Below are 224,781 nucleotides of genomic sequence, written 5' to 3' on the forward strand. Positions count from 1 at the left end.
GCCCCCTGGCCCGCCGCCTGGCCGCGCAATGGCACGTGGACCTGCTGGGCGTGACCGGCACCGGCCCGCACGGCCGCATCGTCCGCCGCGACGTGGAAGCCGCCCGCGACCGCGCGCCGGCGGCCGCGGCGGCACCCCTGGCCGGCCGTCCCGCCGCCCGCCGCGTGCCGCATACCGGCATGCGCCGCGCCATCGCCCGCCGCCTGACCGAAAGCAAGCAGAACGTGCCGCACTTCTACCTGACGGTGGATTGCAGGATGGACGCGCTGCTCGCGCTGCGCGCGAAGGCCAACCAGGGCGGCGCGGTGAAGCTCTCGGTCAACGACTTCATCGTGCGCGCCGCCGCGCTGGCCCTGCGCGAAGTGCCCGAGGTCAACGCGAGCTGGCACGAGGACGCCGTCGAATACCATGCCGGCGCCGACATTTCCGTGGCGGTCGCGACCGACGGCGGACTGGTCACGCCCATCGTGCGAGACGCCGATGTGAAGCCGCTGTCGGCCATCGCCGGCGAGATCGCCGAGCTGGCCGGACGCGCCAAGATCAACCGCCTCAAGCCCGAGGAATTCACCGGCGGCTCGCTGACGGTCAGCAACCTGGGCATGTACGGCATCGGCCAGTTCGCGGCCATCATCAACCCGCCGCAGGCCGCCATCCTGGCGGTGGGCGCGGCCGAGCGCCGCCCCGTCGTGGACGAGGACGGCGCGCTGGCCGTAGCTTCCGTCATGACCGTGACCCTGTCGGCCGATCACCGCGTGGTGGACGGGGCCGTTGGCGCGCGCTGGCTGGCGGCATTCCGCAAGCTGATCGAAAACCCCGTGCGCATCCTGCTGTGAGCCCCGCCATGACCAAGACTGCGTTTGACCTCATCGTGGTGGGCGGCGGCCCCGGCGGCTACGTGGCCGCCATCCGCGGCGCCCAACTGGGCCTGTCGGTGGCGCTGGTGGAGCGTTCGGAGCTGGGCGGCATCTGCCTGAACTGGGGCTGCATCCCGACCAAGGCACTGCTGCACAGCGCGACAGTGCTGCGCGCCTGCCGCGAAGCCGCGCACTATGGCGTGGCGGGCGCGGGCGAGGCCCGGCCCGACCTGGCCGCCATGGTGGCGCGCTCGCGCAAGGTGGCCGGCCGCCTGGGCCAGGGCGTGGCGCACCTGATGAAGAAGAACGGCGTGACGGTGTACGCCGCCAGCGCCAGGCTGGCGGGCGCGGGCAAACTGGCGCTGGACAACGGCGCCACGCTGTCCGCGCCGCACATCGTCCTGGCCACCGGCGCGCGCGCCCGCGAACTGCCGGCGCTGCCCGTGGGCGAACGCATCTGGGCCTACCGCCAGGCCCTGGTGCCCGCCGAAATCCCGAAATCGCTGCTGGTGGTGGGCGCGGGGGCCATCGGCGCGGAATTCGCCAGCTTCTACCGCGCAGTGGGCTCGGAAGTCACGCTGATCGACATGACCGCCGAGATCCTTCCGCAAGAGGACGCCGACATCTCGCAACTGGCCCGCAAGGCCTTCGAGAAGCAGGGCATCCGCGTGCTGACGCAATGCGCGGTGAAGGCCTCGTCGCCGACCGCCACGGGCGTGAAGGTCGTGCTGGACCAGCAAGGAAAACAAAGCGAACTGGAAGTCGAGCGCGTCATCGTCGCCGCCGGCATCGTGGGCAACGTGGAGAACCTCGGCCTGGAGCGGACCCGCGTCAAGGTGGAAAAGACCCACATCATCACCGACGGCCTGTGCCGGACGGACGAGCCCGGCGTCTACGCCATCGGCGACGTCGCCGGCGCGCCCTGGCTGGCGCACAAGGCCAGCCACGAAGCCGTGCTGTGCGTGGAGGCGATCGCCGGCAAGCCCGCGCATCCCATCGACCCGCTGCGCATCCCCGCCTGCACCTATTCCTATCCGCAGGTGGCCAGCATCGGCATGACCGAGGCGCGCGCCCGCGAGCGCGCCGGGCGGACGGGCGGCGAAATCCGCGTCGGCAGATTCACCTTCGCCGGCAACGGCAAGGCGATTGCGATGGGCGAAGACCAGGGCCTGGTCAAGACCGTGTTCGACGCCAAGTCCGGCGAACTGCTGGGCGCGCACATCATCCATCCGGAAGCGTCCGAGCTGATCACAGGATATGGCGTGGCCGCCTCGCTGGAAGCGACCGAGGAAGACCTGATGCACACCGTGTTCGCCCATCCGACCTTGTCGGAGACCCTGCACGAATCGGTGCTGTCGGCGTTCGGGCGGGCGCTGCACGCTTAGGGCGCGATATCCGGGTGTCCTGCCAAGGTGTTTGACACCCGTGCGTGGCCAAGGTGTCTGACACCCCAGGGAGTCCGGCTTCAAGCGGAGCCGGCGTCTCAGGGGTGTCAGACACCCAGGTATCGTTGCGCCCCCCATGGGTGTCAGACACCCAGGTATCGTTGCGCCCCCCCATGGGTGTCAGACCCCCAGATATCGTTGACCCGGCTATCGTTGCGCCTCAGATCCTTCCGGCGTAGAAGTCCAGAAAACACGCAATGCGCCGCGATAGCTGCGTATTGCGGTGGTACACGGCGTGCATGGGTTGCAGGTAGTCGCTGTACACCCCCTCCATCACCTTCACCAGCCGCCCCGCCGCGATGTCTTCGCGCACCACGAAGTCCGACAGGCAGGCAATGCCCACCCCGCGCAGCGCCAGTTGTCGCTGCGTTTCCCCGCTGGAGGTCGCCAGCGTCGGCGTGGCCACGTAGCTCGATCCGCCCGCATGCCGCAATGGCCACACATTCAGGCTTTCGGGATGCGTGAACCCCAGCACCTCATGCCCCGCCAGGTCCTCCACCGTCTCCGGCGCCCCGCGCCGCGCGATGTAGTCCGGGCTGGCCATCATCCAGCGCGGCGACGGGCGCAAGGGCCGCGCGTGCAAGGTGGAATCCGTCAGCGGCCCCATGCGCAATGCGACGTCGGTGCGGTGTTCCATCAGATCCACGATGCGGTCGTTGCTGGTCAGTTCCAGCGTGATCTCGGGATACTGCGCCCGGAAATCCCCCACGTGCGGCACCACGCAATGCAGCATCACCGGCACCGACGCGTCCACGCGCAATCGCCCCGCCGGCCGCTGGTGCACCAGGCGCATGCATTCTTCCGCCTCTTCCAGCGACGCCACGATCTGCCGCGCCTTGGGCAGAAAGTGCTTGCCCTCTTCGGTCAGATCCATGCGCCGGGTGGTCCGGTTCAGCAGCGTAACCCCGAGGTCCTCTTCCAGCCGCGACAGCCCCCTGCTGACGCCCGAGGCGGTATGCCCCAGCACTTCCGCGGCCGCGCTCAGCGACCCGGCGTCCACGACCCCGAGGAATAGCCGCAAGGCGTCAGAGTTCAAGGACATAAGGATCGGCTCCTGTTGCTTTGTGGGTGTCTGACACCCGGGAGGCATGGGCGGCCACTTGCGCAGCATCTCGTACGGGTGTCAGACACCTGACCAAAGCACTCCGCCGCCGCGCACTGCGACAAAAAATACCAATCGCCACTTTAACCCCGCTGCTGGATGGATGGCGCGCACCATCCATCACCGTCCCCCAAAAGCATGGTGAAGCCCTGATTCTGCAAAGGGCGGGCCTCGCAAACCCGGCTACCAACCATGGGTACGGGCGTCCCGCCGTCCGCCCCGACGGGTGGCTTACGAAGCCTCCTTCGCAAAAAAAACGGCGCCCCAAAAAGGCGCCGTTTCTTCACACGCGAATCAGTAAATCAACGCTTCTGCTTCAACTGCGCCAAATCCCGCACCGCTCCGCGATCCGCCGACGTGGCCAGGGCCGCATAAGCCTGCAAGGCCTGCGACACCACGCGCTCGCGGCCCACGGGCTCCCAGCCGTCGGCGCGCGCGTCCATCGCGGCGCGGCGGCGCGCCAGTTCCTCGTCGGAAACGGCCAGGTGCATCTTGCGGTTCGGGATGTCGATCTCGATCACGTCGCCCTCTTCCACCAGGCCGATCGTGCCGCCTTCGGCCGCTTCCGGCGAAGCGTGGCCGATCACCAGGCCCGAAGAGCCGCCCGAGAAGCGGCCGTCGGTGAACAGGGCGCAGGTCTTGCCCAGGCCCTTGGACTTCAGGTAGGACGTGGGATACAGCATTTCCTGCATGCCCGGGCCGCCCTTGGGGCCTTCGTAGCGGATCACCACCACGTCGCCGGCCACGATCTTGTCGCCCAGGATGCCTTCCACGGCGTCGTCCTGGCTTTCGAAGACGCGCGCGCGGCCGGTGAAGACCCATTGCGATTCGTCCACGCCGGCCGTCTTCACGATGCAGCCCTTTTCAGCCAGGTTGCCGTACAGCACGGCCAGGCCGCCGTCCTTGGAGTAGGCGTTTTCCTTGCTGCGGATGCAGCCCGTCTTGCGGTCGGTGTCCAGGGTCAGGAAGGTCGCGTCCTGGCTGAAGGCCACCGTGGTCGGGATGCCGCCGGGGGCCGCGCGGTAGAACTTCTGCGCGTCCTCGCCCGCGCCGCCGGCCACGTCCCATTTCTGGATGGCGTTGCCCAGCGTGCCGCTGTGCACGTTGCCGCAGGACAGGTCGAGCAGGTCCGCGCGCGCCAGTTCGCCCAGGATGCCCAGGATGCCGCCGGCGCGGTGCACGTCTTCGATGTGGTACTTGTCGGTGGCGGGCGCCGCCTTGCACAGGCACGGCACCTTGCGCGAAATGCGGTCGATGTCGGCCATGGTGAAGTCCACGCCGGCTTCCTGCGCCGCGGCCAGCAGGTGCAGCACGGTGTTGGTGGAGCCGCCCATGGCCACGTCCAGCGCCATGGCGTTCTGGAACGCGCTCTTGGTGGCGATGTTGCGGGGCAGGACCGATTCGTCCTCTTCCTGGTAATAGCGGCGGCACAGGTCGACGACCAGGCGGCCGGCCTGCTCGAACAGGCCGCGGCGCCAGGCGTGCGTGGCCACGATGGTGCCGTTGCCCGGCAGCGCCAGGCCGATGGCTTCGGTCAGACAGTTCATCGAATTGGCGGTGAACATGCCGGAACAGGAGCCGCAGGTCGGGCAGGCGCTGCGTTCGACCTCGGCGACGTCGGCGTCCGACACGTTGGGGTCGGCGGCCTTGATCATGGCGTCGATCAGGTCGATCTTGGCGATGACCTGGCCGTCGGTGGGCGACTTGACCTTGCCCGCTTCCATCGGGCCGCCGGACACGAACACGACCGGGATGTTCAGGCGCATCGCGGCCATCAGCATCCCCGGGGTGATCTTGTCGCAGTTCGAGATGCAGACCATGGCGTCGGCGCAATGCGCGTTGACCATGTATTCCACCGAATCGGCGATCAGTTCGCGCGACGGCAGCGAATACAGCATGCCGCCATGGCCCATGGCGATGCCGTCGTCCACGGCGATGGTGTTGAATTCCTTGGCGACGCCGCCGGCGGCTTCGATTTCGCGGGCGACCAGCGCGCCCAGGTCGCGCAGGTGCACGTGTCCCGGCACGAACTGCGTGAACGAGTTCACCACCGCGATAATCGGTTTGCCAAAATCGCCGTCCTTCATGCCGGTGGCGCGCCACAAGGCGCGGGCGCCGGCCATGTTGCGGCCGTGGGTCGAGGTGCGGGAACGGTAGTGCGGCATGATTTGTCTCGGGCTGGTTCTGTTAGCGTGGGCGGCAAAACGGTAAATAATACGCTGGTTCCAGGCCCCGCCGCTTGCCGGCCGCGCCCGGGAGGCCTCCGCGGCCGTCAGGCGGACGCCATGCCGCGGGCCGCGAACGCGCTGGGCGGCTCGCCCACCGCCTTGCGGAACATGGCCGCGAACGCGCTCGGGCTTTCATAGCCCAGGTCCAGCGCCACTTCCAGCACGCGCTCGCCGCGGGCCAGGCGCTCCATGGCCGCCAGCAGGCGCGCCTGCTGGCGCCAGCGGCCGAACGTCATGCCGGTATGGCGCAGGAACAGGCGATGCACCGTTTTCGGGTCCACGCCCAGCTCGCGCGCCCAATCGGCCGCGCCGTCCTGGCGTTCCGGGTGGCGCACGATGGCGCGGCAGATGCGCGCCAGGCGCGGCTCGGCGGGCTGCGGCAAATGCAGGGGCAGCACGGGTTCCTGGCGCAGTTCGTCCAGCAACAGCATCATCAGGCGCCCGTCGCGCGTATCCGGCGCCCAGTCCAGCGGCACCTCGGCGGCCGCGGCCATCAGTTCGCGCAGCAGCGGGGAAATGGACAGCACGCAGCATTCCGCGGGCAAGTGCGCGGCCGCGCCCGGCTCGACGAACACGGTGCGCATGCGCGGTTCGCCGCTCATGCGGATGCCGTGCGGCATCCAGGCCGGCACCCAGACCCCGCGCGTGGGCGGCACCACCCAGATCCCCGCGGGCGTATCCACCACCATGACGCCCGATATGGCGTAGACCAACTGGGCGCGGCGGTGGCGGTGGCGGCGGATGCGGTGGCCGTCTTCGTAATCGACGGCCAGCCCGGCGACGGGCCGCCGCGAGGACTCGTACGGGAACAGATCCAGGTCTGCGGGTTTATGAGGCCCGCGAGTGGGCGCGGCGGAAGCGGGGATGCCCATTTTGCGACGATTCGGTCCGAGATGGCGTTGAACGGTCGCTCCAGTGTACCGATCCGGCCCGGCAACCCGGGCCGGGCAGGCGCCGCCCGCGGCCGCTCACCCACGCAACGCCAGCAGCGCCTCCTGCAGATGCCGCAGGCCCCGGCTCAGCGGCTTATCCCTGCGCAGCACGATGGCCAGGCTGCGCGACAGGCGCGGCGCCAGCGGCCGGACCGCGAGCGCCGGGCGAGCGCCCGCGCCCGATACCGACAGCCTGGGCAGCACGGCGCAGCCCAGGCCGGCCCCGACGATTTCCTTCATGGCTTCGGTGCTGCCCAGTTCCATGACGGGCTTGGCGGCCACGCCCGCCGCCTCGAACCAATCGTCCACCAGCCGCCGCGTGCGCGCGCCGGGTTCGAACAGCACCAGCGGCAGCCGCGCCAGCGCCTGCGGGGTGGCGGCGGCCGGGATGGCGGCCGGATCGCGCGCCGGAAAGATCGCCACGAACTCGTCTTCCAGCACCGGGGTCACCTGGAACATGCGCCCCGGCGCCGGCAGCGTGACCAGCCCGATGTCCAGCGCGTTGTTCTCCAGCCCGCGCAGCATGTCGGCCGTGTTGCCGGTGCTGGCCACGATGTCCAGGGCCGGGAAGCGGCGCTTCAGGTCGGCCAGCAGCGACGGCAGCAGGTAGGTGCAGGCGGTGGCCCCGGTGCCCAGCCTGATGCGGCCGGACACCTGGGATGCGTGCGCGGTCATGGCAAGCTCGGCCTGCGCCAGCGCGGCATCGATGACGCGGACGTGCGCCAGCAGTTCCGCGCCGGCCGCGGTGGGGCCGGCGCGGCGGCCCACGCGCTCCACCAGCTTGAGGCCGAAGCGCCGCTCCAGTTGGCGGATCTGCAGGCTGACGGCGGGCTGCGTCACCCCGCCCCGTTCGGCGGCGGCGGAAAAACTGCCCAGTTCGATCACCTGCGCGAAGGTGCGCAACTGATCCAGGTTGAGACCGCGCATCGCATCTACCCAAAGTTTTTCTTATGAAAATCATAATAGACCAAAGCTTTATTAATACATAAGCTTGCGCGACACTGGGGGCTCTTCGTTTCCCCCGTTTCTTCCATGCCTTCCACCGCCCCCACCGTCCTCATCCGCGACAGCGCCCCGGCCGATCTTCCCGCCATCAAGGCCATCTACGCCCACCACGTGCAGCACGGCACGGCTTCCTTCGAACTGGAACCGCCGTCCATCGAGGAAATGCGCCAGCGCCGCGCCGGGGTGCTGGAAAAGGAAATGCCCCACCTGGTGGCCGAGATCGCCGGCGAAATCGTGGGATACGCCTACGTCACGCCTTACCGCCCGCGCCCGGCCTACCGCCACACGGTCGAGGATTCGGTGTACGTGAAGGCGGGCCGCGCCGGGCTGGGCATCGGCGGCAGGCTGCTGGCCGAGCTGATCGCGCGCTGCACCGCGGCGGGCTGGCGGCAGATGCTGGCCGTGGTGGGCGACAGCCGCAACGCCGCCTCGCTGGCGCTGCACGCCAGCCAGGGTTTCCACCCCGCCGGCACGCTGCGGTCGGTGGGGCACAAACACGGCGAATGGCGCGACACCGTACTGATGCAGCGCTCGCTGGGCGAGGGCGACGCCACGCCGCCGCAGCGGCCGTGATCGCGCCCCGCGCCATCGTCTGCCTGGGCCTGACGCAACTGATCGGCTGGGGCGTCACGTTCTACCTGATCGGCGCCCTGGGCCCGGCCATGGCGGCCGACCTGGGCTGGAACGCCGCCGCCGTCTACGGCGGTTTCTCGGCCGCCATCGTGGTGATGGCCATGGTGTCGCCGCTGGCCGGCATGGCGGTGGACCGCTGGGGCGGGCACCGCGTCATGCCCGCCGGCGCGGTGATCGCCGCGCTGGGTTGCGCGGTCCTGGCGGCCGCGCGCGGCCTTCCCCTGTATTACCTGGCGTGGATCCTGCTGGGCATCGGCATGCGGCTCTGCCTGTACGACGCGGCGTTCGCGTCCCTGGCGCGCGCCGCCGGCCCCACGGCGCGCCGGCCCATGTCGCAGATCACGCTGCTCGGCGGCCTGGCGTCCACGGTGATGTGGCCGGTGGGCCATGCGCTGGCCGGCTGGCTGGGCTGGCGCGGCGCGGTGCTGGCCTACGGCGGCCTGGCGCTGGCCACGCTGCCGCTGTACCTGGCGCTGCCGCGCGAGCGCTACGCCGCCCCCGCCGGCGGCAAGGACAGGGCCTCAACGGGCCTGGCCCGCGGCCCCGCCGAGCGCCGCCTGGCGGGCGTGCTGTACGCGGCGATCGCCATGCTGACCAACTTCCTGGCGGCCGGCAATGCGGCGCACCTGATCTCGCTGCTGTCCGGCCTGGGCCTGGCCGCGGCCGCCGCCGTCGGCGTCGCGGCGCTGTGGGGCGTGGGCCAGTTCGCCGCCCGGCTGGCCGACGTGGCGCTGGGTTCGCGCCTGCATCCGCTGACCCTGACGCTGGCGGTCGGGACGGCGCTGCCCCTGTGCTTCCTGCTGGCGCTGCTGTCCGGCGGCAACCTGTACGCCACCGCGGCCTACGCGCTGCTGTATGGCGCGTGCAACGGCCTCTTGACCATCACCCGCGGCACCTTGCCGCTGGCGCTCTTCGACTTCCGCAGCTACGGCACGCTCGTCGGCGCCCTGCTGATCCCCAGCTTCCTGCTGACGGCCGCCGCGCCGGTGGCCTATGCCTACCTGGTGGAAAGCCATGGCGCGCGCGGCGCGATGGCGGTGTCGGTGGGCCTGGCGGCGGCCATCTGCGCGGCCGCGCTGACGCTACGGTGGAAATTCATCGGACGGGTGCGCGCGGCCTCCGCCTGACCGTCCGCCGCGCCGCGGTTCAACCTTCCGCGGCGGAAGCGACCACCCATTTTTCCCAGCCGATCTTGCGCAGTTTGCAGGCCGGGCATTCGCCGCAGCCGTACCCCCAGTCGTGCCGCGCGCCGCGTTCGCCCAGGTAGCAGGTGTGGCTTTCTTCGACGATGGTCTCGACCAGGGCGTCGCCGCCCAACTGGTGCGCCAGCGCCCAGGTTTCCGACTTGTCGATCCACATCAGCGGCGTCTCGATCGTGACCCGGGACCCCAGGCCCAGGCCCAGCGCCACCTGCTGCGCCTTGATGGTGTCGTCGCGGCAGTCGGGGTAGCCGGAGAAATCCGTTTCGCACATGCCGCCCACCAGCACGTCCAACTGGCGGCGGTAGCCCAGCGCGGCGGCCAGGGTCAGGAACAGCAGGTTGCGGCCGGGCACGAAGGTGTTGGGCAGGCCGTTGGCCTGCATCTCGATGGCGCGGTCGCTGGTCATGGCCGTGTGGCCCACCTGGCCCAGCACCTTCAGGTCCAGCAGGTGGTCTTCGCCCAGGCGCGGCGCCCAGTCCGGGAAATTGCCGCGGATGTCGCGCAAGACGTTCAGGCGCGCGGACAATTCGATACGATGGCGCTGCCCGTAATCGAACGCCACGGTTTCCACATGGGCATAGCGGTCCAGCGCCCAGGCCAGGCAGGTGGTGGAATCCTGGCCGCCCGAAAACAGCACGAGCGCGCGACGTTGATGGTTTTGCATAAAGGGGCTTAAGGAGAAATGAAGAGGCCGGGACTTGTTTTGGCGTAAACAGGCCCTTAGCGAACTTTAACGCAGCCCCGGCGCTTTCCCGTAAGGAAGGCTGCGTAAAATCGACGAGGTTTCATTTCCGGTTTACCAGCAACTCCCCTTCTTCAACCCTTTGCCTCCAGCAGCCCGACGGATCCCCGCCCGATGAATGCCATGCGCCAGCAGTCCGATTCAGCAGAACCCTTGCGTCACGACATCCGGCTGTTAGGCCGGTTACTGGGAACCGTCATCGAAGAATGCGAAGGCAAGCGCGTCTTCGACACCATCGAGACCCTGCGCCGCACCGCCGTGAAGTTCCGCCGCGAAGGCAACGACGCCGACGGCAAACTGCTGGAGCAGCGCGTCAAGCGCCTGCAGGACAGCGACCCCAACTCGGTCGCCCGCGCCTTCAGCTACTTCCTGCACCTGGCCAACATCGCCGACGACCGCGACCAGAACCGCCGCCAGCGCGCCCGCGCGATCGCCGACGACGCCCCGGCGCGCGGCAGCCTGCGCGAAGCGGTGCAGACGCTGGGCCGCCACGGCGTGGGCGTGGCGCGCATCCGCCGCCTGCTGGCCGACGCCTGCGTGATGCCGGTGCTGACCGCGCATCCCACCGAAGTGCAGCGCAAGAGCACGCTGGACGTGCACCGCGAAATCGCCGCAGGGCTGACGCAGCGCGAAGGCCCGCTCACGCCGGAAGAACTGGCGGATCTGGACGCGTCGCTGCTGGGCCGCGTGGCCACGCTGTGGCAGACCCGCATGCTGCGCTATACGCGGCTCACGGTGGCCGACGAAATCGAGAACGCGCTGTCGTATTACCGCAGCACCTTCCTCCAGGTCATCCCACGCCTGTACGGCGACCTGTCCAGGCTGCTGAACCGCGAGTCCGCCAAGCCCTTCGCCGCCCCGCCCCCGCCGCTGGAACCCTTCCTGCGCATGGGTAGCTGGATCGGCGGCGACCGCGACGGCAATCCGAACGTGGACGCCGGCACCCTGGAACGCGCGCTGCTGCGCCAGGCCACCGTGCTGTTCGAACACTATCTGCAGGAAGTGCACGCGCTGGGCGCGGAGCTGTCCATCACCACCTTGCTGATCGCGGTGGACGCCGAGCTGCTGGCGCTGGCCGAGGCCAGCGGCGACGACTCGCCGCACCGGCGCGACGAGCCCTACCGCCGCGCGCTGGTCGGCGTGTACGCCCGCCTGGCCGCCACGGCGCAGCGCCTCACCGGCCAGGACCTGGCGCGGCGCAGCACTGTCGCCGCGCCCCCTTACGACACGCCGCAGGAACTGTCGGCCGACCTCGCCACCATCGCCGCGTCGCTCGCCGCCCACCATGGCTCGCCGATAGGCAAGCTGCGGCTGGCCGGCCTGCAGCAGGCGGTGGAAGTGTTCGGCTTCCACCTGGCCACGGTCGACCTGCGCCAGAGCTCCGACGTGCACGAGCGCGCCCTGGCCGAACTGTTCTCGCGCGCCGGCGTGCAGCACGCGGGCAAGCCGCTGGACTACCTGGCGCTGGACGAAGACGAACGCGTGGCGCTGCTGCGCGCCGAACTGTCGCAGGCCCGCCCGCTGGCCTCGCCCTGGATCGCCTACAGCGAAGACACCACGCGCGAACTGGCCGTGCTGCGGGCCGCCGCCGCCGGCCGGGCCCGCTACGGCAAGCAGGCGGTGCGCCAGACCATCGTGTCGCACACCGAGACGCTGAGCGACCTGCTGGAAGTCATGGTGCTGCAAAAAGAAGCGGGCCTCATCGCCCCGGCCGGCCAGGACATTCCCCCCGAGGACGGCCTGATGGTGGTGCCGCTCTTCGAAACCATCCCCGACCTCCAGCGCGGCGCCGACATCATGGCCGCCTGGCTCGACCTGCCCGAAATCCGCCAGCGCGTGAAGCAGGCGCAGAACGGCGCGCAGGAAGTCATGCTGGGCTATTCCGACAGCAACAAGGACGGCGGCTTCCTGACGTCCAACTGGTCGCTCTACCAGGCCGAACGCGCGCTGGTCGACGTGTTCTCGGCCCGCCACGTGCGGCTGCGCCTGTTCCACGGCCGCGGCGGCTCGGTGGGGCGCGGCGGCGGCTCCAGCTTCGACGCCATCCTGGCGCAGCCTCCGGGCACGGTCGCCGGCCAGATCCGGCTGACCGAACAGGGCGAAGTCATCCAGAGCAAGTACAAGGACGCCGAAGTCGGCCGCTGGCACCTGGAACTGCTGGTCGCCGCCACGCTGGAATCCAGCCTGGCGGCGCGCGCCGAGGCCACCAGCGCCGAAGACGCGCACATGGCCCACCACGGCCCGGCCATGTCCTTCATGTCGGATACCGCGCAGCGCACCTACCGCGGCCTGGTCTACGACACGCCGGGCTTCGCCGACTACTTCTTCGCCGCCACGCCCATCAGCGAAATCGCGGGGCTGAATATCGGTTCCCGCCCCGCGTCGCGCAAGAAGGGCCAGCGCATCGAAGACCTGCGCGCCATTCCCTGGGGCTTTTCCTGGGCGCAATGCCGGCTGATGCTGACCGGCTGGTACGGCATGGGATCGGCCATCGAGGCCTATCTGGAAACCGGCGCGCCCGACGCGCCGCGCTCGCGCCGCGGCCGCCTGGCGCAACTGCGCGAAATGGCGCGCGACTGGCCCGCCTTCCGCACCCTGCTCTCCAACATGGAAATGGTGCTGGCCAAGTCCGACCTGGCGATCGCGGCGCGCTATGCGCAACTGGTGCAGCAACGCGGCCTGCGCGAACGCATCTTCGGCGCCATCAGCGCCGAGCACGGCCGCACGCTCGCCATGCTCAAGCTGCTGACCCAGCGCGAGTTGCTGGCCGACAACCCCACGCTGCAAGCCTCGCTGCGCGAACGCTTCGCCTACATCGACCCGCTGAACTACCTGCAGATCGAACTGATCCGCCGCCACCGCGCCGCGCAAAAGAACCCGCGGGCCGAGATCGACAAGCGCGTGCAACGCGCCATCCACCTGACGATCAACGGCATCGCGGCCGGGCTGCGCAACTCGGGCTGAGGCGGCCGGCTCGGGGGTCTCAGGTTCAAAGGTAAGTGTCTGACACCTGCCCCTAGGTAAGTGTCTGACACCCGTACGAGACGCACTTCATGCTGCTCCGATGCCTCCCGGGTGTCTGACACCCCCAAGAGCAATAGCGGCTTCCCACCTGGGTGTCAGACACCCGGGTAGATCCCATTGGGCCGTCGCGCCGTCTCGTATGGGTGTCTGACACTTACTTCTGCGGACACCTGCCCTCTAGGTAAGTGTCTGACACCCGTACGAGACGCACTTCATGCTGTTCCGACGCCTCCCGGGTGTCTGACACCCCCAAGAGCAATAGCGGCTTCCTACCTGGGTGTCAGACACCCGGGCAGATCCCATTGGGCCGCCGCGCCATCTCGTACGGGTGTCTGACACCTGCCCCTGCGGACACCTGCCTCGCGTCCACCAGACGAACACCCAAAATCTTCGATTTGTCCGCCCCCCGCGACTTTTAGTACTATCTCTTTCAGAAATTCTATATACGCACAAATGTTCGTATATAGAACAAAACGATTTTTCTGGCCTGGCGCACAGGAAGGCACACCGGAAGAGACAGAAAGCATCCTGGTTCCGCACGTGCCCGCCCGCAAGCCCGGCATGTCAGCACCGAGCGAACCATCATGGATACTCCCCTCAAGAATCTCGCCATCGTCGGCGCAGGCGCCATGGGCAGCGGCATCGCCGCGCTGTTCGCCTCGAAGGGATTGAACGTCGTCCTGATCGACCCGATGGAAGGCGCCCTGGAACGCGCGCTCCAGACGATAGACCGCCAGTTGAACGTCTACGCCCCCGGCCGGGTCCAGGAAGCGATGCAGCGCATTCAGGTCGCGCCTGGGCTGGAAGCGGCCTGCAACAGCGACCTGGTGATCGAGGCCGTGCCGGAAAACCTGGAACTCAAGCGCGGCATTTTCGCCAAGCTCGACTCCCTCTGCCCCGCGTCCACCCTCTTCGCCACCAATACCTCCGGCCTGTCCATCAACGCCATCGCCAGCGCGGTCGTGCGCCGCGACCGCTTCGTGGGCACCCACTTCTTCACCCCCGCCGACGTCATCCCGCTGGTGGAGGTCGTGCGCAACGACGACACCTCCGAGGACACCGTGGCCCGCGTGATGGCCACGCTGCGGTTCGCCGGCAAGCGGCCGGTGCTGGTGCGCCAGGATATCCCCGGCTTCATCGCCAACCGCATCCAGCACGCCCTGGCCCGCGAAGCCATTTCGCTGCTTGAAAAAGGCGTCGCCAGCGCCGAGGACATCGACGAAGTGGTCAAGTGGAGCCTCGGCATCCGCCTGGCCCTGTCGGGCCCGCTGGAACAGCGCGACATGAACGGCATCGACGTGCACTACGCGATCGCCAGCTATCTCTACAAAGATCTCGAAAACCGCACCGAGCCCTCGGACCTCCTGAAGAGCAAGGTCGAAAGCGGACAGATCGGCGCCAAGAGCGGCCAGGGCTTCTATACCTGGAGCCCCGAGCGCCGCGAGCGCGTGCTGCGCGAAAAGAGCTCCGCGCTCGGCGAACTGGCGGCCTGGCTCAACGGCAAGGCCGGCGATTCCTGACGGCCGCGCCGGCAAGTATTCACTACATAAGGCGCGGGGCTTTCCGCCACCGCCGCCATCGGGCCACGAGCCCAACCACACAAAGAAAACCTATCGTCCCACCCGCCCCCGCCGACACCCGGCGCCGGGCGGCGCAAGACACGAGAAAACCTGGCCTTACCGGAGTTTGTTGGAGGCACCATGAATAAACTGGCTTCATTCTTCACGGAGCTGATGCGCAAGTATCTGCCCGATCCCTTCGTCTTCGCGATCGCGCTGACCTTGCTTACCGTGCTTCTGGCCATGGGCGTCGAGGGCAAAGGCATCGGCGACATCACCCGCGCCTGGGGCAACGGCTTCTGGAGCCTGCTGGCCTTCACCACCCAGATGGCCGTGATCCTGGCGATGGGCTACGTGCTGGCCACCGCCCCGCTCACCGACCGCATGCTCAACCGCATCGTCAGCCACGTGCACAAGCCGCACACCGCCATCATCGTGGCGACGCTGGTCGGCGGCATCGGCAGTTACCTGAACTGGGGCTTCGGCCTGGTCATCGGCGGCATCGTCGCCAAGAAGCTGGCGCTGAAGGTCAAGGGCGTGCACTACCCGCTGATCATCGCCGCCGCGTACAGCGGCTTCACGATGTACGGCCTGGGCCTGTCGGCCAGCATCCCCGTGCTGGTGGCCACGCCCAACCACCCCACCGCCAAGCAGATGGGCACCATCCCGCTGTCGGAAACCATCTTCTCGGTACCCATGCTGATCACCAGCCTGGTCATCATCGTCACGCTGCCGTTGCTCAACGCCTGGCTGCACCCGAAGAAGGGCGAGAAGGTCGTCGAAGTGGACCCGGCCATCGACCGCGACACGGCCCCGGCCGGCGGCGCCGAAGACCTGCTGGAAAAGAACACCATCGCCTCGAAGCTGAACAACAGCCGCATCCTGAGCCTGCTGATCGGCGCGCTGGGCGTGGCCTACGTGGTCTTCCACTTCATCGACGGCGGCTCGCTGGACCTGAACCTGATCAACTTCATCATCCTGTTCCTGGGCATCATCCTGCTGGGCACGCCGGCCGCCTACGTGGCCAAGCTGACCGAGGGCATCAAGACGATCTCCGGGATCATTCTGCAATACCCCTTCTACGCCGGCATCATGGCCATCATGGCCGCGTCGGGACTGGTCGCCACCATTTCCAAGGTCTTCGTGGACGTCGCCACGCCCGAGACCCTGCCGTTCTGGGGCCTGATCAGCTCGTTCGTCATCAACTTCTTCGCACCGTCGGCGGGCGGCCACTGGGTCATCCAGGGCCCGTTCATGATCGACGCCGCCAAGGAAATCGGCAGCGCGCTGAACCAGACCACCATGGCCGTCATGCTGGGCAACGCCTGGAACGACCTGGTGCAGCCTTTCTGGATCCTGCCGGCGCTGGCGCTGTCCAAGCTGAAGCTGCGCGACGTGATGGGCTATACCGTCATCATGATGCTGTGGGTCGGCGTGATCCACATCACCGCCGTGCTGGCTTGGGGCTATATGACGCATTGAATGGGGATCCCCCCCTACGCGCTTACGCGCGCCCCCCCAGGGGGGCGACACCTGCAGACCGGCGGAGCCGGATCTGGCGGTGTCCCCGCTGGGGAAGATGTGGAAGTATCGGAACGGCGGCGTGCTAGCCGAGGCTGAGGCTGAGGCTGGAATTTGGAAACTGGAACGGGAAACTGATATGAGCAAACCTACTGCATATCTCGTGACCGGCGGCAGCGCCGGGATTGGGGCGGCGATCGTCCGCATGCTGCTGGAGGCGGGGCACAAGGTCGTCAACATCGACTACAGGCTGCCCGAGAATCCGCCGGCCGGGCTGGTGTCGTATCAGGCCGACCTGACCGACGAGGCGCGCACCAAGGAAGTCGCCGCCGAAGTGACCGCGGCCTACAACATCGTGGGCCTCGTGAACAATGCCGGGGCCACGCGCCCGGGCACGGCGGACACGGCCACGCTGGCGGACCTGGACTACGTCGTGAACCTGCACCTGCGCACCGCGCTGATCCTGGTGCAGGCGGCGCTGCCGGCCATGCGCGAAGCCGGCTTCGGCCGCATCGTGAATATGTCCTCGCGCGCGGCGCTGGGCAAGCCCGACCGCGTGGTCTATTCGGCCACCAAGGCCGGCCTCGTGGGCCTGACGCGCACGCTGGCCATGGAGCTGGGCGGCGACGGCATCACCGTCAACGCCATCGGCCCCGGCCCCATCGCCACCGACCTGTTCACCAAGAGCAATCCCGCCGGCGCGCCGCAGACCGAGCGCATCATCAACAGCATCGTGGTCAAGCGCCTGGGCACGCCCGAAGACGTGGCGCGCGCCGCGATGTTCTTCCTGTCCCCGGACAACGGCTTCGTCACCGGCCAGATGCTGTACGTCTGCGGCGGCACGACGCTGGGCGTCGCGCCCATCTGAGGCCCGCCATGCGCACACCGTCCTCCGCCATCCTCTGCCTGCCCCGCCTAGCGGCGCAGCAGGGCGTGGTTGATCTGGTCGGCGGCGCTGCGCAAGGGCGGCAGGAACGCGGCCAGCATCTCTTCGCGCGAAAAACGGTTGGCATGGCCGCTGACGTTCATCGCCGCGATCACGCGGCCGCTGCGGTCCATGATCGGCACCGCCACGGACTGCAGCCCCGGCTCCAGCTCCTGCGCGACGCAGGCGTAGCCGTCCGCGCGCACGCCCGCCAGCACGCGCTTGAGTTCGGCGATTTCAGTGACGGTATGCGGCGTGTAGGCCTGGATCTGGCTCATCGCCAGCACCCGGTCCAGTTCTTCTTCCGGCAGTCCGGCCAGCAGCACGCGGCCCATCGACGTCACCCAGGCCGGCAGGCGGCTGCCCACGGCCAGGTTGATCGTCATGACCTTGTGGGTGGACAGGCGCAGGATGTAGACGATGTCCGCGCCCTCCAGCACCGACACGGAGCAGGATTCCCGCGTTTGCTCGGCCACCTCTTCCATGTACGGCAGCGCCAGGTTCCACAGCGGCGTGCCGGACAGGTAGGCATAGCCCAGTTCCAAGATGCGCGGCGTCAGGGCGAATTTGCGGTCGTCGACGGTCACGTAGCCCAGGTGTTCCAGCGTCAGCAGGATGCGGCGGGCACCGGCCCGCGTAAGCCCGGTCACCGCGGCGACCTCGGACAGCGTCATCTGCGAACGATCGGGGCCGAAGGCCCGGATCACGGACAGGCCGCGAGCGAAGGACTGCACGTAGCTGTCGCTGGGTTGCTGGGTTTCTTGCTCAGCCATCCGTATGCACCAAGAGAAAAAAGCTCGCCGCCGGCGAGCCATCCGTTGCCGTCGCGGCAACGCCAGACGATGGGAATCGGCCTGCGCCGCGCAGCCTTGACGCTGTCCGATCCCCATGAAACGATGTTCTTCAGCAGAACGGAAGTTCTAGTGAAGAACAAATTATGACACGCCACCTATGAGCAAACATCATGATCTCTAAGCTTGTTGCAAGCGCCGCGGCCGCGCTGGCGGATGTACCCGACGGCGCCACCGTCATGATCGGCGGCTTCGGCACGGCCGGCCAGCCCATGGAACTGATCGACGCCCTGCTGGAGCAGGGCGCGAAGGACCTGGTCATCATCAACAACAACGCCGGCAACGGCACCACCGGCCTGGCCGCCCTGCTGGGCGCCAACCGCGTGCGCAAGATCATCTGCTCGTTCCCGCGCCAGGTGGACTCGCAGATCTTCGACGGCCTGTACCGCAGCGGCAAGATCGAGCTGGAACTGGTGCCCCAGGGCAACCTGGCCGAGCGCATCCGCGCCGCCGGCGCCGGCATCGGCGCGTTCTTCTCGCCCACCGGCTACGGCACGCCGCTGGCCGACGGCAAGGAAACCCGCGAAATCAACGGCCGCCAGTACGTGCTGGAACATCCGCTGCACGCCGACTACGCGCTCATCAAGGCCGAGCGCGGCGACCGCTGGGGCAACCTGGTCTACCGCAAGACGGCCCGCAACTTCGGTCCCATCATGGCCAGCGCCGCGCGCGTGGCCGTGGCGCAGGTGCGCGAAGTGGTCGAACTGGGCGAGCTGGACCCCGAAACCGTCGTCACCCCCGGCATCTTCGTCAAGCGCGTCGTGCAGATCGATGCCCAACCGGCCGCCAAGGAGCAGCAATGAGCACCAAACTGACCCGCGACCAGATCGCCGCCCGCGTCGCGCAGGACATCCCCGAAGGCGCCTACGTGAACCTCGGCATCGGGCTGCCCACGCTCGTCGCCAACCACCTGCCGGCCGACCGCGAAGTCATCCTGCATACCGAAAACGGCATGCTGGGCATGGGCCCCGCGCCCGCCAAGGGCCAGGAAGACTACGACCTGATCAACGCCGGCAAGCAGCCCGTGACCGAACTGCCCGGATGCTCGTTCTTCCATCACGCGGACTCGTTCGCGATGATGCGCGGCGGCCACCTGGACATCTGCGTGCTGGGCGCCTTCCAGGTGTCGCAGCACGGCGACCTGGCCAACTGGCACACCGGCGCGCCCGACGCCATCCCCGCGGTGGGCGGCGCGATGGACCTGGCCATCGGCGCGAAAGACGTGTTCGTAATGATGGAACTGCAAACCCGCGAAGGCCAGAGCAAGCTGGTCGAGGCCTGCACCTACCCGCTGACCGGCGTGCGCTGCGTGTCGCGCGTGTACACGGACGTGGCGGTGTTCGACATCCGCGCCGACGGCGTGACCGTCATCGACATGTTCGGCGACACCACCGCCGACGAGCTTCTGAAGCTGACCGGCCTGCCCCTGAAATTCTCGAACTGACCCCCGCGCCCCGCCGCCAGGCGGGGCGGCCTTACTGGAGACACCTCATGCTGTTCATGGTTCAAATGCAAGTCAATCTGCCCGTCGACATGCCCGCCGAGCGCGCCGACAAGCTGAAGGCCGACGAAAAGGCCCTGGCGCAGCAGCTTCAGCGCGACGGCAAGTGGAAAAACCTGTGGCGCGTGGCCGGCCGCTACGCCAACGTCAGCATCTTCGACGTCGACAGCAACGACGAGCTGCACACGCTGCTGTCGTCGCTGCCGCTGTTCCCGTATATGGATATCAACGTCACGGCGCTGGCGCGCCACCCCTCCGCCATCTGACAGGAGCCGTCCATGCCGTACATCATCGAAACCTTCGACAAGCCCGACCACCAGGAAGTGCGCCAGCGGCACCGCGCCGCCCACCTGGAGTTCCTGGACGCCAACAAGGGCCTGCTGCTGGCCTGCGGCGCCAAGCTGCAGGATGACGGCAAGGACGCCGGCGGCGGCCTGTACATCGTCGACCTGGACACGCGCGAAGCCGCGCAGCAGTTCATCGACGCCGATCCGTTTTCCCAGGCCGACCTGTTCGACCGCGTGACCATCACGCGCTGGCGCAAAGCCTACGTCGACGGCACCTGCTATCTGTAAACGCGTTCGCGGCCGCCTCCGGGCGGCCGTTGCCTTATCCCCGAGGAATTCCCCCATGTCTTACGCCGATCTCAGCCAGGCACGGCTGTACTACGTCATCGACGGCCCCGCCGACGCGCCGGTGCTGGTGCTCTCCAATTCGCTGGGCACCTGCGCCGACATGTGGGCCCGCCAGATCCCCGAACTGAGCAAACACTTCCGCGTGCTGCGCTACGACACCCGCGGCCACGGCAAATCGTCGATCCCCGAGGGCGAGTACAGTTTCGAGCAACTGGGCAACGACGTCGCGGAACTGCTCGCGCACCTGGGCATCGCGCGCGCGCACTTCTGCGGCCTGTCGATGGGCGGCCCCACCGGCCTGTGGCTGGCGCTGGCGCGCCCCGAGCTGATCGGCAAGCTGATCCTGTGCAACACCGCCGCGCGCATCGGCTCCGCCGAAGGCTGGAGCGCCCGCATCGCCGCGGTGGCCGAGCAGACGCTGGAAAACATGGCGCCCGCGCTGGTCGAGCGCTGGCTCACCGACGGCTACCGCGCCGCGGAGCCGGGCCTGACCCGGGTGCTGATCGACATGCTGCGCCGCACCCCGGACGCCGGCTATTCCAGCAACTGCGCCGCGCTGCGCGACGCCGATTTCCGCGAACAAGTGGCCTCGATCTCGGCGCCCACCCTGGTCATCAGCAGCACGCACGACCTGGCCGCCACGCCCGCGCAAGGCCGCGAACTGGCCGGCGCCATTCCCGGCGCGCGCTATCTTGAATTGAACACCTCCCACATCTCGAACTGGGAGCAACCGGAAGCCTTCACCCGCGCGGTCGTCGACTTCCTGACGGAGTAGCCCGCATGCAGCGCTGGAAACACCGGCCCGAAGGCTCCAACTGGGGCGACTTCGGGCCCGACGACCAACTCGGCCGCCTGAATCTCATCACCGAAGAACAGGTCCTGAAAGGCGCGCGCGAAATCCGCGCCGGCAAGACTTTCTGCCTGTCGCTGCCGCTGGACCTGCCCGGCGGCAACGTGCTCAACCCGCGCCGCCATCCGCCGCAACTGAGCCCCACCCGTCTCGCGGACACGCCCTATCTGAACTTCCCGCTGCGCAACGTCAACCCGGACGCGGTGGACGTGCTGAGCGACGACCAGGTGCTGCTGTCCATGCAGTACTCCACGCAATGGGACGCGCTGGCGCACGTGGGCGCGCTGTTCGACGCCGACGGCGACGGCAAGGCCGAACTTCGCTACTACAACGGCTTCCAGGCCGGCGTGGACGTCGTGGGTCCGGCCGACGGCGACCACACCGGCTGCGGCTGCAACAGCGGCGGCCCGTCCGCGGCGCTCAAGCTGGGCGTGGAGAACCTGGCCCAGAAAGGCATGCAGGGACGCGGCGTGCTGGTGGACCTGTTCCGCCACTACGGCCCCGGCCGCACGCTGGTCGGCCACGCGGAACTGATGCGCGCCCTGGAGGCGGACGGCATCCGCGTCGAAGCGGGCGACATGCTGGTGCTGCGCACCGGCTATGCGGAGGCGGTCGTCGCCATGGACGGCAAGCCCGACGCCGAAGTGCTGCACAGCTACGGCGCGGCGCTGGACGGCACCGACGCCGCGCTGCTGCAATGGATCACCGACAGCGGCATCGCCGCCATCTGCGCCGACAACTACGCGGTGGAAGCCTACCCGGCGCGCGAAAAAAGCGGCCCGCGCGCCATGCTGCCCCTGCACCACCATTGCCTGTTCAAGCTGGGCCTGCCCCTGGCGGAGCTGTGGTACCTGAAGGACCTGGCCGACTGGCTCCATGCCAACGGCCGCCACCATTTCATGCTGACGGCGCCCCCGCTGCGCCTGCCCCATGCCATCGGTTCGCCGGTGACGCCGATCGCGACGGTGTAGATGGGTGTCTGACACTCACGGGATTGCACGTCGTTGGTAGGTGGGTGTCTGACACCCCTGAAATGCCCGTGCAATACGACGTGCAATCCCGTGGGTGTCAGACACCGGCCAAGAAGTGTCGGTTTAGATGGGTGTCTGACACCCCTGAAACGCCCGTGCAATACGACGTGCAATCCCATTGGGTGTCAGACACCGGCCAAGCGTCGACCAGTCTAGCCCTTCAGGCAGGTACTCATGAAGGTCTTGCGCTTGTCGCCGGTCAGTTGCTGCTCGCCGGCCTTCGCGTTGCAGTCCTTCATTTTCTGCTGCTGCGGCGTCAACTGCTTGGCGGGCGCGGCGGTCTCGCCCTTCAGGCAACTACTCATGTAGGCCTTGCGCTCGTCGCCCTTCTTGCCTTCCGCGGACTTGTTGCAGTCCGCCATGCGCTGCTGCTGCGGCGTGGGCGTCTTGGCGGGGGCTGGCGCGGCGGGGGTCTGGGCAAGAGCCGCCCCGGCGAAGCAGGCGGACAACAGGATGGCGGAAGCCAACTGGCTGGTACGGGAAAGCATGGTTCCTCCCTTGGGCGCCCGCGCGCCTGGCGTCTGGTCTGGCGCAAAGACGGGCCGCACGATCCGCCGGCCCAATCGCCGGCCCGGTCATCATCGAACAAACCGGACGCCTCCGCAAGAGCCCGGACAGTCAAGAATCGCCAAGGCCTTACGGCGCGCTGAAGGGACGCCGCGCGGCCCCTCGCGCCGCGCGTAGAATCCGCAATTCCGCGATATTCCGGCGCACCCGCGGCATTCACCGCCGAATTTGCGGCCATGGTTCGCAAGCTGTTACCCATTCATCCATTCGACCCGTTGTGCCCGGGCCCGGAAAGGTGTGAGATAAGCGTGCCGGCCTACCCAGGAGACCGCCATGAAACCCGTTCTTGCCGCTTTCGCCTTGCTCGCCGGGCTGTCCTGCGCCGCCAGCGCGCAGGGGCTGGTCTATGGCGTCACGCTGGGCAACGTCCAGGCCGTGCGCGACGTTAACCAGAACCTCTCGGCCATCACCGGGCTGCTGGCCAACCAGTCCGCGCGCCCCATCAACGGCGTCCTGCTGACTTTCGTGCTGTACGACGAGCAGGGCCGGGAAGTGGGCCGAGTGCGCGACGACGTGTCCGGCCCCCTGGCGCCGGGGCAGATCAAGCAGATCAGGGCGGTCACGCCCCTGCAATTCACCCGGGTCACGGCGCTGGACGTCAACGCCTGGTAGCGGCGCCCAGCGGGGCCATGCCCGCCTTGGCGCGGGCCGGCCACAACGCCGCCAGCGCCAGCAGCGCCGCGATCAGCGCGTAGGGCGCGCCGGGGTCGATGTCGTACACCAGCGTGCCGACCAGCGGCCCGAGGATGATCCCCAGGCCGTGGGCGGCGGCGACCGTGCCCGCCGTGGCGCCCTGTTCGTTCGCGTTCACGGCATTGGCGGCCAGGGCCGTCACCGAGGGGAACACCCACCCCATGCCCGCGGCCGCGACGAAATAGCCGATCCACAGGAACGGCTGCGTCGCGGCGAACAGGATCGAGCCGAAACCGACGGCGGAAACCGCGCAGCCGATGCGGATCAGCCGCTCCGGCGGCCAACCCAGCCTGCGGACCAGCAATTGGGCCAGGATCAGCGCCACGCCGACCACCGTCAGGGCAATGCCGGCGGCGCTCGCGGCGGCGGGCGCATCCAGATGCAGGCGGTCCAGCGCGAAGAAGCCCACCACGACCTGCGCCACGATGACGCTGAACATGGCCGTGAAGGCCACCGCCAGGGGACGGCGCAGGCGCGCATCGCCGATTTTCAGCGCGGCCGCATCCGGCGCGGCGTGATGCTCGGCGCGCGGCAGCCAGCGCCACAGGACCGCCAGCGAGGCCAAGGGCAGCACCGCCGTGATGAAGAGCGGCAATTCCAGGCTGTGCACAGCGAGCATTCCCGCCACGCCCGGCCCGGCGACCATGCCGAGGCCGCTGGCGGCCCCCAGCATCGCCAGGGCGCCCGCGCGTTTTTCCGGCGGCACGTGGTCGGCGATCAGCGCCGCCCCGGTGGCCGGCACGGCCGCATAGAAGCCGCCGGCCATGCCGCGCAAGACCACCACGCCCGCGAAGGCCAGCCAGACCGGCAGCGGATTGCGCAGGGCGACGATCACGAACGCGCACAGGCCGGCATAGGTCAGCACGAAACCGCCCAGCCCCTGCAGGATGATGCGCCGGCGGCCCAGCCTGTCGCTGGCCGCGCCCCAGCGGCGAGCGAACAGCACCCAGGCGATGCCGCCCACCGTCACCGCCAGGCCCGCCTGCCAGGGCGCCAGCCCGAGCACCCGCGCGATGGGTCCGATCAATGCGACGAAAGACATCATCGCGAGCGTGCACGCGAAGGTCTCGAACATCAGCGGCTTGAGGCTGAAAGCACCTGCCGGCGGTACATCGGTGTCGGGGTTGGAATTCATGGAAGGACCTGGTTGGACAGCGTGGATTCAACGCGGCGACGGGGGATGGCGCCCGTTTCACAGCGCGTTATTTCAAATGATAACCATTCTCATATATACCGTATTGCCGGTCCCGGCCGCCGCAAAAACCCTCATTCCCTCAGGGTCTAGCCCGGGGTCCGCCGGGCCAAGTGTGGGAAAATTCCGCGTGTCGACTCGATGAAAAGGGGCTTCCAAACGAAGCCCCTTGTTGCGTGTGTCGGCGCGCCAGCAAGCCTGGCTCCGCTACGAGGAAGAAAAGATCATGTTTCCAAAAAGACTCACCGAAGGCTACCAATCATTCCTGCAAGGCCGCTTCCATGCGGAAAGCAGCCGATACCAGAAGCTGGCCGAAACTGGGCAAAGCCCGGAAATCCTGATCATCGGATGCTGTGACTCCCGCGTATCGCCCGAAGTCATTTTCGATGCGGGCCCCGGCGAAATGTTCGTGATCCGCAACGTCGCGAACCTGGTGCCGCCCTGTGACCCCGATTCCGAATCCTCTTACCACGGCACCAGCGCCGCCATCGAGTTCGCCGTCAACGGCCTGAACGTCAAGCACATCGTCGTGCTGGGCCACGCCTCCTGCGGCGGCATCCGCTCCTTCTTCGACGACGCCAAGCCCCTCTCCAAGGGCGATTTCATCGGCAAGTGGATGTCGCAGATCGAGCCCGTGGCCGAACGCCTGGGCCCCGTCACCGGGGACCGCCAGACCAACCTGAAGCGCCTTGAACTGGCGACGGTGGAACACAGCCTGAACAACCTGATGACGTTCCCGTCCATCCGCCGCCGCGTGCAAAAGGGCGAACTGGAACTGCACGGCACGTACTTCGGCGTGGCGACCGGCGTCCTGTTCCTGCGCGACCCGAAAACCGGCGAATTCAACCCCTGCCTGGAAACCGGCATCGTCGCCTAGGACTTCACACCCGGTAGGCCTGCGCCAGCCGCTCGTAGTTGTTCTTCAGGATGATGCCCGCGTAATAGACGTGCTCGCGCATCAGGTCTTCGGCGCGCGCGCCGTCGCGGGCGATGATCGCGCTGACGATCCGGTGGTGGTCGTCATGCGAGCGCAGGATGATCCCGTGGTCCTCCCACAGGATGATCCGGTCCGACGCATACGGAATGGCCTGCGCCTGGGTGGCGAAGCGCTTCACCCATGGATTGCCCGCCGCCTCCAGGATGCCGTTGTGCAGCGTGATGTTCACCTTCTGGTACGGAAGGTGGTCTTCGGGCAGCAGTTCCCCCTTCGCCAGGATGCGGTCGCCGTCGTCCAGGCAATTCTTCAGCACCGCCACCGCGTCATGCGATAGCCCGCGCAAGGCTGCCTGCCGGCAGGCCAGCCCTTCCAGCGCGGCGCGCACCTCATAGGCGGCCACGATCTCTGCGATGTCATAGGCGCGGACGGTGTATCCCCGCTTGGGCAGGTGCTCCAGCAAACCTTCGTTGCCCAGCGTCGCCAGCGCGGCGCGGACTGGCGTGCGCGACACCCCCAGCTTCTCGGCCAGCGGGATTTCCTCAAGGCGCGCGCCGGGGCTGAACTTGCCGTGCAGCACCCAGTCCCGCAGCGTATCGGTAACGTGTTGAGATAGCGTATCCATACCCGCATTGTATACATGAAGGATACTTGCGCCATCCTGTCAAGAGGTTGCACTCTCGCTTTCCCTAGGATGATTGCTGTAGATCAAACGATGTTCAGGGTAAGCCCCTATACCTGCCTATCCGCCATGTATACATAATCGCAAAAAATAACGACAGCGGCCATGCCATCCCCGGGCTTGCGGCACGCCACCAAGGAGACAGCATGTCCAATGTATCCACGCCCGCCGCATCCGGCGCCGCCCCCCGTCTCGCGCTCGTGACCGGTGGCGGCGGCGGCATCGGCGCCACCGTCTGCCGGGAACTGGCGCTTGCGGGTTTCCGCGTCGTGGTCTCGGACGTGGACGCGCGGCGCGCCGGGCGCGTGGCCGACGAACTCGGCCCGCCGCACGCCGCGCATGCCTTCGACGTCAGCGACGAAGCCGCGGTCGAACGCGCGTTCGACGAGATCGAAACCCGGCACGGCCCGATCGCCGTGCTGGTCAGCGCCGCCGGCCTGCTGCTGTTCCAGGACGACGGCGAACGCCCGCTGATCAAGAACACGACGCTGGATATCTGGGAACGCAGCTTCGCCGTCAACGCGCGCGGCGTCTTCCTGTGCGGGCGCGCCTACCTGCGCCGGCGCGAAGCCGCGCCGCTCGCGCACGGACGCGTCATCACTTTCACGTCGGTGGCCGCGCAGTTGGGCGGCTACCGTTCCAGCGCCTCGTACATTGCCGCCAAATCCGCCGTGCTGGGCCTGACCAAGGCCATGGCGCGCGAATCCGCGCATCTGGGCGTCACCGTCAACGGCGTCGCGCCCGGCCTGATCGACACGGACATGCTGCGCAGCACGGTCACCAGCAGCGGCGCGCTCGCCGCGGCGGCCCAGGCGATTCCGCTCGGCCGCATCGGCACCGTGGACGACGTGGCCGCGGCCGTGCGCTTCCTGGCCTCCGAAGAGGCCGGATACATCACCGGCAGCGTCATCGACGTGAACGGCGGCTACCGCATGCAGTAGGAAATTCCGGCGGCCCGCCGCCACCGCAGCAAAGCGCCGAGCAAACACAGGCGCGCATCCAGAAACGGGAGACAAAGCATGAATCAACGTAGTCGCTACGCGACGGCTGCCGCGCTGTGCGCGTGGGCCCTATCGACAGGCGCGCAGGCGCAGCAGGAGCCAGGCGTCACGGACAAGACCATCAGGATCGGCATGTTCGCGCCCCTGTCGGGCAGCGGCATGGCCTATGGCTTCGACGTGATGAACGCCGCCAAGATGTGGTACGCCAAGGTCAACAAGGAAGGCGGCGTGAACGGCCGGCAGATCGAACTCGTCATCGAAGACGACCGCTGCAACGCCAACGACCTGGTCGCCGCGGTGAAGAAGCTGAACGAACAGGACAAGGTGTTCCTGCTGAACGGCGGATCGTGCTCGGCCGCGGTGGTGGCCGCGCGCGAATACGTCGAACGCGAGAAAGTGCCGCTCGTGATGCTCAACGCCTCGGGCGACGGCGCCCTCTATCCGCCCTCCAAGTACATCTACGGCGCCTTCTCGATTTCACAGCACGCGGTGGGCGGATCGATGGTGCAGTTCGCCTCGGAACACCTGAAAGCGAAGAAGATCGGCTACATCAACCACGACGACGCGTACGGCGGCTGGAACCTCGAAGCCGCGCAGTCCCAGGCCAGGCAACTGGGCGACCCGGTCCTGCAAGTGCAGTCGGTGAACCCGAACATCACCGACGTCACCGCGCCGATGCTGAAGATCCGCGCGGCCAACCCCGACGTGCTGCTGCTGACCACCTACGCCCGCCCCGCCGCGCTCATCATCAAGAAGGCGCAGGAGCTGGGGTGGAACAAGCCCATCGTGCTGGCGGTGAACGGCACCGCCGACCTGAAGCAGTTGGTGGAGAACGTGGGCAACAAGGACGCCTTCAAGAACGTCTACATCCAGGACGTGCTGTCCGACCTGCCCGGCGGCCCCAAGCTGACCTGGGTGTACGACATGTACAAGCAGTCCTACCCCGACCTGGCCGCCAAGCCGGGCTATCCGCAGTCGTACATGCCCTACGGCCTGCCGCCCGCGATGGCGGTGGTGAACGCGCTCAAGGCCGCCGGTCCGCAGCCCACGCGCGAAAAGGTCCTGCAGGCGCTGGAGACGATGAAGTTCGACTCCGAGGTCATGGCCGGCCCCATCGAGTTCGGCCCGGACGACCGCGCCGCGCAGGAATCCGCCATCTACATCAAGTTCGACGGCGCCAATATGTCGCTCGTGCCCGGCGCGTTCAAGAGCACCTGGCAGTACCAGAAGTAGACCCGCGGCCCCGAAACAGGCCGGCCCGCGCAACGGCGCAGCGTTGCGCGGGTGGCCGGAGACCATCATGAGCTTTGCCGATATCTGGTTGTTCCTGCAGCAGGGGGTGCTGTCGGGACTGGTGACGGGCAGCGTGTACGCGCTGCTGGCGGTCGCCGTCGTGATCATTTTCAAGACCACCGACGTGCCCAATTTCGCCCAGGGCGAGGTTTTCATGGTCGGCGGCTACATCGCGCTGTTCCTCACGCTGGTGATGGGCTGGCCCTACCTGGCCGTCATCCCGGTCACACTGGCCGCGGTCGCCCTCGTATCGGGCCTGTTCCAGCGCGTCGTGATGGAGCGCGTCATCGCCTCCAAGGGCGTGGGCGTGCAGATGGTGATCGCCACGCTGGGCCTGGCCTATGCCTTGAAAGGCATGGTGCGGCAGACGGGCCTGGGCGACACCCCGCGCTCGCTGCCGCCGCTGGCGCCCACCGACGCCGTCATCATCGGCGACGCCGTGCTGACCCAACTGGACCTGGTGATCCTCGCCGTGGCGGTGGGCGTCATGCTGCTGCTGTTCTTCATGTTCACCTATACCCGCGTCGGCCGCGCGATGCGCGCCGTCGGCATGAATCCGAAGGCGGCCCGGCTGGTGGGCGTGAACCTGGCCCGCATCCGCATGATGGTGTGGGCGCTGTCGGGCCTGATTTCGGCGGTGGCCGCGCTGCTCATCACGCCCAAGATCCTCATCACCCCGGACATCGGCCATATCGCCATCCTGGCCTATGCCGCCGCGATCGTGGGCGGCATCACCAGCCTTCCGGGCGCGGTGGTGGGCGGCTTCGTGATCGGCGTGGCCGAGAACCTGGTGGGGCTGTTCATCTCGACCAACGCCATCGTGGTCGCGCCGTTCGTCGCCATCATGGTGGTGCTGCTGCTGCGTCCCCAGGGCCTGTTGGGCGGAAAACTGCAGGTGAAGAAAGTATGAGCAACAAGATCGACCGCATTCTCCTGGCGCTGACGGCCGCCGTGCTGGCGGCCCTGCCCTTCGTGGCCAGCGGCTACGTCATCTACGTCGTCAACCTGCTGATGGTGTTCGTCGTGCTGGCGCTGGGCCTGCACGTGGTCATCGGCGAGACCGGCCAGTTCGCGCTGTCGCACGCCGCCTTCTATGGCGTGGGCATCTATACCGCGGGCCTCGTCAACAACCTGTGGCACCCGCCGTTCTTCATCTCCATCGTCGCGGGCGGCCTCCTGGCGGCGGCGCTCGGCTACCTGATCGGCGCGCTGGCGCTGCGCATGCGCGACATCTATCTGGCGCTGTCGACCTTCGCGTTCGGCGAAGCCATGCAATGGGTGTTCCTGAACTGGCAATCGGTCACCAACGGTTCGAACGGCTTCCGGATCTCGCCCGCCACGCTGTTCGGCTACGAGCTGTCCTCCGACCTGAAGGCCTACCCCTTCGTCGTGCTGATCGCCGCGCTGCTGCTGGCGGCCACCATCGCCCTGTCGCGCTCGCAGCTCGGCTCGGCGTTCCGGGCGGTGCGTGAAAGCGACGTGGCGGCGCAGGCCATGGGCGTGAACGTCAATGCCGTCAAGCGCGCCGCCTTCACGGTGTCGGCCGCCTATGCCGGCATCGCGGGCGGCATGTACACGACGTTCGCGTCGTTCATCCACCCCGAAAGCCTGGGATTCCAGACCACCATCCTGATCCTCACGATGGTGGTCGTGGGCGGCATCGGCTCCGTGCGCGGCGCCATCGCCGGCGCGATCGTCTTCGGCCTGATCTCCGAACTCCTGCGCCAGGCCCTGTCGTTCCAGGAAATCATCTACGGCTTCATTCTGATGGGCTTCATGATGTTCGCGCCGAAGGGCCTGTTCGCCGGCCGCGGGACGCGCCGCCGCGCCCCCTTTCCCGCCGCGCCGCGCAACGCCGCGGGCGCCGCCAAACCGACGCAAAGGAGCGCGGCATGAGCGCGCATCCCTATCTGGACGTACAGGGGCTGACCGTGAAGTTCGGCGGGCTGACCGCGATCAACGGCCTGTCCATGCAGGTCGAGCGCGGCCGCATCCATGCGCTGATCGGCCCCAACGGGGCCGGCAAGTCCACGACGTTCAACTGCATTTCGCGCTACTACCGCCCGAGCAGCGGCAGCATCCGGTTCGACGGCGCCGACATCACGGCGAAAAAGCCGCACGAAATGGCGACGCTGGGCGTGGCGCGCACCTTCCAGAACCTGGAGCTCTTCGGCGCGCTCAGCGTGCGCGAGAACGCATTGCTCGGCACCTACGCGCATGGCGCCGACACCGCGGGCAAGCTGCTGCGCCCGGCCGCGGCCGAAACCCGCGAACGCGTCGAGCACCTGCTCGAACGCGTGGGCCTGTCCGACTACCTGGACACGCCGGCATGCAGCCTGGACTTCGGGCGGCAGAAGATGCTGGAGCTGGCGCGCGCGCTGGCCATCTCGCCCAAGCTGTTGCTGCTGGACGAACCCGCGGCCGGCTTGCGCAACCGCGAGATCGAGACACTGGACCGCCTGCTGACGGAATTGTGCGAACGCGACGGCATCACGGTGCTGCTGGTGGAGCACGTCATGCAGTTGGTGATGTCGATCTCGGATCGCATCACCGTCATGTCCTTCGGCGAGAAGATCGCCGAGGGCACGCCCGCGGAGGTGCGCAGCAATCCCCGCGTGATCGAGGCCTATCTGGGCAAGGGAGCCGCCGGTGGCTGAAATTCTGCTTGAAGTCGACGCGGTATCGGCCGCCTACGGCAACATACGCGCCTTGCAGGACGTGTCGCTGAAGGTGCCGCAAGGCGCCGTCGTCGCGCTGCTGGGCGCCAACGGCGCGGGCAAGTCCACCACGCTCAACGTCGTCTCCCGGCTGGTCTCCGCCACCGCCGGCAGCGTGCGCTTCGCCGGCGAACCGATACACCGCCTGCCGGCGGACGCGGTCGTGGGCCGCGGCATCGTGCAAGTGCCGGAAGGCCGCGAAATCTTCCGCGAAATGAGCGTGCGCGAAAACCTGGAGATGGGCGCGTACCTGCGCCGCGACCGCGCGGCGGTCAAGCAGGATCTGGACATGGTCTGCGGCATCTTCCCCCGGCTGCGCGAACGCTATGAACAAAGGGCCGCCACGCTGTCCGGCGGCGAACAGCAGATGCTGGCCACGGGCCGCGCCATGATGGCCCGCCCGCGGATGATCCTGCTGGACGAGCCGTCCATGGGATTGTCGCCGCTGGTGGTCGAACAGATCTTCGACATCGTGCTGCGGCTCAACCGCGAACAAGGCATCACCATCCTGCTGGTGGAGCAGAACGTGAAGCTGGCGCTGTCGGTGTCCAGCTACGCCTACATCCTGGAAAACGGCGAGATCGCGCTGGAGGGGGAATCCTCCACGCTCGCCAGCGACGAAGGCGTGCAGCGCGCCTATCTCGGCGCCTAGTTCACAGCAACCTCGCAAGGAAAACCCATGATCCAGATGCAAGACAAGCGGGTCCTCGTCACGGGCGCCGGACGCGGCCTGGGCGCCACCATCGCGCAGGGCTTTGCCCGGCAGGGCGCCCTGGTCATCGTCGCCGACGTGGACGCCGGCCTGGCCGCCGGCTCCGCCCAGGCCATCCGCGCCGAAGGCGGCCAGGCCAGCGACGCCGTGCTGGACGTGACCGACGCGGACGCCGTCCGCGCCTTTGCCGCGCAATGCGCGGCGCGCCACGGCAACCTGGACGTCCTGGTCAACAACGCCGGCATCTCGGCGCGCGCGCCGTTCGACGATCCGCGCACGCCCGAGATCTGGGACCGCGTCATGCAAGTGAACCTGCAGGGCACCTTCAACGTCACCCACGCCTTTGTCGAACAGCTAAAGGCGACGCGCGGCGCCATCGTCAACCTGTGTTCCATCGTGGCCTATGGATGCGGCATCTCCACCGCGGGCTACGTAGTGTCCAAGGGCGGCGTGCGCTCGTTCACGGAAGTGCTGGCGCGCGACCTGGCGCCGCACGGCGTGCGCGTGAACGCCGTGGCGCCGGGCCTGATGGAAACCGAGATGACGGCCGGCCAGCGCGCGCAGGCCCACGGCACCGACTGGTACATGCAGCGCGCGCCCATGGCGCGCGCGGGCCGGGCCGACGAGATCGTCGGCCCCGTGCTTTTCCTGGCCTCGGACATGGCCAGCTACGTGAATGGCGCGGTGCTGCCGGTGGACGGCGGCTACCTGGCCGTATAAGGAGAGACCATGAATCTGGGTACGGCACTGGTCACCGGCGGCGCGAGCGGCATGGGCCTGGCCATCGTCGAGCGCCTGGCGCGCGACGGCTTTCGCATCGTGATGGCGGACCGCAACGCGGAACTGGCGGAGCGGGAATCCCGCAAGCTCCGGGAGCAGGGGCTGGCGGTCGAGCACCGCGTGGTCGACCTGACGGACGAGGCCGCCACGCGCGCGCTGGCCCGCGAATGCGCCCCGCTGAGCGCGCTGATCAACAACGCTGGCGTCTTCGACGAGCGCAAATTCTTCGACGTGGCCAGCGACGACTACCGCCGCGCCTTCGAGGTCAACCTGCTGGCCGTGGCGACGCTGACGCAGGAAGCCGCGCTCGGCATGGCCCCGGGCGCCAAGATCGTCAACATCGCGTCGCGCGCCTATCTGGGCGCGAGGAACCATCCGCACTACGTGGCCTCGAAGGCGGCGCTGGTGGGCTATACCCGCGCGTCGGCCATGGAACTGGCCCCGCGCGGCATCCTGGTCAACGCCATCGCCCCCGGGCTCATCGACACGCCGCTCCTGCGCAACCTGTCGCCCGACCGCCTGGCCGCGCAACTGGCCCTGCAGCCCACCGGCCGCGCGGGCCAGCCGCAAGACGTCGCCAATGCCGTGTCCTTCCTGGCCGCGCCGCACATGGACTTCATCACCGGCCAGGTCATCTTCGTGGACGGCGGCAAATCGCTGGGCGGATCGGGAGCGTAAGCCGCATGGACAGCAGCATCGAATGGGACAGGGAAGTGGACGCGCTGGTCGTCGGCGCGGGCGCGGGGGGCATGGCCGCGGCGCTGACCGCGCATGAGGAAGGGCTGGACGTCCTGCTGGTCGAGAAGACCGGCCGCATCGGCGGATCGACCGCCATCTCGGGCGGGGCGCTGTGGATCCCGCTGAACGCGCAGACGGAGGCGGCTGGCCATCCCGACAGCTTCGACAAGGTCTGGACCTACCTCGAACAGACCGTGGGCGCGGCGGCGTCCGACGACATGAAGCGCGCCTACCTGGATGCCGGCCCGCGCATGCTGGACTACCTGGGCTCGCGCGGCCTGCTGCAAGTGGCCGCGCGCACCGCGTCGCCCGACTACTACCCCGACCGCCCCGGCGCCGCGATGGGCGGCCGCTCGCTGGACCCGGTGGAATTCGACGGTCGCAAGCTGGGCCGCCGTTTCCGCGAACTGCGCGACCCCTTGAAGGAATTCACCGTGCTGGGCGGCATGATGGTCAACATCACCGACGTGCGCCACCTGCTGCGCGCCACCCGCTCTTTCGCGGCCTGGCGCCACAGCATGAAGCTGGTGCTGCGCTACGCGGCCGACCGCGCGCGCGGCTATCACCGCGGCACCCGGCTGCTGCTGGGCAACGCCCTGGCCGCCCAGCTCTTCCATGGCCTGCTGGCGCGCGGCGTCGAGTACTGGCTCGACACGCCCGTGCGGGCCCTGATCCGCGACGCCTCCGGCCGCGTCCTGGGCGCGGCGGTGTCGCAGGGCGGCAAGACGCTGAACGTCCGCGCCCGCCGCGGCGTGGTGGTGGCCACGGGCGGCTTTCCATGGGATCCGGAGCGCCGCGCCGCCGCCTATCCGCAGCCCACCGGCGACTGGTCCATGTCGCCCCGGGACAACACGGGCGACGGTATCCGGCTGTCGGAGCAGGCGGGCGCCGCCCTGGGCGCGGGCTACGCCAGCCCGGCGTTCTGGGCGCCCGTTTCCATCCTGGAATCCGGGGACGGCCAGCCCCTGCGCTACCCGCACCTGGTGTGGGACCGCGCCAAGCCCGGCCTCATCGCCGTAAACGGCGCCGGCGAGCGCTTCGTCAACGAATCGACGTCCTACCATGAGTTCGTGCAGGCCATGTACCGCAGCCACGAAACGGCGCCCAGCATCCCGGCGTTCCTCATCTGCGACCAGCGCTTCATCGACACCTGGGGCCTGGGCCTCGCGCTGCCCGGCGGCCGGCCGCGCCAGCACCTGATCGACCAGGGCTACCTGATCCAGGCGCCCACGCTGGCGGCGCTGGCCGGCAGGCTCGGCGTGCCGGCCGACGCGCTAGTGGCCACGGCGCGCCGCTACAACGCGCACGCGGCGCGGGGCGAAGACCCCGATTTCGGCAAGGGCGGCACCGCCTACAACCGCTATCTGGGCGATCCGGACCACCAGCCCAATCCCTGCCTGGCGCCGATCGCGGACGATGGCCCCTGCTACGCCGTCAAGGTGTATGCGGGCGACATCGGCACCGCCTGCGGCGTCTCCGCCAACGCGAACGCCCAGGCCGTGGACGCGGACGGCGCCCCCATCCCCGGCCTGTACGTGGCCGGCAACGACATGCAGTCCGTCATGGGCGGCGCCTATCCCGCCCCTGGCATCACGCTGGGCCCTGCCCTGACTTTCGGCTGGGTCGCTGGACAACACCTGGCCAATGCCCAACACTGAGGCTTTCCACCGATAAGGATCCCCATGAAAATCTTCTTCTCGCCCGCTTCGCCGTTCGTCCGCAAGTGCATGGTCATCGCGCACGAACTGGACCTGGCCGACCGCATCGAAAAACTGCCCAGCGCCGCCGGCCCGGTCGCCCGCGACCAGACCATCATCCCCAGCAACCCGCTGGGCCAGGTGCCCACCTTCATCACCGACGACGGACAGGTCCTGTTCGACAGCCGGGTGGTGTGCGAATACCTGAACGAGCTGGGCGGCGGCGCGCTGTTCCCCGCCGGCAAGGCGCGCTGGCCGGTCCTGACCGAACAGGCCATGGCCGACGGCATGCTGGACGCGGCGCTGCTGGCCCGCTACGAAACCGCGCTGCGTCCCGAGGAATTGCGCTGGAACGACTGGGTCCAGGGCCAGTTGGGCAAGGTCCGCGACGGCCTGGCCCTGATCGAGAAGAACGCGGCTGCGCTGGCCGGCCGCCTGGACATCGGCACCATCACCATCGGCTGCGCCCTGGGCTACCTGGATTTCCGCTTCCCGGACCTGGACTGGCGCGCGGCGCACCCGGCCACGGCCGCCTGGTACGAGACCTTCAGCCAGCGGCCCTCCATGCAGGCCACCAAGCCCTGAGCGAGCCGGCCGGCGCGCGGGGACATGGGTAACACGTGTGCGAGGACATCGGTAACAGGTGCCGCCCCTTTTTCCTGACGGGGTATTCCTGTTACATTGAAGTCGTCACCCCGCTGGACCGGCCTGCCCGCAGGCCAACCACGACAGGGAGCCCCGCATGAACGTCGCCGCGATCTCCGCCATCCCCCGCGTCGCCGCGCCCTACCCGGCGCGCATCCCGATGCTGGACGAAACCCGCCCCGCCTGGACCACCGAACAAGCCGCGAAAAGCGCCGCCGGGCGCGGCGTGCCCGCCGCCTGGGAAGCCCAGCGCCTGGCCCGCGCCGGCCATGTCCCGCCGGCGCCGTCCGCCGGGGTCGCCGCCCCCGCCGCGCGCGACCGCGACGAAGCCGCGCGCATCGCCGCGCCGCGGCCGGACCTGGACGCGCTGCGCGACCAATACGCCGACACGCGCATGCGCCGGGCCGTCGCCGACTACGCGGCGCGGCCGGACGCGCCGGCGCAAGCGACGCACAGCGCGAACGACTGGGGCACGATAGAAGGACTGGCGCCGCTGCAGCCCTATCGCGTCGCCATGGGCAATCCGCAAGTGCAGGAATGGCAGGCCGCGGCCATCAAGGCGGCGGGCCTCGGCATTCCCAAGGTCGCCAACATCGGCGCCACGGAAAACACTACCGACAACGCGCGCTACCGGCCGGGCTTCGCGCCCTGACCCGGTCCGCTGCCAAAACGAAAAAAGCCCCTGGATGAACTGACCCCCAGAAGTTGGACGGTCAGCTAAAGCCCGAAGGCCTGAGCTCGGTATTGCACCGGGCTCAGGCCTTTTAGCTTGAGCTTGATGCGGTCGTGATTGTAGTAATGGATGTACCGCCGGATGTCGGCCTGCAACTGCTCGACGCTCTCGAAGCGGTTCAGGTGGAAGAACTCAGCCTTGAGCGTGCCGAAGAAGCTTTCCATGGCGGCATTGTCCAGGCAGTTGCCCTTGCGTGACATGCTCTGCGTAATCGAACGTACTTGCAGCATCCGCCGGTAATGGGGTTGCTGGTATTGCCAACCCTGGTCGGAGTGCACAACAGGACGGTCCCCTGGCCTGAGTCGAGCCAACGCTTTCTTCAGCATGTTGCCCACAAGCTGGAACAGCGGCCGGCGGCTGGTCTCGTAGGCCACGATCTCGCCGTTGTACAGGTCCATGACCGGCGACAGGTACAGCTTCTCACCGTGTACATTGAACTCGGTCACGTCGGTGACCCACTTCTGGTTGGGCCTGTTGGCCTCGAACTGGCGTGCCAACAGGTTCGGCACCACGCGGCCTACCTCGCCTCGGTACGAACGATATTTCTTCGGGCGCACCAAGGACCTCAGCCCGAGCGTCTGCATCAGTTTTTGCACCGTCTTGTGGTTCACACACTGCCCCGTCTGGCGCAACACGGCTGTGATGCGCCGGTAGCCGTAGCGACCCTTGTGGCGTACGTAGACAGCACGGATCCTGTCTTTGATCTCGGCATGCTTGTCGGCAGCTTCAGCCACCTTGACCTGGTAGTAATACGTGCTGCGCGCCAGGCTGGCCGCCTTGAGTAAGGCTGCCAACGGATGTTGCTGCCTCAACCCAGTCACGACTTGCGCTTTTTCTGCGCAGCCGCACGCTTCTTTTCCTGGATCAAGGCATCGAGTTTTTTTAAGTACGCGACCTCGGCGCGCAACTCGATCAACTCCTGGTTCTGCCGGGCAATGATCTGCTTGTCGTCCAGATCGGTGAGGGGTACGTCGGGCTTGGTGGGCTTGGTGCTCATGGTCTTGGGACGACCCTTGCGAAGGGGCCGCAGTGCGTCGATACCTCCAGCATGATACTGGCGCGCCCATTTACCAATGTGAGCTGCGCAGCGAATGTCGAATGCTGTCGCCGTCTGGGCCTGGGACCAGTGCTCGCGCCACATCCGCTTGAGCACCTTCAGTTTGAACGCCGCGTCATAGCTTGTACCCTTGCCGCGCAGCGCTGCAATGCCGTGGGCTCGGTAACCGTTCACCCACCGCCTGACCGTTGCGTAATCAAGTCCATGACGGGCAGCAATCGACTTGCTGCCCCCTGAACCAGACAGATACTGCCTGACTACCTTGAGCTTGAAGCTCTCCTCGTACTTCGCCATGCAAAAACCCCCGAAGGTCGGATTTAGTCCAACTTTCGGGGGTCAGTTCAGGAAGGGGCTTTTTGCATCATGCCTGCCGATGCTCAGTGGAAGAATTCGGCAATCATCGTCGCGCCCAGGAACGTGCCCGCGTTGGCGGCCAGGGACACCACCACGATCTTCCAGCCCAGCTTGCGGAAGGCGGGCAGGTCCTTCAGGATCGACAGGCCCGCCATGGCCAGGATCACGGTCGTGAAAGGCAGGAAATTGACCTTGCCCACCATCGCGATGATCTGGTCCGAATACGGCAGCACGCCGGGGCAGCCGGCCGTCATGGCGATCAGCGACAGCACGAACACGGCCGGCAGCTTGGGCACCACGCGCAGCACCAGGTCGGTGATGACGACCAGCAGGACGATGATGGCCATGCCCGGCAAGGCGTCCGCGAACGGCACACCATAGCCCAGGCGGTTGCCCACCAGCGCGAACAGGCCGCACACGGCATAGGCGGTCAGGCGGTCGCCGAAGCCCATCTTGGCGCCGTGGGCCGGCACGTCCCCGGACACGCTCTCCTCGGCCGCCGCCTGCGCCTTGCCGCGCGAAAAGCGGCCCAGCACAGGTTCCAGCTTGCCGTACAGGAAGATGGTGGTCGGCAGCGAGATGAACAGGGTGAAATACACGCCCACCACCGTGGTCAGCAGGTTGGCGGCGGCGGCCAGCGCGGCCACCTGGTGCGCGACCTCGGGCGTCTGCTGCGACGCGATCGCGCCCACGCCCGCGGCCATCATGCTGCCCGAGCCCACGCCGGCGCCCATGGCGAGCGAACGCGGATCGAAAATGTTCAGGCTGGTGATGAAGCCGGCCATCAACGCGACGAACAGCGCGCCGATCACGGTGCCGGTGATGTACTCGGCCATCACGCCGCGGCCTTCCGGCGAATTCATGCCGTAGCGCTCGCCGATGATGGCCAGGCTGGGCTCGCGGCCCACCGAGAAGGTGGCGCCGATGGCTTCGCGCTTGATGCCCAGCAGCAGCGCCAGCGGCAGGCCGATGGCCATGGTGCCGAAGAAATGCCCGAACTCCTGGAACACCAGGGCCCAGCCGGCTTCGCGCACTTGCGGCAGGGCGCCGCCCACCATCAGGCCCAGCTTGGCCAGGAATGGCAGCAGCGCGTATTGCAGGTAGCCGCTGATGCGGGTCTGCATGGCGGTGTCGATGCCGGCGCCGGCGGGCAGGCGCTGGCCGAAGGCCGCCACGACCGCGCCGATGAAGATGGCCCACAGCATCGGCTGCAGAATGATCTTGCCCGGGCCCACCGTGAAGGCGACGCTGCCGATCGCTTCGGAAACGATCACCACCAGCAAGATGGCGGCGAGCATGCGGATGCGGCCCGAGAGCGGCATGGAGGGCGCGGCCAGGCTGGCGCTGGCGTGAGACATCGGATTCCCCTGATGAACGTGAATAGTCGTTGTGGCGGCTTGCCGCGGACCCGAGGACCGGCGGCGCGCGGCAGGGCCGATTTTCGCCGGGGGGCCGGCGGGCAACCATGACAACGCGGGGGCATTAGCGTTGCGTAAAATGCAACGCATAAGCTTTTCCTGGGAAAATTTTGCACGATCTTACTTGAATCAAGGGTAAACCCTAGGTTCGATCTGTGGATCTCCCGCCGCACTCCCGTCACGGAGCCCCCGCCATGGACGAAAAACTGGACGCCCGACGCACCCATTACTTCATGCAGGTCATGAGCCGCGGCTCCGTGCGCGGCGCCGCCGAAGCGCTAGACATGGATCCCTCGGCGGTCAGCCGGGCCATCGCCGCCCTGGAGCGCGATTGCGGCATGGCCCTCTTCGAACGGCGGGGACGCGGCGTGGTCCCCACCGACGCGGGCCACATCCTGGCCCGCTACGTCAAGCGCCAGCAGAACATCCAGGAGAGCTTTTTTTCGGAGATCGACAGCCTGCGCAAGGCCGAGCGCGGCCACATCGACCTGGTGCTGGGCGAAGGTTTCGTCGAGATGATGTTCGACCTGGTGCTGCCCGGCTACTGGCGCAGCCACCCCGAGGTCACGCTGGACATCGACGTCGCCCGCACCTCCGAGATCGTGCAGCGCATCGTCGACGACCGCGCCTATATAGGATTGGTGTTCCAGCCGCCCAACGACGCCCGCCTGCGCACCCACTACGCGCGGCCCGAGCCCATCCGGGCCATCGTCCGCCAGGACCACCCCCTGACCCGCCTGCGCCGCCCCCTGCTGCTGACCGACCTGGCCGACTATCCCGGCGCCTCGATGCAGGAAGGGTTCGGCGTGCGCCAGCATATCCAGGCCGCCGAAATCAGCGAACAGGTGCGGCTGCGCAACGTGCTGACCACCTCGTCCTTCAAGGCGCTCTGGCAGTTCGCCGCCGCGGGCATCGGCTACGCGCTGACGCCGCCCATCGCGGTCACGGCCGACATGCGCGCGCAGCGCCTGGCCAGCCTGCCGCTGGCCAACCCCATCCTCAACCAGGGCAGCCTGCAGGTGCTGAGCCGCGCCGGCCGCCATATCTCGCCGGCCGCGCGCGAACTGCTGGACCATATCGTGCGCGGCATCGGCGCCCCCGCCGCGCCGCCCGCTGATACGGTCGAGTAAGGCGGATCTGCATCTGTTTCCCCGGCCCGCCGCGGCCTACAGTGCCGGCATCCGCCATCACGCCAGGAGAAAAAACATGCTCGGTTTCTTGCGCACGGTCAAATCCGTGCTGTGGGGATTCTTCGGTGTACGCCGCGGCAAAGGCTACGATGCGGACATCGCCAACAACAAACCGGCCCCGCTAATCCTGACCGGCCTGCTGATGGCGCTTTGCCTGGTCGTCATCCTGGTATTGGTCGCCCGCTGGGCGGTGAACGCCGCGTTGTAGATTCGATGCAGCAGATATGTGGTTGAAGCAAGCATGCAAAACGCACGCCGCGCGGGAGCTTATCCGTTGGACGACAGCCTCCGCAAAAATGGCCGGCCCGCCGCCGGGCCGCCCCAAGGCGGGCCAGCCCCCTCGGGGGGCAGCAAGCGCACGAAGTGCGCGCAGCGTGGGGGCCTAATTACTTTATTACCAGAATGACTTAGACGGTCGCGGCGGCTGCCTGTTACGGTTATGAATCCCCTTCCTGGCGCATTGCGCCCAGCGACCGCAGGGGCTCAGACCGAGAAGACTTCAAGGGCAGTGACATGTACGTGTATGACCCCGTCGACCAGCAGCTCGTCGAGCAGCGTGTGGCGCAATTCGCCGACCAGACCCGCCGCTTCCTCGACGGCCAGCTCACCGAAGACGAATTCCGCGTTCTGCGGCTGCAGAACGGCCTTTACATCCAGCGCCACGCGCCCATGCTGCGCGTGGCCATCCCGTACGGCATCCTGGCGTCGCGCCAGTTGCGCACGCTGGCGCACATCGCGCGCAAATGGGACCGCGGCTACGGGCATTTCAGCACCCGCCAGAACATCCAGTTCAACTGGCCCAAGCTCGAAAACGTGCCGGACATCCTGGCCGAACTGGCCACGGTGCAGATGCACGCCATCCAGACCAGCGGCAACTGCATCCGCAACACCACCACCGACCACTTCGCCGGCGTCGCGCCGGACGAACTCGTGGACCCGCTGGTCTGGTGCGAGATCATCCGCCAGTGGTCCACGCTGCATCCCGAATTCGCCTTCCTGCCGCGCAAGTTCAAGATCGCCGTCAGCGGCGCCGTGCAGGACCGCGCGGCCGTCGGCGTGCACGACATCGGCCTGCAGGCCGTCGAGCGCGACGGCAAGCTGGGCTTCCGCGTCTGGGTGGGCGGCGGCCTGGGCCGCACGCCCATCGTCGGCAAGCTGATCAACCCCTTCGTCGAATGGCAGGACCTGCTGACCTATCTGCAGGCCGCGCTGCGGGTCTACAACCTGCACGGCCGCCGCGACAACAAGTACAAGGCGCGCATCAAGATCCTGGTGAAGGACCTGACGCCGGAAGTCTACGCGCAGCAGGTCGATGAACAATGGCAGCTCATCAAGGGCGGCCCCGACACCATCACCCAGGAATTCGTCGACACCATCAAGTCCCGCTTCATCTGGCCGCAGTACGACGCCGCGGCCGCGCAGGACGCCGACAACACCGCCGCGCTGGCGGCCGCCGACCGCCGCTTCGCCCGCTGGCTGCGCACCAACGTGCATCCGCACAAGGTGCCCGGCTACGCCGCCGTCACCGTGTCGCTCAAGGCCACCGGCGTGCCCCCGGGCGACGTCACCGCCGACCAGATGGACGCCGTGGCGGACCTGGCCGACGACTACGGCTTCGGCGAACTGCGCGTCTCGCACGAACAGAACCTGATCCTGGCCGACGTCCGCCGCGCGCGCCTGCACGAACTCTGGACCGCGCTGGAAGCGCTGAACCTGGCCACGCCCAACGTCGGACTGCTGACCAACATCATCGCCTGTCCGGGCGGGGACTTCTGCGCGCTGGCCAATGCCGTCTCCATCCCCGTGGCCGAAGCCATCCAGCGCCAATTCGACAACCTCGACTACCTGTTCGAGATCGGCGAACTGGACCTGAACATTTCCGGCTGCATCAATTCCTGCGGCCATCACCACGTGGGCCACATCGGCATCCTGGGCGTCGACAAGGCCGGCGAGGAGTGGTACCAGGTCACCATCGGCGGCCGCCAGAACGGCGCGGCCAAGCCGCTGCCCGACATCGAATCGACGCGCGGCGGCGGCGCCGCGATCGGCCGCATCATCGGCCCCTCGTTCGCGCGCGACCAGGTCGCCGGCGTGGTCGACCGCCTGATCCGCACCTACCTGGGCCTGCGCGACAGCGAGGAAGAACGCTTCATCGACGTGGTGGACCGCGTCGGCATCGACCCCTTCAAGCAGGACGTCTATTCGGACCCCGCCTTCGCCAAACCCACGCAGAACGCGGAGCCCGCCCATGCCTGACATCTACGCCCACGACGCCCCCGGGCCGCACCTGATCCGCGAGGGCCGGCTGGAAGCCGACGCGTCCCGTCTCTTCACGCCCGAACCCGAAGTGCCCGCCGAAGGCCAGGTGCCCGACGACGCGCCGGGCTGGATCGTGCCGCTGTCCATCTGGAAGACGTCGCGCGCCGCCCTGCGCCGCCACCGCCACCCGGTCGCGATCCTGCTGGAATCCGACGCCGACCTGCGCGACCTGGCCGAGCCCGACGGCACGCTGGATCCCGCCGGCATCGCCTTCATCGCCGTGGACTTCCCGGTCTATACCGACGGCCGCGGGTACTCGCTGGCGCAGTTGCTGCGCACGCGCTACCAGTGGCAGGGCGAACTGCGCGCGGTGGGCGACGTGATGATCGACACCATCCACTACCAGGCCCGCGTCGGCTTCGACAGTTTCCTGGTCAAGCCCGGCCACGACCCGCACAAGGCCCTGGAAGCCTTCAAGACCTTCACGGTGCATTACCAGAAGACCTACCGCGCGCCGGCGCCCGCGGCGGCCGCCTAGCGGCTGAACCCGCTCCCGCTAGAAGGCGGGAACGGGCGCCAGTTGCGCGCGGATCAGGTCGGCGATGCTGCGCTGGCGCGGTGCCTGCATGCGGCCGATCAGGCTGGACACGCTGACCGCCAGGCGCGGATAGCCGCTGGCGTCGCACAGCGCCACCCCCACGCCCAGCACGCCCGGCACCGCGGCGTTGCCCACCACGGACCATCCGCGGCCCCGCGTGTTTTCCACCAGGCGGCGCATCTGCGCGACCGTCATGCCCCCGTAGGCGCGCAGCGCCTGCTCGTTCTGCGCCATCACTTCCTCGGCCTCGTCCGGCGGCAGCGCCGCCAGCAGCGCCAGCCCGGCCGCCCCCACTCCCAGCGGCTGCCGATGCCCTACCGTCACCGCCAGCACCTGCACGGGGTAATTCCCCACCTCCCGGTGCAGGCAAAGCGAATCATTGCCCGCCCGGCAGATGAGAAAAGCGGAATCGCCGCTCACGTCGCTGATCTGCCGCAGCACCGGCCGCAGGCCGCGCACCGCCTGGGCGTGCGGATCGCCGGCCATCATCACGCCCAGCTCGGCCACGCGCCAGCGCGGCGCCTCTGATTCGCGCAGCGCATATCCCTCCTGCACCAGCACGTCCAGATAGCGATAAACGGTGGAACGCTGCATGCCCGCCGCGCGCGCGATGTCGACGACGTGCATCCCCGCCGCCCCGGCCTGGCGCAGCACCCCCAGCACGCGCAAGCCGCGGCGCAACACGCGCGGCCCGGCCTCTTCCGATTCTGGCTTGTTCAATTTCTGGACACGTTGCGTTGATGAGGGCTCTATCAAAGCCCAATATGAAGCGGGGCAGACAAAGAGCTGTCCAAATATTAGACAAAACAGGACGGAGACAACAATGCATACATTCAGCAAGCGGTTGGCCGCGGCGGCGGCCCTGGCCACGGTCCTTACGGCCCCTGCACTGGCGGCCAAGCCCTATCCCGAGCGTCCCGTGACGCTGGTCGTCGGCTATGCCGCCGGCGGCGCCACCGACATCGTCGCGCGCCTGATGGCGAAGTCGCTCACGGAGGAACTGGGCCAGACGTTCGTCGTCGAGAACAAAACGGGCGCCAACAGCAACATCGGCGCGGAAATCGTGTCGCGCGCGGCGCCGGACGGCTACACGCTGTACGTCGGCTCCATCGCCAACACGATCAACCGCACGCTCTACAGCCAGTTGAACTACGACTTCGTGAAGGGGTTCGAGCCCGTCGGCCTGCTGGCCACCATTCCGAACATCCTGGTGGTCAATCCCAAGCTGCCGGTCAAGACGGTGCAGGAATACATCGCCTACGCGAAGAAGAATCCCGGCAAGCTGACCTGCGCCTCGTCCGGCAGCGGCTCCTCCATCCACTTGTCGTGCGAACTGTTCAAGATGCAGACCGGCACGGACATCCTGCACGTGCCCTACCGCGGCAGCGGCCCGGCCGTGGCCGACCTGCTGGGCGGCCAGGTGGACTCCATGTTCGACAACCTGCCCTCGTCCCTGCCGCACGTGCAGGCCGACAAGCTGCGCGCCATCGGCGTGACCTCGCCCCAGCGCCTGGATTCCGTCCCAGGCACGCCCACCCTGGCGGAATCCGGCCTGCCCGGCTTCGACGTGGAATCCTGGTTCGGCCTAGTGGCGCCCGCGGGCACGCCCAAGCCGGTCATCGACCGCCTCAACCAGGCCATGAACAAGGCGCTGGCCAATCCCGCCCTGCAGGCCTCGTACAAGCAGGCCGGCTTCTACGCGCCGCAACCGCCCAACTCGCCCGAATCGTTCGGCAGGAAGATCGCCAGCGAGATCGACAAATGGGGCGCGGTCGTCAAGAACGCCAACCTCAAAGCCAACTAAGGCCCGTCCACACAGCAAGGAGCACAGGTGTACCCGATCGATTTCTTCTTCCGCGCCGCCGAGCAGTATCCGGACCGGATCGCGCTGGACGGCCCCGAGGGCCAGGTGACGTACGCGCGGCTGGCCGCCGAGGTCCACGCGCTCGCGGCCGCGCTGCAGGACCTGGACCCGGCGCCGCAGACGCGCGTGGCGATCTGCGCCGGCAACTCCGCGCGGCACATCCTGGCGCTGCTGGCCGTGCTGGCCAGCGGCAAGGTGTGGGTGCCCCTCAACTACCGCAGCACCGAGCGCGAGATCGGGCGCATCCTGGACGCCACCGAGCCGTCCATCGTGATCGTGGACGGCACGGGCGCGCCGCTGGTGCCCGAAGCCCAGGCGCCGCAAGGCCGGCGCCATATCCACCTGGACGACGCGGCGGCGCCGCTGGCGCTGGACGCCCTGCTGGCCCGCCATGCCGGGCGCGCGCCGCAGCGCCATGCGCTGCCGCGCCACGCCACCCAGGCCATCAAGTTCACCGGCGGCACCACCGGCCTGCCCAAAGGGGTGATGCAGCCCTATCACGCCTGGAACGCCGGCATCATCAACCAGATCGCCAACTGGGAACTCACGCACGAAGACCGCTACGTCGTCGCCGCGCCCATCACGCACGGCACGGGCACCTACCTGCTGCCCGTGCTGGCCCTGGGCGGCGCCCACCTGCTGCTGGACACCGTCAATCCGGCCAGCATCACGGCGGCTTTCCGCGAACGCGGCGGCACGCTTAGCTTCATGCCGCCCACGCTGATCTACATGATCATGGCGCAGCCGGGCGTCTCGCGCGCCGACTTCCCGCGCCTGCGCAACCTGATCTATGGCGGCGCGCCCATGCCGGTGGAGAAAATAGACAAGGCGCGCGCCTTTTTCGGCCCGGTGCTGGGCACCACTTACGGGCAGACCGAGGCGCCGCAGATCGTCACCGCGCTGCGGCCCGCCGACCTGGAGGCGCCCGAGAACCGCGCCTCGGTCGGACGCGCCACCTGGCTGTCGGACCTGGCCATCATGGGCCCGGATGGCGCGCTGCTGCCGCGCGGCGAAATCGGCGAAGTCGTGGTGCAGGGCGACCTGGTGATGTCCGGCTACTGGCGCCTGCCCGAGAAAACCGCCGAAACGGTGGTGGACGGCTGGCTGCACACCGGCGACACGGGCCTGATCGACGCGCGCGGCTTCCTGTTCCTGAAGGACCGGCTGCGCGACGTCATCATCACCGGCGGCTTCAATATCTATCCGGTGGACGTGGAGAACGCCCTGTCCGCGCATCCCGCCGTGTACGAATGCTCGGTCTTCGGGCTGCCCGACGAGAAATGGGGCGAGGCCGTCCACGCCGCCGTCCAGTTCCATCCCGGCGCGCAGGCCAGCGAGGACGAGCTCAAGGCGCACGTGCGCGGCCTGCTCGGCCCCGTGGCCACGCCCAAGCAATTCCACATCCACGACAGCCTGCCGCGCTCCAGCGTGGGCAAGGTGCTGAAAAACGCCGTGCGCGACGCGGCCCAGAAGGAGACGCCATGAAAACCCCCGAAACCCGCCTCTGCGCCCATCACCTCACCGGCATGTCCTACCGGGACGTCGATCTGGTCGAGGACCTGATCGGCAAGAAGACCTTCACCGAAGTCATGATCATGCAGATCCTGGGCCGCGAAGCGCGCCCCGTCGACCTGCGCATCGTCGACGCGGTGCTCGTCACCCTGATGGAACACGGCATGACGCCCAGCGCCATCGCCACGCGCCTGATCTACATGAGCGCGCCGGAAAACCTGCAAGGCGCGGTCGCCTCCGGCCTGATGGCGGTCGGCAGCCAGTTCGTCGGCACCATGGAAAACTGCTCCCGCCTGCTGGACCGCATCCGCCAGGCGGCGGATGGAGAAGCCGAGGCGCTGGCGATCGCCCGCGAATTCCGCGAATCGCGCCGCGCCCTGCCCGGCTTCGGCCATCACCTGCACAAGCCCGACGACCCGCGCTCGATCAAGCTGCTGGCGCTGGCGGAGGCCGAGCCCGACCTGAAGGGGGAGTCGCTCAAGGCGCTGCGCCTGCTGGCGTCCGCGATCGACGCGACCTACGGCAGGCACATCACCATCAACGCCACCGGCGCCGTGGCCGCGCTGCTGAGCGAGATCGGCGTGCCCACCGACCTGATGCGCGGCTTCGCCGTCATCTCGCGCGCCGCGGGACTCGTGTCCCACGTGGCGGAGGAACAGCAAAGCCCGTCCGGCCGCTACATCTGGGAAACCATAGACCACGCCATTCCCTACGTCGGCGCGGGCAAGACGCACCAGGACGAAGGCCAGCCATGACGGCCGGCCAAGATGCCCGTCTGGCCGGCAAGGTCGCGCTGGTGGCCGGGGCCGGATCCTCGGCCGCCGGCTGGAGCATCGGCAAGGCCAGTTGCGTGACGATGGCGCGCCAGGGCGCCGCGATCGTCGCGCTGGATGCCAGCCTGGAGGCCGCCGAAGACGCGGCGCACGAGGTTGCGCAGGTGGGCGGCAGCGCCCTGCCCGTGCAGGCGGACGTGGCCGATCCCGAGGCCATGCGGGCCGCGGTGGACGCCGCCCTGCGCCGCTACGGACGCATCGACATCCTGCAGGCCAACGCCGGCATCGGCAAGGTCGGCGGACCGGAAGATATCGCGCTGGAAGACTGGGACCGCATCCAGCAGGTGAACGTGACCAGTCTGCTCATCGCCACGCGCCTGCTCGCGCCCCTCATGCGCGGACAGGGCGGCGGGGCCATCGTCGCCGTGTCGTCGGTGGCGGGCATCCGCTACACGGGGTATCCGCATCTGGCGTACAGCGTGAGCAAGGCGGCCGTGATCCATTTCGCGCGGATGGCCGCGCAGCAATATGCCGCCGACCGCATCCGCGTGAACACGGTGATTCCCGGCCTGATCGATACGCCGCGCGTGGCGAAGAACGTCGCGCGCATGTTCGACGCCGACGCCCGCGCCGCCAGCGCGGCCCGCGACAGGCAGGTGCCGATGGGCCGCATGGGCACGCCCTGGGAAGTGGCGAACGCCGTGGCGTTCCTGGCCTCGGACGAAGCGTCCTACATCACCGGCACCGAACTGGTCGTGGATGGCGGCCTGACAGGCAAGTACGCCTAGGGCTTACCAGGAAGTCGAGTAGGCGCCGGGGAACTGCTTCGCGACGAAAGCCTTCACCTCGTCCGACTGGTACGCCTTGATGAAGCGCGCGATGCGCGGATCGTTCTTGTTGTCCTCGCGCGCGGCGATCACCACGGCGGCGAACGGCGCGTCCTTGCTTTCCAGGGCCAGCGCGTCCTTGGCGGGCGACAGGCCGGCCGGGATCGCGTAGGCCGAGTTCACCGCCGCGGCATCCACGTCGGCCAGCGAATGCGGCAGTTGCGCGGCCTCGATCTCGATGAACTTCAGGTTCTTCGGATTCTGCACCACGTCGAACAGCGACGCCGTCACGGTCACGCCATCTTTCAGCGTGATCAGCTTGGCCGCCTGCAGCACGAGCAGCGCGCGCGCGCCGTTGGTCGGGTCGTTCGGAATGGCCACCTTGCCGCCTTGCGGCAGATCGTCCAGCGACTTCAGGCGCTTGGAGTAGATGCCCATCTGCTGCACCACGGCGGTCGCCACCGGCGCCAGCTTGTAGCCGCGCGCCTTGTTCTGCGATTCCAGGAAGGGCCTGTGCTGGTAGATGTTCAGGTCCAGTTCCTTGGCGTCCAGCGCCGCGTTCGGCTGGATGAAGTCGCTGAATTCCACCAGCTTCACCTTCAGCCCGTCCTTGGCCGCCACGCGCTGCGCGACTTCGCCGATCTGCGCGTGCGGGCCGACGGTGACGCCCACCTTCAGTTCGGCGTCCTGCGCCATGGCCGGAGTGGCGGCAAAAGCGGCCAGGGCGGTGGAAACGGCCAGGAAATGGCGTAGGCGCATGCTTGTCTCGCTGAGTCTATAAACAGGACCTCGCATTCTAGTGAGCGCCCTTCAAAACCGGAAGCGATGAATGTTCATATTGATATGTGCGTTCCGATATAAAGCGCCGCGCCATGACAAGCCCGCGGCATCCGGACACAATACGGGATTGCCTTCATTCATCGTTGATCCCTTCCATGTCCGCCACCACCGAACTCCACCCGCATGCGCGCGCGCTGCTTGCCGATCACTACGCCGCGGTGGATCCCGACCTGCCCGCCCTGCTGGACCTGCTGTTCGCCCGCAGCGCCGGAGAAGACTGGCACAAGGCCGGCACCTTCAAACATCACCTGCTGGGCGTCTACCGCACGCTGGCGCTCTGGAACCAGCCGCGCGAAGTCCGCCTGCTGGGGCTGTTCCACAGCGTCTACGGCAACGAATACGTGGACCTCACGCTGTTCGACCGCGAACGCGAGCGCGGCACGCTGCGCGAGGCCCTGGGCGCCGAAGCCGAGGAATGGGTAAGCCTGTTCTGCGCCATGCCGCGCACCAAATTCGTCCAGGCCGTGCTGCAAGGCCAGGGCGCGGGCCCGGACGGCCTGAAGCTGGAAGGCGCCAACGGCCAGGTCCATGCGCTCACGCCGCGCCAGGTCGCCGCTTTCATCGTCGTCTCGGCCGCCGACATCGGCGAACAATGGCATAGCTGGCAGGACGAGATCTTCGCCGGCTATCCGCAGCAGCAGCGCCGCGACCTGAAGACGAACTGGGCCGCGTCGCTGTGGCCCGGCCCGCTCAAACCGCCGTCGAACATCCTGTCGATGCTGTCGCACCTGCTGGCGCCGCTGTCGCGCATGCCGGGCGACACCGGCATTCCCGTCCCGCCCGCGTTCGACGGCTGCCGCGCCACGCTCAGCCCGCGCGACGAAGCCGCCGCCAGCGCCCTGTACTGGCAGGTCGTCACCCGCATGCATCCGATGACCGAAATGGACAGCGCACGCCACCTGCTGGAAGCGGCGGTGGCGCACAATCCCTGGGTGGGCGAACCGCGCCTGCTGCTCGCGCAACTGGCCCTGACCGCGGGCGATTTCGACGCCGCCCAGGCGCATGCCGCCGCCGGACTCGCGGCCCTGCAAGCCTGGGGCACGGCGTGGGACAAGCGCATCGAATGGGCCGGCTGGATGGCCTGGGCCCGCATCGAACTCCAGAACGCCCGCGCCCGGCAATGGCCGGAGAACCTGGCGGCGCTGAACGGGCTGGGGTTGGTCCAATAGCGGGGAAACGCTTTTTTCCTTGGGACGGTCCGACAGCAAAAAAGCCCCTGGAAGGGGCTTTTTCACGCCTGGCGAGGGCTACTTCATGCCTTCCCAGTGCGGGCCGGGCACTTCGATATCGAAGAGTTCCAGCACGCGCGCCACGGTGTGGTCCACCATCTCTTCGATGGAGGCCGGCCGATGGTAGAACGCCGGCAGCGGCGGGAACACGATGCCGCCCATTTCCGTCACGGCCGTCATGTTGCGCAGGTGCGCCAGGTTGAAGGGCGTCTCGCGCACCATCAGCACCAGGCGCCGGCGCTCTTTGAGGGTCACGTCGGCGGCGCGGGTGATCAGGTTGTCCGAAAGGCCGTGGGCCACGGCCGCCAGCGTGCGCATGGAGCATGGCACGATCACCATGCCGGCGGTCTGGAACGCCCCGCTGGCCAGGGTGGCGCCGACGTCGCGCACGCTGTGCACGTGGTCCGCCAGGGCGTAGACGTCATGGCGGCCGACGTCCAGCTCGTGCTTGATGTTCAGCACGCCGGACGCCGACACCACCAGATGCGTCTCCACATCGTCCACGCCGCGCAATGCCTGCAGCATGCGCACCGCGTAGAGCGCCCCGGTGGCGCCGGTGATGCCGATGACCAGCCGCCGCATGGGGCGTTCAGGCCATCGCGCCGGATTGCTCCAGCAGGGTCTTCAGTTCGCCGGACTCGTTCATCTCGTTCATGATGTCCGAACCGCCGATGAACTCGCCGCCCACGTACAGTTGCGGGATGGTGGGCCAACTGGAGAATTCCTTGATGCCCTGGCGGACTTCGTCGTCCTCCAGCACATTGACGGTGACCAGCTTCTTCACGCCACAGCCCTTCAGGATCTGGATGGCCTTGCCGGAAAAGCCGCATTGCGGGAACTGGGCGGTGCCCTTCATGAACAGCACGACGGGGTGCTGGGTCACGGTTTCGCGGATGAATTCTTGAACGTCGCTCATGGTGGTCTCTCGGACAGGCGTAGGGAATACGCCAATTATAGGTACAGCGGGAAAAAGCGCCCGGATACCCCGGGCCGCGCTCCGGGAATCGGCCTGCGGGCGCGTCATCGTGGTGTCACCGTGGTGTCTGACACCCGCGGGAGACCGCCTTCAGCCTGCGCCGGCGTCTCGGGGGTGTCAGACACCTGGGACAGGGACAGGCACCGGCGCTCGCGTCTCGCTGGCATCAGCGTGGTGTCTGACACCCGCGGGAGACCGCCTTCAGCCTGCGCCGCCGTCTCGGGGGTGTCAGACACCTGGGACAGGCACCGGCGCTCGCGTCTCGCTGGCATCATCGTGGTGTCTGACACCCGCGGGAGACCACCTTCAGCCTGCGCCGGCGTCTCGGGGGTGTCAGACACCCGGGACGGGCACGGACGCTCGCGTCTCGCTGGCATCATTATGGTGTCTGACACCCGCGGGAGACGGCCTTCAGCCTGCGCCGGCGTCTCGGGGGTGTCAGACACCCGGGACGGACGCGGACCCCTCGCTGGCGCCCAGCGCTCCCCCGGAAAGCCGGCCGCCGGAGATCCGCTCGATGCCAGCGAGGTCCCGCCGGCTGTGCACGGCGTCGAACCCGGCTTGCGCCAGCAGGTCGCGCACCGCCTGCGCCTGGTCCCAGCCGTGTTCCATCCACAGGGCGCCGCCCCGCTTCAAATGGCGGCCCGCGCCCAGCACGATGCGGGCCAGGTCTTCCAGGCCGCCCGCGCCGTCGGTCAGCGCGCCGCGCGGCTCGAAGCGCACGTCGCCCTGGTCCAGGTGCGGATCGTCGCTGGCCACATAGGGCGGGTTGGACACGATCAGATCGAAGCCCTCGCCCGCGGGCACGGCCTCGTACCAACTGCCCTCGACCAGGCGGACGGACGCCGCCAGATCCCAGGCGTTGGCGGCCGCCACGGCCAGCGCGGCCGCGCTGACGTCGGACGCCATCACCCGCGCGTCGCGGCGCGCCAGGGCGATCGAAATCGCGATCGCCCCGCTGCCCGTGCCCAGGTCCAGCACGGCGGGCGCGGCCAGGTCGGCCAGGCATTCCAGCGCGGTCTCCACCAGCACCTCGGTATCCGGCCGCGGGATCAGCACGTCGGGGGTCACGCGGAAGCGGTGGCCCATGAACTCGCGGTGGCCCACCAGATAGGCCATGGGCTCGCCGGACAGGCGCCGCTGGGCCAGCGACTCGTACGCCGCGGCCACCTCGGGCGCGAGCGGATCGGTGTCATGCGCCAGCAGCCAGGCGCGCGGCTTGCCCAGCACGTGTTCGAGCAGCATGCGCACCTCCAGCCTGGGCAGGCGGGCATCGAGCAGCAGCGTCTTCAACTGAGGCGGCATCATGGCGAAAGCCCCGTCAAATGTCGTCGCCCAGCGCCGCCAATTGCTCGGCCTGGTGCTCGGCGATCAGCGCACCGGTCAGTTCTTCCAGGTCGCCTTCCATGATCTGCTGCAGCTTGTACAGCGTCAGGTTGATGCGGTGGTCGGTCACGCGGCCCTGCGGGAAGTTGTAGGTGCGGATGCGTTCGGAACGGTCGCCCGAACCGATCAGGCTCTTGCGTTCGGCCGCTTCCTTGCTCTGCCGTTCGCGGATTTCCTTGTCTTTCAGTCGCGCGGCCAGCACCTGCATGGCCTTGTCCTTGTTGCGGTGCTGGGAACGGTCGTCCTGGCATTCCACCACCAGCCCCGTCGGCAAGTGGGTGATGCGCACCGCCGAATCCGTCTTGTTGATGTGCTGGCCGCCCGCGCCGCTGGCGCGGAACGTATCGATGCGCAGGTCGTTCGGATTGATGACGATATCCGACATCTCGTCCGCTTCCGCCATGATGGCCACGGTGCAGGCCGAGGTATGGATGCGGCCCTGCGCCTCGGTGGCGGGCACGCGCTGCACGCGGTGCGCGCCGGACTCGAACTTCAGGCGGCCATAGGCGCCGTCGCCGTCGATCCGCGCGATCACTTCCTTGTAGCCGCCCAGTTCCGACGGGCTTTCCGACATCAGCTCCACCCGCCAGCCGCGCTGTTCCGCGTAGCGCGTGTACATGCGCAGCAGGTCGCCCGAGAACAGCGCGCTTTCATCGCCGCCCGTGCCCGCGCGGATTTCCAGGAACACGCTGCGCCCGTCGTTGGGATCGCGCGGCAACAGCAGCAGTTGCAGCGCGGCTTCCAGCTCTTCCAGCTTGATCCGCCCGGACTTGATCTCGTCTTCGGCCATGGCCTTCAGGTCCGGATCCGACAGCATCTCCTGGGCGGCCGCCAGGTCCTCCTCGGTGCGGGCGAAGGCGGTGAACGCCTCGACCACCGGCTCCAATTCGGCGCGCTCGCGCGAGAGCTTGCGGAAACGCTCCATATCGGACGCGGTGTCCGGTTCGGCGAGCAGGGCGTCGACCTCGATGAGGCGGTGGCACAGATGCTCCAGCCGGCTGCGCATGGAAGATTTCATGGGGATGACCAAAAAGAAAAGCGGAATGGCGGATAGCGGGCGCCCAAAAGACGAACGCCCGCCAGGGAGGGCGGGGCGTGGGACAGCGTCGCTAACGGCGGGAGTCGCGGCCGGGGAACAGGCGCGGCATCCAGGCGAGCAACTGCTTGCGGTCGTCGCCTTCGCTGCGGTTCAGGGCCGCCAGCGGGCCGTGCAGGTATTTCTGCGTCAGGCCATGGGCCAGTTGTTCGAGCACGGCCTCGGGCGATTCGCCCCGCGCCAGCAGCTTGCGGGCGCGTTCCAGTTCGGCGGCGCGGACGTCTTCGGCGGCCTGGTGGAGGTCGCGGATGACGGGCACCACTTCGCGGGACTGCATCCAGTGCATGAAGCCCTGGACGCGGGTTTCGATGATGGCTTCGGCCTGCACGACGGCGGCGCGGCGCGCGTCCGTGCCGGTCTGCACCAGGCGGCCCAGATCGTCCACCGAGTACAGGTAGACGTCGTCCAGGCGGCCGACTTCGGGTTCGATGTCGCGCGGCACGGCCAGGTCGATCATGACCATCGGGCGGTGGCGGCGCAGCCGCGTGGCCCGCTCCACCATCCCCAGGCCGAGGATAGGCAGGGAACTTGCCGTACAGGACACGACCACGTCGAATTCGGACAGGCGCTCCGTCAGGTCGGACAGCTTCATCGTGCTGGCCGAGAACCGGTTGGCCAGGATCTCGGCGCGTTCGGCCGTGCGGTTGGCCACCACCATGCTGCGCGGACGCTGCGCGGCAAAGTGCGTGGCGCACAATTCGATCATTTCGCCCGCGCCGATGAACAGCGTGCGGGCCTGGTCCAGATTGCCGAACACGCGTTCGGCCAGGCGGACGGCGGCGGCGGCCATGGACACCGACTGCGCGCCGATGGCGGTCTGCGACCGCACTTCCTTGGCCACCGAGAAGGTGCGCTGGAACATCTGGTGCAGCAAGGTGCCCAGGGCCCCGGCTTCGCCGGCGGCGCGCACGGCGTCCTTCATCTGGCCCACGATCTGGGTTTCGCCCAGCACCATGGAATCCAGGCCGCTGGCCACGCGGAAAGCGTGGCGCACGGCGTCGTCCTGGTGATGGCGGTACAGGTGCGGGCGCAGCGCGCCGGCGTCCAGGCGGTTGTGTTCAGCCAGCCAGGCGGGCAGTTGGTCCGCGACGTGGCCGTCGGCCGCGCAATAGATCTCGGTGCGGTTACAGGTGGACAGGATCGCCGCTTCGCGCACGGACCCGCCGAACGCCGAGCGCAGGCCTTCCAGCGCGGGCTTCACCAGATCGACGGGCATGGACACGCGTTCGCGGACCGAAACCGGCGCGGACGTGTGATTCAGACCGAAGGCAAGGACAGCTACCGACATGTGGGAGGGACGGCCAGGCCATCCGCGCGTAAGCGTTAAGAACTGCCACCAGGAACAAGGCGCCACAAGATGATGTGGCGACAGACCGCTAATGATTATACTCCTGCGGGTTATCCCCAGGCTATCCCGATGCCCGACCGCGACCGTGGGCCGCACCTTTCGTACCCTCCAGCCAACAGTGTCCGGCATGGGCTTCGCAGGCGAAGGCGAAAAATCCGGAGTTTTCCTCCCCGGCTGGCACAAGCCTGAAAAATTGTGTATAGTTGCGGACTTCGTTGGCCTGGTAGCTCAGTCGGTAGAGCAGAGGATTGAAAATCCTTGTGTCGGTGGTTCGATTCCGCCCCAGGCCACCAAAAGAATTTTTGGCTACTGCTGATCCAGTAATAGCCCCGCAGAAAAGCCCGGCCCGTACCAAAACGGCTGGGCTTTTTGCATTTCGCCTTCCCCGCTTCAAGGCTTCCTGCCTGCGCCCTATCGCAGAAGAGCCGCCCGCCCCCGTCTCTTCCGAATATTGTGTATAGTTGCGGGCTTCGTTGGCCTGGTAGCTCAGTCGGTAGAGCAGAGGATTGAAAATCCTTGTGTCGGTGGTTCGATTCCGCCCCAGGCCACCAAGCATTCGATGCCCAGCCCTGAAAGCTGGGCATTTTCATTTGTGCATCGGGGCTGGTAACCAAAGGCCCGCCTACACCTTGTTCAGTTGGACTTCGACTTCGGCGCATGCGTCCATCAGCGCGTCGAATGGCATGGCATCGCCCACCATCAGTTCATCGGCCAGCATGGCCGCATAGTCCTTGGCGAGCGCCTCTCGGGCTTCGCCTTGCCCAGGTCGAAGAAGTATTCAGCCACGCGCGGCTTCCCTGCCGATAGCCTGCGCCATCCAGCCCGGCAGCGTCGCCCGCGCCGAGGCCAGCGCCTGCCATTCGGCATGGGGCAGCGTGCGGCGCAGCGACACCAGCGATTCGCCGGCGTGCGTCGGCCCCATCCAGGCCAGCGCGCGCACGGCTGCGCCGGCTGGCCGCGCACCCAAAGCCAGCATCCAGCGCGGCGCATGCTTCACCAGCACTTCCGAACGCCCGAGTTTCAGCTTCCGCGTCCGGCCGGAAGTCAGGTAGACCTCGCGGATCGGCACTTGCTGCGTCAGGCCCAGCGCGTTGGCCGCGCTGGCGCCATGCGGCACGACGGTTTCCCCACGTTGCTCGGCCAGCGCCTGGACGACCTTCTCGGGCGAGGGTGCCCGCGCGCCGAACCGGCTGGCGACCGGCGCCGCGTAGGTGCCACGCGCCACACGCAGCAGCTTGCCGGCCTTGGCCAGGCGCGAAAACGCCTGATCCACTGCCGCCCGGCTCCCCTGGTGCAGGAATTCCTTAGGCGACAGCACGCCTCCCTCGGGGAGAGATCGGGCTTGTTGAAGGATGGTTTCGGGCAATGTGTTCACGGCGTTCTCAATGTAAGAAGTAATATACCAGTTTCTGACATTCCAGGAACCCCACAGTCCCGCCGATCTGCGGGCCAGGCCACAGCACGACCCTATTTTTTAGGGTTCATCGAGCATTACCGGGGAAGGCGTCACCTTCCATGCGACGCACTTCAGACGGCGCAGGCCCGCTTGCCTCTCACACTTGAATTCGCACTAGTTTTGTAATATTTAGCAATATTCATTCATAATGTAGCCCCCCGGGAAAAGAACGCTGGCCATTTCTCCGTTTACTACAAACAGACCCGCTAAATCAGACGGCAGCACGAGTGATCAGCTAATGAATATGAATGCGATTTTTGGTTCAGCCATGTTCCTATTGGCAGCCCCGCTCGCAATGGCCGAAGCGTATCCCTATTCCGAGTTTGTTCAGAACGCCGGCCTGCACAAGGGATATGCACTGGCCTGCGGGTTGGAGCAGGTGCAGATTGCGGCTTACGAAAATTCGGTAAAGACGTATACAGCCAACAATTGGCCCGAAGACTACGCACGCGACTTTCAGTCCAAATATGACAACGCCGCCGCCAAGGCAAAAAACGACCGCAAGAGATCGTTGGATGAGGTCTTTTGCCGCGGCATACAGCTCACACTGTCATTTGGGGCGGACCACCCGGCCTCGTCTCTTACGCATGAATTTCTGGCCAGGCACGACCGATCCGTGGAGTTCGATGCCAAGTCGAAGAAGACAGCTCAAGAAGCGGCTGCGCTACGACGGCAACAACGAGTTGAAGCTGCAAAAGATGTACGAAAACTCGTGTCAACGAACGGTGCGCGCGTTTGTCGGCAAGACACAGGCAAACGTAGAGATGTAGTGGGCACTTCATTCGGCCAGCCGCTGTATGGGCGGTCCGTAGAAGAGACTTTTCAAATCACCGGCTTTACCGAAGGGGTCAATGGCGACCGGATCAAAGTCATGGTCAGCTCAATACGGATCGCATCGACCGGGCGATACATTGAGACCTTGCCTCCCGACTACACGAAGGGCATTCATGTCTGGCAGGATTTCTTTTCCTGGGCGCCTTGCTGAGTCGTAGGCTCACTCCCTCAACCTCGCCAGCGTCGCCGCCACCATCCGGTCGCAATCGTCTCCGTCGAACTCGAACAGGCTCTTTTCCGTTACGTCGATGTCACGCGACAACGACTCGCGCAACAGCGCATTGGCGCGGAAATGCCTGCTGCGCACCGTCGCCTCGGGGATGCCCAGGCAATGCGCGGTTTCCTCCACGGACAATTCCTCGACCGAGCGCAGCACGAATACGGTCCGGAACGAGGCCGGCAAGGCGTCCAGCTTTGCCTCCAGCAGGGCGCGTAGCTGCGAGCGCGCCGCGGCGTGGTAGGGCGGATCGAAGTCGTTGATGGTCATCGCGTCTGCCTCGTCCTCTATGTCGCCGGCCATCGGGCACAGCGCCTCGCGGCGCCCGTGCTTGCGGAGCCGGCCGAAGCATTCGTTCAGCACCAGCCTCGACAGCCAGGTGAAGAGCGAAGAGTCGCCGCGGAACCGGGCGATGGAGCGATACGCCGCCAGGTATGCCTCCTGCAAGGCGTCTTCGGCGTCGGCGTCGTTGCGCAGGGTGGCGCGCGCCAGGCGGTAGAGCCGCCGGTTGTGGCGGCGCATCATCGACTCGAACGCGGCCTCCTCGCCCGCCGCAATGCGGCGCGCCAGCGCCACGTCATTCTCTTCGGCCAGCATTGCCGCTGTCGTCATGAGCCCAACCTCCGCCTCGTCACTGCGCAACCAGGGTTCCCTGCATGGCCGGATGGAACAGGCAGGTGTACGCGATGCTGCCCGCCTCGCCGACAGTGTAGGTCCACGACGCGCCGGCCGCGATGGCGCTGGAATCGAATGTCCGAGAAAGCGCGGTGGCCGTGTGCGGCACCAGGTCCTGGTTGATCCACGTCACTCGATCTCCGCGCCTGGCGGTCAGCGTGGCCGGGACGAACCGCATGCCCTCGATGGCCACGATATGCTCGGCCGCCTTCGCGTCAGGCGTATCGTCCGCGGCGCACGCCGAGGCGCCGGCCAGGGCCAGGCCCGCGCAAAGGGCGGCGCCGGCGCGCCGCCACGCCGCGGACAAGGCCGACCTAGCCACCGGCAAGCCTCTTCTGCAACTGCCTGGCATGCTCCAGATGCGCGATGAAGGCTGGCCGGACCTTGATCAGCAATGCCTTCAGCTCGGCATTGTGCGCGCTCGGGATCAGGGTCTTGTCCAGCGCCTCGACCACCGCTTCGTGATAGGCCACTTCGTGGTCGACGTAGGCCTTGTCGAACGCCGCCCCGCTCAGGCCCTTGAGCGTGGCAAGGTTCTTGTCGCCTCCCTGTTGCAGGCTGTCGCTGGTCGCATTCGCCTCGGGCGCGACCTTGAGCTTCTGGACCAGTTCGCCGGCGGCGCGGTTCACGGCCGTATGGTCGGCCACCATCAGCGCGGCGAATTCCTTGACTTCTTTCGTGCCGGATTTTTCCTGCGCCAGCTTGCCGGCATCGACGTCCACCTGGTTGGCCACCACGACGATGGCCGCGATCTGCGGGTCCGTCGGTCCGTTGCCGTGCGCGAACGCGCCGGCGCCGGCGCCGGCCAGGACCAGGGCGCAGAGCCATGCTGTCCGAATCGCTTTCATCTCATCTCCCGAAGCAATGCGTGCAGGCGGGGCGGCGCGCCGGGATGGCGCGAAACGCCGCTTGCATATGGGATTGGATGTCGCGACCCGGCCGCCCGTTCCGGCGGGCCGGGTGACTCATGCCGGCATGGCCTCTTTTACAAGCGCCACCCAGTAATGCGCCCCCAATGGCAGGATGTCGTCGTTGAAGTCGTAGTACGGGTTGTGCACAGGCGGGTTGTCGCCGGCGCGGGCCGCCCCCACGAATACATAGGCGCCCGGCCGCTGTTCCAGCATGTAGGCGAAGTCTTCCGACCCCATGCGCGGCGTGCAGGCCGTGTCCACCCGCTCCGGCCCCACTACCCGCGCAGCCGCCCGGGCGGCCAGCCGGACCTCGGCCTCGGTATTGACGCAAGCCGGATAGCCGCGGAAATACTGCACGTCGACCGAGGCGCCCGAGGTCGTGGCCACCCCTGCGCACACTTCGCGCAGCCGGCGCTCCGCCAGGTCGCGCGTGGCGGCGGTCAGCGTGCGGCAGCTTCCGCGCAGCAGAACACTGTTGGGCACGACGTTCCAGGTATCGCCCGCGTGGATCTGCGTGAGGCTCAGCACCAGCGCATCGGTCGCCTTCACGTTCCGGCTGACGATGGTCTGCATCGCGCTCACGACCTGCGCCGCCGCCACGATAGGGTCGACCCCATGCTCGGGCTGCGCCGCGTGGCAGCCCTTGCCGGTCACGGAGATCTCGTAGGTGTCGCAATTGGCCATGACGGTGCCCACGCGCGTGGACACCACGCCGAACGGCAGATTGGGCGAATTGTGCAGGGCATACACGGCGTCGCACGGAAACTTGTCGAACAGGCCGTCGCGCACCATGGCCAGGCCCCCGCCCGCATGTTCTTCGGCGGGCTGGAAAATGAAGCGCAACGTGCCGCGCCACCCCGGGTCCCGAGCCAGGTGATGGGCCGCCCCCAGCAGCATGGCGGTATGGCCGTCATGGCCGCAACCATGCATCTTGCCGGCGATGGTCGAGCGGTGCGTCACCTCGCCCAGCTCCTGCACGTCCAGCGCGTCCATGTCGGCGCGCAGGCCGATCGTCGGCCCCGCTCCGCGCGTCAGCGTTCCCACCACGCCCGTGCCGCCCAGGCCGCGATGCACCGCCGCCCCCGCGCGCTCCAGCTCGCGGGCCACCAGATCGGCCGTGCGGAATTCGCAGAACGCCGTTTCCGGGTGCGCGTGCAGATCGCGGCGCCAGTCGCGCATCTGGCGCAGCAATTCAGGACTGAGGGGGGACTCGACGATAGCCATGGGGCGGTGTCTCCATAGGACGGGCCTGGGGGAAATACGGCTTACGACTATAGACACGCGCGAGTACAAACTCGATAGCAACGATCACCCTTTATTGATGCGGTTTTTGCAACGTTCGATTGCGCGCATCGGAAGCGAGGCCGGGAAACGGACAAGCATGGACAACGTTCTGGAATTCAAGCGGACGCAATGTCTGCTGCAGGTCATCGAGACCGGGTCATTGCGCGCCGCCGCCGACGTGCTGCAAACCGACCCGTCCGCGATAAGCCGCGCCGTCGCCAGGCTGGAAGCGGAGACGGGCCTGACCTTGCTGGAGCGCCGCGGCCGCGGCGTCGTGCCCACGGATGCCGGGCGGCTGATGGCGCTGTTCGCGCGCCGCCAGCAAGACCTGAACGAATCCTTCCAGGCCGAGGTCAACAACCTCAAGAGCGCCACGCGCGGCCACGTCGAGCTGGCGCTGGGCGAGGGTTTCGTCGACATGCTGCTGGAACCCATGCTGCTTTCCTTTGTGCGCGCACACCCCGACATTACCTACGACATCCACGTGGCCGGCACCAATGAGACCGTGCGTTGCATCGTGGAAGAGCGCGCGCAGATCGCGGTGGCCTTCCAGCCGCCGAACGATGTGCGACTGCGTTCGCACTATTCGCGGGCGGCGCCGATGCGCGTGCACGTGCACAAAGACCATCCGCTGGCGCGCGCGAACCGGGCCTTGCGGCTGTCGGACCTGGCGCCCCACGGCTGGGCGGCCATGGACGAATCGTTCGGCGTACGCCAGCACATCCAGGCGGCGGAGCTTGACGAGAACGTCAAGCTCAAGCCCGCGCTGCTGACCAATTCCTTCAAGATCCTGTGGGAGTTCGCCGGCCAAGGGCTGGGCTATGTCGTGAATCCGCTATCGATGCCGCTGAAGGGCCCGCAGTTCCGTCAATTGGTGTCGCTGCCGCTGGCCAACCCCATCCTGAACAACAGCCGCACCCACGTCATTACCTTGGCGGGCCGCCATCTGCCGCCCGCCACCGCCAGCATGCTGCGCCACATTCTGAAGACGTTTCCCGCCCTGGAGGCCGGCCGCGCCTAAGCCGGCCGCACCTGAGCCGGTCGCGCATCGATGCAGATTTCGCAATGATCCAGCGCCCTCCCCGTCATTGATGCCGGCAAGCGCCGCTGCCTAGACTGCATGGCACAGTCCGGCCTGACGGCCGGCTGCCTTCGAACAGACAAGACAAGGGAGAAGCAGCATGCGTTGGAACCTACCGGCCCGGGCGGCCGCCATTTTCCTGGCGGCGTGCGCCGTCGTCCCGCTGGCGCACGCCACGGACTATCCGGCCAGGAAGCCGCTGAGCCTGATCGTGCCGTACCCCGCCGGCGGTGCCAGCGACGCCTCCGCGCGGCAGTTCGGCGTGCACATCGCCAATGCGCTGAAGCAGCAAGTCATCGTGGAAAACGTGGGCGGCGGAGCCGGCATGCTGGGCGCGCGCCGCGTCCTGACGAGCCCGCCCGACGGCTATACCTTCCTGCATGGGTCGGCCAATGAGGTCATTCTCAGCCCGTTCCTGAACGCGGCGGCCCATTACAAACCCGAGGATTTCCGCCTGGCCCAGCCCATCAGCGAAGCGACCATCGTGCTGTTGGCGCGCGCCGACCTGCCCGTGTCGAACGTCGATGAATTCATCGCCTACGCCAAGCGTCCCGGCGCCAGCCCCCTGACGTTCGGCAGCGTCGGCGTGGGCTCGCTGTATCACATCATGACCGAGTACCTGGGGCGGCGCGTGGGCGCGGAATTCCTGCACGTGCCCTATCGCGGCGGGGCGCCGGCGCTGCAGGACCTGATCGGACGGCAGGTCGATTTCGCCGTCCTGCCGTATCAGCAGGCGATGGAAGGGATGGCGGCACAGCAGCAGTTGAAGATCCTGACCAGCTTCTCGGACAAGCTGCCCGCGCCGCTATCCAGGCTGCCGCTGATTTCGCAAAGCAAGACGATTCCCGACTTCGTCTACACGATCGCCGGCGGCTACTACGTGCGCCAGGACACCCCGGCCGCGGAAGTCTCCACCTTGCGGCTTGCGGTGGGCCACGCGCTGGAGCAGCCCGACCTGCGCCAACGGATGGAGGCCGAAGGGCGCCTGCTGCTGCAGCCGATGAGCCAGCAGGACGCCGACGCCTATGCGGCCAACCAGGTCTCCAAGTACCGGCAGATGATCCGGGAGCTGGGCCTCAAGCCGATGTAGACACCGGCACCGTCATCCCATACTTGGCCCGGTTCATCACGACCAGCGTGGAAAAGCGCTTGACGTTGGGGTTGCCCCAGAAATGGCGCTGGGCGAACACCTCGTACTCGTCCATGTCCCGCATGGTGAGGGTCAGCACGAAATCGACGTCGCCGGTGACCGACAGGCACTGCATGATCTCCGGCGCGCCCAGCATCGCGCGCTTGAAATGGTCCAGCTTGTCGGCGCGCTCGCTTTCCAGGGTCACCAGCACGACCATCATGATTCCCCGCCCCACGGCGGCCGGGTCCACCACGGATACGTCGCCCAGCACCACCCCGGACTCGCGCAGCCGCTTCATGCGGCGCAGGCAGGACACCGGCGACAGGTTCACGCGCTGCGCCACTTCCTGGCTGGTGCGCTGGTTGTCTTCCTGCAGGCTTTGCAGGATCTGAAGGTCGAAATCGTCTAGTTCCATAAGGGTCTCGGAACGTGTTGGATGCGGGCCGCGCCGGCCCGGCCACCGATTCTAAGCCGGGCGGCGGCGGAATCCGACCCCATTTCGACGGGAAACTTCATTCCGCCGCCCCGGGATGCAGGAATAATTCAGCCGGCCTGCTTACACTAGGGCCTGCCCCAGAGCCCTCTGCCCGCGCCGCGGACAGGCCGCCTCCCCGTATCATGCCGTCACTCCAGCTTTTCCTGCTATTCCTCGTCGCCGACGCGGCGCTCAAACTCACGCCCGGCCCCGACATGGCGCTTACCCTTTCGCGGGGCATGACCCAGGGTTTCCGGCCGGCCTTCCACAGCGTGCTCGGCAACGTCGCGGCCGGATTCATCCAGGTGCCGGCGGTGGTGCTGGGGCTGGCCTCGGTGCTGCGGGCCTTTCCCTCGCTGTTCATGGGGATCAAGGCCGCCGGCGGCCTGTACCTGGGCTATCTGGGCGTCAAGGCGATCGTCCGCTGCGCCCGCTCGGCCGAAGTGTCGCTGGCCGCGCGCCCGGGCGACGCTCGCGACGCGTTCTGGCAGGGATTCACGACTAACCTGCTGAACCCCAAGGTGCTGCTCTTCATGATCGCCTTCCTGCCGCAGTTCACCGCGCCGGACAACGGGCCGGTCTGGATCCAGATGCTGGTGCTGGGCATCACGATGAAGATACTGAGCCTGCCCTACGGCAGTTGCTTCGCCTACGGCGCGTCGCGCATCCGCGGGTGGGTCGGCCGCAATCCGTGGTTCCTGCGGATGCAGCAAGGCCTGCTGGGCGCCGTCATGGTCGGCCTGGCGCTGTACGTGCTGTACTCCACCGCCGAAACCCTGGCGGCCTGACGCCTCTGCCCGGACCGGCCGCCCCACGCTTTCCCACCCTGAATCATGACTGCCGCAACCCTGAACCCCGGACGCAACGCTTCGTCCTCCACCCTGCTCCCCACGCTGTCGCTGATCGGCGCGATGGCCTCGCTGTGCATCGGCACTTCGTTCGCCAAGTCGCTCTTCCCGTTCGTGGGCGCCCAGGGCACGACCGCCTACCGCATCGCCATCGGCGCGCTGATCCTGCTGGCGATCTGGCGTCCGTGGCGCTTCCCCCTGACGCGCCGGGACGCGGGCAAGATCGCGCTGTACGGGGTGACGCTGGCCTGCATGAACCTGCTGTTCTACATGGCCCTGCGCACGCTGCCGCTGGGGGTGGCCATCGCGATCGAGTTCACCGGGCCGCTGACGCTGGCCGTCGCGCTGTCGCGCCGCGCCATCGACTTCGTCTGGATCGCCTGCGCCGCGGCCGGGCTGGTGCTGCTGATTCCCACGGGCCAGTCGGTGCACGACCTGGATCCCGCCGGCATCGCCTACGCGCTGGGCGCGGCGGTGTGCTGGGCGCTCTACATCATCTTCGGCAAGATTGCCGGCAATGTGCATGGCGGGCAGGCGACCTCGCTGGGCCTGACGGCGGCCACCCTGGTGGCGCTGCCCATCGGCGCGGCGCATGCCGGCGCGGCCTTGCTGGATCCCAAGCTGATCCTGGCCGGCATCGCGGTCGGCATCCTGTCCAGCGCCCTGCCCTATTCGCTGGAGATGGTGGCCCTGAAGCGCTTGCCGCAAAAAACCTTCGGCGTGCTCCTCAGCATGGAACCCGCCATGGGCGCGCTGGCGGGCGTGCTCGTGCTGAACGAGCACCTGGACAAGACGCAATGGCTGGCCATCTGCGGCATCATCGTGGCATCCGCCGGCTGCGCCGCCACGGCCCGGCGCGACCGCAAGCCGCCCGCGCCAGCGCTGGACTGAGGTGTCTGACACCCCTGAGACGCCAGTACAAACTGAAGCGCGTCTCCCACGGGTGTCAGACACCGGCTTCAGCCGAAGCCCACTTCCCGCTGCGGCGGCGCCAGCGGATCGAAGTCTTCCCAGTGGTTGTTGCGCCAGCGGCCGTTGGCGTGCTCCACGTCGGCCCCGCCGGTGTCGCGCAGGATGCGGCACGCCAGCATTTCGCGTTGCGGGCGCGTGCGCACCGCCACCATGACGCCGGCCTGGCGGATCTCGGCATGCGAATCGGGATTGAAGTGGCCATGCAGGGTAGTGCCGTGGCCTGTCACCCAAAGCGCGCCGAACAGCGAGCCCAGGTAGGCGCCCACGCCCGCCGCCGCCAGGACCAGCGGCGTGGAATCGCTGAGTTCCGACATCACGAACCCGCCGAACACCGCGAACCCCGCCCCCATGCCGCCCGCGCCCAGGAAGGCGCCCATGTCGGCGCGGCCCGAGTCCGGGTCGGAACGGCGATCGCCGCCCCAGGGATAGCGGCCATGCTCGCCGGCCGGATTCACGTAGAAGATGTTGATGTCCCAGTCCGGAAAACCGCCGGAGGACAGGCGCCGGGCCGCGGCCTGGGCCGCTTCGAAGCCCTCGAATCGGGCTGCTACGATCAAAGACATGACATGCTCCTTCCTGGTCTGGCAGGCAGGATCGACATGGCTTTATCGTACGCCCGCGCCGCCGGGCGGAACGTGTCCGTTACACCTTGCGGCGGCTGTTACGCAGGCGGTCAATCCGCCGAAATGCGCTTGCTGCGGATGACGGCGCCCCAGCGCTCATACTCTTCGCGCGCGTAGCCCGCGAACGCCCGCGGCGAACTGCCGGTGGGCTCCATGCCCTGCAGGGTCAGTTGCTTCACCACTTCCGGCGAGCGCAGCGCCTGGACGATGGCCCGGCTCAGCGTCTCGACCACGTCGGCCGGAGTGCCGGCCGGCGCGACCACGCCCTGCCATGCCGCGGCCTCGAACGCCGGGCCGCCCGCCTCGGCGAAGGTCGGCACGTCCGGCAACTGCGACGAGCGCCTTGCGGCCGGCACGGCGATGGCGCGCAGCCTGCCCGCCTGGATCAGCGGGCGCGCGGCGGCCAGGTCGGCCATCATCATCGGCACCACGCCCGAAGCCACGTCCTGCAGGGCCGGCGGCGTGCCCTTGTACGGGATGGCCGTGGCCCGGCCCTGGATGGTTTCCAGGAACAGTTCCATGGCCAGATGATGGGGGCTGCCCACGCCCAGGGACGCATAACTGCCCGGCTGGTCGCGCTTCAGGTAGCCCTTCACGTCCGCCAGGGTATGCAGGGAGGAATCGGGCGCCACGACCAGCACGATGGGCAACGAGACCAGCGTGGAAACCGGGGTCAGGTCCTTCTGCGGATCGTAGGGCAGCTTGCCGTACAGCCACGGGTTCAGCGCCAGCGTGCTCATCCCCGCCGTCAGCACCGTATAGCCGTCCGGCGCGGCGCGGACGGTTTCCTGGGCCGCGACGATGGTGGCGGCGCCCGGGCGGTTCTCGACCACCACCGCCTGCCCCAGCGTGTCGCCCACGTGCCTGGCGACGATGCGGGTGGCGAGGTCGCTGCCGCCGCCCGCGCTGAAAGGAACCAGCCAGCGGATCGGCCGGTCCGGATACCCGGCGGCCGCGGCCGGGGCGGGAACAACCGAAGCGCCGGCCAGCGCCGCCGCCAGCAGGACGCCCTGCACGATGCCTTTGAACATGTCGCGGTCTCCTTGCGTTCCTATTTAATTAACATATTAACTATTTCTGGCCGGGCCGGGAACACAGGGAAAGCACGGAGAAAACCAGGAATGCGGCATCGGCGCCGCGCTCAGGCGCGGGCGGCCGCCAGCCAGCGCAAGCCGGCGGAGGTGCCGCCCGCCGGGCGGTATTCGCAGCCAATCCAGCCGGCGTACTGCAATTCGCGCAGCACCCCGAACACCCAGCCGTAATCCAGTTCGCCGCGGTCCGGCTCCTGGCGCAGCGGCACGCCGGCGATCTGCAGGTGGCCGACCCGCCCGGTGGGCAGGTACTGGCGCAGCCTGGTGGTGACGTCGCCCTCGACGATCTGGCAGTGGTACAGGTCCATCTGCACCTTCAGGTTGGGCGCATTGACCGCCTGCACGACGGCATGCGCCTCGTCCTGGCGGTTCAGGAAGTAGCCGGGGATGTCGCGCGTGTTGATGGGTTCGATCAGCAGGGTGACGCCGGCCGAGCGCGCCTCGCGCGCGGCCCAGTCCAGGTTTGCGCGATAGCAGTCCAGCATGGCCTGCCGCGACGCGCCGTCCGGCACCAGGCCCGCCATCACGTGGACGTTCGGGCAGGCCAGCGCCGTGGCGTAGGACAGCGCCTGTTCGATCCCGGCCTGGAATTCCGCCTGGCGGCCGGGCAAGGCCGCCAGCCCGCGCTCGCCGCGGCCCGCGACGCCCGGCGGCGCGTTGAAGAGCACCTGCGCCACGCCCGCCGCGTCCATGCGTTCGCGCACGAAGGCGGCCGGCGCTTCGTAGGGGAACATGCATTCCACGCCCGCGAACCCGTCCGCCGCGGCGGCCGCGTAGCGGTCCAGGAACGCGTGTTCCGGGTACATCATCGAAAGATTGGCGGCGAACTTCAACATGGCGGGCTCCGGACCGGGCGGCATGCCAGGAAAATAGCACAACCGCCGGGGCCGCCGCCCGGGTTCAGGCGTTGAAGTCGGGCGCCGGATGCAGGGTCAGGCGCGGGCCGGCCTTCAGGATCTGGCTGGGGATATCGTGGCCCACCAGCCCGGGCAGCGTCGCCGCCACGCCGAGGATGCCCGGCAGGTCCACGCCGGTGTCGTAGCCCATCAGTTCGAGCATGTGCACCAGGTCTTCGGTGCAGACGTTGCCGCTGGCGCCCGGCGCGTAGGGGCAGCCGCCCAGGCCGCCCAGCGACGCGTCGAAACGGTCGATGCCCGCCGCGATCGCCGCCAGCGTGTTGGCCAGCGCCATGCCGCGCGTATTGTGGAAATGCATGGTGGTCGTCAGGCCGGGAAACAGCCTGCGGACTTCGCGGCCGATCTTCTCCACCTGCGTCGGATAGGCCATGCCCGTCGTGTCGCACAGGGTCACGCCGTCCACGCCCAGCGCGGCGAAGCGCCCCACCAGTTCGAACACCTCGAACGCGTTGATGTCGCCCTCCATGGGGCAGCCGAACACCGTGGACAGCGACACGTTCACTGCGACCCGGCTGCCGCGCACCGCGCTGACCACGTCGCTCAACTGCTCGAACGACTGCTCCCGCGTCATGCGCAGGTTGGCGCGGTTGTGGGTCTCGCTGACGGACATCACCAGGTTGACCTCGTCCACCTTGCATTCCAGCGCCCGCTGCGCGCCGCGCACGTTGGGCACCAGCACCGTGTAGACGACGTCCGGGTTGCGCTCGATCTCGTGCATCACGATCTCGGCGTCGCGCAGCGCGGGAATCGCCTTGGGCGAGGTGAACGACGTGGCCTCGATCTTGGCGAAGCCGCTGCGCGACAACTGGTTAATGAAGGCGATCTTGTCCTGGGTCTCGATGAACTGCTTTTCGTTCTGGAAGCCGTCGCGCGGCGCGACCTCCTGGATGTACAGCCGCTTGCGGCTCGCGTTCGGTTCGCTCATGGTCGGTTCCCTTCAGATGATGCCGCGCGCGCGCCAATCGCCGCGCTGCGCTTCGCCGATGCCCAGGCCGGCAAGCACCTCGTCGGTGTCCTGGCCCAGGGCGGGCGCGGCGCTGCGCACCTCGCCCGGCGTCTCGGACAGCTTGGGCACGATGCCCGGCAGCTTGACCGGCGTGCCGTCGGGCAGCGCGCCGTCCAGGATCATGCCGCGCGCCTGGTAGTGCGGGTCGGCCGCGATATCGGCCACGTCGTAGATCTTGCCGGCCGGAATCTGCCCCTCGTTCAGGCGATCCAGCACCAGGTCCAGCGGATGCTGGCCCGTCCATGCCGAGATGGCGTCGTCCAGCATGACCACGTGCTTCACCCGGCCGGCGTTGTTCGCCAGCTCCGGCGCCTCGGCCAGGTCGGGCCGGCCGATCACGCCCATCAGGCGCTTGAAGATGCTGTCGCCGTTGCCGGCGATCAGCACGTATTTGTTGTCCTGGCAGCGGTAGGCATTGCTGGGCGCGATGCCCGGCAGGCTGCTGCCGGCCGGCTGGCGGATCTCGCCGAACACGGCGTACTCCGGCAGCAGGCTCTCCATCATGTTGAAGACGGATTCGTACAGCGCCACGTCGATCATCTGGCCGGCGCCGTTCTGGTCGCGCGCGCGCAGCGCCAGCAGGATGCCGATGACGCCATGCAGCGCCGACAGCGAATCGCCGATGGAAATCCCCACCCGCACCGGCGTGCGGCCGGGCTCCCCGCTCAGGTGGCGCAGGCCGCCCATGGCCTCGCCGATGGCGCCGAAGCCGGGCAGGTCGCGGTACGGGCCGGTCTGGCCGTAGCCCGACACGCGCAGCATCACCAGCCGCGGATTGATGGCCCGCAGTTCTTCCCAGCCCAGGCCCCAGGCTTCCATGGTCCCGGGCTTGAAGTTCTCGACCACCACGTCGATGTCCTTGACCAGGGCGCGGATCAGGTCCTGCGCCTCCGGCTTGCGCAGGTCCAGGCTGACCGACTTCTTGTTGCGCGACTGCACCTGCCACCAGACGGAGGTGCCGTCGTGGATCAGGCGCCAGTTGCGCAGCGGGTCGCCCTTGCCGGGCGGTTCGATCTTGATCACCTCGGCGCCGAATTCGCCCAGCATCTTGGCGGCGAACGGCCCGGCGATCAACTGGCCCAGTTCCAGCACGCGGATCCCGCTCAATGGTTTGGATGACATGATTGCCTCGTCAGCTCTTGTGTTTTCCCAGATAGGCCTCGCGCACGCGCTCGCTGGCCAACAACTCCTGGCCCGTGCCCTCCATCACGATGGAGCCCACTTCCAGGACATACGCGCGGTCCGAGATCGCCAGCGCCTGGTTGGCCATCTGCTCGACCAGCAGGATCGTCATGCCGCGTTCTTTCAGCGACTTGATGATCTTGAAGATCTCGGCCACGATCAGCGGCGCCAGGCCCAGGGACGGTTCGTCCAGCATCAGGATGCGCGGCTTGCTCATCAGGGCGCGGCAGATGGCCAGCATCTGCTGCTCGCCACCCGACAGCGTGCCCGCGTACTGGTCCCGGCGCTCTTTCAGGCGCGGGAACATCGCGAAGCAGCTCTCGATCTCTCCCGCCAGTTCCGCCGGCGTTTCCTTGCGCAGGAACGCGCCCAGCATCAGGTTGTCGTGGACCGACTGGTCCGGGAACACCTGGCGCCCCTCGGGGACGTGCGCGATGCCCAGTCCCACGCGCTTGTGCGCGCTGATGCCGCCCAGGTCCTGCCCGGCGAACGCGATGTCGCCGGTGGATTTCTCGATGCCCGACAAAGCGCGCATCATCGTGCTCTTGCCCGCGCCGTTGCCGCCGATGATGGTCACGATCTCGTTCGTGTCCACGTGCAGCGAAACCTGCTTCAGGGCATTGACGGCGCCGTAGCTGACCGCCAGGTTCTTGATGTCCAGTAATCGGCTCATTGCCGTCTCCTATGCGGGCGCGCCCAGGTAGGCCTCGATGACTTTCGGGTTCTCCTGGATGTGGTTCGGCAAGCCGGAGGCGATCTTCACCCCGTAGTCCAGCACGACGATGTGGTCGGAAATCGCCATGACCAGGTCCATGTGGTGCTCGATCAGCAGGATGGTCAGGCCCATGTCCTTGAGCTTCACGATCAGTTCGGTGAGCTGGTCCGTCTCGGCCGGGTTCAGGCCGGCGGCGGGCTCGTCCAGCAGCAGCAGGTCGGGCATGGCCGCCACCGCGCGGGCGATTTCCAGCCGGCGCTGCAGGCCGTAGGGCAGGCTGTTGGCGGCGTCGTCGGCATAGCGGTCCAGTTCGAAGAACTTCAGGATGCCGAAAGCCTGCCGGCGGATGCGCCGTTCTTCTTCGAGGCTGCCGGGCAGGCCCAGCAGGTTCGAGAAGAAGCTGGACTTCTGCACCCGGTAAAAGCCCACCATCACGTTTTCCAGCGCGCTCAGTCCGTCGAACAGCTTGAGGTTCTGGAACGTGCGGCCGATGCCGGAGGCGGCGATCTCGTTGGGCGACTGGCCCACCAGTTGCCGGCCCTTGAACCGGATGCTGCCGGAGTCCGGCACCACCAATCCCGACAGCAGATTCAACGTGGTGGTCTTGCCGGCGCCGTTGGGGCCGATCAGCGACACGACGGCGCCCTGCTCCAGCGCGAACGACACTTTGTTGGTGGGAACGACCCCGCCGAAGGCCTTGTACAGGTCTTTCACCTCCAGGAATCCGGCCGCGGCGCCGCCGCGCACGGCGGGAGGCGCCGGCTTCCAGTCGTCGGGGCGGGCCTCGGCGGCCAGGGCCGCGCGCTGGCCGCGCCTGGGCAGCACCTTCGCCAGCAACCCCGCCAGCCCTTCCGGCATGGCGTACAGCGCGAACAGCAGGATCAGGCCATAGGCGAAATGCTGCACTTCCGGCCAGCGCGCCAGCATGGCGTCGATCACCGTCAGCACCACCGCGCCCAGGAACGAACCGCCAGGCGTGCGGCCGCCGAACAGCACCAGCACCAGGAAGAACACCGACAGGTTGAAGTTGACGAAGTCGGAGTTGATGTACTGGTTCTGCTGCGCCACGAGGCCGCCGGCGATGCCGCAGGTGATGGCGCTGATGGCGAACGCCAGGATCTTGAAGCGGTAGACGCTGATGCCCACGCTCTCGGCCGCGATTTCCGAAGTGCGCACGGCGGCGAAGCCGCGGCCGAAACGGCCATTGAGCAGCAGGGACGTCATGGCATGCAGCGCCAGCCCGATCGCCACGACCACCACGACCCACTGGCGGCCGTCCAGCGTGGCGCCGTTGAAGGTCAGCCCGGTGATGCCGTAGAAGCCTTCCTGTCCCTTGAACACTTCGGTCCATTCGGACACGATCTTTTCGATCAGCAGGCCGAAGGCGATCGTCACCATGGCCAGGCTGGGGCCCTTTACCTTCAGCGCGGGAATCGCGATCGCGACGCCGAAGACGGCCGACACGACCGCCGCGCAGGCCAGCGCCAGCCACGGGTTTACCTGGTAGTTCACCGTCAGCAGCGCCACCGTGTAGGCGCCCACGCCGAACAGGCCCGCGTGGCCCAGCGACTTCTGGCCGGTCTGTCCGACCAGGATATTGAAGCCGGTCGCGGCGATGTAATAGACCCCGATGTTGAACAGGATCAGCAGATAGAAATCGTTCAGGCCAGAATAGGCGAAGCCCACCACGAGCGCGGCGATGACCAGGGGAATGAGGATTTTGGGGAGCTTCATACTTTCTCCGCGTGCACGCGGCCGAGAATGCCGGCCGGGCGGAAATACAGCACGACGATGATCAGCGCGAACACCGCGATCTCGCGGAGGTTCGAATACCAGAGGCCGATCAGCGATTCCAGCAGCCCGATCAGGAAGCCGCCGAAGATGCAGCCGCGCGGGTTCTCCAGGCCGCCCAGGATGGCGGCCGAGAACGCCTTGAGCGACAGCAGGGTGCCGACGAACACGGAAGCGGTCGCGATCGGCGCCACCATCACGCCGGCGATCGCGGCCAGCGCCGAACTGATCGCGAACACCGCCACCGCCACGGCGTTGGCGTTGATGCCCATCAGGCTGGCGGTGGTCTTGCTGAACGCCACCGCGCGCACGGCCTTGCCCATCTTGGTCTTGTGCAGCGCCCAGTCGAACACGATCATCAGCACCAGTGTGGTCCCGAACACCAGGATCTCCTGGGGCCGCACGCCCGTGCCGAAGACCGTGATGATGCCCTCGCCCAGCGGCGAGGCCAGCGCGATGGGCGCGGGGCCCCAGATCAGCAGCGCCAGGTTCTGGATGATGATGCCGAAGCCGATCGTGCTCATGACCCACGACAGCCCCGCCTCGCCGACGAAGTGGCGGATGGCGGTGATGTAGAGCACGTAGCCCAGCAGGCTCAATATCAGCATCGCGGCCAGCAGGGCGAACAGGAACGTGCCCCACGTGACGTCCTCGGGATTGGGAAACCCGATCAGCTTGCCCTGGGTGACCAGCAGGATGGCGCTGATGCCGATCAGGCCGGCTAGCGCCAGAAATGCGCCCTGCCCGAAGTTGAACGTCTTGGTCGTGGTGTAAGTGATGCTGAACCCGAACGCGACCAGGGCGTAGACGCTGCCCATGGCCAGTCCGCTCAGGATGGCTTGTAGTATTTGCATGCTGGATGCCCCCCTTTTGACGACTCCCCGAAGGCGTCGCGACGCCTTCGGGGAGAGATCCTTCTCGATGCGCGGCGTCTGCCGGCTGACTTACAGCTTCAGATCGTCCGGCGTGATGGCGCGCGTGAATTCATCGTCCACCGACACCACCTTGCCGTCGATCCAGCGCACCAGGCGGAAGTCCTTCACCGACAGCGCTTCGTGGTTGTCCGCCGAGAACGGCTTCTCGTAGTTCTTGATCACGCCCTTGGCCTGCGCCAGGTTCTGCAGCGCGCCCTGCACCGCCTCGCCGTCGGTCGACTTGGCCTGTTCCATGGCGGCGGCGATCAGCTTGACCGAGTCATAGGCCTGCGCGGCCATAACATAGGTCGGCAGGCGGCCGTCGCGCTTCATCAGCGTGTCGTACAGCGCCTTGGATTCCGGCGTGGAATCCTCGGTGATGGACGCGGTGAAGATCATCTTCTTGGCGAGTTCCGGCCCGGCGATGCGCAGGAACGGCGAACTCAGGTTGGCCCAGGAAGCCAGCGTGGTCGGGAAGTAGTTGATCTTTTCCAGGCTGCGCATGACGTGCGCGTTGGAATCCGCCAGCGCGTAGACGATCAGCGTGTCGGCGCCCGAACTCTTGATCTTGTTCAACTGCGAGGACATGTCCGTGTCCTTCGGGCCGAACTTCTCGTTGGCCACGGGCGTGATCTTGTGCAGGCCCAGGATCTCGACCGCGTCCTTGGCGCCCTGCTGCCCATAGCCGGTGGTATCGGCGATGACGGCAATCTTGCCGGTCTTGCTGGCACGGGCGGCGTAGGCGGCCAGCAGCGCGATCTGGTCGCGGTCGCGCATCGACACGCGGAACACGTAGTTCGGCGGCGACTTGGCGTAGCGACCGGTGATGTCGGTGGCGGTGGCCACGGGCGAGATCGTCGGGATCTTCTTCTGCTGCACGATGTGCAGCCAGGCCAGCATGTTGCCGGAGTTCACCCCGCCCAGCATGGCATTGACCTTGACGTTGTCCACCAGCTCGTTGGTGTTCTGGATGGCCTTGGGCGGCGCGCCCACGTCGTCGCGTTCGACGATGACGACCTTCTTGCCCAGCACGCCGCCGGCGGCGTTCAGTTCCTCGGCCGCCTGGCGCGCGCCGGCCAGCGCCGAAATGCCGAAGTCCGCCGAGCCGGTGGCCGACATGTCGCTGTTGAAGCCGATCTTGATGTCGTCGGCCAGCGCGGCGCCGCTGGCGCCCGCAAGCGCCGCCGCCAACAGCAGGGCCTTCATCGTCTTGGGAAAGTGCTTGATACTCACGTTGTCTCCTTCTGGATCACTGGAGTGACCGCTGACTGGTTTTTCAGGATTGCTTGATCAGGTCGGCGGCCTTGTTGCCGATCATCATGGTGGCCGCGCAGATATTGGCCGAAGGCATGGCCGGCATTACCGACGAATCGATGACGCGCAGGTTCTGGATGCCGTGCACGCGCAGTTGGGGGTCGACCACCGCGTACTTGTCCCCGGCCTGCCCCATGCGGGCCGTGCCGTTGACGTGATAGGACGACACGCCATAGCGGCGCGCGAAATCCAGCAGTTCGGAATCGGACTCGCACAGCGGGCCCGGCAGGACCTCGCTGTCGAAGTACGGCGACAGGGCCTGCGAACGCAACAGTTGGCGCGCCAGGCGGATGCCGCGCACCAGGGTCCGCTGGTCGCCCTCGCTTTCCAGGTAATTGGCCAGGATGACGGGATCCTGCAGCGGATCGGCCGAGCCAATGCGCACCTGGCCGCGGCTTTCCGGCCGGTGCTGCCACACGCCCGCGGTCATGCCGGGAAAATCGTCCAGCATGCCCACGTAGCCTTCCTTGTAGCTGGCGGGCGTGAACACGCCTTGCAGGTCGGGCGCCGTCAGTTCGGGGGTGGACTTCCAGAAATAGTGCAGCAGCGACGGACTCAGCGCCATGATGCTGGGCCGCTTCATCAGCCAGCGGCTGATCTGGCCGGCCAGGCTCAGGCCCTTGACCAGTTGGTTCATGGTCTGGCTGTTCTTCACCCGGGCGACGACGCGCACGGAATAATGGTCGCTCAGGTTTTCGCCCACGCCCGGCAGATCGCGCACCACTTCGATGTTGTGCTGGCGCAGGAGGTCGGCGGGCCCCAGGCCGGACAACTGCAGCAGCTTGGGCGTATTGATGGCGCCGCAGGACACGATCACTTCGCGGCGCGCGCGCACGGCGCGGACCTGCGAGGGATGCGCGGGGTGGCAGTACGCCACGCCCACCGCCTTGGCGCCCTCGAACAGAATGCGCGTGGCCTGAGCATAGGTGCGCACTTCCAGGTTCTTGCGGGCCATGGCCGGCTTCAGGAAGCACTTGGCCGTGCTCATGCGCCAGCCGCGGTCGATGGTGCGCTGGAAGTAGCCTACGCCGGCCTGCTCGGCGCCGTTGTAGTCGGGATTGCGGGGGATGCCCTGCTCCACCGCGCCGGCGATGAACGCCTCGCACAGCGGATGGATCCAGTCGATGTCCGTGACGGGCAGTTCGCCCCGGCGGCCGCGGTAGCGGTCGTCGCCGCCCGCGCGGCGCTCCATGGACTTGAAGTACGGCAGCACCTCTTCATAGGACCAGCCGGTGTTGCCCAGCGCCGCCCAGTGGTCGAAGTCCGCCGCCTGGCCGCGGTTGTAGACCAGGCCGTTGATGGAGGTGGAGCCGCCCAGCGTGCGGCCCTGCGGGATGGGCACGCGCCGGCCGTTGGTCTGCGCGGTGCCTTCGCTCGAGAACTGCCAGGCGTACTTCTTGTTGAACACCGCCTTGATGAAGCCCGCCGGGATGTGCAGGAAGGGGCTGTTGTCCGGCGGCCCGGCCTCCAGCACGCAGACCGTGGCGCCGTCGGCGCTCAGGCGGTTGGCCAGGATGGCGCCGGCCGCGCCGGAACCCACGATCACGTAATCGAACGGGTCCGCGTCGCGGACGGAAGGCTGCTGTGCTTGGCTCATGTCGGGGTCCGCAGGCGTCAGGGGATCGCGTTGAACGACTTGCCGGCGAGGCAGACGTACTTGATTTCCAGGAACTCTTCGATGCCGTACTTGGATCCTTCGCGGCCCACGCCCGACTCCTTGATGCCGCCGAACGGCCCGACCTCGTTGGACACGGCGCCGGTATTCACGCCGACGATGCCGTATTCCAGCCCTTCCATCATGCGCCACACCCGCTCCAGGTTGGCGGTGTAGAAATAGGCGGCCAGGCCCGAGGCGCTGTCGTTGGCGCGCGCCAGCACGGCGGCTTCGGACTCGAACGTGCTGATGCCCACGACCGGACCGAAGATCTCTTCGTGCGCCAATTCCATGGCGTCCGTGATGCCGGCAAGCAGCGTAGGCTCGTACAACAGCGTGCCCGGCGCGCGCAGCTTGCCGCCCGCCAGCAGCGCCGCGCCGTTCGCCGTGGCGTCGGCCACCAGGCGCGTCACCTTGTCCACGGCGCGCTGATCGATCAGCGGCCCTTGCGTGACGCCCTCTTCCAGACCGCCGCCCACCTTCATGCGGCGGATCTCCGCCAGCAGCTTCTCATTGAACGCGTCGGCCACCCTGGCGTGGACGTAGACGCGGTTGGCGCAGACGCAGGTCTGCCCGGCGTTGCGGAACTTGGACAGCACCAGCCCCTGCACCGCTTCGTCCAGGTCGGCGTCCTCGAACACGATGAAGGGCGCGTTGCCGCCCAGTTCCAGCGACAGCTTCTTGATGTTGGATGCGCTTTGCTCCATCAGCAGGCGGCCGGTCTGCGTGGAGCCGGTGAACGTCAGCTTGCGCACCGTGGGGTTCTGGGTCAGTTCCGTGCCGATGGGCGCCGGGTCGCCGATGACGACATTGAGCACGCCGGGCGGAATGCCGGCCTGCTCGCCCAGCCAGGCCAGCGCCAGCGCGGTGAACGGGGTCAGTTCGGACGGCTTGAGCACCACCGTGCAGCCGGCCGCCAGCGCCGGGCTGACCTTGCGCGTGACCAGGGCCGACGGGAAGTTCCAGGCGATTATGGCCGCGCACACGCCCACGGGCTGGCGGATGGCCAGCATGCGCTGGTCGCCGCGGGTGTGCGGAAGCACGTCGCCATAGACGCGCTTGGCCTCTTCCGCGAACCATTCCACGAACGACAGCGCGTAGTTCAGTTCTCCGCGCGCCTCGGCCAGCGGCTTGCCCTGCTCCAGGGTCAGCAGCAGCGCCAGGTCGTCGGCATGGGCCTCGATCAGCGCATGCCATTTGCGCAGGATGGCGCCGCGCTCTTTGCCGGTCCTGGCCCGCCAGGCCGGCAGGGCGGCATCGGCAGCCGCGACGGCACGCGCCGTCTCGGCCCGGCCCAGGTTGGGCACCGTGCCCAGCACGCTCGCGTCGAAGGGATTGCGCACCGTGATGGTGGCCCCGCCGTCGGCATCGCACCAGGTGCCGCCAATGTATGCCTGCTGCCGCAGCAACTGGCTATTCTGCAGATTCATTTGTCTCGCGCTCCATCCATCGTGTTTCGCGCCGTCCGCGCCGGGGCGGAGCGAATTTTTTGGGGAGGATAGCCCTGGCGGCAGCCTCCGCAACAGCAGTCATTAGCGATGCCGCCATCGCCGTTCGCGATGACGGGCCGCGCTTGGCTACAATGGGCCGTCTCGTCCGCTTTTTCCGTCCGTCCCGCCATGCGCCTCGATCCCACCTCCCTCAAGCTTTTCATCAGCGTGGTCGAGCAAGGCACCATCGCGGCGGCGGCCGAACACGAGCACATCGCCGCGGCCGCCATCAGCAAGCGCATCAGCGAACTGGAAGAAAACCTCAAGATCCGGCTGCTGATCCGCACCAACAAGGGCATCCGCCCGACACCGGCCGGCATCGCGCTGTCCACCATGGCGCGGCGCGCCCTGCACGAACTGGACGAAATTTCCGTGCACATGCGGGACTATTCGCGCGGCCTGCGCGGCTTCATCCGGGTGCACGCCAACATCTCCGCCATCACCCAGTTCCTGCCCCAGGACATCAAGCTCTTCCTGAACGACTACCCCAACGTCCAGGTGGACCTGGAAGAGAAGATCTCCTCGACCATCATCAAGTCGGTGGCCGAGAACGCCGCGGACGTGGGCATTTTCTCGGGCACCGCGCCCGACCACGACGTGGAGATCTATCCCTACCGCGAGGACACGCTGGCGCTCGTCGTGCCCGCCGGCCATCCCTTGCAGGACAGGCCCGGCTTCCGCTTCGCCGACGCGCTCGAACACGACTTCGTGGGGCTGCACCGCGGCAGCGCCATCAACCGCATCCTGTCCAACGCCGCCAGCGACGAAAAGCGCAACATCCAGCTCAAGGTGCAGGTCACCGGTTTCGACGCGCTGTGCTTCATGGTGAATTCCGGCCTGGGGATCGGCGTGCTGCCCGTGGACATCGCCCGCCGCTACTCGGTCATGTTCGACATCCGCATCATCCCGCTGTCGGAACCCTGGGCCAGGCGCCAGATCCAGATCTGCGTGCGGGCGTTCGACGCGCTGCCCACCGCGGCCAAGCTCTTCGTCAACCACCTGAGCAAGCGCCAGCCCTGACCGCGGGGCCGGCGCCCGCCGGTTTGCCTATTGCTTGAGTTCGTCCGGCTTGATGCCGCGGCTGACCTCGTCGTCCACCGTGACCACCTTGCCGTCGATCCAGCGCACCAGGCGGAAGTCCCGGTACGACAATGCCTCGTGGTTTTCCTTGGAGAAGGCCGGCGCGTAGGACTTGATCACGCCGTCGACCTTGCCCAGTCCGTCCAGCGCCTGCTGCACTTTTTCGCCTTCCGTGGACTGGGCCTGCGTCATGGCGGCCGCCAGGATCTTGACCGAATCGTAGGCGTGCGCCGCGAACACGTAGGTGGGCAGCTTGCCTTCCTTCTTCATGATCGCGTCATAGAGCGCCCGCGACTGCGGCGTGGAGTCTTCCGTGATGGACGCCGTGAAGATCATCTTCTTGGCCAGTTCCGGCCCCGCGATGCGCAGGAACGGAGGGCTGAGGTTGGCCCAAGAGCCCAGCGTGACGGGGAAGTAATTGATCTTCTCCTGGCTGCGCATCAGGTGGCCGTTGGCATCTGCCAGCGCATAGACGATGACGGTGTCCGCCCCGGCGGCCTTGATCTTGTTCAACTGCGACGACATGTCCGTGTCCTTCGGACCGAACTTCTCGTTGGCCACCGGCGTGATGCCGTACAGGCCGAGCACGTGCGCGGCGTCCTTGGCACCCTGCTGCCCGTAGCCGGTGGTGTCGGCGATGATGGCGACCTTCTTGTTCTTCGTGGCGCGGGCCGCGTAGGCGGCCAGCAGCGTGATCTGGTCCAGGTCGCGCATGGACACGCGGAAGATGTAGTTGGCCGGTTCCTTGCTGTAGCGGTTGGTGATCTCGGTGGCGGTGGCGGACGGTGAAATCGTCGGCACCTTCTTCTGCTGCACGATGTGCAGCCAGGCCAGCATGTTGCCGGAGTTCACCCCGCCCAGCATGGCGACGACCTTCTCGTTGTCCACCAGCTCGTTGGCGTTCTGGATGGATTTGGGCGGCGAGCCCACGTCATCGCGCGGCACGATGACCAGTTTTCGCCCCAGGACGCCACCGGCTGCATTGATCTCCTCGGCGGCCTGCCTGGCCCCCGACAGCGCCGACACGCCGAAGTCGGCCGAGCCGCTGGCGGACATGTCGCTGTTGTAGCCGATCTTGATGTCGGCCTGCGCCCACGCGCCCTGGGCCATGGCCGCGAACGCGGCCGCGCAGGCAATGCGGGAAAGCTGCTTCTGCATTTTCATTCCGTTGTCTCCAGACTTTAAGTAATGGTGCTTCGTCTTGCCGCCGCCATCGGTCTGTGCGCCGTTCGCGGTCCACCTAGCCCTGATGCGTGGACGCTGCCTGGACTTCGTCCAGGCTGCTAGAGAATCAGTTCGATGGGATTCTCCAGTAGCTGTTTCACTGCTTTCAGGAACTGCGCGCCCGCCGCGCCGTCCACCACCCGGTGGTCGGCCGACAGGGTCAGGCTCATGACGTGGCCGATGCGGATCTCGTCTCCGTCGACCACCGGCTGCCGGGTCACCGCGCCCGCGGCCAGGATGGCGCTTTGCGGCGGGTTGACGATGGCGGCGAATTCACGCACGCCATACATGCCCAGGTTCGACAGCGTCAGGCTTCCGCCTTCGTATTGTTCGGGGCGCAGCCGGCCGCGCCGCGCCTGCTCGGCCAGTTGCGCGATCTCCGCGGAGATCTCGCGCAGGGACTTCCTGTCGGCGTTGCGCACGATGGGCGTGATCAGGCCGGATTCCAGCGCCACGGCGATGCTCAGGTCCACCTGGCCGAGCTGCGCGATGCCCTCTTCCGTCCATTGCGCATTGATGGCCGGGGTCTGCCTGACCGCGCGCGCCACCGCCATCGCCAGCAGGTCGTTCAGCGAATGGCGCACAGGCTCGGGCGCGGCCTCGCCGCGCGCGTTCAGCGCGGCGCGGGCGGCCATCGCCGCGTCCATGCGGCAGTCCACCGTGAGGTAGAAATGCGGAACCTGCTGCTTGGACTGGACGAGACGGCGCGCGATGGTGGCGCGCATGGGCGTGTGCGGCCGCAGCGCGGCCCCGGCGGGAAGCGGCGCGATGGCGGCGGGTTCCGCCGCCGGCATGGGCGCCGGCGATCCGGCCGCGTTTTCGATATCCACCCTTACGATGCGGCCATTGGGCCCGCTGCCCGCAAGCGCGTGCAGGTCCACCCCCAGCGTGCGCGCCAGGCGCCGCGCGGACGGGCTGGCGAAAAGGCGCTGCGCGGCCAGGCCGGGCTCCGCCCGCGCGCGATCGCTGGCGGCGTGCGCCGCCGGAGCGGCCGCGGGCACGGCTGCCGGCGCGGGCGGCGGGCTGATGGCTTCGGCGGCCGCGCCGCCCTCGGACAGCAGGGTCGCGATGACGTCGCCCACCGGCACCTCGGTGTCGCCGGCCGGCACGTGGATGCGGTGCAGGACCCCGCTGTCCAGGGCTTCGAGTTCAATGACGGCCTTGTCGGTTTCGATTTCGGCCAGGATGTCGCCGGCCTTGACCGCATCGCCCGACTGCTTCAACCACTGCAGGATCTTGCCTTGCGTCGTGCCCGCGCCGATGGCGGGCATCACGACCTCGATATCCATGTCTGACTCGCTTTACGTGTTGTCCAAATTGCCCGTCTTCTCGATGTACAGGGCGGCATCCGAAATGTCCGCCACGACCGCGGCGCGCGCGCCCTCGGCGTCGCGGCGCTCCAGGGCGCCCAGCAGCGCCGCGTGGTGGCTGAACGACTCCCAGCTCTCCGACTTGCGGTCCTTGCTGCCCATGCTCAGCGAAAACAGCGGCGCGATCTGCAGCCAGATGTTCTCGATCATGCCCACCAGCAGCGGCATGCCGGCCGCCTCGTACAGCGTGAAATGCAGGTTGCGGTTGGCCTCGATGGTCTTCAGGGTGTCGATCTTCGGCCGGTGCCCCAGCCTGTCGAACTCGTCGGCGTATTGCCGTATGCGCGCGACCGTCGCGTCCGTCATGATCTTGGCGGCCTCGGCCGCCGCGAAGCCTTCCATGCAGCAGCGGATGCGCACGATCTCCCGGAATTTCGGCAAGCTGGGCTTGGGCACGCGCAGGCCGCGGCTGGGCAGCATTTCCAGCGCGCCTTCGGCGACCAGCTTGTTGACCGCTTCGCGCACCGGCATCGGACTGGTGTTGAGCACGGCCGCCAGGCCGCGCAGGGTCACCTTTTCCCCCGGAGGCACCGCGCCGCTCATCAAGAGCTGGCGGGTCTTCTGGTAGATCTGGTCCGCGACCGTAATGCGTTCCTGCTTGTCGAGCAGGCCTTCCAGGATGCTGTTGTCCATATCGTCTCAATTCATATAGACGCCACCGTTCACATCCAGAGTGGCGCCGCAGATGTAGCTCGCGCCATCGGAACAGAGAAAGGCGATGGGCAAGGCGATTTCGCGCGGCTGCGCCATGCGCCGCAGCGGAATTCTATTCGCATCGAAAGCCTGCCCCTGCGTCATCCCCGTATCGGTCGCGCCGGGCGCGACGCTGTTCACGGTGACGCCGGAATCGGCCGCCCTGCGGGCCAGCCATTTGACCAAGGCATGCGTGCCGCCCTTGGCCGCGACGTAGTGCGGGCTGGCCGCCAGGCCGCCCATGCGCGCCGCCACGGAAGACACCAGGACCATGCGGCCGGCGCCCTGCGCGCTCATCTTCGCCAGCGCGGCGCGCGTCAGGTGCATGAGGCCAAGCAGGTTGATGTCGATGACCTGGTGGAATACATCGTCCCAGCCCGCCTCGTTCCAGTCGTCCCAGGGGCAGTAGCCCGCATTGGCCACCAGCGCGTCCAGGCGGTCGATGCCGGCCACGGCGGCTTCGGCCGCGGCCCGGTCGGCGACGTCGAACGCGATGGCGCGGGCCGGCACGCCGCCGGCGCCCAGTTGCTCGGCCAGGTCCCGCGGCGCCTGCCGGTCCGCCAGCACCAGCGAGGCGCCCTGTTCGCCGCAGACCGCCGCGGTCGCGCGGCCGATGCCGCCGGCCGCGCCGGTGATCAGGATGGTCTTGCCTTCAAGCGCGCGCGGCACGGGCGTCTCCCTTGGGCGTGGCCGACAGCGCGCTGTCGGCCAGCATGTCCTGGATCAGCGCGCGGACGTCGTCTTCGCCCGCCAGGGCGGCGCGCTCCAGCGCCTGCGACACCACGGGCGGCGCCCACCGGCCCGTGACGCGCTTGACCGGCTGGTCCAGGTAGTCGAAGTAGCGGCGCTGGATCTCGTCGGCGATCAACGCCCCCAGGCTCGCGCCCCGCGTGGTCTGCTCCACGATCGCCACGCGGCCCGTCTTCATGACGGAGCGGCCGATGGTGTCGTAGTCGATGTCGCGCTGCGACAGCGTGCGCAGGTCGATCACGTCGGCGCGCACACCCGCCTCGTCCACCAGGCGGCAGCATTCGTCCACCATGGTCAAGGTCGTCAGCAGCGTGATCTGGTCGCCCTCGCGCACGCGCTTGGCGCGGCCGATGGGGATGTAGTAGTCCAGGTCCGTGGGAACCGGCGTCTTGCGCTTGTGCAGTTGCTGCGGCTCGATGACCAGCACCGGGTCCTTGCAGCGCAAGGCCGAGTTCATCAGGCCCACGTAGTCGAAGGCGTTGGACGGCGCCACGATGCGCCATCCGGGAAACAGCGCGAACACGCCCGCCGGATCCATCGAGTGCTGCGAACCATAGCCTTCGGGTCCCGGGATGCGGGTGCGCAGCACCAGCGGCACGCAGGCCGTGCCGTTGAACAGGTGCCGGATCTTGCCCGCCTGGTTCAGCAACTGGTCGCCCGCGACCAGGAAGAAATCGCTGTACATCAGTTCGACCACGGGCTTCAGGCCCGACAGCGCCGCGCCGGTCGCCAGGCCGCAGAAGCCGTTCTCGGTGATGGGCGTATTGATCAGCCTGCCGGCGAACCGGTCGGTCAGGCCGCGGGTCGCGCCCACCGTGCCCCCGCCCATGTTGGCGACGTCCTCGCCGAAGACGTAGATGTCCTCGTCCTCGGCCATGCGCGCGCCCATGGTCCGCGCAATGGCCTCGATGTAGGACAGGGGTTCCATGTCCTCGGCGGCGTAGTCTTCCGCCTCGGCGTAGCGCACTCCGTCGAATTCGGCCATGTCGCTCGCGAGGTGCTCGTCCACGGTGGCGGCAGCGGGCCAGAGTTCGGCGCGGATGCGGGCCGACGATCCGGCGCCTTCGACGCAGGACGCGGCGGCGGCATCCACCGCATCGGTCACGGCGGCGTCGATGGCGGCCAGTTCGGTGGCATCGAGAATGCCGCGCGCCGGCAGCTCCCGCTGCAGGAACAGCCAGGGATCGCGCGCCTTCCAGGCGTTTTCCTCGTCGCGCGTGCGGTAGCCGAATGCGCTGCCCGGGATCGACGAACTCTGGTGGTAGTAGCGGTAGACCTCGGCCAGAATGAAGGCCGGCCGCCCCTCGCGGGCGATGTGGTCGCGCGCCCAGCGCGTGGCCAGCCAGACCGCGAACGGGTTCATGCCGTCCACCTTGACCGCCGCGATGCCGTGGCCCTGCGGCCGTGTCAGCAGTTCGGTTTCGAAGGTGGATTGCTCCACGCTCATGGACACGGCGTATTTGTTGTTCTCGAGGAAGAAGATCATGGGCAGGCCGTACAGGGCCGCCAGGTTCATGGCTTCATGCGTGGCGCCCTGGTGCACGGCGCCGTCGCCGAAGAACGTGACCATGGCCTTGCCCGAGCCGCGCCGCTTCTCCGCGAACGCGTGCCCGCAGGCGATGGGAATGCCGCCGGCCACGATGGCGTTGGTGCCCATGATGCCCAGGTCCGCGCGGCGCAAATGCATGGAGCCGCCGCGCCCGCCGGTCCAGCCGTCCTTCAGCCCCAGGATCTCGTGCATCAGGCCCTGGATCTCCTGCCGCATGCGCAGCGTCAGCCCGGCCGCGGACGGATCCAGGCCGTCGTCGTACAGCGCGTTGACCGCCTTGGCGATGCATTGGTGATGCGCGCGGTGCGTGCCGTTCATCAGGGTATCGACGGGCAGCGCCGCGATGCAGCCCGCTGCCGCGCCTTCCTGCCCGATGCTGGAATGCGCCGGCCCGTGCACCAGGTTCAGCTTGTCCAGTTGCAGGATTTTTTCCTCGAAGCGGCGCGCCACCAGGAACAGCGTCGTCAGCCGCAGCGCCTCGGCGCGCGTCAGCAGCGCCCAATCGCTCTCCTGCACGGCCAGCGTGTGCACCGGCGTTTTCTGTTCGAGTTCCTCGAATTGCATGCTGTCCCCTCGTCAGTGGCGCTCAGATGTGCGCGGTCACGCCGCCGTCCACGACCAGGCTCGCGCCGGTCACGAAGTCGGAAGCGGGGCTGGCCAGGAACAAGGCCGGGCCGACCAGGTCTTCGGGTTCGCCCCAGCGCCCCATGGGCGTGGTGGCCACGACGCGCTCCGCGTGCCCGGGGATGTCCACCCGCGCCTGGCGCGACAGCGCGGTATCGATCCAGCCGGGCTGGATCACGTTCACGGCGATGCCGTCGGCCGCCCAGGCGCAGGCCAGCGACCGCGTCAGTTGCAGGACCCCGCCCTTGCTGGCCGAGTACGCCGCGGTCACGGCGTTGGAGGCCAGCGCCAGGATGGAGCCGATGTTGATGATCTTGCCCTTGCCGCGCGCCCGCATGGAGGCGTGCACGGCCTGGCACATGTTGAAGCTGCCCTTCAGGTTGATATCGACGATGCGGTCCCAGACGTCTTCGGGGTAGAGCTCCGGCCGCATGCGGGTGTTGACCCCGGCGCAGTTCACCAGCACGTCGACCCCGCCGAAATCGGCCAACGCCTCGGCCACCACCGTCTCGCAGGCGGCGCGGTCTTCCACTTGCAGCGCGTAGCTTCCGGTCTTTGCGCCGGATCCGCGCAGCTCGGACGCCAGCGCATCCAGCCTTTCCCCCGCCAGGTCGGCCAGCACCACCGTCGCGCCCGCCCGGGCAAAAGCCCGGCTGAGCGCGGCGCCGATGCCGCCTGCCGCGCCGGTAATCAAAACGACCTTGTCTCGGATATCGAAGTGTTCTTGTTGGACCATGCCGCTTCCGTCGAATGCTATTTTTGATATGTGATCACAAATTGGATTCTATGAACGGGTTCGAAACGCGTCAACCGCGGGGATATCGGGGTCTACCCGTAGAACGGAAAAATGGCGGGACGGTTCCCCCGTCCCGCCATGGCGGAAGCTATCGGGCCGCCGGCGGCGGCCCGCGCGTCTTCAGTACGTCATCCGCACGCCCAGCAGCACGCTGCGTCCCGGCAGCGGCGCGACGGAGGAGATGAACGAAGCGTGGTTGTAGGCCAGCTTGTTCAGCAGGTTGGTGCCGCGCAGGTAGACTTCATAGCCCGTGGCGCCATACTGGCCGCGATAGGCCACCACCGCGTTCACCATGTTGTAGCCGGGCGTGCTGTCCTCGTAGGCGGCGATGTCCTTTTGCGAGAAGACGCGCGCGTACTCGACGCCGCCCGACCACTGCCCCCACTTCACATTGCCCCGCAGGCCGGCGCGGGCCGCCGGGATGCGCGGCAGGTTGCCGTCGCCCCCGGTCAGCTTGCCGCGCACGTAGTCGCCGAACACGGCGGCCGAGAACACCGGCGTGAACTGGTGGCGCAACTCGCCTTCCACGCCCGTGAATTCCGCGTCGCGCTGGGCGTATTCGATCAGGCGGAAGTCCTCGTAGCGGTCCAGCGTGTTGGCATAGATGTAGTTCTTCACCCGGTTGTGGAACACGCTGGCCGAGAACGTCGTGTCGCCGGAATGCTTGCGCAGCGTCAGGTCGATGTTGTGCGAGGTCTCGCGGCCCAGGTCGGGGTTGCCCAGTTCGTAGGTGTTGGTGGCGATGTGCACGCCGTCGGCGTAGAGTTCCTGCGCGGTCGGCAGGCGCTGGGAGCGCGACAGCGACAACGCCACCGAGTACTGCGGCGCGAAGTCCCAGATGGCCGCGGCGGAGAACGAGGTGCCAGACAGGCTGCTGCGCGGCGCGCCGCCCGACGGCGAGATGCGCTGCCAGTCCTGCCGCGCGCCCAGTTCGAAGCGCCAGTCGTTCAACTGGTATTCCTCCAGCACGAACAGGCCGTTGGAGCGCGTCTTGCTGCGCGGCAGGAAGGCTTCCTCGCCGTCGGCGCTGAAATCGCTGTAGGCGTTCTGCAATCCGATCACGCCGCGCCAGCCCGCGATGGGCTTGTGCTGCAATTCCAGGCGCAGGTCATAGCCCTTGTTCTTGAAGCGGGTGCCGACTTCGCCGCCTTCGATCTCGTCGTGCTGGTAGTCGGTCAGGCCGCCGCGCAGGCGGATCTTCTCGAAGCCGGCGAACGGATCCTGGTATTCGGCGCGCAGGTCCAGGCGGTTGCTGCGCAGTTTCACGTAGGGCACGCCGCCATGTTCATGATCGTGGTCGTGGTCCTCGTCTACGTCGCCGTCGTCATGATCGTGGCCGCCGCAGTGCAGGTGCGTGCCATGCGGGTGGCAGCCTTCGTATTCGTGATTGTGCCCGGGCAGGCCGTATTCGCTTTCCAGGTGGGTGAAGGCCAGGCCGACGTAGCCGCGCGGCGTGATCCACGACATGCCGACGGAACCTTGGGAGGATTCGCTGTACGAGCCTTCCAGCTTGCCGCCCGGCCAGTCCGGCACGTCGTAGTCGCTGGTGCGGCGCTTCATGCCTTCCACGCGCACGGCGAATTGCCCTTGGCCCGCCGTGATGCCCACCGCGCCCGAGCGCTCCTTGGTGCCCGTGGCGCCGCGCAGTTCGGCTTCGGCCTCGATGCCCTTCTCCGGCACCGCGGTGGGAACCTTCTTGTCCACCACGTTGACCACGCCGCCGATCGCGCCGCCGCCGTACAGCAGTGTGGCCGGGCCGCGCAGCACTTCGATGCGCTCGGCCAGCAACGGCTCCACCGTCACGGCATGGTCGGGAGAAATGCCGGACGCGTCCATGACCTCGGAACCGTCGGACAGCACCTTCACGCGCGGCGCGGTCTGCCCGCGGATGACCGGACGGCTGGCGCCGGCGCCGAAGGTATCGCTATTGACGCCGGGCAGGTTCTTCAGCGTTTCGCCCAGCGTCCCGGTGCGCTGTTCGATCAGCGCATCGCCTTCCAGTACCGACGCCGGCAGCGTGGTGCTGTTCAGGTCCAGGCCCAGCGGATTGGCCGACACCGTGATGGGCGCCAGCGTCCGGGCGCTGGCGGATTCCGTTTCCGTCTGGGCCTGGACCGCCGGCGCGGCCAGTATCAATGCGCAGGCCAGGGGTTTGAGGCCGCCCTTGCGGCGCGGCCGCCGGCCGCCTCCCGCGCCGATTTCCCGCTCCCGCCCCTGCTTCTTGCCGTTCATTTTTGCCCTCTTCAAATGTTATATCATTACAAACAAGAAGCAAATGATATAACATTTCAGTTGTGGTGCGGGGAAGGGGGCGTAAAAGGCAAGGGTGTCTGACACCCGGGAGGCATCGGGACAGAACGGAGCGCGTCTCGTACGGGTGTCAGACACCTTTCCGCGTTCCGTCTCGCACGAGTGTCGGACACCTTTCGCGAGGTGAAGTGTCTGACACCCTTACGGAATGCCGGTCCGGGTTGAGACGGTCTTGCCGGGTGTCTGACACGGGGTTGTGGGTGTCTGACACCCGGGAAGCATCGGAACAAAACGGAGCGCGTCTCGTACGGGTGTCAGACACCAACAAAACAGAGCGCATCTCGTACGGGTGTCAGACACCTTTCCGCGTTCCGTCTCGTACGAGTGTCGGACACCTTTCCGCGAGGTGAAGTGAGCGTCCGGCACCCAGGCGGCCTCCCTCATCCCGCCTTGAATTCCTTGTTCCAGAATTCGAGGATGTCGGCCTTCTTCTCCGTCAGGCCCTTCAAGTCGTAGGCGTGCAGCAGCTTGACCTCGGCGTCCGAAAAGCCCACCCGCTTCAGCGGTTCGGGCAGCGACGCGTTGGTCACGGTGGGCGCGTAGCCCATTTTTTCGGCGAAAGCGATCTGGCCCTGCGGGTCGAGCATGGCGTTGAGGTATTCCCAGGCCGCGTCCTTGTTGCGGCTGTTCTTGGCCACGGCGGCCTCGAACGCCACCGGCACCGAACCTTCCTTCGGGATGACGAAACCCAGCGGCAGGCCGCTGTCGCGCCATTGCAGCGCGCGCGCCTTCCACATGCACGCGATCGCGATCTCGCCCGACTTGAAGGCGGCGGCCACCGCTTCGTTGGACGGATAGATGCGCGGCGCATTGGGCTTGAGCTTGGCCAGGAAGCGCTTGCCGCCGTCGAAGCTCTTGGTGTCTCCGCCCGCGCCCAGGCCGACGAACACGGCGTTGTACAGGTACAGGATGTCGGAAAAACCCACCTGCCCCTTCCACTTCGGATCCAGCAGGACCTCCAGCGAGTCCGGCGGCGTGGGGAATTTCTCGGTGTTGTAGACCAGCGTCATCGCGCTGAAGATGTGCGGGATGGAATACGGCGTCTTCAGGGCGCCGATCGCATGCGCCAGGTTGGGCAGCTTCTTGGCGTCCACGGGCTCCAGGGTGCCCGACCGCTCGGCGTCGTACATGTCGACCTCGCCCAGCAGCGCCACGTCCATGCTGCCGCGGCGCGAGTTCTTTTCCGCGCGCAGCTTGGTCACGCGGCCCACGGCGTTGCCCGTGTCGTACACCACGTTCACGCCCTGCTTGCCGACGATGGGATTGATGATCTGCTGCAGCAGGTTCTGGTAATCGCCGCCCCAGGTCCCTACGACGATTTCTTTCCCGGCGGCATGCGCCATGCCCGGCATCCAGCCCAGGGCGGGGGCCAGGGCCAGGCCGGATGCCGTCTTGATGAAGCCACGGCGAGTCAGGTTTTTCTCTTGCATAACGACCTCGTATCGAAGGGGAACAGACGACTTACTACGAAGCGGGCGCGCCGCCGGCATTGCCGGTGGCCGCGCCCCTGGCGAAAATTTCAGGCGAGCATCTCCACCGGCGCATCGGGCGCGCACGCGCGGATCTCGTCGGCGTCGATGTCGCGGGCGATGACGATGATGGCGTCGCGCGCATCGGGCTGCTGCGTCAGGCGCTGGGGCGCGCTGAACGTGGTGCCGACCGACTGGATCAGGATGGGTTCGGCGCATTCGCTGACGCGCACCACCGCCTTGACGCGCAGCAGGCGCTCGCCGCAGAAGCCGGCCAGGTTGTCCAGCCACTCCGAGAAATCCGTCCAACTGATACCCGCGCGGGCCCGCGCCGCCATGACGCGGATCCTCGGGTGCGCCGCGGTTCGCCCGCCCGCCGCCAGCATGTGCGCGGCCAGGCCCGCGAGGTCGGCCGCCCCTTGCGCGGGCGCGAACGCCGCCAGCACGGCGCGCCGGCGGTCCGGCTCGGCGATGACCGCGGCCAGGGGATTCAAGGCGGCGGCGCGCGCGGCACGCGCTTCCAACCCGGACGGCGGCAGCAGATCGGTCTTGGTCAGCACGATGCGGTGCGCGGCGCCGAACTGTGCCATCGCCTCGTCCATCTCCGCCAGCGCGTCGGGATCGCGCGCGCAGTCGTCGGTGCAGACCACCGTGAGGCGCAGGCCGCGGCTCGTCAGTTCCGGATCGGCCAGCGACGCGATGACGGGCCCCGGGCGCGACAGGCCGCTGCACTCCAGGACGACGCGCTTGAGCGGTCCGGCGCCTTCCGGCCTGGGCGCGTCCAGCAGCGCGCTCAGCGTATGGATCAGATCGCTGCGCAGGGAGCAGCACACGCAGCCGTTGGCCATCAGAGTCATCGGCACGTTGCCGCTGTCGTTGGCCACGATGGCGCCGTCCACGCCGACCTCTCCGGCTTCGTTCACGATCACGCCGGTATCCGCCGCGGCGGGGTCGCGCAGGTAATCCACCAGCAGCGTGGTCTTGCCGCTACCCAGGAATCCGCAAAGCAGGAAGAGGTCGACCGCCATGTCAGGCCCCCGCCTGCGCGTCGTCGCAGGGAGAGCCCGCGGGCGAGCCGCCGAAAGGCGGGCGCTCGCCGTCCGGATCGTCCGCCCAACTACCCTGGACCATGGCGCGCACGTCGGCCAGCAGTTCGGCCGTGTCGTACACCACGCCGGACTTGATGGTGGTTTCCAGGCAGCGCTGCCATTCGACTTGCGCCGTCGCGTCGTTCAGGCGCATGGCACCGGTGCCGAACAGCAGCTTGAAGTCGGTCAGCGGATTCTGGTTGTGGATCAGCAGGTCGGCGCGTTTCTGCACGTCGATGGAGCCGGTGTCGTCATCGATGCCCAGCAGCGCCGCGCTCTGCGACGTGGCCGCGCGCAGCACCTCGATGGGATGGAAGCCCGCCTCCTGCAGCAGTTCCAGTTCGCGGACGAAGCCGAAGCCGTAGATCTGGAAGATGAAGCCGGAATCGCTGCCGGCGCAAACGCGGCCGCCCAGGTTCTTGTATTCGTTGATGAATTGCATCCACAGCCGGTAGTTCTGCTTCCACTCAATCTCGTTGGTGGTGCTCCAGCGATACCAGTAGGCGCCATGCCCGCCGCGCTGCGGCTGGAAGTACTTCCAGACCGCTTTCCAGGTGTATTCGTCGTGCCAGTCGGCGCGGCGCGCGCGCATCAGGTCGCGGTTGGCGTCGTAGATGTTGAAGGTGGGCACGAAGGTGTGGCCCAGTTCCAGGAAGCTGTCCATGACCTCGCGCCACTTGGCCGATCCCGGCTGCGCGGCCTGCATGAACGTCTGCCCCGCGACCGCGAAGCGGTAGTATTCGTCGCTGTAGTTGTAGTCGGTGGGGAACGACTGCACCACGCGGTCCTCGAACAGGGCCTCGGGCAAGCCGTAGTAGTGCTCGGAACTGGTCAGGCCCCAGCGCGCCGATTTCAGCGCGTTCACCCGCGTGACGGCCATTTGCGCATGGTGGCAGCCCGATCGCAGGCCCAGTTGCGCCGCCTCGTCCAGCGCGGCCTCCATGATGGCGGGCGGCGCGCCGAAGAACTTGATGCCGTCCGCCCCGCGCGCGGCCAGTTTGCGCACCCATTCACGGCCCTGCTCCGGCGTGTGGATGGTCTTGACGCGGTCGTTGACCGCCGGAAACACCGAATGCACCACCATGCGCGGCGCGGCGATCCTGTTGGCGGCGGACAGCTCGCGCTGCTCGAGCGTCCAGCCCAGCCCGCCCATGGCGCCCATCTCGCGCACGGTGGTCACGCCGTGCGCCAGCCACAGCCGGTAGATGTAGTCGGCGGGCGGCACGATGCCGCTCATGGCGTGGTAGGGCGTGCCGATGTGCGCGTGCGCGTCCACGAAGCCCGGCGTCACGAATTTGCCGTGGCAGTCGATTTCATGGTCGCCCGGCCCCGGACGCCGCTTCGGGTCGATCGCCTTGTGCGGCGTGCCCACGTTCACCAGCCCCGTGATCCGGTCGTTCTCGATCACGATGTCCACCGGCCCCCACGGCGGCGCGCCGGTGCCGTCGATGATCGTGGCGCCGCGCAGGATCAGGCGGGGGAACGGCCCCAGTCCGCGGTCCCGGGGCGCGGGCGCCGACGGCGGATGCCAGCCCTTGGCCGCGTTGACGTCGCGGGATTCTTCGCCGACTTCGGATTGCTGCTGCGTGGGATCGCTCATGGCGCCTATGCCCCCAGTCCGTTGTGTTCGATGACGCCGCCCTTCATGATCAGCGCGATGCGCTCGCCCTGGCCCAGCAGGCAGGACAGGTCCCGGTAGGGGTTGCCGTCCACCAGCAGCACGTCCGCCAGCGCGCCGGCCTGGATGCGGCCCAACTGCCCCACCTGGTTCAGGACCTCGGCGGCGGTGGTGGTGGCGCACTGGATCACTTCCTGCGGCGTCAATACTTCGGCGCGGATGCGGAACTCGTCGCTTTGCAGCCGCTGCGAAGGCCCCAGCAGGTCGGAGCCGTAGCCGATCTTCACACCCGCCTTCTTGTAGATCTCCAGCGAATGCAGGCCGGCGGTGCGCACCGTGGCGATCTTGGCCACCGAGTCCGGCGGCAGCCCGTAATCGGCGCCCTCGTTCGCCAGCGCTTCGTACGTCACCAGCGTCGGCACCACGAATGCGCCCTTCTCGGCCATGTAGCGCGCCACTCGCTCGTCGACCAGATTGCCGTGCTCGATCGTGCGCACGCCGTTGCGGATGGCGCGTTCGATGGCGTCCGCCGTGTACGAGTGCGCCATCACATAGGTCTGCCGGCTGGCGGCCTCGTCGACGATCACGCGGATTTCCTCTTCCGAGTAGCCGTAGGACGCGATCGGGTCCGTCGGCGAGGCGACTCCGCCGGACGCCATCATCTTGATCTGGTCCGCGCCCATCTGCAGTTCCTGGCGCACCGCCTTGCGGACGTCGTCGATGCCGTCGGCCACGCGGCCGATGTCGCCGGCGCGGAAGCAGCAGCCGCAGAAGCTCATGGGCCGCAGGTGGTCGGAGCGCGGGCGCGGATCGCCGTGCCCGCCGGTCTGGCTGATCGCGCGGCCCGAGATGAACAGGCGCGGGCCCTTGACCGTGCCCTCGTTCACGGCGCACTTCAGGCCCCAGCCTGCGCCGCCCGCGTCGCGGACGGTGGTGAAGCCGCGGCGCAGCATCGCCGCCATGATGGGCACGGCGCGCATCATGACCAGCGCGTCCGGCAGCACGCCCTGCGTGCTGAGGTTCAGTTGGGTGGCCAGCACGTGCACGTGCAGGTCGATCAGGCCGGGCATGAGCGTGCGGCCCGCGGCGTCTATGGCGTGCGCGGACGCCGAGGCGATCGGCTTGTCGGAGACTTCCTTGATGACGCCGTCCTCGACCAACACGTGCCGGCCTTCCAGCAGGTCCGCCTGCAAGGGATCGAGCAGGTTCGCGTTCTTGAACAATACAGAAGCCATGAGGGATTCCTTTTTGTGGAGTCGGGTTCAGGACGCCATGGTCTTGATATAGCGGCGATGGATCAGCCAGTTGGAAATCAGGGCGATGACGAGCGTGCCGCAGACCAGGATGACGGCCAGCGCGGCGCCGAAGGGCCAGTTGGAGGCGCGGGTGATCTGGTCGTACAGCGCGGGGGCCATCATGGTCAGGCCGGAGCCTCCCAGCAGCACCGGCGTGGCGTAGGCGTTCATGCACAGGATGAACACCAGCATCGTCCCCGCCGCCACGCCGGGCGCGGCGATGGGCAGCACGATGCGGCGCAGCGTGGTGAAGAAGCTGGCGCCGACGTTGCGCGCGGCCTCTTCCACGGACAGGTCCATGCCTTCGAGCACGCTTTGCAGCGTCAGGATCAGGTAGGGCATCACTACCGCGGTCGTGCCGATGACCACCGCCGTGGGCGTGTACATCAGGGTCAGCGGCCGGTCGATCAGGCCCAGCCCCTGCAGGATGGCGTTCACCACCCCGGCGTTGCCCAGCGCCACCATCCAGCCGGCGGCGCGCACCACGTTGCCCACCATCAGCGGGAACACCAGCAGGATCACGAACAGGCTCTTGTAGCGGCTCTGCGTGCGCGCCAGGAAATACGCCACGGGAAAGCCCAGCACCAGCGCCAGCACCGTGCACAGCCCGGCGATCCCCAGGGTCGTGAGGAAGATGTCGCGGTAGTAGGGATCGCCGAAGAACTTGGCGTAGTTCTCGAACGTGAAGGCGGTCTGCATCAGTTCCGCCGGGTCGAAGCGGTTGAAGCTGTAGCGCGCCAGTTGCAGGATGGGAACCAGGATGATCGCCAGCACCACCAGCGATGCCGGAAACGCCAGCCCCGGCCCCAGCCAGCCCCTGCGGGGCCCGTCTTGCGTCGCGGTCGACATGGGGGGCTCCTATTGTGTGAACGACACGCAGTCGTCGGGCTCGAAGCACGCGTAGACGCGCGCGCCGGGGGCCGGCTGCGCCTGGCGCGCGCCGCCGTTGGCGACCTGGCTGACCATGCGGTCGCCGCCTTCCAGTTGCACCCGCACCTCCAGGATCGATCCCAGGTAGAGCGAGGACTCGACCACGCCCGCCAGCGCGTTCCCGCCCGAAGGCTGCTCCCGCAGGCTCACCCGCTCGGGCCGCACGCCCAGGTGCGTGGCCCCGGAGCCGCCCTGCGCCGCGATGCGCTGGCCGGCCTCGGTCTGGAAGACGTTGTCCGCGCCGCGGCCCTTGAAGACGTTCATCTTGCCCAGGAAGTCGGCCACGAACAGGTTGGCCGGCCGCTCGTACAGCGTGTCGGGCGTGCCGACCTGCTGCACGATGCCATCGTGCATGATGGCCATGCGGTCGGCGATCGCCAGCGCCTCTTCCTGGTCGTGCGTGACGAAGACCGTGGTGAGGCCCAGGCGCCGCTGCAAGGCGTGGATTTCTTCGCGCACTTCCACCCGCAGCTTGGCGTCCAGGTTGGACAGCGGTTCATCAAGCAGGAAAACCTTGGGTTCGATGGCCAGCGCGCGCGCGATCGCGACGCGCTGCTGCTGCCCGCCGGACAATTGGCGCGGGTAGCGGTCGCGCAGTTCGCTCATGCGCACCATGTCCAGCACGCGCCGGATCTTGCCGTCTCGGTCGGCCTTGGGGATCTTGTGCATTTCCAGGCCGAAAGCCACGTTCTCCGCCACCGTCATGTGCGGGAACAGCGCGTAGCGCTGGAACACCATGCCCGTATCGCGCTTGTGCACGGGCAGGCGGGTCACGTCGGTTTCGCCGATGCGGATGCGCCCCGCCGTGGGCGCGATGAAGCCAGCGATCATGCGCAGGGTGGTCGTCTTGCCGCAGCCGCTGGGGCCCAGGAACGCGACCAGCTCCCCTTCCGCGATCTCCAGCGAGAAATCGGACACCGCCACCGCCGCGCCGAACTGCTTGCGGATGTTTTCGATCGAGACCTTCGCCATCTTCTACACCACCTGACTGAGTTTCACGTAGCGGTCGGTCACAAGCATGATGATGCCCAACAGCAGAATTTGCACCGAGGCCACCGAGGCGATGGTCGGATCTAGATTGAATTCCAGGTACTGCATGATCGCGATGGGCAGCGTGGTGCGCCCGGGCCCGACCAGCGACAGCGACAATTCGAGGTTCTCGAAGGACACGACGAAGCTGAACAGCGCGGCGGCCACGATGGACGGACGCAGCATGGGCAGCGTCACCCGCATGAACGCCACCGGCGCGCTCGCGCCCAGGTTGCGCGCCGCTTCCTCGATGGATCCGTCCAGGCCCGCCATGCCGGCGGTGACCAGCCTGACCGTCCAGGGAATGGTCAGGCACACGTGGGCGATCACCAGCCCGCCGAAGGTGCCGACGATGTCCTGGTCGAAGACCTCTTCGGCGCGCAGATAGAACAGGTAGATGCCCACGCCCGCCACGATGCCGGGGATCAGCAGCGGCGACAGCAGCAGGGTATTGATGCCCTTGCTGCCGCCGAAGCGGTAGCGGGCGATGCCCACGGCGGCCAGCACGCCCATGGCCACGCCGATGAAAGCGGCCACCAGCGACACTTGCAGGCTGAACAGGAAGCCGTTGGCGAAGGCGGGGTTCTCCCAGGCCTTCACGTACCAGGACAGCGTGTAGCCGGACGGAGGGAAGTAGAGGATGGCGTCCTTGAAGAAGCTCAGCCAGACCACCAGCACGATGGGGCAGAGCATGAACGCGTACATGAGGACGACGAAGACGCGGTGCAGCCACGTCGCCCATGGGATCACCCGCAGGGGCTGGTCCCGGACGGCCGCGACGGCCGAGTTCAAAGGAGGCGCGTTATGCAAATCCCTGGTTCCTTGTCAGCTATGCCGGCTAGGTTTGAAACTCCTCCGGTAAGGACTCTTCGGCCTCTACGGTTAACCAGAGCATACGGACGGGTTGCTGCGCGGCTCAACTAGGGATAACCCACCACTAGGAAAATCCCGGACACGTCTTGGAATGCACACATCAGAAGGTGCAACCCGCCGCAATGCCAAGGCGGCGGCAGGTGCAACCCGGCCTTGCCGGCCGCGCTACGCCTCCAGTCCGCACAGCGCCTGCAACACGGCAACCCGGCTCTGGCCCAGCACCATGCCGTGCCAGTCGTCCTGGCCGCAGTAGAACGCGTCCAGCGTGGCTTGCAGGATCTGGCGCCGCAATGCCTCGCCGGCCTCGGGATAGGCGCGCAGCCAATTGCGGCCGCGCAGCGCGTGGACCACGTCTTCCCACGGCAAGGTGCCGAACTCCAGCGCCATGAGAGTGGGTTCGGAATCGGGGCAGGCCTGGTAGATCAGGCCGGCCAGATGCCCGGTGATGTCCACCGACGCGGAACTTCCCTGGTACGGCACGGCGATGTCGCTGCCCCACCAGCGGCGCGCCCGCGCGACCTCGGCCTCGTCGCGGCGGCCGGCGTAGATCTTTTCGCCGTGGCCGCGCGGGCCCAGGCCGGTGTGCACGTCGATCCAGCCGATGCGCGCATGGCGGCTGGCGTGCGTGCGCAGAATGGCGCGCAGGTTCGCGAGCGACGCCGCCGGGCCGCCGCCGCCATAGAACAGGCCGTCGGCGTGCGTGTACTGCCCCTGCGAGACGGCCCGGGTCACCGCGGGCAAGCCGTGCTGCTCGATATGGCGGGCGAGGTCCCGCCGGTTCTGCTCCGTCGGCGGCCATTCCTTGGGCAGCAGCAGGCCGTGGACCAGCCCATAGCCGGGATTGGACGGCAGCGGGCCGCCGTCGAACGGCTGCGCGTTGCGGTTCAGGTCCACGTTGCCTTCGTCCGTGCGCGCGATCCACGAGAATCCGTAGGGGTTCACAGCGTGCACCAGCAGCAGGGCCACGCCCGCGCGGCGCGCCCGCTCCAGCATCGGCGCGTCGTCCAGCAGCGCCAACTGGCAGCCCGAACCGCAGAAACCCTCGACGCCGTGCGTCGCCGAAGTCATGATCAGCAGCCGCTCGGCGTTGGCATCCCCGATCAGGGCCACGTCGGTCGCCAGCGGCTCGCCTTCGCTGCCCAGGGGCTCGATGGCGTAGGACTGGACGTGCGCGGCCAGGGGAGCCGCCGCCGCCAGGAAGCGGTCGCGGGCCTGGGCGTAGCTGGAGGAAAAATAGCGGTTCGCGGATTGCATCTCATGCCTCTCGGGTATCGATTTCGTGGCCGGTGCGGTCCCGGATCCAGAACAGCACCACGGTGGAAAGCGTCACGGTCACCATCAAGTACCAGGCCGGCGCCATCGGATTGCCGGTGACGTGCAGCAGCCAGGTCACGAAGAATTGCGCAAAGCCGCCGAAAACGGAAATGCCCAGCCCGTACACGACCGACATGCCTGTGGTGCGCACCGCCTTCGGGAACAGCTCCGGCAGCATGGTGATCACGGGCGCGGTCTGCAAGGCCAGCAGCACCGCCAGCAAGGCGATCACCGTCATCAGCCGCCCGGTGCTGGGCGCGGACACCAGCCACTGGAAACACGGCAGCAATGCGCACACGGTGGCCGCGCGCGACCAGAAGATCACCTTCTTGCGCCCCACCCGGTCGGCCAGCATGCCGACGAACGGCGCGATCAGGAAACCGATAGCGCCCAGCACGACGCTGGCGGACAGGGTGGACGTTGCGGGCAGGCCCAGTTCCTTGTTGGCGTAGGCCGGCATGTAGAAGCCGATGATCTGCGCGCACACCATGCCGCCGATCACCAGCAGGATGCCCTTGACCACGAGGGCCTTGTGTTCGGCGAACACGCGGCGCAGGGGCTGATGGCCGGCGGACGCCGCCGGCTGCGCCGCGCTGGCGCGCGACGGCTGTTCGAGCGTTTCCTCCAGATTGCGCCGGATGTAGGCGCCCACCGGCACCGTCAGGATGCCGATCACGAATGGCACGCGCCAGCCCCAGGCCTGCATCTGCTCCCTGGTCAGCGCGGCCGTCAGCAGGGCCACCGTGAGCGCGCCCAGCATCACGCCCAGCGACTGGCTGCCGAACTGCCAACTGGAATAAAAGCCGCGCTTCTCCGGCGGCGCGTGCTCCACCAGCAGCGTGGTCGACGCGCCCACTTCCCCGCCCGCCGCGAAGCCCTGGACCAGGCGCGCCAGCACCATCAGCACCGGCCCCGCCGCGCCCATCTGCGCGTGGGTCGGCGCGGCCGCGATCAGCGCACAGCCCAGCCCCATCAGCCACAGGGTCAGCGTCATGGCCGCGCGCCGCCCGTGGCGGTCGGCATAGGATCCGATCAGCATGCCGCCCACCGGGCGCATCAGGAAGCCGACGCCGAAGGTGGCGGTGGTCAGCAGCAACTGCCCGTAGCCCGAGGCGGCCGGAAAGAACAGCGGCCCGATGACCAGCATCAGGAACGTGAAGACGGTGAAGTCGAAGAACTCCAGCGCGTTGCCGATCGTGGTGCCGGCGATGACGCGCCGGCGCATCGCCGGCGTGTGGAGATCCTGCCGGCCCGGCGCGGCGGCGATAGCGATAGACATTTTTTCCCCTTGATGTCCGTTCCGGTGGCGGCCGGCCCGTGAACCCGGACGCTGCGCCTGCCCCGTGAGCATGAATATACGGACGGCAAACGATAAGGAAAAGACAGTATTTTTGTTCCAGCGAATACTTTTTCTTATATGCTGGCGCTGGTCGATTCCCGGATCCGGACTCCGCCCCATGAACCTGCGCCAACTACGCGCCTTCGTACTGATCGCCGAGCACGGCAGCATCCGCGCCGCGGCGCGCGCGCTGTTCGTCACCCAACCCGCGGCCACGCGCAGCCTGCGCGAACTGGAGCAGAGCGTGGGCGCCGAACTGGTGCGGCGCAGCGCCCGGGGAGTGGAGCTGACCGTCTATGGCGAAGCCCTGTACAAGCGCGCCGTCCTGATCCTGCAGGAAGCGCGCAGGGCGCAGGAAGAAATCGGACAGATGCGCGACGGCGAAGGCGGCACGCTGAACCTGGCGTTCAGCTCGGCCGCGCTGACGGTGCTGCCCGCCGCGCTGGCCGCCTTCCGCGCGCGCATGCCGCGCGTGGCCGTCGCCTTCAACGAGGTGGCGCCGCCCTACAGCCATGAACAACTGGAATCGGGCCGCTACGATTTCCTGGTGCAGACGGAATACGACGGCGACATCGACGACGGTTTCGCCCGCGCCACGCTGTTCACCCTGCCGCTGGCGGTCGGCGCGCGCGCCGGCCATCCGCTGCGCCACGCCCGCAGCCTGGCCGAACTGCACGATGCCCTATGGCTGCTGCCCGGCAACCTCCAGGCGCCCGCCAACCTGCTGCGGCTGGCCTTCGCGGCCCACAAGCTGCCGGCGCCCCGCGACGTGATCCCGTGCCAGTCGATCGCGGTGGCGCTCGCCATCATCGCCGAAAGCGATGCCCTGGGCATCTTCGTGCGCAACCTGTTCGACCACAGCCTGCTGCCGCGCGGCCTGCGCATGCTGTCATTGGCGCACGAACTGCCGGCTGCTCGCGTTTCCATCCTGACCCGCGCCGACTCGCCGCCCACTCCGGCGGCGCAATGCTTCATCGATTGCCTGCTGGACGCGCGCGCGGGCACGGCGGACGCGGGCGCGCCAGGGCCGCGCCCGAAACGCGCCTAGCGCGCGCGCCCGGCGATCTCGCCCACCACCCGGACCCGCGCCCTTACGGCGTTTCCAGGCAGATAGGCCAGCGGAATGTCTTCCTGCTCGATCACGGTGATCGTTTCCGCGTCCGCGCCCGCCGCCACGGCGCGCTCCACCGCGATGCCGCGCGCGCGTTCCAGCAGTTCCTCGCGGCCCAGGTTGGTGAAGATCTGGTCGACCTCGCCCGAGACCTGCGCGATGGCCGCGCCCACGGCGTTCGCCACGGCATGGTTCTCGACCCGCACCACGTCGGAGAAGCCCGCGACCCGGTCGGGAATCAGGACCGAACCGCCGCCCACGGCGATCAGCGGCACCTCCCGCGCATCGCTCTTCATACGGTCGCAGGCCTCCGCGATGGCGTCATGGATGCGGGCAAGCGCGCCGCGCACCATGGCCGGATCCAGATGCGCCACCCGGGCGCGGTCGCCGATGTCGGCCAGTCCCGCCGCGACGGCGATATCGGTGCAGGTGAGCTGCTGGCCGCCGAATACCAGGGCCTCTTCGAGCAGGCGGTGGCCGACGCTGACCGGGCCGACCTGCAAGGTCTGCGGATCCACCAGCGTCCCGCCGCCCACCCCGATGGAAAGCAGGTCGGGCATGCGGAACGCGGTGCGCACGCCGCCCACTTCCACCATATTGTTGGCCTGGCGCGGAAAGCCGTTCTGCACGTAGCCCACGTCCGCCGTGGTGCCGCCGACGTCGCAGACCACCGCATCGTTGATCGAAGCCAGGAACACCGCCCCGCGCATCGAATTCGTGGGGCCGGACGCGAAGGAATGCACCGGGAAGTCGCGCGCATTCTCGGCCAGGGTGACCGTGCCGTCGTTCTGGGTCAGGAACAGCGGCGCGCGGATGCCGCTGTCGGCCAGCGCCTGCACGAACGCGTCGGTCGTCTTGTGGGCCAGGTCGATCAGCGTGGCGTTCAGCAACGCCACGTTCTCCCGGCCCAGCAGGCCGATGCGGCCCAGTTGGTGCGAATAGGTGATGCGGCAGTCGGGATGCTCCTGCAGCAGGATCTCGCCCGCGCGCAGTTCGGCCGCGCCGATCAGGGGCGAGAAGACGCCGCTGATCGCCACCGTGGAAACGCCCGACGCGCGGATGGCGCGCGCCGCGTCGCGCACCGCGGTTTCATCCAGCGGCATCAGCTCGCGGCCGTCGAATTCATGGCCGCCCTGCACCAGGTACGTGCCACCGTTGACCTTTCGCGCCAGGTCCTCGGGCCAATCGCAGAACGGCAGCAGCGACGCCGCCGCCGGCAGGCACACGCGCAGCGCGGCGGCCGGTTCCAGGTCGCGGCGCTGCACGACGGCGTTGGTGAAATGCGTGGTGCCGATCATCACGGCGTCCGGCGTGGCCGCCGGCGGGCAGGCCTGGATCAGCGCGGCGAGCGCGCGCCGCACCCCCGTGGTCACGTCAGAGGTGGTGGGCGACTTGACCGCGCCCAGCACGCGGTTGTCCTGCACAAAAACGGCGTCCGTGTTGGTGCCGCCTACGTCGATGCCTATGTGTTTCATGTCAGGGGCTCTATGCGAAGACCGAGCGATAGTCGAAATCGAAGCCAAAGGCGCGCGGGCCGACGAGTTCCAGTCCGCGCGGCGTGGTGAAGACGGACGGCGCGGGCAGCGCCAGCACGCTCACGCGCTGGCCGAACCGCAGCACGTCGGTCCCGATGCCGTCGCCGCTGACCGAATCCAGCACGCAGATCAGGTCGGGCGTCATCACTTCGGGCACGCCGTCGCGCTCGCCCACCGAGAATTCATTCTGGAAATGCAGCGTGTACCGCGAACCGCGGTCCTCGCCCAGGCCTTCGAGCACGGCGCGGCCGCGCAGGAATCCCGCCGTGGTGCGGCGCTCGACGTCGACGACCTTGCCGGTGAACATGCGCTTGCCCGCCGTTTCCTGCAGCACGGCGCCGATCACGTCGTCGTGCTGGCGGCGCGCGCGCAGCACCACTTCGCCCAGGCGGATCGCCTTGCTGACGGTATAGAGAATGCCGTGGTCCTTGACTTCGCTGCCTCGCCGCGGCGTCTTGCAGGTGGCGGCCGTGGACCCCATTTCGACCACGACCTTGCGGCTCAGGCGCTCGACCCAGGTGGCCGAGGCGGCGCGCGTCACGATGACCTCGTTGTCGCGGATGTCGGCGACGGCCAGCGGGTACATGGGCAGGTCGTTGGCGGCGAAGCTCGTCATCTGGGCCTCCGGATAGGCCCGGCCCATGCTGTCCGCATCCACCACGGGCAGGCCCGTCAACGCCGCCACCATGAAGGGCTGCAGGCCGTTGCCGCCGCCGATCTCCAGGGCCATCACGGCGCGGAAGCGCGCACCGCAGTATTCCTCCATCATGCGCACCGGCTTGACCGCGAAATGCGGGTCGGCCAGGCGTTCCTGCCCGACCAGCGGCGCGCCCATGCCCGAAACCACCGCGACGCGGTCGTCGTCGTCCAGGTACATGGGATCCAGCAGAGAGACGCTGTAGCCCTTCTTGTAGAGCTGGCGCATGTTCAACAGTTTCTGGTACGGATCGCCGCCGCCGCCGGTGCCCAGGATCCAGGCGCCCACGGCCAGGGCTTCCATCTCTTCGGCGGATACGACGCGCGTTCCGGTGTTCGTGCTTGCGGCTACAGATAGCATGGTTCGATGAAGTCAGAAGTGAGCCGGGATGGGAGACAAACCTTACTTCGCCGCGATCTGGCGGGGCAAATTGAATATGCGCATGTCTCGCATAGACCCAAATCATGCGCCTGCATGTGTTGAACCTATGTGCCGCATTCTTCGTATTTATTTGCCGTGGCCTGGTGCATCTGCAAATATCAGGCCACGTCCTCCGGCACCGACCGGCAAGCGATATACAAGGGGAAACACCAATGCGGCAACGCCTGAGCAACTTCCTTCTGGCAACGGCCATCGCCTGCGCCCCAGCGGCCTCGCATGCGTTCGAGACCTCGAACGGCAAGCGCATCCTCGTGATCGGCGGACAGCAGGCGGTGTCCGTCATGGATCCGGCGCAGAAGTACGACTTGTCCATACGCACCATCCAGCAGGCGACCTATGACGCGCTGCTGAAATACGAGGGCGATCCGCCCGAACTCAAGCCCTGGCTCGCCACGTCGTGGTCGGCGAATCCGGACGCCACCGAATGGACCTTCAAGCTGGATCCGCGCGCCCGCTTCCAGAACGGCGATCCGGTGGACGCCGCCGCCGTGAAGGCCTCGTTCGAGCGCACGCTCAAGCTGAACAAGGGCCCCGCCTGGATGTACGCCGACTTCCTGAAGGCCGAGAACATCCTGGTCGACGATCCGCAGACCATCCGTTTCAAGCTGACGCGCCCCTACGCCGCGTTCCTCGGGCTGATGCCGTGGTGGTACATCGTCAACGTGAAGGAAGCGATGGCGCACGAGCAGAACGGCGACTACGGCCAGCAATGGCTGACCGAGCACACCGCCGGGTCGGGCCCGTTCCGCGTCAAGCGCGTGGAACCCAATTCCCTGTACGAACTGGAAACCTGGAACGACTACTGGAAGGGCTGGCCCCAGCCCGAAAAGGCGCGGCTGGGCGGCATCATCTACCGCGTCATCACCGAGAACTCCAGCCGCCGCGCGGCGCTGGCCCGCGGCGAGATCGACATCGCCGGCAGCCTGTCGCCCGAAGACATCGACCAGCTCGCGGCCGTCAAGGGCGTGAAGATCGGCCGCAAGCCCGGCATGGGCGGATTCGGCCTGAAGTTCAATACCCAGGGCAAGTACATGTCGGACCTGAACCTGCGCCGCGCGCTGGCCTATGCGTTCGACTATGAATCGCTGCTGAAGATCTACAACGGCAAGGCGCGCCTGATGGACAGCCCGTTCTCGCCGTCGGTGCAAGGCCACATCGCGGTGCCGGACATGCCGCGCCGCGACATGGACCGCGCGCGCGGCTACCTGGCCAAGTCGAAGTGGCCGCAGGGCGGCATCGAACTGGAATACGTGTACGTGCAGGGGCTGGAAGAAGAACGCCAGATGGGCCTGCTGCTGATCGACAACCTGAAGCCGCTGAACATCACGGTCCGCATGGTGCCGCTGACCTGGCCGAACATGGTGGCGCGCGGCGCCAAGGTGGAGACCTCGCCCGACATTTTCGCGTCGTTCACCTCGGTGATGTCGATCGACCCCGACTCCGTGGCCTACATGTACCACAAGGGATCCTGGGGGCAGTACTACGCCACGCACTTTCTCGACGACCCCGAGCTCTTCTCGCTGATCGAACGCGCGCGCACTCTGTCCGCCTGGTCCGATCGCCAGCCGCTGTATGAAGACATCCAGCGCCGCATCGTGGCCGACCAGCCCGAGATATTCGGCATGATCCGCGACCGCACCACGGCCTCGCGCGACTATGTCCAGGGCCTGCTGGACTCGCCCATCCGCATGGCCAGCGAGTTCGACCTGTACCCGCTGTACATCGGCCGCTAGCCCCCATGCTGCGCTTCATCCTGAAACGCTCGGCCTTCATGCTGGCGATGCTGGCCGGCCTGCTGGCCATCACGTTCACGATCTCGCACGTCGCGCCGGGCGACCCCGCCCGCCTGGCGGCCGGCCCCAACGCCACCGAGGCGATGGTGGAGACCATCCGCGCCGAGTACGGCATGGACCGGCCCGTCCTGGCGCAGTTCTTCACGTACCTGGGCGGCGTGGTCCACGGGGACCTGGGGCGCTCCATCACCACCACGCGCCCGGTGTTCCAGGACCTGCTGCGCTACTTCCCGGCCACGCTGGAACTGGTGTGCTTCTCCATCCTGCTGTCCATCGTGGGCGGCGTGGCCCTGGGCACGGTGGCCGCCGCCACGCAGAACCGCTGGCCGGACCACCTCATCCGCCTGCTGTCCACCTCCGGCGTGGCCTTCCCGATGTTTTCGCTGGGACTGCTGTTGAAGTATCTGTTCGCGCAGCACCTGGAATGGCTTCCGCTGGGAGGAAGGCTGGACATGCTGGCCATTCCGCCGGACACGATCACGGGCTTCTACACGATAGACAGCCTGCTGCACGGCGACTACGAGACCTTCGCCTCGGCCCTGGGCTACATGATCCTGCCCGCCTTGGCGCTGGCGTTCCCGGCGCTGGCGTCCATCATCCGCGTGAACCGCGCCGAGATGCTGGAAGTGCTGCGCCAGGACTACATCGTGGCCGCTCGCGCGCATGGCGTCGCGCCGTGGCGCGTGATCGCCAAGTACGCCTTGCGCAACGCCATGCTGCCCACCCTGGCCATGATCGGCCTGCGCTTCGGTTGGATGCTGGGCGGCACGGTGCTGATCGAGTCGGTGTTCGACTGGCCGGGCATCGGGCTGTATGCGGTGCAGGCCACGATGAATTCCGACTTCCAGCCCATCATGGGCGTCACGCTGGTCCTGGGCGCAAGCTTCATGCTGATCAACTTCGTCATCGACATCGTCTACGGCGCGCTGGATCCTCGCGTCCGCCACCAGGGCTGAGCCTCATGTCCACCACCGCCCTTTCGTCTTCCCCGCCGCCCGCCCGCCACGGGCTCGCGCGGCAACTGCGGCTGTATGCCGCCACTTTCGCGCGGAACAAGTCCGCGATGCTGGGCCTGGCCATCGTCGCCGCCTTCCTGCTGGTGGCGCTGTTCGCGCCCTGGCTGGCGCCCTATCCGGAGGATGCCGCCGGCTCCGTCAAGCTGGCGCAGAAACTGCTGCCGCCCAGCTCCGCCCATTGGTTCGGCACCGACGAGATGGGCAACGACATCCTGTCGCGCGTGATCCTGGGCGCGCGCACCTCCTTGCAGATCGGCCTGACCATCACCTGCATCGCCGCGCTGATCGGCGTGCCCCTGGGCGTCATCGCGGGCTATTTCGGCGGCCGGGTGCAGGAACTGATCATGCGCGTGACCGACATCTTCCTGTCGGTGCCGGGGCTGGTGCTGGCGATCGCCATCGTGGGCGCGCTGGGGCCGGGCATCCTGAACGCCATGATCGCGCTGTCGCTGGTGTGGTGGCCGGGCTATGTGCGCCTGGTGCAGGCCAAGACGCTGTCGCTCAAGGGCGAGGTCTACATCGACGCCGCCCGCATGATGGGCGCGGGGCCGCTGCGCATCGTGTTCGTGCACATTCTGCCCAACTGCGTGTCGCCCATCGTGATCAAGGCGTCCATGGACATGGGCATGGCCATCCTCAGCGCGGCCAGCCTGGGCTTCCTGGGCCTGGGCGCCCAGCCGCCCTCGCCCGAATGGGGCGCCATGATTTCCGTGGGCCGCAACTACCTGCCGCAGTGGTGGTGGTATTCGGCCTTTCCCGGGCTGGCCATCTATCTGACGGTGCTGGGATTCAACCTGATCGGCGACGGGCTGCGCGACGTGCTCGATCCCAAGCAAAGGAGCTGATGCAATGACGGCTCCCCTGCTCGAATTCGACGATTTCCGCCTGCACTTCGATACGTTCGACGGCTGCTACCAGGCGCTGGACGGCGTCACGCTCAGCATCGCCGCGGGCGAAAGCCTGGGCATCGTGGGCGAGACCGGCTGCGGCAAATCGGTCACCGCCAAAAGTGTGCTGGGCCTGGTTCCCAGTCCGCCCGCGCGCGTGGCGGGCGGCGACCTGCGCTATCGCGGCCGCAGCCTGCTGGGCCTGGACGAGGCCGCCATGCGCCGGATCCGCGGCGTGGAGATCGCGATGATCTTCCAGGATCCGATGACCTACCTGAACCCGCTGTTCACGATCGGGGACCAGATGTCGGCGGTGATCGCCGCGCACGACGCGGGCAAGCCGCGCGCGCAGCGCCGCTCCGCCAGCCAGCGCCGGCGCCTCGCCGCCGACATGCTGGCGCGCGTGCACCTGCCCAATCCCGATATCCAGCTAACCCGCTATCCGCACCAGTTGTCCGGCGGACAGCGCCAGCGTGTGCTGATCGCCATGGCGCTGTCGGGTTCGCCATCCCTGCTGATCGCCGACGAACCCACCACCGCGCTGGACGTCACCATCCAGGCCCAGATCCTGGACCTGCTGGACGAGCTGCGACGCGACCTGGGGCTGGCCATCCTGTTGATCTCGCACGATCTCGGCGTCATCTCGCGGGTGTGCGACCGCGTCGCCGTGATGTACGCCGGCACCGTGGTGGAAACCGCTCCCGTCGAAAGCCTGTTCGACGACCCCCGGCATCCGTATACGCGCGGGCTGCTGGCATCCGTGCCGCATCCCCGCAAGCCGGCGCAGATGCTGGCCGGCATTCCCGGCACCGTGCCCAACCTGTTGCACCCGCCCGCCGGCTGCCGCTTCCAGGCGCGCTGTCCCTCGGCCGTGCCCGCCTGTAGCCAGCAGCGGCCGGCCACGGTGTCCCTTGCCCCCCGCCATGACGCCGCCTGCCTGCTGCTGGCCCAGCGCCATGTCCACGAGCCCGACCCCCATGCTGCTTGAACTGCGCTCCGTTTCCCGAGAATTCCGCATGAACGACGGCCGCATCCTGCATGCGGTCAGCGACGTGAGCCTGGGCATCGAACCCGGCCAGGCGCTGGGGCTGGTGGGCGAGTCCGGCTGCGGCAAGTCCACCCTGGGCCGCCTGTGCGCGCGGGCGCTGGACCCCACGCGCGGCAGCGTCCATTTCGACGGCCGCGACGTCACCCGGCTCAGCCCCCGGGACCTGCGCGCGCTGCGCCGTTCGGTGCAGTTCATCTTCCAGGATCCGCATTCCGCGCTCAACCCGCGCATGACCATTCTGCGCAGCGTGTCCGAACCGCTGATCCTGCATACCGACCTGCGCGGCGCCCGCCTGCGCGCGCAGGCGGCGGAACTCATGGAAATGGTCGGCCTGCCCGCGCAATTCCTGAGCCGCTATCCGCACGAACTGTCCGGCGGACAGAAGCAGCGCGTCTGCATTGCGCGCGCCATCGCGCTCAAGCCCAGGCTGCTGGTGCTGGACGAGCCCACGTCCGCGCTCGACGTATCCGTGCAGGCGCAGATCCTGACCTTCCTGAAGGAACTGCAATCGCGCTTCAACCTGTCCTACCTCTTCATTTCGCACAACCTGGCCGTGATACGGGCCCTGTGCCCGCGCGTGGCCGTCATGTACCTGGGCCGCATCGTCGAACAGGGCCCCACCGAAGAGGTGTTCGTCGCGCCCCGCCATCCCTACGCGGAAGCGCTGATCGACGCCATCCCGGTTCCCGAAGGGCGCCAGCCGGCGCGGCGGATCACGCTGCAGGGCGATATCCCTTCGCCCATCGACCTGCCCCGGGGCTGCGCGTTCGCGTCGCGCTGCGGCCGGGCCATCGCGGGCCGCTGCGACGCCGCGCAGCCGGGCCTCTATTCCACGGGCGCGGCGCACGACGCGCGCTGCCATTTGTACGCGCCGGCCTGAAGAACGCTGCGCGGGCAGGGCGCAAGATGGTAAAAATGCACGCTGATACGAGTCGCCCGGCATGACTGCTCTCCTGGACAAATTCGCCAACCAGCTCGACTGGAACCTGTTGCGCACCTTCATGGTGATCGTGCAGGAGCGCAGCATCACGCTGGCGGCGCACCGCCTGTCGGTGACCCAGCCTTCCGTCAGCGCCGCCCTGCGCCGCCTGGAGGAACGCCTGGAGCGGCGGCTGATCGAGCGCGGCGGCGCCGCCGCCTTCCAGCCCACCGCCGCGGGCGAAGTGCTGTACCGCCATTGCGCCGACATCTACGGCATCGTCACCGCGCTGCCGAAGGCGCTGGATGCCGCGCACGGCGTCGTCCAGGGCATCGTCACGCTGCACATCAGCGGCCACATCCACTGGCCGGAACTGCCCGCGCTGATCGCCGGCTACCGCCAGGACTATCCGCTGGTCCGGTTCCGCGTCAAGCGCGGCACCTGCGGCGACATCCTCAGCCAGTTGGCCCAGAAGAACGCCACGCTGGGCGTGGTGTCGGCCAGGGATGCGCGGCCGGTGCTCGTGCAGCGCAAGCTGTTCGACCAGGAAATGGGCCATTACGCCGGCGCCGCCCTGCCCCCGGCCAATCCCGCCGCCGCGCCGGTGATCGGCTTCGAGGACGAACAGGCGGGGTCGCCGCTGGCCGCGCTGTCCGTGCACCGCATCCGCGCCGGCCTGGAAGGCCCCACGGTGGCCGAGGCGCCGGACTGCGAATCGCTCGCCGCGCTGGTGCGCGCCGGCGCGGGCATCGGCGCGCTGCCCCGGCGCTATGCCGCGCAGGACGCCGGCATGACGGAATTGCCGCTGCCTCCGATCGTCCTGCCGGTATACCTGGCCCGCCATGAACAGGCCGGCCTGGGCCCGGCCGACCAGCGCTTTCTGCAATATCTGGAAAACCACGGCGGCCTGCCCCGGCAGCCCTGAAGCGCGGCGCATTCGCCCAGCCGCGGCGCGGGCCTACCGGTTATCATCGACGCTGGCTCCGCCCACGGCTGCATCCGGCCCTTCCCATCCATGGCGTTTCCCCGACTCCCCGCCCCGCCCACGCGGACCGATACGGTCGCCAAGCGCCTGCGCGCCGAAATCGACGAAGGCCGCGTGCCGCCCGGCGCCAAGCTGCCGACCGAAAGCGCGCTGGCGGAACAGTTCGGCGTCAGCCGCACCGTCATCCGCGAAGCCGTCTCCCGGCTGCGCCAGGACGGCGTGGTCGAGGCCCGGCAGGGCAGCGGCGTCTATGTCACCGCGCCCGACGGCAACCGCGCCCTGCGCATCGACGCGGCCGAGCTGTCGTCGCTGGACGCCGTGCTGCACATCGTGGACCTGCGCCGCGCGCTGGAAACCGAGATCGCCGCGCAGGCGGCCGCGGTGCGCAAGAAGCAGGACATGGCCGATATCGACGCGGCGCTGGCCGCCATTTCACAGGCGGTCGAGAACGGCGGCGACGGCGTGAAGGAAGACGTCGCCTTCCACCGCAGCATCGCGCGCGCCACCGGCAACCCCTATTTCATGACGACGCTGACCTTCGTCAGCCAGTTCCTGGAAGCCGCCACGCGCGTGACGCGCGGCAACGAGGCGCGCCACGCGAACCTGATGCGCGACGTGCTGCAAGAGCACATCGCCATCGTCGAGGCCATCCGCAAGAAGGACGTGGACGGTGCTCGCGTAGCGGCCCGCATCCACATGGTGAACGCGGCCAAGCGCTTGAAGCAGGCGCATCGCTAGGCGGCGCCGAACGCCTTGATGAAGAAATCCCGTGTTCCGAAGTTTCCCGACTTCAGTGCGATGCTGATGTCGCCGCGCGCCGCCGGCGCGTAGCCCGCGCACCAGGGCACGCCCGGGTCGATCTGCTCGCCGATGGCGATCTGCTCCACTCCCAGCGCCTGCACGACGGCGCCCGAGGTCTCGCCGCCCGCCACGATCAACTGACGCACGCCGCGTTCGACCAGCCCGACCGAGATGCGCGCGATGGCGGCTTCGACCAGGGATCCGGCGCGCTCGGCGCCCAGCGCGCCCTGGGCCTGCTTCACCCGGTCGGGCTGCGCGGTGGAATAGATCAGCACCGGCCCGTCCCGCAGGCGCGGTTCGGCCCAGGCCAGGGCCTGGCCCGCGACGTCGTCGCCCGCCGCCAGGCGCAGCGGATCCAGCGCCAGGGCCGGCCGCCCGCTTTCGATGAAGGCCGCCACCTGCCCGTTGGTGGCCGCGGAGCAACTGCCCGCCACCACGGCCTGCAAGCCGGGCACACGCGCCGGCGAGGCGGCGCCGGCGGACGATAGCTCCCAATTCGCGGGCAGGCCGATGGCCACGCCCGAGCCCGCCGTCACCAGCGGCATGCCCCGCAAGGCCGGCCCCAGGGCCAGCAGATCCTCGTTCGACACCGCATCCACGATGGCGATCTCCACGCCCTCCGACGCCAGCTCCCGCATGCGCGCGCGGATCGCGTCGCTGCCGCGCGCGACGACGCCGTAGTCGATCAGGCCCACCTTGCGCGAGGTCTGCGCGGACAGCACCCGGACCAGGTTCGGGTCGGTCATCGGCGTCAGCGGATGATGTTGCATGCCGGATTCGTTCAGCAGCACGTCGCCCGCGAACAGATAGCCCTTGAACACCGTGCGCTTATTGTCCGGAAACGCCGGGGTGGCGATGGTGAAGTCCGTTCCCAGCCGCGCCATGAGCGCGTCGGTGACGGGGCCGATGTTGCCTTGCGGCGTGCTGTCGAAGGTGGAGCAATACTTGAAGTAGATCTGCTCGGCGCCCTGCGCCCGCAACCACTCCAGCGCCGCCAGCGACTGCGCCACGGCCTGCCCGGCGGGCAGAGTGCGGGTCTTCAGCGCCACGACCACGGCGTCCGCGCCGCCGCGCGGCGGCGTCCCGGGCACCCCGATAGTCTGCACCGCGCGCATGCCGGCGCGCACCAGATTGTTGGCCAGGTCGGTCGCGCCCGTGAAATCGTCGGCGATGCAGCCCAGTTTGATGCTCATTTCGGCTCCGGCAGGGAAATCCCCGGAAAGATCTTGATCACGGCGCTGTCATCTTCACGGCCGTGTCCGGCCGCGGACGCCTGCATGAACATCTGGTGCGCGGTCGACGCCAGGGGCAAGGGGAATCTGGCGTGCCGGGCGGTATCCAGCACCAGCCCCAGGTCCTTCACGAAAATATCCACCGCCGACAGCGGCGTGTAGTCGCCCGCCAGCACATGGGGCATGCGGTTCTCGAACATCCAGCTATTGCCCGCGCTGTGGGTGATCACTTCGTACAGGGCGTCGGCGTCCACGCCTTCGCGCAGGCCCAGCGCCATGGCCTCGGCCGCCGCCGCGATGTGCACGCCCGCCAGCAACTGGTTGATGATCTTGACCTTGCTGCCCGCCCCCGCCCGGTCGCCCAGGCGGTACACCTTGCCGGCCATCGATTCCAGCACTCCGTCGCAGGCCTCGTACGCGGCCGGGCGGCCGGCGGTCATCATGGTCATCTCGCCGGAGGCGGCGCGCGCGGCGCCGCCGGAGATCGGCGCGTCCAGGTACAGAATGCCCTGCTCCTGGAGCCGCGCTTCCTGTGCGATGGACCAATTGGGATCCACGGTGGAGCACATCACGAACACGGAACCCGGACGCATGGCGGCGGCGATGCCGCCCTCGCCGTACAGCACCGCCTCGGTCTGCTGGGCGTTGACGACCACGCTGATGACGATGCCGCAGGCGGCCGCCATGTCGGCCAGCGAAGCGCAGGCCGCCCCGCCCTCGGCCGCGAAGGCCGCGGCGGCGCCGGGCCTGATGTCGTAGGCGTGCACCTCGTGGCCCGCCCGGCGCAGGCTTTGCGCGATGCCGGCGCCCATGGCGCCCAGGCCGATCACGCCGACGCGGCGCGGGGAGGTTTGCGGATTGCTCATAGTGTCATCGTCCCGAAAATCCATGGGGCAGGATGCCGCGCGCTCAGCGGGGCAGGTCGTCGGCCATGTAGGCCCGGATGATCTCGGCGAAGTCCCGGTCTCCCTTCAGGCCCAGCCTGGCGGCCCGCGCGGTGTCCCAGCGGCCCGGCCAACTGCCGACGATGCGCTCGACCCGTTCGTCCGCCTGCCAGGTAATGCGGTCGGCGGCCTCGTCGCCCGCCACCTCGCGCAGCGCCTGCGCCATCTCGGCCACCGTGACGGACACCCCCGGCAGATTGATCGGCACGCGGTCGGCCACGGCTTCCGCCGGCAGTTCGCAGCCGGCGATCAAGGCTTGAATGGCGGCGCGCGGCGACAGCAGCCACAGGCGCGTGCCGGCGCCGACGGGGCACACTGCGGCTTCGCCGTTCAGCGGCTCGCGGATGATGCCGCTGGCGAAAGACGAAGCCGCCGCGTTCGGACGGCCGGGCCGCACGCTGATGGTGGGCAGGCGCAGCGCGCGGCCGTCGACGAAGCCGCGCCGCGTGTAGTCCGCCAGCAGCAGTTCGGCGATCGCCTTCTGCGTGCCGTAGGACGACTGGGGATTGAGCGCGGTGTCGTCGCGCACCGTCTCGGGCAATGCGCCGCCGTACACCGCCACCGAACTGGTGAAGATCACGCGCGGCTTGTGGCCCAGCTTGCGGCAGGTCTCCAGCAGCGCCCGCGACGCGTCCAGGTTGATGCGCATGCCCAGGTCGAAATCCGCTTCGGCCTGCCCGCTGACGATGGCGGCCAGGTGGAAGATCGCGCGGGTGTCGGCGCCGATGGCCTGTTGCAGCACGGCCGGGTCGGCGATGTCGCCCACCAGCGTACGCACGCGCGGGTCCGTCAGGCCGTCGGCATGGACGACGTCCAGCAGGTCGATCCGCGTAATGGCTTGCGGCGCGCCGCCATCCAGCGCCAGGGAACCCAGTTCCAGCAGCTTTCGGGCCAGCCGCCGGCCCAGGAATCCGGCGCCGCCCGTGATCAGGATCTTCATGATGGGATGCTCAGTGGTTGGCAAGATAGGGGCGGGCCCAGCCCAGGCCCGCGGACGTGCCGGCCCTGGGCCGGTATTCGCAGCCGATCCAGCCCGCATAGCCCAGCGCGTCGATGCGCTCGAACAGGTAGGGATAGTTCAGTTCGCCCAGGTCCGGCTCGTGCCGGTCGGGCACGCCGGCGATCTGGATGTGGCCGATGCCGGCCATGTCGCGTTGCAGCTTCACCGCGATATCGCCCTCCACGATCTGGCAGTGATAGATGTCGAACTGCACTTTCAGGTTGTCCGCGCCCACCTCGGCGCAGATGGCCTGGGCGTCGTCCTGGCGATTCAGGAAGAAACCGGGGATGTCGCGCGTGTTGATGGGTTCGATCACCACGGTGACGCCGGCCGAGGCCGCCGCGCGCGCCGCCCGCGCCAGGTTGCGCAGATACGTGTCGCGGTGCGCCGCGCGGTCCTGGCCGGGCCGGATCAGTCCCGCCATCACGTGGAGCCTGCGGTTGCCGAGCGCGGCGGCGTATTCCAGGGCCTGGTCCATCCCGCGTTCGAACTCGCTTTCGCGGCCCGGCAACGAGGCGATGCCGCGCTCGCCGGCGGCCCAATCCCCCGGCGGCGCGTTGAACAGGGCCTGCGCCATGCCGGTTTCCGCCAGCCGCGACTGAAGGTCGGCGGCCGGGAATTCGTACGGAAACAGGAATTCCACGCCGGAGAATCCATCCTTCGCGGCCGCCTCGAAGCGGTCCAGGAAGGGATGTTCGGTGTACATCATGGTCAAGTTGGCGGCCAGGCGCGGCATTGCGGTTCCTTGTGGACAAACGGCACCCGCCGCCGGAACGCCTTTGCACAGGCGCGCGGCTTGTCGGGCGTGTTGCGGCGGATCAGTAGCGCGCACCGAAGGTGGCGCGCAGTTCTTCAATGGCCTCGGCGCTCAGCGGTTCCGGACGGGGATCGCTCATCAGCCACAGCCGCGCGGTTTCCTCCAGTTCTTCCAGGGCGTACGAGGCATGCGACACGGAGCGCTCCCACACCACCGGCCCCAGCCGCTCGAAGAGCGCGCCACGCACCTGCGCGGCCACGGCGGCCACCTCGGCAGCGGCCTGCCCGTCGCCGGGGCGGCGATAGCCGATCAGCGGGATCCGCCCCACCTTCATGACCTGATACGGGGTGATGGGAGGCAGCACTTCGTCGGGCCGCCACACGCCGGCCAGCGTCAGCGCCACCAGATGGGTGGAATGCGTATGGACCACGCCGCGCGACTCGGGACTGGCCCGATAGATGCCCTGGTGCAGCACCAGGGTCTTGGACGGCTTGGCGCCCGACACCCAGTTGCCGGCCAGATCGACCTTGGCCAATTCGGCGGGATCCAGGCGGCCCAGGCAGGCGTCGGTGGGAGTGATCAGCCAGCCGTCGTCCAGCCGGGCGCTGATGTTGCCGGCCGCGCCGACGGTGTAGCCGCGGCTGTACAGGCTGGCGCCGACGATGCAGATTTCTTCGCGGATGCGGGATTCGTCAGTCATGGGGCGCCCCCGGGGCGGCAGGGGCGGACAGGCGGGAAAGACGGTTTGAGGGCCAGCATGATGACGGGTCTCGTCGCTTGAGTTATCGGGTCATCATACAAATTTCGAAGACGCAAAAGTACCGGGTAAACCCGGTACCGGCATGACAAGGAAGGCCCGCTCAGGCGCTCTCGCCGCCCTCTGGAGACGGTGCGGCGGCATTCATCCAGACCATCATGGCCATCGCCAGCAGGCCCAGCAGCGAGGGATAGAGCATGCTGAGGTTGCGCGCTTCTCCCGCCGCGGCGAACAACAGGAACAGCGGCACATTGATGGCAAGCGCCACCCAGACATGCTGGCGGAATGCGGCCGGCAAGCGCCCCCAGCCGATTGCCGCCGCGCCGGCGATCATCAGCAGCATCACGGCGCTCAAGCCTTTGGGCAGCGCCACGCCGTAGGTGCCTTCGGTGCGGAACCAATTCCCCGGATCGAGGAAATAGAACAGGTTCGCGCCGGGCTGAAAGCTGACCGTGCCGCCGGGATTGCCCGCGTAGCGGATCCTCAGCGCAAGATAGACGCAGCCGCAGACGAACATCAACAGGCCCACGACGCCCGCGGCCCGCAGCCGCGGCAGGCTGAGCCTGAGCAAGGGATACAGCGTCGCCACGAAGAAAAAGAACGCTTCCTTATTCCACGTCGCGGCCGCGGAAACCAGCGCCAGCAGGCCCAGGCGCGCCGCGGCGCGCGCCGGGGATTCGGGAGCAACGCGCCAGGCCAGCAGTATTGCGCACGTCATGAACAGGACTTCGAAGAAGTCGTAGAAGAAGCCGCCTTCGGTCAGGAAGAATGGCAGCAGCAGCGCGACGGCCAGGGGCGCGACGGTGGCCGCCGGCGCACTGGCGCCCATCCGCAGGCAAAGCGCGCGCATCGCGAACATCGACGCAAGCAGGGCCAGGAAGGTCAGGTAGTAGACGATGTGATAACGCAGCGTGACGGAACGCAGCATCGCCTCGGACTCCGGATAGCGCATGGCCAGGCCCGACCGGCTGTTCACCCGGCGCGGCTCCGACAGACGTTCGGATATCCGCTCCACGGCGCTTGCCGGCAGCAGCGCCTGGATGCCGTTGGCGACCGCGGGCACGAGCTGCCGATAGACATAGGGCCGATATGCCGTGCCGTCCACCATCGACGCGAGTGAATGCGGAGCATGGCCATCGTTGAGCCGCCATTTCGCGTAAAAGCCATTGAACGCGGCGGCGGCCACGATCACGTAGAACAAGGCTAGCAGGAAGCGGCGGTAGATCGCGGAATTGAAGAAACGCATCATCGGGCGTGTGCCATGGTGTGTGGGGGGCGGTCGGTTTCACGCTTCATCCAGCGGGTCAGCGAAAGCGCCATCAGGCACATCAGCGCGGGATAAAGCATGCTCAGGTTGCGCATTTCGCCAGGCGAGCAGAACAGCAGGAACAGCGGCAGGTTTATGGACAGGGCCATCAGCGCATGCCGGCGCATGGCCTGCGGCAGGCTCGCCCAGCCGCTGACGGCAATGCCCGCGAACGCCAGCAGGCTGATGACGCCAAAACCGCGCGGCAGCAGCACGCCATAGGTGCTCTCCGTGCGCAGCCAGTTTCCCGGGTCGGCGTAGAAACGCAGGTTGTCCCACAACTGATAGTCCACGGTCGAACCCGGATTCCCCGCGTACCGCATGCGCAGCGCCAGATACACGCAGCCGCATACGAACAGCAGGGCCGCCACCATCGCGGCGGCCTGCGCGCGCGGCAGATTGCGGCGCAAGAGCGGATACAGGGCAGGCGTGAAAAAGAAGAAGGCCTCCTTGTTCCAGGCCGCCATGCCTGCCAGCGCCAGCAAGGCGAGCAGGCGCAGCGGCGTGCCGCGCGACGCTCCCAGCGCCAGCAGCACGGCGCCCATCATGAAGAGCAATTCGAAGAAATCGTAGAAGTATCCGCCCTCGGTCAGGAAGAACGGCAGCAGCAATGCGGTGACGGCCGGCGCCATCGTCGCGGCCGCCGCGTCCGCGCCCGCTTCCAGGCACACGCGCCGCATGACGAACAGCGCCGCCAGCAGCGCGAAGAACGTCAGGTAATAGACGAGGTGATAGCGCAGGGTGAAGTCCGGCATCAGCGCTTCCGATTCCGGGTAGCGCATCGCCAGCCCCGAGCGGCTGTTCAGCCTGCGAGGTTCCGCCAGGCGTTCGGAGATGCGCGCCACGGCCGCCTGCGGCAGCATGCCCTGGATGCCGTTGGCCAGCGCGGGCACGAACTGCCGGTACACGTAGGGACGATAGGCCGTCCCTTCCACCATCTGCGACAGGCCCAATGCCGGATGGCCGTCGTTGAGCCGCCATTTTGCGTAGAAGCCATGGATGACGGCGGCCGCAATGACGACATAGGCACAGGACAACAGGAACCAGCGGTAGGCCGGGTTATCGAAGAATCGTCTCATGGGATGCTCATGGGCCTATTTCGATATCAGGAAAACGCCGACTGCGATAAAGGCGGCTCCCGCCATGCGCATGGCGGAAATGGACTCGGCGCCGGACAGCAGCCCATAGCCGAAGACGCCCGCGATGGCGAAGGCGACCATCAGCGGATAGGCCAGGGTCAGGTCCAGTTGCCGCAGCGCCAGCGCGTAGAAGCCAAAACCCAGCCCGTAGGCGCCGACCGCCATCAGATACGGCAGCGCTTGCGTCAGGAGCGGCGCCGGCAATGCCGTCGACGGGCCCGCTCCCGCCGACTTGAGCGCCACGCTGGCGGCCACGCTGCAGGCCCCGCTGAGAATCAGCCACAGATAGGCCATCGTCACGTTCCCACCAGCAAGACCACCACCGCCACCCAGGCCAGCACCGCCACGCGTATCTGGTTGTCGGCCAGCAGATCGCGGCCCGGCTCCTCGCCGGACTCGCCCTTGTACAGCAGGTGCAGGTAGCGGAAAACGCCGAAGGTCACGATGGGCAGGGTAAGGACGAGATGTTCGGTGCCATGGAGCGCCGCGGTCTCGGCGTCCACGGTGTACAGACCGTAGGTGAGCAGGCTTGCGCTGGCGGTGATGGCCACCAGGTTGTCCAGCAGCGGCGCGCTGTAGTGGCGCAGCACGATGCGCGTGCTGCCCTGCATGGCGAGCCCGCCGGCGGGCATGGCGACGATCTCGGCGCGCCGCTTGGCGAAGCCCAGGAACAGGGTCAGCATGAAGCTGCACAACAGCATCCAGCGGGACGGCGTGATGCCTACCGCATAGGTGCCGCAAGCCAGCCGCAGCATGAAGCCGGCGGCGATGCAGAACACATCGACCAGCACCTTGTGCTTCAGGCGCAGCGTATAGGCGATGTTCAGGACCAGATAGCCCGCCACCACCAGCGCCACCGGCCATTGTCCACAGGCCAATGGAAGCCCCAGGGCGCCGCAGAACAGAACCGCGATCAGCACGCGCGCCTCCCGCAGGCCGACCCGGCCGCTGGCGATGGCGCGATGGCGCTTCTTGGGATGGGCCGCGTCGGCGGCCCGGTCGTGGTAGTCGTTCAGCACGTAGACCGCGCTGGATGCCAGGCAGAACGACAGGAACCCCACGGCCACGCCGAATACCAGGTCCGGGTCCGCCCAGCCGTGGCTGAAGATCAGCCCGATCAGCACGAAACCATTCTTCAGCCACTGCTGTGGGCGCAGCAGCGAAATGACGGCGCTCATGGCTTGACCGCCTGGCCGCGATACCACGCATGCTGGGCGGCGTCGATCATCCATTGGTCGCCGCGGCTGTCGCCATAGGCATAGAGTTCATACTGCTGCCGCGGGCCGAAGCGCTCGGTCAGCCGGCGCATCTTTTCGGGTCCCCAGCAGTTCGGCCCGTCGAAGTCGCCGGTCAGCCTTCCTTGCCCGTCGGTCGCCATCCGGGTACAGATCAGGTCGTCGAAGCCCAGATGCCGCGAGGCCTCTTGCAGATAGACGTCCGGCGATGCGCTCACCAGGACGCAATGGTCGCCGCGCTGCTGGTGCCAGCGCAGCCGCTCGACCAGCGCGCGGCGCAAGGGAATGGCGGGCACCCAGGCACGCGCGATGCGAGCCAGTTCGGTGCGGGAATGGCCTTTCAGCGCCGCTCTGCAAAGCGCCGCCTTGGCATATTCGTTGCTGCGCATGCGCACCGCAAACCCGGCCAACGCCGGCGCGGCCAGCACGAACGCGCCAAGCAGCCTGGCCCATGAAAGATGAGCCAGAAAAGGAACGAAGGTGTCACGTTGCGTCAGCGTGCCGTCGAAGTCGAAGGCCGCGATCACGCGCAAAGGAGGGGGAAACCGCGATTGTGAAGGCATGCTGCGTCGATACTGCGTCCGGCCGCGCCGGACTGCCGCAGACTATGCCGGAGAAAGGCCTGCGTTTGGGACGCAGGCGCGCATTATCGGACGTTGGCTTATCTACGGAGGGGAGTCCTGCGGACCGGGTTCGCTATATGTCAATTATTTTATATTTTGACATATATTGCAAAAATTGACGGCAATCGCGCATTCTTACCTTGCGCGGCGTCAATAAACCGGTGCGGGCGGCGGCCGGACGGCCGCGCCCGGGGGATGCCTCAGTCCTTCTTGGCGCCCAGCTCCACGCCGGCCAATTGCTCGGACAGGCGGGCGACGGCGGTGTGGTCCTGGCCCTTGCCCAGCGTCTTGCCGGCCGAGGCCCACAATTCGCGGCAAAGCGATGCGAACGGGGTGGGCGTGCCGGTATCGGTGGCGATGCCCAGCGCGATGCCCAGGTCCTTGACCATCAAGTCCAGGCCGAAGCCGGAATTGAACTGGCGCGACAGCACGAACTGCTTGAACTTCTTCTGCGTGGAATTGTTCATGCCGGTGGACGCGTTGAGCACGTCCACGATCACGTTTGGGTCCAGGCCGAACTGCTGGCCGATCAGCATGGCCTCGACGCCGATCAGGAAGCCGCCCGCCGACACCAGGTTGTTCAGGGCCTTCATGGCGTGCGCGCTGCCGACCACCCCCACGGGCGTGATCGACGTGCCCATGCAGGACAGGGCCGGGCGCACCCGCTCCAGCGTCTGCGCGGGACCGCCGAACATGATCGCCAATTCGCCGGTGCGCGCGCGGGGAACGCCGCCGGAAACCGGCGCGTCCACCATTTCGCCGCCCGCGGCGGCGACGGCCTGCGCCAGCCGCTGCGTGTGTGCCGGCACGCCGGAGCTCATGTCCACCACGACGCTGCCCGGGCGCAGGCCCGCCAGCACGCCGCGCTCTCCGCCCAGCACCTGTTCGACGATGGCACTGGTGGGCAGCATGGTGAAGATGACGTCGGCCTGGGCCGCCAGTTCGGCGCAGGTGGCGGCGGCCTGCCCGCCCACTTCCTGGGCGAACTTCGCGGCCTGGCCCGGCGCGGCATCGTACACCGTCACCGCGAAGCCGGCCTGCACCAGCCTGGCGGCCATGGGCCAGCCCATGCTGCCGATGCCGATGAGGCCGACGCGTCCTTGCTGCGCGCTCACGGCACTACCTTCGTGCTGCGCACTCATGCTTGCGCCTCCTTGAAGGCGCCCTCTTCTTCCAGCACCTGGTTGGCCACCTTGAACGCGTCCAGGCCCGCGGGGATGCCGCAGTACACCGTGGCCTGGAGCAGGATTTCCTTGATTTCCTCGACGGTCACGCCATTGTTCAGCGCGCCCTTGACGTGCAGCTTGATCTCGGCCGGGCGGTTCAGCGCCGTCAGCATCGCCAGGTTCAGCATGCTGCGGGTCTTCTTTTCCAGCCCGGGCCGGCCCCAGGTGTAGCCCCAGCACCATTCGGTGGTGATGTGCTGGAAGGCCATCATGAATTCGTTGGCGCGGGCGATGGAACCGTCCACGTATTCGGTGCCCAGCACCTCGCGGCGCAGGTTCAGCCCTTGGTCGAACAGGGCCTGGGTTTCGGATTTGATGTCTGCCATGGTTGCTCCTCTACTGTGACGGTGACCGGTGAAAGTCCGGTCGGTTGCCGGCTGGTTTGTCTGATTGTCTGTCAATTTCCGATTGATCGTCAATAGTCGGATTGTCTGACAATATTCTTGACCGATTGAAAGGCAGGAACAATAATTGGCCCAGAGCGCCGGGCTGGCTGCCGAGCGCCATCCTCGAAAAAGCCAGGAGACAACCATGAAGACACCCCAACAGGCCATCCGCCGTGGGCGCAGGGATTTCGTCGCCGGACTCGGCGCCGCCGCCTTGGCGGCGGGTTTGCCCGGCCGCGCGCTGGCCGCGCCGTCCGAAGTCAACGTCGGCGTGATCCTGCCGCTGTCGGGCGCCAACGCCCAATTCGGCATCAACTCGCGCCAGGGGCTGGAACTGGCCGCCGATGAAATCAACGCGGCCGGCGGCATCAAGGCCCTGGGCGGCGCGAAGCTCAAGCTCATCGTCGCGGACGCCACGTCGCAGCCCACCACGGCGGCGACCGTGGCGCAGCGCCTGATCACGCAGAACCGCTGCGTCGCCATCATCGGCGCCTACGCGTCGTCGCTGACCCTGGCGGTATCCGAAGTGACCGAGCGCCGCGGCATTCCGCTATTGACCATGTCGTTCTCGGATGTGCTGACCGAGCGCGGCTTCAAGCACATTTTCCAGGTGGTATCCAAGGGCTCGGTGCTGGGACGCGCGCAGTACGACTACGCCGCCTCGGTCGTGGCCGGCGCCTCGGAGATCAAGAAGATCGCCCTGCTCTATGAAGACACCGCCTACGGCACGTCGCAGGCGGTGGGGGTGCGCAACGCGGCCAAGGCGGCGGGCGCGCAGATCGTGCTGGACGAGGCCTACCCGCTGGGCATCACCGACGTCACGCCCTTGATCAGCAAGCTGCGCGGGTCCGACGCCCAGATCGTCTTTCCCATTTCCTACCTCAACGACAGCCTGCTGATCATCCGCGTCATGCGCCAGCAGCGCCTGACCATGCCCGTCGTGGGCGGCGCGGCCGGCTACGTCATCCCCGACTTCGCGAAGGCGCTGGGCCAGTATTCGCAGGCCGTGCTGTCCATCGCGCCCGCCAACTACGACCAGGCGCCCGAGTACACCGAGCGCTACCGCAAGCGGTTCGGCACGTTCATGCCCCATGAAGCCCTGGAGCACGCCGTGTGCGCCGGCGTGCTGGCGCAGGCCTTGGAAGTCGCGGCCTCGGACAAGCCCGAGGCGGTATCCAAGGCCTTGCGCGCGCAGAAGTACGACCAGGGCTGGGCCGGGGTGATGTCGGGCGGCGGCGTGCATTTCGACGCCAGCGGCCTGAACACCATGGCCCAGCCCATCATGGTCCAGTGGCAGGACAACGAACTGGTGTCGGTCTGGCCGCAGGCCCTGGCCAAGGGCCGCGTCATCAGCGCGGCCTGAGCGCGGCGCGCGGAGAGCGATCATGCAATTCTTGCAGGCCCTGGTGGACGGCATCCTGCTGGGCGGCGTCTACGCGGTCATCTCGATCGGGCTGACGCTGGTCTTCGGGGTGGTGTCCATCATCAACTTCGCCCAGGCCGAGTTCCTGATGGTGGGCATGTTCGTGGCGTATTTCGCCTGGAAACTGCTCGGGCTCGATCCCCTGCTGGGATCGCTGCTGTCGTTCGCCGTCGCCTTCGTGCTGGGCGTGCTGACGCAGAAGTACCTGATCGACCGGGTACTGAAAGCGCCGGCGGTCGCCCAGATCTTTCTGACGGTGGGCCTGCTCATCGTCATGGAAAACCTGGCGCTGATCCTGTTCGGATCGGAGTTCCGCTCGGTGCAGACGCCGTACCAGATGACCGCGCTGGCGGTCGGCCCGATCCTGCTCAGCGCGCCCTATCTGCTGGCTTTCACGGTGGCGTCGGTGGCGGGCCTGTCCCTGTGGTGGGTCTTGAAGAAAACCTGGTGGGGCATGGCGGTGCGCGCCACCGCCCAGGACCCCATGGCCGCCCGGCTGTCCGGCATTTCCACGCACCGGGTGCACCAGTTGGCGTTCGGCCTGGGCGTGGGCATGACGGCCCTGGGCGGCGGGATCATCCTGCCCTACCTGACCGCCTCCACCACGGTCGGCGCCCAGTTCAGCGTGCTGATGTTCACCGCCGTGGTGCTGGGCGGCCTGGGCAGCGTGATCGGGGCGGTGGTGGGCGGCGTGGCGGTCGGCGTCATCCAGTCCCTGTCGTCGCTGGTGCTGCCCATGCAGCTACAGAACCTGGTGCTCTTCGCGATCTTCATCCTGGTCCTGGCCGTGCGTCCGGAAGGTCTACTGAAAAGGGCGGGCTGATGACTCCGAACCGACAACTCGTGCAATGGGCGCTGGTCCTGGCGGCCGCGCTCGGCGCGCCCTGGCTGATGGAAGACCAGGGCTACGGCATCCGCGTCATGACGCTGGTGCTGCTGTTCGCCGCCATGGGCCAGTCCTGGAACATCGTGGGCGGACTGGCCAACCAGATCTCGCTGGGACACGCGGCTTTCTTCGGCCTGGGCGCCTATACCTCCACGCTGCTGCTCATGCGCTACGGCATTTCCCCGTGGCTGGGCATCGTCGCCGCCATGGCGGTCGCCGCGCTGGCGGGCGCGCTGCTCAGCCTGCCGACCATGCGCCTGCGCGGCCACTATTTCGCGCTGGCCACGCTGGCCTTCGGCGAAGTGCTGCGCGCCATCGCCAACACCTGGGCGTCCGTCACGGGAGGCCCGGTGGGCGTGTCGATCCCGTTCTCGGAAGGCCTGGCCCAGATGCAGTTCAAGTCCAGCATCCCCTACTACTACCTGATGCTGGGCGCCGCGCTGGTCACGTCCGTCGTATTCGCCCTCATCAGCCATTCGCGCCTGGGCTACCGCCTGCGCGCGGTCAAGGCCAATCCGCAGGCCGCCGAGGTCATCGGCGTGAACACCGCCCGGACCCGCATCCTGGCGGCGGTCATCTCCGCAGTCCTCATGGGCGCCTGCGGCACGCTCTACGCGCAGTTCATCTACTTCTTCGATCCGGACACGGTGTTCTCGCTGGTCGGCATTTCCGTGCGCGTCGCGCTCATCTGCATCATCGGCGGCGTGGGCACCGTGGCGGGTCCGCTGATCGGCGCCGCGGTGATCATCCCGCTGGAAGAGGTCTTCAACGATTGGCTGTCCGGGCACACGGCCGGCGTATCGCAACTGGCCTTCGGCCTGATCCTCATCGCCATCATCCTGGTCGAGCCCCGGGGCCTGTCGGCGCTCTGGGCCCGGCTGCGGAACCTCGCGGGGAGGCAGCATGCCTGACATCCTCAAGGTCTCCCGCGTCCAGCGCCGCTTCGGCGGCCTGAAAGCCGTGGACGACGTGTCGTTCGACGTGGCGAAGGGGGACATCCTGGGCCTCATCGGCCCCAACGGCGCCGGCAAGACGACTCTGTTCAACCTGCTCGTCGGCCTGTACCGCGGCAACGGCGGGCGCATCGAACTGGACGGCCACGATATCACCGGCCTGCGTCCCCACCAGATCGCGGCGCGCGGCATGACCAAGACCTTCCAGAACGTGGCGCTGTTTCCCGAAATGACGGTGCTGGACAACGTGCTGGTCGGCGGGCTGCTGCGCCACGGCGTGGACCGCGCCCGCCAGGTGGCGCGCGACAACCTCGACCGCGTCGGCCTGTCCGCCATCGCGCGCAAGCCGGCGGGCGAACTGTCGTTTCCGGAACAGGCGCGGGTGGAACTCGCCCGCGCCCTGTGCACGGATCCCAAGGTGTTTCTGCTGGACGAGGTCATGGCGGCGCTGAACGAATCCGAAATGGACGCCATGCTGGACCTGATCCGTACGCTGCGCGACGAATCCGGCATCACGTTCATCGTGGTGGAACACCATATGCGCGCCATCATGCGGCTGTGCAACCGGATCCTGGTGCTGTCGTTCGGCCAGAAGATCGCCGAAGGCAGCCCCGCCGAAATCGCCTCCGATCCGACCGTGATCGAAGTCTATCTGGGCAAATCGCTGGAACAGGCGGAGGCGCTGGCATGAGTCTTTTGCAAATCGACGCGCTGACCGCCTCGTACGACCGCAGCCCGGTCCTGCGCGACGTATCGCTGACCGTGCCGGAAGGCGGGTTCATCGCCGTCGTCGGCGCCAATACGGCCGGCAAGAGCACCTTGTTGCGCTGCATATCCGGGCTGCTGGACAGGACGAGCGGCAGCGTGAAGTTCGACGGCCGGGAAATCCTGCGCCTGCCCCCGCACCGCATCCCGGAGCTGGGCATCGCCCACGTCCCCGAAGGCCGGCACGTATTCCCGGAAATGACCGTCGAGGAAAACCTCTATCTGGGCGGCTACACCCGCCGCCGGGACACCGCGGCGGTCAAGCGCGACTGCGACGAGATCTATGCCCTGTTTCCCCGCTTGCAGGAGCGCCGCCGGCAACTGGCGGGCACGCTGTCCGGCGGCGAACAGCAGATGGTCGCGTTCGGGCGGGCGCTGATGCTCAAGCCCCGGCTGCTGCTGCTGGACGAACCCAGCCACGGCCTCGCGCCCAAGATCGTCGAGGAAATGCACCAGGCCATGGTGGACATCCACCGCAGCGGCCTGACGATCCTGCTGGTGGAGCAGAACACCCGCCTGGCGCTGTCGGTCGCCCAGCACGCCTACGTGCTGCAATCCGGCTCCATGGTGCTTTCCGGCCCCAGCAACGCCCTGCTGGAAGACAGCCGGGTGCGCGCCGCCTATCTGGGACTGTAGCCATGGCCGGCCGACGGGATATATTGCGTCTTTACGTCGACACGGCGGTTCGCGGCGGCATGGCCCAAGGCCTGCGCCGCCGCTGGAACCCGCCGCCAGGATAAAGAAGAGACTGCTATGGCCACCCCCACCGGCGCGATATTCGAAAAACCCGCTACCCTGCGCACCCGCGTGGAGGAATTCCTGCGCGCGTCCATCATGGACGGGCGGATCAAAGGCGGGGAACGCCTGCGCGAACTCGAACTGTGCGAACAGCTTGGCATCAGCCGCAGCACCCTGCGCGAAGCGCTGCGCACACTGGAAGCCGAACGCCTGATTTCCATCGAGCCGCACCGCGGCCCCACCGTCGTGCGCATCACCGAAAAGGCCGCGCGCGACCTCTATGCCCTGCGCGCCCTGCTGGAAGGCTACGCCGCGCACGAATTCGCCCGGCTGGCCGGCGACGCGGACATCGAGCGCCTGCGCAAGGCGGTGGATGCGCTGCACCGCCAGGGCAAGGGCAGCAACAAGTCGGCCCTGCTGGCGGCCAAGCGCGATTTCTATGACGTGCTGCTGGGCGGCTGCGACAACGACCTGGTCAAGGACATGCTCCCCGGGCTGCTGTCGCGCATCAATCTGCTGCGGGCCACGTCCTTCGCGCGCGCCGACCGGCTTCCGGAAAGCCTGGCCGAAATCGACCACCTGTTCGAACGCATCCGCGCCCGCGACCCGCAGGGCGCGCAGGAAGCGGCCCGAAGCCACATCGTGAACGCCGAACGCACCGCGCTCGAAGTGCTCCGGCGCCAACAAGAGGAGACCCAGCCAAGTGAAGGCGATCGTCCAAGAACTGAGGGCCGGGGCAGCGCTGGCCCAGCAGGATAAGGAATTCCTCTCCGCCGCCCGGGGCCTGCCGTGCGCCATCTGGCTGCAGGCGGGCACCGGACCCGGCGAAAAAATAACCGTCTGGGCCGGCCAGCCCGCCGGCCCCTCGCAGTGCATCGTCGTCAGCGCGCCCGCGGACGTCTGGCAAAAAATGCTCGGCGCCGAGCCTCCTCCGGGCTACCACTCCTTCACCGCCGCGCGCCGGCACGCGCCAGGCCTGCGCGTCACGGGCGACACGCTCGCCATTGCCCAGGCCCTGCATCCGCTGGAACGGCTGTTCGAAATCCTGCGCGGCCAGGTGGATGCCGCCCCCGCCCTGCTGGACCGGAGCGCGATTTCCGGGCACTACGCCACGATCGACATCGGCGGCGAACCGGCCTGCATCCACTATGAAACCAGCGGCATCGAATCCGGCCCGCCGCTGTTGATGCTGCACACGGCCGGCGCGGACTCCCGCCAATACCACGCCTTGATGGCCGACCCCGGCTTGAGGCGGCAATGGCGCATGATCGCCTTCGACATGCCCGGCCACGGCCGCAGCATGCCCTTGCCCGGACAGGCCTGGACCGAAGACGGCCTGACCCTGGACGCCTATCTGCAGGCCTGCCTGTCGGTCATCCGCCAGGTGGCGCGCGCGCCCGCCGTGCTGCTGGGCTGTTCGATGGGCGCGGCGATGGCGCTCGTCGCCGCCAGGCGCAGCCCCGCCGACGTGGCCGGCGTCGTCGCGCTGGAAGCCCCCTGGAAAGCCAGCGGGCGGCGCACGCCCATGCTGTGCCATCCCCAGGTGAACCAGGCCGCGCACAATCCCGCCTACGTGCGCGGGCTGATGGCCCCATCCACCCCGCTCGACGCCCGGCGCGACGCGGCCTGGATCTATTCGCAGGGCGGCTTCAACGTGTACGCCAACGACCTTTGGTTCTACAGCGAAGACTTCGACGCCGCCGCGCACGTCGCGGGACTGAATATGGACACCTTTGGCGTCTCGCTGCTGACGGGCGCCTATGACTACTCGGCCACTCCCGAGGATTCGCGCCGGGTCGCCGCGCTGATACCCGGCGCGCGCTTCGGCGTGATGCCCGAGCTGGGCCACTTTCCCATGGTCGAAAACCCGCGGCGGCTGCTGGACTATCTGCGGCCCGAACTGGAACACCTCCGCGCAACGAGGGGAATCGCATGACACTGCCGAACTACGAAGTCTATGCCCTGCGCTATGCGACGGTCGCGCGCAGGCGGACCCAGAACTTCATCGCCCCCCCGGATCCGCACGACGGCCCCATGCCCATGGATTATTTCGTCTGGGTCATCCGCAACGGCAGCCGCGTCCATCTCGTCGACACCGGTTTCAACGCCGCGGCGGCCCAGGCGCGCGGCCGCGAATTCCTGCGCTGCCCGATCGAGTCGCTGGGAAAGCTGGGCATCTCGCCCGCCGACGTCCAGGACGTCATCGTCACGCACCTGCACTATGACCACGCGGGCAATATCCGCAAACTGCCCAACGCCCGCCTGCACCTGCAGGAAAGCGAACTGCACTACGCCTGCGGCTGCAACATGCGCTTCGACATGCTGCGCCACGCCTATGCGGTCGAGGACGTGGTCGACGTGGTGCGAGGCGTCTACGACAAGCGCGTGGCCTTCTACCACGGCCACGACGAAATCGCGCCGGGCCTGCAACTGCTGCATATCGGCGGCCACACGCAGGGGCTGCAGGCGGTGCGCGTGCACACCGCGCGCGGCTGGATGGTGCTGGCGTCGGACGCCAGCCATTATTACGACAACATGGGCCTGCAAGCGCCGTTTCCCATCGTCCACAACGTGGCCGACATGCTGGCGGGCTACGACACCCTGCTGAAATTCGCGGAATCCCCCGAGCACATCGTGCCGGGGCACGATCCCCTGGTCAGGACGCGCTATCCGGGCCTGGATGGGAAAGATACGGAGGTGGTGGCGCTGCACCTGGGCGACGGACGCTGAGCACGGACGCGGCATCGGCTAGGATTGAGGCATCCGCCCGCCAGAAGGAGATTTCCATGCCCGCCATCCGCCCCTTTCTCCGCGCCGCCGCGCTGGCGGCGCTCCTGCCCTGCGCGGCGCAGGCCGAAACCGTCGTCCTGCATGCGGAACGGGCCACGGCCGGCGCCGACCCGGACACCTCGGCCAGGACGGTGGACATCGAACTGAAACCCGAAAGCCGCAAGGCCCTGGCCGACTTCACCCGGGAACGCGTCGGCAAACGCATCCAGTTGCGCTCGGGCGGCGTGCTGCTGTCCTCGGCCACCCTCATGGGCCCGCTGGAAAGCGACAGCTTTCGGATCACCGCGGGCGTGCATGGCTTCGAGGGCAAGTCCGCCGAAGAGATCGCCCAGCGCGTCATGCAGACCGGCGGGCTGACGGTGGACGACGAGAACGCGGCGCAGTAGCCGCGCCGCCTCAGCCCAGGGGCGGACGCAGTTCCAGCGTGGCGATCAGCACGGTCTGGCCGGGCCGGGACGCCACGTCCAGCCTGCCCCCCACCCGCGCGATGCGCGTATGCATGCTGCGCATGCCCACGCTGATGCCCGCCCGCAGCACCGCGGCCACGTCGAAACCGGCGCCGTCGTCCTCGATCCGCAGTTCCAGGCGGCCGGATTCGGGCTGGAGCAGTTCCAGCTCCACGCGCCGGGCGCGGCTGTGCTTCAGCACGTTCACCAGCGATTCTTCCACCAGGCGGGTCAGCGCCATGCATTGCAGGGCGCTGGGCGGCGTGCGCCATTGCTCGGGGAACCGCCAGCCGGCGCCGATGCCCAGCTCGTCGAACAACTGCATGAACCGGTGCCGCAATGGCGCGATCCACTCGCGGGGCGTGGCCGGCACCTTGATGCCGGCGCTGGAACCGCTGTCGATGGTCTGGCGCAGGTCGTCGCGCAGAAGCTTGAGCATGGACAGGAACTGCTGGCGGGGCACCGGCGCGCTGGCCTGCTCGACCATGGCCATCATGCGTACCAGCGAACCGCCCAGCCCGTCGTGCAGGTCGTGGGCGATCTGCAAGCGGTCCTGCAGCCGGGCGTTGGCCAGCGCCAGCGTGTGCTCGCGCTCCAGGGTCGTGGCCAGTTCGGTGCGCGCCTGCTCGATGCCGTCGGCCAGTTCCTGGTTGAAGCGTTCGATGCGCCGCACGCTGCGGGCGTGGCGCAAGCCCAGCACGGCGGACATGCACAGCGTGACCACGACGCTGGTGAAGGGCGTATAGGTGTTCCCGCTGTCGATGAGCTTCAGCATGCGCAGCAGGTCATGGGCGCTGGCGCCGAAGAAGATCAACAGGCACGCGGCCATCATGCCGTGTTCGGGGCGGCGGGTGCGCCAGGCATGGACCGGGAACTGCAGGCAGTTGATGAAAAAAATGGCGGATACGATCAGCACCACCGCCAGTTGCGCCTCGGGCAATTGCGCCTGCGGCGTGAAGGCCATCACGGCCAGAAGCGCCGCCGACAGCATCCACAGCGCCTTTTCGGCGCGCGGCAGGGACTGCCCGCCGAAGCGCCACGTGAAGATGCAGAAGCAGGCCACGTACAGCACCAGGGCCATGATATTGGCCCGCGCCGCGGTCACGCTGTCGGGGAAGGGCCACGGGCTGGTGACCAGCACGTTGGCGATGAACATCACCCAGAAGAGCGCCATGAGCGCATACCAGCCGTAGGTGCGCTGTTCGCGGCGCATCAGCCAGATGCAGAAGCACAGCCCGCCCATGACGGCCGACACGATCAGGTTGAGCGTGAATAGGCTGCGGTGGCTCCACCACAGGTCCTCGTACCGCCGCAGGATGGAAGCCGGGTCGCCGAGGTAGACCGGGCCCAGGCCCGGAGACTGCCCCGCGACGCCGACCACCCGCACCCACAGCGTGTTCACGCCGTCGCGCAGCAGGGATTGCGGAATGAGCCAGTAGCGCGGCATGTTCCAGCTACGCGACAGCGGCTCGGTCAGTTGCGGGTCGCTCCAGATCCGTTCATCGTTGACGTACACCTCGCCCGCCATGATCACCGACTCGAGCGCCAGCGCCACTTGCCCGGCGCCCGCCACCGGGCAGTGCCGCTGCCAGTCGATCCGGTACCAGGCCGTGCCGCCGTAGCCGGGCCAGCGGGCGCTCCAGTCGTCGGGCAGCGCCGCCGGCTGCCATTGCCCCGGCCCCGGCCGGTTGCCGTCGGCGTCGCCCCTGGCCACCTGGACGGCGAGCACTTGCGCCGTGCACGCGGGTTCGGCTTGCTGCGCCCATGCCGGCGCCAGCCACAGCGCCAGCCACAGCGCCAGCCACAGGACCGCGAGCCACCTCAATCGAGCAAGCCCCGCGTACGGGCGGCGTGTATCGCCCGTGTGCGCGAGGAAACGGCGAGCTTGCGGTAGATGTGCTTGACGTGGCATTCGACGGTATAGCGCGACAGGTACAGTTCCTCGGCGATTTCGCGGTTTCCCAGCCCCTCGGATACCAGGCGAAGGATCTGGCTTTCGCGCGGGCTGAGCGTTTCCCCCGTGGCGCCGTCGGCCGGTTCCGCCTGCCTGGGGCGCAGTTCCTCGATGATGCGCCGGGCGACGAAGGGGTCGATGGGCGCCCCTCCCCGCAACACGCTGCGCAGGGACAGCGACACTTCCAGGTCGTCGCGCTCCTTGAGCACGTACCCCGTGGCTCCGGCGCGCAGCGCGGCAAGAATGGCGTCCTCGGTGCTCCAGGCCGAAATGACGAGAATCGCCAGGCCCGGATCGGCGGCATGCATTTCCGCGATCAGGTCCGTGCCGTTGCCGTCGGGCAGGCCCAGGTCGACCAGCGCCAGGGCGATCGGTTCGGTGGCCAGACAGGCGCGCGCCTGCGCCAGCGTCGAGGCGAACACCAGCGCCTCGGGCGCGTATCCCAGTTGCAGCAGCAAGCCTTCCAGCCGGCGGCAGATCAGGGGTTCGTCCTCCACCAGCAGCACCGGTGCAGGCAGGGTCGACTCGGAAGCAAGCATGTTGACGGTCATAGGAAAAGAGCGAGCGGCATTGCCCAGGCTGAACTGTGAATCAGTCCGAGAACGCCGGGTATCCCTGGAAGTTGGTATTTTCACAGGAATATAGGGCAAGGCCGGCGAAAACCCATACTAAAGTTGGGAAAATCCGGGATTCTCCCATCCCAAAGCAGGATATGCGCTACGCCGTCTTCCCCAGGACGTCCGGCCGAGCCGGCCGCCCCGCCGCCATGCCGCCTAGCTGCCCTTGAATACCGGGGCGCGCTTTTCCAGGAAGGCCTGGCGCGCTTCCTTCGCATCGTCGCTCTTGGCGACCTGCGCCGTCATGTCCTGCTCGTAGCGGTAGCCGTCCCGCAGGCTCATGTCCTCGATCGCGTTGGCGGTCTGGATCATCAACTGCACCGACGTGGGGCTCTTGGCGGCGATCTGGCGCGCGATCTGGCCGGCCTCGTCGAGCAGCCGGTCGCCCGGCACGCAAGCCTCCACCACGCCCAGGCGGTAGAGTTCCTCCGCCGGCACCCGCATGCCGGTCAGCATCATGCGGCGCAGGCGCGAATGCCCGAAGAGGCGCTGCGCGTGCTTGACCCCGCCCAGCAGGCCGACGTCGACTTCCGGCAAGCCCAGGCAGGCGCCCTCGGCCGCCACCAGGATGTCGCAGGAGGCGGCGATGCCCAGGCCCGCGCCCAGCGCCGGGCCGTTCAGGGCGCCGATGACGGGCTTCGGGCACTCGCGGATCGCGTGGAACAGCTCGCGCGTGCGGCGCGAGTGCTGGGGCAGCCCGGCCGGATGGCCGAGCATCTCGGCGCGGCCCTTCAGGTCGGCGCCGGCGCAGAAGACCCGCCCCTGGCCCGTCAGGATGACGCAGCGCACCTCGGGATCCTCGCCGAACATGTCCATGGCCAGCGTCAGGTCCTGCAGCATCCGGGTGTGGACGGCGTTGACCGGCGGATGGTCGAGCCAGACGGTGGCGACGTGGTCCTGCAGCTCGACGCGCAGGCTTTCGAATTGGTAGCGGGACATGGTGTTCCTCGGTTGAAGTCGGATGTCAGATGGCTTGTTCGTTGCGCAGTTCGGCGATGTCCGCGGCCGTCAGGCCCAGCTCGGCCAGGACCTCGTCCGTATGCTGGCCCAGGGTGGGCGGGCCGTCCTCCAGGCGCAGCTCGGTATTGCGGAAGCGGAACGGGCTGCGGACCTGCGGCATCTCCATGCCGTCCGGATGGGGGACCGAAAAGCGCATGCCGCGATGGACGACCTGGGGATCCTCGAAGGCGTCGCCGATGGAGTTGATCGGCGCCGACGGCACGCCTTCGCGCTCCAGCGCCGCCAGCAAGGGCGCCTTGTCGTGCTGGATCAGTTGTTCGTCCAGCCAGGGATCCAGCACCGGCAGGTTGACCACCCGCGCGGCGTTGGTGCTGAAGCGTTCGTCGGCGGCCATGTCGGGGTGGCCGAGCACGCGGCACAGCTTGGCGAACTGCGAATCCGAGCCGATGGCCATGATGATCCGCCCGTCGCGGCATTCGTAGACGCGCTGCGGCTGGATATTGGGATGGCGGTTGCCGCGGCGCGGCGGCACCTTGCCGGTCAACAGGTAGTTCATGGCCTGGTTGGCCAGCAGCGTCACGCCCACGTCCAGCATGGCCATGTCGATATGCTCGCCCTCGCCGCTCACCTCGCGGCGGGCCAGCGCGGCAAGAATGGCGTTGCTGGCGTACAGGCCGGTGATGAGGTCGACCATGGGCACGCCGATCTTCATCGGCCCGCCGCCGGGGCGGTCGTCCGATTCCCCGGTGATGCTCATCAGCCCGCTCATGGCCTGGATCATGAAGTCATAGGCGGGCTGCTGCGCGCGCGGGCCGGTCTGGCCGAATCCCGTGATGGAGCAATAGACCAGCCGCGGGTTCTCGGCCCGCAGTTGTTCATAGCCCAGGCCCAGCCGGTCCAGCGTGCCGACCTTGAAATTCTCCAGCACGACGTCGGCGTCGCGCGCCATCCTGCGGATGAGCGCCTGCCCGCGCGGCGATTTCAGGTTGACCGTGACGGACCGCTTCCCGCGATTGCAGATCAGGTAATAGCCCGATTCGTTCGAGCGCGAGCCGTCGCCGCGCTCCAGGAAGGGCGGCCCCCAGGCGCGCGTGTCGTCGCCGACGCCGGGCTGCTCTATCTTGGTGACGGACGCCCCCAGGTCGGCCAGCGTCTGGCTGGCCCAGGGGCCGGCCAGGACGCGGCTCAGGTCGAGGACGCGGATGTGGGAAAGCGGGTGGGACTGCTGCGATGCCATGATGCTCAAGACTCCGGGAAACTACTTTTCTGCGATGCCGGCCTGGTTGATGACCTCGCGCCAGCGCGCCTGCTCCTTGCGCAGCAGTTCCGCCATTTCCTCGGGCGTATTGGAGATCGCCAGGATGCCCTGTTCGAGCATCTTTTCCTTCACGCCGGGTTCGGCGATGGTGGCCTGCAAGGCCTTGGCCAGTTGCTGCACGATGGCCTCCGGCGTGGCCTTGGGCACCGAGATGTAGTTCACCGGCGACGCGTCGTAGCCCGGCAGCGTCTTGGACAGGGGCGGCACGCCGGGCAGGATCGGCACTTCGTTGGGCGTGGTGACGCCCAGCGGGATGAGCCGCTTGTCCTTGATGAACCCGGTATAGATGCCCACGGTGTCGATGGCCAGGTCGCCGTTGCCGCCGACCAGGTCCCTGACCGCTTCGCCGGTCCCCTTGTAGGGAACGTGCTGCAGGCGGATGCCGGCCAGGATCTGCAGCAGCTCGCCGTTCAGGTGGCTGCTGGCGCCGATCCCGGCGCTGACGTAATTGAGTTCGCCCGGGCGCTTCTTGGCCAGCGCGATCAGTTCCTCCAGGTTCTTCACGCCCAGCTTCGTATTGACCACCAGCACGCTGGGAGCCAGCGACACCTGCGAGACCGGGCGCAGCTCGTCGGGGTCGTAGGGCATGTTCTTCACCAGGTAGGGCAGCGTCATCTGCTGGCCCGGCGTGGTGTAGAGCAGCGTGTAGCCGTCCGGGTCGGCGCGGGCCACCGCCGCCGCGCCAATGAGGCCGCCGGCGCCCGCCTTGTTCTCGACGATGACCTGCTGCTTGAGTTTCTTGGACAGGGTTTCGGCGACCACGCGGGCGGTCAGGTCCGCGCCGCCCCCCGGCGCGAAGGGCACGACCATCCGGATGGGCTTGTCGGGATAGGCCGCCTGGGCCGAGCAGGCCACCAGCGCAAGCACGCAGGCGCGTTTGAAGAATCGGATCATTTTTTTGTCTCCTTGCGGCCCGCCGGAGAGGACGGGCCCGTTTGTTTTCACGTTGCCTCGGGCGGCAACGCGTCAAGTTGCGCGAGCGATTCGCTGACGATCTCCCTCAGCAGCGCGGTCACCACTTTCACCGCCTGCGTGGGGCGGTCGGTCAGCATGAGCGACACGATGCGCACGACCGACGGCTCGACGATCTCGGAAGCCTGCAGCTCGCCGCGCTCGACTTCGGCGGCCACGAAATGCCAGGGAAGCAAGGTGTAGCCGGACCGCTTGACCACCATCTGCTTCTGGATGAAGCCCGAATCGGCTTCCACCGTCACGCGGATGTCCACGCCATTGCGCCGGCCCATCTCGTCCAACATCATGCGCACCGAGGACGGCTTGCGCGACAGCACCAGCGGCAGCCCGTCCAGCCTGGAGAACGGCACCTGGCGCGCGGCGGTGATGCGGTCGCCGGGCGGGCCGATCAGATAGGACGGCAGCCGCAGCAGCACGTCTTCGTCGCTGCCCAGCGCGTCGTGGCTGCGGTAGGGCAGGCCGATGTCGATCTCGCGGCGCTGGAGCCAGCTTTCGATCTGCCCCGCGGCGCTTTCGACGATCTGCACGTGGATGGCCGGGTACTCGCGCTGCAGCCTCAAGAGCAAGGGCACGATCAGCGCATTGCTCAACGACGGCAGCGTGCCGATGCGGACCGTTCCCGAGACCCGGCCGTGGGCGGCGGCGATGACGTCGTTCAGGTCGCTGGCGCTGGCCAGCACCTGCTCGACCACCGGCTGCACCTGCTTGCCCAGTTCGGTCAGGCCGACGCCGCGCCCATTGCGCGTGAAGAGATAGCCGCCGCACTGCTTTTCCAGCATCGACAGGTAGCGGCTGATGGCGGGCTGGCTCACGCCCAGGTCGATCGCCACCTTGGTGATGCTGCCGCTGCGCGCCACCAGCGAAAAGATCCTCAGGGCGCGCAGATCCCAGTCCGGGGCTTCGCTCGGTTTTGCCATGGGTCTACTGGGCCGAGAGATTCTCGGCGGCGATGATGGCGCTCCAGCGCGCCACCTCGCTGTCGAAAAAGCGCTGGAAGTCGGCCTGGTCGCGGAAGACGGCTATGGCCCCCATTTCCCGGGCCCGCTGCTGCACGATGGGCTCGTCGATCACCGCGCGCAGCCGCTTCTGCAAGGCCTGCACGCCCTCTTTCGAGGTGCCCGACGCCACGAAGATCCCCCACCAGCTCGACGCGTACACGTCGCGCACGCCCAGCTCGTCCAGGGTGGGAAGGTCGGGCGCCTGCTCCAGGCGTTCCGGCGCGGCCACCGCCAGCGCGCGGATGCGGCCGGCCTTGACGTGCGTCATGGCCTGCAGCGTGTCGAAGTAGGCATCGACCTGCCCGCCCAACAGGTCGTTGATGGCCGCCGACGTGCCGCGATAGGCGACATGGGTGACCTGCAGGCCGAGTTCGCGGGCGAACAGCGCCGCGGCCAGGTTGGGGCTGGACCCCACGCCGGAATTCGCGAAGGACAGGCCGCGCGGGGACTTGCGCGCGTAATCGATCAACTGGCGCACGTCGGTCGCCAGGTCGGCCCGCACGTAAAGAATGAGCGGACTGACGGCAACCTGCGCCACCGGCACGATGTCGCGCGGGTCGTAGGGCAAGGCCTTGATCATGGCGGGGTTGGTGGCCGTGCCGACGCTGCCCAGCAGCAGCGTGCGGCCGTCCGGCGGGCTCTTCGCGACATGGGACGTGCCGATGGCCGCGCCGCCGCCCGGGCGGTTGTCGACCAGGATGGGCGCGCCCTGCGCAGCCGCCAGGCGTTCGGCGAGCACGCGCCCGTACAGGTCCGTGACGCCCCCCACGGCATAGGGCACGACGATACGCTCCACCGGAGCTTCCGCCGCCACCGACGCCGCCGCCACGCTGGCGGCGGCCAGGCACAACGCCAGCCGGGCAATTGCTGCACGCATTTCTTGTCTCCTCGCCGTTCAGGCTTGTCTGGATTGATACGGAATTCTAGGGAGGATCGCGCCGCCTCATCACACGGCTTTTGTAATAGCTGCTCTCAACGCTGCCTTATGAATCGCCCGCCGGCCCGAACCTAGAATTTGGCATTCCCATTCCAGGCCACGACGCCACGCTGAAGGACCATGATGACGGCACTCGATTCTTTTTCGCTCTTCGGCCCCCTGCCCCGGCACGCCGAATTCATGGAGGCGGCAAGCGGCATACTGGCCCAGGTTTCGCCCTTGACGAGATTGCGCGCGCTGCGCGGCGCCAGCCCCGGCTGGGAGCCCGGCGCCTGGCGCGCCCTGGCCGAAGCCGGCTGGACTTCGGTGACGGTGCCCGAAGCCCAGGGCGGCCTGGGGCTGGAGATCGACGTGCTGGGCGCGATCGCCACCGCCGTGGGCGAATCGCCCTTGCCGGAGCCCTATCTGGGCGGCGCCATGGCCACGCTGGTGCTGCCGGCCTTCGCCGGCCATCCGCTGGCGGCGGAACTGCTGCGCGATGCCATCGCCGGCTCGACCGTGGCGGGCCTGGCCTGGCAGGAGAATCCCGGGGAACTCATTCCCACCTCGGTCTCCACCTCGGTCGATTGCGCCGGCGACCGCATGCACCTGGTCGGCACCAAGCGCTGGGTGGCGCCGGCCGGCGCGACGGGCTGGCTGGTCCATGCCCGCCTGGGCGAATCCCCCACCCTGGTCTGGGTGCGGCCCGACGACCCCGGCGTCAACGTGGAAACGGAATCCCGGGTGGACGGCAGCATGCTGTGCACCCTGCACCTGGACGCGCACCTGCCCGCCTCCCGCATGATCGCGGAAGGCGGCGAGGTGGACACGGTCTGCCAGCAGGCCTTGGAGTTCACGCGGCTGCTCCAGTGCAGCGAGCTTCTCGGCATCGCACGGCGCGTGTTCTGCCTCACGCTGGACTACCTCAAGACCCGCGTGCAGTTCGGCCGCGCGATCGGCGCGAACCAGGCCTTGCAGCACCGCATGGTGGACGCCTACGTCGGCGTGATGGTCTGCGGCGCGCTGCTGGCCGACAGCTATCGCGAGGTGCGCGACGACCCCGCTTCCCTGCCGCGCGTGGCGGCGCTGGCCAAGGCCCGGATCGCCGAGCGCGTCATCGGCCTGTGCCGCGAGGCCGTGCAGTTGCACGGCGCCATCGGCTACACCGACGAGTACGACGTGGGCCTGTATCTGAAGCGGGCCCTGCACGCGGCCTCCTGGCTCGGCAGCCCGCGCAACCTGCAGGCCCGCTACCTGGCCTTGCGCCACCCGGACGGCGAGGCCGCCCTGGCCGACGGCCAGGCCGCCTCGGGCGACGACTACAACGCCATGAGCGACGAAGGCTTCCGCCTGATGGTGCGCGGCTTCCTGCGCGCCCATTACCCGCAGCACCTGCGCCACGTGCCGCGCCGGCTGCGGCTGCGCGAAGTCCGCGACTGGTACCAGACCCTGTCCCGCAAGGGCTGGCTGGCGCCGGCCTGGCCGCGCGAACATGGCGGCATGGCGCTGTCGCCAGCCAAGCTGCTGGTCTTCTTCGAAGAGATGGAAGGCTGGGGCGCCGCCCGCCTGCCCGACCAGGGGATCATCAACCTCGGCCCGGTGCTGATCCAGCACGGCACGCCGGAACAGAAGGCGCGCTACCTGCCGCGCATCCTCTCGGGCGAGGACATCTGGTGCCAGGGTTACTCGGAGCCCAACGCCGGTTCGGACCTGGCCTCGCTGCGCACCGAGGCCCGCCTTGAAGGCGACCGCTACATCGTCAACGGCCAGAAGATCTGGACCACGCTGGCGCACGACGCCACCCATATCTTCGCCCTGGTGCGCACGGACAAGACCGTCAAGCCGCAGGCCGGCATCAGCTTCCTGCTGATCGACCTGAAGACGCCGGGCGTGACCATCCGGCCCATTACCAATATCGTCGACGAACAGGAGTTCTGCGAAGTCTTCTTCGAGGACGTGAGCGTGCCGGCGGGCAACCTGGTCGGCGAACTCAACATGGGCTGGACCATCGCCAAGGATCTGCTCGGCTACGAACGCATTTTCGCGGGCAGCCCGCAGCAGTCGCGCCAGGCGCTGCACCACCTGGAGCAACTGGCCGAAAGCCAGTCCCTGTTCGAACAGCCGGAGTTCTGCCAGACCTACGCGCAACTGCTCGGCGCGGTGCGCGAGCTGGAAGCGTTCTACGGCCTCTTCGCCGACATCGTGCGCCGCGGCGACCTGCTGCCGCCGTCGGTGTCCGGGCTGAAGATCCTGGCCACGGAAACCTATGTGCGCATCGCGCGCGAAATCGTGCGCTGGGCCGACGAGGCCGGCGGGACCTGGACCGGCATTCCCATGACGGACGGCACCTCACTGGTTCCATGCGCCCCATTCCTGCAATCGCTGGTCACCACCATTTATGGCGGATCCAACGAAATCCAGCGCAATATCGTGGCCAAGGCCGTATTGGGCCTGCCCAACCGATAGACACATGAGGAGACCGGGATGAAGGCTGCCTACTATGAAACGCGAGGCGCGGCGAGCGAAGTGCTGCGCCTGGGCGAGATGCCGGAGGAAGCCCCCGGGCCCGGCATGGTGCGCGTGCGGGTCGCGGCGTCCGGCGTCAACCCGTCCGACGTCAAGACGCGCGGCGGCACGGGAGCGCGGCCCAACCCCTGGCCGCGCACCATCCCGCACCAGGACGGCGCCGGCACCATCGACCTGCTGGGCGAAGGCGTGGACCCGGCCCGCCTGGGCCAGCGGGTCTGGCTATACGAATGCCAGCTCGACCGCCCCTGCGGCACCGCCGCGCAATGGGTCACGGTGCCCCAGCATCTCGCCGTTACCCTGCCAGACGACGTGCCCTTCGGCGTCGGCGCGGCGCTGGGCGTGCCCGCCCTGACGGCCTGGCATGCCTGCGAACGGATCGACGCCGGCGCCGGACGCTGCGTGCTGGTGCATGGCGCGGTGGGCGCCGTGGGCTTCTATGCCGCGCAGATGGCACGCCTGCGCGGCGCCCGCGTGCTGGCCAGCGTGTCGAACGCCGAACAGGCGCGGACCGCCGCCGCGGCCGGCATCGACACCGTGCCGCGCGGGCAGGATCTGCCCTCGGCCGCCCGGCAGTGGCTGGCGCGGCAGGGCCGCGAGGACTTCGACGCCTTCATCGACCTGGACTTCGCCGGCAACCTGCAAAGCAATCTGGCGCTGGCGGCCAACGGCGCGCATATCGCCGCCTACGCGTCGGACACCGAGCTGCGGCCCGCGATCCCAGTCCGGGACCTGATGCGCCGCAATCTTCAACTGTCGTTCCTGCTCGTGTACACCATGCCGGCCGCGCTCAAGCAGCGCGCGGTCGAGCAACTGGGCAACTGGCTGGCGGCCGGCGCGCTGTGCCATCCCGCGATCCATCCCTACGCGCTGGACGACATCGCCAGCGCCCACGAAGCCGTCGAGACCCGCAGGCATACCGGCAAGGTCGTGGTCCTGCCCTGACACCCCGCGATTCCCGGCCTCCCCGGATTTTCCGCGTCGCACCATAACAATATACGTACATAGGCACCTACAGGTGCTATGTTTATGTACGTATATAAAAATAACGGCATTGAAAACCACCAGAGGAGACTGAGCATGCGCGGATTGATTGCAGGATTGCTGCTGAGCGCCGGCCTCGGAATGGGGGCCGCGCAGGCCGCCTATCCGGAACGCGCCGTGAAGATCATCGTGCCGTACCCGGCCGGACAGACCACGGACGTGATCGCCCGCGCGATCGGCCAGGAGCTGGGCGATGCCATGGGGCAATCCTTTTTCGTCGACAACCGCGGCGGCGCAGGCGGCATCATCGGCATGGAGGCGGGCAAGCGCTCCGAGGCCGACGGCTACACACTGCTGATGACGGCCAGCGGCCCCGTCGCCATCAATCCGGGGCTCTACAGCAAGCTGCCCTACAACGTCGAAAAAGACTACGAGCCGGTCGCGCTGGTGGCCATGGTGCCGCTCTTCCTGGTGGTGCGCGCCGACTTCCCGGCCAACAATGTGCGCGAGCTGGAGGCGTACGTGAAGCAACGCCCGGGCCAGCTCAATTACGGCTCGGGCGGCAGCGGCCTGACCAATCACCTGGCCATGGAAATGTTCAAGAGCCAGGCCGGCCTCGAACTCACCCACGTTCCCTACCGCGGCGCGGCGGCCGCGCTCACCGGCCTGATCGGCGGCGACGTGGCCATGATGTTCGAGGCGGGGCCGGCCATCATGCCGCACGTGCAGTCCGGCGTGCTCAAGGTGCTGGCCGTGGGCGGCCGCGAACCCGCGCGCGCCTTTCCCCAGGCCAGGCCCGTGTCGGCCGAAGGCGTGCCGGGCTACGAGGCGCAGGCCTGGATCGCGCTGCTGGCGCCGGCGGGCACGCCCAAGCCCATCGTCGACCAGCTCAACGCCGTCGTGCGTAAGGCCCTGAGCCGCCCCGAACTGCAAGAGAAGCTCGCCGTGCTGGGCGCGGAAACCGTGTCGTACAGCCCCGCCGATACGCGCCAGTTCATCTCGCGCGAGATCGCGGTCTGGGGCCAGGCGGTCAAGACATCCAACGCCCGGGTCGACTGAGGGGCGCCAGTTCGCGGGCGCCCCGGCGCCCGCCGCCTTCACCGCGCGTGCAGTTCGGGATAGGGGCCGTCGCGCAAGGCGTAGGCCGACAGCACCAGGTCGCGCACCGCCCGGCGGCTGATCTTGCCCTGCGGGTTGCGCGGCAGGGCCTCGACCTCCACGTGCGCGCGCGGATGCTTGTAGCGGGCCAATCCCGCGACCCGCTGGCTCGCGGCCTGCCGCCAACCCTCGCCGGCCCGCTCGGCCACCGCTACGATGACCTCGCCCCAGTAGTCCGACGGCAGCGCGACCACGCAGATCTCGCCGCAGCCCGGCAAGCCGGCCAGCGCCCCCTCGATCTCGTCGGGATAGATCTTGTAGCCGCCGCTCTTGATGACGTCGGCCATGCGGCCCAGCAGCCACAATCGGCCCTGAGGGTCGATGCGGCCCAGGTCGCCGGTACGGTGCCAGCCGTCGGCATCGGGCGGATGAAAGCCGCCCTCGTCGACGTGGCCGATGTACATGTGGCGCGAGCGCAGCTCGATCTCGTCTTGCGCATTGATGCGCAGTTGCACGCCGGGCGCCGGCCATCCCAGGCACGCGCCCTCCCCGTCGCCGGCGGCAAAGCAGGCTTCGGTGGCCTCCGGATCCAGCACCGTGATCGGATTGACGTTCTCGCTCTTGCCGTAGGTCACGCGCACGCGCGGGCCGAACAGCGCGCGCGCCTTGGCGTACAGCCCGGGGGTCAGGGTCTGCGTGCCGGTGAACACGCAGCGCACGCCGGGAAAGTGCTCGCCCTCGAACGCCGCGGCCAGCTTGGCCAGCACGGTGGGCGGCGCGAACACCGCATCCAGCGTGCCGCCGCGCAGCGCCTGCCCGGCCGCCTCCAGGTCCACCCCATTGAGCAGCAGGGCCGTGCCGCCATAGTCCATCCAGGCGCGGGCCTGCATGGACGCGCCGTGCACGTAGGGCGTCATCAGCAACACGCGGGAGCCCGGCCCGGGAGTAAAGGGCAGCACGGCGCGCAGCATGACCGCGGCCAGCCAGCGCCTTCCCTGGTCGTACACCAGCGCCTTGGGTTTGCCCGTGGTGCCTGACGAGAAAATGATGCGCCCCCAGTCCCCCGCCGGAACGGCCGGCAGCACCGATGGCTCGGCCAGCGGCGCGATGTCTTCGCAGAGGATGAGGCGGGCGCCCAGGTCGCGCACGGTGTCGGCATGCGCCCGGTCGGTGACGATATGGCTCATCGGCGTGAGGCGCTGGCTCCAGCGGATCTCCTCCCGCGTGTAGGCCGCGTTCAGATGCACCAGGCACACGCCGCCGACGGTGGCGCCGTAATCGGCCCAGACGGCCGCGCGGCCGTTGGGCAAATAGATGCCCACGCATGCGCCCGGGCCGGCGCCGTCCTCGGCGAGCACGCGCGCCAGGGCATGGGCCCGCGCGTTCAGTTCGGAGAACGTCAGCCGGCCCTGGCCGTCGTCGACGGCCACGCCGTCCGGAAAGCGCCCGGCCAGCGTATGCAGCTCCAGCGACCAGGGTATCGTGTCGGCGATCGTCATGGCTCAGCCCCGGAACAGGGTGCGGACGTCGTCGATCTGCGCCAGGCTCGCGAGCCGGTCGTAGAGCGCGCCGGCGGACGGCAGCGACGATGTGTCCCCTCCGGCCTGGCGGCGCCAGACGGCCATGCAGTCCTCGAACTTGGCGCGAAGGTCCGCCTCCGCCAACGGCAGGTGCGCGTGGCCGCGGGGATAGCGGACCTCGCCGGAGCGCAGGACGCGCCCGTCGCGCATATCGATGTCTACCGTGTCGTAACGCGAGAAGGCCGAATCCTCCGGGTCGGGCGCTTCGACGATCCCGATCTCCACCTTGCCGTAAAGGGCGCGCATGGCCGGCTCGTTGACGAAGGCGTCGTCCAGTTCGGACAGGCCCACCTTGCGCCGCAGGAGCGCGGCCGCCACCGCGAACTGGGCGCTGAACTTTGCCTCCAGCGCGGTGACCGGCGCCGCATTGCGCAGCATCGACGCTTGCGCCCGCCCGATGCCGACCCGGACGCGGGCGACCTGCGCGGCGTCCAGGTCCGCCTCGCGCGCGATGTCGATCACGGCGTCGATGATGCGGTGGCCCGAGTAGCAGACCGGGTACTTCTTGATGGACAGGCCGGTGGCCAGGATGCGGGGCTCGCCGGGCCGGTATGGGCGTTCGCGGTCGACCTGCCCGCGCGGCGACAGCGCGGCCAGGAAGCCCGCGTGATGCTCCAGCGCGTCGTCCGCGGCGGTCAGGCCCAGGCCCGCCAACGTCACGGCTTCGAAGGCCTGCGCCGCCACCCGGCCCGCGTGCAGCGGCTTGGTCATGGTGCCGAAATTGGCGACCAGGCCGCTGGCCAGGCTGGCGCCGATGGCCAGCGCGCGCGCCGCGACCGGCGCCTCGAAACCGCGCAGGCGGGCGAGCGCGGCGGTGGCCGCCACGGTGCCGAAAACCGCGGTCGGATGCCAGCCCTTGATGTGGTACGGGTCGGGCTCGCGCGAGGCCAGCTCGGCCCAGACCTCGTAGCCCACGATATAGGCCAGCAGGCAATCGCGGCCCGAAGCGCCCTGGGCATGCCCCTGCGCCAGGATGGCGGCGGTGAGCGCCGCGCTGGGATGGCCCGAGAGCGCCACGTCGTCGTAATCCAGCGCATGGCTGGCCACGCCATTGACGAAGGCCGCCCGGGCGGGAGGCAGCGCCTCGCCGCCGAACCACAGCGGCGCGCCGCCCTCGGCGGGGCCGGCCTGGCCGCGGGCGTAGTCCAGCGCGATGCGGGTCACGGCTTCGTCGCGGGCGGCCAATGCCACGGCGATCGTGTCGGTCATGCCCTGGCGAGCGATGCTCTCGGCCTGCGCCCGGCGCGGGCCGAGTTCGGGGTGGGCGACGTAGGCGGCCAGCGCCTGGGTGAGTCCGGTCATGGTGGGTTCCTTATGAAGGGCGCGGGTTCAGAACGAACGCGGCATGCCGAGGATGTGCTGGCCGATATAGGAGAGGATGAGATTGGTCGAGATCGGCGCGATCTGCAGCAGCCGGGTCTCGCGCCACTTGCGCTCCACGTCGTATTCACGCGCGAAGCCGAAGCCGCCATGCGTCTGCAGGCAGGCCTCGGCCGCGTGCCAGGACGCCTCGGAGGCCAGCATCTTGCCCATGTTCGCTTCGTCGCCGCAGGGCAGCCCCGCCTGGAACAAGGTGGCCGCCTTGCGCAGCAGGAGGTCGGCGGCCTGCGTCTCGGCATAGGCGCGCGCGATGGGAAACTGGATGCCCTGGTTCTGGCCGATGGGCCGGTCGAACACGCGCCGCTCGCTGGCGTAGGCGGCGGCCGTGCGGATGAACCAGCGCGCATCGCCGATCGCTTCCGACGCCACCAGGATGCGCTCGGCGTTCATGCCGTCCAGGATGTAGCGAAAGCCCTTGCCTTCCTCGCCGATCAGGCTGTCGGCGGGAATGCGCAGGTTGTCGAAGAACACTTCGGTGGTGTTGTGATTGATCATGGCCTTCAGCGGCCGGATCTCCATGCCCTTGCCCAGCGCCTCGCGAATATCGACCAGGAAAACGGACAGGCCCTCGCTCTTCTTGCCCACCTCCTCGTAAGGCGTCGTCCGGGCCAGCAGCAGCATCAGGTCGGATTGCAGGGCGCGCGACGTCCACACCTTCTGGCCGTTGACGACATAGCTGTCGCCATCGCGCACCGCGCGCGTCTTCAGGCGCGTGGTGTCGGTGCCGCTGGTGGGTTCGGTGACGCCGAAGGCCTGCAGGCGCAGTTCGCCGCGCGCGATGGCCGGCAGATAGCGGGCCTTCTGCTCGGCGCTGCCGTGGCGCAGCAGCGTGCCCATGGTGTACATCTGCGCGTGGCAGGCGCCGGCGTTGCAGCCCGCCGCATGGATCTCCTCCAGGATGACGGCGGCCGCTCGCAAGGGCATGCCGCTGCCTTCGTATTCCTCGGGGATCAGGGCGGCGAGATAGCCCGACTCGGTGAGCGCGCGGACGAATTCATCCGGATAGCGGTCGTCTTCTTCGAGGCGGCGCCAGTACTCGCCGGGGAATTGTTCGCAGATACGCCGCACGCTGTCGCGCACGTCGGCGTAGTCCTCCCCCAGGGGCATGGCGAGGTTGTCCAGGCTGTTGGGCGAAATGGTGTCCATGATGGGTCCGGTAGATGAGGTTGTGGAGGATCAGGCGGCAAGCCGAGCGCTGGCCGGGGTGAAGCCGCGGGGCAGGCCGGCGCGCGCCAGGCCGCCATAGAGCGTCACGTCCGGGATGGCGCGCCGAAGCACCTCGCGCACCTCCAGCAGCGCCGCCAGGTCGATGCCCGTGTCCACGCCCATGGACTCCAGCATGTAGGCGGCGTCCTCCATGACGATGTTGCCCGTGGCGCCGGGCGCGAAAGGACAACCGCCCAGGCCGCCCAGCGAGGCGTCGAACGCCCGCACGCCGCAATCCAGCGCCGCCAGGAGGTTGGCCAGGCCCGTGCCGCGGGTGTCGTGGAAGTGCGCCGCCACCGGCAGCGCGCCCACCTCGGCCAGCACGGCCTTGAAGACTCGGCGCACCAGGGCCGGGTTGGCGTACCCCACCGTGTCGGGGATGATCAGCTCGTCGGCGCCGGCCTCGGCCAAGGCCACCGCGTAGCGCACGACGTCCGCCACGGGCACGTCGCCTTCATACGAGCAGCCCAGCGCCGTCGCCAGCCCGCCGCAGAGCACGGGCCGGGTTGCCTCGGGTTGCGCGCGCGCCAATTCGGCCATATTGCGGAAGTCCGCCAGCGACTCTTCGCGGCTGCGGCGCACGTTCTTCATGTTGTGCGTTTCGCTGACCGACATCACAAAGTTGATTTTGTGCGCGCCCAGTTCCAGGCCGCGCTGCGCGCCACGTGAATTGGGCACCAGCGCGGCCACGGTCAGCCCCGGGATGCGCAGCGATTCCGTGGTCACCGCCTCGGCGTCGACGAACTGCGGCAGCAGCTTGGGCGGCACATAGGAAGTGACTTCGATTTCGGCCACGCCGGCGGCCGCCTCGCGCCGTATCCAGTCCAGCTTGTCGGCCGTTTCCACGAAAGTGGCGACGCTCTGCAGGCCGTCGCGCAGGCCCACTTCGCGCAGGATGACATCTCTTGCCATGCTTGTTCTCCTCTTGGTTCTGGCGTCAACGGCCCTTGAAGACCGGCTTGCGCTTTTCGTTGAAGGCGAGCACGCCTTCGCGGCGGTCGTCGGTGTCGACCAGGTGGTTGTAGGCTTCGATCTCGAAGCGGAAGGCCGTGCGCAGTTCCATCTGGCCGCCATAGCGCACCGACTTCTTGATCTGCCGCACCGACAGCGGCGCATTGGCGGCGATGGCGCCGGCCGTGGCCAGCGCCGCCGGCAGCACGTCCTGGGGATCGTGCAGCGCGTTGGCCACGCCCCATTCCAGCGCCTGCGCGGCGTCGAAGGGCCGGCCGGTCATCAGGATTTCCTTGGCGCGGCGCTCGCCCACCGCGCGCGGCAGGTTCTGCGTGCCGCCGGCGCCGGGCATGATGCCCAGCGTCACCTCGGTCAGCGCGAAGCGCGCCTCGCGGCTGGCGTAGATGAAGTCGCAGGACAGCGCCATCTCCAGGCCGCCGGCATAGGCATGGCCGTTGACGGCGGCCACGACGGGCAGCGGCAGGTCCACCAACGTCCAGTACATGCGTTCGAACAGCTCGTGCTGGCGCTGCCAGGTTTCGCGGCTCATCCCGTTGCGTTCCTTGAGGTCGCCGCCGCCGCAGAAAATGCGTTCGCCAGCGCCGGTCAGCACGACGCAGCGCACCGGGCCCGCGTCCTCAGTCAGCCGGTTCCAGAGGTCGAGCAGGTCGCGGCCCATCTGGGTATTGACGGCGTTGCCCACCTGCGGACGGTTCAGCGTGACGAGCAACACGTGCTCGTCGCCCATCCGGGTGGACACGGTTTCGTAGTCGGGGAGGTTCATTCCTGGATCTCCGTGGTCGGGGTCATGGTTGCCGGTTGGCGCAGCAGCGTTTCGGTGTGCTCGCCCAGCGCGGGCGGGCGGGAGCGGGGCCGGGGCCGGTGGCCGTCGAAGCTCAGCGGCAGGCCGATGAAATCCATCGCGGTGCCCGGCACGCGCTGCACCAGGCCCAACGCCTCGGTCTGCGGATGCGCGAGCATCTGATTCATGTCGTTCACGGGCGAGCAAGGGAGGCCGGCGGCCTCCAGTTGCTCCAGCCAGAAGGCGGTGGGACGGAGAGCGAAGATGGCGTCGAGCATGCCGTACAGCTCGGCCTGGTGGCGCACGCGGCTGGGGTTGTCGGCAAAGCGCGGGTCCTCGGCCCATTCGGGGTGCCCGACCACCCGCGCCAGGCTGCGGAACAAACCATCGTTGCCGGCCGCTACAACGATTTCACCGTCGGAGGTGGCGTAGCCCTTATAGGGCACGATGCTGGCCGTGCCCGAGCCGTAGCGCGGCGGCGCCTCGCCGGAAGCCAGCACCTGCGAGGCGATCAGCGACACCCAGGTGGCCGCCGTCTCGAAAAGCGAGACATCCACCACGCGCCCCTGTCCGCCGGCCTGGCGCTGCCAGAGCGCGGCGAGCACGCCGATCACCGCCCACATGCCCGTGCCCATGTCGACGATGGAGGCGCCCACGCGCACCGAGGGCCGGCCGGCTTCGCCCGTGGTGCTCATGATTCCGCCGAAGGCCTGCATCAGCGGGTCGTAGCCGGGCCGGTGCCGCAGAGGGCCTGTGCGGCCGAAGGCGCCCATGTTGCAGTAGATGAGGGAAGGCCTGAGCGCCAGCAGCGCGGCGCCGTCCAGGCCCAGCGTCTCGACCTGGCCGGGCCGCAGGTTCTGCAGGACGACGTCGGCGCGCTCGGCGATCAGGCGCTTGAGGGCGTCGGTCTGCGCCGGGTCCCGCAAGTCGCAGACCACGGACTGCTTGTTGCGGTTCAGGGTCTGGAAGAGCGTGGCCGCCCCTTCCTGGAAGGGAGGCCCCCAGGCGCGGGCGGCGTCGCCGTCGTGTTTCTCGACCTTGATGACCGTGGCGCCCAATTCACCGAAAATCTGTCCGGCGAAAGGGGCGGCCACGCTATGACCCAGTTCGACGACCACCAAGCCCTCGAAGGGGCGGGTGGCCTGCTCGTCCTGGTCGGCTTCACTCGTGTGTTGCATGGATTTGTCTCCGTCCGATGCACCCTCGAATAGGGCTCAAACCTTTTTTGGTAATGTACGTACATTAATAACTTTACAGTGGAATCAAATGTGCGTACATTGTTTTCAGAAACTTTTTTGACCGTAAGGTACCTCGCATGCCCAAGAATGACGGCACGCCGCCGGCCAAGCCCACGCGCGCCACGCCGCGGAGCAAGACACAGCCGCGTTACGCCTGGCTGCACCAGAGCCTGCTCAATGACATCGTGTCCGGGACGTATCCGGTGGGCTCCCTGCTGCCGACCGAGGCGCAACTGAGCGCCACGTTCGGCGTCAGCCGCCATACCGTGCGCGAAGCCACCCGGCGGCTGGTGGACATCGGCCTGATCGTGCGCTACCCCAGCATCGGCACGGTGGTGACGTCCGCCCAGCCCGGCGTCGCCCGGCCCAGCTACGTGGCGGGCCTGGGGTCGATGAAAGACATCCTCGCCTACACGGACCAGACGCGGCTGGAGGTCTTTGGAGAAACCGTTGCGGTTGCCGACGAAGCCATGGCCGAGTCGCTGCGCTGCGAGGCCGGTTCGAAATGGCTGGTGCTGCACACCAACCGCTGCCTGGTCGAAAACGGCCGGGTGATCTCGTACACGCGCGTCTATCTGCGCCCCGAGTTCGAGAAGATCAAAGAAAAACTGCATGGCAATCATCCCAGCATCTACAAGATGCTGCAGGACGACTACGGTCAGGAAATCCACCGGATCCGCCAGCAGATCGAAGCCACGCTGATGCCTGAGAACGCATTGTTCCAGCTCGGCCTGGAGAGCGGCAGCCCCGCCCTGCGGATGCTGCGCGCTTACGTAGACCCCCAAGACCGTCTGCTGACGGTTTCCGAAAATTTCTATATTGCCGACCGCTTCAAGCTGCAGACCGAATGGGAACGTGGAGAAGAGCCCTGAACTGATTTCCCCCTAGGCGGGCTTGCGGCGTGCTCGAAAAAAATGATGGAGGAGACAATCCATGAAACGAGTACTCGCAGCACTGTTATGCATGGGCGCCTTGCTGAACGCCCCGGCCCGGGCCGACTATCCGGACCGGGGCGTGAAGATCATCGTGCCATTCCCTGCCGGCCAGACCACCGACGTGCTGGCGCGCACCATCGGCCAGCAGTTGACGGAGACGCTGGGCCAGGCATTTTTCGTGGACAACCGCGGCGGCGCCGGCGGCATCATCGGCATGGAGGGCGCCAAGCGCTCCGAGGCCGACGGCTACACCCTGCTGATGGCCTCCAGCGGACCGCTGGCGATCAATCCGGGCCTGTACGCCAAGCTGCCGTACGACACGCTGAAGGACTTCACGCCGGTGGCGATGGTGGTGGTGGTGCCGCAGTTCCTGGTCACGCGGGCGGATTTCCCGGCCAACAACCTCAAGGAACTGATCGACTACGTCAAGAAGCACCCGGGCCAGCTCAACTACGGTTCGGGCGGCACGGGGCTGACCAATCACCTGACCATGGAGATGTTCAAGCGCCAGGCGGGGCTGAACATCATGCACGTGCCGTACCGCGGCGCGGCCGCCGCGCTGACCGGGCTGATGTCGGGCGACGTGACGATGATGTTCGAGTCGGGACCGGCCATCATGCCGCACGTCCAGAAGGGCGCGCTCAAGGTCTTCGCCGTGGGCAGCCGCAACGGATCGAAGGCGCTGCCCGATATCCCGACCATGGACCGCGCCGGCGTGCCGGGATTCGACGCGCAGACCTGGGCGGCGCTGCTGGTGCCCAGCGGCACGCCGGCGCCCGTGATTGACAAGCTGAACAAGGCCATGCAACTTGCGCTGAAGAAACCGGCCGTACAGGAGCAACTGGCCGCGCTGGGCGCGGAGGTGCTGCTCAGCACGCCGGACGAAACGACCACCTACATCAAGGACGAGATCGTCCGCTGGGGCGACACGATCAAGACCGCCAACGTAAAGTTGGACTGACCGGGGAACGGCGGCCGGCCTGGAACGCCCGGCCGCCCCTCACGTTTTTTGACCACGGAGCAATAAGGAAAGAAGCATGAAACTGGTGAGATTCGGCCCGCCGGGGCAGGAAAAGCCCGGCCTGATCGACGCGGACGGCGTGCTGCGCGATCTTTCGGGCCTGGTGCCCGACATCGGCGGCGCGCAGCTTGGGCGCGAGACGCTCGCGGCGCTGGCGCGGCGCGACACCGCCACGCTGCCGCAGGTGGCGGGCGAGCCTCGCCTGGGCTGCCCGGTGGCCGGCGTGGGCAAGTTCATCGCCATCGGCCTGAACTACTTCGACCACGCGGCCGAGGTCGGCGCGCCGGTGCCGAAGGAACCGGTCATCTTCATGAAGGCCACCTCCTGCATCCAGGGGCCGGACGATCCCGTCATGCTGCCCGAAGGATCGCAGAAGTCCGACTGGGAAGTGGAGCTGGGCATCGTCATCGGCGAACGCGCGCGCTACGTGGACGAGGCGGACGCGCTGGACCATGTGGCGGGCTATTGCGTGGTCAACGACGTGAGCGAGCGCGAATTCCAGATGGACCGCGGCGGCACCTGGGACAAAGGCAAGGGCTGCGACACCTTCGGCCCCATCGGGCCGTGGCTGGTGACGCCCGACGAGGTGCCCGACCCGCAGTCGCTGGACCTGTGGCTGGACGTCAACGGCCAGCGCATGCAGACCGGCAACACCCGCACGATGATCTTCGGCGTGAAAACCATCGTGAGCTACGTCAGCCGCTTCATGACGCTGCTGCCGGGCGACGTCATCATTACCGGCACCCCGCCGGGCGTCGGCCTGGGCATGAAGCCGCCCGTGTTCCTGCGCGCAGGCGACGTCATGACGCTGGGTGTGCAAGGGTTGGGCGCCCAGCGCCAGCGCGTGGTCTCCTTCGAACGCTAGGCCTGCCCCCTTGCCGGCCGCCTCCCGCCGGCAAGGGATCCCTGACGCCAGGGAAAAACCGCTACGACTCCCCGTACCGAGCCGCTCTCGCGATCCTTCCCAGGCGGCGCATGATCCTTGCCGCAATCCCCCTCCATCCCGCCACGTCGAGAAATCGTCCGGTTTTTCTCTGGGTGAAGGCGCGCAATGCGCCAAGGCGCCCCACGCAATGCTCAGCGCGTCGTTCGCAGGCTGGCCATCGCCCACTGCCTCCGCCTACCGGTATCATGGACCCTGCTTCGACCCTGGCTACCCGGGATCATTGGAGAACCTCCTTCGCCTATGCACGCCGATCTTGATTCGACGGTCGATGAAAAGGATCAGCCGCCAGCGGCCCGGCCATTGCCGCAGCGGGCATCGCTCGCCGTGTTGCCCGCGCTGTTCCTGGGGGCATTCGCAAATGCGTTGCTAGCGCCTTTCATGGGCTACTTCATCGTCGAAGGGAAAGGCCTCGCTCCCTGGTGGTTGAGCGTCTATTCCGCGGTCGCGATCACCGTCTCGATTGCCGTGAATCGCTATATCGGCCGGAGGATAGACCACGGCACCCGCCTCTATCGGTGGCTGCTGCTCGGTCAGGCCGCCTACGCAATCGCGGTCGCCTTGCTGATTTACTCGCCTCCCGCCGCCCTGCTCATCGGCCTCGTCGGCATCTTCCAAGGGATCGCGAACACGGCAACCACGACGATGTATAGCTTCGGCCGCCTGATGCTCGACGGCACGCAAGACCGCGCCAAGATCAATTCGAAGCTGCGCGTTATCACGTCCCTGGCATGGATGCTGGCGCCCCCTCTCACCTTTTCACTGGCCTCCTGGAATACCGGCATAACGGTGTTTCAAGTGGCTGCGGGCGTTGCGATCGGATGGATCCTCGTCGGGCGTCTGGTGCTGCCGACGACGTTCCGCAGCCCGCCTGCCAAGGCCGTGGCCGCCGCCGATGGCGGCGCATCCAGCTTCGGCATGCTTCAGCGCACGGCCGTGTGCTTCTTCTTCGCGCTGGCGCATGTTCTGTGCTCCACGTCTCTTCCGCTGTATTACACGCGCGAACTCGATCTGGCTCCCTATGCCGCCGGCTTGTCGTTCGGCGTCAAATGCGCGGTCGAGGTGGCCGCCATCCTGCTGGCGCCATGGCTCGTGAAGAAGATGGGCACGAACTACGGCCTTTTCATCTCGGCCTTGTTTGCCTTTGCCGCCTTTTCGCAGTTTCTCAACGCCTCGTCGCTGACGGGGGTACTGCTCGGCGCTTGCCTGGAAGGAATGTTCTACGGCACCTTCGCCGCGGTCGCGATGACCTACGTTCAGGAGATGTCCCCAACCCGGGTCGGCCGCGCCACCTCCGCCTACATGAACAGCCTGTTCCTGGGCGGCATGGTGGGCATCCTGACGCTAGGCGCCGTTGCCACGGCCTATGACTTTCGCGCGGTGATATTTGGCGCCCTGATCGCCATGGCAACGGGAAGCGCGATTCTCCTGGCGGACACGCTCTCGGGCGCTCGGCAAGAGAACCGAGTCCGGCCGCTGAATCGCTAGCATCGCGATTCCGGGCGCCGGGCCATCGGGCTGCCGGCGGGCAAGGCCGCGCGGCTGGATCCGTGCCAGGCGCAGCGCCGCCGCTCGCGATCGTTACGCCCCTCGTCCTGCGCGCAAACGCAAAAAAGCCGGCAGCGCTTGCGCGATACCGGCTTTCAGCCAAAGGCGTCGGGAAACACCTTCATGAATTCGACCACATGAAGTGGTCGGGGCGAGAGGATTCGAACCTCCGACTCCTGCGTCCCGAACGCAGTACTCTACCAGGCTGAGCTACGCCCCGATCTTTACTACTCTAAAGCTTTGCCGTGCTCAGTACGGCGAAGCTGTCTTGCTTTGTGCTTTTCTTGGTCTTCGATCCCGCTGATTTTTCTCAACGATCTCTATTCACCGCGAAAGCGCAGAATTCTAACAGAGAATTCAGAAAAGGGGAAATGGGGTAGCCGGAAAGTGCGGCACGGGCCAGATCGGCTTCGGCGATCGCGGCCTGGCGGGCGTGTTCCAGGGCGTCCGTCGCCTGGATGGCCGCGGCCACGGCGGCGAAGTCGGCGTCGCCCGTCTTGATCGCTTCGCGGATCAATTGCTGCTGTTCCGGGGTGCCCACTTCCATGACGCGGATCAGCGGCAGCGTGGGCTTGCCCTCGCGCAGGTCGTCGCCCACGTTCTTGCCCAGGGCGGCGGCGTCGCCGCTGTAGTCCAGCACGTCGTCCACCAACTGGAAGGCGGTGCCGACGTGGCGGCCGTAGGCCGCGGCGGCGGCTTCCTGCTCGGGCGTGGCGCCGGCCAGCACGGCCCCGACCTGGGCGGCGGCCTCGAACAGCTTGGCGGTCTTGTAGCGCACCACTTGCAGGTAGCGTTCTTGCGAGACGTCCGGGTCGTGCACGTTCAGCAGTTGCAGCACCTCGCCTTCGGCGATCACCGTGGTGGCCTCGGACAGGATGCTCATGACGCGCATCGAGTCGGCTTCGACCATCATCTCGAACGAACGGGAATACAGGTAGTCGCCCACCAGCACGCTGGCGGCGTTGCCGAAGACCGCATTGGCGGTTTCGCGGCCGCGGCGCAGGTCGGATTCGTCGACCACGTCGTCGTGCAGCAGCGTGGCCGTATGGATGAATTCCACCACCGCGGCCAGCAACTGGTGGTGCGTCCCTTCATAGCCCAGGGCGCGCGCCACCATCAACACCATGGCCGGACGCATGCGCTTGCCGCCCGCCCCGATGATGTAGTCGCCGATCGTGCGGATCAGGACGACGTCGGAGTTCAACCGCTCGCGGATAACCGCATCGACGGCCTTCATATCGTCAGCAATGGGGGCAATAAGCGCGGGGAGATTCAAGACGTATCCGGAGAGTGAAACGAGCCGACGCGTGAACGGGCGGCGGCTCTTACCGCTGGGCCGCCGGGCAAGGCGGGGGATTCGACCAGCGATTATACGGGGAGTGGCGGACGCGAGCCGGGCGCTGCCCGCCGCCGCGCCGCGGGGGCGCCGCCCAGGGAACGGAGGACGGTATCGCGCCGCGGGAGCCCGCCCCCGCGTGAAGCGTCCGCGCGACACCTAAGCCCTTAGCCCACAAGCGCTTTTTGACTTTCCGGAAGTCCCGGGCTAATATTCCGGATTCGGTCAGCAATGCCCGAATTACGTCGGTTGCATTTACGCAATGCCCTCGGGCGCTTTCCCTACCCTGCCAGGACCTGGCGTTCGGAAGACGAAAGCGCGCGCCACTGAACAAGGTTCCGCACTGAAAAGTGCAGCGCTGAAAGGTGGCCCCCGTAGCGGCCGTCCCGCCCAGCAGGGCAGGCAGCGCGAATGCGCCTTTTTACCTATTTAAGGAACACCCCATGTACGCGGTCGTAAAAACCGGTGGCAAGCAGTATCGCGTTGCCGCTGGCGAAAAACTCAAGATAGAACAGATACCGGCTGACATTGGGCAAGAAATCACCCTGGACCAAGTGCTGTCCGTGGGCGAAGGCGACCAACTGAAAGTTGGCACGCCCCTCGTCTCCGGCGCCGTGGTCAAGGCAACGGTTCTTGCGCAAGGCCGCCACGACAAGGTCAAGATCTTCAAGATGCGCCGTCGCAAGCACTACCAGAAGCATCAGGGCCACCGTCAGAACTACACCGAAATCCGCATCGAAGCCATCACGGCTTAAGAAGCGACTCGGTACCACTTAGCAGGAGCTAAACATGGCACAGAAAAAGGGCGGCGGCTCTACGCGGAACGGACGCGACTCAGAATCGAAGCGTCTGGGCGTCAAGGCTTTCGGCGGTGAATTGATTCCCGCCGGTTCGATCATCGTGCGTCAGCGCGGTACTCGCTTCCACGCTGGCGTGAACGTCGGCATGGGCAAGGACCACACCCTGTTCGCGCTGGTCGACGGCAAGGTTCAATTCGGCTTCAAGGGCGCGTTGAACAAGCAAACCGTTTCGATCGTCGCCGCCGAGTAATCGGCACGAGCACGGTCAGCAACGCGGTTCGCCGCGTTCTCGAACGGTAAAGCCCTGTCGCATGCGGCAGGGCTTTTTTGTTTTAAGGCAGCGGCCGGGGCGTCCCGGCCCTCGCCTCCCGGCGGCGCCCGATGACGGGCCCCGCCCTCACTCATTACACGCACGGACACCATGAAATTCGTAGACGAAGCCACCATCGAAGTCGTCGCCGGCAAAGGCGGCAATGGCGTGGCGAGCTTTCGCCGCGAAAAGTTCATCCCCAAGGGCGGCCCGGACGGCGGCGACGGCGGACGCGGCGGCACCATCTTCGCGGTGGCCGATCGCAACATCAACACGCTGATCGACTTCCGCTACGCCCGCCTGCACCGCGCCAAGAACGGCGAAAACGGCCGCGGCTCCGACCAATACGGCGCGGCCGCCCCCGACATCACGCTGCGCGTGCCCGTGGGCACCGTCATCCATGACGCGGACACCGGCGAAGTCCTGTTCGACCTGAACCAGCACGACCAGAAGGTGGTGCTGGCGGCGGGCGGTCAGGGCGGCATGGGCAATATCCATTTCAAGTCCAGCGTGAACCGCGCGCCGCGCCAGTGGACGCCGGGCAAGGAAGGCGAACACCGCTACCTGCGCATGGAGCTCAAGGTGCTGGCGGACGTCGGCCTGCTGGGCCTGCCCAACGCCGGCAAGTCCACGCTGATCACCCGCATCTCCAACGCCAAGCCGAAGATCGCGGACTACCCCTTCACCACGCTGCACCCCAACCTGGGCGTGGTGCGCACCTCGCCGTCGCGCAGCTTCGTCGTGGCCGACATTCCCGGCCTGATCGAAGGCGCCTCCGAAGGCGCCGGCCTGGGCCACCTGTTCCTGCGCCACCTGGCGCGCACCCGCGTGCTGCTGCACCTGGTGGACGTGTCCACGCCCGATCCCGACGCCGATCCGGTCGAACAGGCCGTCATCGACGCGCGCGCCATCGTCGAGGAACTGCGCCGCTACGACCCGGAACTGGCGGCCAAGCCGCGCTGGCTGGTCCTGAACAAGCTGGACATGGTGGCCGATCCCGAAGACACCAAGCGCCGCTTCCTCGAACTCTACGACTGGAAGGGGCCGGTGTTCGGCATCTCGGGCCTGTCGGGCGAAGGCACGCAGGACCTGATCTACGCGCTGCAGGACTACCTGGACGCCGAGCGCGAAAAGGAACAACTGGCGCAGGACCAGGCCGACGGCAGCTACGTGGCGCCGGATCCGCGCTTCGACGACAAGCGGTCGGACGCCGCCCCCCGTTCCACGCCGCGCAGCGGCGACGAATAAGCCATAATCGCAGTCCCACGATTACGCCTTTTCCCGCGCCGCAGCCCGCCGCCATCATGTCTGCCGAATCACCCTCCGTTTCCGTCGTCACCCACGCCCAGCGCCTCGTCGCCAAAGTCGGCTCGTCGCTGGTCACCAACGAAGGCCGCGGCCTGGACCGAGCCGCCGTGGCGCACTGGGCCCAGCAGATCGCGGCCCTGCACAAGCAGGGCAAGCAGGTCGTGCTGGTCTCCAGCGGCGCCATCGCGGAAGGCATGGCGCGCCTGGGCTGGCGCAAGCGCCCGTCCGTCATGCACGAACTGCAGGCGGCGGCGGCCGTGGGCCAGATGGGCCTGTGCCAGGCCTATGAAGCCGCCTTCGCGGAATACGGCCTGCGCACGGCGCAGATCCTGCTGACGCACGAAGACCTGGCCGACCGCCACCGCTACCTGAACGCGCGCAGCACGCTCTTCGCGCTGCTGCGCCTGGGCGTGGTGCCCATCGTGAACGAGAACGACACGGTCGTCACCGACGAGATCCGGCTGGGCGATAACGACACGCTGGGCGCGCTGGTCACCAACCTGATCGAAGCCGACACGCTGATCATCCTGACGGACCAGCGCGGCCTGTACGACTCCGACCCCCGCAAGAATCCCGAGGCCAGGTTCATGTCGCACGCCCAGGCCGGCGACCCGGCGCTGGAAGCCATGGCCGGCGGCGCCGGCAGCGGCATCGGCACCGGCGGCATGCTGACCAAGGTGCTGGCGGCCAAGCGGGCGGCGCATAGCGGCGCCCACACAGTGATCGCCTCCGGCCGCGAGCGCAACGTGCTTACGCGCCTGGCGCAAGGCGAATGCATCGGCAGCGAACTGCGCGCCGTGCTGCCGGTATGGTCCGCCCGCAAGCAATGGCTGGCCGACCACCTGCGGCTGCGCGGCCGCGTGGTGCTGGACGACGGCGCCGTGCAGGCGCTGCTGCGTGAAGGCAAGAGCCTGCTGCCCATCGGGGTGATCGAAGTGGAAGGCGAATTCGGCCGCGGCGACGTGGTGGCCTGCGTGGATGGCCAGGGACGCGAATGCGCCCGGGGCCTGATCAATTATTCATCGGCCGATACCCGCCGCATCCTGCGCCAGCCATCGTCGCAGATCGCGCGCATCCTGGGCAGCATGACCGAACCCGAGCTCATGCATCGGGACAATCTGGTCGTGCTGTAACGCCCGGCGAGCCCTGCCGCTCGCCGTCCGGCCGCAGCATGTAGCCCCACCCGCGCACCGCGAGCACGGGAAATTCGATATCGAGGCGGCACGCCTTGCCGCGCAGCCTCGACACCAGCACGTCCACCCGCCGCGCCGCCCCTTCCGCGGCGCCGCGCGCCTCCGCGGGCAGGAGTTCTTCCCGGCGCAGCCGATGGCCCGGGGCATTCAATAGCTGGACAAAAAAAGCACATTCGGTCGGGGTCAGCGGCAGAAGCTGGCCGGCGGGCCCCGCCAGTGCGCCAGCCTGCGCATCCACACGCCATGCCGAACCGCCGCGGCGCCCGCGCCGGCACAGGCTGCGCAGCAGGGCGTCCCATTCTTGAATTTCCATGCCGGCCTGCGCACAGACGTCCGCGCCCGCCTCCAGCGCCGCGATCCGCCCGGCCGAGGTGGCGCCGCGAACCTGCCAGACCAGCGCGGCGGCCGGCGCCGCGCGGCGCAGCCAGGCGATCTGTTCCGCCGTATCCGAACTGGCACCCTGCAGCACCAGGACGTCGACCACTTGCGCCTGCAGGCTGTCGAGCAGGGCCGCCAGCGAATCGAACGCATGGGCCGCCCAATGGAAGGTGCGCAGCGCGGAGGCGAGATCGCGGGCCCCCTCGTCGCACGCAAGAACGAAGACACTGCCCTGTTGCTGCATGTCGCTTTCTCTCGCCTTTATCACTTAAGTAATTCTTATAACTACCAAAGTGACCAGCCACCAAGCTTCAATCGCCCTGTGAAGACATTCTCGGACCGACTGAAGCATGCGCGACTCCTGCGTGGCCACACGCAGAAGGCGCTCGCCCGTTTGGCGCGCCTTTCGCAGAGCGCCATCGGCAGCTATGAGACCGGCTTGTGGCACTCCAGCCGCTCGGCCCGCAAATTGGCGCAGGTGCTGAAGGTCGAGGCCGAATGGCTGGAAACCGGCAAGGGTCCCATGGAGCTTCCCATGGGCGGCTACGACCTGAGCGATACCCTGCCCGCCACCGGCGTGGCGGAATCCCCGCCGCGGCCCAGCGGCCGGCCGCGTCCGATGGCGCCGTGGCCCTACCCCAATATTTCTCCCGCCCAGTTCGAATCCCTCACGGCCGACGAACGGATCGTGCTGGAAGCGATGACGCTGGCCTTCATCGAGAAAAGCACGCAGGTCCGCCGCAGCGCCAAACCGCGCGCCCGCAAGGCCGGCTGACCGTCCCCGGCCGTCGTCGCAGATCGCCCAATAGCAAAAAGCCCGGCATGCCGGGCTTTTTGCTGTGAGCGCGCGGCTCAGGGCTTGGCTGCGGGAGCCGGCGCGCCGCCGGCGGGGATCGCGGCGTCGCCGCGGATCTTGGCGGCGATTTCCGAGGCGGCCTGGGCCGAGGGCACGCCGAAAGCCAGCACGCCGCGGTTCAGCGGTTCGCCGATGAGCGGGGCGGCGACCAGTTCGCGGTCGATCACCAGCGCCAGCATGTTGCCGACATTCTTGGTGCTGACGTCATTGAGCTTGCGGGCGCCCGCTTCGGAGAAGCGCAGGCCGACGAAGTTCTGCCCCTGGCGATCCACCAGCGCGGCGGCGTCGGTCAGGTCGGCGCGCGTCAGGACGGGCACTTCCTGCATGTAGAGCTTGCCGTCGGGCAGGCTGATTTCGCGCAGGCCCGCGCCGGGTTCCTTGTGCGCCAGGTAGAAGTCCACGGTCGAGGCGGTGGCGGGCGTGGTGGATTGCTGGCCGGCCTGCGGCGTGGCCGAGGCGGCGTCGGACGTCTTAGTCGGGGCGGTCTTGCAACCCGCTAGCGCCAACGTCACGACAACCAGGGCGGGCGCCAATTTGCGTAAGGTCAGTTGCATGCTCGATTCCTTCTTCAGTGGACTAAGACCAGGCCGCGCGGCGGCACGCCCGGCATGTCTGAAAAGTGTACCGAACCTGAATGACGGTGTCGCCCCAGTCTGAATCCAAATGTAAAGCGGTAATACCAGCTTCCAGGACAAAGCGCCAAGGCGATGCGCGACCGAAGCGATTCGCCGGAACGCGCGCCAACCTCTATACTTCGCTTTCGTGCAGGGGTACTCGTCCCGGCTTCCAGGCCGAGACGTGTTGAGAGAGTCCCTTCGTACCAGTACGGATAATGCCGATGCTGGGAGCCGTATTTCCGCCGCCGTTCGCGCGCCGGAGATTCCTTCCCGATCGGCTCCAACCATTCGCTTGGAGCTTTCCATGAACGCCAATCCCAAATTCCTGGCCGCCACCGCTGAAGTGGACTCGGCCGCCGTCGCGCCGCTGCCCAAATCCCGCAAGGTGTACCAAACCGGCTCGCGGCCCGACATCCGCGTGCCGTTCCGCGAGATCGAACAGGCCGACACGCCCACCATGTTCGGCGGCGAGAAGAACCCGCCGCTGACGGTCTACGATTGCAGCGGCCCCTATACCGACCCCGAAGCCAGGATCGATATCCGCCGCGGCCTGCCCGAGTTGCGCCGCGCCTGGATCGAAGAGCGCGGCGACACCGAGCTGCTGTCCGGTCCGACCAGCGACTACGGCAAGGAACGCCTGACCGACCCGAAGCTGACGGCCATGCGCTTCGACCTGCGCCGCCCGCCGCGCCGCGCCAGGTCCGGCGCCAACGTCACGCAGATGCACTACGCGCGCCGCGGCATCGTCACGCCGGAAATGGAATTCGTGGCCATCCGCGAAAACCTGCGCCGCGAGCAGTACCTGGAGACGCTGCGCGCCAGCGGCCCCGACGGCGAGAAGATGGTCAAGCGCCTGCTGCGCCAGCACCCGGGTCAATCCTTCGGCGCCGCCATTCCGGCTTCCATCACGCCCGAGTTCGTGCGCGACGAAATCGCGCGCGGCCGCGCCATCATCCCGGCGAATATCAACCACCCGGAAATCGAGCCGATGGCCATCGGCCGCAACTTCCTGGTGAAGATCAACGCCAATATCGGCAATTCCGCGGTCAGCTCCGGCATCGGCGAGGAAGTCGAGAAGATGACGTGGGCGATCCGCTGGGGCGGCGACACGGTCATGGACCTGTCCACCGGCAAGCACATCCACGAAACGCGCGAATGGATCATCCGCAATTCGCCCGTGCCGATCGGCACGGTGCCGATCTACCAGGCGCTGGAAAAGGTGGACGGCAAGGCCGAGGACCTGACCTGGGAGATCTTCCGCGACACCCTGATCGAGCAGGCCGAGCAAGGCGTGGACTACTTCACCATCCACGCGGGCGTGCGCCTGCCGTTCATCCCGATGACGGCCGACCGCATGACCGGCATCGTCTCGCGCGGCGGTTCGATCATGGCGAAGTGGTGCCTGGCTCACCACAAGGAGAGCTTCCTGTACGAGCGCTTCGAAGATATCTGCGAAATCATGAAGGCCTACGACGTCAGCTTCTCGCTGGGCGACGGCCTGCGTCCGGGGTCGGGCTACGACGCCAACGACGAAGCGCAGTTCGCGGAGCTGAAGACCCTGGGCGAGCTGACCCAGGTGGCATGGAAGCACGACGTGCAGGTCATGATCGAAGGCCCCGGCCACGTGCCGATGCAGATGATCAAGGAAAACATGGAGCTGCAACTGGAACACTGCCACGAGGCGCCGTTCTACACGCTGGGCCCGCTGACCACCGACATCGCGCCGGGCTACGACCACATCACCTCCGGCATCGGCGCCGCGCTGATCGGCTGGTACGGCACCGCCATGCTCTGTTATGTGACGCCCAAGGAACACCTAGGGCTGCCGAACAAGAAGGATGTGAAGGACGGCATCATCACCTACAAGATCGCGGCGCACGCGGCCGACCTGGCCAAGGGCCATCCCGGCGCGGCGATCCGCGACAACGCCCTGTCCAAGGCGCGCTTCGAATTCCGCTGGGACGACCAGTTCAACCTGGGCCTGGATCCGGACACCGCCAAGGAATTCCACGACGAGACCCTGCCGAAGGACTCGATGAAAGTGGCGCACTTCTGCTCCATGTGCGGGCCGCATTTCTGCAGCATGAAGATCACGCAGGACGTGCGGGACTATGCGGCGGCGCAGGGCGTGAGCGAAAAGGACGCGCTGCAAAAGGGCATGCAGGAGAAGTCGGTGGAGTTCGTGAAGAAGGGGGCCGAGGTTTATCATCGGCAGTAGGTTTTGGACGTTGACGTGTCGATGCTCCTGGGGCGCCCGGCACGTGGGCGCCCACGCATCGTGCTCGGCCGATTGAAACTTGACGTCGGCTGGGACGGGCGGTGTGCCTAGGGCTCGCTCCACGGGCGGAGGCGGGCGGTGGATCTTGCGGGGCCCGCCCCAGGCCGGCCGCGCGGGCGGCCTCGTGGGGCGTACGCGGCGTCTTGCGTCGTGATGATGACGCTGCGCGTGTAGAGTGGTTTCTTTGCCAGGTGTCTTGTTTTTTGTCAGGTGTCTGACACCCGTACGAAATGACGGCACGAATTAATGAGATGCTCCCCGGGTGTCTGACACCCATGGGAAGATACTGTTGCCGCGGGTGGTGTCTGACACCCGTGATGCGCTGCTTCAAGCCTGAAACGCCGTGCCGTAGGGTGTCAGACACCTGACTTGCGACTTGAGACACCTGGCTTGCCCTGATATCACGGCTGGTGTCTGACACCCTGGATACTGTTGCCGCGGGTGATGTCTGACACCCGTGGTGCGCTGCTTCAAACCTGAAACGCCGTGCCGTAGGGTGTCAGACACCTGACTTGCTGACTTGTCCTCGCCGCTGGTGTCTGACGCGTGAAGAGAGTCTTCCATCGTCATTTCAACCCCGGCGCCGGATGGGCGGCGCGCGGCGAGCTCTGCACGCGCAAGCAAGTGCCCAGCGCGCCGCCCATCACCGCCCTCCCCCCACATCGGCGGGACCCGCCACCAGCAAACCCCTCCCCGCATTCGCGAAAGCGCACACCATCACGACGCACACGACCGCGTATGCCGATGTCGGCCGCCCGCGCGGCCGACATCGGCGGGCACGGCAAGATTCGACACCGACCACGGCTCCAGCAGCGCCACAGGCCAAGACGGCGGCAGCCCGTCGGCGCGGGCGGCATGGACGCGAGCAACCTCGATGCGCCCGACGGAATCCGAAGGGAGCCGAAGGCGGACGAGGATGAGGAAGGGGCAGTCCGGCGCCCGCGCGCCGGACCGCAATCGTGGGCGCGAGCGGCCATGTCGCCCGCGCCGACGGGCGACCTACGAAGCTCCCGCCCCCCTTACGAAGACACTGAACCCAACCTACGAAGCTCCCGACCCAGCCTACGAAGACACTGAACCCAACCTACGAAGCTCCCGACCCAGCCTACGAAGACACTGAACCCAGCCTACGAAGACACCCAGGCTGACCCACGAAGCCCTAAAGCAGCTTCCCAGGATTCATGATCCCCGCCGGATCCAGCACCGCCTTGATCTCCCGCATCAACCGCAACTCCAGCGGATCCTTGCTATGCAGGAAATGATCCCGCTTCAACTGCCCGATCCCATGCTCCGCCGAAATACTCCCCCCGTAGCGATTCACCTCGTCCAGCACCACGTCCGTCACCGCCGCGCCGTGCACCGCCGCCCAATCGCGGTCGGCGCCCGCGGGGCGCGACAGGTTGTAGTGCAGGTTGCCATCGCCAAAGTGGCCGAAGATGAATGGGCGGATGTCCGGGTAGAGCGCGCGCACGCGCGCCTCGGCGGATTCCATGAACTCGGGGATGCGTTCGATCGGCAGCGACACGTCGTGCTTCAGGTGCGGGCCGTCGGCGCGCTGCGCCTCGGAGATTTCCTCGCGCAGCTTCCACAGCGCCTGCAACTGCGCCAGCGACGCCGACACGGCGGCGTCCAGGCACAGGCCGCGCTCCAGCGCCGTGCCGATCACATTTTCCAGCAGGGTGTTCAGCGCGGCCTCGTCGGCGGTGTCGGCCAGTTCCACCAGCACGTAGCCCGGATAGCGCTGGGTGAAGGGTTCCTGCACGCCTTCGGCGTGCGCCAGCACCAGGTCCAGGCAATCGCCCGAAAAGTACTCGAACGCCTGCAGGCGCGCGCCGCATTGCTCGAACAGGAGTTCGAATAGCTGCAAGGCCTGGGCCGGCGATTCCACCGCGGCCAGCACCACCGAGCGCACGTCGGTGCGCGGGAACAGGCGCAGGGCGACGGCGGTGATGACGCCCAGCGTTCCTTCGGAGCCGATCAGCAATTGTTTGAGGTCGTAGCCGGTGTTGTCCTTGCGCAGGGTGCGCAGGCCGTGGAAGACCTCGCCGTTGGGCAGGACGGCCTCCAGGCCCAGCACCAGTTCGCGCGCCATGCCGTAGCGCACCACGTTCACGCCGCCGGCGTTGGTGGCGACGTTGCCGCCGATCTGGCTGGAATCCTCCGCCGCCAGGCTCAGCGGCAGCAGGCGGCCGGCCTCCTGCGCGGCGCGGCGCAGATTGCCGAGGATGGCGCCCGCCTCCGCCACCATGGTGTTGGCCACGGTGTCGATGGCGCGCACGGCGTTCATGCGGTCCAGGCTGAGCACGACGTTGGCCGCGCCCGAGTCCGGCGTGGCGCCGCCGCACAGGCCGGTGTTGCCGCCGCGAGGCACGACCGGCACGCCGGCCTCCTGGCACAGCGCCAGGCAGATGGCGACCTCGTCCGTGGTGCGCGGGCGCACGATGGCCTGCGCCTGGCCCTTGTACAGGCCGCGCCAGTCGGACAGCCACGGCGCGATATCCGCTCCGGCGGTAAGGACGGTGTCGGGGCCCAGGGCCCGGACCAGACGTTGTGTGAAGTCGGATGCGCTCATGATGTCTGCCTTGCGGCCGGAAAGAGGTGATCGAGTCGCAGGCGGCTGGCCGCCTGTTGTAGATGGCGGGTCGCCGCCAGCCGGGCGCGCTCGGGGTCGCCCGCGAGAATGGCCTCGTACACGGCCACGTGCTCCTGGTGCACGGCCGCGGTCAGGCCCTCCTGCAGGCGGCTGTTGCTGCGCGCGGTGCTGACGGCCAGCCGCAGTTGCAGGTTCAGGTACTGCAGCAGGTCCTGGTAGTAGCGGTTGTGCGTGGCGGCGGCGATGGCGACGTGGAACGAGATATCGTGCTCCACGCCCTGTTCGGGATGGTCGAGGTGCGCTTCCAGCGCGGCCAGGGCCTGGGCCATGGCCGCGAGGTCCGCGGCATTGCGGCGCACCGCCGCCAGGGCGGCCGCGCCGCCCTCCAGTTCCATCCGCAATTCGTAGACGCTGGCCAACTGTTCGCGGTCCGCGATGCCGGCAGAGACCTGGAACCCCTGCGCGCCGGTGCGCGACAGCACCACGCTGCCCGAGCCCTGACGGCTCTGGATCAGCCCCTGCGCCCGCAGGCGTTCGGTGGCCTCGCGGATGACCGCGGCGCTGACACCGTACTGCTCCGCCAGGGCGCGTCCGGGCGGCAGCTTGGCGCCGACGGGGTGGACGCCCTCGGCGATGTCGCCCGCGATCCGGCGGGCGACCTGTTCGGTCAGGGTAAGGCTCTTGCTCAGCATACGCCCATTATAGACAAACCTTTCAGGTTATCTGATAACTTTTGCCGGACGCGGGCCGGGATCGGCGCCCGCCGGCGCGTCAGGCCACGGCGCGTGCGCCGCCGGGCAGGATGCCGTTCTCGGCGTCACCGGCCTCGTCGCCCCCGGCGACCGCGCAGCAGCGTCCGCCGCGCGCCTTGGCGCGGTACAGCGCGGCATCGGCCGAATCTAGGGCGCCCTGCGGGCTGCGGTTGGCGCCCGACACGATGGAGATGCCGATGGACAGGCCCACGCTGACGCGCGTGCCGTCGGCCAGCCCGATCGGCTGCGACACGTCGTGCAGCAGGTGTTCGCCCAGCCGCAAGGCGGAGGTGGCGTCGATGCCGGTCACCAGCACGATGAATTCGTCGCCGCCGATCCGCGCCGCCACGTCGTCCACGCGCAGCATGGCCCGCATGCGCTGGGCGATGGTCATGAGCACCTGGTCGCCCGCGGCATGGCCGTAGGTGTCGTTGATCAGCTTGAAATCGTCCATGTCCATGTACAGCAGCGCCGCCGAACTGTCATGGCTGCGCGCGCTGGCGCATACGCGTTCGAGCGCGGCCTGCAGGCCCGCCCGATTCGCCAGGCCGGTGAGCGCGTCCTCGCTGGCGCGGCGCTCGCTGTCGCGTTCGGCCAGCATCGTGGACACCAGGATGCGGTTGAGCCGGTGCGACGCGATGCTCATGCTGACCAGGTAGAACGGAATCTGGATGAAGACGATGGCCGTGACGTATTCGCCGGTGAAGGCCGCGCCCAGGCACATCGGCCCCAGGCTCAGGAAGATCATGGCGCCGACCAGTCTGGGCGCGCCGTAGTTGCGGAAGCAGATGCCGCCGGCCATGGCGCCGCAGGACACCCCCGCCAGCGTGGCGGCCAGCCAGTCGCCGTTGATGAACGTGACGAAGACGCCGTAGCCCACGCTGAACGCCCACAGCAGCGCCAGCAGGATGTAGATGTCGGTATGGGTGTTGCCGCCCTTGGGCGCGGCCCGCAAGGCGGACCGCAGGACCGTGACGCGGACGGCGGCCAGGATCACCTCCATCGCCAGCCACGACAAGTACAGCGGCTCGGGCCGCCGCCAGGCGACGACGCCGGAAATCATGAGGGTGTTGATGACGCCGCCGGCAAAAATGGGAAGCGTGCCGAACAGGCTGGCGATCAGCGCCGCGCGGATGTCCGCGGGCGTATCGTGTCCGGAATGCGTCAGCCAGCGCGTGAGGCGCCATTTGGGTAAGCTGAACTTCAGTGCTGTATCCACGCTGTCACGTCCCTGGCCGCCTCTACCCGGATCAGATAGGCTGGCTGGCGTTATAGCAGGTATTTCAAGCCTTTAATATTGTCCGCCGGTTCAATATGCCGGGGCATTCAGTGCCCGCGGTGCCCGCAGACGGCGCATTCGGGATCGCGCTGGACGTTCACGCTGCGCCACTGCATGGTGCGCACGTCCAGCCACAGCAGTCGGCCGGACAGGCTTTCGCCCACGCCGGACAGCAGCTTGAGCGCCTCTGCCGCCTGCATGCTGCCGATGATACCGACGACCGGCGCGAACACGCCCATCGTGGCGCAGTTGGCCTCTTCGACGTCGTCGGCCTCAGGGAACAGGCAGTGATAACAGGGCGAATCGTCGTCGCGCAGGTCGTAGACGCTGACCTGGCCGTCGAAGCGGATCGCGGCGCCGGACACCAGCGGCTTGCGGTGCTGCACGCAGGCGCGGTTGATGGCGTGGCGGGTGGTGAAGTTGTCGGTGCAGTCCAGCACCAGGTCGGCCTGCGACACGGCGTCGGACAGGGCCTGGCCCTGGAGCCGCTCGACGCGGGCATGGACCCGCGCCTGCGGATTGAACGCCGCCAGCATGTCGCGCCCCGATTCGGCCTTGTGGCGGCCGACGCTGGCGGTGGTGTGCAGGATCTGGCGTTGCAGGTTGCTGAGTTCGACGACGTCGTCGTCGGCCAGGGTGATGTCGCCCACGCCGGCCGTCGCCAGGTAAAGCGCCGCGGGCGAACCCAGTCCGCCCGCCCCCACGATGAGCACACGCGCCGCCAGCAGTTTTTCCTGCCCTTCTATTCCCAGCTCGTCGAGCAGGATGTGGCGGGCGTAGCGCAGCAGTTGCTCGTCGTTCATTTGTCCTTGCTGGGCTCGACTCCGGTCGGCGTGATCTTCATGCGCTGGGCGGCGCCGCCGCCCGGCTTGGCGTCGGCCTTGGCCTGGGCGCGGGCCGAGCCCTTCTGCACCGGCTTGCCCGCCAGCAGGTTCAGCGCCTGCTGCAACTGGAAGTCGTCCTTGCCGCCGAATTCGAACACCTTGGCCGGCAATTCGACGTTGTCCTGGTCGGCGGTGGACTTCACTTCGTTGGCCGTCTGCTGGTTGGACAGGTGGCGCTGCAGATCGGCTTCGCGCGGCAGGCGGAACAGGTCGCCGTCGGCCGTGTCGGCGACGACGTAGTCCGGTTCGATGCCGGTGGCCTGGATGGAACGGCCGCTGGGCGTGAAATAGCGCGACGTGGTGAGCTTGACCGCGGTGGTTTCCGACAGCGGCAGGATCACCTGCACCGAGCCCTTGCCGAAGGTGCGGTTGCCCAGGACCTTGGCGCGCTTGTGGTCCTGCAGCGCGCCGGCCACGATCTCGGAGGCGGACGCGGAACCGACGTTCACCAGCACGACCATCGGCACCGTCTTGGTCCAGGCCGGCAGGCCGGACAGGTAGTTGCTTTCGCCGCGAGCGTATTCGGACGGCGTGGCCAGGTACTTGTGGCGGGCGTCGGGGGTGCGGCCGTCGGTGGACACCACCAGGGCGTCCGGCGGCAGGAACGCGCCCGACACGCCGATGGCGCTGGTCAGCAGGCCGCCCGGATCGTTGCGCAGGTCCAGCACCAGGCCCTTGGGGGCTTCCTTCGCGCCGAGGTCCTTGAGCTGCTTGGCCAGGTCGGCGCCGGTCTTTTCCTGGAACTGGGCGACGCGCACGTAGCCGATGCCGTTGTCCAGCATCTTGCTGCGCACGCTGCGCACCTTGATGATGTCGCGCACGATCTTCAGCACGATCGGCTGCGGACGGTCGGCGCGCATGATGGTCAGCGTGATCGGCGACTTGGGCGCGCCGCGCATCAGCTTGACCGCGTCGTTGAGCGTCATGCCCTTGGTGGGCGTGTCGTCGATCTTGATGATGAGGTCGCCGGCCATCACGCCGGCGCGGGCGGCGGGCGTGTCTTCGATCGGCGAGATCACCTTCACGAAGCCGTCTTCGGCGCCGACCTCGATGCCCAGGCCGCCGAACTCGCCCTGCGTGGCCGTCTGCATTTCGCGGAACGCGTCGGCATCCAGGTAGGCGGAGTGGGGGTCCAGGTTCGACACCATGCCGGAAATGGCATTGTCGATGAGGGTCTTGTCGTCGACGGCTTCGACGTAGTTGTTCTTGATGGCGGCAAACACGTTGCTCAGTTGCCTGAGCTCGTCCAGCGGCAAGGGGCTACCGCGCTGCGCGACCGCTGTCACGCCCACGCTGAGCAACACACCCGCCACCGCACCGATGGCAATCAGACCGAAACCGCGAAACTTACGAGTGCCCATGCACACTTCCCGAATTGTGTTTTCGCCGATGGGGTTTGGTAATTACCAACGACATCAATCTACTGCGCCAGCCACTGGGCCGGATCCACAGGAGCGCCACGATGGCGAATTTCAAAGTATAGGCCGGATTCCACTTGGCCGCCGGTTGCGCCCACCGTGGCGATCGTATCGCCACCCGTCACCGAATCTCCCACCCGTTTGAGCAGGCTTTGGTTGTAAGCATAGACCGTCAGGTACTGCTGCCCATGATCCACAATGATGAGGTTGCCGAAGCCGCGCAGCCAATCGGCGTAGACCACGGTGCCCGGGGCCACCACCTTGACCGGCGTGCCCTCGGGCGCGCGCAGCACCACCCCGCGCCAGACGCCGCCGTCCGGGCGGTCGACCCCGAAACGGCCCTGCACCTGGCCGCGCACCGGCATGGCCAGGCCGTGGCGCAGGCCGTTGCCGCCGCCGGCCGGCGCGGCGCGCGCGGTCTGCTGGGCCGGTTCGCCGTGGGTTGAAACGGGTTTTTCCTGCGCGGGCTCCGCGTTGGGGGGCGGTTCCGCGGGTTTGGCGGCAGGCGCCTCGCCGGGCGAGACCAGGCGGGACTGCCTTTGCTCGGCCGGACGCAGCCCGGCGGAGTCCGGATCGGCCACGGCGACGGGCCCGCGGCCCTGGCGCGAGGCCGCCTCGACCTGCTCGCGGGCCTGCGCCGCCTCGCGGGCGTCCCGGGCGTCGCGTTCGCGCCGCGCGCTGTCCGCGGCGACCTTGCGGTCAGCCTCGGCCTTCTTGCGGGCGTCCTCGGCGCGGCGCTCGGTTTCGGCGCGCTTGCGGGCCTCTTCGGCGGCGCGGCGCGCCTCTTCCGCCTTGCGGGCCTCTTCGGCCTTCCTGCGCGCCTCTTCGGCCTTGCGGGCTTCCTCGATCTGCTTGGCGATGGCCGCGTCCAGGTCGGTGATGAGGCGGGACAGGCGCTGGTCGTCGCGCCCCAGCTTGCTGGCCTCGGCCCGCTGGGCGGCGATCTGGCCTTCCAGCCGCGCCAGGAGCGTGGCGCGCTCCTTCTGCTGCCCGACCAGCGCGGTTTTCTGTTCAGTGGTTTCGGCCACGACTTTTTCGATCTCGGCGCGCCGGGCGTCGGCGCGCCCCTGGAGGGCGGCCAGGCGGTCGATGTCCGCCCTCAGGGCCTTCACGGCGGCGGCCCGGGCCTGCGAAACGTAATCCAGATAGCCCAGGTTGCGTCCCAGCACCTGGGGATCGTCGCCGGACAGCAGGGCCGTCCAGGGCGACAGGCCGCTGGTGTACTGGGTGCGGAGCTGTTCGGCCAGTTCGGTGCGGCGCTTGGCCAGCACGGCCTGCTGCGCGTCGATCTGCTTTTCCAGCCCGGCCAGGTCCGCCTGGGCCTGGCGGTTGGCCTCGGCCAGTTCCCGCAGGCGCAGGTTGATCCCGGAAATGGCCGATTCCGACTGCCTGAGCGCGTCGGCCGCTTCCTTGCGGGCGGCCTCGCGGTCATCGATCTCCTTTTGCAGGTTCTCGATGCGGCCGCGCAAGGCGGCCTGCTGCTTTTCGGCGTCGGACTGGCGGCCGGCGAGGTCATTCGGCGCGGCACCGGCCGGCAACGCCCCACCGGCCAGCATGACCGCCAACAACAACCCCGCCGCGCGACACATGGAAATATCAGTCCTTCTCAGGATGTCAGTCCTTCTTGGCCTTGCCCTGGGCGGCCACGGCCGCCATGGCCGCCTCGATCTCGGCGGCATCGCCCAGATAATAGTGGCGGATGGGGCGCAGGTCATCATCCAATTCGTACACCAGCGGCTGGCCAGTGGGAATGTTCAGATTGACGATGTCGTCGTCGGACACGTTGTCCAGGTGCTTGATCAGGGCGCGCAGGCTGTTACCGTGGGCGGCGATGAGCACCTTGCGGCCCGAACGGATGGCCGGAGCGATGGATTCGTTCCAGAACGGCAGCACGCGGGCCACGGTGTCCTTCAGGCATTCGGTGGCCGGCAGTTCGCCGGCCGGGATGCGGGCGTAGCGGCTGTCGAAACGCGGATGGCGCTCGTCGTCCAGCGACAGCGGTTCCGGGGCGATCGCATAGGCGCGGCGCCAGATCAGCACTTGCTCGTCGCCGTACTTGGCCGCGGTCTCGGCCTTGTTCAGGCCCTGCAGCGCGCCGTAGTGGCGTTCGTTCAGGCGCCAGTTGATGCCCACGGGGGTGTACATGGCGTCCATCGCGTCCAGGGCGATCCACAGGGTGCGAATGGCGCGCTTGAGCACCGAGGAGTAGGCCAGGTCGAAGGTGTAGCCTTCTTTCTTGAGGAGTTCGCCCGCCTTGCGGGCCTGTTCGCGGCCGGTGTCGGTGAGGTCGACGTCGGTCCAGCCCGTGAAGCGGTTTTCCAGGTTCCACTGGCTTTCGCCGTGGCGCATCAGAACAAGTTTATGCATGGTTTGGCGCGGATTTGCCGCGGGTTAAAGTTGGAAAATGGTCAGGGAATGCGCTCATTTTATAATTGAGTGATTTTGCCCTTGATTTTGCCCTGGCGCACCCACCCATTTCGGTGGGGCTTCCCAGGGTTCGCCGATACCAGGCTAGCCGCCGCTCTTCAGGATGCCCCGTGGATCTTCTGCAATTCTTGCTCGATAAAAACAACATCTTCATTGTCGCCGTCGCGGTGGTTTCCGGCGTCATGCTGGCGATCCCCGCCCTGCGCAAGGGCCGTACCGGCTCCGCCGTCAGCACGGGCGAAGCCATCCAGATGGTCAACCAGCGCCAGGCCGTGTGGGTCGACGTGCGCCCGGCGGAACAGTTCCAGGCCGGCCACATCGCCCAGGCGCGCAACGTGCCGGCGGCCGACCTGGAGCAAAAGGCCGCCTCCCTGCCCAAGAACAAGCCGCTGGTCGTGGTGTGCGACAACGGCCGCGATTCCGCCCGCGCCGCCGCCAAGCTGCGCGCGCAGGGCTTCGCCGACGCGGTGCCGCTGGAAGGCGGCATGCGCGCCTGGGCGGCCGCCAGCCTGCCGGTGACCCAGAAGGGTTGAATTTCGGGGGCCTCGCCCCCATTTGCCTATTCTTGTACCCACAGGAGCGCCCATGAACAAAGTCGTCATGTACAGCAAGGACTATTGTCCCTATTGCGCGCGCGCCAAGTCGCTGCTGGAGCAGCGCGGCGTGACGGACCTGGAAATCATCCAGATCGACCGGGACCCGGCCCAACGCGACGTCATGATCGAACGCACCGGCCGGCGCACCGTGCCGCAAATCTTCATCGGCGACACCCACGTCGGCGGTTGCGACGACCTGATGGCGCTGGACCGCTCGGGCGGCCTCGCCCCCATGCTGAACGGCTGACCACCCCTCCTTTTTGCCCTCCCACCAACGGAAACACTCATGGCTGATCAAGACCAAAACACCCAGCAAGAAGGCGGCAACGACGCGCCCTCGTTCAATCTGCAGCGCGTCTACCTGAAAGACCTTTCGCTGGAAATGCCGAATGCGCCTCACGTCTTCCTGGAGCAAGAAGCGCCCCAGGTCGAAGTGAGCATCACCGTGGGCGGGCAGCGCCTGGCCGAGACCGTGTTCGAAACCACGGTCACCGTGACCGTCACCACCCGCGTCAACGAAAAGGTCGTGTACCTGGTCGAAGGCACGCAAGCCGGCATCTTCGAGGCCGCCAACATCCCCGAAGAACAGCTCGACCCGCTGCTGGGCATCGTCTGCCCGACCATGCTGTACCCGTACCTGCGCGCCAACATCGCCGACGCGATCACCCGCACGTCGATGCCGCCGCTGCACCTGACCGAAGTGAACTTCCAGGCCCTGTACGAACAGCGCCTGGCCGAACTGCAGCAACAACAGAACCCGGGCAACGGCAACGGCAGCGATTCCGGCATCATCCTGCCCCCCGGCGCGACCCGCCAGTAAGCCTGCCGCGGCGCCCCAATGGACATCGCCCCCCTGCCGCCGCTGCGCGTCGCTATCCTGGGTGCGGGGAGTTGGGGCACCGCGCTGGCGGCGGCCGCCAGCCGCCGCCATGCCACCCGGCTCTGGGCGCGCGACCCCGCGCAGGCGGCCGACATGGCCGCCACGCATGAAAACGCGCGCTACCTGCCTGGCATCCCCCTGCCCCAGGCGCTGGACATTTCCTCCGATCTCGACGCCACGCTGCGCAGCCTGCAAGACGAAGGCGCGCAACGCCTCATCGTGCTGGGCGTGCCCGTGGCCGGCCTGACCGCCCTTTGCGGCGAACTGTCCCGCCGGCTGCCCGCGCTGGGATTGCAGGACACCCCTATCGTCTGGACGTGCAAGGGCTTCGAAGCCGACACGGCCAGGCTGCCCCACGAAATCATGCGCGAGGCCCTGCCCGGCGCAACCGGCGGCGCCCTGTCCGGCCCGTCGTTCGCGCGCGAAGTCGCGCAGGGCCTGCCCGTGGCGCTGACCGTGGCCAGCGACAGCGCCGCGTTGCGCGCCGCCACCACGGCCGCCTTCCATGGCGCGGCGCTGCGCGTCTACGCCAGCACCGACCTGGTCGGCGTGGAGGTGGGCGGCGCGCTGAAGAACGTCATCGCGGTCGCCTGCGGCATCTGCGAAGGCCTTGGCCTGGGCACCAACGCCCGCGCCGCGCTGATCACCCGCGGCCTGGCCGAAATGACCCGCTTCGGCGTGGCCCTGGGCGCGCAGGCCGAAACCTTCGCCGGCCTGACGGGCCTTGGCGACCTGGTGCTGACCGCCACCGGCGAACTGTCGCGCAACCGCCGTGTCGGCCTGGAGATCGGCGCCGGCCGCAAGCTGGCCGACATCCTGGCCAGCGGCATCACGGCCGAAGGCGTGCGCTGCGCGCGCGCCGCCCTGGAACGCGCGCGCGCCATCGGCGTGGAACTGCCGATCACCGAGGCCGTCTGCGCCGTGCTGTTCGACGGAGTGGCCCCCATGACGGCCGTCTCCGCCCTGCTTGCCCGGGACGCCCGCTACGAAAGCGCGGCCGGCCTGCCGGACGACCCGCCGGACGGCCGGACCCACTGACCAACGACAAGACATCACGCCCCCACCGAGGAGACATCCTTCATGACGCAAACCCGCAAGTTCCGGGTCGGCCAACTGCTACGCGGCCTGTGCCTCAGCCTGGCCGCGATCCTGCCCGCCGCCGCCCATGCCGACTGGCCCGACCGCCCGATCCACATGGTCGTGCCGTTCCCGCCGGGGTCCTCGCCCGACATCCTGGCGCGCACGATCTCGGAACCGCTGTCCCAGGCGCTGGGCCAGCCCATCGTGATCGACAACAAGCCGGGCGCGGGCGGCAACATCGGCACCCGCATCGTGGCGCAGGCCAAGCCGGACGGCTATACGCTGCTGTATACGATCAACGGCCCGCTGGTCACCGCGCCCACGCTCTATAAGAAGACGCTGGGCTACGACCCGCTGCGCGACCTGGCGCCCGTATCGCTGGTGGGCACCAGCCCCAACGTGCTGGTCGTGCCGGCCAGCCTGGGAGTCGACAACGTCCAGGACTTCGTCAAACTGGTGAAGGGCCGGGGCAATTCGCTGAACTACGGTTCCGTGGGCCCGGGCAGCTCGGCCCACCTGGCGATGGAGATGTTCAAGGAAAGCGCGGGCGTCGACCTGGCGCACATTCCCTATTCCGGCTTTCCGCAGGTGATCACCGCCATCATCGGCGGCGACGTCCAGGCCGGCTTCATGGTGCCCGCCATCGCCGCGCCCCAGGCGCGCGACGGCAAGGTGAAACTGCTGGCCGTGACCAGCCTGCAGCCCAGCGACGCGCTGCCGGGCGTTCCGACCATGGCGTCCCAGGGCTACCCGGACTTCGAGGCCATCTCGTGGAACGCCGTGCTGGTCCCCGCCGGCACGCCCGCCCCCATCGTCGAGCGGCTCAACAGCGAACTGGCGCGCATCATCGACAGCGAAGCCGTGCGCAAGCAACTGGCGTTGCAATACTTCACGCCCGCGCCCTCCACGCCGGAAGCCCTGACCGCCCGCATCAAGAATGAAAAGGCGCGCTGGGACCAGGTGATCGAAAAGCTGAAGCTGTCGCTGGATTGAGGGGGGGAACGTCTTTCCCCGGGGAGGCCGCAGCTTGCCACCGGTGTCTGACACCCGAGGAGACAAGCTTCGGCTTGCACCGCGTTTCAGGAGTGTCAGACACCTGCATTGCACTGTCTGCCCACGGCAGCATGGGTTGCGCGCGTTCAGCGTCTGATTTCTTGCTTAAGAACTCTCGCGCTCCACCCATCCTACACCCCGCCTTCGTACCCCTGCTGGCGCCAGGCCTCGAATACCGTCACCGCCACGGCGTTGGACAGGTTCAGGCTGCGCTGGCCGGCGCGCATCGGCAGCCGCAGCCGCTGCTGGGGCGGGAACATCGCCTGGTGTTCCTCCGACAGCCCGGCCGTTTCGCGGCCGAACACGAACACGTCGCCCGGCTTGAAACCGATGTCCGCCACGCTGCGTTGCGCGTGCGTGGTCAGCGCATAGATATTGGACGGCGCGGCGCCCGTATCGGCCAGGGCCTCTTGCAGCGTATCGTGCACCCGGACCGGCTGCCATTCATGGTAATCCAGCCCGGCGCGGCGCATGCGGGCGTCATCCAGTTCGAAACCCAGCGGGCGCACCAGATGCAATTCGGCGCCCGTATTGGCGCACAGGCGGATGGCGTTGCCGGTATTGGGCGGGATCTCGGGGCAGACGAGGATGACGTGGAACATGGCGGATGGAGTTCGGCTTGCGGCGCAGATGGCCGTATGGCGGGATTGTCGCCGATTTGCCGCCGGGCCGGCTCAGGGGGTGCGCGCCGCCACCAGCACCGTCACGCTCGCCGCCCCCGCGGCCAGCAGCGCGACGGCGGCGGCATCGGCCGTGCTGCCCGTCGTCATGACGTCGTCCACCACGGCCACGTGCCGGCCCGACACCCCGCCCCCGCAGGCAAACAGGCCGACCGCGCCGCGCCGGCGGGCGCGCCGGCTTCTGCCGGTCTGGCGCGGGGCCTCGCGCCGCCGCAACAGCACGCCGCGCGCCAGGGGCAGCACCAGTTCCGCCGCCAGGCCGCGGGCGATTTCGGCGGCCGGGTTCATGCCGCGCCGGCGCAGCGAGGCCCGGCTGGCGGGGATGGGCACCAGCAGGACGCCGGCGGGCAAGGGGCCGTCGCGAGCGACGGCCGCCGCCATCAGCCGGGCGAGCACGGGCGCCATGCCGAGCCGCAGCCGGGCCTTCAGCATCAGGATCAGCGCGTCGGCGGGCGGTGCGTAGTCGAAAGCCGCCACCGTGCGCGCGAACGACCGGGGCGCGCCCAGGCAGGCGGCGCAGCACGGGGCGCCCCGGGGCAGGCTCAGGGCGCAGCGGGGACAGCGCGGCCGGGCGTCCGGCCCGGCGGCGAGAATGTCGGCCTCGCAGCCCGGGCAGAGCCGGGCTCCGGCCACCCGCGCGCCGCACAAGGGGCAGTCGCAGCCGATCCGGGACAGCAGCAGCCGCCCCATGGCCCGTAGGGACAATCGGGGCCCGCGGCCGGGATGCGCAATAATGGATGCCATTCCCCATGAAACCATGATCCGCTCCGCCACGAAGGCGCGGGCGCGACCGAAATGTCCCTGCCAGAACCCGCAACGCTCCCCTCCCTGCCCATCGTCGGCGCCGACGTGCCCAGGCAGTTCGCCCGCCGCGGCGACCTGTCCGACGCCCAGTTCCTGTACGGAGAAATCGCCCGCCGCATGCTGGGCCGGCTGCAATACATCCGCATACAGCCCCAGGCCATGCTGGACGCGGGCTGCGGCGCGGGCGACAACCTGGCGCTGCTGCGCGAACGCTATCCCGAAGCCGCCTATACCGGGCTGGACAATTGCGCCCCGCTGCTGGACCTGGCGCGCAAGCGCCATGCGCCGGCCGGCCTGTCCGCCTGGATCGGCAAGCTGGCCCGCCGCGGCCCGGCCGCCCCGGTCTTCGTGGAGGCCGACCTGGCGGATACCGGGCTGCCGCCCGAATCGCTGGAACTGGTGTGGTCCAACCTGGCCATGCACTGGCACCGCGCCCCGCACGCCGTGCTGGCGGAATGGCGCCGCGTCCTGAAAGTGGGCGGGCTGGCCATGTTCTCCTGTCTGGGGCCGGCCACCTTGCGCGAACTGCGCCAGGCCCTGGCCGACGCCGGCCTGCGCACGGCCACGCCGTCCTTCGTGGACATGCACGACTTCGGCGACCTGCTGGTGGAAAACGGCTTTGCCGACCCCGTCATGGACCAGGAGATCCTGACCCTGACCTACCGCAGTCCCGAAAAACTGCTGGAGGACGTGCGCGCGCTGGGCGGGAACCCCGCCGAAGGCCGCCGGGGCGGACTGGTGGGCCGGGATTGGCGCGACCGCCTATGCGCCGCGCTGGAAGCGCAGCGCAGGCCGGACGGCGTCATCGCCCTGAGCATCGAAGTGGCCTACGGCCATGCCTGGCGCGCCGCCGCGCGCCGCACGACGGCCGGCGAAACCCACCTGTCCGTCAGCGCGATCGGCGGCCGGCACCGCGGGAACCCCTGAAGCCGGGCCCCCGGGGATACCGGCCTTAGTGCAGGCGTTCGGGCAGCGGCACGCTGACCCCGGGCTCCGAGGCCCGCAGAGGCTGCATGGGTTCGGAGGTGGCCCGGATGCGGCGCCGCAGGACCGCCGTGGGTTCGGCGGGCGCGGCCGCGCCCGCGGCCACGCCGCGCCATGCGTTCGACATGGCTTCCACGACCAGCGGCAGGTCGCGCAGGCGGTGGAACTGGCTGCGCAGCCAGCGCGAATCGTTGCCGCTGCGCAGGGATTCGTCGCGCAGGGCCGCGATCATGTCGCCGGTGCCCAGTTCTTCGGCCACCGGCATCAGGCGCTGGAACAGCGCCCGCAGGTGGTCCATCAGGCGCAGGCGCTGGCCGTCAGGCGTCACGTAGCTGCCCTGCAGGCCGAAGCGGCAGGCCTGGAAGTGGTTGCTGCGGTAGGACAGCCAGGCGCTGTCGCTGGGATCGTCCTCGCGCATCAACAGCACCGCCAGGGCCTGGGCGAACGCCGCGATCTGGCAGGCCCGCTCGACCGTCAGCGGCGTGTCGCAGACGCGGATCTCGACCGTGCCGAATTCCGGCTTGGGGCGGATGTCCCAGTACAGGTCCTTGATGCTCTCGGCCAGGCCATAGGCGCGCAACTGGGCCAGGTGCGCCTCGAACTGGTACCAGTCCTTCACTTCCGGGGGCATGTGGCCGGCCAGCGGGAAGCTGTTGACCGCGTTCAGGCGCGAGCACGAGAACAGCGTATCCACGCCCTCGCAGTACGGCGACGAGGCCGACAGCGCGATGAAGTGCGGCACGTAGGGGGACAGGCGGCGCAGCAGTTTGATGGAGTCGTCGCCGCTTTTGACGCCCAGGTGGATGTGCTGGCCGAAGACAGTAAATTGACGCGCCAGGTAACCATACATTTCGGCCAAGTACTGGAAGCGCGGGGTGTCGGAAATGGAGCGCTCTTGCCAGCGCATGAAAGGGTGGGCGCCGCCGCCCGCGACCGATACGCCGACGGCGTCCGCCGCCTCGACCAGCGCGTCGCGCATCTCGCGCATTTCGGCCAGGAGGCCCATGGGGTGCTCGTGCACCGACGAATTCAATTCGATCATCGACCGCGTGATTTCGGGTTTGACGCGGTCTGCGATGGGGTGATTGGCCATTTGGGCCAGCAGCTCGTCAGAGGCTGCGGTCAGGTCAAAACTGCGGGGGTCGATCAGTTGCAGCTCGAGCTCGATGCCCAGGGTGTTGGGGGCCGACGAAATGAACGGGATCTGTTCCATCTCGGACTCCTTTGAATGTTTGATGAGGGAATGCGCCGTTCGACCTTGAAGCCCGGCAACTTCCCGGGGGGCGCTAGACGGCGGCTTGTGCATGCATGATAGCCGCAACTTTGTGGCAAAACGATTGAGAATCGTGACATTTATGTGCAACATCGCGAAGCATCCGGTTTTCCCCTGCGAGAGAAAGTGAGCAAGCGCTTACGACATAGAAACGGCGCGGGTTTCCGGCCCGCGCGGTCCGGATGGCCAGTCTGCAAGGGGCTTCCGGAGAGGGGTGGGATAACCCTATTTAGGGTTATTGCGGATCGAATCGGGGGGAGGGCGGCGGGGATCGAGGGGTGTCAGACACCCTTGCCGCGCCTGCGTGCCTTGACGGTTGTCTCACCAGGGTGTCAGACACTTGGCGGACGGTGGTCTCACAAGGGCCGCGGCCAGGTGTCTGACACCCGCCAGTGTCTGACACCCTTATGGGACGGCCTTCAGCACATGCAGGCCCTCCCCGGGTGTCTGACACCAACCGACTGCCGATGGTGTCAGACACCCGGGCCGCGGCGCTTCAGCTTGGGAGGGCGGCGCCTGGGGGTCAGACACTGGCCAAAGGGTGTCAGACACCGGAGAGGTTACTTGCGCCAGAAGATAGGCGTGAACAGCACCAGCACGGTCAGCAGTTCCAGGCGCCCGATCAGCATCGCGAAGGTACAGACCCAGATCTGGAAGTCGGACAGCACGGCGAAGTTGCCCATGGGGCCGACGGGCCCCAGGCCCGGGCCGGTGTTGTTCACGCTGGCGAAAACGGCCGAGAACGCCGTGATCGGGTCCAGGCCGGACAGGAGCAGCAGGCTGGTGAAAACGGCGATGGAGAGGCCGTAGAACAGCATGAACGCCAGCACGGACGACATGGTCCGGCCCTCGACCGCCCTGCCATTGATCCGCACCGGGCTGATCGCGTGTGGATGCAACATTGTTACAAGCTCGTTGCGCGCCTGCTTGACCAGCAGGATCGCCCGGATCATTTTGATGCCGCCCCCGGTCGATCCCGCCGACGTGGCGAAGCCCGAGAGCAGCAGCATCGTCAGCGGCGCGAACAGCGGCCACTGCGCGAAATCGGTGTTGGCGTAGCCGGTGGTGGTTGCCATCGAGATCGTGTTGAACATGCCGTACCGCAGCGCCTCCAGCGGTTCGGCGTAGACCCCTTTCAGGTAGAGGTACACGGAAATGACCAGCCCCACCCCCAGGACGACGACCAGGTACGGGATGGCTTCGGGGCAGCGCAGGTAGGCCCGCGGGCTGCGCTGGCGGAAGGCGTTGAAATGGGTGGCGAAGTTGATGCCGGCGATCAGCATGAACACCATGGCCACCATTTCCACGGCCACCGAGTCGAAATGGGCGAAGCCGTCGTCCCAGGTGGAGAAGCCGCCCAGCCCCATGGTCGTGGCCATGTGGCACCAGGCCTCGAACCAGGACAGGCCGACGGCGCGGTACGCCAGGAAGCACAGGATGGAGAACACGAAGTACACCGCGTACAGCGCCTTGGCGGTGCTGGCGATGCGGGGCGTCAGCCGCTCGTCCTTCATCGGCCCGGGCGTTTCCGCGCGCACCACCTGGTGGCCGCCGACGCCGAGGAGCGGGAGGATGGCGACGGCCAGGACCAGGATCCCCATGCCGCCGATCCAGATCAGCGTGGCCCGCCACAGATTGATCGACGCCGGCAGGGTGTCGAGGTTGGTCAGGACGGTGGCGCCGGTGGTGGTCAGGCCCGACATGGCCTCGAAGTAGGCGCCGGTGAACGACAGCGGCGTCCCGGCGCCATGGAAATAGAGCAGCAGCGGGATGGCCGCCAGCAGGGGCAGGCCGGCCCACACGGCCGACACCAGCACGAAGCCGTCGCGCGCCCGCAGTTCGCAGCGGGCGCGGCGCGTCAGCGCGGCCAGGCCGCCGCCGATGCCCACCGAGATCAGGAACCCGTCCAGGAAGGCCTGGCGCGCCGCATCGCCGCCCACGTAGGCCACGCCCAGCGGAATCAGCATGGTGAGTGCGAACATCACCATCGTCAGGCCCAGGATGTAGAGGGTGCCCAGGACGCGCTTCATGGAGCTATCCGGCCGCGCGCGGCCCGCGAGGGAGGGAGGGGCCGGCGCGCATCAGAAGAAGGACGCCGAGACTTGGAACAATTTTTCCACGCGCGGCATCTGCCGGCGCGACGGCACGAACACGATGACGTGGTCGTCGGATTCGATCACGGTATCGGCGTCCGGCAGGATGATTTCGTCTTCGCGCACCAGCGCGCCGATGCTGGCGCCCTTGGGCAGGCTGATCTGCCCCACCGAGCGGCCGACCACCTTGGAAGTGGAGCGGTCGCCGTGGGCGATGGCCTCCAGCGCTTCCGCCACGCCCTGGCGCAGCCGGTGCACGGCGACCACGTCGCCGCGGCGCACGTGGCGCAGCAGTTCGCTCATGGTGGCCTGGGACGGCGACACGGCGATGTCGATATGGCTGCCCTGCATCAGTTCGCCGTAGGCCTGGCGGTTGATCAGGGCGATCACCTTGCGGGCGCCCAGGCGCTTGGCCAGCAGCGAGGACATGATGTTGTCCTCGTCGTCGCTGGTGAGCGCCAGCCAGGTGTCCATGTCTTCGATGTTCTCGCGTTCCAGCAGGGCTTCGTCGGTGCCGCTGCCATGCAGCACCAGCACGCGGTCGGGTAGCTGCGTGGCCAGGTATTCGCAGCGCTTCAGGTCGCGCTCGATGATGCGGACGCTGTATTTTTCCTCGGCGAGCTGGCGCGCCAGGCGCAGGCCGATGTTGCCGCCGCCGGCGATCATCACCCGGCGCACGTCGCGCTCGGCCTCGCGCAGTTTGCGGACCGCCCGGCGCGCGTCGCGCGAATCCACGACCAGGACCACTTCGTCGCCCGGGGCGATGACGGTGCCGCTGCCGGCGCGCAGCGGCCGCCCCCCGCGCAGCACGTCGATCACGCGGGCCTTCACGTCCGGCCAGACGTCGCGCAGCTTGTCCACGGGGGAATGCGCCATGGGGCTGCCATGCCCCACCCGCACGGTCACGACGCTGACGCGTCCCTCGGCGAACTCCACCACCTGCAGGGCCTCGGGAAACTCGATCAGGCTGTGCAGATAAGTGGTGACGCTGCGCTCCGGGCTGATCAGGGCGTCGATGCAGAAGCCCTCTTCGCTCATGAGTTCCGCGTGCTCGGCGAACTCGGCCGAGCGGATGCGGGCGATGCGGCGGGGAACATTGAACAGTTGGCGCGCGATCTTGCAGGCCACCATATTGGCGGTGTCGGAAGCGGCGCAGGCGATCAGGAGATCGGTGTCGGCGGCGCCGGCGGCTTCCAGCACCGATACCTGCGAGCCGTCGCCATGGACGACGCGCAGGTCGAAGTGCTCTTGCAGGTACTGAAGCTGGACGGGATCCGAATCGATGACGGTGATGTCGTTCTCTTCCGACACCAGGTTCTCTGCCACGCTGGTGCCTACGCGACCAGCGCCCATGATCAGGATCTTCATGTGCTCCGCTTGCGCGCGGACTCGATGCCCAATTGCTTGAGCTTGCGGTACAGGTGGGTGCGCTCCAGGCCGGTGCGCTCGGATACCCGGGTCATGCTGTGGCTTTCGCGGACCAGGTGGTATTCGAAATAGATGCGTTCGAACTCGTCGCGCGCTTCGCGCAGGGGCTGGTCCAGCGAGATGCTGCCCAACTGGCCGTTGGACGCGACCGGGATTTCGTTGGCGGGCGCGGCGGCCAGGACCGGGGGATCCAGTTCGTCTTCCAGCGCCACGGCGGGGCTGGCGGCGGCCGGATGCGCCGCGGCGGGCGTCGGGTGCGGCGCGCGGCCGCGGGCCAGGCCGGCGGCCACGGTCTTCAGCAGGCGCTGCAGCGTAATGGGTTTTTCGAGGAAATCCATGGCGCCGATGCGCGTGGCTTCGACCGCCGTATCGATGGTGGCGTGGCCGCTCATCATGATCACGGGCATGTCGAGCAGCCCTTGCGAGCCCCATTCCTTGAGCAGGCTCACGCCGTCGGTGTCGGGCATCCAGATGTCCAGCAACACCAGGTCAGGACGCATGCGCAAGCGTGCGGCGCGCGCTTGCGCCGCGTTTTCAGCCAGCTCGACCGTGTGTCCTTCGTCGTAAAGGATCTCCGACAAAAGCTCGCGTATACCGACTTCGTCGTCAACCACCAGAATTCTGGCCATAAAGCATCCACCTATTGCGTAGCCGCATTATCCTTTTCTTGCGCGGTCGCGTCCATAGTATCGGCCTCGGAAGCAAGCCGGGTCAACAAGATGGAGATCCGCGCGCCCCCCTCCTTGCGGTTTGCAAGGTCGATACGCCCGCCGTGTTCTTCCACGATCTTGCGGACGATTGCCAATCCTAACCCAGTCCCGTGGGACTTGGTGGTGACGTAGGGCTCGAACGCGCGCTGCATGACCTGGGGCGGGAAGCCGGGCCCGGTATCGGCCACGGTGAACCGGAGCGCCTTGTGGTCCGCGCGGTCGGGCTGTTCGCTGCGCATGAGCTGCGTCGTGACGCTGACCCGCCCCTGCCCGCCCTGCTCGGCGATCGCATCGCGGGCATTGGACAGCAGGTTGTGGATCACCTGGCGCAACTGGGTGGGATCGCCTTCGATGTCCGGCATGTCCGGCCCCAGGGTCACATCCAGATTCAGGGCCTTCCCGCCGTGCCGCGGCGAACCGCCTTCGGGCTCCCAGCCGTACAGCGATAGCACGTCGGCCACCAGCGCATTGAAATCGATCCGCTGCATCACGGCCGGCGGCGTGCGGGCGTATTCGCGGAAATCGTCCACCATCTGCTTGAGCGAGGCCACCTGGTTGACGATGGTGTTGGTGGACCGTTCGACGATCTGGGCTTCGGCCGCGGGCAGTTTGCCCTCCAGTTTCATGGCCAGGCGCTCGGCCGACAACTGGATCGGGGTCAGGGGGTTCTTGATTTCGTGCGCGAGCCGCCGGGCCACCTCGCCCCAGGCCACCGTCCGGTTGGCCGAAATCACTTCGGTGATGTCGTCGAACACCACCAGATAGCCGTTGCCGCGCCCGTCCACCTTCAAATGGGTGCCGCGCGCCAGCAGGGTCAGCGGCTGCGGCGCGACGGGCGCGCTGCCCTGGGCCGGACTGATCTCGAATTGCTGCTGCCAGTGCTGGCGTTCCGAACCCACCGCCGCGTGGGCGGAAAAGGCCTGCCGGACGATGTTGGCGAACTCCAGCATGCCGTCCGCCGTCTCCAGCGGGCGGCCGATCACCGAGCGCAGGTCGGCGCCCAGGATGGTCTGGGCGCCCTGGTTGACCGTGGTGACGCGGAACGACTCGTCGAACACCAGCACCCCGGAAGACAGGTTGGACAGCACGCTTTCCAGATAGACGTTGGAGCGTTCGAGCTGCTGGCGGTTGCTTTCCACCATGCGCCGCGCCTCGTCCAGTTGGCGCGTCATGGCATTGAACGACCGCGTGAGCTGGCCCACTTCGTCGCGCTCCGGCGGCTCGGGCAAGGGCCGGTAGTCGCCTACGCCCACCGCCTGCGTGCCGCCCGCCAGGCTGAGCAGCGGACGCACCAGGCGCTTGGACAGCGACAGCGCCACCGCGATCGCGCCGAACGCGGCCAGCAACAGCGCCAGGGTCAGGGTGATGCCGTACAGCTTGCGCAGCCCCAGCCGCGACAGCGCCAGTTCCTGGTAGTCGCGGAACCCCTGCTGCACCAGGTTGGCGTTGTGCGCGATCTGCTCGGGCACGGGCTGCAGCAGTTGCAGCCAGCGGGGCTCGGAAGCGGCGCCCAGCAGGTTGTCGTAGCGGTCCGGGCCGGCCAGCGGGATCACCACCCGCAGGTGCAGCCCCCCTTCGACGCCGGGCGTCATGGGGTCGTCGGCCTCGGCGGCGGAGTAGCCGCGCGCCAGCCGTAGCTGGTTCATGACGGTGGACGGCGGCATCGCCGGCAGCAGTTGGCCGTACTGGCTGGTGGAAAACGCCACCATGCGCCCGCTGCCGGTGAACACCATGGCTTCCTGCACGCCGTTGGCCTCGCGCAGCCGCGTCAGGGTCAGCGCCACGCCGCTATCGCTGTTGCGGTTCAGTTCGACCGCCATGGAGCGGGCGCGCGCGTCCAGGTCGGCCAGCAGCGAATCCAGCGCCGCCCGCCCCAGGTTCAGGCCCGCCTCCAGCGCGGAATCCACCCGCACGTTGAACCAGGATTCGATCGAGCGCGACATGAACTGCACCGACACGGTGTAGATCAGGGCGCCGGGCACGACGCCGATCAGGGCGAACGCCAGCGAAAAGCGGGCGGTCAGCCGCGCCCCGAACTGGCGGCGGCGGATCTGCCGGGCCAGCCGCACGGTCAGCGCCACCACCCAGACGAAAAGCGCCAGCGCGAAAATGCCGTTCAGGACCAGCAGCGTGTCGTAATAGCGGGCGAAGCGCGAGGCGTTGCCGGTGGACCAGGCCAGCAGGCCCAGCAGCGCCAGGCCGCTCACAGCGCCGATCATCAGGGCCAGCCGAAGCAAAAGCCTCATGAGGGGTCTTTCTCCTTGTCGCTCAGCACGAACGAGAAGTCGGTCCAGGGCGTCGCCTGCACCCACGAACTGCTGTTCAGGGCGTTGACCTGGAAGGGCCGCGGCAGCAGCGAGGTATCCAGGCGCAGGCGCAACTGGCCGCCATAGAGCACGTCCGCGTCGAACTCGGCGGCGTCCGCCACCGGCCAGTTGCGGACGTGGCGGACGACGCCCATGGCGTCATCGAGCGACGCGACCGGGAAGGACAGTTCGCCCACGCCGGCGCGCCACTGCCGGGTCAGCGCGTTGTAGACGATGCGCCAGGTCCGGGAAGTGTCCACCAGGGACTTGTCGAACCACCACCAGCGCTCGCGCGTGATGGTGAGATCGGCGGTGAAATACAAGGGGACGCCGCGCTGGGCGGCGTCCCGTAGCTGATCGTTCAGCACGAATTCGATGTCGGCGTCGATCTCCAGCTTGCCGTCGCGCACCGCCGGGCGCACTTGGCTGATCTTGGGCTCGGCTCCATGGGCCTCTCCGCCCGGTGCGAACGAAAGCAAGGCAGATACGAGCAACAACCCAAGAAATAAGCGCGAAATAATGGACATACGACACCGAGACTACGTCATGCCCCTATTCTTGGCGATTCAGGACTGCTTGGCAAACAAGGCGTAGAAAAACCCGTCGTGCTGCGCCCCGGGTGTTGCGTCGACCGCAACTGGCAGCAATTGGCCCGGCGCGTCCAGCCGGACCGCCTCGGGATGGCGCTGCAGGAACTCCAGCGCCTGGCGCGTGCCCTCGATGGGAAATACCGAGCACGTTACATAGAGCAGCCGGCCGCCGGGCGCCACGGTGCGCCACAGCGCATCCAGGATCCGGGCCTGCAGCGTGGCCGTGCGCCGCACGTCGTTCTCGCGCCGCAGCCAGCGGATGTCGGGGTGGCGGCGCACGATGCCCGAGGCCGTGCAGGGCACGTCGGCCAGCACCGCGTCGAAGGGCTTGCCGTCCCACCAACTGTCCAGGTCGGCGGCGTCGGCCGCCTGCAGCCGGACATGGCCGCCGGCCAGGCCGAGGCGCTCCAGGTTCTGCTCCACCCGGGCCAGGCGGCCGGCGTCGGCGTCCAGGGCCAGCAGGTCGATGTCGGCCAGTTCCAGCAGATGCGCCGTCTTGCCGCCCGGCGCCGCGCAGGCGTCCAGCACCCGCATGCCGGCGGCCGGGGCCAGCAGTTCGGCCGCCAGTTGCGCGCCGGCATCCTGCACCGACCACCAGCCCTCGGCGAATCCCGGCAACTGCGTCACCGGCCGGGGCGTGGACAGCGCCAGGCCGGACTGGCCCGTGGGTTCGGCGTCCAGCCCCGCCGCCTGGAATGCCGCCAGCACCTGCTCGCGGCTGGCGCGCCGGCGATTGACGCGCAGGGTCAGCGGCGCGGGCACGTTGGCGCTGGCGAGGATCTCGCGCCATTGCTGCGGATAGGCCACCGCCAGTTGCCTGACCCACCAGCCGGGATGGTTCCACTGGGCTTCCGGGCTGTCGGCGACCGCCGCCTCCAGCGCCGCGCGCTCGCGCAGGAAGCGGCGCAGGCAGGCGTTGAGCATGCCTTTGAACGCGGCCAGGCCGCGGTTGCGGGACGCCGCCGTCACCGCTTGGTCCACCACCGTGTGGGGCGCGTAGACCGGCATGCCGGGCAAGGCCGCGGCGGCCTCGCCCTCTTCCTTCAGCAGGGTCAGGGACACCAGCAGCAGCGATTCGAACAGCACGCTGGGGTAGCGCTGCACCAGTTCGCGGCCCACGGCGTCGGCCCAGCCCAGATAGCGCATCGCATGGAACGACACGGCCTGGGAGGCGGGCCGCAAGGACGATTCCACGTCGGCGAGCGCGTCCGTCAGGGAACGGCCGTCCAGCACGCCCTCCACCACCCCCGCGCTGGAAAGCAGGACGGAGGAAAGCGGGGGAGCCAGATGGGGGGAGTCGGAACGCGTGGGCATGATGCGGATTCTGTGGATAAGACCGCTATGGTAGCCGGACCTGGACGAACCGCGGCCGGGGCGGCAAACTGGGTCCAGTTCCGGAGCCCGCCCATGACCCTCGCCACCCTGCTGCTTTTCGTCCTCGCCTCGGCCGTCACGATCGTCACGCCCGGCCCCACCGTCCTGCTCGCCATGAGCAACGGCTCGCGCCACGGCGTGCGGGCGGCGTGCTGGGGCATGGGCGGCGCGGTGCTGGCCGACCTGATCCTGATCGGCGCGGTGGCCTCCGGGCTAGGGGTGGTGCTGGCGGCGTCCGAGATCGCCTTCCAGGCGATCAAGTGGGCCGGCGCGGCCTATCTGGCCTGGCTGGGCTGGAAGATGCTGCGGTGGGACGCGGCGCTGGTCATGCCGTCCCGCCCGGCCGGACGCCGTGCGTCCCGGCGGGCTGGCCCTGGGCCTGCGCAGCTTCGCCGTGGCGCTTACCAACCCGAAGGCGCTGCTGTTCATGTCCGCCTTCCTGCCGCAGTTCATCGACCCGGCCTCGCCCCTGTTCGCGCAATACGCCATCCTGGCCGGCGTCATGGCGTTCATGAACGTCGCCGTGATGCTTGCGTACGCCTCGCTGGGCGCGCAGATGGTGCGCGCCTTCCGGGGCGCCGGCCTGCGCTGGCTGAACCGCGTCTGCGGCGGCCTGCTGATCGGGCTGGCCGGCACCCTGGCGCTGTACCGGCGCGGGGGCCCCTGATCCCGGATACGCGGGCCGGCAATCGGGGACGCGGCGCGGCGCCTGAATCCGCCGCGCGCGGCGCGCTTATCCCGCCAGCCGGTCCGGCACGACGGGCCGTTCGGGCGCTGGGCCGGCCCGCTCGAACGATTCGGCGGCGGACAGCAGGTCGCTGTCGGCGTGGCAGCGGCCGACCAGTTGCAGCCCGATGGGCAGGCCGTCCCGCCCCCGCCCGCAAGGAACGCTGATCGCGGGATTGCCCGTCAAGTTGAAGAGCATCGTCCAGGGATACCAGTGGGCCCGGATATCGTCGAACGCGCGGCCGTCGATGACGATGGAATCGAAAATATCGGTGCCCAGCGGCACGGCGGTCCGCGAGATCGTGGGCATCGCCAGCAGATCGGCCCCCTCGAACAGCGCCTGGACCTTGCGGTAGATCGCCGTGCGCGCAAACATGGCCTCCTGGTACTGCACCGCGCTGAACTGCGCCGCCGACTCGATCTGCCGGCGCAGGGACGCGCTGTAGGCGTCGGGCGCCTGCTCGATCAACGGCAAATAGCGCGCGCGCCAGACCGTGTGATTGATCACGCGCCAGATCGGCTCCACATCGAAGCCGGCCCCGTCGAAGGCCTCCACCTCCGCGCCCAGGCCGGCCAGGCGCTCGAGCGCGGCGTCGAACGCGCGCCGCACGTCGGCATCCACGGGCCGGCCGGGCGGCGCGGCGCAATAGCGCACGCGCTTGCCCCGCAGGTCTCCGGGAGGATCCGCCCGCAGGTAGTCGGTCTTCGGAATGCCCAGCGACCAGGGATCGCTGGGATGGGGGCCGCTCATGGCGGCCATCATCAATCTGGTATCGGCGACCGTCCGCGTCGTGGGCGTGACGTAGGTTTGGTTGCCGATGGCGTCGAGCGCCTGGCTGTGGGGAATGGCCCCCATGCTCTGCTTGAAACCCACCACGCCATTACAGGCCGCCGGAATCCGGGTCGAGCCGCCGCCATCCGTGGCCACGGCCAGGGCGGTGATCCCGGCCGCGGTCGCCGCCGCCGCGCCGCCGCTCGATCCGCCGCAGGTGCGGCCCAGGTCCCAGGGGTTGCGGGTGTGGCCGAAGAGCGGGGAATCCGTCATCGACTTGGCCCCGAACTCGGGCGTCGTGGTTTTCCCGATCAATATCGCGCCGTGTTCGCGCAGCCGCGCCACGGCCAGGGCGTCCTCGGTGGGCACGTTGTCGCGGAACGGCACGGCGCCGAAGGTCGTCCGGACTCCCGCGGTATTGACCAGGTCCTTCACCGTGAACGGCAATCCGTGCAGCACGCCCGGCGCATCGCCCCGCATGAGCGCCGCTTCGGCCGCCCGCGCCTCGTCCAGGGCCCGCTCCGGGCAAAGCGTGATGAAGCAGTTCAGCACCGGCTGCAGGCGTTCCGCCCGATCGAGGGCCGCGCGGACGAGTTCGACGGGAGAAAGGGACTTGCCGCGGATCAGGCGCGCCGCTTCGACGGCGGTCAACTCACAAAGGGAATCGCTCATGGCTTCGATCCCGGCGTCATTCGTCGAAGACGATGCCGGCGGCCTTGACGATGGGAGCCCAGTGCGCCCGCTCCGTTTCCATGCGGCGCTTGGCCTCGGCGGCGGGCTTCGGATCCACCAGAAAGCCGCTGGCCTGCAGCTTGGCGATCAGCGCCGGATTCCTGCCCGCGGCCAGGAACGCCTGTTCCAGCGCGCCGACGGCCGCGTCCGGCGTGCCGGCCGGCGCGTAGATGCCATACCAGCTAGAGGCGTGCTGGTACTGGGGATAGCCCTGTTCCAGCAGCGTCGGCACGTCGGGCAGCATGGGCAGGCGGCGGCTGCCGGCCACGCCCAGGAATTTCAGCTTTCCGCCCGTATAGAGCGGCATCATGCTGGCCACCGCGTCCCAGCCCATGGAGACTTCGCCGCTGACCACGTCGACCAGCATGGGCGCGGCGCCCCGGTAGACCACCGGCTCGACCTGAAGCCCGTTCTGCTTGCTCATTTCGATCGTGCCGAGCTGTCCGGGGCTGCCCAGCGTCGCCAGCCCGAGATTCGCCTTGCCCCGCGCCTGCCTGGCCCATTGGACGTAGCCGGGCATGTCGCCGTAGGGCTGATTCGCCCCCGCCACCGCCGCCGTCGGCACATCTACCACCAGGGCCACGGGGCGCAGATCGCGGTCCGGATCGTATCCGAGCTTGCGGTAGGTCAGCGGGAAGATCACGAACATCGGCGATGAACCCAGGTAAAGCGTCAGGCCGTCCGCCTTGGCTCTTTTCACCGCGTCGAAGCCCAGGCGCCCCGAGGCGCCCGGCCGGTTTTCGACGATGACGTTGGCGAAGCCGGCGGTCTGCAATTGCTCGGCGTAGGCCCGGGCCACGGCGTCGGCCGCCCCGCCGGCCGCGTAGCCGACCACCAGCCGCAGCACTTTGGCGTCGCTGCCGGCAGCCTGGGCTGCGGCGTCGAGCGGCATCCAGCAGGCCGTCGCGAGGGCAAGGAAAAATGCGTGGAGACGATGTCGGACTATCAAGGCGATTCTCCGGTTGGCAGTGAATGAATGAATCGGCGACATATCGCGCGGCCGCCAGGCTGGCCGCCCTGCTGCCGATCCGGGCATGATCGTGCCAGCCGGACTTGCCGTATAGTGAATTTTTCTACAAACAAATTGAGCAAATGGTTAACCGTAAGCCCATCGACCTGCTGGCTGCCCGGATCAAGCTGCGCCATTTGCAGATCGCCCTGGCGGTGCGGGACGCGCCCACCGCCAAGGAAGTCGCCCGGCACGCGAACATCAGCGAATCCGCGGTCTCGAAGACGCTGGCGGAGCTGGAGGAGCGGCTGGGCTTCAAGCTGTTCGAACGATCCGGCAATTCCAGGCGACCCACGGCGATGGGGGCTCAAGTGCTGCCGGTCATGGAGGCGCTGGTCGCGCGGGCGCGCTCGATGGCCGGGATCATCGTCGACGTGCGTTCCGGATTCCAGGGCAGCTTGCGGGTCGGGGTCGCGACGGACATGGGGAAACTGAGCCTCGCCCCGCTCATCCATGCGTTCAACCAGGCGCAGCCCGGCATCGGGCTCGATGTGCAGACCGGCGGATTCCGGGCCATGGCGGAACTGCTCCAGCAGGACGGGCTGGACGCGCTGGTGTGCTACGACGACCACACGCTGGTGTCGCCCGAACTGGGACGCCTGCGCCTGGCGCCGCCGCAGCCGCTGGTGGTGGTCGCCAACGCCCGCCTGTCGCCGCTGGCGTCCCGGCAAAGCGTCACGCTGCACGATCTGCACGGCCAGCCTTGGTGCAAGCCCAGGCCGGGCACCATGATGCACGCCAAACTGGCCGACCTGTTCCTGCGGGCCGAACTGGACCTGCCGCCCCGCGGCATCCACGTAAGCGACCTGCTGCTGACCGACGAGTTCGTTCGCTCCACGGATTATCTGGTCATGCTGCCGGTTGCGGCGGCCCTGCGGTTGACCGCGGGCCTGGACGCGGTCATCCTGCCCATCGAACTGGGCGCGCACAACCCGCCGACCATCGTCGTCTGGCAGCGCGCGCACGAATGGCAGCCGCCCCTGATGCGGTTCCTGGATTTTTGCCGGCACCGGCTCGGCCAGGAGGCCGCGTCCGGCGCCGCCACGCAGTGAATGCCCGCGGCCCGAAGGCCGGCTGCCGTTTACGCGGCCAACTACGCGGCCAGCATATGCAGGCCGCTGCCGAGATGGGCGGCGCCGTCGATCTGCAGCAGTTGGCCCGTCATGAGATGGCCTGCGGGAGTGGCAAGGAAGGCGACCAGTTCGGCGACGTCATCGACGGAGGTGGCGCGGCCCATCGGCGTGGCGGCGATCAGGCGGTCCAGCATCGCTTGCGCGGCTTCGCCGGCCAGCCCTTCGGTGATCACCGCGCCGGGGCCGATGCAGTTCAGCGCGATGTCGTCGGCGGCCCATTCCAGGGCCAGGGTGCGCGTCAGGCCCAGCACGCCGGCGCGCGCGGCGATCGAGTGGGCAATGCCCATGGAGCCGCGCTCCACGCCGGACAGCGAAATATTGACGACCGCCCCCTGGCGCCTCTTGAGATACGGGTAGGCCGCCTTGGTGACCACGAAGACCGCGTTGAGGTTGGTGTCGATCACCGCGTCCCAGCCCTTCCGGCTGATCTCCGTGGCGGGAGCGAAAAACTGGCCGCCGGCGTTGTTGACCAGGAGGTCGATACCCTGGCGTTCGCCCACTTCGGCGACCAGCGCTTCGATGGCGGCGGTGTCGCGGATGTTCGCGCTGGCGTAGCCGAAGTCTCCGGACAGCCGTTCGGCCATCGCCGCCGTTTCGGCCAGGGGCGCTTCGCGCCGCCCGATGCCGAACACATCCATGCCCAGCGCCAGCAAACGCAGGGCGATGCCGCGGCCGATACCGGAGCCTGCGCCGGTCACCAGCGCGCTGCGGCCGATCAGCACACCCGGCCGCATGACCTGGGTGGAATCCGCACAAGGGGAAGTATTCATCGTGCTCACCTGAAAGTAGGGGTTCAAGAGAGGTGCCGCAGCGCGCCGCCGACGGCCGGGGTGGGGCTGCGGGGAATGCGCTGCCCGTCGAACAGGGCGGGAAAGGCCGGCACGTGCTCGCCGCTGGCGAGCGCCTGCGAGACGGCGCCCGGCCGCAGCCCGCGGATGAGCGCCAGCGCCTCGCCGGGCGGCCGGACATTGCCGGCCGGAATCTGCAGGTCGCGCATCCGCCTGAGCACGGCTTCGCGGGTTTGCGGCAAGGTCCAGGCTTCCACCTGCGCATCGAAGTGCGCCGCGCGCCGTATGCGTTCCTTGATGGGGGCGTCGTCGGCGCCGATGAGCGGACGCAGGCGCGCCCAATAGCTGTCCAGGCCGCCCAGGATGTAGACGTGGCCGTCGGCGCAGCGGTAAATGCTGGACGGCGCCGAGGCGCGGTCGCGGTTGCCCATGGGCGGGTCCAGCGTCTCTCCTTCGCTCAGCGCCAGCGCCGCCGGGCCCAGCAGCATCGCCGAGGCCACCTCCATCATGGAAAGATCGATCAGCCGCCCGCGGCCTTCGAGCACCGCCATCGCGCAGGCCAGCCCCGCGTACATGCCGCTGAACATATCCACGGGCCAGCCGGTCGACAGGCGCGGTGAACCGTCCTCGTCGCCGTTGAGCAGCGCGAAGCCCGATTCGCACTGCGCGATAGTATCCATGCAGATGCGGTCGTCATGCTGGCCGTAGCCGGAAATGAGCACGACGGTCAGGTGCGGATGCCGCGCGCGCAGCGCCTCGCCCCGCAGGTCGAGCCGGGCCAGCGAACCCGGCGCCAGATTGCAGATGAAGGCGTCCGCTTCCGCCAGCAGCGTCTCCAGGGCCTGGCGCCCTTCGGGCGACGCCAGGTCCAGCACTTGGCTGCGCTTGCCGGTATTGAAGCTGCGCGCGTAGAAGCTGCCGAAGCCGTTGCCCGGCAGGGTGCGCACGCCGTCGCCGCGCGGCGGTTCGATCTTCAGCACGTCGGCGCCGAAATCGGCGAGGTACTGCGCGGCGGTGGGGCCGGCGATGAACTGCGAGAGTTCGACGATGCGCCTGCCGGCCAGCGGCCTGGGAGTCGCGGACTCAGACATGGATCACCCGCTTGGCCTTGTGGACCGTGCGCGGCAGCGTGCCGTTCTCGACCACTTCGACGTGGAAGCGCACCTTCAGGCGGTCGCGCAGCAGCCGCGACAACTGTTCGCCGAGGTCGGCGCCGGCGCCGGATTCGCGCTCGACGCGCAGTTTCACGCCGGTGAGGAATCCCGTCTTCGGATCCTTCACGGTGTCGTCGATGATGATGACGTACTCGTTGCTGACCCCGGCAAAGCCGCGCACCACATCTTCGATGGCGGAGGGGAAGAGATTCACGCCGCGCACGATCAGCATGTCGTCGGAGCGGCCGAGCACGCCCCCGGGCAGGCGGGCATGCGTGCGGCCGTCCGGGCCCGGGCGGCTGTCGCGCACCACGATGTCGCCGGTCCACCAGCGCACCAGCGGGCAGGCCTGCTTGTCCAGGTGGGTGAGCACCAGCACGCCGCGCTCGCCGTCCGCCACCGGTTCGTGCGTGTCCGGATGCAGGATCTCGACGTAGATGAAATCCTCGGCCAGCGTGGGGCCGAGCTGCGCGGCGGTGTCCCAGCCGATGGGCTGGCATTCCAGCGCGCCGTAGCAGTCGAACATTTTCGCGCCCCAGAGGCGTTCGATGCGTTCGCGGGTGCCGGAAACGCTGGCGCCGGGCTCGCCGCCGACGCAGACCATGCGCACGCGCGATTCGCGCAGGTCCCGGCCCATGGATTGGGCCGTTTCGGCCATATGGGCCATGAAAGACGGCGTGCCGATGACGCAGTCCGTGCCGTATTCAAAGATGGTCTCGACCTGGCGCTGCGTGTCGCCCGAAGAGGCCGGGATCACGAGCGCGCCGACCCGCTGCGCGGCCAGGGTGGCGCCCAGGCCGCCCACGAACCACGCGTAATTGAACATGCACTGGAAGACGTCGCCGCGCCGCAGGCCCTGGCCGTAGAGATACCTTGCGTAGAGTTCGGCCCAGCGGTCCACGTCGTGCTGGGTCCAGAGCACCGGCGCGGGCTGGGCCGTGGTGCCGGAGGAAAAGTGCACCCGGACGGCCTCGCCGGGCTGGACGGCGGCCAGGGTGCCGAAGGGCGGCGCGGCGCGCAGGCCTTCGAGATAGTCGCGCTTGTGGGTGAAAGGCAGGCGTCTCAGGTCTGCCAGCGTCTTGAGGTCTTCGGGCACGAAGCCCGCGTCCGCAAACACCTTCCTGTAATGCACGCTGGTGTCGGCCACGCGCCGCAATTGGCGGCGCAGGGCGTCGAGCTGGAAACTCTCGATGCGGTCCCGCGACCAGGTTTCGACCTCATCCCAAATGGTATTGGAATAAGGGGGTTGCTCTTGCTGCTTCATCGTTGGAATCCTTGAGTAGACCCCGCAGCGCATAGGCCGCGAGGGTGTGCGCGATATCGTCGATCGCCGCTTCGCTCTGCAGGCGCCGCTGGCTGTACCACACGGTGGCCCAGTTCAGCGCGCCAAAGAAAGGTTTACTCAACAGCCTGGCGGGAAGGTCCACGAAGGAGCCGGCGCGGATGCCGTCGTCGATCACTTCGACGAACATCTGCTCGTAGTCGTCGCGCATCTTCACCACGGAACGCAGCCGCTTGGCGGCCGCGGACGCTTCGAGCAGGTGGCGTTCCAGCCCTTGCACCGCCACCTTCTGCATCGGCAGTTCCTTGAGCAGAATCTGGGTATGGCGCAGCGCCATGGCCGACAGGCGCTCGACCGCGTCGCCGCTGCTGCGGGCGATAGGCTCGATTTGGTCGGTCAGGCGCGTCATCGCCGCCACCTGTACGTCGAAGAACAGATCGGCCTTGCTCCGATAATGGTGATAGATACGGCCTTTGGTCGCGCCCAGGCGCTGGGCGACCGCGTCGATGGAGGTGGCGGCGTAACCGAACTCCATGAAAAGTTCGGCGGCCGCCTGCAGAATTTCCTCTCGCGACTCGCCGCCGCTCATCTCTGCCGGATTCTGTTGTGCACTCACCATTACTACCTCGTGTCGGATTCGGGTCAATTAGCCAGCTCTTCCGCCTCCTTGCGCACCGCTCGCGACAACACCAGCCGCTGGATTTCGGAAGAGCCCTCATAGATCTCGAGTATGCGCTGGTCGCGGTACAGCCGCTCGGCCACCGTGGGCTTGCAGTAGCCCAGCCCGCCCCAGATCTGGACGGTATTGTCCACCACCCGGTGCGAAACCTCCGAGGCGAACAGCTTGGTCATGGCGCCCAGGTTGGACACGTCTTCGCCCCGGTCATAGGCCTGGGCGGCCTGGTAGAGCATCATGCGGGCGGCCGAGATTTCGGTCGCCATGTCGGCCAGGCGAAAGCCGATGGCCTGGTTTTCCCCGATGGGTTGGCCGAACGTCCGCCGCTCGACGGCGCGGGCCGCCGCCACGCGGTAGCCGGCGAGCGCCACGCCCAGGGACTGGGCGGCGACCATGATGCGGCCGACGTTCAGCGTCTGCAGCGCCAGGCGCAGCGCGCGGTTGAGTTCGCCGACCCGGGCGCTGTCCGGCACCACCAGGTCCAGCTTCAGGTTCGAGGTCTGGGTGCCGCGGATCCCCATTTTGTCGGACAGTTCGTCGATGACGGCCCCCTCCTGCTCCTTGTCGACCATGAAGGCGCTGATGCCGCGTCCGCCGGCCGAGGGATCGGTCTTGGCGAACACGACGTAGTAGCGCGAAGCGCCGCCATTGCCGATCCAGTATTTCTCGCCGCGCAGGCGCCAGCCGCCTTCCTCGCGCACCGCCGTGGCTTCGATGGCCGCGGCGTCCGAGCCCGCGATCCGTTCGGAGAGCGCGAAACTGGTGGCGCGGCCGTCGGCCATTTCACGCAGGTAGAAGGATTTCTGCTGGTCCGTGCCGGCCAACAGCAGCGGGAAGGCGCCCAGTTGATAGGCGCACATGATGGCGGCGGTGGACGCGCAATGCGTGCCCAGCGCCTCCACCGCCGCCACGGTGGTGACCAGGTTGGCGCCCTGCCCGCCCCATTGCGTGGGCAGGAACAGGCCGGTGAACTTGTGCTCGACAAGCGCGGAAATGGTTTCCCAGGGATAGCGTTGTTCGCGGTCCAGCTCGGGGGCGAGCGGCGCGAAGCGTTCGGCGCCCAGTCGATGGGCCAGGGCTTGCCAGCGGGTGGCGGTATCGTCCAGCGTCGGATTCCAGATCACGGTCACTTCGGGTTCTCCAGGGTGGTCGCCATGGCCCGGGGCTGTTTGCGACGCGTCGCCAGCAGCCCCATGAGCCCTTGCGGAAAAAAGGCCAGGACAAGGATCAGCAGGCTGCCGAGCACGATCTTGTCGACATAGCCGCCAAAAGAAAAAAACTTCTCCTGGATCAGCACGAGCGCGGTGGCCAGCAGCGGCCCGAGCAACTGGCGGCGGCCGACGAGCACGACGGCGGTCAGCATCAGGATGAGGAAATAGGTTTCCAGGATGTCGGCGCTCACGTAGGCGCGCTGATAGGCGTAGAGCCAGCCGGCGCAGGCGGTGATGGGCGCGGAGAACAGGAATACCTGCAGGCGCACCTTGAGCGGATCGATGCCGTTCATGGTGGCCAGGCGCGGGTTCAGGTGCACCATGAGCGCCGCCTGTCCAAGACGCGAATGGCGGAAGCGGTCCACCAGATAGAGCGTGACCGCCAGCAGCGTGAACGCATAGGGCCAGAGCGCCTGGTCGTTGCCCGCGGTCAGCGGCCAGGCGCCGATCGACAAGTCCAGCGTCGGCAGGCCCCTGATGCCATCCGAGCCGCCCAGGAACGCCCAGTTCGCGGCCAGGGCCACGGCCACCACCGAGACGGCGTACGTGAGCAGCGAAAAGACGAATTCGCGCAGGCGCAGGGTAACCAGCCCGACAACGGCCGCCAGGCCCAGCGCCACTGCGATGGACGCGGCCAGCGTCAGCCAGGCGCCCGCCCCGGTGCGGGTGGCGAGCAGGGCCGTGACGTAGGCGCCGGCAGCGAAGAAAACGGTATGGCCCAGGCTGACCTCGCCCAGATCGGAGACGATGACGTCCAGGCCGTAAGCCATGACCGCCATGATCGCGATCAGCACGGCGGCGCTGTAGAGAGCCTGGCTGCCGCCCAGCCAGGCGGGCAGGAAGAACACCACGGCGGCGCCCGGCAGCAGCGCGAGGCGGGAGGCGGAAAACGCGGCCATCAATGGACTCCTTTCATGGCGCCGGCGCTCAGGCCGCCGGGGCGCAGCACCAGGACGGCTATCAGCACGGCGAACGCGGCGGCCGTGGCATAGGCCGGCGAGATCAGGGCGCTGAAGAGCGCGGTGAACACGCCGAGCGCCACGCCGGCGACATAGCTGCCGGTCACGCTTCCGATCCCTCCCAGCACCACCACCACGAAGGTGATGATCACCTCCTCGAAACCCATGGAGGTCAGGATGGGCGTGCGTGGCGCCACCAGGCCGGCCGCCAGCGCGACGGCCGCGCCTTCGAAGGCGAACACGCCGTAATAGACCCCGCGCACATTGATGCCCGCCAGTTGCGCGAGCTTGGGATCCTCGGCCACCATGCGCACCAGCCGGCCGGCGCGGCTGCCGTCGAGCGCCCGCTTGAGCAGCAGGAACAGCAGAATGGCGGCCGCCACGATGGCCGCGTCCTGCCAGGTCAGCCAGAGGTCGCCGATTTCGATGTCGCGCTGGGACCAGGCAGTGTCCAGGATCTGGCCGGTCGAGCCGAAGGCCAGCGACGCCACGCCGTGCATCACATAGCCGAAACCCAGCGTCATGATCATGATCGACACCAGATTCTGTTCGAAGGTGGCGCGCAGCATGATGCGCTGCATGAAGAGCCCGATCAGCGCGCCGGCCGCCATGGCGAGCGGCAAGGCCAGCAGATAGGGCAGCCCGGCGGTGGTGGTGGCCCACCACGTGACGAAGGCGCCCAGCATGTACATCTGGCCATGGCCGAAATTGACCAGCCGGGCCACGCCCAGCAGCAAGGTCCAGCCGATGGCGATGAGGGCGTAGGCGTGGCCGAGCACCAGGCCGTTGATCAACTGCTGCAGCAGGCTCATGCGGTATGTGCTCCCAGATAGGCTTGGGCGATGCGCGGATCCGCCCCGACCTCGGCGGCGGGCCCTTGCAGCACCAGCCGGCCGCGCTCGAGCAGCAGCAGGCGGTCGACCACCTGCAAGGCGGCGCGCACGTTCTGTTCGACCAGCAGGACGGCCAGGCCGGCGCTGGCCAGGGCGCGCAGGCTTTGCAGCACCTGCGTCACCAGCATGGGCGCCAGCCCGATGGAGGGTTCATCCAGTAACAAGGCGCGCGGCCCCATCATGAGCGAACGGCCGATACCCAGCATCTGCCGTTCGCCGCCCGACAACTGGCCGCCAAGATGATGGCGGCGTTCGCGCAGGCGCGGGAAGAGTTCATAGACGTCGTCGCGGCGGTAGTAGCGGCGTCCGGGTTCGTCGACCGGCGCGACCGCGGGGGTGAGATTCTCTTCCACCGTCATCCGCGAAAACACCAGGCGCGACTCGGGCACCAGCAACAGGCCGGCACGCACGCGTTCGTGTGTCGGCAGCCGGCCCACCGGCCGCCCCGACAGCGTGACGTCGCCGGTGACGGCGGGGCGGCCGCGCGACCAGCCCAGCAAGGCGTTGATGAGGGTCGATTTGCCCGCGCCGTTGGCGCCGATCACGCCGACGATCTCGCCTGCCCGGATGTCCAGTTGGTCGAGCTGGAGCACACGGTTGCCGGCATAGGCGACTTCCAGCCGGCGCGCGCTCAGCACAGGGGATGCGGAGGTCATGGCTCGCCTCCCAGATAGGCCTGCAGCACACGCGGATCGCGCTGGATTTCCGCCGGCGTTCCGCAGGCCAGCGGCCGGCCCAGGTTGAGGACGCAGATGCGGTCGGCGACGGACATGATGAGATCCATGTGGTGTTCGATGACCACCAGGGCCACGCCTTCGGCCTTGAGCGAACGCAACAGCGCGCTCAGGGCGGCCATGTCGGCGCCGCCGAGGCCGGCGGCCGGTTCGTCCAGCAGCAGCACCTCGGCGCCCGCGCCATAGGCGAGCGCGATCGACAGCATGCGCTGCATGCCGTACGAGATTTCGTCGGGCCGCAGGCCATGGCATTCCGGCGGCAGGCCGAAGCGCGCCAGGCAGTCGCCGGCCTGCTCGCGCAGCGCCTGCGCATGGCGGCCGGCCGCCAACGGACGCAGGATGCTGGTTCCCAGGCTGGCCGTGCCGCCCAGCGCCGCCACCATGTTGTCGCGCACCGTCAACTGGTCGAAGAAGGCGTTCTGCTGAAATGCCCGCTTGATGCCCAGCCGCGCCAGGCCGTGCGCCGGCACGCCGCTGATATCGCGTCCGTGCAAGTACACGCTGCCGCTGCGGGGCATCAGCGCCGACACCGCGTCGTAGCAGGAACTCTTGCCGGCGCCATTGGGGCCGATGATCCCCAGCAGTTCGCCCCGGCTGACTTCCCAACTGACGTCCTCCAGAGCGACCAGGGCGCCGTAGCACACGCCCAGGCCCTCCACCCGCAAGGCGGCGGTCATGGCCGTGGACGTCATGGCTTGACCACGATCTTGCGGCCTTTGACCGTAAACAGGTAGTAGTGCGACTGCAACTGGCCGTTCGGATCGAAGGTGATGTCGCCCATGAGCGTGCCCTTGAAGCTGCCGCCGCGTATGCGCTTGGCGACGGGTTCGCGATCGAGCGTCTTGAGCTCGTTGGCCGCCTGGGCCCACACCTGCAGCGAGGTCGCGCCCAGCGCCATGAACTTGTCGGGCGTGAGCTTGAACATTTCCTCCGTCTTGGCCACGAAGCGCTTGTTGGCGGGGTTCGAGGCGAAGGGCTCCACGTCGGGAAAGTAGATGTCGGCGCCGATCAGGCCGTCCGAGGCATCGCCCGCCACGCCGATGACGCTGGGCGCCACGGTGCCGACCGCGCTCACCAACTGGCCTGGCAGCCGCGATTGGCGGGCCTGGCGGATGATGGCGGGCATGCCCAGCCCTTCGTTGGCGTTGATGGCGACCGTGACGTCCGGCCTGGCCGCGCGCACGTTGGTCATGGCCACCCGGAAGTCGGCCTGGGTGAAGGGGAATTTCTCTTCGGCCACCTTTTCATAAGAATGCCCGAGCGCCTTCAAGCCCTTTTCGATGGACTCCTGCGCACCATTGCCGTAGGCATCGTTCTCGGTCAGAAAGGCGACCCGCTTGGCGCCCGCCGTCTTGGCGATGTAGTCGGCGATGACCGCGCCGTCCTGGGCGTTGGAGCTGTTCAGCCGGATGGCCAGCGGATTGCCTTCGCCGGAGAGAATCGGGTCCGCCTTGGAGATCGCGGTGATGTCCAGGACGCCGGCGCGCGCGATCACCGGCTGCATCGCCAGCGTTACGGGGCTGTTCCAGCCCTCGATGATGACCGATACCCCCGCGCTGACGAGTTCGGTGGCGCGGGACACGCCGACGGCCGGCGTGGATTCGTCGTCGCGCGACACGATCTCGATCGGGCGGCCGAGCACGCCGCCGTCTTCGTTGATCACCGCGGCCATGGCCTGGATGGCCTGCGTGACGTGCTGGCCCTGCGGGCCCGCGCCGCCCGACAGCGGGAAGATGACGCCCACCTTGATGGGCGCCGCGGCGGCTTCCGCCGCTCCCCCCATGGCCATCGTGGCTGCCAGCGCCAGAGGGGGCGCCATCCGCAACAACTGTTGTAACCGCTTCATGCCTGTCTCCTGGTCTTGTGTCACCGGTCTGCGCCGGCGCTGCGGCGGCCGAGGCCGTCCGTGCTGCGTGAAGGGGGACTGCGTGGTGCAACGGCTGACGGCGGCTTCCCGCAGGGCCATGTCCGGCTGGAATCGCGTCTCGAAGCAAACATACCATTTGGTATCTTTGAAGGTCAATCTTCTATTTTGAATTTAGATCTAGGCATTTTCCCTAGGAAAAATATCGACTTAACTTTATCGTTGAAAAGATACCGCATGGTATGTATGATGAATTTTCCCTTTTCGGCACGGAGTCGATGGCATGAAGACAGAAGGCAGTAGCGCGCTGGTGACGGGCGGCGCGTCCGGGCTTGGCCTGGCAACGGCGCAACGGCTTGCCGCCCGGGGCGTAAAGGTGGTGATCGCGGATCTTCCGGGCTCGAACGGCGAAAGCGCCGCCCGTGAAATCGGAGCGCGGTTCGCGCCCGCCGACGTCACCCGCGAAGCGGACGTGCAGGCGGCCTGCGAACTCGCGGCCACGCTCGGTCCCCTGCGGGTGCTGGTGCACTGCGCGGGCCGGGGCGGGCCGGTGCGCCTGCTCGACAAGGAGGGAAATCCGGGGTCGCTGGAGACCTACACGGATATCGTCCGCATCAACCTGATCGGAACCTTCAACACGCTTCGGATAGCGGCGGCGCACATGGCCCGCAGCCCCCTGGACGACGAAGGCGAGCGCGGCGTCTGCATCCTGACCGCGTCGGTGGCGGCCTATGAAGGCCAGATCGGCCAGATCGGCTATGCCTCGTCCAAGGCCGGCGTGGTGGGGATGACCATCGTGGCCGCGCGCGACCTGGCCAGCAAAGCCATCCGGGTCTGCACCATCGCGCCCGGCATCTTCGACACCCCCATGCTGGCGCGCGTGTCCGAAGATGCCCGCAAGACCTTGTCCGCGTCGGTGCCGCATCCGGCCCGCCTGGGCACGCCGGCGGAATACGCGCTGCTGGCCGAACACATCATTGCCAATCCCATGCTCAACGGCGAGACCATCCGTCTGGACGGCGCCCTGCGCATGGCCCCGCGTTGATACGAACAGGAGACAGCCATGACCGCGACAACAGCGGAGCAGGACGAGGTGCTGCTGGAAAGCAGCGAAGGCATATTGACGATCACCATCAACCGGCCGCAGGCGCGCAATGCCGTGACGCTTGCCGTGGCGCGCGCCATCGCCGCGGCCGTGGACGAACTGGACGCCCGCGACGATCTGCGCATCGGCATCCTGACCGGCGCTGGCGGGTCGTTCTGCGCCGGCATGGACCTGAAGGGTTTTCTGCGCGGCGAACGGCCCAGCATCGAAGGCCGCGGATTCGGCGGCCTGACCCTGCGTCCGCCGAAAAAGCCGCTCATCGCGGCCGTTGAAGGCTATGCCCTGGCGGGCGGGTTCGAACTGGTGCTGGCCTGCGATCTGGTGGTGGCCGCCGAAAATGCCCAGTTCGGCGTGCCCGAGGTCAAGCGGGGCCTGGCCGCCACGGCGGGCGGACTGGTGCGCTTGCCCCGGCAACTGCCCTATCGCGTGGCGCTGGAGCTTGCGCTCACCGGTGACATGTTCCCCGCAACGCGGGCCCTGGGCTACGGCCTGATCAATCAGGTCAGCGCGCCCGGCCAGGCGCTGGAGCGCGCGCGCGAGCTGGCGCGGCGCATTGTCGCCAACGGGCCGCTGGCCGTGGCCGCAAGCAAGCGCGTCATCGTGGAGTCGCAGGGGTGGCCGGCGGACGAGGTCTGGCGCCGCCAGGCCGAACTGACCGAACACGTCTTCACTTCGGCCGACGCGCGCGAAGGATCGGCCGCGTTCGCCGAGAAACGCGCGCCCGTCTGGCAAGGGAGGTAACGCATGGCAAGCGATGCGCGTTTTGACGGACCGGGGCCCGACGCCCGCCATCAGGCGGGTCTGCGGGAAGGCCGGATTCTATTGCAGCACTGCGACGATTGCGCCAGCGTCCGGTTCCCGCCCGCGCTGGTCTGCCGGGCCTGCGGCAGCCCGCGGCTGACGTGGCGGGAATCTCCCGGCCTGGGCGTGGTGTATTCGACGACGACGGTGCGCGACCGCGCCGGCGATTACAACGTCGCACTGGTCGACGTGGAAGGCGGAGCGCGCATGATGACCCGCGTCGAGGGCGCGGACGCGCCGGCCATCGGCCTGCCGGTGCGCGCCCGCATCGTCTCCGGCGACGAAGGCGCCTACATCGTGTTCGACGCGGCGGGAGAACGCCCATGAGCGCCCGCCTGCGCGGCCGCTGCGCGATCGCCGGCATCGGCAATACGCGGCGCTGGAACGCGCCCGGCCGGTCGCCCTTCGATCAACTGCAGGAAGCGGCAGTCCTGGCGCTGGAGGATTGCGGCCTGGGACTGCGCGACGTCGACGGCCTGTACTGCGCCATGTCCACCTCCGGGCTGCCGGTGCTCAACGTGGCCGAACGCCTGGGCATCCGGCCGCGGCAGGCGGATGGCACGATGGTGGGCGGGGCGTCGTTCCTGTTCCACCTGCAATCGGCGATGGCCGCGCTGGAAACGGGCCTGTGCGACGTGGCCCTGATCTGCTATGGCTCGAACCAATTGACGGCCGGCGGCAAGCTGGCCTCCATGCCGGATCCGCAGCCCTATGAAGCCCCGTTCGCGCCGCGCTATCCGATCTCCAGCTATGCGCTGGCGGCCGCGCGGCACATGCATCAGTACGGAACCACGCGCGAGCAACTGGCGGACGTGGCCGTGGCCGCGCGCCTGTGGGCGCAACGCAACCCCGACGCCTACGCGCGCGGGGCGCTGACGCGCGACGATGTGCTGGCCTCGCGCATGATCAGCGATCCCCTCAGCAAGGCGGATTGCTGCCTGGTGACCGACGGAGGCGCCGCCGTGGTGCTGGTGAGCGCCGAGCGGGCGCGCGACTTGCGCAGGCAACCGGTCTATGTGCTGGGGACGGGCGTGGCGGTCAGCCACCGCCAGATTTCGGCGATGCCGGATCTGGCTGCCACCGGCGCGGTCGAGTCGGGGCGGCGCGCCTACGCCATGGCCGGGCTGTCGCCGCGCGATATCGACCACGTGATGCTCTACGACGCCTTCACCATCAACACCCTTCTGTTTCTCGAGGACCTGGGCTTTTGCGCCAAGGGCGAAGGCGGAAGCTTCGTCGCCAGCGGCGCGATCGCGCCGGGGGGCTCGCTGGCGGTCAATACCAATGGCGGCGGGCTGTCCTGCAATCATCCGGGCATGTATGGCCTGTTCACGCTGCTGGAATCGGTACAGCAATTGCGTGGAGAGGCGGGCGAACGGCAGGTGCCGAACGCCCGCGTGTCGCTGGCGCATGCCAATGGCGGCGTGCTGTCCAGCCAGGCAACGGCCATCCTCGGCACCGCCGACACCTTGTGAGGCCCGCATGCCCATCGATCCCGAAGCCCTGCTGGCCGCGCGCATTCCCGATTCCATCCAGCAGTACGGCTGGCGCGATTGCGCGCTGTATGCGCTGGCGCTCGGCGCCGGCCTGCACCCGGCCGACGAGGCGGAACTTGCCTTCGTCGACGAAACCCGCCTGAAGGTCGAGCCGACCCTGGTCAACGTGCTGGCCGACCCGGGCTTCTGGCTGCGCGACCTGCCGCTGGGGCTGGACTGGCGGCGCACGGTGCATGGCGAACAATCCATTCGGCTGCACCGGCCGCTCGCCGCCGAAGGGCGGGTCAGAGGGGTCACGCGCATCGTCGACCTGGCGGACAAGGGGCCGGACAAAGGCGCCCTGCTGTATGCCGAACGCGATCTCTTCGATATGGCGGACGGCGCCTTGCTCGCCACCTTGCAGCAGACCGTGTTCTGCCGCGGCGATGGCGGCTTCGGCGGCGCGGCGTCGGTGCGCCCGGCGCCGCGGCCCTTGCCGGAGCGCGAACCCGACGCCCGCGTCGAGTGCCCGACCTCGCCGCAGGCCGCGCTCATCTACCGCCTGTCGGCCGACCTGAATCCCTTGCACATCGATCCGGCCGCCGCGCGCGAGGCCGGTTTCGACCGGCCGATCCTGCATGGCATGGCGAGCTTCGGCGTCGCCGGGCATGGCCTGGTGCGCCAATGCTGCGCCGGCGCGCCGGAGCGGGTCCGCGCCATGAGCGGCCGGTTTCGCGCGCCGGTCTATCCGGGCGAGACGCTGCGGCTCGATGTCTGGCTGGAGCAGCCCGGCCAGGCGCGTTTCCGCGCCGTGGCCGCGGGGCGCGACGCGATAGCCATCGACAACGGCACATTCGAATTCGGAGAAGCCCAATGACAGCAAGAAAAGTGCTGGTGGTCGGCGCCCTGGGGGTGGTGGGCCGCGCAGTGATGGAACACCTGCGCGACAGGCCCGGCGTGCTGCTTGCCGGCCTGTCCCGCCGCGCGGCCGACTTCGCCCCGGAGGCGGCCTGGATTTCGGCGGATCTGCGGGATGCCGAGGCAACGCGGCGGGCCCTGGCGGACCATGGCGACGTGACCCATCTGGTCTATGCCGCCTTGAACGAGCAGCCGGACCTGCTCAAGGGCTGGCGGGACCCCGACAATGTCGCCCTCAACACGCGGATGCTGGCCAATACGCTGTCGGCGCTGGACGGCGCGCCGCTCGCGCACGTAACGCTGATGCAGGGGACCAAGGCCTACGGCGTGCATACCGGCCGGATGATGCATGTCCCGGCGCGCGAGCAGGACGCCGTGCGCGATCATGCGAACTTCTATTTCGACCAACAGGACCTGCTGGTCGAGCTGGCGCGGCAGCGGGGATTCGAATGGACGATATTCCGTCCGCAGATCGTGCTGGGCGTTGCCCTGGGCAGCGCCATGAACCCGGTAGCCACCCTGGGCGCCTATGCCGCGCTGTTGCGCGAAGCGGGGCGGCCGCTGGCTTATCCCGGCCATCCGGAGTTGCTGACGGAGTGCACGGACGCGCACCTTATCGCCCGCGCGGTCGAATGGGCCTGGGATGCGCCGGGAGCCTGGGGCGAAGCCTTCAACATCGCCAACGGCGACGTCATCGTCTGGCGCCATCTGTTCGAACGCCTGGCGGAATTCTTCGGCATGCCGCTGGGAGACACGGTGCGCACGCGCATGCGCGAGGCCATGCCGGGCGAAGCCCAGGCATGGCGCGAGATGGCGCGGCGCGAACGATTGCGGGTGGGAGAGCTGTCGGATCTTATCGGGCTGTCGTGGCAGTACGCCGACGCGACCTGGTCCGCGCAGCACCCGCTGCCTTTGCCGCCGCTGGTATCCACCATCAAGCTGCGCCAGGCCGGCTTCGGCGATTGCATCGACAGCGAGGTGTCGGTGCTGGACCATCTGCGCGGGATGCAGGCGCTCGGCTATCTGCCGCGTTGAGCCGGGCGCCTGCGGTTCCTCCGTTCACTGCACCGGCGGGATCTTCAGTTTCTGGATCAGATCGCCCCAGCGCTGGCTTTCGCGCAGGGTGATCTCGCGCAGCTCCTCGGGACTGCTGCTGCGCGGCTGGTTGCCGATCTGCTGCATGGTCTGGACGAATTGCGGCGACGCCGTGATCTTGCGCAATGCGCCATTGAGCCTTTCCACCACCGGCGCCGGCGTGCCGGCCGGGGCAAAGACCGCATACCAGGTCTCTCCGACGATCTCGGGGTAGCCCAGTTCGGCGAACGTGGGCACGTCGGGCAGCAGCGGCTGACGCTGCGGGCTCAACACGGCGAGGGCGCGGTATTGCCCTGCGCGCACATTGGGCACGGCGCTGGTAAGCGCTTCCACGTTGGAATCGACCACGCCGCCTATCATGTCCACGGTGGCCGGCGAAGCGCCCTTGTAGTGCACCTGGGTCACGTCCACGCCCATGCCGGTGGCGGCCAGTTCGCCAAGCAGGTGCACCATGCTGCCCAGCCCGTTGGTGGCATTGTTGATCTTGCCCGGGTGGGCCTTGGCATAGGCGGCGTAATCGGCCACGGTCCGGGCGGGGAAATCTTTCTTCACCACGAAGGCGAACGGGACCGTCGCGATGGCGGAGACCGGCGCGAAGTCATCCAGGGTGTACGGCATCCGCGTCATCAGATGCGGAGTGACGGTGAAGGTGCTGCCGGACGACAGCAGCAAGGTGTAGCCATCCTTGGGCGCGCGGGCCACGAAGGTGGCGCCGATCATGCTGGACGCGCCGGCCTTGTTGTTCACGACAAAGGTCCCGCCCAATTCCTCGCCCAGTTGCATGGCGAGCTGCCGGCCCACCACGTCGCTGGTGCCGCCGGGCGGAAAAGGAATGACGAGCGTCACGGGTTTGTCGGGATAGCCAGGGGCGGCTTGCGCCAGCGGCGCGAGGCTGGCCAGGGCCACGAGGGCCCAGGCCGGAATGCGAACGGGCATTGCGGTCTCCGGAAAGAGGCAGTGAAAGCCGGGGCGGCGCCCGGCGGCGCTAGACGGTGGCGACAGGCGTGACGGGCGACCCCACGGCGCCGGGCAGGCGCAGGGGCGGAGCGGTCAACAGGAAGGTGCTGCGCCCATGCTCGCGCAGCCATTCCGCCAGTTCCGCGAAATACCAAAGCTCGCCAAGATGCAGCCCGAGTTTGAAGAGGCAATGCGCATGCAGGGGAAGGCCGGGATAGTGCTCGCCTTTGCCCGGCGTGGCCGGATAGGCCTCCACCGCGAAGTTGTCGGCGCAGATCGCCACGATGCCGGAGTCGGTGATCCATTGCAGCAGGCGTTCGTCACGGCCGTCGAGCACCGCGCAGGAGCGCGCCAGCACGTCGCCATCCGGCTGCTTGTTCATTTCGAGCACCAGATCGGCGAAACCCGTATAGAGACAGAGAAAATCGCCCGGCAGCACGGTGACGCCCTCCAGCGCCGCCATCAGTTCGTCGTAGCCCACCAGCGCGCGCTCGCGCCCGTAACGGCGTTCAAGATCGACCATCACGCCGCGCCCCTGGACGCCGGCGGTGGCCATGCGCTCGATGCCGATGGCCTTGGCGCCCAGCCCGCTCTTGGCATCGTCCGGGCCGATCACTTCCAGGCCTCCGCGATAGCCGTTGTAGTAGACCTTTTCGGGAAGACCGTCGCCATTGGCGTCGAACATTTGCCCGACATGGCCGAGCCCGTCCCATTGGGTCGAGTACTGCAGGAACATCAGGACCGCGTCGTCGGAGACGACATCGTTGAAGCAGGGGCAGACTTGCGATAGGCGGTAGTTGTAATTGTGGCCGTCGCCGCGCTTGTCGTACGAAAACTGCGGTTCCCGGCGATGCTGGAACAGCGTATTCCCGCCCGGGTAATCGAGCGGCAGGCTGAGGCAGAACGCCCGGCCCTCCTGGACCTCGCGAAACGCGCGCAAGCGCGTTTGGGGGGTCAGTAGATTCATGCGGCCAATCTGGTCGTCAGGACCGAAATCGCCCCAATTCGATCCCTCTGGGCGCTGCTTCCAACGGGGGGTATCCATATCTTTAGACATCCTTGCCATGGGTTGGTGAGCCTGTGTGTGTCCCCTTCGCGCGGTTGTCTCCTCCGCCGTGGTCACATCTTGGGGTCAAACATACTATATGGTATGTATAGAAGTCAATTCAATGAATGATATTGGATTAATGCCCTTTAAAAATAGGTATTTATTTCAGAAAACTATGGATGAAAATTAAGTACCAATCGGTATCTATTCGGGTGTTTTCATCATATTTGGCCTGCAAACGCGGTCGCGCCGGCCCACGCCCGCAAGGTATTCCGTGTCGCCGGACACGGCTTAGGCTGCGTCCGGTTTGCCTTTTTCGGAAAGTGATCACTAAAAGTGCTCTTTTTTCTTTCCGATCAAACCATCACCACTTGGCGAAAGTTTATATAAAGTGTATTTTGATCACTATGAATGATCAAAAAAAAGGAAAACTAAACCTCCTGCTGACCGAACTGGGCGACACCAGCTTGGTGTCGAATCGCTGGCTGCATGCTCACGGCTATTCCAACAGCCTCGTTGCGCGCTATGTGAGCAGCGGCTGGCTGGTGTCGCCCGCACGCGGCGTCTACCTACGCAAGGGTGGGCGGCTGCAATGGGAAGGCGCGGTTCGCAGCCTACAGACCAGGGAGGACCTGCGGCTGCACGTGGGAGGCCGCTATGCGCTCAGTCTGCAAGGGCATGAACACTACCTGCGTCTGGGGGAAGCCGGCACGATCACCCTATATGGAGGGAAGAGGCCGCCGGCCTGGCTGGGCAAGCTGCCCTTGGCGCAGCGCTTCGAGTATCTAGGCAAAGGGCCATTCGATTGGCTGCCCGCGTCCTTCGCGGTGGAGAACTCCGAGGCGACATTGTCCGAACGGGGCCTGATGCGGCATCAGGCGGCACCCGGCGCCGATGCCTTGATCTGTTCCACCGCGGAACGGGCCATACTGGAACTGTGCGGCGACGTCTCGGACGCAGCCTTGATTTACGAGGTAGATGCATTGATGCAGGCCATGACCACCCTCCGGCCGCAGCGGGTCGGCCTGTTATTGCGCCATTGCCGCAGCATCAAGGCCAAACGGCTGTTCTTGGCGCTTGCCGAGCGCCATCGGCATGCGTGGCTGCCGCAAGTGCCGATGGATGGCGTCGATCTGGGGCGGGGGAAGCGCGCGCTGGTGCCTGGCGGCCGCCTGCATCCGATCTACCAGATCACCTTGCCAGGAGACCTCGATGAGCACTTGGCTTGACCACTGGGACAGGCGCTACATCGATCGGGTACGGCTGCTGGTCGAAATTCTGCCAGCGCTGGCGCATGAGCCTCGCTTCGCGCTCAAAGGCGGTACGGCGATCAACCTGTTCGAGCACGATCTGCCTCGATTGTCGGTGGACATCGATCTGGCCTGGCTGCCCGCGCACGACTATGCCGAGGACGCAAAGCTCATAGCCGACGCGCTGGGCCGGCTGGCCGATGTGCTGCGCGCCCGGCCTCTGCAACTGCAGGTTCAATTGTCGGCGAGCGAGGGCGCAAGCGCCACACGGCTGGTGGCCAGTCGCGGGCGCGCCCGGGTGCAAATCGAGACGACGCCGGTGATGCGCGGCACAGTGCATCCCGCGCGGAACATGGTGGTACGGCCGAAGGTAGAAGATGCGTTCGGTTTCGCCTCCGCACAAGTGCTGGACTTCGCCGATCTCTATGCTGGCAAGCTGGCTGCGGCATTGTCGAGACAGCACCCTCGCGATCTTTTCGATGTTGGCTTGCTGCTGGAAGACGAACGGGCGGATCAGAGACTCTGGCGGACGTTTCTCGTCTACCTGACTTGCAGCCCCAAGCCCGCCTGCGAAATGCTGGCGCCCCGCATACCCGCAGATTTTGCAGCGACCTTCGATGCGCACTTCAGGGGCATGACGACTGAACCCATCGAAGCTCAAGCCTTGCTGGACATCCATGCGCGACTGTTATCGCGTGTAGCCGGCTGGCTGGACGAGCCGTCGTGCGCGTTTCTACGATCCATCGAGGATGAGCGGCCTGACTTCAATCTGATCGGCCTTCCGCGCGCGGCCGAACTGCCCGCCGTGCGGCGCAAGCTGCAAAACCTCGCCCAGCGCACCGGCGCCAAGCGCGCGACGGATCGGATCCTGTTGGAAGAAACGCTGGCGCGGATCGTGGGCGCCAAATCGTTGAGTTGACCAGCCCCCCCATTGACCTACGGCAATGCCGTATAATTCAAAATTCGCCTTCGCCGCCATCATGGCGCGACGGCCTGAACCCCCGGGAAGCCACGCACAGGCGCCAGCCACCCGACTTTTGAACGAGCCATGAAGAATGCAGCCCCGACGGCGCGCAGCGTACGGTGGCAGGCATCGCATATCAGCGAAGCACGCAGCCGCGTGGGCCTGCCGCAGACGGATTTCGCTGAACTGCTGGGCGTAAGCGTGCGCACTCTGCAAGATTGGGAACAAGGACGGCGCAACCCCTCGGGCGCGGCGAAGACCCTGCTGCAGGTGGCAATGCTGCACCCAGAGACCCTGCGAGAGCTGCGCCCGCGGCGCGCCAGCGAGCACGCCGAATCCTGAAGCCCGCCGCCCCGGCATCGCCTGACACGAACAACACATCCGCCGCGCGACACGCTCGCCGCGCGGTTTTTTGGTGAACGACATTGGAAATCCTCGAAACCTCCCGGCCCGGCAAGGGCCCCGGCAAGGCCACCGGCGCTGACGCGAACGCGTCCGCCGCCTCCACCCTGGCCGACACCATCGCCGCCGCCAACGCCAACGGCCGAACCCCACGCGTGGGGTTCGTTTCCCTGGGCTGTCCGAAAGCCCTGGTCGACTCCGAACGCATCCTGACCCAATTGCGCACCGAAGGATACGAAGTCACGCCCGAATACGATGACGCGGACGTCGTCGTCGTCAACACCTGCGGCTTCATCGACAGCGCCAAGGCGGAGTCGCTGGAAGCCATCGGCGAGGCCCTGGCCGAAAACGGCAAGGTCATCGTCACCGGCTGTATGGGCGTGGAGGAATCGGTGATCCGCAGCGTGCACCCCAGCGTGCTGGCGGTGACCGGCCCGCAGCAATACGAAGAGGTCGTGCGCGCCGTGCACGACGCCGCGCCGCCCAGGAAGGACCACAACCCCTACCTGGACCTGGTGCCGCCGCAAGGCGTGAAGCTCACGCCGCGCCACTACGCCTACCTGAAGATTTCGGAAGGCTGCAACCACCGCTGCAGCTTCTGCATCATCCCGTCCATGCGCGGCGACCTGGTCAGCCGTCCGGTGGGCGACGTATTGAGCGAGGCCGAACGCCTGGTCAAGGCCGGCGTCAAGGAACTGCTGGTGATCTCGCAGGACACCAGCGCCTACGGCGTGGACGTCAAGTACCGCAGCGGCTTCTGGAACGGCCGTCCTGTGAAGACCCGCATGACCGAGCTCTGTACGGCCTTGTCCGAAATGGGCGTGTGGACGCGCCTGCACTACGTCTATCCGTATCCGCACGTGGACGAAGTGATTCCGCTCATGGCCGAGGGCAAGATCCTGCCTTACCTGGACATTCCGTTCCAGCACGCCAGCCCGCGCATCCTGAAGGCCATGAAGCGTCCGGCCTTCGAGGACAAGACCCTGGCCCGCATCAAGCGCTGGCGCGAGATCTGTCCGGACCTGACGATCCGCTCGACCTTCATCGTGGGCTTCCCCGGCGAGACCGAGGAAGACTTCCAGTACCTGCTGGACTGGATGCAGGAAGCGCAACTGGACCGCGTGGGCTGTTTCCAGTATTCGCCGGTGGAAGGCGCGCCCGCGAACCTGCTGGACAACCCGGTGCCGGACGAGGTCAAGCAGGAACGCTGGGAGCGCTTCATGGAATTGCAGCAATCCATCTCGGCCGCGCGCCTCGCACGGAAGGTCGGCCGCGAGATCGACGTTCTGATCGACGAAGTGGACGAAGACGGCGCCGTGGGCCGCAGCGCCGGCGACGCGCCCGAGATCGACGGCTGCGTCTACGTCAGCTCGGACAAGCCGCTGAAGGCCGGCGACATGGTGCGCGCGCGCGTCACCGAGTCCGACGAATACGACCTCTGGGCCGACGCGGTCTGAATCCGCCCGCGGGGCTCAGGCTTCCAGCAGCTTCAGCCTCGCCACGCCGCCCGCTAGCGGCGGGCCAGGAAGTCCGACATATCGTCGGCGTGCTCCTCTTCCACGGCCAGTATCTCTTCCAGCAAACGGCGCGTGGTGGAGTCCTGCTCGCCGACGTAGTCGATCATCTGCCGATAGCTGTCGATGGCGATGCGCTCGGCGATCAGGTTTTCCCGGATCATCTCCTCCAGCGATCCGCCTTCGACGTACTCGGAATGGCTGCGATCGAGCAAGCCCTTGGGCGACAGGTCGGGTTCGCCGCCCAGTTGCACGATGCGCTCCGACAGCCGGTCCGCGTGCTCCTGTTCCTGCGCGGCATGTTCGGCGAATTCCGCCGCCACGGGCTCGGCGTTCAAGCCCCGGGCCATGAAGTAGTGGCGCTTGTAGCGCAGCACACAGACGATCTCGGTGGCCAGCGCTTCGTTGAGCAGCTTCAGCACGGCCTGCCGGTCCGCGCGATAGGTGCCGGTCACCGCTCCGGATTCGATGTCCTTGCGCGCCTTCGCGCGTATCGCCTTCACGTCCATCTCGAACGGGCGGCTCGCCTGCGTTTGGGTACGGGTTGCTTGTTCCATATCGTGGCTCCTCTTGGTTGAGTCAAAGCACTGCGACACTGGGCTTCCAGTCGTTCCGAACAACCCAGTCTACCGATCGTGGCGGAACATGCTGTGTCCAAACATTGCCCCCGACCCCCAATACGGCGGCGGCCGAAACCGTTTCCGAACCTTGCGTAAACTATGGGCTTCCCGAAAACCCGTGAAGCAATCTGTAACGGGGAAAAGCCTTACCCGAACGTTTATGACTCTGAAGAATATTTGCGTGTATTGCGGCTCGAACCCCGGCTCCCGTCCGGAGTACATCGAACAGGCCCGCGTGCTGGCCAGGGAACTGGTCCGGCGCGATCTGGGGCTGGTGTACGGCGGCTCGGTGGTCGGCATCATGGGCGTGGTGGCCAATGAAGTGCTGGCCGGCGGCGGACGCGTGATCGGCGTGATCCCGGAACTGCTGTTGAAGAAAGAGCATGCGCACCGCGGCCTGACCGAACTGCACCTGGTGCAGGACATGCACGAGCGCAAGGCCATGATGATCGAAAAGGCCGACGGCTTCATCGCGCTGCCCGGCGGCGCCGGCACGCTGGAAGAGTTCTTCGAAGTCTGGACCTGGGCGCAGCTCAATATGCACCAGAAGCCCTGCGGCCTGCTGAACATCGCGGGCTACTACGATGCGCTGGTCCAGTTCGTGGATCACGCCGTCGAAGAAGAATTCATCCGCCCCCAGCATCGCGACATGCTGGTGGTGGAAGACGACCCCGCCCTGCTGCTGGATCGCTATGCCATCTACGAGCCGCCCAACGTCTCGAAGTGGTTCGATCCGGTCAAGGCCTGACGCGGCCCGCCCCCGAGAAGCCTCTTAACGGAAGCCCTTGCGATGTCCATCGAAGCATTGCCCCCCTCCAGCACCGAATCCGTACTGCGCGACTATTTCCACGCCAAGGACGAGAACCGCCCGCACTACATGGCGCGCGCGTTCGCGCCCGACGCGGTGCTGAAGATGGCCCTGCGCACGCAAGCCATCGCCTTCCCTCCCGAATCGCACGGCCTGGCCGCCATCGCCGATACGCTCGTGCGCAAGTTCGGCCAGACTTACGAAAACGTCTACACCTTCTACCTGTCGCGCCCCGAGCCCGGCGTCCGCCTGCCCGGCTACCGGTGCGACTGGATCGTCGGCATGACCGAAAAGGCCACGGGCAACGTGCGCGTGGGCTGCGGACGGTACGACTGGGAATTCCAGGAAGCGCCCTATCGCGCCTCCAGCCTGGTCATCACCATCGAAACCATGGTGAGCCTGCCGGCCGCGGACGCGGAAGCGGTCTTCGGCTGGCTGCTGGCGCTGGACTACCCCTGGACGAACGCCGCCCGCGTCGTGGCCACCGCGCCGCCGCTTGAAGCCCTGGCGCCGGTCGTGCACTATCTGCTCCATCCCAACGGCGTCTAGCCTCGACGCCGGCGCCGGCCGAGCATTGGATTCCTCACTTGAAATACGACATCGCCGCTTTTGACTTCGACGGAACCTTGGCCGACACCATGCCCTGGTTCAATTCCATCCTGAACACGGTGGCCGACAAATACGGCTTCCGCAAGATCGACGCGGCGGAACGCGATCAGCTTCGGCACCGCGAGGCGTCCGAAATCCTGAAGTTCCTGGGCATTCCGCTCTGGAAGCTACCGGCGATCATGGCGCACGTGCGCACGCTGATGCAGGACATCGACCCCAGCGTGCGGCTGTTCGACGGCGTCCCCGAGGCGCTGGCGCGGCTGAAGGCGGGCGGGCTGCGCCTGGCCGTGGTCAGCTCGAACTCCATCGAGAACGTGCGGCGCGTGCTGGGCGCGGAGACCGCCGCCCTGTTCGACGACTTCGAATGCGGCACCGACCTGTTCGGCAAGTCCGCCAAGATCGATCGCCTGCTCAGGCAGCATGGCACCGCCCCCGAGCGCTTCCTGCTGGTGGGCGACGAAATGCGCGACATCGACGCGGCCCGCAAGGCCGGCGTGCGCGTGGGCTCCGTCGCCTGGGGCTACAACCATGTCGAGGCCCTGCGCGGACGCGGCCCCGACGAACTGTTCCTGACTGTCGGCGACCTGCCCTCCACCCTGACCTGAACCCGGAACCCCGCCGCCATGCGCCTCGATCCCGCCCACCTCGTTTCCGACGCCGATGCGCTGCAAACCTTGTACGGCGCGTCCGGCGAGGCCTCGATCAAGAAGGAAGTGGACCACGTGCATCCGCACTACCGCGCCTTCATCGAAGCCGCGCCGTTCGCGGTATTGGCAACGGCCGGACCCGGCGGGCTGGACGCGTCGCCGCGCGGCGACCCCGCCGGCTTCGTCGTGGTGGAGGATGAAAAAACGCTGCTGCTGCCGGACCGCCGGGGCAACAACCGCATCGACAGCCTGCGCAACGTTCTGGCCGATCCGCGCGTCGCGCTGCTGTTCCTGGTGCCCGGCGTGGGCGAAACCCTGCGGGTCAACGGCGCGGCGCGCATCAGCGTGGACCCGGCCCTGCTGGCGCGCTTCGACATGGACGGCAAGCTGCCGCGCTCGGTGCTCGTCGTCGACGTGCATACCGTGTACTTCCAATGCTCGCGCGCGCTGCTGCGCTCGAAGCTGTGGGATCCCCAGGCGCAAGTGCCGCGCAGCGCGCTGCCCAGCGTCGGCCGCATCCTGTCGGACCTGACCGCGGGCACTTTCGACGGCGCCACGTACGACCGCGAGCTGCCTGCGCGCGTGGCCGGCACCCTATACTGAAACGGTCCGGAGGACCTCTCCATGGCCCGCAATGTCGAAATCAAGGCCCGGGTCGACAACCTGGACGCCATCGAACCCCTGGCTGCCGCGCTGTCCGGCCGGGAGCCCGTGTCCATCGCCCAGGACGATACCTTCTTCGCCTGCGCCAACGGCCGCCTGAAACTGCGCGCTTTCGCCGACGGCGCGGGCGAGCTGATCTTCTATCGCCGCAGCGACGAAGCGGGGCCTAAAGAGAGCTTCTATGTGGTGTCGCGCACGGATTCGCCCGATACCCTGCGCGAGGCGCTCACGCTGGCCTATGGCGCGATCGGCCGCGTCAGGAAGCAGCGGCTGCTGTACCTGGCGGGACGCACCCGCATCCACCTGGACCGGGTCGAAGGCCTGGGCGAATTCCTGGAACTGGAAGTCGTGCTGCGCGACGGCGAAACCGTGGAAGCCGGCATGGAAGAGGCCCGCAGCCTGATGGACGGGCTGGGCGTGGCGCCGGAACGGCTGCTGTCCGGCGCCTACCTGGATCTGCTGGCCCGCAATCCCTGATCCGGTTTGCGGCGCGGGCCTTCAGGCCGGCTGCCAGCCGCGCGCGAACACGTCCACGGGCTGGCGCTTGCCGCCCGCCTTCTGCAATTCGAGCAGCCGCAGCACGCCCTGGCCGGTGGCGATATCGATCCCCGCGCCATCCGCGCGCAGCACGCTGCCGGGCTCGGCCGTCGCGGCCTCGTCCAGCGCCTGGGCGCGCCAGACTTTCACGGGATCGGGCAAGCCGGGCAGGCGGATACTGGCGCCGGGCACGGGGTTGAAGGCCCGCACGCGTCGCGCCAGCAGCTCGGCGGGCTGGGCGCAGTCCAGCGCGCTCTCGGCCTTGTCGAGCTTGGCCGCGTAAGTCACGCCCGCCTCGGGCTGCCTGCGCGGCGTCAGCCCGCCCTTGGCCAGGGCGTCCAGCGCCTCGACGATGGCTTCGCCGCCCACCTGGGCCAGCGCGTCGTGCAACTGGGCCGCGTTGGTGTCGGCCGCGATCGGCACGACGCGCTCCAGCAGCATGTCGCCGGTATCCAGGCCCTGGTCCATCTGCATGATGGTGACGCCGGTCTGCGCGTCGCCCGCCTCGATGGCGCGCTGGATGGGCGCGGCGCCGCGCCAGCGCGGCAGCAGACTGGCATGGATATTCAGGCACCCCAGGCGCGGCAGGTCCAGCACCCATTGCGGCAGGATCAGGCCGTAGGCCGCCACCACCATCGCGTCGGGCGCCACGCGCTCCAGCAGCGCCCGGGCCTGTTCGGCCTCGTCGGGATAGCGGCCGTCCAGGCGCAGGCTGCGCGGCTGGGCGACCTCGATGCCGGCGTCCAGCGCCGCCTGCTTGACGGGGCTGGGCGTCAGCTTCAGCCCCCGTCCCGCCGGACGGTCGGGCTGGGTCATGACCAGGGGGATTTCGTGGCCGGCGGCCCGCAGGGCGTCGAACGCGATACGGGCGAATTCCGGCGTGCCGGCAAAGACTAGGCGCATGGGAATTGGAAAAGAATGAAAGAGGGGCTCAAAGAATCGCGTTTCCGCGCCTGCAGATGCCCTGCCCGATTCGGGGCGCCGCGGAGCCGGCTTCGCCGGTCCGCCAGCGCCGCCCCCCTGAGGGGGCCCGCGAAGCGGGTAGGGGGTGGGTCACGCCCTTTCGCGCTCGGCCTTCTTCAGCTTGGTCTTGATGCGGTTCTGCTTCAGGCTGGACAGGTATTCCACGAACACCTTGCCTTCCAGGTGGTCCAGTTCGTGCTGCACGCAGACCGCCAGCAGGCCGTCGGCCTCGAACTCGAAGGGCTTGCCGTCGATGTCCAGCGCCTTGCAGCGGATGCGGGACGCGCGCTCGACCTCGTCGTAGATGCCGGGCACGGACAGACAGCCTTCTTCGTAGATCTTGTAGTCGTCGCTGCGCCAGGTGATCTCGGGATTGATCAGGACCAGCAACTGGTTGCTTTCCTCGGACACGTCGATCACGACGACGCGCTCGTGCACGTCGACCTGGGTCGCGGCCAAGCCCACCCCGGGCGCGTCGTACATGGTTTCGGCCATGTCGCGCACCAGTTGGCGGATGCGGTCGTCGACCTCGGCGACCGGCTTGGCCTTTTTGTGCAGGCGCGAGTCCGGGTAGCGGAGAATAGGAAGTAAAGCCATCGAAGGGGAATTGCCAGGTAATGGATGCTTGATAAGAGTTTAATTCATTAGAGTCTTGATTTCTAATAGTTTTCGGCTAATTCCGGGATTGGCCGGATTGCTGCGTCCCCGGTTGTTCCACGGTCTTGCTGCGCCACGATTCGGTCCACCCCGCAGCGGCGCTCGGCGCCCTTGCATGCGACACTCACGCACCGCCACCGACGCCCTCGCGCGCCCGCTCCATGCCGCTTACGCAATCCCCGTCCGAACTGTCCGCCTGGCTGCGGCTGTCCCTGGAACCGAACGTCGGTTCGGCCACCGCCTGCACGCTGCTCAGCGCGCTCGGCCTGCCCGAGCAGATCTACGCGCAGCGCGCCACGGCGCTGTCGCGGCACCTGCCCGAGGCGCTGGCGCGCCAATTGGCCGCCCCCATGCCCGCCGACATGGCGGCCCAGGTCGAGGGCGCGCTGGAGTGGGCCGCCGAGCCCGGCCGGCGCGTCCTGACGCTGGCGGACCCCGCCTATCCCCAAAGCCTGCTGACGATCGCCGATCCGCCCATCCTGCTCTACGTCGCCGGCGACCCCGCCTTCCTGCAAGGTCCATCGCTGGCGGTGGTGGGCGCGCGCAATGCCACGCCCGGCGGCCGCGAGAACGCCCGCGCCTTCGCCCGCCACCTGGCCGCGCATGGCTGGCGCGTGGTCAGCGGGCTGGCCCTGGGCATCGACGGCGCCGCCCACGAAGGCGCGCTGGACGCCGGGCCCGAAGGCGCGGGCACGGTGGCGGTCATGGGCACGGGCATCGACCGCGTCTATCCCGCCCGGCACCGCGAGCTGGCGCACCGTATCGCGGCGCATGGCGCGCTGGTGTCCGAACTGCCCCTGGGCACCGGCGCGCTGCCGCAGCACTTCCCCAAGCGCAACCGCATCGTGGCGGGACTGGCGCGCGGCGTGCTGGTGGTGGAAGCCGCAAGGCAGAGCGGATCGCTCATCACCGCCCGCCTGGCCGGCGAATGCGGGCGCGAAGTCTTCGCCATCCCGGGGTCGATCCATTCGCCCCTGTCGCGCGGATGCCATGCGCTGATCCGCCAGGGCGCGAAGCTGGTGGAGACCGCCAGCGACATCACCGACGAACTCGGCGGCGGCCCGATGCCCGCGCAGCGCACCGCCCCCGCCGCGCTGCCGGACCACCCCGTGCTCGACGCGCTGGGCTTCGACCCCCTGCACCTGGATGCGATACAGGCCCGTTGCGGACTGGCCACCGGCGACCTGCAGGCGCAACTGGTGGAACTGGAGCTTCAGGGGCGGATCGCCCGCCTGGACGACGGCCGATACCAGCGCCTGAAGTAGGCGCTAATATTGGGCGATAGCGCCGCAGTCTTGCAGCGCCGCTCATCCCATCCCGGAACAGGAAGAGACATGGCTTTGCCCTCCCGCGTAAAGATCGTCGAGGTGTCGCCTCGCGATGGCCTGCAGAACGAAAAGGAATTCGTGCCCACCGACGTCAAGGTGGAACTGGTCGACCGACTGAGCGCCGCCGGCTTCCCCAATGTGGAAGCCGCGTCGTTCGTGTCGCCCAAGTGGGTGCCGCAAATGGCCGACGGCGCGGACGTGATGGCCCGCATCCAGCGCCGCCCGGGCACGATCTATTCCGTGCTGACGCCCAACATGAAGGGCTTCGAGGGCGCGCTTGCCGCCCGCGCCGACGAGATCGTGATCTTCGGCGCCGCCAGCGAGGCCTTCTCGCAAAAGAACATCAACTGTTCCATCGCGGAATCCATCGCGCGTTTCGAGCCCGTGGTGCAGGCCGCCCGCGAAGCCGGCATCCGAGTGCGCGGCAGCATTAGCTGCGCGCTGGGCTGCCCGTACCAGGGCGAGGTCCCGGTCGAGGCGGTGGCGGACGTGGCGCAGCGCTACCTGGCGATGCAGGTCGATGAAATCGACGTGGCCGACACCATCGGCGTGGGCACGCCCAAGCGCGTGCGCGAAGTGATGGCGGCGGTGACGCGCGTGGTGGATCCGGCGCGCGTGTCCGGCCACTTCCACGACACCTACGGCCAGGCGCTGGCCAACATCCTGGCGGCGCTGGAGTCCGGCATTTCCATCTTCCACACTTCCGTCGCCGGCCTGGGAGGCTGCCCGTACGCCAAAGGCGCCACCGGCAACGTCGCGACCGAAGACGTGCTGTACATGCTGCGCGGCCTGGATATCGAGACCGGCGTGGATTTCGACGCCGTGGTCGACATCGGCCAGTGGATGTCTTCCCACCTGAACCGCAAGGGTTCCAGCCGGGCCGGCAACGCCATTGCCGCCAAACGGGCCGCATGAGCTCGCCGGGCCGCCCCAAGAGCGAATACCGGAATGCGCAGCATGAAGGTAGTCCAGCAAGCTCGCCGGGCCGCCCCCAGGGCGAATACCGGAGTGCGCGGCGCGAAGGTAGCCCAGTGAGCGCGCCCGCCCCCGAGGACCACGCGGCGCTGCTGCGCGCCATCGGCCCCCTGCCCTTGTCGGGCCAGGCATGGCCCGACTGGGTGCGCATCCTGACCTGGGTCGTCCTGGCCGTGCTGGGCGTGCAGGTGGTGACCACCGCCATCCGCGCGCCCTCCCAGCCCTACGATACCCTGCTTATCGCGGCGGTCGCGCTGTGCTTCCTGGGCCTGCTGTTCGTGTCGTGGCACATGCAGACGTCCATCACCACCATCGACGAACGCGGCCTGCGCCAGACCTGGTTCACGCGCCGCGAAGTCGCCTGGGAAGACGTGCGCTACGCGCGCTTCGTGCCCATGGTGTTTTCAAAGCGTTTGGTGGTGTTCACGCACCGCGGACGGCCGATGATCTTCCAGGGCGGAACGCGGGAATTGCGCGCGGCGTTTGTGAGGATTGCGGAGGTCTATACCTCGGGGGGGTGACATACCCCCTATTCCGCGCAACTCCACGTGTCTGACATACCCTCTATTCCGCGTGTCTGACACCCTTATGGGATGAGCTTACGAACTGGTAGCGGTCTACCCGGGTGTCTGACACCGGCCAACTTTGAGAGACCGTCCAAATACGGCCGGTGTCAGACACCCGGGACCATCGCTTCAGCTTGACGGTCACACCATAAGGGTGTCAGACACGCGGAATAGAGGGTATGTCAGACACACGTAGTCATCGTATTGGCAACGCATACATCAACCCCCCCTGCGTCCATTGCGCATTCAACCCGCGCTGGATCTTCAGGGGGCTGCCCTGGCCGACGTTGCGTTCGAAGCTTTCGCCGTAGTTGCCGACCTGCTTGATGATGTTGTAGGCCCATTTCTCATCCAGCCCCAGGTTGGCGCCGCTGCCCGGGGTGACGCCCAGGATGCGCTTGATGTTGGGGTTGGCGCTCTTGGCCTGCTCGTCCACGTTCTTGGATGACACGCCGTACTCTTCGGCCTCGATCATGGCCGACAGCGACCAGCGCACGACGTTCAGCCAGGCATCGTCGCCCTGGCGCACGAAGGGGCCCAGCGGCTCTTTCGAGATGATCTCCGGCAACACGATGTAGTCGTCGGGATTCTGCAGCTTGGAGATGCGGATCGAGGCCAGGCCCGACGCGTCCGTGCTGAAGACGTCGCAACGGCCGGCCGCGAACGCGTTGACCACTTCGTTGAAGGTTTCGATCACGACCGGCTTGTAGCTCACGTTATTGGCGCGCGCCCAGTCGGCCAGCGTGTTCTCGTTGGACGTGCCGGTCTGCAGGCAGATCGTGGCGCCGTTGATTTCCTTGGCGCTCTTCACGCCCAGCGACTTCGGCACCAGGAAACCCTGGCCGTCGTAGAAATTGATGCCGGCATGGATGAGGCCCAGCGCGGTGTCGCGCTGCTGCGTCACGGTGGTGTTGCGGGTCAGCACGTCGACCTCGCCGGACTGCAGCGCGGTGAAGCGCTGCTGCGAATTCAGCGGCACGACCTTGATCTTGTCGGCGTCGCCGAAGACGGCCGCCGCGATGGCGCGGCACAGGTCCACGTCCAGCCCTTGCCACTTGCCCTGGGCGTCGGGCGCGGAAAAACCGGCGAACCCCGTCGTCATGCCGCAAGCCACCGCGCCGCGCTGGCGCACCACGTCCAGCGTGGCCGCCTGCGCGCCCTGCGCCGCCGCCATCAAGAGCGCCGCGCCCATCAACCCTTTTGCAATGTTCATGACCTGTTTCCTGTTCCGCTTCCGGGCGCGAAGACGCGCCGAGGCAAGAAGCTTATAGACATGAAGCGCCCGCGCCAAATAACAAGCGCTTATTTAGGTATGCGCGCCCGGACGGGCCGGGGCGCATGCGCCAGCATAGCAACCGGGCGGGCGGCGGCGGATGCGCGCCGTCAAGCCGCCAGCGAGATCGACACGGGTTCGTTGGCCTCGCAGGCGTCCAGCGCGCGGCCCAGCCGCTGCATGCCCTGCGCGATCTGGCTTTCGTTCATGGTGGCGAACGACATGCGCATGGCGTGCAGGTCGGCCTGCGCCGGGTCGGCGTAGAACGCCTTGCCCGGCACGTAGACCACTTCGTGTTCGATGGCATAGGGCAGCAGGCGGGTGGCGTCCACGTCGCCCGTCAGGCGCGCCCAGAAGAACATGCCGCCCTCGGGCTTGCGGAACGTGATCCGGCCGTCGAGTTCGCGGGCGAGCGATTCGGCCATCGCGTCGCAACGCAGGCCGTAGGCGGCGCGGATGCGCGGCACGTGCTCGGCGTAGCGGCCGTTGGCCAGGTATTGGGCCACCACTTCCTGGATCCAGGCGGACGATGCCATGTCGTCGGCCGCCTTGGCGCCCACGCAGCGGCGGCGGACCTCGGGCGGCGCGACCAGCCAGCCGATGCGCAGCGCCGGCGCCATGGTCTTGGACATGCTGGCCAGGTACACCGCCCAATGGCGGGCCTCGCCTTCGGCCAGGGCCGCGATGGGCGGCACCGCCTCGCCGGCGAAGCGCAGTTCGCTGTAGGGGTCGTCTTCGACGATCAGGAAGCGGTGCTTGACCGCCAGTTCCAGCAGCCGCAGGCGGCGCTGGCGCGTGAGGGTGGCGCCGCAGGGGTTGGAGAACGACGCGACGACGCAGACGATCTTCGGCTTGACCCGGGCGGCCAGTTCGTCCAGCGCGTCCACGTCGATGCCCTCGGGCCCGGACTGCACCGTGTGCACCGTTGCGCCGGTGTAGCGCAGGGCCTGCACGGAATTGGGGAACGCGGGCGATTCGATGATGGCGTGGTCGCCCGGCTGCAGCATGACGCGGCTGAGCAGCGCCAGCGCCTGCTGGGAGCCGCCGGTCACGGCCAGTTCGGTATCGGCGTTGCAGGCCAGGCCGCGATCGGCGGACAGGCGCGCCAGTTCATGGCGCAGGCTGGCCTGCCCGTCGATGTTGGAATACTGCAGGCATGCGCCCAGCCGCGCCATGACCTGCGTCGACGCGATCGTCAGGCCTTCGACGTCGAACAGTTCCTGGGCGGGATACCCGCCCGCCAGCGAAATCGTGCCGGGCCGCAAGGCGTACGGCATCAGCGAGCGGATGGGAGAGGCGGGGGGAGTCAGGAAAGGCGTGGCAAAAGCGTAATCGGGCGCTGCGCTGGACATGGCGGGGGGACTGGAAAAGTGGAGAACCGCGTCGCCCGCAGAGAGGCGGCGCCGGGGGCATAGAACATTGAAATATAAACAAATCCCTTCAAATTCTAAGCCTGCCGATTACGCAGGGTCAACGGCGCGGCCGCGCAGTGTGGCGAAACGATCCCGCACAGTCCTACACTATGGGACATCCTGTTCCCAAGAGAGCTGCATGACCGCCGTAGACACCATGGCCGGGCGCCTTGCCCAGATCCAGCAACGCATCGCCGACGCCTGCGCGCGCGCCGGCCGCCCCCCGGAAAGCGTGACGCTGCTGCCCGTCAGCAAGACCTTCGGCATCGAAGCCATCCGCGAGGCCATGGCGCTGGGGCTGACCCGTTTCGGCGAGAACAAGACGCAGGAGATCCGCCAGAAGGCCGCCGCCCTGGCCGGTCAGGGCCTGAAATGGGTGCTGATCGGCCACCTCCAGACCAACAAGGCCCGCGACGCCGCCCGCGACGCGGCCGAAGTGCAATCCCTGGACCGCGTGGAGCTGGCCGAGGCCCTGCACCGCCGCCTGGTCGGCGAAGGCCGCAGCCTGGACGTGCTGGTGCAGGTGAAAACCTCGTCCGAACCCAGCAAGTACGGCATGGCTCCCGCGGACGTGCCCGCCTTCCTGCGCCGGATCGCGGCCGACTTCCCGACTCTGCGCGTGCAGGGCCTGATGACGCTGGCGGTGAACTCGCCGGACCCCGGCGAGGTGCGGGCCTGCTTCCGCGCCCTGCGCGAGCTGCGCGACCGCCTGCGCCAGGAAAACGTGCCCGGGGTATCGCTGGACCGCCTGTCGATGGGGATGAGCGGGGATTTCGAGCTGGCGATCGAGGAAGGCTCGACGGAAGTGCGCATCGGCACGGCCGTATTCGGCGCGCGCAGCTACCCCGATCCGCAGTAATCCGTCTGCCGGAGGGACGAAAAAGGGGCCCGTTTTTCGGGCCCTTTTTGCGCAAGCGCAAGGCATAATGGCGGCGCAAGAAAAAAGCGACGCGGATTTGACGACGCTCAAGGACGAAATCGTCGCGCTTTCGACATCCCGCACGAGGAGACACCCCATGCATAAACCCATGAAGCGCCTGCTGGCGCTTGCCGCCCTGTCCCTGGCCGCCGGCGCGGCCTCCGCCCAAGCCTGGCCCACCCAACCGGTCCG

At 67.9% G+C, this 224,781-nt stretch carries 215 protein-coding genes, 3 tRNA genes and 1 pseudogene (2 of these 219 cut by a window edge); 102 read left to right on the plus strand and 117 right to left on the minus strand.

What is annotated here, in order from left to right; translation table 11 throughout:
• Positions 1-833, plus strand: partial view of a pyruvate dehydrogenase complex dihydrolipoamide acetyltransferase gene (locus WHX56_RS01795; RefSeq protein ID WP_338880140.1) — the 3' portion only. 409 nt of this gene lie to the left of the window's left edge; 833 of the gene's 1,242 nt are visible here — the last part of the coding sequence; the start codon falls outside the window, past its left edge; the stop codon is at positions 831-833.
• 8 nt (positions 834-841) lie between these two features.
• Complete coding sequence (gene lpdA / locus WHX56_RS01800; RefSeq protein ID WP_338880142.1) at positions 842-2,239, plus strand: dihydrolipoyl dehydrogenase; 1,398 nt, start codon at positions 842-844, stop codon at positions 2,237-2,239.
• A 220-nt stretch (positions 2,240-2,459) separates the two neighbouring features.
• Here the strand turns inward: lpdA and WHX56_RS01805 are convergent, their stop codons facing one another.
• The 4 genes from WHX56_RS01805 to WHX56_RS01820 form a co-directional block, all read right to left on the minus strand.
• Positions 2,460-3,341, minus strand: a complete 882-nt coding sequence (locus WHX56_RS01805; RefSeq protein WP_129246333.1) for a LysR family transcriptional regulator — start codon at positions 3,339-3,341, stop codon at positions 2,460-2,462.
• A 362-nt stretch (positions 3,342-3,703) separates the two neighbouring features.
• The gene (ilvD, locus tag WHX56_RS01810) at positions 3,704-5,566 is read right to left on the minus strand and encodes a dihydroxy-acid dehydratase (protein ID WP_129246335.1); all 1,863 of its coding nucleotides are present in this window, start codon (positions 5,564-5,566) and stop codon (positions 3,704-3,706) included.
• Positions 5,567-5,673: 107 nt separating this feature from the next.
• On the minus strand, positions 5,674-6,501 hold the full coding sequence (locus WHX56_RS01815; protein ID WP_129246338.1) for an AraC family transcriptional regulator: 828 nt from the start codon (positions 6,499-6,501) through the stop codon (positions 5,674-5,676).
• Between the two features lie 96 nt (positions 6,502-6,597).
• A complete protein-coding gene (locus tag WHX56_RS01820; RefSeq protein ID WP_338880144.1) occupies positions 6,598-7,488 on the minus strand; it encodes a LysR family transcriptional regulator in 891 nt (296 codons plus the stop codon).
• A gap of 105 nt (positions 7,489-7,593) precedes the next feature.
• Here WHX56_RS01820 and WHX56_RS01825 point away from each other — a divergent pair, with 105 nt between their 5' ends.
• Together WHX56_RS01825 and WHX56_RS01830 are read left to right on the plus strand one after the other, a co-directional pair.
• Positions 7,594-8,139, plus strand: coding sequence for a GNAT family N-acetyltransferase (locus tag WHX56_RS01825; protein WP_287751727.1), 546 nt, complete (start codon positions 7,594-7,596; stop codon positions 8,137-8,139).
• Positions 8,136-9,326 carry an MFS transporter gene (locus WHX56_RS01830; RefSeq protein ID WP_338880145.1) on the plus strand — a complete coding sequence of 397 codons (1,191 nt, stop codon included), beginning with the start codon at positions 8,136-8,138 and terminating at the stop codon, positions 9,324-9,326. Before WHX56_RS01825 ends, WHX56_RS01830 begins: the two co-directional genes overlap by 4 nt.
• 19 nt (positions 9,327-9,345) lie before the next feature.
• Here WHX56_RS01830 and queC read toward each other — a convergent pair whose 3' ends face one another.
• Positions 9,346-10,065: a 7-cyano-7-deazaguanine synthase QueC gene (gene queC, locus WHX56_RS01835; protein ID WP_129246346.1), complete on the minus strand. Its 720-nt coding sequence runs from the start codon at positions 10,063-10,065 to the stop codon at positions 9,346-9,348.
• 192 nt (positions 10,066-10,257) lie between these two features.
• On the opposite strand from queC, the gene ppc reads away from it, so the two are divergent.
• The 4 genes from ppc (at position 10,258) to WHX56_RS01855 (ending at position 17,115) form a co-directional block, all read left to right on the plus strand.
• The gene (gene ppc, locus WHX56_RS01840) at positions 10,258-13,107 is read left to right on the plus strand and encodes a phosphoenolpyruvate carboxylase (RefSeq protein WP_338880146.1); all 2,850 of its coding nucleotides are present in this window, start codon (positions 10,258-10,260) and stop codon (positions 13,105-13,107) included.
• A 644-nt stretch (positions 13,108-13,751) separates the two neighbouring features.
• Positions 13,752-14,687: a 3-hydroxyacyl-CoA dehydrogenase family protein gene (locus WHX56_RS01845; RefSeq protein WP_338880147.1), complete on the plus strand. Its 936-nt coding sequence runs from the start codon at positions 13,752-13,754 to the stop codon at positions 14,685-14,687.
• A 180-nt stretch (positions 14,688-14,867) separates the two neighbouring features.
• A complete protein-coding gene (locus tag WHX56_RS01850; RefSeq protein WP_129246352.1) occupies positions 14,868-16,208 on the plus strand; it encodes a short-chain fatty acid transporter in 1,341 nt (446 codons plus the stop codon).
• Positions 16,209-16,386: 178 nt separating this feature from the next.
• Positions 16,387-17,115: an SDR family NAD(P)-dependent oxidoreductase gene (locus WHX56_RS01855; protein ID WP_129246354.1), complete on the plus strand. Its 729-nt coding sequence runs from the start codon at positions 16,387-16,389 to the stop codon at positions 17,113-17,115.
• A gap of 47 nt (positions 17,116-17,162) precedes the next feature.
• Here the strand turns inward: WHX56_RS01855 and WHX56_RS01860 are convergent, their stop codons facing one another.
• Complete coding sequence (locus tag WHX56_RS01860) at positions 17,163-17,945, minus strand: IclR family transcriptional regulator (protein WP_338880148.1); 783 nt, start codon at positions 17,943-17,945, stop codon at positions 17,163-17,165.
• Between the two features lie 191 nt (positions 17,946-18,136).
• Between WHX56_RS01860 and WHX56_RS01865 the strand changes: the two genes are divergently transcribed.
• The 6 genes from WHX56_RS01865 to WHX56_RS01890 are packed head-to-tail and all read left to right on the plus strand — an operon-like array spanning position 18,137 to position 21,980.
• Positions 18,137-18,826 (plus strand): 3-oxoacid CoA-transferase subunit A, encoded by a 690-nt coding sequence (locus tag WHX56_RS01865; protein ID WP_338880149.1) that lies wholly within the window; start codon positions 18,137-18,139, stop codon positions 18,824-18,826.
• Positions 18,823-19,467, plus strand: a complete 645-nt coding sequence (locus tag WHX56_RS01870) for a 3-oxoacid CoA-transferase subunit B (RefSeq protein ID WP_129246358.1) — start codon at positions 18,823-18,825, stop codon at positions 19,465-19,467. The genes WHX56_RS01865 and WHX56_RS01870 overlap by 4 nt, the downstream gene beginning before the upstream one ends.
• 47 nt (positions 19,468-19,514) lie before the next feature.
• Positions 19,515-19,790, plus strand: coding sequence for a muconolactone Delta-isomerase (gene catC, locus WHX56_RS01875; protein ID WP_129246360.1), 276 nt, complete (start codon positions 19,515-19,517; stop codon positions 19,788-19,790).
• A 12-nt stretch (positions 19,791-19,802) separates the two neighbouring features.
• The gene (locus tag WHX56_RS01880) at positions 19,803-20,099 is read left to right on the plus strand and encodes a YciI family protein (RefSeq protein ID WP_129246362.1); all 297 of its coding nucleotides are present in this window, start codon (positions 19,803-19,805) and stop codon (positions 20,097-20,099) included.
• 55 nt (positions 20,100-20,154) lie between these two features.
• Entirely contained in the window at positions 20,155-20,934 is a 780-nt protein-coding gene (gene pcaD / locus WHX56_RS01885; protein WP_129246364.1) for a 3-oxoadipate enol-lactonase, read from the plus strand.
• Between the two features lie 5 nt (positions 20,935-20,939).
• On the plus strand, positions 20,940-21,980 hold the full coding sequence (locus WHX56_RS01890) for a cyclase family protein (protein ID WP_287752523.1): 1,041 nt from the start codon (positions 20,940-20,942) through the stop codon (positions 21,978-21,980).
• A 212-nt stretch (positions 21,981-22,192) separates the two neighbouring features.
• On the opposite strand, the gene WHX56_RS01895 is transcribed toward WHX56_RS01890, so the two are convergent.
• On the minus strand, positions 22,193-22,528 hold the full coding sequence (locus WHX56_RS01895; RefSeq protein ID WP_129246368.1) for a PsiF family protein: 336 nt from the start codon (positions 22,526-22,528) through the stop codon (positions 22,193-22,195).
• Between the two features lie 352 nt (positions 22,529-22,880).
• Here WHX56_RS01895 and WHX56_RS01900 point away from each other — a divergent pair, with 352 nt between their 5' ends.
• Positions 22,881-23,219, plus strand: coding sequence for an FxLYD domain-containing protein (locus WHX56_RS01900; RefSeq protein WP_129246370.1), 339 nt, complete (start codon positions 22,881-22,883; stop codon positions 23,217-23,219).
• Here the strand turns inward: WHX56_RS01900 and WHX56_RS01905 are convergent.
• On the minus strand, positions 23,206-24,435 hold the full coding sequence (locus WHX56_RS01905) for an MFS transporter (protein ID WP_338880150.1): 1,230 nt from the start codon (positions 24,433-24,435) through the stop codon (positions 23,206-23,208). The genes WHX56_RS01900 and WHX56_RS01905 overlap by 14 nt on opposite strands.
• Positions 24,436-24,718: 283 nt before the next feature.
• Between WHX56_RS01905 and WHX56_RS01910 the strand changes: the two genes are divergently transcribed.
• Positions 24,719-25,369 (plus strand): carbonic anhydrase, encoded by a 651-nt coding sequence (locus WHX56_RS01910; RefSeq protein ID WP_129246374.1) that lies wholly within the window; start codon positions 24,719-24,721, stop codon positions 25,367-25,369.
• Between the two features lie 4 nt (positions 25,370-25,373).
• On the opposite strand, the gene WHX56_RS01915 is transcribed toward WHX56_RS01910, so the two are convergent.
• Complete coding sequence (locus WHX56_RS01915; protein WP_129246376.1) at positions 25,374-26,051, minus strand: GntR family transcriptional regulator; 678 nt, start codon at positions 26,049-26,051, stop codon at positions 25,374-25,376.
• A 203-nt stretch (positions 26,052-26,254) separates the two neighbouring features.
• On the opposite strand from WHX56_RS01915, the gene WHX56_RS01920 reads away from it, so the two are divergent.
• The 11 genes from WHX56_RS01920 (at position 26,255) to WHX56_RS01970 (ending at position 36,343) form a co-directional block, all read left to right on the plus strand.
• On the plus strand, positions 26,255-27,049 hold the full coding sequence (locus WHX56_RS01920; RefSeq protein ID WP_129246378.1) for an SDR family NAD(P)-dependent oxidoreductase: 795 nt from the start codon (positions 26,255-26,257) through the stop codon (positions 27,047-27,049).
• A gap of 78 nt (positions 27,050-27,127) precedes the next feature.
• The gene (locus WHX56_RS01925; RefSeq protein ID WP_287752520.1) at positions 27,128-28,342 is read left to right on the plus strand and encodes an ABC transporter substrate-binding protein; all 1,215 of its coding nucleotides are present in this window, start codon (positions 27,128-27,130) and stop codon (positions 28,340-28,342) included.
• Positions 28,343-28,409: 67 nt separating this feature from the next.
• Entirely contained in the window at positions 28,410-29,312 is a 903-nt protein-coding gene (locus WHX56_RS01930; protein WP_129246382.1) for a branched-chain amino acid ABC transporter permease, read from the plus strand.
• Positions 29,309-30,298 carry a branched-chain amino acid ABC transporter permease gene (locus WHX56_RS01935; protein WP_287752517.1) on the plus strand — a complete coding sequence of 330 codons (990 nt, stop codon included), beginning with the start codon at positions 29,309-29,311 and terminating at the stop codon, positions 30,296-30,298. Before WHX56_RS01930 ends, WHX56_RS01935 begins: the two co-directional genes overlap by 4 nt.
• On the plus strand, positions 30,295-31,059 hold the full coding sequence (locus WHX56_RS01940; protein ID WP_338880151.1) for an ABC transporter ATP-binding protein: 765 nt from the start codon (positions 30,295-30,297) through the stop codon (positions 31,057-31,059). Before WHX56_RS01935 ends, WHX56_RS01940 begins: the two co-directional genes overlap by 4 nt.
• Entirely contained in the window at positions 31,052-31,771 is a 720-nt protein-coding gene (locus WHX56_RS01945) for an ABC transporter ATP-binding protein (RefSeq protein WP_129246389.1), read from the plus strand. Before WHX56_RS01940 ends, WHX56_RS01945 begins: the two co-directional genes overlap by 8 nt.
• Positions 31,772-31,798: 27 nt before the next feature.
• Positions 31,799-32,551, plus strand: a complete 753-nt coding sequence (locus WHX56_RS01950; RefSeq protein ID WP_338880152.1) for an SDR family NAD(P)-dependent oxidoreductase — start codon at positions 31,799-31,801, stop codon at positions 32,549-32,551.
• A gap of 9 nt (positions 32,552-32,560) precedes the next feature.
• Positions 32,561-33,289, plus strand: a complete 729-nt coding sequence (locus WHX56_RS01955) for an SDR family NAD(P)-dependent oxidoreductase (protein WP_338880153.1) — start codon at positions 32,561-32,563, stop codon at positions 33,287-33,289.
• Positions 33,290-33,294: 5 nt separating this feature from the next.
• Positions 33,295-35,007: an FAD-dependent oxidoreductase gene (locus WHX56_RS01960; RefSeq protein ID WP_338880154.1), complete on the plus strand. Its 1,713-nt coding sequence runs from the start codon at positions 33,295-33,297 to the stop codon at positions 35,005-35,007.
• A gap of 24 nt (positions 35,008-35,031) precedes the next feature.
• Positions 35,032-35,631, plus strand: coding sequence for a glutathione S-transferase (locus WHX56_RS01965; protein WP_338880155.1), 600 nt, complete (start codon positions 35,032-35,034; stop codon positions 35,629-35,631).
• Between the two features lie 157 nt (positions 35,632-35,788).
• A complete protein-coding gene (locus tag WHX56_RS01970; protein ID WP_338880156.1) occupies positions 35,789-36,343 on the plus strand; it encodes a hypothetical protein in 555 nt (184 codons plus the stop codon).
• Positions 36,344-36,408: 65 nt separating this feature from the next.
• Here the strand turns inward: WHX56_RS01970 and WHX56_RS01975 are convergent.
• Together WHX56_RS01975 and WHX56_RS01980 are read right to left on the minus strand one after the other, a co-directional pair.
• Positions 36,409-37,775, minus strand: a protein-coding gene (locus WHX56_RS01975) for an IS3 family transposase (protein ID WP_338880157.1) whose coding sequence is annotated in 2 segments (ribosomal slippage) — positions 36,409-37,301 and positions 37,301-37,775 — 1,368 coding nt in all. Because the reading frame shifts where the segments join, the coding sequence is not laid out codon by codon here.
• 83 nt (positions 37,776-37,858) lie between these two features.
• Positions 37,859-39,193 carry a DUF3100 domain-containing protein gene (locus WHX56_RS01980; protein ID WP_338880158.1) on the minus strand — a complete coding sequence of 445 codons (1,335 nt, stop codon included), beginning with the start codon at positions 39,191-39,193 and terminating at the stop codon, positions 37,859-37,861.
• A 254-nt stretch (positions 39,194-39,447) separates the two neighbouring features.
• Between WHX56_RS01980 and WHX56_RS01985 the strand changes: the two genes are divergently transcribed.
• The 4 genes from WHX56_RS01985 to WHX56_RS02000 all read left to right on the plus strand — a co-directional run bounded on the left by WHX56_RS01985 (position 39,448) and on the right by WHX56_RS02000 (position 43,240).
• Complete coding sequence (locus tag WHX56_RS01985) at positions 39,448-40,383, plus strand: LysR family transcriptional regulator (RefSeq protein WP_129245866.1); 936 nt, start codon at positions 39,448-39,450, stop codon at positions 40,381-40,383.
• Positions 40,384-40,459: 76 nt separating this feature from the next.
• Positions 40,460-40,651, plus strand: coding sequence for a DUF2970 domain-containing protein (locus WHX56_RS01990; RefSeq protein ID WP_062683649.1), 192 nt, complete (start codon positions 40,460-40,462; stop codon positions 40,649-40,651).
• 305 nt (positions 40,652-40,956) lie between these two features.
• Positions 40,957-42,699, plus strand: a complete 1,743-nt coding sequence (locus tag WHX56_RS01995) for a nitrite/sulfite reductase (RefSeq protein WP_338880159.1) — start codon at positions 40,957-40,959, stop codon at positions 42,697-42,699.
• Positions 42,692-43,240, plus strand: coding sequence for a DUF934 domain-containing protein (locus tag WHX56_RS02000; RefSeq protein ID WP_338880160.1), 549 nt, complete (start codon positions 42,692-42,694; stop codon positions 43,238-43,240). The genes WHX56_RS01995 and WHX56_RS02000 overlap by 8 nt, the downstream gene beginning before the upstream one ends.
• Positions 43,241-43,258: 18 nt before the next feature.
• Here the strand turns inward: WHX56_RS02000 and WHX56_RS02005 are convergent, their stop codons facing one another.
• Positions 43,259-44,020, minus strand: a complete 762-nt coding sequence (locus tag WHX56_RS02005) for an IclR family transcriptional regulator (RefSeq protein WP_338880161.1) — start codon at positions 44,018-44,020, stop codon at positions 43,259-43,261.
• A 103-nt stretch (positions 44,021-44,123) separates the two neighbouring features.
• Between WHX56_RS02005 and WHX56_RS02010 the strand changes: the two genes are divergently transcribed.
• The 4 genes from WHX56_RS02010 to WHX56_RS02025 are packed head-to-tail and all read left to right on the plus strand — an operon-like array spanning position 44,124 to position 48,237.
• Complete coding sequence (locus tag WHX56_RS02010; RefSeq protein WP_129245875.1) at positions 44,124-45,104, plus strand: Bug family tripartite tricarboxylate transporter substrate binding protein; 981 nt, start codon at positions 44,124-44,126, stop codon at positions 45,102-45,104.
• A gap of 27 nt (positions 45,105-45,131) precedes the next feature.
• A complete protein-coding gene (locus WHX56_RS02015; protein ID WP_338880162.1) occupies positions 45,132-46,649 on the plus strand; it encodes a class I adenylate-forming enzyme family protein in 1,518 nt (505 codons plus the stop codon).
• Complete coding sequence (locus WHX56_RS02020; protein WP_287753909.1) at positions 46,646-47,431, plus strand: citryl-CoA lyase; 786 nt, start codon at positions 46,646-46,648, stop codon at positions 47,429-47,431. The genes WHX56_RS02015 and WHX56_RS02020 overlap by 4 nt, the downstream gene beginning before the upstream one ends.
• Positions 47,428-48,237, plus strand: coding sequence for an SDR family NAD(P)-dependent oxidoreductase (locus tag WHX56_RS02025; protein ID WP_287753908.1), 810 nt, complete (start codon positions 47,428-47,430; stop codon positions 48,235-48,237). Before WHX56_RS02020 ends, WHX56_RS02025 begins: the two co-directional genes overlap by 4 nt.
• Positions 48,238-48,240: 3 nt before the next feature.
• Here WHX56_RS02025 and WHX56_RS02030 read toward each other — a convergent pair whose 3' ends face one another.
• Positions 48,241-49,035, minus strand: coding sequence for a MetQ/NlpA family ABC transporter substrate-binding protein (locus WHX56_RS02030; RefSeq protein WP_338880163.1), 795 nt, complete (start codon positions 49,033-49,035; stop codon positions 48,241-48,243).
• Positions 49,036-49,211: 176 nt separating this feature from the next.
• On the opposite strand from WHX56_RS02030, the gene WHX56_RS02035 reads away from it, so the two are divergent.
• On the plus strand, positions 49,212-50,285 hold the full coding sequence (locus WHX56_RS02035; RefSeq protein ID WP_287753906.1) for a DUF6817 domain-containing protein: 1,074 nt from the start codon (positions 49,212-49,214) through the stop codon (positions 50,283-50,285).
• Between the two features lie 78 nt (positions 50,286-50,363).
• Here the strand turns inward: WHX56_RS02035 and WHX56_RS02040 are convergent, their stop codons facing one another.
• The 5 genes from WHX56_RS02040 to hemA form a co-directional block, all read right to left on the minus strand.
• A complete protein-coding gene (locus tag WHX56_RS02040; protein ID WP_129245889.1) occupies positions 50,364-50,927 on the minus strand; it encodes a UbiX family flavin prenyltransferase in 564 nt (187 codons plus the stop codon).
• A 7-nt stretch (positions 50,928-50,934) separates the two neighbouring features.
• The gene (gene grxD / locus WHX56_RS02045; protein ID WP_129245891.1) at positions 50,935-51,261 is read right to left on the minus strand and encodes a Grx4 family monothiol glutaredoxin; all 327 of its coding nucleotides are present in this window, start codon (positions 51,259-51,261) and stop codon (positions 50,935-50,937) included.
• A gap of 498 nt (positions 51,262-51,759) precedes the next feature.
• Complete coding sequence (prmC, locus tag WHX56_RS02050; RefSeq protein WP_338880164.1) at positions 51,760-52,629, minus strand: peptide chain release factor N(5)-glutamine methyltransferase; 870 nt, start codon at positions 52,627-52,629, stop codon at positions 51,760-51,762.
• Positions 52,630-52,642: 13 nt separating this feature from the next.
• Positions 52,643-53,725: a peptide chain release factor 1 gene (gene prfA, locus WHX56_RS02055; protein ID WP_338880165.1), complete on the minus strand. Its 1,083-nt coding sequence runs from the start codon at positions 53,723-53,725 to the stop codon at positions 52,643-52,645.
• A gap of 91 nt (positions 53,726-53,816) precedes the next feature.
• A complete protein-coding gene (hemA, locus tag WHX56_RS02060) occupies positions 53,817-55,091 on the minus strand; it encodes a glutamyl-tRNA reductase (RefSeq protein WP_129245897.1) in 1,275 nt (424 codons plus the stop codon).
• Between the two features lie 277 nt (positions 55,092-55,368).
• Between hemA and WHX56_RS02065 the strand changes: the two genes are divergently transcribed.
• A tRNA-Phe gene (locus WHX56_RS02065) sits at positions 55,369-55,444 on the plus strand.
• A 182-nt stretch (positions 55,445-55,626) separates the two neighbouring features.
• A tRNA-Phe gene (locus tag WHX56_RS02070) sits at positions 55,627-55,702 on the plus strand.
• Positions 55,703-55,929: 227 nt separating this feature from the next.
• Here WHX56_RS02070 and WHX56_RS02075 read toward each other — a convergent pair.
• Positions 55,930-56,526, minus strand: coding sequence for a DUF6088 family protein (locus WHX56_RS02075; protein ID WP_338880166.1), 597 nt, complete (start codon positions 56,524-56,526; stop codon positions 55,930-55,932).
• 319 nt (positions 56,527-56,845) lie between these two features.
• On the opposite strand from WHX56_RS02075, the gene WHX56_RS02080 reads away from it, so the two are divergent.
• Complete coding sequence (locus WHX56_RS02080) at positions 56,846-57,592, plus strand: hypothetical protein (RefSeq protein ID WP_338880167.1); 747 nt, start codon at positions 56,846-56,848, stop codon at positions 57,590-57,592.
• Between the two features lie 9 nt (positions 57,593-57,601).
• Here the strand turns inward: WHX56_RS02080 and WHX56_RS02085 are convergent, their stop codons facing one another.
• From WHX56_RS02085 to WHX56_RS02100, 4 genes are all read right to left on the minus strand, one after another.
• A complete protein-coding gene (locus tag WHX56_RS02085) occupies positions 57,602-58,270 on the minus strand; it encodes an RNA polymerase sigma factor (RefSeq protein ID WP_338880168.1) in 669 nt (222 codons plus the stop codon).
• A 19-nt stretch (positions 58,271-58,289) separates the two neighbouring features.
• Positions 58,290-58,655, minus strand: a complete 366-nt coding sequence (locus WHX56_RS02090) for a cupredoxin family copper-binding protein (RefSeq protein ID WP_338880169.1) — start codon at positions 58,653-58,655, stop codon at positions 58,290-58,292.
• Positions 58,648-59,181 carry a DUF4142 domain-containing protein gene (locus WHX56_RS02095; RefSeq protein WP_338880170.1) on the minus strand — a complete coding sequence of 178 codons (534 nt, stop codon included), beginning with the start codon at positions 59,179-59,181 and terminating at the stop codon, positions 58,648-58,650. The genes WHX56_RS02090 and WHX56_RS02095 overlap by 8 nt, the downstream gene beginning before the upstream one ends.
• 117 nt (positions 59,182-59,298) lie before the next feature.
• On the minus strand, positions 59,299-60,468 hold the full coding sequence (locus WHX56_RS02100) for a M20 aminoacylase family protein (RefSeq protein ID WP_338880171.1): 1,170 nt from the start codon (positions 60,466-60,468) through the stop codon (positions 59,299-59,301).
• Between the two features lie 157 nt (positions 60,469-60,625).
• Between WHX56_RS02100 and WHX56_RS02105 the strand changes: the two genes are divergently transcribed.
• Positions 60,626-61,549 carry a LysR family transcriptional regulator gene (locus WHX56_RS02105; protein ID WP_338880172.1) on the plus strand — a complete coding sequence of 308 codons (924 nt, stop codon included), beginning with the start codon at positions 60,626-60,628 and terminating at the stop codon, positions 61,547-61,549.
• Between the two features lie 160 nt (positions 61,550-61,709).
• The gene (locus WHX56_RS02110) at positions 61,710-62,699 is read left to right on the plus strand and encodes a tripartite tricarboxylate transporter substrate binding protein (protein WP_338880173.1); all 990 of its coding nucleotides are present in this window, start codon (positions 61,710-61,712) and stop codon (positions 62,697-62,699) included.
• Here the strand turns inward: WHX56_RS02110 and WHX56_RS02115 are convergent.
• Positions 62,686-63,156: an Lrp/AsnC family transcriptional regulator gene (locus tag WHX56_RS02115; protein ID WP_338880174.1), complete on the minus strand. Its 471-nt coding sequence runs from the start codon at positions 63,154-63,156 to the stop codon at positions 62,686-62,688. The genes WHX56_RS02110 and WHX56_RS02115 overlap by 14 nt on opposite strands.
• 203 nt (positions 63,157-63,359) lie before the next feature.
• Between WHX56_RS02115 and WHX56_RS02120 the strand changes: the two genes are divergently transcribed.
• The gene (locus WHX56_RS02120) at positions 63,360-64,004 is read left to right on the plus strand and encodes a LysE family translocator (protein ID WP_338880175.1); all 645 of its coding nucleotides are present in this window, start codon (positions 63,360-63,362) and stop codon (positions 64,002-64,004) included.
• A 45-nt stretch (positions 64,005-64,049) separates the two neighbouring features.
• Positions 64,050-64,955: a DMT family transporter gene (locus tag WHX56_RS02125; RefSeq protein ID WP_338880176.1), complete on the plus strand. Its 906-nt coding sequence runs from the start codon at positions 64,050-64,052 to the stop codon at positions 64,953-64,955.
• 68 nt (positions 64,956-65,023) lie between these two features.
• On the opposite strand, the gene WHX56_RS02130 is transcribed toward WHX56_RS02125, so the two are convergent.
• The 11 genes from WHX56_RS02130 to WHX56_RS02180 form a co-directional block, all read right to left on the minus strand.
• Positions 65,024-65,599, minus strand: a complete 576-nt coding sequence (locus tag WHX56_RS02130; RefSeq protein ID WP_129245919.1) for a hypothetical protein — start codon at positions 65,597-65,599, stop codon at positions 65,024-65,026.
• Between the two features lie 110 nt (positions 65,600-65,709).
• Positions 65,710-66,690 (minus strand): Bug family tripartite tricarboxylate transporter substrate binding protein, encoded by a 981-nt coding sequence (locus WHX56_RS02135; protein ID WP_287754355.1) that lies wholly within the window; start codon positions 66,688-66,690, stop codon positions 65,710-65,712.
• Between the two features lie 110 nt (positions 66,691-66,800).
• Complete coding sequence (gene otnI, locus WHX56_RS02140; protein WP_129245923.1) at positions 66,801-67,586, minus strand: 2-oxo-tetronate isomerase; 786 nt, start codon at positions 67,584-67,586, stop codon at positions 66,801-66,803.
• Positions 67,587-67,650: 64 nt separating this feature from the next.
• Positions 67,651-68,592, minus strand: a complete 942-nt coding sequence (locus WHX56_RS02145) for a hydroxymethylglutaryl-CoA lyase (protein WP_338880177.1) — start codon at positions 68,590-68,592, stop codon at positions 67,651-67,653.
• A gap of 12 nt (positions 68,593-68,604) precedes the next feature.
• Positions 68,605-69,795, minus strand: a complete 1,191-nt coding sequence (locus WHX56_RS02150; RefSeq protein WP_129245927.1) for a CaiB/BaiF CoA transferase family protein — start codon at positions 69,793-69,795, stop codon at positions 68,605-68,607.
• Positions 69,796-69,805: 10 nt separating this feature from the next.
• On the minus strand, positions 69,806-70,528 hold the full coding sequence (locus WHX56_RS02155) for an ABC transporter ATP-binding protein (protein ID WP_338880178.1): 723 nt from the start codon (positions 70,526-70,528) through the stop codon (positions 69,806-69,808).
• A 9-nt stretch (positions 70,529-70,537) separates the two neighbouring features.
• Positions 70,538-72,304 carry an ABC transporter permease subunit gene (locus WHX56_RS02160; RefSeq protein ID WP_129245931.1) on the minus strand — a complete coding sequence of 589 codons (1,767 nt, stop codon included), beginning with the start codon at positions 72,302-72,304 and terminating at the stop codon, positions 70,538-70,540.
• Entirely contained in the window at positions 72,301-73,215 is a 915-nt protein-coding gene (locus tag WHX56_RS02165; protein WP_129245933.1) for a branched-chain amino acid ABC transporter permease, read from the minus strand. The genes WHX56_RS02160 and WHX56_RS02165 overlap by 4 nt, the downstream gene beginning before the upstream one ends.
• Before the next feature lie 90 nt (positions 73,216-73,305).
• Entirely contained in the window at positions 73,306-74,508 is a 1,203-nt protein-coding gene (locus tag WHX56_RS02170; RefSeq protein WP_129245935.1) for an ABC transporter substrate-binding protein, read from the minus strand.
• A gap of 43 nt (positions 74,509-74,551) precedes the next feature.
• Entirely contained in the window at positions 74,552-76,186 is a 1,635-nt protein-coding gene (locus tag WHX56_RS02175) for a GMC family oxidoreductase (protein ID WP_338880179.1), read from the minus strand.
• A 17-nt stretch (positions 76,187-76,203) separates the two neighbouring features.
• Positions 76,204-77,673, minus strand: a complete 1,470-nt coding sequence (locus tag WHX56_RS02180; protein WP_338880180.1) for an NAD-dependent succinate-semialdehyde dehydrogenase — start codon at positions 77,671-77,673, stop codon at positions 76,204-76,206.
• A 189-nt stretch (positions 77,674-77,862) separates the two neighbouring features.
• On the opposite strand from WHX56_RS02180, the gene WHX56_RS02185 reads away from it, so the two are divergent.
• On the plus strand, positions 77,863-78,753 hold the full coding sequence (locus WHX56_RS02185; protein ID WP_129245941.1) for a LysR substrate-binding domain-containing protein: 891 nt from the start codon (positions 77,863-77,865) through the stop codon (positions 78,751-78,753).
• Positions 78,754-78,780: 27 nt separating this feature from the next.
• Here WHX56_RS02185 and WHX56_RS02190 read toward each other — a convergent pair whose 3' ends face one another.
• The 16 genes from WHX56_RS02190 to WHX56_RS02265 form a co-directional block, all read right to left on the minus strand.
• Positions 78,781-79,977 carry an ABC transporter substrate-binding protein gene (locus WHX56_RS02190; protein WP_129245943.1) on the minus strand — a complete coding sequence of 399 codons (1,197 nt, stop codon included), beginning with the start codon at positions 79,975-79,977 and terminating at the stop codon, positions 78,781-78,783.
• A gap of 119 nt (positions 79,978-80,096) precedes the next feature.
• On the minus strand, positions 80,097-81,326 hold the full coding sequence (locus WHX56_RS02195; RefSeq protein WP_338880181.1) for a dihydrolipoamide acetyltransferase family protein: 1,230 nt from the start codon (positions 81,324-81,326) through the stop codon (positions 80,097-80,099).
• Positions 81,327-81,338: 12 nt separating this feature from the next.
• Positions 81,339-82,040, minus strand: a complete 702-nt coding sequence (locus WHX56_RS02200; protein ID WP_287755903.1) for a GntR family transcriptional regulator — start codon at positions 82,038-82,040, stop codon at positions 81,339-81,341.
• Positions 82,041-82,046: 6 nt separating this feature from the next.
• Positions 82,047-82,769, minus strand: coding sequence for an SDR family NAD(P)-dependent oxidoreductase (locus tag WHX56_RS02205; RefSeq protein ID WP_338880182.1), 723 nt, complete (start codon positions 82,767-82,769; stop codon positions 82,047-82,049).
• A complete protein-coding gene (locus WHX56_RS02210) occupies positions 82,753-84,963 on the minus strand; it encodes an alpha-ketoacid dehydrogenase subunit alpha/beta (protein WP_338880183.1) in 2,211 nt (736 codons plus the stop codon). The genes WHX56_RS02205 and WHX56_RS02210 overlap by 17 nt, the downstream gene beginning before the upstream one ends.
• A 22-nt stretch (positions 84,964-84,985) precedes the next feature.
• Positions 84,986-85,759 carry a glucose 1-dehydrogenase gene (locus tag WHX56_RS02215; RefSeq protein ID WP_338880184.1) on the minus strand — a complete coding sequence of 258 codons (774 nt, stop codon included), beginning with the start codon at positions 85,757-85,759 and terminating at the stop codon, positions 84,986-84,988.
• A 180-nt stretch (positions 85,760-85,939) separates the two neighbouring features.
• Positions 85,940-88,051, minus strand: a complete 2,112-nt coding sequence (locus WHX56_RS02220) for a TonB-dependent receptor domain-containing protein (RefSeq protein ID WP_338880185.1) — start codon at positions 88,049-88,051, stop codon at positions 85,940-85,942.
• A 458-nt stretch (positions 88,052-88,509) separates the two neighbouring features.
• Positions 88,510-89,559, minus strand: a complete 1,050-nt coding sequence (locus tag WHX56_RS02225) for an ABC transporter substrate-binding protein (protein ID WP_129243931.1) — start codon at positions 89,557-89,559, stop codon at positions 88,510-88,512.
• Positions 89,560-89,648: 89 nt separating this feature from the next.
• The gene (locus WHX56_RS02230; protein WP_338880186.1) at positions 89,649-90,626 is read right to left on the minus strand and encodes a CobW family GTP-binding protein; all 978 of its coding nucleotides are present in this window, start codon (positions 90,624-90,626) and stop codon (positions 89,649-89,651) included.
• A 1-nt stretch (position 90,627) separates the two neighbouring features.
• Positions 90,628-92,286 (minus strand): amidohydrolase family protein, encoded by a 1,659-nt coding sequence (locus tag WHX56_RS02235; protein ID WP_287755898.1) that lies wholly within the window; start codon positions 92,284-92,286, stop codon positions 90,628-90,630.
• A gap of 5 nt (positions 92,287-92,291) precedes the next feature.
• Positions 92,292-93,539: an amidohydrolase family protein gene (locus tag WHX56_RS02240; RefSeq protein ID WP_338880187.1), complete on the minus strand. Its 1,248-nt coding sequence runs from the start codon at positions 93,537-93,539 to the stop codon at positions 92,292-92,294.
• A 27-nt stretch (positions 93,540-93,566) separates the two neighbouring features.
• Entirely contained in the window at positions 93,567-94,448 is an 882-nt protein-coding gene (locus WHX56_RS02245) for an ABC transporter permease (RefSeq protein ID WP_287755897.1), read from the minus strand.
• Between the two features lie 9 nt (positions 94,449-94,457).
• Positions 94,458-95,501, minus strand: coding sequence for an ABC transporter ATP-binding protein (locus WHX56_RS02250; RefSeq protein WP_129243946.1), 1,044 nt, complete (start codon positions 95,499-95,501; stop codon positions 94,458-94,460).
• Positions 95,502-95,504: 3 nt separating this feature from the next.
• Positions 95,505-96,350, minus strand: coding sequence for an ABC transporter permease (locus tag WHX56_RS02255; protein WP_244235124.1), 846 nt, complete (start codon positions 96,348-96,350; stop codon positions 95,505-95,507).
• 246 nt (positions 96,351-96,596) lie between these two features.
• The gene (locus WHX56_RS02260) at positions 96,597-97,685 is read right to left on the minus strand and encodes a M14 family metallopeptidase (RefSeq protein WP_338880188.1); all 1,089 of its coding nucleotides are present in this window, start codon (positions 97,683-97,685) and stop codon (positions 96,597-96,599) included.
• Between the two features lies 1 nt (position 97,686).
• Positions 97,687-99,024, minus strand: a complete 1,338-nt coding sequence (locus WHX56_RS02265) for an MFS transporter (RefSeq protein ID WP_287755895.1) — start codon at positions 99,022-99,024, stop codon at positions 97,687-97,689.
• Between the two features lie 178 nt (positions 99,025-99,202).
• Between WHX56_RS02265 and WHX56_RS02270 the strand changes: the two genes are divergently transcribed.
• A complete protein-coding gene (locus WHX56_RS02270; RefSeq protein ID WP_338880189.1) occupies positions 99,203-100,132 on the plus strand; it encodes a LysR substrate-binding domain-containing protein in 930 nt (309 codons plus the stop codon).
• On the opposite strand, the gene WHX56_RS02275 is transcribed toward WHX56_RS02270, so the two are convergent.
• Together WHX56_RS02275 and WHX56_RS02280 are read right to left on the minus strand one after the other, a co-directional pair.
• A complete protein-coding gene (locus WHX56_RS02275; protein WP_338880190.1) occupies positions 100,129-101,670 on the minus strand; it encodes a hydantoinase/oxoprolinase family protein in 1,542 nt (513 codons plus the stop codon). The genes WHX56_RS02270 and WHX56_RS02275 overlap by 4 nt on opposite strands.
• A 10-nt stretch (positions 101,671-101,680) precedes the next feature.
• Entirely contained in the window at positions 101,681-102,787 is a 1,107-nt protein-coding gene (locus tag WHX56_RS02280; protein ID WP_129243965.1) for a DUF917 domain-containing protein, read from the minus strand.
• A 233-nt stretch (positions 102,788-103,020) separates the two neighbouring features.
• Between WHX56_RS02280 and WHX56_RS02285 the strand changes: the two genes are divergently transcribed.
• The 7 genes from WHX56_RS02285 to WHX56_RS02315 all read left to right on the plus strand — a co-directional run bounded on the left by WHX56_RS02285 (position 103,021) and on the right by WHX56_RS02315 (position 110,254).
• The gene (locus tag WHX56_RS02285; RefSeq protein WP_338880191.1) at positions 103,021-104,601 is read left to right on the plus strand and encodes an ABC transporter substrate-binding protein; all 1,581 of its coding nucleotides are present in this window, start codon (positions 103,021-103,023) and stop codon (positions 104,599-104,601) included.
• Positions 104,602-104,606: 5 nt separating this feature from the next.
• A complete protein-coding gene (locus tag WHX56_RS02290) occupies positions 104,607-105,617 on the plus strand; it encodes an ABC transporter permease (protein ID WP_287755891.1) in 1,011 nt (336 codons plus the stop codon).
• Positions 105,618-105,622: 5 nt separating this feature from the next.
• Positions 105,623-106,522: a nickel transporter permease gene (gene nikC, locus WHX56_RS02295; RefSeq protein WP_129243974.1), complete on the plus strand. Its 900-nt coding sequence runs from the start codon at positions 105,623-105,625 to the stop codon at positions 106,520-106,522.
• A 4-nt stretch (positions 106,523-106,526) separates the two neighbouring features.
• Positions 106,527-107,552, plus strand: coding sequence for an ABC transporter ATP-binding protein (locus WHX56_RS02300; protein WP_338880192.1), 1,026 nt, complete (start codon positions 106,527-106,529; stop codon positions 107,550-107,552).
• Positions 107,542-108,492: an ABC transporter ATP-binding protein gene (locus WHX56_RS02305; protein WP_338880193.1), complete on the plus strand. Its 951-nt coding sequence runs from the start codon at positions 107,542-107,544 to the stop codon at positions 108,490-108,492. Before WHX56_RS02300 ends, WHX56_RS02305 begins: the two co-directional genes overlap by 11 nt.
• A gap of 61 nt (positions 108,493-108,553) precedes the next feature.
• On the plus strand, positions 108,554-109,456 hold the full coding sequence (locus tag WHX56_RS02310) for a LysR family transcriptional regulator (protein WP_338880194.1): 903 nt from the start codon (positions 108,554-108,556) through the stop codon (positions 109,454-109,456).
• A 90-nt stretch (positions 109,457-109,546) separates the two neighbouring features.
• Complete coding sequence (locus WHX56_RS02315) at positions 109,547-110,254, plus strand: FadR/GntR family transcriptional regulator (RefSeq protein ID WP_338880195.1); 708 nt, start codon at positions 109,547-109,549, stop codon at positions 110,252-110,254.
• On the opposite strand, the gene otnK is transcribed toward WHX56_RS02315, so the two are convergent.
• From otnK to WHX56_RS02375, 12 genes are all read right to left on the minus strand, one after another.
• Positions 110,251-111,510, minus strand: a complete 1,260-nt coding sequence (otnK, locus tag WHX56_RS02320; protein ID WP_338880196.1) for a 3-oxo-tetronate kinase — start codon at positions 111,508-111,510, stop codon at positions 110,251-110,253. The two genes, WHX56_RS02315 and otnK, sit on opposite strands and share 4 nt — an antisense overlap.
• Entirely contained in the window at positions 111,507-112,415 is a 909-nt protein-coding gene (gene ltnD, locus WHX56_RS02325; protein WP_338880197.1) for an L-threonate dehydrogenase, read from the minus strand. Before ltnD ends, otnK begins: the two co-directional genes overlap by 4 nt.
• Before the next feature lie 43 nt (positions 112,416-112,458).
• Entirely contained in the window at positions 112,459-113,433 is a 975-nt protein-coding gene (gene denD, locus WHX56_RS02330) for a D-erythronate dehydrogenase (protein ID WP_129243994.1), read from the minus strand.
• A 10-nt stretch (positions 113,434-113,443) separates the two neighbouring features.
• A complete protein-coding gene (gene otnI, locus WHX56_RS02335) occupies positions 113,444-114,229 on the minus strand; it encodes a 2-oxo-tetronate isomerase (protein WP_338880198.1) in 786 nt (261 codons plus the stop codon).
• A gap of 82 nt (positions 114,230-114,311) precedes the next feature.
• Entirely contained in the window at positions 114,312-114,950 is a 639-nt protein-coding gene (locus WHX56_RS02340) for an aldolase (protein WP_287753621.1), read from the minus strand.
• 160 nt (positions 114,951-115,110) lie between these two features.
• Positions 115,111-116,256, minus strand: a complete 1,146-nt coding sequence (locus tag WHX56_RS02345; protein WP_338880199.1) for a hypothetical protein — start codon at positions 116,254-116,256, stop codon at positions 115,111-115,113.
• The gene (locus WHX56_RS02350; RefSeq protein WP_338880200.1) at positions 116,253-117,392 is read right to left on the minus strand and encodes a hypothetical protein; all 1,140 of its coding nucleotides are present in this window, start codon (positions 117,390-117,392) and stop codon (positions 116,253-116,255) included. The genes WHX56_RS02345 and WHX56_RS02350 overlap by 4 nt, the downstream gene beginning before the upstream one ends.
• 15 nt (positions 117,393-117,407) lie before the next feature.
• Complete coding sequence (locus tag WHX56_RS02355) at positions 117,408-117,752, minus strand: ligand-binding protein SH3 (protein WP_338880201.1); 345 nt, start codon at positions 117,750-117,752, stop codon at positions 117,408-117,410.
• Complete coding sequence (locus WHX56_RS02360) at positions 117,749-118,630, minus strand: decaprenyl-phosphate phosphoribosyltransferase (RefSeq protein ID WP_208742430.1); 882 nt, start codon at positions 118,628-118,630, stop codon at positions 117,749-117,751. The genes WHX56_RS02355 and WHX56_RS02360 overlap by 4 nt, the downstream gene beginning before the upstream one ends.
• A complete protein-coding gene (locus WHX56_RS02365; RefSeq protein ID WP_338880203.1) occupies positions 118,627-119,250 on the minus strand; it encodes an HAD family hydrolase in 624 nt (207 codons plus the stop codon). The genes WHX56_RS02360 and WHX56_RS02365 overlap by 4 nt, the downstream gene beginning before the upstream one ends.
• Positions 119,251-119,510: 260 nt before the next feature.
• Positions 119,511-120,452, minus strand: a complete 942-nt coding sequence (locus WHX56_RS02370; protein ID WP_338880205.1) for an NAD(P)-dependent oxidoreductase — start codon at positions 120,450-120,452, stop codon at positions 119,511-119,513.
• Entirely contained in the window at positions 120,449-120,862 is a 414-nt protein-coding gene (locus WHX56_RS02375) for a carboxymuconolactone decarboxylase family protein (protein ID WP_129244022.1), read from the minus strand. The genes WHX56_RS02370 and WHX56_RS02375 overlap by 4 nt, the downstream gene beginning before the upstream one ends.
• 205 nt (positions 120,863-121,067) lie before the next feature.
• On the opposite strand from WHX56_RS02375, the gene WHX56_RS02380 reads away from it, so the two are divergent.
• The 9 genes from WHX56_RS02380 to WHX56_RS02420 all read left to right on the plus strand — a co-directional run bounded on the left by WHX56_RS02380 (position 121,068) and on the right by WHX56_RS02420 (position 128,863).
• Positions 121,068-122,285 (plus strand): ABC transporter substrate-binding protein, encoded by a 1,218-nt coding sequence (locus WHX56_RS02380; protein ID WP_129244025.1) that lies wholly within the window; start codon positions 121,068-121,070, stop codon positions 122,283-122,285.
• Between the two features lie 22 nt (positions 122,286-122,307).
• The gene (locus WHX56_RS02385) at positions 122,308-123,168 is read left to right on the plus strand and encodes a branched-chain amino acid ABC transporter permease (protein ID WP_338880208.1); all 861 of its coding nucleotides are present in this window, start codon (positions 122,308-122,310) and stop codon (positions 123,166-123,168) included.
• Positions 123,168-124,142 (plus strand): branched-chain amino acid ABC transporter permease, encoded by a 975-nt coding sequence (locus tag WHX56_RS02390; RefSeq protein WP_338880210.1) that lies wholly within the window; start codon positions 123,168-123,170, stop codon positions 124,140-124,142. The genes WHX56_RS02385 and WHX56_RS02390 overlap by 1 nt, the downstream gene beginning before the upstream one ends.
• Positions 124,135-124,875 carry an ABC transporter ATP-binding protein gene (locus WHX56_RS02395; protein WP_129244034.1) on the plus strand — a complete coding sequence of 247 codons (741 nt, stop codon included), beginning with the start codon at positions 124,135-124,137 and terminating at the stop codon, positions 124,873-124,875. Before WHX56_RS02390 ends, WHX56_RS02395 begins: the two co-directional genes overlap by 8 nt.
• Positions 124,872-125,585: an ABC transporter ATP-binding protein gene (locus WHX56_RS02400; protein ID WP_338880212.1), complete on the plus strand. Its 714-nt coding sequence runs from the start codon at positions 124,872-124,874 to the stop codon at positions 125,583-125,585. The genes WHX56_RS02395 and WHX56_RS02400 overlap by 4 nt, the downstream gene beginning before the upstream one ends.
• A 117-nt stretch (positions 125,586-125,702) precedes the next feature.
• Positions 125,703-126,446, plus strand: coding sequence for a GntR family transcriptional regulator (locus tag WHX56_RS02405; RefSeq protein ID WP_129244040.1), 744 nt, complete (start codon positions 125,703-125,705; stop codon positions 126,444-126,446).
• Positions 126,391-127,623 (plus strand): alpha/beta hydrolase, encoded by a 1,233-nt coding sequence (locus tag WHX56_RS02410; RefSeq protein WP_338880214.1) that lies wholly within the window; start codon positions 126,391-126,393, stop codon positions 127,621-127,623. The genes WHX56_RS02405 and WHX56_RS02410 overlap by 56 nt, the downstream gene beginning before the upstream one ends.
• Positions 127,620-128,417, plus strand: a complete 798-nt coding sequence (locus WHX56_RS02415) for an N-acyl homoserine lactonase family protein (RefSeq protein WP_338880216.1) — start codon at positions 127,620-127,622, stop codon at positions 128,415-128,417. The genes WHX56_RS02410 and WHX56_RS02415 overlap by 4 nt, the downstream gene beginning before the upstream one ends.
• Positions 128,418-128,473: 56 nt before the next feature.
• Complete coding sequence (locus WHX56_RS02420) at positions 128,474-128,863, plus strand: SecDF P1 head subdomain-containing protein (RefSeq protein ID WP_287755563.1); 390 nt, start codon at positions 128,474-128,476, stop codon at positions 128,861-128,863.
• A gap of 10 nt (positions 128,864-128,873) precedes the next feature.
• Here WHX56_RS02420 and WHX56_RS02425 read toward each other — a convergent pair whose 3' ends face one another.
• The 7 genes from WHX56_RS02425 to WHX56_RS02455 all read right to left on the minus strand — a co-directional run bounded on the left by WHX56_RS02425 (position 128,874) and on the right by WHX56_RS02455 (position 136,619).
• On the minus strand, positions 128,874-130,748 hold the full coding sequence (locus tag WHX56_RS02425) for a sensor histidine kinase (protein WP_338880218.1): 1,875 nt from the start codon (positions 130,746-130,748) through the stop codon (positions 128,874-128,876).
• The gene (locus WHX56_RS02430; protein WP_129244055.1) at positions 130,745-131,428 is read right to left on the minus strand and encodes a LuxR C-terminal-related transcriptional regulator; all 684 of its coding nucleotides are present in this window, start codon (positions 131,426-131,428) and stop codon (positions 130,745-130,747) included. Before WHX56_RS02430 ends, WHX56_RS02425 begins: the two co-directional genes overlap by 4 nt.
• Positions 131,429-131,650: 222 nt before the next feature.
• On the minus strand, positions 131,651-132,433 hold the full coding sequence (locus WHX56_RS02435; RefSeq protein ID WP_338880220.1) for an enoyl-CoA hydratase/isomerase family protein: 783 nt from the start codon (positions 132,431-132,433) through the stop codon (positions 131,651-131,653).
• A gap of 25 nt (positions 132,434-132,458) precedes the next feature.
• Positions 132,459-133,691, minus strand: coding sequence for a CaiB/BaiF CoA-transferase family protein (locus tag WHX56_RS02440; RefSeq protein WP_338880222.1), 1,233 nt, complete (start codon positions 133,689-133,691; stop codon positions 132,459-132,461).
• A 21-nt stretch (positions 133,692-133,712) separates the two neighbouring features.
• Positions 133,713-134,666 (minus strand): Bug family tripartite tricarboxylate transporter substrate binding protein, encoded by a 954-nt coding sequence (locus tag WHX56_RS02445; protein ID WP_338880224.1) that lies wholly within the window; start codon positions 134,664-134,666, stop codon positions 133,713-133,715.
• A gap of 47 nt (positions 134,667-134,713) precedes the next feature.
• On the minus strand, positions 134,714-135,661 hold the full coding sequence (locus WHX56_RS02450) for a LysR family transcriptional regulator (protein WP_129244067.1): 948 nt from the start codon (positions 135,659-135,661) through the stop codon (positions 134,714-134,716).
• A gap of 4 nt (positions 135,662-135,665) precedes the next feature.
• Positions 135,666-136,619: a tripartite tricarboxylate transporter substrate binding protein gene (locus WHX56_RS02455; RefSeq protein ID WP_338880227.1), complete on the minus strand. Its 954-nt coding sequence runs from the start codon at positions 136,617-136,619 to the stop codon at positions 135,666-135,668.
• A gap of 180 nt (positions 136,620-136,799) precedes the next feature.
• Between WHX56_RS02455 and WHX56_RS02460 the strand changes: the two genes are divergently transcribed.
• From WHX56_RS02460 to WHX56_RS02470, 3 genes are all read left to right on the plus strand, one after another.
• Complete coding sequence (locus tag WHX56_RS02460) at positions 136,800-139,124, plus strand: acyl-CoA dehydrogenase family protein (protein ID WP_338880229.1); 2,325 nt, start codon at positions 136,800-136,802, stop codon at positions 139,122-139,124.
• 18 nt (positions 139,125-139,142) lie between these two features.
• A complete protein-coding gene (locus tag WHX56_RS02465; RefSeq protein WP_338880231.1) occupies positions 139,143-140,129 on the plus strand; it encodes an NADPH:quinone reductase in 987 nt (328 codons plus the stop codon).
• A 135-nt stretch (positions 140,130-140,264) separates the two neighbouring features.
• Complete coding sequence (locus WHX56_RS02470; RefSeq protein WP_338880233.1) at positions 140,265-141,227, plus strand: tripartite tricarboxylate transporter substrate binding protein; 963 nt, start codon at positions 140,265-140,267, stop codon at positions 141,225-141,227.
• Between the two features lie 38 nt (positions 141,228-141,265).
• Here the strand turns inward: WHX56_RS02470 and WHX56_RS02475 are convergent, their stop codons facing one another.
• The 6 genes from WHX56_RS02475 to WHX56_RS02500 all read right to left on the minus strand — a co-directional run bounded on the left by WHX56_RS02475 (position 141,266) and on the right by WHX56_RS02500 (position 148,363).
• Positions 141,266-142,765: a class I adenylate-forming enzyme family protein gene (locus WHX56_RS02475; RefSeq protein WP_075873466.1), complete on the minus strand. Its 1,500-nt coding sequence runs from the start codon at positions 142,763-142,765 to the stop codon at positions 141,266-141,268.
• Positions 142,766-142,768: 3 nt separating this feature from the next.
• Positions 142,769-144,148: an MmgE/PrpD family protein gene (locus tag WHX56_RS02480; RefSeq protein ID WP_088446706.1), complete on the minus strand. Its 1,380-nt coding sequence runs from the start codon at positions 144,146-144,148 to the stop codon at positions 142,769-142,771.
• A gap of 27 nt (positions 144,149-144,175) precedes the next feature.
• The gene (locus tag WHX56_RS02485; RefSeq protein WP_420909865.1) at positions 144,176-145,333 is read right to left on the minus strand and encodes an acyl-CoA dehydrogenase family protein; all 1,158 of its coding nucleotides are present in this window, start codon (positions 145,331-145,333) and stop codon (positions 144,176-144,178) included.
• Positions 145,334-145,402: 69 nt separating this feature from the next.
• Positions 145,403-146,344 carry a hydroxymethylglutaryl-CoA lyase gene (locus WHX56_RS02490; protein ID WP_338880239.1) on the minus strand — a complete coding sequence of 314 codons (942 nt, stop codon included), beginning with the start codon at positions 146,342-146,344 and terminating at the stop codon, positions 145,403-145,405.
• 25 nt (positions 146,345-146,369) lie between these two features.
• Entirely contained in the window at positions 146,370-147,167 is a 798-nt protein-coding gene (locus WHX56_RS02495) for an enoyl-CoA hydratase/isomerase family protein (protein ID WP_338880241.1), read from the minus strand.
• Entirely contained in the window at positions 147,164-148,363 is a 1,200-nt protein-coding gene (locus WHX56_RS02500) for a CoA transferase (RefSeq protein ID WP_338880243.1), read from the minus strand. Before WHX56_RS02500 ends, WHX56_RS02495 begins: the two co-directional genes overlap by 4 nt.
• Positions 148,364-148,500: 137 nt before the next feature.
• Between WHX56_RS02500 and WHX56_RS02505 the strand changes: the two genes are divergently transcribed.
• The 4 genes from WHX56_RS02505 (at position 148,501) to WHX56_RS02520 (ending at position 152,810) form a co-directional block, all read left to right on the plus strand.
• Positions 148,501-149,295, plus strand: coding sequence for a GntR family transcriptional regulator (locus WHX56_RS02505; RefSeq protein WP_129244094.1), 795 nt, complete (start codon positions 148,501-148,503; stop codon positions 149,293-149,295).
• 61 nt (positions 149,296-149,356) lie between these two features.
• On the plus strand, positions 149,357-150,319 hold the full coding sequence (locus WHX56_RS02510) for a Bug family tripartite tricarboxylate transporter substrate binding protein (protein WP_129244097.1): 963 nt from the start codon (positions 149,357-149,359) through the stop codon (positions 150,317-150,319).
• 76 nt (positions 150,320-150,395) lie between these two features.
• Positions 150,396-151,244: a fumarylacetoacetate hydrolase family protein gene (locus WHX56_RS02515; RefSeq protein ID WP_338880245.1), complete on the plus strand. Its 849-nt coding sequence runs from the start codon at positions 150,396-150,398 to the stop codon at positions 151,242-151,244.
• Positions 151,245-151,565: 321 nt separating this feature from the next.
• Positions 151,566-152,810, plus strand: a complete 1,245-nt coding sequence (locus WHX56_RS02520; protein WP_338880247.1) for an MFS transporter — start codon at positions 151,566-151,568, stop codon at positions 152,808-152,810.
• Between the two features lie 203 nt (positions 152,811-153,013).
• Here WHX56_RS02520 and WHX56_RS02525 read toward each other — a convergent pair.
• A tRNA-Pro gene (locus tag WHX56_RS02525) sits at positions 153,014-153,090 on the minus strand.
• A 90-nt stretch (positions 153,091-153,180) separates the two neighbouring features.
• The gene (gene ispB / locus WHX56_RS02530; protein ID WP_338880249.1) at positions 153,181-154,146 is read right to left on the minus strand and encodes an octaprenyl diphosphate synthase; all 966 of its coding nucleotides are present in this window, start codon (positions 154,144-154,146) and stop codon (positions 153,181-153,183) included.
• A gap of 503 nt (positions 154,147-154,649) precedes the next feature.
• On the opposite strand from ispB, the gene rplU reads away from it, so the two are divergent.
• The 4 genes from rplU (at position 154,650) to proB (ending at position 157,757) form a co-directional block, all read left to right on the plus strand.
• Entirely contained in the window at positions 154,650-154,961 is a 312-nt protein-coding gene (rplU, locus tag WHX56_RS02535) for a 50S ribosomal protein L21 (RefSeq protein ID WP_057285632.1), read from the plus strand.
• Positions 154,962-154,995: 34 nt separating this feature from the next.
• A complete protein-coding gene (gene rpmA / locus WHX56_RS02540) occupies positions 154,996-155,256 on the plus strand; it encodes a 50S ribosomal protein L27 (RefSeq protein ID WP_006389959.1) in 261 nt (86 codons plus the stop codon).
• A gap of 171 nt (positions 155,257-155,427) precedes the next feature.
• Complete coding sequence (obgE, locus tag WHX56_RS02545; protein ID WP_338880254.1) at positions 155,428-156,564, plus strand: GTPase ObgE; 1,137 nt, start codon at positions 155,428-155,430, stop codon at positions 156,562-156,564.
• Between the two features lie 56 nt (positions 156,565-156,620).
• Complete coding sequence (gene proB / locus WHX56_RS02550; protein WP_338880256.1) at positions 156,621-157,757, plus strand: glutamate 5-kinase; 1,137 nt, start codon at positions 156,621-156,623, stop codon at positions 157,755-157,757.
• Here proB and WHX56_RS02555 read toward each other — a convergent pair.
• Positions 157,726-158,439 (minus strand): helix-turn-helix domain-containing protein, encoded by a 714-nt coding sequence (locus WHX56_RS02555; protein ID WP_338880258.1) that lies wholly within the window; start codon positions 158,437-158,439, stop codon positions 157,726-157,728. The two genes, proB and WHX56_RS02555, sit on opposite strands and share 32 nt — an antisense overlap.
• 78 nt (positions 158,440-158,517) lie before the next feature.
• Between WHX56_RS02555 and WHX56_RS02560 the strand changes: the two genes are divergently transcribed.
• Positions 158,518-158,970, plus strand: a complete 453-nt coding sequence (locus tag WHX56_RS02560) for a helix-turn-helix transcriptional regulator (protein ID WP_338880259.1) — start codon at positions 158,518-158,520, stop codon at positions 158,968-158,970.
• Between the two features lie 77 nt (positions 158,971-159,047).
• Here WHX56_RS02560 and WHX56_RS02565 read toward each other — a convergent pair whose 3' ends face one another.
• The gene (locus WHX56_RS02565) at positions 159,048-159,605 is read right to left on the minus strand and encodes a SecDF P1 head subdomain-containing protein (RefSeq protein WP_129244124.1); all 558 of its coding nucleotides are present in this window, start codon (positions 159,603-159,605) and stop codon (positions 159,048-159,050) included.
• Between the two features lie 367 nt (positions 159,606-159,972).
• Between WHX56_RS02565 and thiC the strand changes: the two genes are divergently transcribed.
• A complete protein-coding gene (gene thiC, locus WHX56_RS02570) occupies positions 159,973-161,886 on the plus strand; it encodes a phosphomethylpyrimidine synthase ThiC (protein WP_338880261.1) in 1,914 nt (637 codons plus the stop codon).
• Positions 161,887-163,105: 1,219 nt separating this feature from the next.
• Here the strand turns inward: thiC and WHX56_RS02575 are convergent.
• From WHX56_RS02575 to gpmA, 7 genes are all read right to left on the minus strand, one after another.
• Positions 163,106-164,518, minus strand: coding sequence for an FAD-binding oxidoreductase (locus WHX56_RS02575; RefSeq protein ID WP_338880263.1), 1,413 nt, complete (start codon positions 164,516-164,518; stop codon positions 163,106-163,108).
• Positions 164,515-165,231: a FadR/GntR family transcriptional regulator gene (locus WHX56_RS02580; RefSeq protein ID WP_129240193.1), complete on the minus strand. Its 717-nt coding sequence runs from the start codon at positions 165,229-165,231 to the stop codon at positions 164,515-164,517. The genes WHX56_RS02575 and WHX56_RS02580 overlap by 4 nt, the downstream gene beginning before the upstream one ends.
• A 79-nt stretch (positions 165,232-165,310) precedes the next feature.
• Positions 165,311-166,510, minus strand: coding sequence for a GGDEF domain-containing protein (locus WHX56_RS02585; protein WP_129240194.1), 1,200 nt, complete (start codon positions 166,508-166,510; stop codon positions 165,311-165,313).
• A gap of 107 nt (positions 166,511-166,617) precedes the next feature.
• Entirely contained in the window at positions 166,618-167,373 is a 756-nt protein-coding gene (locus WHX56_RS02590) for a HesA/MoeB/ThiF family protein (RefSeq protein ID WP_129240195.1), read from the minus strand.
• Positions 167,370-168,815, minus strand: a complete 1,446-nt coding sequence (locus tag WHX56_RS02595) for a S41 family peptidase (protein ID WP_129240196.1) — start codon at positions 168,813-168,815, stop codon at positions 167,370-167,372. Before WHX56_RS02595 ends, WHX56_RS02590 begins: the two co-directional genes overlap by 4 nt.
• A gap of 59 nt (positions 168,816-168,874) precedes the next feature.
• Positions 168,875-170,461 carry a murein hydrolase activator EnvC family protein gene (locus WHX56_RS02600; protein ID WP_338880266.1) on the minus strand — a complete coding sequence of 529 codons (1,587 nt, stop codon included), beginning with the start codon at positions 170,459-170,461 and terminating at the stop codon, positions 168,875-168,877.
• 25 nt (positions 170,462-170,486) lie between these two features.
• Positions 170,487-171,239: a 2,3-diphosphoglycerate-dependent phosphoglycerate mutase gene (gpmA, locus tag WHX56_RS02605; protein ID WP_129240198.1), complete on the minus strand. Its 753-nt coding sequence runs from the start codon at positions 171,237-171,239 to the stop codon at positions 170,487-170,489.
• A 170-nt stretch (positions 171,240-171,409) separates the two neighbouring features.
• Between gpmA and WHX56_RS02610 the strand changes: the two genes are divergently transcribed.
• From WHX56_RS02610 to WHX56_RS02630, 5 genes are read left to right on the plus strand one after another with little or no spacing between them, the layout of a single operon-like run.
• Entirely contained in the window at positions 171,410-171,832 is a 423-nt protein-coding gene (locus tag WHX56_RS02610) for a rhodanese-like domain-containing protein (RefSeq protein WP_165360122.1), read from the plus strand.
• 52 nt (positions 171,833-171,884) lie between these two features.
• Positions 171,885-172,142, plus strand: a complete 258-nt coding sequence (gene grxC, locus WHX56_RS02615; RefSeq protein WP_043546853.1) for a glutaredoxin 3 — start codon at positions 171,885-171,887, stop codon at positions 172,140-172,142.
• 39 nt (positions 172,143-172,181) lie between these two features.
• Positions 172,182-172,715, plus strand: coding sequence for a protein-export chaperone SecB (gene secB, locus WHX56_RS02620; RefSeq protein WP_287755168.1), 534 nt, complete (start codon positions 172,182-172,184; stop codon positions 172,713-172,715).
• A gap of 18 nt (positions 172,716-172,733) precedes the next feature.
• A complete protein-coding gene (locus WHX56_RS02625) occupies positions 172,734-173,813 on the plus strand; it encodes an NAD(P)H-dependent glycerol-3-phosphate dehydrogenase (RefSeq protein ID WP_338880270.1) in 1,080 nt (359 codons plus the stop codon).
• Between the two features lie 42 nt (positions 173,814-173,855).
• A complete protein-coding gene (locus tag WHX56_RS02630) occupies positions 173,856-174,848 on the plus strand; it encodes a Bug family tripartite tricarboxylate transporter substrate binding protein (RefSeq protein ID WP_287755166.1) in 993 nt (330 codons plus the stop codon).
• Between the two features lie 191 nt (positions 174,849-175,039).
• Here the strand turns inward: WHX56_RS02630 and WHX56_RS02635 are convergent, their stop codons facing one another.
• Positions 175,040-175,510 carry a tRNA (cytidine(34)-2'-O)-methyltransferase gene (locus WHX56_RS02635; protein WP_338880272.1) on the minus strand — a complete coding sequence of 157 codons (471 nt, stop codon included), beginning with the start codon at positions 175,508-175,510 and terminating at the stop codon, positions 175,040-175,042.
• Positions 175,511-175,582: 72 nt separating this feature from the next.
• A complete protein-coding gene (locus WHX56_RS02640) occupies positions 175,583-176,332 on the minus strand; it encodes a ComF family protein (protein ID WP_422393633.1) in 750 nt (249 codons plus the stop codon).
• A gap of 51 nt (positions 176,333-176,383) precedes the next feature.
• Here WHX56_RS02640 and WHX56_RS02645 point away from each other — a divergent pair, with 51 nt between their 5' ends.
• The gene (locus tag WHX56_RS02645) at positions 176,384-177,319 is read left to right on the plus strand and encodes a methyltransferase domain-containing protein (protein ID WP_338880274.1); all 936 of its coding nucleotides are present in this window, start codon (positions 176,384-176,386) and stop codon (positions 177,317-177,319) included.
• Between the two features lie 25 nt (positions 177,320-177,344).
• On the opposite strand, the gene WHX56_RS02650 is transcribed toward WHX56_RS02645, so the two are convergent.
• The 7 genes from WHX56_RS02650 to rsmB all read right to left on the minus strand — a co-directional run bounded on the left by WHX56_RS02650 (position 177,345) and on the right by rsmB (position 187,090).
• Positions 177,345-178,589, minus strand: coding sequence for a YbdK family carboxylate-amine ligase (locus tag WHX56_RS02650; RefSeq protein ID WP_129240204.1), 1,245 nt, complete (start codon positions 178,587-178,589; stop codon positions 177,345-177,347).
• 620 nt (positions 178,590-179,209) lie between these two features.
• Positions 179,210-180,679: a TrkH family potassium uptake protein gene (locus WHX56_RS02655; RefSeq protein ID WP_129240205.1), complete on the minus strand. Its 1,470-nt coding sequence runs from the start codon at positions 180,677-180,679 to the stop codon at positions 179,210-179,212.
• A gap of 51 nt (positions 180,680-180,730) precedes the next feature.
• Positions 180,731-182,110: a Trk system potassium transporter TrkA gene (gene trkA, locus WHX56_RS02660; protein WP_129240206.1), complete on the minus strand. Its 1,380-nt coding sequence runs from the start codon at positions 182,108-182,110 to the stop codon at positions 180,731-180,733.
• A complete protein-coding gene (locus WHX56_RS02665) occupies positions 182,107-182,799 on the minus strand; it encodes a response regulator (protein ID WP_129240207.1) in 693 nt (230 codons plus the stop codon). Before WHX56_RS02665 ends, trkA begins: the two co-directional genes overlap by 4 nt.
• 11 nt (positions 182,800-182,810) lie before the next feature.
• Positions 182,811-185,126, minus strand: coding sequence for a sensor histidine kinase (locus WHX56_RS02670; RefSeq protein WP_129240208.1), 2,316 nt, complete (start codon positions 185,124-185,126; stop codon positions 182,811-182,813).
• Positions 185,123-185,713: a DUF4390 domain-containing protein gene (locus WHX56_RS02675; RefSeq protein WP_129240209.1), complete on the minus strand. Its 591-nt coding sequence runs from the start codon at positions 185,711-185,713 to the stop codon at positions 185,123-185,125. Before WHX56_RS02675 ends, WHX56_RS02670 begins: the two co-directional genes overlap by 4 nt.
• A 39-nt stretch (positions 185,714-185,752) precedes the next feature.
• Complete coding sequence (gene rsmB, locus WHX56_RS02680) at positions 185,753-187,090, minus strand: 16S rRNA (cytosine(967)-C(5))-methyltransferase RsmB (RefSeq protein ID WP_129240210.1); 1,338 nt, start codon at positions 187,088-187,090, stop codon at positions 185,753-185,755.
• A gap of 93 nt (positions 187,091-187,183) precedes the next feature.
• Here rsmB and WHX56_RS02685 point away from each other — a divergent pair.
• Positions 187,184-187,817 (plus strand): annotated as a pseudogene (locus WHX56_RS02685) (LysE family translocator).
• A 66-nt stretch (positions 187,818-187,883) separates the two neighbouring features.
• Here the strand turns inward: WHX56_RS02685 and WHX56_RS02690 are convergent.
• Entirely contained in the window at positions 187,884-189,320 is a 1,437-nt protein-coding gene (locus WHX56_RS02690; RefSeq protein WP_338880278.1) for an amidase, read from the minus strand.
• 16 nt (positions 189,321-189,336) lie between these two features.
• Complete coding sequence (locus WHX56_RS02695; RefSeq protein ID WP_338880280.1) at positions 189,337-190,272, minus strand: tripartite tricarboxylate transporter substrate binding protein; 936 nt, start codon at positions 190,270-190,272, stop codon at positions 189,337-189,339.
• 200 nt (positions 190,273-190,472) lie between these two features.
• Here WHX56_RS02695 and WHX56_RS02700 point away from each other — a divergent pair, with 200 nt between their 5' ends.
• Positions 190,473-191,441 carry a LysR family transcriptional regulator gene (locus WHX56_RS02700; protein ID WP_338880282.1) on the plus strand — a complete coding sequence of 323 codons (969 nt, stop codon included), beginning with the start codon at positions 190,473-190,475 and terminating at the stop codon, positions 191,439-191,441.
• A gap of 41 nt (positions 191,442-191,482) precedes the next feature.
• Here WHX56_RS02700 and WHX56_RS02705 read toward each other — a convergent pair whose 3' ends face one another.
• From WHX56_RS02705 to WHX56_RS02750, 10 genes are read right to left on the minus strand one after another with little or no spacing between them, the layout of a single operon-like run.
• A complete protein-coding gene (locus WHX56_RS02705) occupies positions 191,483-192,292 on the minus strand; it encodes an SDR family NAD(P)-dependent oxidoreductase (protein WP_338880284.1) in 810 nt (269 codons plus the stop codon).
• Positions 192,293-192,315: 23 nt separating this feature from the next.
• Positions 192,316-193,401, minus strand: a complete 1,086-nt coding sequence (locus WHX56_RS02710) for a CoA transferase (protein WP_338880286.1) — start codon at positions 193,399-193,401, stop codon at positions 192,316-192,318.
• Complete coding sequence (locus WHX56_RS02715) at positions 193,394-194,728, minus strand: phenylacetate--CoA ligase family protein (RefSeq protein ID WP_338880288.1); 1,335 nt, start codon at positions 194,726-194,728, stop codon at positions 193,394-193,396. Before WHX56_RS02715 ends, WHX56_RS02710 begins: the two co-directional genes overlap by 8 nt.
• Positions 194,682-195,365 carry a TetR/AcrR family transcriptional regulator gene (locus WHX56_RS02720; protein WP_129240218.1) on the minus strand — a complete coding sequence of 228 codons (684 nt, stop codon included), beginning with the start codon at positions 195,363-195,365 and terminating at the stop codon, positions 194,682-194,684. Before WHX56_RS02720 ends, WHX56_RS02715 begins: the two co-directional genes overlap by 47 nt.
• 23 nt (positions 195,366-195,388) lie before the next feature.
• Positions 195,389-196,552 carry an acyl-CoA dehydrogenase family protein gene (locus WHX56_RS02725; protein WP_338880290.1) on the minus strand — a complete coding sequence of 388 codons (1,164 nt, stop codon included), beginning with the start codon at positions 196,550-196,552 and terminating at the stop codon, positions 195,389-195,391.
• Positions 196,549-197,532 (minus strand): branched-chain amino acid ABC transporter permease, encoded by a 984-nt coding sequence (locus tag WHX56_RS02730; protein ID WP_338880292.1) that lies wholly within the window; start codon positions 197,530-197,532, stop codon positions 196,549-196,551. Before WHX56_RS02730 ends, WHX56_RS02725 begins: the two co-directional genes overlap by 4 nt.
• Positions 197,532-198,404: a branched-chain amino acid ABC transporter permease gene (locus WHX56_RS02735; RefSeq protein WP_129240223.1), complete on the minus strand. Its 873-nt coding sequence runs from the start codon at positions 198,402-198,404 to the stop codon at positions 197,532-197,534. The genes WHX56_RS02730 and WHX56_RS02735 overlap by 1 nt, the downstream gene beginning before the upstream one ends.
• Positions 198,401-199,141: an ABC transporter ATP-binding protein gene (locus WHX56_RS02740; RefSeq protein ID WP_338880295.1), complete on the minus strand. Its 741-nt coding sequence runs from the start codon at positions 199,139-199,141 to the stop codon at positions 198,401-198,403. Before WHX56_RS02740 ends, WHX56_RS02735 begins: the two co-directional genes overlap by 4 nt.
• On the minus strand, positions 199,138-199,911 hold the full coding sequence (locus WHX56_RS02745) for an ABC transporter ATP-binding protein (RefSeq protein ID WP_129240226.1): 774 nt from the start codon (positions 199,909-199,911) through the stop codon (positions 199,138-199,140). The genes WHX56_RS02740 and WHX56_RS02745 overlap by 4 nt, the downstream gene beginning before the upstream one ends.
• The gene (locus WHX56_RS02750; RefSeq protein WP_422393651.1) at positions 199,908-201,038 is read right to left on the minus strand and encodes an ABC transporter substrate-binding protein; all 1,131 of its coding nucleotides are present in this window, start codon (positions 201,036-201,038) and stop codon (positions 199,908-199,910) included. The genes WHX56_RS02745 and WHX56_RS02750 overlap by 4 nt, the downstream gene beginning before the upstream one ends.
• 328 nt (positions 201,039-201,366) lie before the next feature.
• Between WHX56_RS02750 and WHX56_RS02755 the strand changes: the two genes are divergently transcribed.
• From WHX56_RS02755 to WHX56_RS02780, 6 genes are read left to right on the plus strand one after another with little or no spacing between them, the layout of a single operon-like run.
• Positions 201,367-202,128: an SDR family NAD(P)-dependent oxidoreductase gene (locus tag WHX56_RS02755; protein ID WP_129240230.1), complete on the plus strand. Its 762-nt coding sequence runs from the start codon at positions 201,367-201,369 to the stop codon at positions 202,126-202,128.
• Between the two features lie 18 nt (positions 202,129-202,146).
• The gene (locus WHX56_RS02760; protein ID WP_338880298.1) at positions 202,147-202,929 is read left to right on the plus strand and encodes a crotonase/enoyl-CoA hydratase family protein; all 783 of its coding nucleotides are present in this window, start codon (positions 202,147-202,149) and stop codon (positions 202,927-202,929) included.
• 3 nt (positions 202,930-202,932) lie between these two features.
• On the plus strand, positions 202,933-203,316 hold the full coding sequence (locus WHX56_RS02765) for a Zn-ribbon domain-containing OB-fold protein (RefSeq protein WP_129240233.1): 384 nt from the start codon (positions 202,933-202,935) through the stop codon (positions 203,314-203,316).
• Positions 203,313-204,464 carry a thiolase gene (locus WHX56_RS02770; RefSeq protein ID WP_338880302.1) on the plus strand — a complete coding sequence of 384 codons (1,152 nt, stop codon included), beginning with the start codon at positions 203,313-203,315 and terminating at the stop codon, positions 204,462-204,464. Before WHX56_RS02765 ends, WHX56_RS02770 begins: the two co-directional genes overlap by 4 nt.
• A 7-nt stretch (positions 204,465-204,471) precedes the next feature.
• Positions 204,472-205,341, plus strand: coding sequence for a MaoC/PaaZ C-terminal domain-containing protein (locus WHX56_RS02775; RefSeq protein WP_287755035.1), 870 nt, complete (start codon positions 204,472-204,474; stop codon positions 205,339-205,341).
• Positions 205,338-206,417 carry an NAD-dependent epimerase/dehydratase family protein gene (locus WHX56_RS02780; RefSeq protein ID WP_338880304.1) on the plus strand — a complete coding sequence of 360 codons (1,080 nt, stop codon included), beginning with the start codon at positions 205,338-205,340 and terminating at the stop codon, positions 206,415-206,417. The genes WHX56_RS02775 and WHX56_RS02780 overlap by 4 nt, the downstream gene beginning before the upstream one ends.
• A 24-nt stretch (positions 206,418-206,441) precedes the next feature.
• Here the strand turns inward: WHX56_RS02780 and WHX56_RS02785 are convergent, their stop codons facing one another.
• Both WHX56_RS02785 and WHX56_RS02790 read right to left on the minus strand, forming a co-directional pair.
• Positions 206,442-207,413 carry a tripartite tricarboxylate transporter substrate binding protein gene (locus WHX56_RS02785; RefSeq protein WP_338880306.1) on the minus strand — a complete coding sequence of 324 codons (972 nt, stop codon included), beginning with the start codon at positions 207,411-207,413 and terminating at the stop codon, positions 206,442-206,444.
• A gap of 49 nt (positions 207,414-207,462) precedes the next feature.
• A complete protein-coding gene (locus tag WHX56_RS02790) occupies positions 207,463-208,479 on the minus strand; it encodes a cyclase family protein (protein WP_129240240.1) in 1,017 nt (338 codons plus the stop codon).
• A 410-nt stretch (positions 208,480-208,889) separates the two neighbouring features.
• Between WHX56_RS02790 and WHX56_RS02795 the strand changes: the two genes are divergently transcribed.
• The 4 genes from WHX56_RS02795 (at position 208,890) to rimO (ending at position 212,555) form a co-directional block, all read left to right on the plus strand.
• Entirely contained in the window at positions 208,890-209,711 is an 822-nt protein-coding gene (locus WHX56_RS02795) for a type IV toxin-antitoxin system AbiEi family antitoxin domain-containing protein (protein ID WP_338880308.1), read from the plus strand.
• Positions 209,695-210,651 carry a nucleotidyl transferase AbiEii/AbiGii toxin family protein gene (locus WHX56_RS02800; protein ID WP_129240244.1) on the plus strand — a complete coding sequence of 319 codons (957 nt, stop codon included), beginning with the start codon at positions 209,695-209,697 and terminating at the stop codon, positions 210,649-210,651. Before WHX56_RS02795 ends, WHX56_RS02800 begins: the two co-directional genes overlap by 17 nt.
• 129 nt (positions 210,652-210,780) lie before the next feature.
• Positions 210,781-211,038: a helix-turn-helix domain-containing protein gene (locus WHX56_RS02805; RefSeq protein WP_287752981.1), complete on the plus strand. Its 258-nt coding sequence runs from the start codon at positions 210,781-210,783 to the stop codon at positions 211,036-211,038.
• 167 nt (positions 211,039-211,205) lie between these two features.
• Positions 211,206-212,555: a 30S ribosomal protein S12 methylthiotransferase RimO gene (gene rimO / locus WHX56_RS02810; RefSeq protein ID WP_422393652.1), complete on the plus strand. Its 1,350-nt coding sequence runs from the start codon at positions 211,206-211,208 to the stop codon at positions 212,553-212,555.
• Positions 212,556-212,608: 53 nt separating this feature from the next.
• Here the strand turns inward: rimO and WHX56_RS02815 are convergent, their stop codons facing one another.
• The gene (locus WHX56_RS02815; RefSeq protein WP_129240248.1) at positions 212,609-213,169 is read right to left on the minus strand and encodes a ferritin-like domain-containing protein; all 561 of its coding nucleotides are present in this window, start codon (positions 213,167-213,169) and stop codon (positions 212,609-212,611) included.
• A 223-nt stretch (positions 213,170-213,392) separates the two neighbouring features.
• On the opposite strand from WHX56_RS02815, the gene WHX56_RS02820 reads away from it, so the two are divergent.
• The 5 genes from WHX56_RS02820 to WHX56_RS02840 are packed head-to-tail and all read left to right on the plus strand — an operon-like array spanning position 213,393 to position 216,436.
• Entirely contained in the window at positions 213,393-213,980 is a 588-nt protein-coding gene (locus tag WHX56_RS02820) for a TIGR00730 family Rossman fold protein (RefSeq protein ID WP_129240250.1), read from the plus strand.
• Positions 213,981-214,022: 42 nt separating this feature from the next.
• Positions 214,023-214,589 carry a hypothetical protein gene (locus tag WHX56_RS02825; protein WP_129240252.1) on the plus strand — a complete coding sequence of 189 codons (567 nt, stop codon included), beginning with the start codon at positions 214,023-214,025 and terminating at the stop codon, positions 214,587-214,589.
• A gap of 38 nt (positions 214,590-214,627) precedes the next feature.
• Positions 214,628-215,254 carry an HAD hydrolase-like protein gene (locus WHX56_RS02830; RefSeq protein WP_129240253.1) on the plus strand — a complete coding sequence of 209 codons (627 nt, stop codon included), beginning with the start codon at positions 214,628-214,630 and terminating at the stop codon, positions 215,252-215,254.
• An 18-nt stretch (positions 215,255-215,272) separates the two neighbouring features.
• On the plus strand, positions 215,273-215,899 hold the full coding sequence (locus WHX56_RS02835) for a pyridoxamine 5'-phosphate oxidase family protein (RefSeq protein WP_338880313.1): 627 nt from the start codon (positions 215,273-215,275) through the stop codon (positions 215,897-215,899).
• Positions 215,900-215,920: 21 nt separating this feature from the next.
• Complete coding sequence (locus tag WHX56_RS02840) at positions 215,921-216,436, plus strand: class IV adenylate cyclase (protein WP_338880315.1); 516 nt, start codon at positions 215,921-215,923, stop codon at positions 216,434-216,436.
• 21 nt (positions 216,437-216,457) lie between these two features.
• Here the strand turns inward: WHX56_RS02840 and fmt are convergent, their stop codons facing one another.
• Complete coding sequence (gene fmt, locus WHX56_RS02845; RefSeq protein WP_338880317.1) at positions 216,458-217,399, minus strand: methionyl-tRNA formyltransferase; 942 nt, start codon at positions 217,397-217,399, stop codon at positions 216,458-216,460.
• A gap of 150 nt (positions 217,400-217,549) precedes the next feature.
• Positions 217,550-218,056 (minus strand): peptide deformylase, encoded by a 507-nt coding sequence (gene def / locus WHX56_RS02850; protein WP_287752989.1) that lies wholly within the window; start codon positions 218,054-218,056, stop codon positions 217,550-217,552.
• Positions 218,057-218,277: 221 nt separating this feature from the next.
• On the opposite strand from def, the gene dprA reads away from it, so the two are divergent.
• The 3 genes from dprA (at position 218,278) to WHX56_RS02865 (ending at position 220,940) form a co-directional block, all read left to right on the plus strand.
• Positions 218,278-219,381, plus strand: a complete 1,104-nt coding sequence (dprA, locus tag WHX56_RS02855; protein WP_338880319.1) for a DNA-processing protein DprA — start codon at positions 218,278-218,280, stop codon at positions 219,379-219,381.
• 69 nt (positions 219,382-219,450) lie between these two features.
• A complete protein-coding gene (locus tag WHX56_RS02860; RefSeq protein WP_129240264.1) occupies positions 219,451-220,359 on the plus strand; it encodes a hydroxymethylglutaryl-CoA lyase in 909 nt (302 codons plus the stop codon).
• Between the two features lie 116 nt (positions 220,360-220,475).
• The gene (locus WHX56_RS02865; protein ID WP_338880321.1) at positions 220,476-220,940 is read left to right on the plus strand and encodes a hypothetical protein; all 465 of its coding nucleotides are present in this window, start codon (positions 220,476-220,478) and stop codon (positions 220,938-220,940) included.
• Between the two features lie 241 nt (positions 220,941-221,181).
• On the opposite strand, the gene WHX56_RS02870 is transcribed toward WHX56_RS02865, so the two are convergent.
• On the minus strand, positions 221,182-222,198 hold the full coding sequence (locus WHX56_RS02870; RefSeq protein ID WP_129240268.1) for an amino acid ABC transporter substrate-binding protein: 1,017 nt from the start codon (positions 222,196-222,198) through the stop codon (positions 221,182-221,184).
• 170 nt (positions 222,199-222,368) lie between these two features.
• Positions 222,369-223,610, minus strand: a complete 1,242-nt coding sequence (locus WHX56_RS02875; protein WP_338880323.1) for a PLP-dependent aminotransferase family protein — start codon at positions 223,608-223,610, stop codon at positions 222,369-222,371.
• Between the two features lie 199 nt (positions 223,611-223,809).
• Between WHX56_RS02875 and WHX56_RS02880 the strand changes: the two genes are divergently transcribed.
• Together WHX56_RS02880 and WHX56_RS02885 are read left to right on the plus strand one after the other, a co-directional pair.
• Positions 223,810-224,529 (plus strand): YggS family pyridoxal phosphate-dependent enzyme, encoded by a 720-nt coding sequence (locus tag WHX56_RS02880; RefSeq protein WP_338880325.1) that lies wholly within the window; start codon positions 223,810-223,812, stop codon positions 224,527-224,529.
• 157 nt (positions 224,530-224,686) lie between these two features.
• On the plus strand, positions 224,687-224,781 hold the start of the coding sequence (locus WHX56_RS02885; RefSeq protein WP_338880327.1) for a tripartite tricarboxylate transporter substrate binding protein. It continues 874 nt past the right edge of the window; only the first 95 of its 969 coding nucleotides appear in the window; the start codon lies at positions 224,687-224,689; its stop codon lies off the right edge, out of view.

The organism is Achromobacter veterisilvae, from assembly GCF_037619525.1.
In the GTDB taxonomy this organism is placed as follows: Bacteria; Pseudomonadota; Gammaproteobacteria; order Burkholderiales; family Burkholderiaceae_B; genus Achromobacter; species Achromobacter veterisilvae.

Excerpts from the sequence above, each read along its gene's own strand:
- lpdA (WP_338880142.1), top strand. The coding sequence starts at position 842 with ATGACCAAGACTGCGTTTGACCTCATCGTGGTGGGCGGCGGCCCCGGC.
- WHX56_RS01805 (WP_129246333.1), bottom strand. The coding sequence starts at position 3,341 with ATGTCCTTGAACTCTGACGCCTTGCGGCTATTCCTCGGGGTCGTGGAC.
- ilvD (WP_129246335.1), bottom strand. The coding sequence starts at position 5,566 with ATGCCGCACTACCGTTCCCGCACCTCGACCCACGGCCGCAACATGGCC.
- WHX56_RS01815 (WP_129246338.1), bottom strand. The coding sequence starts at position 6,501 with ATGGGCATCCCCGCTTCCGCCGCGCCCACTCGCGGGCCTCATAAACCC.
- WHX56_RS01820 (WP_338880144.1), bottom strand. The coding sequence starts at position 7,488 with ATGCGCGGTCTCAACCTGGATCAGTTGCGCACCTTCGCGCAGGTGATC.
- WHX56_RS01825 (WP_287751727.1), top strand. The coding sequence starts at position 7,594 with ATGCCTTCCACCGCCCCCACCGTCCTCATCCGCGACAGCGCCCCGGCC.
- queC (WP_129246346.1), bottom strand. The coding sequence starts at position 10,065 with ATGCAAAACCATCAACGTCGCGCGCTCGTGCTGTTTTCGGGCGGCCAG.
- ppc (WP_338880146.1), top strand. The coding sequence starts at position 10,258 with ATGAATGCCATGCGCCAGCAGTCCGATTCAGCAGAACCCTTGCGTCAC.
- WHX56_RS01845 (WP_338880147.1), top strand. The coding sequence starts at position 13,752 with ATGGATACTCCCCTCAAGAATCTCGCCATCGTCGGCGCAGGCGCCATG.
- WHX56_RS01850 (WP_129246352.1), top strand. The coding sequence starts at position 14,868 with ATGAATAAACTGGCTTCATTCTTCACGGAGCTGATGCGCAAGTATCTG.
- WHX56_RS01855 (WP_129246354.1), top strand. The coding sequence starts at position 16,387 with ATGAGCAAACCTACTGCATATCTCGTGACCGGCGGCAGCGCCGGGATT.
- WHX56_RS01860 (WP_338880148.1), bottom strand. The coding sequence starts at position 17,945 with ATGGCTGAGCAAGAAACCCAGCAACCCAGCGACAGCTACGTGCAGTCC.
- WHX56_RS01865 (WP_338880149.1), top strand. The coding sequence starts at position 18,137 with ATGATCTCTAAGCTTGTTGCAAGCGCCGCGGCCGCGCTGGCGGATGTA.
- WHX56_RS01870 (WP_129246358.1), top strand. The coding sequence starts at position 18,823 with ATGAGCACCAAACTGACCCGCGACCAGATCGCCGCCCGCGTCGCGCAG.
- catC (WP_129246360.1), top strand. The coding sequence starts at position 19,515 with ATGCTGTTCATGGTTCAAATGCAAGTCAATCTGCCCGTCGACATGCCC.
- WHX56_RS01880 (WP_129246362.1), top strand. The coding sequence starts at position 19,803 with ATGCCGTACATCATCGAAACCTTCGACAAGCCCGACCACCAGGAAGTG.
- pcaD (WP_129246364.1), top strand. The coding sequence starts at position 20,155 with ATGTCTTACGCCGATCTCAGCCAGGCACGGCTGTACTACGTCATCGAC.
- WHX56_RS01890 (WP_287752523.1), top strand. The coding sequence starts at position 20,940 with ATGCAGCGCTGGAAACACCGGCCCGAAGGCTCCAACTGGGGCGACTTC.
- WHX56_RS01895 (WP_129246368.1), bottom strand. The coding sequence starts at position 22,528 with ATGCTTTCCCGTACCAGCCAGTTGGCTTCCGCCATCCTGTTGTCCGCC.
- WHX56_RS01900 (WP_129246370.1), top strand. The coding sequence starts at position 22,881 with ATGAAACCCGTTCTTGCCGCTTTCGCCTTGCTCGCCGGGCTGTCCTGC.
- WHX56_RS01905 (WP_338880150.1), bottom strand. The coding sequence starts at position 24,435 with ATGAATTCCAACCCCGACACCGATGTACCGCCGGCAGGTGCTTTCAGC.
- WHX56_RS01910 (WP_129246374.1), top strand. The coding sequence starts at position 24,719 with ATGTTTCCAAAAAGACTCACCGAAGGCTACCAATCATTCCTGCAAGGC.
- WHX56_RS01915 (WP_129246376.1), bottom strand. The coding sequence starts at position 26,051 with ATGGATACGCTATCTCAACACGTTACCGATACGCTGCGGGACTGGGTG.
- WHX56_RS01920 (WP_129246378.1), top strand. The coding sequence starts at position 26,255 with ATGTCCAATGTATCCACGCCCGCCGCATCCGGCGCCGCCCCCCGTCTC.
- WHX56_RS01925 (WP_287752520.1), top strand. The coding sequence starts at position 27,128 with ATGAATCAACGTAGTCGCTACGCGACGGCTGCCGCGCTGTGCGCGTGG.
- WHX56_RS01930 (WP_129246382.1), top strand. The coding sequence starts at position 28,410 with ATGAGCTTTGCCGATATCTGGTTGTTCCTGCAGCAGGGGGTGCTGTCG.
- WHX56_RS01935 (WP_287752517.1), top strand. The coding sequence starts at position 29,309 with ATGAGCAACAAGATCGACCGCATTCTCCTGGCGCTGACGGCCGCCGTG.
- WHX56_RS01940 (WP_338880151.1), top strand. The coding sequence starts at position 30,295 with ATGAGCGCGCATCCCTATCTGGACGTACAGGGGCTGACCGTGAAGTTC.
- WHX56_RS01950 (WP_338880152.1), top strand. The coding sequence starts at position 31,799 with ATGATCCAGATGCAAGACAAGCGGGTCCTCGTCACGGGCGCCGGACGC.
- WHX56_RS01955 (WP_338880153.1), top strand. The coding sequence starts at position 32,561 with ATGAATCTGGGTACGGCACTGGTCACCGGCGGCGCGAGCGGCATGGGC.
- WHX56_RS01960 (WP_338880154.1), top strand. The coding sequence starts at position 33,295 with ATGGACAGCAGCATCGAATGGGACAGGGAAGTGGACGCGCTGGTCGTC.
- WHX56_RS01965 (WP_338880155.1), top strand. The coding sequence starts at position 35,032 with ATGAAAATCTTCTTCTCGCCCGCTTCGCCGTTCGTCCGCAAGTGCATG.
- WHX56_RS01970 (WP_338880156.1), top strand. The coding sequence starts at position 35,789 with ATGAACGTCGCCGCGATCTCCGCCATCCCCCGCGTCGCCGCGCCCTAC.
- WHX56_RS01980 (WP_338880158.1), bottom strand. The coding sequence starts at position 39,193 with ATGTCTCACGCCAGCGCCAGCCTGGCCGCGCCCTCCATGCCGCTCTCG.
- WHX56_RS01985 (WP_129245866.1), top strand. The coding sequence starts at position 39,448 with ATGGACGAAAAACTGGACGCCCGACGCACCCATTACTTCATGCAGGTC.
- WHX56_RS01990 (WP_062683649.1), top strand. The coding sequence starts at position 40,460 with ATGCTCGGTTTCTTGCGCACGGTCAAATCCGTGCTGTGGGGATTCTTC.
- WHX56_RS01995 (WP_338880159.1), top strand. The coding sequence starts at position 40,957 with ATGTACGTGTATGACCCCGTCGACCAGCAGCTCGTCGAGCAGCGTGTG.
- WHX56_RS02000 (WP_338880160.1), top strand. The coding sequence starts at position 42,692 with ATGCCTGACATCTACGCCCACGACGCCCCCGGGCCGCACCTGATCCGC.
- WHX56_RS02010 (WP_129245875.1), top strand. The coding sequence starts at position 44,124 with ATGCATACATTCAGCAAGCGGTTGGCCGCGGCGGCGGCCCTGGCCACG.
- WHX56_RS02020 (WP_287753909.1), top strand. The coding sequence starts at position 46,646 with ATGAAAACCCCCGAAACCCGCCTCTGCGCCCATCACCTCACCGGCATG.
- WHX56_RS02025 (WP_287753908.1), top strand. The coding sequence starts at position 47,428 with ATGACGGCCGGCCAAGATGCCCGTCTGGCCGGCAAGGTCGCGCTGGTG.
- WHX56_RS02030 (WP_338880163.1), bottom strand. The coding sequence starts at position 49,035 with ATGCGCCTACGCCATTTCCTGGCCGTTTCCACCGCCCTGGCCGCTTTT.
- WHX56_RS02035 (WP_287753906.1), top strand. The coding sequence starts at position 49,212 with ATGTCCGCCACCACCGAACTCCACCCGCATGCGCGCGCGCTGCTTGCC.
- WHX56_RS02040 (WP_129245889.1), bottom strand. The coding sequence starts at position 50,927 with ATGCGGCGGCTGGTCATCGGCATCACCGGCGCCACCGGGGCGCTCTAC.
- grxD (WP_129245891.1), bottom strand. The coding sequence starts at position 51,261 with ATGAGCGACGTTCAAGAATTCATCCGCGAAACCGTGACCCAGCACCCC.
- prmC (WP_338880164.1), bottom strand. The coding sequence starts at position 52,629 with ATGATGCCGCCTCAGTTGAAGACGCTGCTGCTCGATGCCCGCCTGCCC.
- prfA (WP_338880165.1), bottom strand. The coding sequence starts at position 53,725 with ATGAAATCTTCCATGCGCAGCCGGCTGGAGCATCTGTGCCACCGCCTC.
- hemA (WP_129245897.1), bottom strand. The coding sequence starts at position 55,091 with ATGTCGGTAGCTGTCCTTGCCTTCGGTCTGAATCACACGTCCGCGCCG.
- WHX56_RS02080 (WP_338880167.1), top strand. The coding sequence starts at position 56,846 with ATGAATATGAATGCGATTTTTGGTTCAGCCATGTTCCTATTGGCAGCC.
- WHX56_RS02085 (WP_338880168.1), bottom strand. The coding sequence starts at position 58,270 with ATGACGACAGCGGCAATGCTGGCCGAAGAGAATGACGTGGCGCTGGCG.
- WHX56_RS02095 (WP_338880170.1), bottom strand. The coding sequence starts at position 59,181 with ATGAAAGCGATTCGGACAGCATGGCTCTGCGCCCTGGTCCTGGCCGGC.
- WHX56_RS02100 (WP_338880171.1), bottom strand. The coding sequence starts at position 60,468 with ATGGCTATCGTCGAGTCCCCCCTCAGTCCTGAATTGCTGCGCCAGATG.
- WHX56_RS02105 (WP_338880172.1), top strand. The coding sequence starts at position 60,626 with ATGGACAACGTTCTGGAATTCAAGCGGACGCAATGTCTGCTGCAGGTC.
- WHX56_RS02110 (WP_338880173.1), top strand. The coding sequence starts at position 61,710 with ATGCGTTGGAACCTACCGGCCCGGGCGGCCGCCATTTTCCTGGCGGCG.
- WHX56_RS02115 (WP_338880174.1), bottom strand. The coding sequence starts at position 63,156 with ATGGAACTAGACGATTTCGACCTTCAGATCCTGCAAAGCCTGCAGGAA.
- WHX56_RS02120 (WP_338880175.1), top strand. The coding sequence starts at position 63,360 with ATGCCGTCACTCCAGCTTTTCCTGCTATTCCTCGTCGCCGACGCGGCG.
- WHX56_RS02125 (WP_338880176.1), top strand. The coding sequence starts at position 64,050 with ATGACTGCCGCAACCCTGAACCCCGGACGCAACGCTTCGTCCTCCACC.
- WHX56_RS02130 (WP_129245919.1), bottom strand. The coding sequence starts at position 65,599 with ATGTCTTTGATCGTAGCAGCCCGATTCGAGGGCTTCGAAGCGGCCCAG.
- WHX56_RS02135 (WP_287754355.1), bottom strand. The coding sequence starts at position 66,690 with ATGTTCAAAGGCATCGTGCAGGGCGTCCTGCTGGCGGCGGCGCTGGCC.
- otnI (WP_129245923.1), bottom strand. The coding sequence starts at position 67,586 with ATGTTGAAGTTCGCCGCCAATCTTTCGATGATGTACCCGGAACACGCG.
- WHX56_RS02145 (WP_338880177.1), bottom strand. The coding sequence starts at position 68,592 with ATGAGCGAACCGAACGCGAGCCGCAAGCGGCTGTACATCCAGGAGGTC.
- WHX56_RS02150 (WP_129245927.1), bottom strand. The coding sequence starts at position 69,795 with ATGTCATCCAAACCATTGAGCGGGATCCGCGTGCTGGAACTGGGCCAG.
- WHX56_RS02155 (WP_338880178.1), bottom strand. The coding sequence starts at position 70,528 with ATGAGCCGATTACTGGACATCAAGAACCTGGCGGTCAGCTACGGCGCC.
- WHX56_RS02160 (WP_129245931.1), bottom strand. The coding sequence starts at position 72,304 with ATGAAGCTCCCCAAAATCCTCATTCCCCTGGTCATCGCCGCGCTCGTG.
- WHX56_RS02165 (WP_129245933.1), bottom strand. The coding sequence starts at position 73,215 with ATGCAAATACTACAAGCCATCCTGAGCGGACTGGCCATGGGCAGCGTC.
- WHX56_RS02175 (WP_338880179.1), bottom strand. The coding sequence starts at position 76,186 with ATGAGCCAAGCACAGCAGCCTTCCGTCCGCGACGCGGACCCGTTCGAT.
- WHX56_RS02180 (WP_338880180.1), bottom strand. The coding sequence starts at position 77,673 with ATGAATCTGCAGAATAGCCAGTTGCTGCGGCAGCAGGCATACATTGGC.
- WHX56_RS02185 (WP_129245941.1), top strand. The coding sequence starts at position 77,863 with ATGCGCCTCGATCCCACCTCCCTCAAGCTTTTCATCAGCGTGGTCGAG.
- WHX56_RS02190 (WP_129245943.1), bottom strand. The coding sequence starts at position 79,977 with ATGAAAATGCAGAAGCAGCTTTCCCGCATTGCCTGCGCGGCCGCGTTC.
- WHX56_RS02195 (WP_338880181.1), bottom strand. The coding sequence starts at position 81,326 with ATGGATATCGAGGTCGTGATGCCCGCCATCGGCGCGGGCACGACGCAA.
- WHX56_RS02200 (WP_287755903.1), bottom strand. The coding sequence starts at position 82,040 with ATGGACAACAGCATCCTGGAAGGCCTGCTCGACAAGCAGGAACGCATT.
- WHX56_RS02210 (WP_338880183.1), bottom strand. The coding sequence starts at position 84,963 with ATGCAATTCGAGGAACTCGAACAGAAAACGCCGGTGCACACGCTGGCC.
- WHX56_RS02215 (WP_338880184.1), bottom strand. The coding sequence starts at position 85,759 with ATGGTCCAACAAGAACACTTCGATATCCGAGACAAGGTCGTTTTGATT.
- WHX56_RS02220 (WP_338880185.1), bottom strand. The coding sequence starts at position 88,051 with ATGAACGGCAAGAAGCAGGGGCGGGAGCGGGAAATCGGCGCGGGAGGC.
- WHX56_RS02225 (WP_129243931.1), bottom strand. The coding sequence starts at position 89,559 with ATGCAAGAGAAAAACCTGACTCGCCGTGGCTTCATCAAGACGGCATCC.
- WHX56_RS02230 (WP_338880186.1), bottom strand. The coding sequence starts at position 90,626 with ATGGCGGTCGACCTCTTCCTGCTTTGCGGATTCCTGGGTAGCGGCAAG.
- WHX56_RS02235 (WP_287755898.1), bottom strand. The coding sequence starts at position 92,286 with ATGAGCGATCCCACGCAGCAGCAATCCGAAGTCGGCGAAGAATCCCGC.
- WHX56_RS02240 (WP_338880187.1), bottom strand. The coding sequence starts at position 93,539 with ATGGCTTCTGTATTGTTCAAGAACGCGAACCTGCTCGATCCCTTGCAG.
- WHX56_RS02245 (WP_287755897.1), bottom strand. The coding sequence starts at position 94,448 with ATGTCGACCGCGACGCAAGACGGGCCCCGCAGGGGCTGGCTGGGGCCG.
- WHX56_RS02250 (WP_129243946.1), bottom strand. The coding sequence starts at position 95,501 with ATGGCGAAGGTCTCGATCGAAAACATCCGCAAGCAGTTCGGCGCGGCG.
- WHX56_RS02260 (WP_338880188.1), bottom strand. The coding sequence starts at position 97,685 with ATGCAATCCGCGAACCGCTATTTTTCCTCCAGCTACGCCCAGGCCCGC.
- WHX56_RS02265 (WP_287755895.1), bottom strand. The coding sequence starts at position 99,024 with ATGTCTATCGCTATCGCCGCCGCGCCGGGCCGGCAGGATCTCCACACG.
- WHX56_RS02270 (WP_338880189.1), top strand. The coding sequence starts at position 99,203 with ATGAACCTGCGCCAACTACGCGCCTTCGTACTGATCGCCGAGCACGGC.
- WHX56_RS02275 (WP_338880190.1), bottom strand. The coding sequence starts at position 101,670 with ATGAAACACATAGGCATCGACGTAGGCGGCACCAACACGGACGCCGTT.
- WHX56_RS02280 (WP_129243965.1), bottom strand. The coding sequence starts at position 102,787 with ATGCTATCTGTAGCCGCAAGCACGAACACCGGAACGCGCGTCGTATCC.
- WHX56_RS02285 (WP_338880191.1), top strand. The coding sequence starts at position 103,021 with ATGCGGCAACGCCTGAGCAACTTCCTTCTGGCAACGGCCATCGCCTGC.
- WHX56_RS02290 (WP_287755891.1), top strand. The coding sequence starts at position 104,607 with ATGCTGCGCTTCATCCTGAAACGCTCGGCCTTCATGCTGGCGATGCTG.
- nikC (WP_129243974.1), top strand. The coding sequence starts at position 105,623 with ATGTCCACCACCGCCCTTTCGTCTTCCCCGCCGCCCGCCCGCCACGGG.
- WHX56_RS02300 (WP_338880192.1), top strand. The coding sequence starts at position 106,527 with ATGACGGCTCCCCTGCTCGAATTCGACGATTTCCGCCTGCACTTCGAT.
- WHX56_RS02305 (WP_338880193.1), top strand. The coding sequence starts at position 107,542 with ATGCTGCTTGAACTGCGCTCCGTTTCCCGAGAATTCCGCATGAACGAC.
- WHX56_RS02310 (WP_338880194.1), top strand. The coding sequence starts at position 108,554 with ATGACTGCTCTCCTGGACAAATTCGCCAACCAGCTCGACTGGAACCTG.
- WHX56_RS02315 (WP_338880195.1), top strand. The coding sequence starts at position 109,547 with ATGGCGTTTCCCCGACTCCCCGCCCCGCCCACGCGGACCGATACGGTC.
- otnK (WP_338880196.1), bottom strand. The coding sequence starts at position 111,510 with ATGAGCATCAAACTGGGCTGCATCGCCGACGATTTCACGGGCGCGACC.
- ltnD (WP_338880197.1), bottom strand. The coding sequence starts at position 112,415 with ATGAGCAATCCGCAAACCTCCCCGCGCCGCGTCGGCGTGATCGGCCTG.
- denD (WP_129243994.1), bottom strand. The coding sequence starts at position 113,433 with ATGAAGATCCTGATCACGGGCGGCGCCGGATTCCTGGGCCGGCGGCTG.
- otnI (WP_338880198.1), bottom strand. The coding sequence starts at position 114,229 with ATGCCGCGCCTGGCCGCCAACTTGACCATGATGTACACCGAACATCCC.
- WHX56_RS02340 (WP_287753621.1), bottom strand. The coding sequence starts at position 114,950 with ATGACTGACGAATCCCGCATCCGCGAAGAAATCTGCATCGTCGGCGCC.
- WHX56_RS02345 (WP_338880199.1), bottom strand. The coding sequence starts at position 116,256 with ATGATGCGTTTCTTCAATTCCGCGATCTACCGCCGCTTCCTGCTAGCC.
- WHX56_RS02350 (WP_338880200.1), bottom strand. The coding sequence starts at position 117,392 with ATGAGACGATTCTTCGATAACCCGGCCTACCGCTGGTTCCTGTTGTCC.
- WHX56_RS02360 (WP_208742430.1), bottom strand. The coding sequence starts at position 118,630 with ATGAGCGCCGTCATTTCGCTGCTGCGCCCACAGCAGTGGCTGAAGAAT.
- WHX56_RS02365 (WP_338880203.1), bottom strand. The coding sequence starts at position 119,250 with ATGCCTTCACAATCGCGGTTTCCCCCTCCTTTGCGCGTGATCGCGGCC.
- WHX56_RS02370 (WP_338880205.1), bottom strand. The coding sequence starts at position 120,452 with ATGAGTGCGCAGCACGAAGGTAGTGCCGTGAGCGCGCAGCAAGGACGC.
- WHX56_RS02375 (WP_129244022.1), bottom strand. The coding sequence starts at position 120,862 with ATGGCAGACATCAAATCCGAAACCCAGGCCCTGTTCGACCAAGGGCTG.
- WHX56_RS02380 (WP_129244025.1), top strand. The coding sequence starts at position 121,068 with ATGAAGACACCCCAACAGGCCATCCGCCGTGGGCGCAGGGATTTCGTC.
- WHX56_RS02385 (WP_338880208.1), top strand. The coding sequence starts at position 122,308 with ATGCAATTCTTGCAGGCCCTGGTGGACGGCATCCTGCTGGGCGGCGTC.
- WHX56_RS02390 (WP_338880210.1), top strand. The coding sequence starts at position 123,168 with ATGACTCCGAACCGACAACTCGTGCAATGGGCGCTGGTCCTGGCGGCC.
- WHX56_RS02395 (WP_129244034.1), top strand. The coding sequence starts at position 124,135 with ATGCCTGACATCCTCAAGGTCTCCCGCGTCCAGCGCCGCTTCGGCGGC.
- WHX56_RS02400 (WP_338880212.1), top strand. The coding sequence starts at position 124,872 with ATGAGTCTTTTGCAAATCGACGCGCTGACCGCCTCGTACGACCGCAGC.
- WHX56_RS02405 (WP_129244040.1), top strand. The coding sequence starts at position 125,703 with ATGGCCACCCCCACCGGCGCGATATTCGAAAAACCCGCTACCCTGCGC.
- WHX56_RS02415 (WP_338880216.1), top strand. The coding sequence starts at position 127,620 with ATGACACTGCCGAACTACGAAGTCTATGCCCTGCGCTATGCGACGGTC.
- WHX56_RS02420 (WP_287755563.1), top strand. The coding sequence starts at position 128,474 with ATGCCCGCCATCCGCCCCTTTCTCCGCGCCGCCGCGCTGGCGGCGCTC.
- WHX56_RS02430 (WP_129244055.1), bottom strand. The coding sequence starts at position 131,428 with ATGACCGTCAACATGCTTGCTTCCGAGTCGACCCTGCCTGCACCGGTG.
- WHX56_RS02435 (WP_338880220.1), bottom strand. The coding sequence starts at position 132,433 with ATGTCCCGCTACCAATTCGAAAGCCTGCGCGTCGAGCTGCAGGACCAC.
- WHX56_RS02440 (WP_338880222.1), bottom strand. The coding sequence starts at position 133,691 with ATGGCATCGCAGCAGTCCCACCCGCTTTCCCACATCCGCGTCCTCGAC.
- WHX56_RS02445 (WP_338880224.1), bottom strand. The coding sequence starts at position 134,666 with ATGATCCGATTCTTCAAACGCGCCTGCGTGCTTGCGCTGGTGGCCTGC.
- WHX56_RS02450 (WP_129244067.1), bottom strand. The coding sequence starts at position 135,661 with ATGGCAAAACCGAGCGAAGCCCCGGACTGGGATCTGCGCGCCCTGAGG.
- WHX56_RS02455 (WP_338880227.1), bottom strand. The coding sequence starts at position 136,619 with ATGCGTGCAGCAATTGCCCGGCTGGCGTTGTGCCTGGCCGCCGCCAGC.
- WHX56_RS02460 (WP_338880229.1), top strand. The coding sequence starts at position 136,800 with ATGATGACGGCACTCGATTCTTTTTCGCTCTTCGGCCCCCTGCCCCGG.
- WHX56_RS02465 (WP_338880231.1), top strand. The coding sequence starts at position 139,143 with ATGAAGGCTGCCTACTATGAAACGCGAGGCGCGGCGAGCGAAGTGCTG.
- WHX56_RS02470 (WP_338880233.1), top strand. The coding sequence starts at position 140,265 with ATGCGCGGATTGATTGCAGGATTGCTGCTGAGCGCCGGCCTCGGAATG.
- WHX56_RS02475 (WP_075873466.1), bottom strand. The coding sequence starts at position 142,765 with ATGACGATCGCCGACACGATACCCTGGTCGCTGGAGCTGCATACGCTG.
- WHX56_RS02480 (WP_088446706.1), bottom strand. The coding sequence starts at position 144,148 with ATGACCGGACTCACCCAGGCGCTGGCCGCCTACGTCGCCCACCCCGAA.
- WHX56_RS02485 (WP_420909865.1), bottom strand. The coding sequence starts at position 145,333 with ATGCCCCTGGGGGAGGACTACGCCGACGTGCGCGACAGCGTGCGGCGT.
- WHX56_RS02490 (WP_338880239.1), bottom strand. The coding sequence starts at position 146,344 with ATGGCAAGAGATGTCATCCTGCGCGAAGTGGGCCTGCGCGACGGCCTG.
- WHX56_RS02495 (WP_338880241.1), bottom strand. The coding sequence starts at position 147,167 with ATGAACCTCCCCGACTACGAAACCGTGTCCACCCGGATGGGCGACGAG.
- WHX56_RS02500 (WP_338880243.1), bottom strand. The coding sequence starts at position 148,363 with ATGCAACACACGAGTGAAGCCGACCAGGACGAGCAGGCCACCCGCCCC.
- WHX56_RS02505 (WP_129244094.1), top strand. The coding sequence starts at position 148,501 with ATGCCCAAGAATGACGGCACGCCGCCGGCCAAGCCCACGCGCGCCACG.
- WHX56_RS02510 (WP_129244097.1), top strand. The coding sequence starts at position 149,357 with ATGAAACGAGTACTCGCAGCACTGTTATGCATGGGCGCCTTGCTGAAC.
- WHX56_RS02515 (WP_338880245.1), top strand. The coding sequence starts at position 150,396 with ATGAAACTGGTGAGATTCGGCCCGCCGGGGCAGGAAAAGCCCGGCCTG.
- WHX56_RS02520 (WP_338880247.1), top strand. The coding sequence starts at position 151,566 with ATGCACGCCGATCTTGATTCGACGGTCGATGAAAAGGATCAGCCGCCA.
- rplU (WP_057285632.1), top strand. The coding sequence starts at position 154,650 with ATGTACGCGGTCGTAAAAACCGGTGGCAAGCAGTATCGCGTTGCCGCT.
- rpmA (WP_006389959.1), top strand. The coding sequence starts at position 154,996 with ATGGCACAGAAAAAGGGCGGCGGCTCTACGCGGAACGGACGCGACTCA.
- obgE (WP_338880254.1), top strand. The coding sequence starts at position 155,428 with ATGAAATTCGTAGACGAAGCCACCATCGAAGTCGTCGCCGGCAAAGGC.
- proB (WP_338880256.1), top strand. The coding sequence starts at position 156,621 with ATGTCTGCCGAATCACCCTCCGTTTCCGTCGTCACCCACGCCCAGCGC.
- WHX56_RS02555 (WP_338880258.1), bottom strand. The coding sequence starts at position 158,439 with ATGCAGCAACAGGGCAGTGTCTTCGTTCTTGCGTGCGACGAGGGGGCC.
- WHX56_RS02565 (WP_129244124.1), bottom strand. The coding sequence starts at position 159,605 with ATGCAACTGACCTTACGCAAATTGGCGCCCGCCCTGGTTGTCGTGACG.
- thiC (WP_338880261.1), top strand. The coding sequence starts at position 159,973 with ATGAACGCCAATCCCAAATTCCTGGCCGCCACCGCTGAAGTGGACTCG.
- WHX56_RS02575 (WP_338880263.1), bottom strand. The coding sequence starts at position 164,518 with ATGAGCGCATCCGACTTCACACAACGTCTGGTCCGGGCCCTGGGCCCC.
- WHX56_RS02580 (WP_129240193.1), bottom strand. The coding sequence starts at position 165,231 with ATGCTGAGCAAGAGCCTTACCCTGACCGAACAGGTCGCCCGCCGGATC.
- WHX56_RS02590 (WP_129240195.1), bottom strand. The coding sequence starts at position 167,373 with ATGAACGACGAGCAACTGCTGCGCTACGCCCGCCACATCCTGCTCGAC.
- WHX56_RS02595 (WP_129240196.1), bottom strand. The coding sequence starts at position 168,815 with ATGGGCACTCGTAAGTTTCGCGGTTTCGGTCTGATTGCCATCGGTGCG.
- WHX56_RS02600 (WP_338880266.1), bottom strand. The coding sequence starts at position 170,461 with ATGTGTCGCGCGGCGGGGTTGTTGTTGGCGGTCATGCTGGCCGGTGGG.
- gpmA (WP_129240198.1), bottom strand. The coding sequence starts at position 171,239 with ATGCATAAACTTGTTCTGATGCGCCACGGCGAAAGCCAGTGGAACCTG.
- grxC (WP_043546853.1), top strand. The coding sequence starts at position 171,885 with ATGAACAAAGTCGTCATGTACAGCAAGGACTATTGTCCCTATTGCGCG.
- secB (WP_287755168.1), top strand. The coding sequence starts at position 172,182 with ATGGCTGATCAAGACCAAAACACCCAGCAAGAAGGCGGCAACGACGCG.
- WHX56_RS02625 (WP_338880270.1), top strand. The coding sequence starts at position 172,734 with ATGGACATCGCCCCCCTGCCGCCGCTGCGCGTCGCTATCCTGGGTGCG.
- WHX56_RS02630 (WP_287755166.1), top strand. The coding sequence starts at position 173,856 with ATGACGCAAACCCGCAAGTTCCGGGTCGGCCAACTGCTACGCGGCCTG.
- WHX56_RS02635 (WP_338880272.1), bottom strand. The coding sequence starts at position 175,510 with ATGTTCCACGTCATCCTCGTCTGCCCCGAGATCCCGCCCAATACCGGC.
- WHX56_RS02640 (WP_422393633.1), bottom strand. The coding sequence starts at position 176,332 with ATGGCATCCATTATTGCGCATCCCGGCCGCGGGCCCCGATTGTCCCTA.
- WHX56_RS02645 (WP_338880274.1), top strand. The coding sequence starts at position 176,384 with ATGTCCCTGCCAGAACCCGCAACGCTCCCCTCCCTGCCCATCGTCGGC.
- WHX56_RS02650 (WP_129240204.1), bottom strand. The coding sequence starts at position 178,589 with ATGGAACAGATCCCGTTCATTTCGTCGGCCCCCAACACCCTGGGCATC.
- WHX56_RS02655 (WP_129240205.1), bottom strand. The coding sequence starts at position 180,679 with ATGAAGCGCGTCCTGGGCACCCTCTACATCCTGGGCCTGACGATGGTG.
- trkA (WP_129240206.1), bottom strand. The coding sequence starts at position 182,110 with ATGAAGATCCTGATCATGGGCGCTGGTCGCGTAGGCACCAGCGTGGCA.
- WHX56_RS02665 (WP_129240207.1), bottom strand. The coding sequence starts at position 182,799 with ATGGCCAGAATTCTGGTGGTTGACGACGAAGTCGGTATACGCGAGCTT.
- WHX56_RS02670 (WP_129240208.1), bottom strand. The coding sequence starts at position 185,126 with ATGAGGCTTTTGCTTCGGCTGGCCCTGATGATCGGCGCTGTGAGCGGC.
- WHX56_RS02675 (WP_129240209.1), bottom strand. The coding sequence starts at position 185,713 with ATGTCCATTATTTCGCGCTTATTTCTTGGGTTGTTGCTCGTATCTGCC.
- rsmB (WP_129240210.1), bottom strand. The coding sequence starts at position 187,090 with ATGCCCACGCGTTCCGACTCCCCCCATCTGGCTCCCCCGCTTTCCTCC.
- WHX56_RS02690 (WP_338880278.1), bottom strand. The coding sequence starts at position 189,320 with ATGAGCGATTCCCTTTGTGAGTTGACCGCCGTCGAAGCGGCGCGCCTG.
- WHX56_RS02695 (WP_338880280.1), bottom strand. The coding sequence starts at position 190,272 with ATGCCGCTCGACGCCGCAGCCCAGGCTGCCGGCAGCGACGCCAAAGTG.
- WHX56_RS02700 (WP_338880282.1), top strand. The coding sequence starts at position 190,473 with ATGGTTAACCGTAAGCCCATCGACCTGCTGGCTGCCCGGATCAAGCTG.
- WHX56_RS02705 (WP_338880284.1), bottom strand. The coding sequence starts at position 192,292 with ATGAATACTTCCCCTTGTGCGGATTCCACCCAGGTCATGCGGCCGGGT.
- WHX56_RS02710 (WP_338880286.1), bottom strand. The coding sequence starts at position 193,401 with ATGTCTGAGTCCGCGACTCCCAGGCCGCTGGCCGGCAGGCGCATCGTC.
- WHX56_RS02715 (WP_338880288.1), bottom strand. The coding sequence starts at position 194,728 with ATGAAGCAGCAAGAGCAACCCCCTTATTCCAATACCATTTGGGATGAG.
- WHX56_RS02720 (WP_129240218.1), bottom strand. The coding sequence starts at position 195,365 with ATGGTGAGTGCACAACAGAATCCGGCAGAGATGAGCGGCGGCGAGTCG.
- WHX56_RS02730 (WP_338880292.1), bottom strand. The coding sequence starts at position 197,532 with ATGGCCGCGTTTTCCGCCTCCCGCCTCGCGCTGCTGCCGGGCGCCGCC.
- WHX56_RS02735 (WP_129240223.1), bottom strand. The coding sequence starts at position 198,404 with ATGAGCCTGCTGCAGCAGTTGATCAACGGCCTGGTGCTCGGCCACGCC.
- WHX56_RS02740 (WP_338880295.1), bottom strand. The coding sequence starts at position 199,141 with ATGACCTCCGCATCCCCTGTGCTGAGCGCGCGCCGGCTGGAAGTCGCC.
- WHX56_RS02745 (WP_129240226.1), bottom strand. The coding sequence starts at position 199,911 with ATGACGTCCACGGCCATGACCGCCGCCTTGCGGGTGGAGGGCCTGGGC.
- WHX56_RS02750 (WP_422393651.1), bottom strand. The coding sequence starts at position 201,038 with ATGGCGCCCCCTCTGGCGCTGGCAGCCACGATGGCCATGGGGGGAGCG.
- WHX56_RS02755 (WP_129240230.1), top strand. The coding sequence starts at position 201,367 with ATGAAGACAGAAGGCAGTAGCGCGCTGGTGACGGGCGGCGCGTCCGGG.
- WHX56_RS02760 (WP_338880298.1), top strand. The coding sequence starts at position 202,147 with ATGACCGCGACAACAGCGGAGCAGGACGAGGTGCTGCTGGAAAGCAGC.
- WHX56_RS02765 (WP_129240233.1), top strand. The coding sequence starts at position 202,933 with ATGGCAAGCGATGCGCGTTTTGACGGACCGGGGCCCGACGCCCGCCAT.
- WHX56_RS02770 (WP_338880302.1), top strand. The coding sequence starts at position 203,313 with ATGAGCGCCCGCCTGCGCGGCCGCTGCGCGATCGCCGGCATCGGCAAT.
- WHX56_RS02775 (WP_287755035.1), top strand. The coding sequence starts at position 204,472 with ATGCCCATCGATCCCGAAGCCCTGCTGGCCGCGCGCATTCCCGATTCC.
- WHX56_RS02780 (WP_338880304.1), top strand. The coding sequence starts at position 205,338 with ATGACAGCAAGAAAAGTGCTGGTGGTCGGCGCCCTGGGGGTGGTGGGC.
- WHX56_RS02785 (WP_338880306.1), bottom strand. The coding sequence starts at position 207,413 with ATGCCCGTTCGCATTCCGGCCTGGGCCCTCGTGGCCCTGGCCAGCCTC.
- WHX56_RS02790 (WP_129240240.1), bottom strand. The coding sequence starts at position 208,479 with ATGGATACCCCCCGTTGGAAGCAGCGCCCAGAGGGATCGAATTGGGGC.
- WHX56_RS02795 (WP_338880308.1), top strand. The coding sequence starts at position 208,890 with ATGAATGATCAAAAAAAAGGAAAACTAAACCTCCTGCTGACCGAACTG.
- WHX56_RS02800 (WP_129240244.1), top strand. The coding sequence starts at position 209,695 with ATGAGCACTTGGCTTGACCACTGGGACAGGCGCTACATCGATCGGGTA.
- WHX56_RS02805 (WP_287752981.1), top strand. The coding sequence starts at position 210,781 with ATGAAGAATGCAGCCCCGACGGCGCGCAGCGTACGGTGGCAGGCATCG.
- WHX56_RS02815 (WP_129240248.1), bottom strand. The coding sequence starts at position 213,169 with ATGGAACAAGCAACCCGTACCCAAACGCAGGCGAGCCGCCCGTTCGAG.
- WHX56_RS02820 (WP_129240250.1), top strand. The coding sequence starts at position 213,393 with ATGACTCTGAAGAATATTTGCGTGTATTGCGGCTCGAACCCCGGCTCC.
- WHX56_RS02825 (WP_129240252.1), top strand. The coding sequence starts at position 214,023 with ATGTCCATCGAAGCATTGCCCCCCTCCAGCACCGAATCCGTACTGCGC.
- WHX56_RS02835 (WP_338880313.1), top strand. The coding sequence starts at position 215,273 with ATGCGCCTCGATCCCGCCCACCTCGTTTCCGACGCCGATGCGCTGCAA.
- WHX56_RS02840 (WP_338880315.1), top strand. The coding sequence starts at position 215,921 with ATGGCCCGCAATGTCGAAATCAAGGCCCGGGTCGACAACCTGGACGCC.
- fmt (WP_338880317.1), bottom strand. The coding sequence starts at position 217,399 with ATGCGCCTAGTCTTTGCCGGCACGCCGGAATTCGCCCGTATCGCGTTC.
- def (WP_287752989.1), bottom strand. The coding sequence starts at position 218,056 with ATGGCTTTACTTCCTATTCTCCGCTACCCGGACTCGCGCCTGCACAAA.
- dprA (WP_338880319.1), top strand. The coding sequence starts at position 218,278 with ATGCCGCTTACGCAATCCCCGTCCGAACTGTCCGCCTGGCTGCGGCTG.
- WHX56_RS02860 (WP_129240264.1), top strand. The coding sequence starts at position 219,451 with ATGGCTTTGCCCTCCCGCGTAAAGATCGTCGAGGTGTCGCCTCGCGAT.
- WHX56_RS02870 (WP_129240268.1), bottom strand. The coding sequence starts at position 222,198 with ATGAACATTGCAAAAGGGTTGATGGGCGCGGCGCTCTTGATGGCGGCG.
- WHX56_RS02875 (WP_338880323.1), bottom strand. The coding sequence starts at position 223,610 with ATGTCCAGCGCAGCGCCCGATTACGCTTTTGCCACGCCTTTCCTGACT.
- WHX56_RS02880 (WP_338880325.1), top strand. The coding sequence starts at position 223,810 with ATGACCGCCGTAGACACCATGGCCGGGCGCCTTGCCCAGATCCAGCAA.